Annotated in this window: 217 protein-coding genes, 4 tRNA genes and 2 pseudogenes (1 of these 223 only partly in view); 67 read left to right on the top strand and 156 right to left on the bottom strand. The window is 73.1% G+C overall.

Annotated features, from left to right (window positions below; genetic code table 11):
• The 4 genes from FFT21_RS03030 to FFT21_RS03015 all read right to left on the bottom strand — a co-directional run.
• Positions 1-320, bottom strand: partial view of a bifunctional MaoC family dehydratase N-terminal/OB-fold nucleic acid binding domain-containing protein gene (locus FFT21_RS03030; RefSeq protein ID WP_192909358.1) — the 5' portion only. Its footprint begins 733 nt before the window's first position; the window shows 320 of its 1,053 coding nt (coding positions 1-320); its start codon is at positions 318-320; the stop codon falls past the left edge of the window.
• A gap of 14 nt (positions 321-334) precedes the next feature.
• Positions 335-1,507 carry an acyl-CoA dehydrogenase family protein gene (locus FFT21_RS03025; RefSeq protein WP_137812165.1) on the bottom strand — a complete coding sequence of 391 codons (1,173 nt, stop codon included), beginning with the start codon at positions 1,505-1,507 and terminating at the stop codon, positions 335-337.
• Between the two features lie 3 nt (positions 1,508-1,510).
• Positions 1,511-2,635 carry an acyl-CoA dehydrogenase family protein gene (locus tag FFT21_RS03020; RefSeq protein WP_137812164.1) on the bottom strand — a complete coding sequence of 375 codons (1,125 nt, stop codon included), beginning with the start codon at positions 2,633-2,635 and terminating at the stop codon, positions 1,511-1,513.
• A gap of 82 nt (positions 2,636-2,717) precedes the next feature.
• Complete coding sequence (locus tag FFT21_RS03015; RefSeq protein WP_137812163.1) at positions 2,718-4,907, bottom strand: acyl-CoA dehydrogenase family protein; 2,190 nt, start codon at positions 4,905-4,907, stop codon at positions 2,718-2,720.
• Between the two features lie 95 nt (positions 4,908-5,002).
• Between FFT21_RS03015 and FFT21_RS03010 the strand changes: the two genes are divergently transcribed.
• Complete coding sequence (locus FFT21_RS03010; protein WP_225978057.1) at positions 5,003-5,677, top strand: class I SAM-dependent methyltransferase; 675 nt, start codon at positions 5,003-5,005, stop codon at positions 5,675-5,677.
• Here the strand turns inward: FFT21_RS03010 and FFT21_RS03005 are convergent.
• The 3 genes from FFT21_RS03005 to FFT21_RS02995 are packed head-to-tail and all read right to left on the bottom strand — an operon-like array spanning position 5,627 to position 8,795.
• Entirely contained in the window at positions 5,627-6,763 is a 1,137-nt protein-coding gene (locus FFT21_RS03005) for a prenyltransferase/squalene oxidase repeat-containing protein (protein WP_137812162.1), read from the bottom strand. The genes FFT21_RS03010 and FFT21_RS03005 overlap by 51 nt on opposite strands.
• Positions 6,763-7,551 (bottom strand): class I SAM-dependent methyltransferase, encoded by a 789-nt coding sequence (locus FFT21_RS03000; RefSeq protein WP_137812161.1) that lies wholly within the window; start codon positions 7,549-7,551, stop codon positions 6,763-6,765. The genes FFT21_RS03005 and FFT21_RS03000 overlap by 1 nt, the downstream gene beginning before the upstream one ends.
• Positions 7,545-8,795 carry a glycosyltransferase family 4 protein gene (locus tag FFT21_RS02995; protein ID WP_137812160.1) on the bottom strand — a complete coding sequence of 417 codons (1,251 nt, stop codon included), beginning with the start codon at positions 8,793-8,795 and terminating at the stop codon, positions 7,545-7,547. The genes FFT21_RS03000 and FFT21_RS02995 overlap by 7 nt, the downstream gene beginning before the upstream one ends.
• Positions 8,796-8,927: 132 nt before the next feature.
• On the opposite strand from FFT21_RS02995, the gene FFT21_RS02990 reads away from it, so the two are divergent.
• The 6 genes from FFT21_RS02990 to FFT21_RS28730 all read left to right on the top strand — a co-directional run bounded on the left by FFT21_RS02990 (position 8,928) and on the right by FFT21_RS28730 (position 14,384).
• Positions 8,928-9,383 (top strand): pyridoxamine 5'-phosphate oxidase family protein, encoded by a 456-nt coding sequence (locus FFT21_RS02990; protein ID WP_137812159.1) that lies wholly within the window; start codon positions 8,928-8,930, stop codon positions 9,381-9,383.
• A 112-nt stretch (positions 9,384-9,495) separates the two neighbouring features.
• The gene (locus tag FFT21_RS02985) at positions 9,496-10,530 is read left to right on the top strand and encodes a LacI family DNA-binding transcriptional regulator (protein ID WP_137812158.1); all 1,035 of its coding nucleotides are present in this window, start codon (positions 9,496-9,498) and stop codon (positions 10,528-10,530) included.
• 54 nt (positions 10,531-10,584) lie between these two features.
• Entirely contained in the window at positions 10,585-11,037 is a 453-nt protein-coding gene (locus FFT21_RS02980; protein ID WP_137812157.1) for a protein-tyrosine phosphatase family protein, read from the top strand.
• Positions 11,038-11,323: 286 nt separating this feature from the next.
• Complete coding sequence (locus tag FFT21_RS02975; protein ID WP_225978056.1) at positions 11,324-12,349, top strand: pentapeptide repeat-containing protein; 1,026 nt, start codon at positions 11,324-11,326, stop codon at positions 12,347-12,349.
• 842 nt (positions 12,350-13,191) lie between these two features.
• Positions 13,192-14,112: an NADP-dependent oxidoreductase gene (locus FFT21_RS02970; protein WP_137812156.1), complete on the top strand. Its 921-nt coding sequence runs from the start codon at positions 13,192-13,194 to the stop codon at positions 14,110-14,112.
• A gap of 95 nt (positions 14,113-14,207) precedes the next feature.
• The gene (locus tag FFT21_RS28730) at positions 14,208-14,384 is read left to right on the top strand and encodes a hypothetical protein (protein ID WP_153816529.1); all 177 of its coding nucleotides are present in this window, start codon (positions 14,208-14,210) and stop codon (positions 14,382-14,384) included.
• Between the two features lie 59 nt (positions 14,385-14,443).
• On the opposite strand, the gene FFT21_RS02965 is transcribed toward FFT21_RS28730, so the two are convergent.
• From FFT21_RS02965 to FFT21_RS02935, 7 genes are all read right to left on the bottom strand, one after another.
• Positions 14,444-17,044, bottom strand: a complete 2,601-nt coding sequence (locus FFT21_RS02965) for a glucosidase family protein (protein WP_225978055.1) — start codon at positions 17,042-17,044, stop codon at positions 14,444-14,446.
• Positions 17,045-17,070: 26 nt separating this feature from the next.
• Positions 17,071-18,702, bottom strand: a complete 1,632-nt coding sequence (locus FFT21_RS02960) for a glycoside hydrolase family 13 protein (protein ID WP_137812155.1) — start codon at positions 18,700-18,702, stop codon at positions 17,071-17,073.
• Positions 18,699-19,541 carry a carbohydrate ABC transporter permease gene (locus FFT21_RS02955; RefSeq protein ID WP_137812154.1) on the bottom strand — a complete coding sequence of 281 codons (843 nt, stop codon included), beginning with the start codon at positions 19,539-19,541 and terminating at the stop codon, positions 18,699-18,701. The genes FFT21_RS02960 and FFT21_RS02955 overlap by 4 nt, the downstream gene beginning before the upstream one ends.
• Positions 19,538-20,590 carry a carbohydrate ABC transporter permease gene (locus FFT21_RS02950; RefSeq protein WP_225978054.1) on the bottom strand — a complete coding sequence of 351 codons (1,053 nt, stop codon included), beginning with the start codon at positions 20,588-20,590 and terminating at the stop codon, positions 19,538-19,540. Before FFT21_RS02950 ends, FFT21_RS02955 begins: the two co-directional genes overlap by 4 nt.
• A 139-nt stretch (positions 20,591-20,729) precedes the next feature.
• On the bottom strand, positions 20,730-22,037 hold the full coding sequence (locus tag FFT21_RS02945; RefSeq protein ID WP_137812152.1) for an ABC transporter substrate-binding protein: 1,308 nt from the start codon (positions 22,035-22,037) through the stop codon (positions 20,730-20,732).
• 620 nt (positions 22,038-22,657) lie between these two features.
• Positions 22,658-23,230, bottom strand: a complete 573-nt coding sequence (locus FFT21_RS02940; RefSeq protein ID WP_137812151.1) for a winged helix-turn-helix domain-containing protein — start codon at positions 23,228-23,230, stop codon at positions 22,658-22,660.
• Positions 23,231-23,538: 308 nt separating this feature from the next.
• Entirely contained in the window at positions 23,539-24,963 is a 1,425-nt protein-coding gene (locus FFT21_RS02935) for a selenium-binding protein SBP56-related protein (RefSeq protein ID WP_137812150.1), read from the bottom strand.
• A gap of 129 nt (positions 24,964-25,092) precedes the next feature.
• Between FFT21_RS02935 and FFT21_RS02930 the strand changes: the two genes are divergently transcribed.
• A complete protein-coding gene (locus tag FFT21_RS02930; RefSeq protein ID WP_137812149.1) occupies positions 25,093-26,703 on the top strand; it encodes an alpha-amylase family glycosyl hydrolase in 1,611 nt (536 codons plus the stop codon).
• Positions 26,704-26,726: 23 nt separating this feature from the next.
• On the opposite strand, the gene FFT21_RS02925 is transcribed toward FFT21_RS02930, so the two are convergent.
• Positions 26,727-27,575, bottom strand: a complete 849-nt coding sequence (locus tag FFT21_RS02925) for an aldo/keto reductase (RefSeq protein ID WP_137812148.1) — start codon at positions 27,573-27,575, stop codon at positions 26,727-26,729.
• Positions 27,576-27,657: 82 nt separating this feature from the next.
• The gene (locus tag FFT21_RS02920; protein ID WP_137812147.1) at positions 27,658-28,617 is read right to left on the bottom strand and encodes a patatin-like phospholipase family protein; all 960 of its coding nucleotides are present in this window, start codon (positions 28,615-28,617) and stop codon (positions 27,658-27,660) included.
• A gap of 530 nt (positions 28,618-29,147) precedes the next feature.
• Between FFT21_RS02920 and FFT21_RS30485 the strand changes: the two are divergent.
• A pseudogene (locus FFT21_RS30485) lies at positions 29,148-29,744 on the top strand (helix-turn-helix domain-containing protein); the annotation flags it as partial.
• A 78-nt stretch (positions 29,745-29,822) separates the two neighbouring features.
• On the opposite strand, the gene FFT21_RS02910 reads toward FFT21_RS30485, so the two are convergent.
• The 5 genes from FFT21_RS02910 to FFT21_RS02890 all read right to left on the bottom strand — a co-directional run bounded on the left by FFT21_RS02910 (position 29,823) and on the right by FFT21_RS02890 (position 35,383).
• Positions 29,823-30,329, bottom strand: a complete 507-nt coding sequence (locus tag FFT21_RS02910) for a GtrA family protein (RefSeq protein WP_137812332.1) — start codon at positions 30,327-30,329, stop codon at positions 29,823-29,825.
• An 81-nt stretch (positions 30,330-30,410) separates the two neighbouring features.
• Positions 30,411-32,276, bottom strand: coding sequence for an ABC transporter ATP-binding protein (locus FFT21_RS02905; RefSeq protein ID WP_137812331.1), 1,866 nt, complete (start codon positions 32,274-32,276; stop codon positions 30,411-30,413).
• Between the two features lie 185 nt (positions 32,277-32,461).
• On the bottom strand, positions 32,462-33,286 hold the full coding sequence (locus tag FFT21_RS02900) for an enoyl-CoA hydratase/isomerase family protein (protein ID WP_137812146.1): 825 nt from the start codon (positions 33,284-33,286) through the stop codon (positions 32,462-32,464).
• A gap of 66 nt (positions 33,287-33,352) precedes the next feature.
• Complete coding sequence (locus FFT21_RS02895; RefSeq protein ID WP_137812145.1) at positions 33,353-33,562, bottom strand: helix-turn-helix domain-containing protein; 210 nt, start codon at positions 33,560-33,562, stop codon at positions 33,353-33,355.
• Between the two features lie 192 nt (positions 33,563-33,754).
• Positions 33,755-35,383, bottom strand: coding sequence for an ABC-F family ATP-binding cassette domain-containing protein (locus tag FFT21_RS02890; RefSeq protein WP_137812144.1), 1,629 nt, complete (start codon positions 35,381-35,383; stop codon positions 33,755-33,757).
• 188 nt (positions 35,384-35,571) lie between these two features.
• Between FFT21_RS02890 and FFT21_RS02885 the strand changes: the two genes are divergently transcribed.
• A complete protein-coding gene (locus tag FFT21_RS02885) occupies positions 35,572-36,357 on the top strand; it encodes an SDR family oxidoreductase (protein ID WP_137812143.1) in 786 nt (261 codons plus the stop codon).
• 15 nt (positions 36,358-36,372) lie between these two features.
• On the opposite strand, the gene FFT21_RS02880 is transcribed toward FFT21_RS02885, so the two are convergent.
• Positions 36,373-37,050, bottom strand: coding sequence for an acVLRF1 family peptidyl-tRNA hydrolase (locus FFT21_RS02880; RefSeq protein ID WP_137812142.1), 678 nt, complete (start codon positions 37,048-37,050; stop codon positions 36,373-36,375).
• Positions 37,051-37,054: 4 nt separating this feature from the next.
• The gene (locus FFT21_RS02875) at positions 37,055-37,657 is read right to left on the bottom strand and encodes a hypothetical protein (protein ID WP_225978052.1); all 603 of its coding nucleotides are present in this window, start codon (positions 37,655-37,657) and stop codon (positions 37,055-37,057) included.
• A 175-nt stretch (positions 37,658-37,832) separates the two neighbouring features.
• Here FFT21_RS02875 and FFT21_RS02870 point away from each other — a divergent pair, with 175 nt between their 5' ends.
• Positions 37,833-38,825 (top strand): hypothetical protein, encoded by a 993-nt coding sequence (locus FFT21_RS02870; protein WP_225978051.1) that lies wholly within the window; start codon positions 37,833-37,835, stop codon positions 38,823-38,825.
• A 7-nt stretch (positions 38,826-38,832) separates the two neighbouring features.
• On the opposite strand, the gene FFT21_RS02865 is transcribed toward FFT21_RS02870, so the two are convergent.
• Positions 38,833-40,425, bottom strand: a complete 1,593-nt coding sequence (locus FFT21_RS02865; RefSeq protein WP_137812141.1) for a deoxyguanosinetriphosphate triphosphohydrolase family protein — start codon at positions 40,423-40,425, stop codon at positions 38,833-38,835.
• A gap of 63 nt (positions 40,426-40,488) precedes the next feature.
• Between FFT21_RS02865 and FFT21_RS02860 the strand changes: the two genes are divergently transcribed.
• From FFT21_RS02860 to FFT21_RS02850, 3 genes are all read left to right on the top strand, one after another.
• Positions 40,489-41,664, top strand: coding sequence for a lycopene cyclase family protein (locus tag FFT21_RS02860; RefSeq protein WP_137812140.1), 1,176 nt, complete (start codon positions 40,489-40,491; stop codon positions 41,662-41,664).
• Positions 41,665-41,854: 190 nt separating this feature from the next.
• Entirely contained in the window at positions 41,855-43,585 is a 1,731-nt protein-coding gene (locus tag FFT21_RS02855; RefSeq protein ID WP_225978050.1) for a GGDEF domain-containing protein, read from the top strand.
• Positions 43,586-43,753: 168 nt separating this feature from the next.
• A complete protein-coding gene (locus tag FFT21_RS02850) occupies positions 43,754-44,920 on the top strand; it encodes a carboxylate-amine ligase (protein WP_137812139.1) in 1,167 nt (388 codons plus the stop codon).
• A gap of 41 nt (positions 44,921-44,961) precedes the next feature.
• On the opposite strand, the gene FFT21_RS02845 is transcribed toward FFT21_RS02850, so the two are convergent.
• Complete coding sequence (locus FFT21_RS02845) at positions 44,962-45,132, bottom strand: DUF397 domain-containing protein (RefSeq protein WP_137812138.1); 171 nt, start codon at positions 45,130-45,132, stop codon at positions 44,962-44,964.
• Positions 45,129-45,980 carry a helix-turn-helix domain-containing protein gene (locus tag FFT21_RS02840; protein WP_137812137.1) on the bottom strand — a complete coding sequence of 284 codons (852 nt, stop codon included), beginning with the start codon at positions 45,978-45,980 and terminating at the stop codon, positions 45,129-45,131. Before FFT21_RS02840 ends, FFT21_RS02845 begins: the two co-directional genes overlap by 4 nt.
• A 140-nt stretch (positions 45,981-46,120) precedes the next feature.
• On the opposite strand from FFT21_RS02840, the gene FFT21_RS02835 reads away from it, so the two are divergent.
• Positions 46,121-46,456: a hypothetical protein gene (locus FFT21_RS02835; protein ID WP_137812136.1), complete on the top strand. Its 336-nt coding sequence runs from the start codon at positions 46,121-46,123 to the stop codon at positions 46,454-46,456.
• 181 nt (positions 46,457-46,637) lie between these two features.
• Here FFT21_RS02835 and FFT21_RS02830 read toward each other — a convergent pair whose 3' ends face one another.
• From FFT21_RS02830 to FFT21_RS02785, 10 genes are all read right to left on the bottom strand, one after another.
• The gene (locus FFT21_RS02830) at positions 46,638-46,826 is read right to left on the bottom strand and encodes a hypothetical protein (protein WP_137812135.1); all 189 of its coding nucleotides are present in this window, start codon (positions 46,824-46,826) and stop codon (positions 46,638-46,640) included.
• Between the two features lie 253 nt (positions 46,827-47,079).
• Complete coding sequence (locus FFT21_RS02825; RefSeq protein WP_137812134.1) at positions 47,080-48,348, bottom strand: cytochrome P450; 1,269 nt, start codon at positions 48,346-48,348, stop codon at positions 47,080-47,082.
• Positions 48,349-48,369: 21 nt separating this feature from the next.
• Positions 48,370-49,956 carry an FAD-dependent oxidoreductase gene (locus FFT21_RS02820; RefSeq protein WP_137812133.1) on the bottom strand — a complete coding sequence of 529 codons (1,587 nt, stop codon included), beginning with the start codon at positions 49,954-49,956 and terminating at the stop codon, positions 48,370-48,372.
• A gap of 65 nt (positions 49,957-50,021) precedes the next feature.
• Positions 50,022-50,378, bottom strand: a complete 357-nt coding sequence (locus tag FFT21_RS02815; protein ID WP_371856708.1) for a metal-sulfur cluster assembly factor — start codon at positions 50,376-50,378, stop codon at positions 50,022-50,024.
• A gap of 50 nt (positions 50,379-50,428) precedes the next feature.
• Positions 50,429-50,938, bottom strand: a complete 510-nt coding sequence (gene sufU / locus FFT21_RS02810; RefSeq protein WP_137812131.1) for a Fe-S cluster assembly sulfur transfer protein SufU — start codon at positions 50,936-50,938, stop codon at positions 50,429-50,431.
• A gap of 14 nt (positions 50,939-50,952) precedes the next feature.
• Positions 50,953-52,233, bottom strand: a complete 1,281-nt coding sequence (locus FFT21_RS02805; protein WP_137812130.1) for a cysteine desulfurase — start codon at positions 52,231-52,233, stop codon at positions 50,953-50,955.
• Positions 52,234-52,280: 47 nt separating this feature from the next.
• Positions 52,281-53,054: a Fe-S cluster assembly ATPase SufC gene (gene sufC / locus FFT21_RS02800; RefSeq protein WP_137812129.1), complete on the bottom strand. Its 774-nt coding sequence runs from the start codon at positions 53,052-53,054 to the stop codon at positions 52,281-52,283.
• A gap of 67 nt (positions 53,055-53,121) precedes the next feature.
• On the bottom strand, positions 53,122-54,306 hold the full coding sequence (sufD, locus tag FFT21_RS02795; protein ID WP_137812128.1) for a Fe-S cluster assembly protein SufD: 1,185 nt from the start codon (positions 54,304-54,306) through the stop codon (positions 53,122-53,124).
• A gap of 1 nt (position 54,307) precedes the next feature.
• Positions 54,308-55,762 carry a Fe-S cluster assembly protein SufB gene (gene sufB, locus FFT21_RS02790; protein ID WP_137812127.1) on the bottom strand — a complete coding sequence of 485 codons (1,455 nt, stop codon included), beginning with the start codon at positions 55,760-55,762 and terminating at the stop codon, positions 54,308-54,310.
• Positions 55,759-56,733 carry a helix-turn-helix transcriptional regulator gene (locus FFT21_RS02785; RefSeq protein ID WP_371856701.1) on the bottom strand — a complete coding sequence of 325 codons (975 nt, stop codon included), beginning with the start codon at positions 56,731-56,733 and terminating at the stop codon, positions 55,759-55,761. Before FFT21_RS02785 ends, sufB begins: the two co-directional genes overlap by 4 nt.
• A gap of 133 nt (positions 56,734-56,866) precedes the next feature.
• Between FFT21_RS02785 and mptB the strand changes: the two genes are divergently transcribed.
• From mptB to FFT21_RS02770, 4 genes are all read left to right on the top strand, one after another.
• Positions 56,867-58,552 (top strand): polyprenol phosphomannose-dependent alpha 1,6 mannosyltransferase MptB, encoded by a 1,686-nt coding sequence (gene mptB, locus FFT21_RS28725; RefSeq protein ID WP_371856707.1) that lies wholly within the window; start codon positions 56,867-56,869, stop codon positions 58,550-58,552.
• 83 nt (positions 58,553-58,635) lie between these two features.
• Positions 58,636-59,562 (top strand): ABC transporter ATP-binding protein, encoded by a 927-nt coding sequence (locus FFT21_RS02780; protein ID WP_137812327.1) that lies wholly within the window; start codon positions 58,636-58,638, stop codon positions 59,560-59,562.
• A 77-nt stretch (positions 59,563-59,639) separates the two neighbouring features.
• Complete coding sequence (locus tag FFT21_RS02775) at positions 59,640-60,356, top strand: ABC transporter permease (RefSeq protein ID WP_137812326.1); 717 nt, start codon at positions 59,640-59,642, stop codon at positions 60,354-60,356.
• A 276-nt stretch (positions 60,357-60,632) separates the two neighbouring features.
• On the top strand, positions 60,633-61,622 hold the full coding sequence (locus tag FFT21_RS02770) for a COX15/CtaA family protein (protein WP_137812126.1): 990 nt from the start codon (positions 60,633-60,635) through the stop codon (positions 61,620-61,622).
• Between the two features lie 39 nt (positions 61,623-61,661).
• Here the strand turns inward: FFT21_RS02770 and FFT21_RS02765 are convergent, their stop codons facing one another.
• Positions 61,662-62,126 (bottom strand): GbsR/MarR family transcriptional regulator, encoded by a 465-nt coding sequence (locus FFT21_RS02765; protein ID WP_137812125.1) that lies wholly within the window; start codon positions 62,124-62,126, stop codon positions 61,662-61,664.
• 240 nt (positions 62,127-62,366) lie between these two features.
• Here FFT21_RS02765 and idi point away from each other — a divergent pair, with 240 nt between their 5' ends.
• A complete protein-coding gene (idi, locus tag FFT21_RS02760; protein ID WP_137812124.1) occupies positions 62,367-62,951 on the top strand; it encodes an isopentenyl-diphosphate Delta-isomerase in 585 nt (194 codons plus the stop codon).
• Here the strand turns inward: idi and FFT21_RS02755 are convergent.
• The gene (locus FFT21_RS02755; RefSeq protein ID WP_137812123.1) at positions 62,902-63,840 is read right to left on the bottom strand and encodes an ATP-grasp domain-containing protein; all 939 of its coding nucleotides are present in this window, start codon (positions 63,838-63,840) and stop codon (positions 62,902-62,904) included. The genes idi and FFT21_RS02755 overlap by 50 nt on opposite strands.
• On the bottom strand, positions 63,837-64,148 hold the full coding sequence (locus tag FFT21_RS02750; protein WP_225978049.1) for a hypothetical protein: 312 nt from the start codon (positions 64,146-64,148) through the stop codon (positions 63,837-63,839). Before FFT21_RS02750 ends, FFT21_RS02755 begins: the two co-directional genes overlap by 4 nt.
• A 38-nt stretch (positions 64,149-64,186) precedes the next feature.
• Between FFT21_RS02750 and FFT21_RS02745 the strand changes: the two genes are divergently transcribed.
• Together FFT21_RS02745 and FFT21_RS02740 are read left to right on the top strand one after the other, a co-directional pair.
• The gene (locus FFT21_RS02745) at positions 64,187-65,815 is read left to right on the top strand and encodes a DUF885 domain-containing protein (protein ID WP_225978048.1); all 1,629 of its coding nucleotides are present in this window, start codon (positions 64,187-64,189) and stop codon (positions 65,813-65,815) included.
• A 77-nt stretch (positions 65,816-65,892) separates the two neighbouring features.
• The gene (locus tag FFT21_RS02740; RefSeq protein WP_137812120.1) at positions 65,893-66,867 is read left to right on the top strand and encodes a quinone oxidoreductase family protein; all 975 of its coding nucleotides are present in this window, start codon (positions 65,893-65,895) and stop codon (positions 66,865-66,867) included.
• Positions 66,868-66,929: 62 nt separating this feature from the next.
• Here the strand turns inward: FFT21_RS02740 and FFT21_RS02735 are convergent, their stop codons facing one another.
• Both FFT21_RS02735 and FFT21_RS02730 read right to left on the bottom strand, forming a co-directional pair.
• Positions 66,930-67,487 (bottom strand): FKBP-type peptidyl-prolyl cis-trans isomerase, encoded by a 558-nt coding sequence (locus FFT21_RS02735; RefSeq protein ID WP_137812119.1) that lies wholly within the window; start codon positions 67,485-67,487, stop codon positions 66,930-66,932.
• Between the two features lie 54 nt (positions 67,488-67,541).
• Positions 67,542-68,474, bottom strand: a complete 933-nt coding sequence (locus tag FFT21_RS02730; protein ID WP_225978047.1) for a heme o synthase — start codon at positions 68,472-68,474, stop codon at positions 67,542-67,544.
• Between the two features lie 321 nt (positions 68,475-68,795).
• Here FFT21_RS02730 and tkt point away from each other — a divergent pair, with 321 nt between their 5' ends.
• The 6 genes and pseudogenes from tkt to pgl all read left to right on the top strand — a co-directional run bounded on the left by tkt (position 68,796) and on the right by pgl (position 76,833).
• On the top strand, positions 68,796-70,895 hold the full coding sequence (gene tkt, locus FFT21_RS02725; protein WP_192909357.1) for a transketolase: 2,100 nt from the start codon (positions 68,796-68,798) through the stop codon (positions 70,893-70,895).
• Positions 70,892-72,010, top strand: a complete 1,119-nt coding sequence (tal, locus tag FFT21_RS02720) for a transaldolase (RefSeq protein ID WP_137812117.1) — start codon at positions 70,892-70,894, stop codon at positions 72,008-72,010. Before tkt ends, tal begins: the two co-directional genes overlap by 4 nt.
• A 4-nt stretch (positions 72,011-72,014) precedes the next feature.
• A pseudogene (locus tag FFT21_RS02715) lies at positions 72,015-72,806 on the top strand (phosphoglucose isomerase-related protein); the annotation flags it as partial.
• A gap of 229 nt (positions 72,807-73,035) precedes the next feature.
• On the top strand, positions 73,036-74,568 hold the full coding sequence (gene zwf, locus FFT21_RS02710) for a glucose-6-phosphate dehydrogenase (protein ID WP_137812115.1): 1,533 nt from the start codon (positions 73,036-73,038) through the stop codon (positions 74,566-74,568).
• Between the two features lie 211 nt (positions 74,569-74,779).
• Positions 74,780-76,057, top strand: coding sequence for a glucose-6-phosphate dehydrogenase assembly protein OpcA (gene opcA, locus FFT21_RS02705; RefSeq protein ID WP_137812114.1), 1,278 nt, complete (start codon positions 74,780-74,782; stop codon positions 76,055-76,057).
• Positions 76,054-76,833 (top strand): 6-phosphogluconolactonase, encoded by a 780-nt coding sequence (gene pgl / locus FFT21_RS02700; RefSeq protein ID WP_137812113.1) that lies wholly within the window; start codon positions 76,054-76,056, stop codon positions 76,831-76,833. Before opcA ends, pgl begins: the two co-directional genes overlap by 4 nt.
• Before the next feature lie 47 nt (positions 76,834-76,880).
• Here pgl and FFT21_RS02695 read toward each other — a convergent pair whose 3' ends face one another.
• The 3 genes from FFT21_RS02695 to FFT21_RS02685 are packed head-to-tail and all read right to left on the bottom strand — an operon-like array spanning position 76,881 to position 78,772.
• Positions 76,881-78,035: a hypothetical protein gene (locus FFT21_RS02695; protein ID WP_137812112.1), complete on the bottom strand. Its 1,155-nt coding sequence runs from the start codon at positions 78,033-78,035 to the stop codon at positions 76,881-76,883.
• Positions 78,035-78,340, bottom strand: coding sequence for a WXG100 family type VII secretion target (locus FFT21_RS02690; protein WP_137812111.1), 306 nt, complete (start codon positions 78,338-78,340; stop codon positions 78,035-78,037). Before FFT21_RS02690 ends, FFT21_RS02695 begins: the two co-directional genes overlap by 1 nt.
• A gap of 6 nt (positions 78,341-78,346) precedes the next feature.
• Entirely contained in the window at positions 78,347-78,772 is a 426-nt protein-coding gene (locus tag FFT21_RS02685) for a YbaB/EbfC family nucleoid-associated protein (RefSeq protein WP_137812110.1), read from the bottom strand.
• A 198-nt stretch (positions 78,773-78,970) separates the two neighbouring features.
• On the opposite strand from FFT21_RS02685, the gene FFT21_RS02680 reads away from it, so the two are divergent.
• Both FFT21_RS02680 and FFT21_RS02675 read left to right on the top strand, forming a co-directional pair.
• Positions 78,971-79,621, top strand: a complete 651-nt coding sequence (locus FFT21_RS02680) for a hypothetical protein (protein ID WP_137812109.1) — start codon at positions 78,971-78,973, stop codon at positions 79,619-79,621.
• Between the two features lie 417 nt (positions 79,622-80,038).
• Positions 80,039-81,220, top strand: a complete 1,182-nt coding sequence (locus tag FFT21_RS02675; RefSeq protein ID WP_137812324.1) for a sensor histidine kinase — start codon at positions 80,039-80,041, stop codon at positions 81,218-81,220.
• 61 nt (positions 81,221-81,281) lie between these two features.
• On the opposite strand, the gene FFT21_RS02670 is transcribed toward FFT21_RS02675, so the two are convergent.
• The 12 genes from FFT21_RS02670 to FFT21_RS02610 all read right to left on the bottom strand — a co-directional run bounded on the left by FFT21_RS02670 (position 81,282) and on the right by FFT21_RS02610 (position 92,299).
• Positions 81,282-81,626, bottom strand: a complete 345-nt coding sequence (locus FFT21_RS02670; RefSeq protein ID WP_137812108.1) for an RNA polymerase-binding protein RbpA — start codon at positions 81,624-81,626, stop codon at positions 81,282-81,284.
• Positions 81,627-81,706: 80 nt separating this feature from the next.
• Positions 81,707-81,940, bottom strand: coding sequence for a preprotein translocase subunit SecG (gene secG, locus FFT21_RS02665; protein WP_137812107.1), 234 nt, complete (start codon positions 81,938-81,940; stop codon positions 81,707-81,709).
• Positions 81,941-82,008: 68 nt separating this feature from the next.
• Positions 82,009-82,794 carry a triose-phosphate isomerase gene (gene tpiA, locus FFT21_RS02660; protein ID WP_137812106.1) on the bottom strand — a complete coding sequence of 262 codons (786 nt, stop codon included), beginning with the start codon at positions 82,792-82,794 and terminating at the stop codon, positions 82,009-82,011.
• Between the two features lie 28 nt (positions 82,795-82,822).
• Positions 82,823-84,028, bottom strand: coding sequence for a phosphoglycerate kinase (locus tag FFT21_RS02655; protein ID WP_137812105.1), 1,206 nt, complete (start codon positions 84,026-84,028; stop codon positions 82,823-82,825).
• A 35-nt stretch (positions 84,029-84,063) separates the two neighbouring features.
• Positions 84,064-85,071, bottom strand: coding sequence for a type I glyceraldehyde-3-phosphate dehydrogenase (gene gap, locus FFT21_RS02650; protein ID WP_137812104.1), 1,008 nt, complete (start codon positions 85,069-85,071; stop codon positions 84,064-84,066).
• A gap of 354 nt (positions 85,072-85,425) precedes the next feature.
• Entirely contained in the window at positions 85,426-86,412 is a 987-nt protein-coding gene (gene whiA, locus FFT21_RS02640) for a DNA-binding protein WhiA (RefSeq protein ID WP_137812102.1), read from the bottom strand.
• Complete coding sequence (locus tag FFT21_RS02635; RefSeq protein ID WP_137812323.1) at positions 86,403-87,425, bottom strand: gluconeogenesis factor YvcK family protein; 1,023 nt, start codon at positions 87,423-87,425, stop codon at positions 86,403-86,405. The genes whiA and FFT21_RS02635 overlap by 10 nt, the downstream gene beginning before the upstream one ends.
• Positions 87,426-87,460: 35 nt before the next feature.
• The gene (rapZ, locus tag FFT21_RS02630) at positions 87,461-88,366 is read right to left on the bottom strand and encodes an RNase adapter RapZ (protein ID WP_137812101.1); all 906 of its coding nucleotides are present in this window, start codon (positions 88,364-88,366) and stop codon (positions 87,461-87,463) included.
• Between the two features lie 117 nt (positions 88,367-88,483).
• On the bottom strand, positions 88,484-90,541 hold the full coding sequence (gene uvrC, locus FFT21_RS02625) for an excinuclease ABC subunit UvrC (RefSeq protein WP_137812100.1): 2,058 nt from the start codon (positions 90,539-90,541) through the stop codon (positions 88,484-88,486).
• A 187-nt stretch (positions 90,542-90,728) separates the two neighbouring features.
• Positions 90,729-91,253, bottom strand: a complete 525-nt coding sequence (locus FFT21_RS02620; protein ID WP_137812099.1) for a Rieske (2Fe-2S) protein — start codon at positions 91,251-91,253, stop codon at positions 90,729-90,731.
• Positions 91,254-91,394: 141 nt separating this feature from the next.
• The gene (locus FFT21_RS02615; RefSeq protein WP_137812098.1) at positions 91,395-91,721 is read right to left on the bottom strand and encodes a DMT family transporter; all 327 of its coding nucleotides are present in this window, start codon (positions 91,719-91,721) and stop codon (positions 91,395-91,397) included.
• 98 nt (positions 91,722-91,819) lie between these two features.
• A complete protein-coding gene (locus FFT21_RS02610; protein WP_192909356.1) occupies positions 91,820-92,299 on the bottom strand; it encodes a hypothetical protein in 480 nt (159 codons plus the stop codon).
• Between the two features lie 299 nt (positions 92,300-92,598).
• Here FFT21_RS02610 and FFT21_RS02605 point away from each other — a divergent pair, with 299 nt between their 5' ends.
• A complete protein-coding gene (locus FFT21_RS02605; RefSeq protein WP_225978045.1) occupies positions 92,599-94,095 on the top strand; it encodes a helix-turn-helix domain-containing protein in 1,497 nt (498 codons plus the stop codon).
• A gap of 19 nt (positions 94,096-94,114) precedes the next feature.
• A complete protein-coding gene (locus FFT21_RS02600) occupies positions 94,115-94,621 on the top strand; it encodes a hypothetical protein (RefSeq protein ID WP_137812096.1) in 507 nt (168 codons plus the stop codon).
• A 34-nt stretch (positions 94,622-94,655) separates the two neighbouring features.
• Here the strand turns inward: FFT21_RS02600 and FFT21_RS02595 are convergent, their stop codons facing one another.
• The 26 genes from FFT21_RS02595 to pyrR form a co-directional block, all read right to left on the bottom strand.
• Entirely contained in the window at positions 94,656-95,114 is a 459-nt protein-coding gene (locus FFT21_RS02595) for a PH domain-containing protein (RefSeq protein WP_137812095.1), read from the bottom strand.
• Positions 95,111-95,608 (bottom strand): 6,7-dimethyl-8-ribityllumazine synthase, encoded by a 498-nt coding sequence (ribH, locus tag FFT21_RS02590; RefSeq protein ID WP_137812094.1) that lies wholly within the window; start codon positions 95,606-95,608, stop codon positions 95,111-95,113. The genes FFT21_RS02595 and ribH overlap by 4 nt, the downstream gene beginning before the upstream one ends.
• A gap of 125 nt (positions 95,609-95,733) precedes the next feature.
• Positions 95,734-97,005: a bifunctional 3,4-dihydroxy-2-butanone-4-phosphate synthase/GTP cyclohydrolase II gene (locus FFT21_RS02585; RefSeq protein WP_137812093.1), complete on the bottom strand. Its 1,272-nt coding sequence runs from the start codon at positions 97,003-97,005 to the stop codon at positions 95,734-95,736.
• Positions 97,002-97,643, bottom strand: a complete 642-nt coding sequence (locus FFT21_RS02580; protein ID WP_137812092.1) for a riboflavin synthase — start codon at positions 97,641-97,643, stop codon at positions 97,002-97,004. The genes FFT21_RS02585 and FFT21_RS02580 overlap by 4 nt, the downstream gene beginning before the upstream one ends.
• 10 nt (positions 97,644-97,653) lie before the next feature.
• Complete coding sequence (ribD, locus tag FFT21_RS02575) at positions 97,654-98,664, bottom strand: bifunctional diaminohydroxyphosphoribosylaminopyrimidine deaminase/5-amino-6-(5-phosphoribosylamino)uracil reductase RibD (protein ID WP_371856706.1); 1,011 nt, start codon at positions 98,662-98,664, stop codon at positions 97,654-97,656.
• A 231-nt stretch (positions 98,665-98,895) separates the two neighbouring features.
• Positions 98,896-99,576: a ribulose-phosphate 3-epimerase gene (gene rpe, locus FFT21_RS02570; RefSeq protein ID WP_137812322.1), complete on the bottom strand. Its 681-nt coding sequence runs from the start codon at positions 99,574-99,576 to the stop codon at positions 98,896-98,898.
• 176 nt (positions 99,577-99,752) lie between these two features.
• Complete coding sequence (locus FFT21_RS02565) at positions 99,753-100,112, bottom strand: transglycosylase family protein (RefSeq protein WP_137812090.1); 360 nt, start codon at positions 100,110-100,112, stop codon at positions 99,753-99,755.
• Between the two features lie 129 nt (positions 100,113-100,241).
• The gene (locus FFT21_RS02560; protein WP_137812089.1) at positions 100,242-101,669 is read right to left on the bottom strand and encodes an RsmB/NOP family class I SAM-dependent RNA methyltransferase; all 1,428 of its coding nucleotides are present in this window, start codon (positions 101,667-101,669) and stop codon (positions 100,242-100,244) included.
• The gene (gene fmt, locus FFT21_RS02555; protein WP_137812088.1) at positions 101,666-102,592 is read right to left on the bottom strand and encodes a methionyl-tRNA formyltransferase; all 927 of its coding nucleotides are present in this window, start codon (positions 102,590-102,592) and stop codon (positions 101,666-101,668) included. Before fmt ends, FFT21_RS02560 begins: the two co-directional genes overlap by 4 nt.
• Positions 102,592-103,140 (bottom strand): peptide deformylase, encoded by a 549-nt coding sequence (gene def, locus FFT21_RS02550; protein ID WP_137812087.1) that lies wholly within the window; start codon positions 103,138-103,140, stop codon positions 102,592-102,594. The genes fmt and def overlap by 1 nt, the downstream gene beginning before the upstream one ends.
• Positions 103,141-103,207: 67 nt before the next feature.
• Positions 103,208-105,208, bottom strand: a complete 2,001-nt coding sequence (locus FFT21_RS02545; RefSeq protein WP_137812086.1) for a primosomal protein N' — start codon at positions 105,206-105,208, stop codon at positions 103,208-103,210.
• 100 nt (positions 105,209-105,308) lie between these two features.
• Entirely contained in the window at positions 105,309-105,797 is a 489-nt protein-coding gene (locus FFT21_RS02540) for a hypothetical protein (RefSeq protein WP_137812085.1), read from the bottom strand.
• Positions 105,798-105,873: 76 nt separating this feature from the next.
• The gene (locus FFT21_RS02535; protein WP_137812084.1) at positions 105,874-106,095 is read right to left on the bottom strand and encodes a hypothetical protein; all 222 of its coding nucleotides are present in this window, start codon (positions 106,093-106,095) and stop codon (positions 105,874-105,876) included.
• A gap of 86 nt (positions 106,096-106,181) precedes the next feature.
• Positions 106,182-108,575 carry an ATP-binding protein gene (locus FFT21_RS02530; RefSeq protein WP_137812083.1) on the bottom strand — a complete coding sequence of 798 codons (2,394 nt, stop codon included), beginning with the start codon at positions 108,573-108,575 and terminating at the stop codon, positions 106,182-106,184.
• 114 nt (positions 108,576-108,689) lie between these two features.
• Entirely contained in the window at positions 108,690-109,892 is a 1,203-nt protein-coding gene (gene metK / locus FFT21_RS02525) for a methionine adenosyltransferase (RefSeq protein WP_192909355.1), read from the bottom strand.
• Between the two features lie 67 nt (positions 109,893-109,959).
• A complete protein-coding gene (gene coaBC, locus FFT21_RS02520; RefSeq protein ID WP_137812320.1) occupies positions 109,960-111,159 on the bottom strand; it encodes a bifunctional phosphopantothenoylcysteine decarboxylase/phosphopantothenate--cysteine ligase CoaBC in 1,200 nt (399 codons plus the stop codon).
• 191 nt (positions 111,160-111,350) lie between these two features.
• Complete coding sequence (rpoZ, locus tag FFT21_RS02515; RefSeq protein WP_192909354.1) at positions 111,351-111,641, bottom strand: DNA-directed RNA polymerase subunit omega; 291 nt, start codon at positions 111,639-111,641, stop codon at positions 111,351-111,353.
• A 71-nt stretch (positions 111,642-111,712) separates the two neighbouring features.
• The gene (gene gmk / locus FFT21_RS02510; protein ID WP_137812082.1) at positions 111,713-112,321 is read right to left on the bottom strand and encodes a guanylate kinase; all 609 of its coding nucleotides are present in this window, start codon (positions 112,319-112,321) and stop codon (positions 111,713-111,715) included.
• On the bottom strand, positions 112,318-112,635 hold the full coding sequence (gene mihF, locus FFT21_RS02505; protein ID WP_137812081.1) for an integration host factor, actinobacterial type: 318 nt from the start codon (positions 112,633-112,635) through the stop codon (positions 112,318-112,320). Before mihF ends, gmk begins: the two co-directional genes overlap by 4 nt.
• A gap of 401 nt (positions 112,636-113,036) precedes the next feature.
• A complete protein-coding gene (pyrF, locus tag FFT21_RS02500; RefSeq protein WP_137812080.1) occupies positions 113,037-113,936 on the bottom strand; it encodes an orotidine-5'-phosphate decarboxylase in 900 nt (299 codons plus the stop codon).
• Positions 113,933-117,253 carry a carbamoyl-phosphate synthase large subunit gene (gene carB, locus FFT21_RS02495; RefSeq protein ID WP_137812079.1) on the bottom strand — a complete coding sequence of 1,107 codons (3,321 nt, stop codon included), beginning with the start codon at positions 117,251-117,253 and terminating at the stop codon, positions 113,933-113,935. The genes pyrF and carB overlap by 4 nt, the downstream gene beginning before the upstream one ends.
• A complete protein-coding gene (carA, locus tag FFT21_RS02490; protein WP_137812078.1) occupies positions 117,253-118,404 on the bottom strand; it encodes a glutamine-hydrolyzing carbamoyl-phosphate synthase small subunit in 1,152 nt (383 codons plus the stop codon). The genes carB and carA overlap by 1 nt, the downstream gene beginning before the upstream one ends.
• Positions 118,401-118,952, bottom strand: a complete 552-nt coding sequence (locus tag FFT21_RS02485; RefSeq protein ID WP_137812077.1) for a PH-like domain-containing protein — start codon at positions 118,950-118,952, stop codon at positions 118,401-118,403. The genes carA and FFT21_RS02485 overlap by 4 nt, the downstream gene beginning before the upstream one ends.
• Positions 118,949-120,274, bottom strand: coding sequence for a dihydroorotase (locus FFT21_RS02480; protein WP_137812076.1), 1,326 nt, complete (start codon positions 120,272-120,274; stop codon positions 118,949-118,951). Before FFT21_RS02480 ends, FFT21_RS02485 begins: the two co-directional genes overlap by 4 nt.
• Complete coding sequence (locus tag FFT21_RS02475; RefSeq protein ID WP_137812075.1) at positions 120,271-121,206, bottom strand: aspartate carbamoyltransferase catalytic subunit; 936 nt, start codon at positions 121,204-121,206, stop codon at positions 120,271-120,273. Before FFT21_RS02475 ends, FFT21_RS02480 begins: the two co-directional genes overlap by 4 nt.
• On the bottom strand, positions 121,203-121,805 hold the full coding sequence (gene pyrR / locus FFT21_RS02470; RefSeq protein ID WP_137812074.1) for a bifunctional pyr operon transcriptional regulator/uracil phosphoribosyltransferase PyrR: 603 nt from the start codon (positions 121,803-121,805) through the stop codon (positions 121,203-121,205). The genes FFT21_RS02475 and pyrR overlap by 4 nt, the downstream gene beginning before the upstream one ends.
• Before the next feature lie 257 nt (positions 121,806-122,062).
• Between pyrR and bldD the strand changes: the two genes are divergently transcribed.
• Positions 122,063-122,551 carry a transcriptional regulator BldD gene (gene bldD / locus FFT21_RS02465; RefSeq protein ID WP_015103676.1) on the top strand — a complete coding sequence of 163 codons (489 nt, stop codon included), beginning with the start codon at positions 122,063-122,065 and terminating at the stop codon, positions 122,549-122,551.
• A gap of 106 nt (positions 122,552-122,657) precedes the next feature.
• Here bldD and nusB read toward each other — a convergent pair whose 3' ends face one another.
• The 3 genes from nusB to FFT21_RS02450 all read right to left on the bottom strand — a co-directional run bounded on the left by nusB (position 122,658) and on the right by FFT21_RS02450 (position 124,983).
• Positions 122,658-123,077, bottom strand: a complete 420-nt coding sequence (nusB, locus tag FFT21_RS02460; RefSeq protein ID WP_137812073.1) for a transcription antitermination factor NusB — start codon at positions 123,075-123,077, stop codon at positions 122,658-122,660.
• Positions 123,078-123,141: 64 nt separating this feature from the next.
• Entirely contained in the window at positions 123,142-123,702 is a 561-nt protein-coding gene (gene efp / locus FFT21_RS02455; protein ID WP_137812072.1) for an elongation factor P, read from the bottom strand.
• A gap of 171 nt (positions 123,703-123,873) precedes the next feature.
• The gene (locus tag FFT21_RS02450; protein WP_137812071.1) at positions 123,874-124,983 is read right to left on the bottom strand and encodes a M24 family metallopeptidase; all 1,110 of its coding nucleotides are present in this window, start codon (positions 124,981-124,983) and stop codon (positions 123,874-123,876) included.
• 172 nt (positions 124,984-125,155) lie between these two features.
• Here FFT21_RS02450 and FFT21_RS02445 point away from each other — a divergent pair, with 172 nt between their 5' ends.
• Positions 125,156-125,590 carry a B-4DMT family transporter gene (locus FFT21_RS02445; RefSeq protein ID WP_137812070.1) on the top strand — a complete coding sequence of 145 codons (435 nt, stop codon included), beginning with the start codon at positions 125,156-125,158 and terminating at the stop codon, positions 125,588-125,590.
• A gap of 6 nt (positions 125,591-125,596) precedes the next feature.
• On the opposite strand, the gene FFT21_RS02440 is transcribed toward FFT21_RS02445, so the two are convergent.
• From FFT21_RS02440 to FFT21_RS02405, 8 genes are all read right to left on the bottom strand, one after another.
• Complete coding sequence (locus tag FFT21_RS02440; protein WP_137812318.1) at positions 125,597-127,102, bottom strand: glycoside hydrolase family protein; 1,506 nt, start codon at positions 127,100-127,102, stop codon at positions 125,597-125,599.
• Positions 127,103-127,213: 111 nt separating this feature from the next.
• Positions 127,214-127,657 (bottom strand): type II 3-dehydroquinate dehydratase, encoded by a 444-nt coding sequence (gene aroQ, locus FFT21_RS02435; protein ID WP_137812069.1) that lies wholly within the window; start codon positions 127,655-127,657, stop codon positions 127,214-127,216.
• The gene (aroB, locus tag FFT21_RS02430; protein ID WP_137812068.1) at positions 127,654-128,760 is read right to left on the bottom strand and encodes a 3-dehydroquinate synthase; all 1,107 of its coding nucleotides are present in this window, start codon (positions 128,758-128,760) and stop codon (positions 127,654-127,656) included. The genes aroQ and aroB overlap by 4 nt, the downstream gene beginning before the upstream one ends.
• Positions 128,761-128,785: 25 nt before the next feature.
• Positions 128,786-129,319, bottom strand: coding sequence for a shikimate kinase (locus tag FFT21_RS02425; RefSeq protein WP_225978044.1), 534 nt, complete (start codon positions 129,317-129,319; stop codon positions 128,786-128,788).
• A gap of 85 nt (positions 129,320-129,404) precedes the next feature.
• Entirely contained in the window at positions 129,405-130,604 is a 1,200-nt protein-coding gene (gene aroC / locus FFT21_RS02420; protein WP_137812067.1) for a chorismate synthase, read from the bottom strand.
• Positions 130,605-130,665: 61 nt separating this feature from the next.
• Positions 130,666-131,322, bottom strand: a complete 657-nt coding sequence (locus FFT21_RS02415) for a prepilin peptidase (RefSeq protein ID WP_137812066.1) — start codon at positions 131,320-131,322, stop codon at positions 130,666-130,668.
• A gap of 199 nt (positions 131,323-131,521) precedes the next feature.
• Positions 131,522-131,977, bottom strand: coding sequence for a PTS sugar transporter subunit IIA (locus FFT21_RS02410; protein WP_137812065.1), 456 nt, complete (start codon positions 131,975-131,977; stop codon positions 131,522-131,524).
• 49 nt (positions 131,978-132,026) lie between these two features.
• Positions 132,027-132,263 (bottom strand): PTS sugar transporter subunit IIB, encoded by a 237-nt coding sequence (locus FFT21_RS02405; RefSeq protein ID WP_137812064.1) that lies wholly within the window; start codon positions 132,261-132,263, stop codon positions 132,027-132,029.
• Between the two features lie 207 nt (positions 132,264-132,470).
• Here FFT21_RS02405 and FFT21_RS02400 point away from each other — a divergent pair, with 207 nt between their 5' ends.
• The 3 genes from FFT21_RS02400 to FFT21_RS02390 all read left to right on the top strand — a co-directional run bounded on the left by FFT21_RS02400 (position 132,471) and on the right by FFT21_RS02390 (position 134,918).
• Positions 132,471-133,271, top strand: coding sequence for a GntR family transcriptional regulator (locus FFT21_RS02400; protein WP_307722894.1), 801 nt, complete (start codon positions 132,471-132,473; stop codon positions 133,269-133,271).
• Between the two features lie 87 nt (positions 133,272-133,358).
• Positions 133,359-134,621 carry a PTS transporter subunit EIIC gene (locus tag FFT21_RS02395; protein ID WP_137812063.1) on the top strand — a complete coding sequence of 421 codons (1,263 nt, stop codon included), beginning with the start codon at positions 133,359-133,361 and terminating at the stop codon, positions 134,619-134,621.
• Between the two features lie 30 nt (positions 134,622-134,651).
• Complete coding sequence (locus tag FFT21_RS02390; protein ID WP_137812062.1) at positions 134,652-134,918, top strand: HPr family phosphocarrier protein; 267 nt, start codon at positions 134,652-134,654, stop codon at positions 134,916-134,918.
• A 38-nt stretch (positions 134,919-134,956) separates the two neighbouring features.
• Here the strand turns inward: FFT21_RS02390 and FFT21_RS02385 are convergent, their stop codons facing one another.
• From FFT21_RS02385 to FFT21_RS02360, 6 genes are all read right to left on the bottom strand, one after another.
• Positions 134,957-135,829 (bottom strand): shikimate dehydrogenase, encoded by an 873-nt coding sequence (locus FFT21_RS02385; RefSeq protein WP_137812061.1) that lies wholly within the window; start codon positions 135,827-135,829, stop codon positions 134,957-134,959.
• A gap of 179 nt (positions 135,830-136,008) precedes the next feature.
• Positions 136,009-137,232 carry an endolytic transglycosylase MltG gene (gene mltG, locus FFT21_RS02380; protein WP_137812060.1) on the bottom strand — a complete coding sequence of 408 codons (1,224 nt, stop codon included), beginning with the start codon at positions 137,230-137,232 and terminating at the stop codon, positions 136,009-136,011.
• Positions 137,229-137,774, bottom strand: a complete 546-nt coding sequence (gene ruvX, locus FFT21_RS02375; RefSeq protein WP_137812059.1) for a Holliday junction resolvase RuvX — start codon at positions 137,772-137,774, stop codon at positions 137,229-137,231. The genes mltG and ruvX overlap by 4 nt, the downstream gene beginning before the upstream one ends.
• A 46-nt stretch (positions 137,775-137,820) precedes the next feature.
• Entirely contained in the window at positions 137,821-140,493 is a 2,673-nt protein-coding gene (alaS, locus tag FFT21_RS02370) for an alanine--tRNA ligase (protein ID WP_137812058.1), read from the bottom strand.
• A gap of 129 nt (positions 140,494-140,622) precedes the next feature.
• Positions 140,623-140,958 carry a hypothetical protein gene (locus tag FFT21_RS02365; RefSeq protein ID WP_137812057.1) on the bottom strand — a complete coding sequence of 112 codons (336 nt, stop codon included), beginning with the start codon at positions 140,956-140,958 and terminating at the stop codon, positions 140,623-140,625.
• Between the two features lie 65 nt (positions 140,959-141,023).
• Positions 141,024-141,413, bottom strand: coding sequence for a DUF948 domain-containing protein (locus FFT21_RS02360; RefSeq protein WP_137812056.1), 390 nt, complete (start codon positions 141,411-141,413; stop codon positions 141,024-141,026).
• A gap of 417 nt (positions 141,414-141,830) precedes the next feature.
• Here FFT21_RS02360 and FFT21_RS02355 point away from each other — a divergent pair, with 417 nt between their 5' ends.
• From FFT21_RS02355 to FFT21_RS02335, 5 genes are all read left to right on the top strand, one after another.
• Positions 141,831-143,444 (top strand): pyridoxal phosphate-dependent decarboxylase family protein, encoded by a 1,614-nt coding sequence (locus FFT21_RS02355; protein ID WP_225978043.1) that lies wholly within the window; start codon positions 141,831-141,833, stop codon positions 143,442-143,444.
• A gap of 169 nt (positions 143,445-143,613) precedes the next feature.
• Positions 143,614-145,377 (top strand): IucA/IucC family protein, encoded by a 1,764-nt coding sequence (locus tag FFT21_RS02350; protein WP_225978042.1) that lies wholly within the window; start codon positions 143,614-143,616, stop codon positions 145,375-145,377.
• 37 nt (positions 145,378-145,414) lie between these two features.
• Positions 145,415-145,981, top strand: coding sequence for a GNAT family N-acetyltransferase (locus FFT21_RS02345; RefSeq protein ID WP_137812055.1), 567 nt, complete (start codon positions 145,415-145,417; stop codon positions 145,979-145,981).
• Entirely contained in the window at positions 145,981-147,291 is a 1,311-nt protein-coding gene (locus FFT21_RS02340) for a lysine N(6)-hydroxylase/L-ornithine N(5)-oxygenase family protein (RefSeq protein ID WP_137812054.1), read from the top strand. The genes FFT21_RS02345 and FFT21_RS02340 overlap by 1 nt, the downstream gene beginning before the upstream one ends.
• Positions 147,288-149,057, top strand: a complete 1,770-nt coding sequence (locus FFT21_RS02335) for an IucA/IucC family protein (protein ID WP_137812053.1) — start codon at positions 147,288-147,290, stop codon at positions 149,055-149,057. Before FFT21_RS02340 ends, FFT21_RS02335 begins: the two co-directional genes overlap by 4 nt.
• On the opposite strand, the gene FFT21_RS02330 is transcribed toward FFT21_RS02335, so the two are convergent.
• On the bottom strand, positions 149,058-149,525 hold the full coding sequence (locus FFT21_RS02330; protein ID WP_371856698.1) for a MarR family winged helix-turn-helix transcriptional regulator: 468 nt from the start codon (positions 149,523-149,525) through the stop codon (positions 149,058-149,060).
• 168 nt (positions 149,526-149,693) lie between these two features.
• Here FFT21_RS02330 and FFT21_RS02325 point away from each other — a divergent pair, with 168 nt between their 5' ends.
• Both FFT21_RS02325 and FFT21_RS02320 read left to right on the top strand, forming a co-directional pair.
• The gene (locus tag FFT21_RS02325; protein ID WP_137812051.1) at positions 149,694-151,181 is read left to right on the top strand and encodes an MFS transporter; all 1,488 of its coding nucleotides are present in this window, start codon (positions 149,694-149,696) and stop codon (positions 151,179-151,181) included.
• Positions 151,182-151,212: 31 nt separating this feature from the next.
• Positions 151,213-151,908, top strand: coding sequence for a DUF4386 domain-containing protein (locus FFT21_RS02320; RefSeq protein ID WP_137812050.1), 696 nt, complete (start codon positions 151,213-151,215; stop codon positions 151,906-151,908).
• Positions 151,909-152,067: 159 nt separating this feature from the next.
• On the opposite strand, the gene FFT21_RS30480 is transcribed toward FFT21_RS02320, so the two are convergent.
• The 3 genes from FFT21_RS30480 to FFT21_RS30215 form a co-directional block, all read right to left on the bottom strand.
• Positions 152,068-152,271, bottom strand: a complete 204-nt coding sequence (locus tag FFT21_RS30480) for a UbiD family decarboxylase domain-containing protein (protein WP_307722893.1) — start codon at positions 152,269-152,271, stop codon at positions 152,068-152,070.
• A gap of 118 nt (positions 152,272-152,389) precedes the next feature.
• Positions 152,390-152,644, bottom strand: a complete 255-nt coding sequence (locus FFT21_RS30475; RefSeq protein WP_307722892.1) for a hypothetical protein — start codon at positions 152,642-152,644, stop codon at positions 152,390-152,392.
• Positions 152,645-152,671: 27 nt separating this feature from the next.
• Positions 152,672-152,797: a hypothetical protein gene (locus FFT21_RS30215; RefSeq protein WP_264081617.1), complete on the bottom strand. Its 126-nt coding sequence runs from the start codon at positions 152,795-152,797 to the stop codon at positions 152,672-152,674.
• A gap of 156 nt (positions 152,798-152,953) precedes the next feature.
• On the opposite strand from FFT21_RS30215, the gene FFT21_RS02305 reads away from it, so the two are divergent.
• On the top strand, positions 152,954-154,777 hold the full coding sequence (locus tag FFT21_RS02305) for a sulfatase-like hydrolase/transferase (protein WP_225978041.1): 1,824 nt from the start codon (positions 152,954-152,956) through the stop codon (positions 154,775-154,777).
• Between the two features lie 14 nt (positions 154,778-154,791).
• On the opposite strand, the gene FFT21_RS02300 is transcribed toward FFT21_RS02305, so the two are convergent.
• From FFT21_RS02300 to aspS, 4 genes are all read right to left on the bottom strand, one after another.
• On the bottom strand, positions 154,792-156,147 hold the full coding sequence (locus tag FFT21_RS02300; protein WP_503826163.1) for a replication-associated recombination protein A: 1,356 nt from the start codon (positions 156,145-156,147) through the stop codon (positions 154,792-154,794).
• Between the two features lie 78 nt (positions 156,148-156,225).
• The gene (locus FFT21_RS02295; protein WP_307722891.1) at positions 156,226-157,068 is read right to left on the bottom strand and encodes an SGNH/GDSL hydrolase family protein; all 843 of its coding nucleotides are present in this window, start codon (positions 157,066-157,068) and stop codon (positions 156,226-156,228) included.
• Between the two features lie 141 nt (positions 157,069-157,209).
• Complete coding sequence (locus tag FFT21_RS02290) at positions 157,210-158,397, bottom strand: hypothetical protein (protein ID WP_137812048.1); 1,188 nt, start codon at positions 158,395-158,397, stop codon at positions 157,210-157,212.
• A 298-nt stretch (positions 158,398-158,695) separates the two neighbouring features.
• Positions 158,696-160,492 (bottom strand): aspartate--tRNA ligase, encoded by a 1,797-nt coding sequence (aspS, locus tag FFT21_RS02285; RefSeq protein ID WP_137812047.1) that lies wholly within the window; start codon positions 160,490-160,492, stop codon positions 158,696-158,698.
• Positions 160,493-161,590: 1,098 nt separating this feature from the next.
• On the opposite strand from aspS, the gene FFT21_RS28720 reads away from it, so the two are divergent.
• The 3 genes from FFT21_RS28720 to FFT21_RS02275 all read left to right on the top strand — a co-directional run bounded on the left by FFT21_RS28720 (position 161,591) and on the right by FFT21_RS02275 (position 162,958).
• Positions 161,591-161,755, top strand: coding sequence for a hypothetical protein (locus FFT21_RS28720; protein WP_153816527.1), 165 nt, complete (start codon positions 161,591-161,593; stop codon positions 161,753-161,755).
• Positions 161,752-161,988 (top strand): hypothetical protein, encoded by a 237-nt coding sequence (locus tag FFT21_RS02280; protein ID WP_192909353.1) that lies wholly within the window; start codon positions 161,752-161,754, stop codon positions 161,986-161,988. The genes FFT21_RS28720 and FFT21_RS02280 overlap by 4 nt, the downstream gene beginning before the upstream one ends.
• A 235-nt stretch (positions 161,989-162,223) precedes the next feature.
• The gene (locus FFT21_RS02275) at positions 162,224-162,958 is read left to right on the top strand and encodes a YqjF family protein (protein WP_137812046.1); all 735 of its coding nucleotides are present in this window, start codon (positions 162,224-162,226) and stop codon (positions 162,956-162,958) included.
• A gap of 34 nt (positions 162,959-162,992) precedes the next feature.
• On the opposite strand, the gene FFT21_RS02270 is transcribed toward FFT21_RS02275, so the two are convergent.
• From FFT21_RS02270 to FFT21_RS02235, 8 genes are all read right to left on the bottom strand, one after another.
• Positions 162,993-164,558, bottom strand: a complete 1,566-nt coding sequence (locus tag FFT21_RS02270) for a 4-coumarate--CoA ligase family protein (RefSeq protein WP_225978039.1) — start codon at positions 164,556-164,558, stop codon at positions 162,993-162,995.
• 277 nt (positions 164,559-164,835) lie between these two features.
• Entirely contained in the window at positions 164,836-166,005 is a 1,170-nt protein-coding gene (locus FFT21_RS02265) for an acyl-CoA dehydrogenase family protein (protein WP_137812045.1), read from the bottom strand.
• A gap of 52 nt (positions 166,006-166,057) precedes the next feature.
• Complete coding sequence (locus FFT21_RS02260; protein WP_137812044.1) at positions 166,058-168,052, bottom strand: acetyl/propionyl/methylcrotonyl-CoA carboxylase subunit alpha; 1,995 nt, start codon at positions 168,050-168,052, stop codon at positions 166,058-166,060.
• Positions 168,053-168,065: 13 nt separating this feature from the next.
• Positions 168,066-169,667 carry an acyl-CoA carboxylase subunit beta gene (locus FFT21_RS02255; protein WP_137812043.1) on the bottom strand — a complete coding sequence of 534 codons (1,602 nt, stop codon included), beginning with the start codon at positions 169,665-169,667 and terminating at the stop codon, positions 168,066-168,068.
• A complete protein-coding gene (locus FFT21_RS02250) occupies positions 169,664-170,812 on the bottom strand; it encodes an acyl-CoA dehydrogenase family protein (protein WP_137812309.1) in 1,149 nt (382 codons plus the stop codon). The genes FFT21_RS02255 and FFT21_RS02250 overlap by 4 nt, the downstream gene beginning before the upstream one ends.
• Complete coding sequence (locus FFT21_RS02245) at positions 170,812-172,509, bottom strand: acyclic terpene utilization AtuA family protein (RefSeq protein WP_137812042.1); 1,698 nt, start codon at positions 172,507-172,509, stop codon at positions 170,812-170,814. Before FFT21_RS02245 ends, FFT21_RS02250 begins: the two co-directional genes overlap by 1 nt.
• Positions 172,506-173,294, bottom strand: a complete 789-nt coding sequence (locus tag FFT21_RS02240; protein ID WP_137812041.1) for a TIGR03084 family metal-binding protein — start codon at positions 173,292-173,294, stop codon at positions 172,506-172,508. Before FFT21_RS02240 ends, FFT21_RS02245 begins: the two co-directional genes overlap by 4 nt.
• Positions 173,291-173,920, bottom strand: a complete 630-nt coding sequence (locus FFT21_RS02235; RefSeq protein WP_137812040.1) for a TetR/AcrR family transcriptional regulator — start codon at positions 173,918-173,920, stop codon at positions 173,291-173,293. The genes FFT21_RS02240 and FFT21_RS02235 overlap by 4 nt, the downstream gene beginning before the upstream one ends.
• Positions 173,921-174,118: 198 nt before the next feature.
• Between FFT21_RS02235 and FFT21_RS02230 the strand changes: the two genes are divergently transcribed.
• On the top strand, positions 174,119-175,009 hold the full coding sequence (locus FFT21_RS02230) for an NAD(P)-dependent oxidoreductase (protein WP_137812039.1): 891 nt from the start codon (positions 174,119-174,121) through the stop codon (positions 175,007-175,009).
• Positions 175,010-175,054: 45 nt separating this feature from the next.
• Complete coding sequence (locus FFT21_RS02225) at positions 175,055-175,789, top strand: SDR family NAD(P)-dependent oxidoreductase (protein WP_137812038.1); 735 nt, start codon at positions 175,055-175,057, stop codon at positions 175,787-175,789.
• 14 nt (positions 175,790-175,803) lie between these two features.
• On the opposite strand, the gene FFT21_RS29510 is transcribed toward FFT21_RS02225, so the two are convergent.
• The gene (locus tag FFT21_RS29510; RefSeq protein ID WP_225978038.1) at positions 175,804-176,433 is read right to left on the bottom strand and encodes a radical SAM family protein; all 630 of its coding nucleotides are present in this window, start codon (positions 176,431-176,433) and stop codon (positions 175,804-175,806) included.
• Between the two features lie 227 nt (positions 176,434-176,660).
• Here FFT21_RS29510 and FFT21_RS29505 point away from each other — a divergent pair, with 227 nt between their 5' ends.
• Positions 176,661-176,828, top strand: a complete 168-nt coding sequence (locus FFT21_RS29505; RefSeq protein ID WP_225978037.1) for a hypothetical protein — start codon at positions 176,661-176,663, stop codon at positions 176,826-176,828.
• An 86-nt stretch (positions 176,829-176,914) separates the two neighbouring features.
• Positions 176,915-178,936: a YibE/F family protein gene (locus FFT21_RS30635; RefSeq protein WP_371856697.1), complete on the top strand. Its 2,022-nt coding sequence runs from the start codon at positions 176,915-176,917 to the stop codon at positions 178,934-178,936.
• Between the two features lie 73 nt (positions 178,937-179,009).
• Here FFT21_RS30635 and FFT21_RS02210 read toward each other — a convergent pair whose 3' ends face one another.
• Genes FFT21_RS02210 through FFT21_RS02200 form a run of 3 tightly spaced genes read right to left on the bottom strand, consistent with a single transcriptional unit; the run spans position 179,010 to position 181,638 of the window.
• The gene (locus FFT21_RS02210) at positions 179,010-179,663 is read right to left on the bottom strand and encodes a hypothetical protein (protein WP_137812037.1); all 654 of its coding nucleotides are present in this window, start codon (positions 179,661-179,663) and stop codon (positions 179,010-179,012) included.
• The gene (gene hisS / locus FFT21_RS02205) at positions 179,660-180,922 is read right to left on the bottom strand and encodes a histidine--tRNA ligase (protein WP_137812036.1); all 1,263 of its coding nucleotides are present in this window, start codon (positions 180,920-180,922) and stop codon (positions 179,660-179,662) included. The genes FFT21_RS02210 and hisS overlap by 4 nt, the downstream gene beginning before the upstream one ends.
• Before the next feature lie 11 nt (positions 180,923-180,933).
• Positions 180,934-181,638, bottom strand: coding sequence for an MBL fold metallo-hydrolase (locus tag FFT21_RS02200; RefSeq protein WP_137812035.1), 705 nt, complete (start codon positions 181,636-181,638; stop codon positions 180,934-180,936).
• Positions 181,639-181,780: 142 nt separating this feature from the next.
• Between FFT21_RS02200 and FFT21_RS02195 the strand changes: the two genes are divergently transcribed.
• Entirely contained in the window at positions 181,781-182,623 is an 843-nt protein-coding gene (locus FFT21_RS02195; RefSeq protein WP_137812034.1) for a peptidylprolyl isomerase, read from the top strand.
• A gap of 6 nt (positions 182,624-182,629) precedes the next feature.
• Here FFT21_RS02195 and FFT21_RS02190 read toward each other — a convergent pair whose 3' ends face one another.
• The 8 genes from FFT21_RS02190 to ruvC form a co-directional block, all read right to left on the bottom strand.
• The gene (locus tag FFT21_RS02190; protein WP_137812033.1) at positions 182,630-184,930 is read right to left on the bottom strand and encodes a RelA/SpoT family protein; all 2,301 of its coding nucleotides are present in this window, start codon (positions 184,928-184,930) and stop codon (positions 182,630-182,632) included.
• 221 nt (positions 184,931-185,151) lie between these two features.
• Complete coding sequence (locus FFT21_RS02185; protein ID WP_137812032.1) at positions 185,152-185,718, bottom strand: adenine phosphoribosyltransferase; 567 nt, start codon at positions 185,716-185,718, stop codon at positions 185,152-185,154.
• Positions 185,715-186,965 carry a protein translocase subunit SecF gene (gene secF / locus FFT21_RS02180; RefSeq protein ID WP_137812031.1) on the bottom strand — a complete coding sequence of 417 codons (1,251 nt, stop codon included), beginning with the start codon at positions 186,963-186,965 and terminating at the stop codon, positions 185,715-185,717. Before secF ends, FFT21_RS02185 begins: the two co-directional genes overlap by 4 nt.
• Before the next feature lies 1 nt (position 186,966).
• Entirely contained in the window at positions 186,967-188,718 is a 1,752-nt protein-coding gene (gene secD, locus FFT21_RS02175) for a protein translocase subunit SecD (RefSeq protein ID WP_137812030.1), read from the bottom strand.
• Between the two features lie 190 nt (positions 188,719-188,908).
• Positions 188,909-189,316, bottom strand: a complete 408-nt coding sequence (yajC, locus tag FFT21_RS02170) for a preprotein translocase subunit YajC (protein WP_137812029.1) — start codon at positions 189,314-189,316, stop codon at positions 188,909-188,911.
• 185 nt (positions 189,317-189,501) lie between these two features.
• Positions 189,502-190,530, bottom strand: a complete 1,029-nt coding sequence (gene ruvB, locus FFT21_RS02165) for a Holliday junction branch migration DNA helicase RuvB (protein WP_225978071.1) — start codon at positions 190,528-190,530, stop codon at positions 189,502-189,504.
• A gap of 147 nt (positions 190,531-190,677) precedes the next feature.
• Positions 190,678-191,268 (bottom strand): Holliday junction branch migration protein RuvA, encoded by a 591-nt coding sequence (gene ruvA, locus FFT21_RS02160; protein ID WP_137812027.1) that lies wholly within the window; start codon positions 191,266-191,268, stop codon positions 190,678-190,680.
• Positions 191,265-191,894, bottom strand: coding sequence for a crossover junction endodeoxyribonuclease RuvC (gene ruvC / locus FFT21_RS02155; protein WP_192909373.1), 630 nt, complete (start codon positions 191,892-191,894; stop codon positions 191,265-191,267). The genes ruvA and ruvC overlap by 4 nt, the downstream gene beginning before the upstream one ends.
• Positions 191,895-192,017: 123 nt before the next feature.
• Here ruvC and FFT21_RS02150 point away from each other — a divergent pair, with 123 nt between their 5' ends.
• On the top strand, positions 192,018-192,518 hold the full coding sequence (locus FFT21_RS02150; RefSeq protein WP_137812025.1) for a DUF3291 domain-containing protein: 501 nt from the start codon (positions 192,018-192,020) through the stop codon (positions 192,516-192,518).
• An 85-nt stretch (positions 192,519-192,603) separates the two neighbouring features.
• Here FFT21_RS02150 and FFT21_RS02145 read toward each other — a convergent pair whose 3' ends face one another.
• From FFT21_RS02145 to FFT21_RS02130, 4 genes are all read right to left on the bottom strand, one after another.
• Positions 192,604-193,119, bottom strand: coding sequence for a DUF4262 domain-containing protein (locus FFT21_RS02145; RefSeq protein WP_137812024.1), 516 nt, complete (start codon positions 193,117-193,119; stop codon positions 192,604-192,606).
• A 105-nt stretch (positions 193,120-193,224) separates the two neighbouring features.
• Positions 193,225-193,977 carry a YebC/PmpR family DNA-binding transcriptional regulator gene (locus tag FFT21_RS02140; protein ID WP_137812023.1) on the bottom strand — a complete coding sequence of 251 codons (753 nt, stop codon included), beginning with the start codon at positions 193,975-193,977 and terminating at the stop codon, positions 193,225-193,227.
• Positions 193,978-194,037: 60 nt separating this feature from the next.
• Complete coding sequence (gene pdxT / locus FFT21_RS02135; RefSeq protein ID WP_137812022.1) at positions 194,038-194,655, bottom strand: pyridoxal 5'-phosphate synthase glutaminase subunit PdxT; 618 nt, start codon at positions 194,653-194,655, stop codon at positions 194,038-194,040.
• 98 nt (positions 194,656-194,753) lie between these two features.
• Positions 194,754-196,190 carry an amino acid permease gene (locus FFT21_RS02130; protein ID WP_371856696.1) on the bottom strand — a complete coding sequence of 479 codons (1,437 nt, stop codon included), beginning with the start codon at positions 196,188-196,190 and terminating at the stop codon, positions 194,754-194,756.
• 164 nt (positions 196,191-196,354) lie between these two features.
• On the opposite strand from FFT21_RS02130, the gene FFT21_RS02125 reads away from it, so the two are divergent.
• Positions 196,355-196,663, top strand: a complete 309-nt coding sequence (locus tag FFT21_RS02125) for a type II toxin-antitoxin system VapC family toxin (RefSeq protein WP_137812020.1) — start codon at positions 196,355-196,357, stop codon at positions 196,661-196,663.
• A 47-nt stretch (positions 196,664-196,710) separates the two neighbouring features.
• Here the strand turns inward: FFT21_RS02125 and pdxS are convergent, their stop codons facing one another.
• Positions 196,711-197,643, bottom strand: a complete 933-nt coding sequence (gene pdxS / locus FFT21_RS02120; RefSeq protein ID WP_137812019.1) for a pyridoxal 5'-phosphate synthase lyase subunit PdxS — start codon at positions 197,641-197,643, stop codon at positions 196,711-196,713.
• A 322-nt stretch (positions 197,644-197,965) separates the two neighbouring features.
• On the opposite strand from pdxS, the gene FFT21_RS02115 reads away from it, so the two are divergent.
• Positions 197,966-200,092, top strand: a complete 2,127-nt coding sequence (locus FFT21_RS02115) for an elongation factor G-like protein EF-G2 (protein ID WP_137812018.1) — start codon at positions 197,966-197,968, stop codon at positions 200,090-200,092.
• 54 nt (positions 200,093-200,146) lie between these two features.
• On the opposite strand, the gene FFT21_RS02110 is transcribed toward FFT21_RS02115, so the two are convergent.
• The 7 genes from FFT21_RS02110 to thrS all read right to left on the bottom strand — a co-directional run bounded on the left by FFT21_RS02110 (position 200,147) and on the right by thrS (position 207,264).
• Positions 200,147-200,650: a LemA family protein gene (locus FFT21_RS02110; RefSeq protein ID WP_192909372.1), complete on the bottom strand. Its 504-nt coding sequence runs from the start codon at positions 200,648-200,650 to the stop codon at positions 200,147-200,149.
• 41 nt (positions 200,651-200,691) lie between these two features.
• Positions 200,692-201,849 (bottom strand): glycosyltransferase family 4 protein, encoded by a 1,158-nt coding sequence (locus FFT21_RS02105; RefSeq protein ID WP_137812017.1) that lies wholly within the window; start codon positions 201,847-201,849, stop codon positions 200,692-200,694.
• Between the two features lie 46 nt (positions 201,850-201,895).
• Positions 201,896-202,849 carry a phosphatidylinositol mannoside acyltransferase gene (locus FFT21_RS02100; RefSeq protein WP_137812016.1) on the bottom strand — a complete coding sequence of 318 codons (954 nt, stop codon included), beginning with the start codon at positions 202,847-202,849 and terminating at the stop codon, positions 201,896-201,898.
• Positions 202,846-203,457: a phosphatidylinositol phosphate synthase gene (pgsA, locus tag FFT21_RS02095; protein WP_137812015.1), complete on the bottom strand. Its 612-nt coding sequence runs from the start codon at positions 203,455-203,457 to the stop codon at positions 202,846-202,848. Before pgsA ends, FFT21_RS02100 begins: the two co-directional genes overlap by 4 nt.
• A gap of 225 nt (positions 203,458-203,682) precedes the next feature.
• A complete protein-coding gene (locus FFT21_RS02090; protein WP_137812014.1) occupies positions 203,683-204,522 on the bottom strand; it encodes a helix-turn-helix domain-containing protein in 840 nt (279 codons plus the stop codon).
• Positions 204,523-204,616: 94 nt separating this feature from the next.
• Positions 204,617-205,174, bottom strand: coding sequence for an HIT family protein (locus tag FFT21_RS02085; RefSeq protein ID WP_137812013.1), 558 nt, complete (start codon positions 205,172-205,174; stop codon positions 204,617-204,619).
• A gap of 32 nt (positions 205,175-205,206) precedes the next feature.
• Positions 205,207-207,264, bottom strand: coding sequence for a threonine--tRNA ligase (gene thrS, locus FFT21_RS02080; protein ID WP_137812012.1), 2,058 nt, complete (start codon positions 207,262-207,264; stop codon positions 205,207-205,209).
• Between the two features lie 364 nt (positions 207,265-207,628).
• On the opposite strand from thrS, the gene FFT21_RS02075 reads away from it, so the two are divergent.
• Positions 207,629-208,177 (top strand): hypothetical protein, encoded by a 549-nt coding sequence (locus FFT21_RS02075; RefSeq protein WP_137812011.1) that lies wholly within the window; start codon positions 207,629-207,631, stop codon positions 208,175-208,177.
• Positions 208,178-208,584: 407 nt separating this feature from the next.
• Here the strand turns inward: FFT21_RS02075 and FFT21_RS02070 are convergent, their stop codons facing one another.
• A complete protein-coding gene (locus FFT21_RS02070; protein WP_137812010.1) occupies positions 208,585-209,214 on the bottom strand; it encodes an IclR family transcriptional regulator in 630 nt (209 codons plus the stop codon).
• A gap of 77 nt (positions 209,215-209,291) precedes the next feature.
• Here FFT21_RS02070 and FFT21_RS02065 point away from each other — a divergent pair, with 77 nt between their 5' ends.
• The gene (locus FFT21_RS02065; protein WP_137812009.1) at positions 209,292-210,722 is read left to right on the top strand and encodes an MFS transporter; all 1,431 of its coding nucleotides are present in this window, start codon (positions 209,292-209,294) and stop codon (positions 210,720-210,722) included.
• Here the strand turns inward: FFT21_RS02065 and FFT21_RS02060 are convergent.
• Positions 210,705-212,840: a putative bifunctional diguanylate cyclase/phosphodiesterase gene (locus FFT21_RS02060; protein WP_137812008.1), complete on the bottom strand. Its 2,136-nt coding sequence runs from the start codon at positions 212,838-212,840 to the stop codon at positions 210,705-210,707. The genes FFT21_RS02065 and FFT21_RS02060 overlap by 18 nt on opposite strands.
• 451 nt (positions 212,841-213,291) lie before the next feature.
• Here FFT21_RS02060 and FFT21_RS02055 point away from each other — a divergent pair, with 451 nt between their 5' ends.
• The gene (locus FFT21_RS02055) at positions 213,292-214,503 is read left to right on the top strand and encodes a glycosyltransferase 87 family protein (RefSeq protein ID WP_192909352.1); all 1,212 of its coding nucleotides are present in this window, start codon (positions 213,292-213,294) and stop codon (positions 214,501-214,503) included.
• 120 nt (positions 214,504-214,623) lie between these two features.
• On the opposite strand, the gene FFT21_RS02050 is transcribed toward FFT21_RS02055, so the two are convergent.
• The gene (locus FFT21_RS02050) at positions 214,624-215,286 is read right to left on the bottom strand and encodes a hypothetical protein (RefSeq protein WP_225978036.1); all 663 of its coding nucleotides are present in this window, start codon (positions 215,284-215,286) and stop codon (positions 214,624-214,626) included.
• A gap of 529 nt (positions 215,287-215,815) precedes the next feature.
• Positions 215,816-215,887: transfer RNA gene (locus FFT21_RS02045), tRNA-Val, on the bottom strand.
• A gap of 746 nt (positions 215,888-216,633) precedes the next feature.
• Between FFT21_RS02045 and FFT21_RS02040 the strand changes: the two genes are divergently transcribed.
• The 4 genes from FFT21_RS02040 to FFT21_RS02025 all read left to right on the top strand — a co-directional run bounded on the left by FFT21_RS02040 (position 216,634) and on the right by FFT21_RS02025 (position 217,465).
• The gene (locus tag FFT21_RS02040) at positions 216,634-217,059 is read left to right on the top strand and encodes an SsgA family sporulation/cell division regulator (protein WP_137812006.1); all 426 of its coding nucleotides are present in this window, start codon (positions 216,634-216,636) and stop codon (positions 217,057-217,059) included.
• A gap of 126 nt (positions 217,060-217,185) precedes the next feature.
• Positions 217,186-217,258: transfer RNA gene (locus tag FFT21_RS02035), tRNA-Gly, on the top strand.
• Positions 217,259-217,317: 59 nt separating this feature from the next.
• Positions 217,318-217,389, top strand: a tRNA-Cys gene (locus FFT21_RS02030).
• Position 217,390: 1 nt separating this feature from the next.
• Positions 217,391-217,465: transfer RNA gene (locus FFT21_RS02025), tRNA-Val, on the top strand.
• A 72-nt stretch (positions 217,466-217,537) separates the two neighbouring features.
• Here the strand turns inward: FFT21_RS02025 and FFT21_RS02020 are convergent.
• The 13 genes from FFT21_RS02020 to FFT21_RS01960 all read right to left on the bottom strand — a co-directional run bounded on the left by FFT21_RS02020 (position 217,538) and on the right by FFT21_RS01960 (position 225,897).
• The gene (locus FFT21_RS02020; RefSeq protein ID WP_137812005.1) at positions 217,538-218,791 is read right to left on the bottom strand and encodes a tyrosine-type recombinase/integrase; all 1,254 of its coding nucleotides are present in this window, start codon (positions 218,789-218,791) and stop codon (positions 217,538-217,540) included.
• Positions 218,791-219,141, bottom strand: coding sequence for a helix-turn-helix domain-containing protein (locus FFT21_RS02015; RefSeq protein ID WP_137812004.1), 351 nt, complete (start codon positions 219,139-219,141; stop codon positions 218,791-218,793). The genes FFT21_RS02020 and FFT21_RS02015 overlap by 1 nt, the downstream gene beginning before the upstream one ends.
• On the bottom strand, positions 219,138-220,484 hold the full coding sequence (locus FFT21_RS02010) for a replication initiator (RefSeq protein WP_137812003.1): 1,347 nt from the start codon (positions 220,482-220,484) through the stop codon (positions 219,138-219,140). Before FFT21_RS02010 ends, FFT21_RS02015 begins: the two co-directional genes overlap by 4 nt.
• Before the next feature lie 119 nt (positions 220,485-220,603).
• Positions 220,604-220,888, bottom strand: coding sequence for a hypothetical protein (locus FFT21_RS02005; protein WP_137812002.1), 285 nt, complete (start codon positions 220,886-220,888; stop codon positions 220,604-220,606).
• The gene (locus FFT21_RS02000; RefSeq protein ID WP_225978035.1) at positions 220,885-221,643 is read right to left on the bottom strand and encodes a DUF2637 domain-containing protein; all 759 of its coding nucleotides are present in this window, start codon (positions 221,641-221,643) and stop codon (positions 220,885-220,887) included. The genes FFT21_RS02005 and FFT21_RS02000 overlap by 4 nt, the downstream gene beginning before the upstream one ends.
• Positions 221,644-221,695: 52 nt before the next feature.
• Positions 221,696-222,187 (bottom strand): hypothetical protein, encoded by a 492-nt coding sequence (locus tag FFT21_RS01995; RefSeq protein WP_137812001.1) that lies wholly within the window; start codon positions 222,185-222,187, stop codon positions 221,696-221,698.
• Between the two features lies 1 nt (position 222,188).
• The gene (locus FFT21_RS01990) at positions 222,189-222,398 is read right to left on the bottom strand and encodes a hypothetical protein (RefSeq protein WP_137812000.1); all 210 of its coding nucleotides are present in this window, start codon (positions 222,396-222,398) and stop codon (positions 222,189-222,191) included.
• Entirely contained in the window at positions 222,398-222,727 is a 330-nt protein-coding gene (locus tag FFT21_RS01985; RefSeq protein WP_137811999.1) for a WhiB family transcriptional regulator, read from the bottom strand. The genes FFT21_RS01990 and FFT21_RS01985 overlap by 1 nt, the downstream gene beginning before the upstream one ends.
• Before the next feature lie 83 nt (positions 222,728-222,810).
• Complete coding sequence (locus FFT21_RS01980) at positions 222,811-224,175, bottom strand: FtsK/SpoIIIE domain-containing protein (protein WP_137811998.1); 1,365 nt, start codon at positions 224,173-224,175, stop codon at positions 222,811-222,813.
• A 110-nt stretch (positions 224,176-224,285) separates the two neighbouring features.
• The gene (locus FFT21_RS01975) at positions 224,286-224,468 is read right to left on the bottom strand and encodes a hypothetical protein (RefSeq protein WP_137811997.1); all 183 of its coding nucleotides are present in this window, start codon (positions 224,466-224,468) and stop codon (positions 224,286-224,288) included.
• A 2-nt stretch (positions 224,469-224,470) separates the two neighbouring features.
• Positions 224,471-225,019, bottom strand: a complete 549-nt coding sequence (locus FFT21_RS29495; protein ID WP_225978034.1) for a GIY-YIG nuclease family protein — start codon at positions 225,017-225,019, stop codon at positions 224,471-224,473.
• Positions 225,020-225,025: 6 nt separating this feature from the next.
• Positions 225,026-225,253 carry a hypothetical protein gene (locus tag FFT21_RS01965; RefSeq protein ID WP_137811996.1) on the bottom strand — a complete coding sequence of 76 codons (228 nt, stop codon included), beginning with the start codon at positions 225,251-225,253 and terminating at the stop codon, positions 225,026-225,028.
• Between the two features lie 314 nt (positions 225,254-225,567).
• On the bottom strand, positions 225,568-225,897 hold the full coding sequence (locus FFT21_RS01960) for a hypothetical protein (protein WP_137811995.1): 330 nt from the start codon (positions 225,895-225,897) through the stop codon (positions 225,568-225,570).
• Positions 225,898-226,009: 112 nt separating this feature from the next.
• On the opposite strand from FFT21_RS01960, the gene FFT21_RS01955 reads away from it, so the two are divergent.
• From FFT21_RS01955 to FFT21_RS01940, 4 genes are all read left to right on the top strand, one after another.
• The gene (locus FFT21_RS01955) at positions 226,010-226,834 is read left to right on the top strand and encodes a hypothetical protein (RefSeq protein ID WP_137811994.1); all 825 of its coding nucleotides are present in this window, start codon (positions 226,010-226,012) and stop codon (positions 226,832-226,834) included.
• Positions 226,834-227,664, top strand: a complete 831-nt coding sequence (locus tag FFT21_RS01950; protein ID WP_192909351.1) for a PP2C family serine/threonine-protein phosphatase — start codon at positions 226,834-226,836, stop codon at positions 227,662-227,664. Before FFT21_RS01955 ends, FFT21_RS01950 begins: the two co-directional genes overlap by 1 nt.
• Before the next feature lie 986 nt (positions 227,665-228,650).
• Positions 228,651-228,911, top strand: a complete 261-nt coding sequence (locus FFT21_RS01945; protein ID WP_192909350.1) for a transposase — start codon at positions 228,651-228,653, stop codon at positions 228,909-228,911.
• A 64-nt stretch (positions 228,912-228,975) separates the two neighbouring features.
• Positions 228,976-229,215: helix-turn-helix domain-containing protein (locus FFT21_RS01940; RefSeq protein ID WP_137811991.1), on the top strand; the 240-nt coding region annotated here is incomplete at its 3' end.

Below are 229,215 nucleotides of genomic sequence, written 5' to 3'. Positions count from 1 at the left end.
ACGGAGGTGAACCCGGCGGCGTCCAGTTCGGCCATCATGCCGTGCAGCGGGTCGTCCGGCGCCCGCTGCGGGTGTAGCCCGCCCATGGTCCACACCTGGGCCATCGCCGGGGGCGCGACGATCCCGCCGTGCACGGAGGTCTCGGCGAACTCGGGGTCGGTGTAGACCGGGTTGCGGTCGCCGATGGCCTCCACCCAGTTGTTCACCATCGGCTGGTTCACCGGGTCGCGGGCCGGGCGCGGCGCGCTCTCCCCCGCCGCCGCGATCCGCCGGGCCGCCGCGTTGATGGCGTCCGTTGTGGACGGTGCTGTGCTGGTCACGCTCGCTCCCGTGGTCAACGCGGCACCCGGGGCAGGCCGAGGCCGGTCATCGCGATGAGTTCCCGCTGGATCTCGTTGACGCCGCCGCCGAAGGTGAGCACCAGGTTGCGCTTGGCCTGGACGTCCAGCCAGGTGGACAGCGCGGCGGTCGGCGGGTCGGCCGGGTCGCCGTGCCGGGCCACCACCTCCTCGAGCAGCCGGCCGATGGTCTGCGCCCGCTCGGAGCCGAACACCTTGGTGGCCGAGGCGTCCGCGACGGCCACCGGGGCGGCCGCCGAGGACACCGCGACCTGCCAGTTGAGCAGTTCGTTGACCCGCAGGCAGGCGTGCGTGCGGGCGAGCGCGCGGCGCACGTCGGGTTGCTCCAGCAGGGGCTGGCCGTCCGGCGTGGTGCGGGCCGCCGCCCATGCCCACACCCGGTCGTAGAGCGCGGCGATCCGGCCGGCCGGGCCGAGCATGACCCGCTCGTGGTTGAGCTGGGTGGTGATCAGTTTCCAGCCGGCGTTCTCCTCGCCGACCAGCATGCCGGCCGGCACCCGCACGTCGGTGTAGTAGGTGGCGTTGACGTGGTGCGCGCCGTCGCAGGTGATGATCGGCGTCCACGAGTAGCCGGGGTCGCGGGTGTCCACGATGAGGATGGAGATGCCCCGGTGTTTGGGCGCGTCCGGGTCGGTGCGGCAGGCCAGCCAGATGTAGTCGGCGTCGTGCGCCCCCGTTGTGAAGATCTTCTGCCCGTTGACCACGTACTCGTCGCCGTCGCGGACCGCGGTGGTGCGCAGGGAGGCGAGGTCGGTGCCGGCGTCGGGTTCTGTGTAGCCGATCGCCATGTGCAGTTCCCCGGCGAGGATGCGGGGCAGGAAGTACTCCTTCTGCTCGGGCGTGCCGTGCGCCTGCAGCGTCGGCCCGACGGTCTGCAGGGTCACCGAGGGCAGCGGCACGTCGGCGCGCGCCGCCTCGTTGACGAAAATCTGCTGCTCGATCTCGCCGAAGCCGCGGCCGCCGTACTCCTTCGGCCAGCCCACGCCGAGCCAGCCGTCCCGGCCCATCCGCCGGACCACCTCGCGGAACACCGGGCCGTGCCGCTCGGTGAGCATGGCCTCGCGCTCGCCGGGGCTGATCAGCCCGGCGAAGTAGTCCCGGAGTTCCGCCTGCAGCGCCCGCTGCTCGGGGGTGAGGTCGACGAACATGGCCTACCCCGTCACCGCGGTGGCGAGCCGGTCCAGCCGGTGCGACGCCCCGCCCACGAACCGGGCCAGGTCCTTGGCCCACGAGGAGTACCGGTGCATCGGGTAGGTCACGTCCACGCCGAGCCCGCCGTGCAGGTGGTGGCAGGTGTGCAGGGCCGGCGGCGCCTCCTCGGCCAGCCAGTACGCGGCCACGTCGAGTTCCTCCCTGGTGTGGTCCCGGCCGGCGGCCAGCGCCCAGCACGCCGACGACGTGGCCAGGTGCAGGGTGCGCTCGGTGACGTACACGTCGGCGACCTGGGCGGCCACCGCCTGGAAGGTGGCCAGCGGTTTGCCGAACTGGTGGCGGGTGCGCACGTGCTCGGCGGTCAGCGCGAGCGCGCCGGCCAGTACCCCGGAGCCGACCGCGCACGCGCCGGCCACGGCCAGCCGGTACAGGTCGGCCACGCCGCCGGTACCGCCGCCGAGCAGGTCCGCCTCCGGCACCCGCGCGTCGTCCAGGCGCAGCGTGTACTCGGGGGCGCCGCTGGCGGTCGGGGTCCTGGTCAGCGCCACCCCGGCGGCGCGAGGATCGACCAGCAGGACCGCGGTGTCGCCGCCCAGGCTGGCCGGGACGAGGACCCGGTGCGCCGCGGCGGCGTGCGGCACGCCGACCTTGGTGCCGGTGACCACGAGCGTGCCGCCGTCGGGGTGGGCGGTGGTGCGCGGGCTGGCCGGCAGCGGGTCGGACGGTTCGCGGAGCGCGGCGGTGAGCACCCGCTCGCCGGTGGCCACCGGGGGCAGTAACGCCTCTTGCTGCGTCGGGGTACCGAGTCGGGTCACCGGCAGCACGCCCAGCGCGAGCGTGGCCAGCGCGGGCACCGGGGCCGCGTGCCGGCCGACCTCGGTGAGCAGCACCGCGGTCTCCAGCACGCCGAGTCCCTCGCCGCCGAGGTCGGCGGGCAGCGCCAGACCGAGCAGGCCGGCCGCGCCCATGGCCTTCCACGCGGCCTCGTGGTAGCCGGGGTCCTCGGCCCAGGCCCGTGGCACCGCGCTGGTCGCGTCGGCGGGATCGGGCCGCACCTCCCGCCGCAGCACCTCGGCGGTGAGTCCCCGGATCTCCTCCTGGGTCTCGTCGAGGGTGAAATCCACGCCGGCTCCTCGCCTTGGACGTCGTATTGAAACTTGTTCTACTTTGTAGCGAACCGCGGGACCAGCCGCAAGGCACCCGGCTTCAGTCCCGGGGCAGCCCGAGGATTCGCTCGCCGGCCAGGGTCAGCAGGATCTGCGTGGTACCGCCCGCGATGCTCAGGCAGCGGCTGAGCAGGAAGTCGTGCACCAACGCTCCGGTGCCCTCGTCGGCCGCCGCACCGTCCGGTCCGGCGAGATCGAGAGCGGTCTCCGCGACGGCCTGCCGGTGCCGCACCCCGACCAGCTTGCGCACGCTGGACTCCGGCCCCGGGTCCTGGCCGCCCAGCCGGCGCAGCGTGGCGCGCAGGTCGAGCAGGCCGACCACGATCGCCTCGGCGACCAGCGCGCCCAGCCGCTCGGCCACGCCGGCGTCCCCGGCCACCCCACGACGGCGGGCGAGGTCCAGTACGCGTTCCAGGCCGTCGCCGAGCGAGGACCCGCCGCCCATGGCCACCCGCTCGTTGGCCAGTGTGGTGCGGGCCAGCCGCCAGCCCCCGTTCACCTCGCCGACCACGTTCCCGTCCGGCACGAACACGCCGTCCAGGAAGACCTCGTTGAACACCGCCTCGCCGGTGATCTCGCGCAGTGGCCGGACGTCGATGCCGGGGGCGCGCATGTCCACCAGGAAGTAGGTGATGCCCCGGTGCCTGGGCGCGTCCGGGTCGGTGCGGGCCAGGCAGATCGCCCAGTCCGCCTTGCCGGCCAGCGAGGTCCACACCTTCTGCCCGGTCAGCAGCCAGCCGCCGTCGGTGCGCACCGCGCGGGTGCGTAGCGCGGCCAGGTCGGAGCCCGCGCCCGGTTCGCTGAACAGTTGGCACCACACGATCTCGCCGCGCAGGGTGGGCCGGACGAACCGCTCCCGCTGCTCGTCCGTGCCGTGCCGCAGGATGGTCGGCACCGCCCAGCCGCCGATCACCAGGTCCGGCCGGGACACCCCGGCGCGGGCCAGTTCCTCGTCGATCAGCAACTGCCGCGCCGGGGACGCGTCCAGCCCGTAGGGGGCGGGCCAGTGCGGGGCGAGGTATCCGGTGTCCGCGAGCCGGCGGCGCCGCCCCTGCTCGGGCAGCGCGGCGATGTCGGCGACGGTGGCGCGCACGGCGTCCCGCTCCGCCTCGGCCGGATCGCCGGTCAGGTCGACGGCGAGGTGCCGGCGAGCCCCGCCGAGGGCCAGTTCGGCGACCCGCCGCCGCCAGCGCGCGCCGCCGCCGAGCAGTTGCCGCAGCGCCAGCGCCCGGCGCAGGTAGAGATGGGCGTCGTGCTCCCAGGTGAAACCGATGCCGCCGAGCACCTGGATGCAGTCCTTGGCCACCTCGACCGCGGCGTCCAGGGCGACCGCCGCGGCCACGGCGGCGGCCAGCGGGTGCTCGGCCGGCGCCTCGTCGGCGCTGCGCGCCGCGTCCCAGGCCACCGCGGCGGCCTGCTCCACCCGGCACAGCATCTCCGCGCACAGGTGCTTGACCGCCTGGAAGGAGCCGATCGGCCGGCCGAACTGCTCACGCACCCGGGCGTAGGAGACGGCGGTGCGCAGGCACCACGCGGCCACCCCGGTGGCCTCGGCGGCGGCGAGCGTCGCGGCCAGGTCGGTGACCTCGGCGGCGACCAGCCCGGGGATCACCGCCCCGGCGCTCACCCCGTCCAGCCGCACGTCGGCCAGTGGGCGGGAGAAGTCCACCGGGATGCGCTCGCTGGTGTGCACCCCGCGGTGGTCGGCGCGCAGCAGCACCCACGTGGTCCGCGCCCGGGCGTCGGCGACGTTGGTGTCGGCGATGCCGAGCAGCAGATGGCTGGTGGCCCCGGCGCCGAGCACCGGGCCGACCGCGCCGCGCAGCACGCCGCCCTCGTTGACCAGCGTCCCGGTGCCCAGCGCGACCGCGACCGAGGCCGTGCCCGCGGCCAGGTCGGCGAGCAACGGGTGGCCGGGCGCGTGCCGGGCGATGAGCAGCCCCGCCAGGGCGGTGGGCAGGGCCGGGCCGGGCACCAGCGAGTCGGCGGCCTGCTCCAGCGCGGCGGCCAGGTCCGTCACGGTGCCGCCGAGGCCGCCGGCCGCCTCGGGCAGGGCCATGCCGAACACGCCGATGCCGGCCAGCCCGGCGAGGAACTCCCGACCGCTCGCGGGCGGGCGGCCGGCGCCGGGTTCGCTGTCCCGCACCGCGCCGAGGGCGCCGGCCTGCTCCGCCCAGGACCGGATCGACTCCTGGACCGCCCGCTGCTCGTCGGTGATCGCGATCGGCACGGCACCTCCCCAAACCGGACACACAACGTAGAACGTGTTTCAGTTCTACCAGCCGGATACGGTGTGGGCGAGACCCATCGACCCCGGAGGTACCCGTGACCGCGAACGCCATCGACCCGGCGGGCCCGCCGGCCGACCTGCTCGCCGCGTTCCAGGCGGCCACCGGGTTCATGCCCACCGACGAGGGGCTGGCCGTGTACCGGGCCGCCGTGGAGCACCTCGGCACCGGGGTGGGCGTGGAGATCGGCACCTACTGCGGGAAGTCGACGATCCTGCTGGCCGCCGCGGCCCGGGAGACCGGCGGCCAGATCGTCACGGTGGACCACCACCGGGGCTCGGAGGAGCACCAGCCGGGCTGGGAGTACCACGACCCGAGCCTGGTGGACCCCGCGGTCGGCCGGCTGGACACCCTCGGCCGGTTCCGCCGCACCCTCGCCGCGGCCGGCGTCGAGGACCACGTGGTCGCCGTGGTCGGCCGGTCCGCCACGGTGGCGGCGTTCTGGCGCACCCCGCTGGCCCTGCTGTTCGTCGACGGCGGGCACACCGACGAGGCGGCGCGGGCCGACTACGACGGCTGGGCCCGCTGGGTCGCGCCGGGCGGCGCGCTGCTGATCCACGACGTGTTCCCGAACCCCGCCGACGGCGGCCAGGCGCCGTACCGGATCTACCGGCGGGCGCTTTCCGGCGGCGCGTTCCGCGAGGTCGGAGCGGCCGGATCGCTACGGGTGCTCGAGCGAGTCGGCGGCGAGCCCGGCGACCCCGTCGGTTGAGCCGTGGCCACCGGCCACCCCGTCGCCGCAGCCGCAGAACTCGCCGTCCACGGCCAGCCCGGTCGGGAGATCCTCGGCGCGGAAGATGCCGTTGCCCGCGCTGGTGCGGGACAGCGCGTCGGCCACCAGGATCACCGCCGCCGAGGTCCACGTGGTGCGCTCCTCCGGCCAGCGCTTGCCGTCGGCGAAGACGAAGCCGGTCCAGTAGGAGCCGTCCTCCTCGCGCAGATGCTGCATGTCCGCTAACAAACCGGCGGCGCGGTCGGTGTCGCCCAGCGTGTCCAGGCTCAGCGCCAGCTCGCAGGTTTCCGCGCCGGTGACCCACGGATGGTCGTCCACGCAGCGGATGCCCAGCCCGGGCACCACGAAATCGGCCCAGCGCCCGGCGATCCGCCGGTGCGCCGGCTCGCCCCGCACCGCGCCGCCGAGCACCGGGTAGTACCAGTCCATCGAGTACCGGTCCTTCGGCTCGAACGCCTCCGGATGGTGCCGCAGCACGTGCCCGAGCCGGCCGAGGTCGACCTCCCAGCCCGGCTGCGGCACGCCGAGGTGGTCGGCCAGCGCCAGCGCGCAGCGCAGGCTGTGGTGGATGCTCGCGCATCCGGTGAGCAGCGCCTCCCCGGCGGGTTCGCCGTCCGCGCCGCGCGCCCAGGCGATCTCGCCGCGCACCGTCTGCGCGTCCAGCACGAACTCGATCGCCCGCCGCACCGTGGGCCACATCCGCTCGGCGAAGCGGTCGTCGGAGGTGACCAGCCGGTGGTGCCACACGCCCACCGCGAGGTAGGCGCAGAAGTTGGTGTCCGCGGTGGCGTCCTCCACCCGGCCGGACCGGATCTTCATCGGCCAGGAGCCGTTCGGGCGCTGGGTGCGGGCCAGCCAGCGGTAGGCGCGCTCCGCCTCGGTGTGCAGGCCGGCCGCGGACAGCGCCATCGCGCTCTCCACGTGGTCCCACGGGTCGACGTGGCCGCCGGCGAACCATGGAATGGCGCCGGAGCGTTCCTGCGCGGCCGCGATGGTGCGGGCGGTGGCGAGGACGTCGTCCGCGGTGAGGATTCCTGGCACGGCCGGCACGTCGGGCCGCCGCACTAGGCCCCCCTCGCCACGCGCTCGCCGTCCCGGTCCCGGGTGGCCGCGCCGGCGCCGGCGGAGCCGTCCGCCGCGGTGACCGGCTTGCGCAGGTAGATGGCGAGACTCTTGCCGAGCACCGGGTTGAGCAGCCGCTCGGCGGTCCTGGTGAGCCACGGCCGGCGCATGATGTCCCAGACCAGCATCTTGTGGTACAGCCCGGGCAGCGGGTGGTCGTCCCGGTTGACGCCGACCGCGCACTTCAGCCACCAGTACGGGGAGTGCAGCGCGTGCGCGTGGTGCCGGTGGAACGGCCGCAGCCCGGCCCGGCGCAGCTTGGCCAGCAGCGCGTCGCCCCGGTAGATCCGCACGTGGCCGCCCTCGACCTCGTGGTACTCGGTGGACAGTGCCCAGCAGACCAGTTCCGGCCACCAGCGGGGCACGGTCACCGCGACGGTACCTCCCGGCCGCACCACCCGGGTGAGTTCGGCGATCGCCCGCTCGTCCCGCGGCACGTGCTCCAGGATCTCGGCGGCCACCACGTGGTCGAACGAGCCGTCCGGAAAGGGCAGGTCGAGCGCGTCCCCGGGCACCGTCTCGGCGGTGGCGTCGGCGGGCGCCTCGCCGGCGTCGCGCATCGCGGCGAACATCGCGGCCACGTTCTCCAGTTCCGCCGCGTCCATGTCGAGCGCGACCACGTGGGCGCCCCGCCGGTACAGCTCGAACGCGTGCCGGCCGGCGCCACACCCCAGGTCGAGCACCCGGTCGCCGGCCCGCACCCCGAGCCTGTCGAAGTCCACCGTCAGCACGCTGTCGCCCTCCTCGCCGTCCCGACCCGGTCGATGTTCTCCGCGTAGCAGTCGACGGTAGCCCGAGCCACCGACTCCCAGATGTACCGGTTGATCACCCGCGCCCTGCCGGCCTCGCCCATCCGCAGCCGGCGCCGCGGGTCCTCCAGCAGGGCGGCCAGCGCGTGCGCGAGCGCCTCGGTGTCGCCGGGCGGGACCAGGTCCGCGCACTCCCCGTCCGGCCCGACCACCTCGGGAATCGCCCCGGCCCTGCTGACGACCAGCGGGGTCGCGCAGGCCATCGCCTCCACCGCGGGCAGCGAGAAGCCCTCGTGCAGCGACGGCACGCAGGCCACCTCGGCGGAGGCGAGCAGGGTGGCCAACTCCTCGTCGGACAGCCCGTTCACGATCCGGACCGCGTCGCCGATGGCCAGCTCGTCGATCATCCGCTCGGTCGGGCCGCCGGGAGTGGGCCGGGCCACCAGCACCAGTTCCACGTCCCGCTCGGTGCGCAGCTTGGCCACCGCCTCCAGCAGTGTGCGCACACCCTTCAGCGGGGTGTCCGCGCTGGCCATCGCGATGATCCGGCCGGAAACCCTGGGCGTCTCGCGGGGCCGGAAGGTCTGCCCGTCCACGCCGAGCGGGATGACCCGGATCCGTTCCCGCGGCACGCCGAAGTCGCCGGCGATGTCCCGGGCCGACGACTCGGACACCGTGATCACCTCGGGCATCCGCCTGGCCACCCGCGCCTGCATGCGCAGGAAGCCGTACCAGCGGCGCAGGGTGAGCCGGCGCGTTCCGGTGGCCGCGGCCAGGTCCAGCCGCCGGTCCTGGGTGATCGGATGGTGCACGGTGGCCACCACCGGCAGGTCGCGCGGCAGGCCGAGCAGGCCGTAGCCGAGCGACTGGTTGTCGTGCACGATGTCGAAGTCGGCGGCGCGGCGGCGCAGCAGCCGCGCGGCCCGCAGGCTGAACGTCAGCGGTTCCGGGAAGCCGGCGGTCCACATGATGCCGACCTCCAGCGCGTCGATGGGGTCCCGCAGTTCGCGCCAGTGCGGCGTGCGGAACGGGTCCGGCTCGCGGTAGAGGTCGAGGCTGGGCACCCGGGTCAGCTCGACGCCGTCGTCGAGTTCCGGGTACGGCTGGCCGGAGAACACCTCGACGCGGTGGCCGAGTTCGGCCAGCCCGCGGCTGAGATGCCGGACGTAGACGCCCTGCCCGCCGCAGTGCGGCTTGCTTCGGTACGACAGGAGCGCGATGCGCACAGGCCACCTCCGACGGGACGGGGACGTCCGTTGGTCAGGTACGCTGCGGTAAACTAGAACACGTTTCTACCGCTCGGTAACACCTAGAGCCTAACCTGAGGGAATCCGTTGTCCTCGGCAGAGGGGTGTGGTGTGGGCGGCAACCAGCGCGCGCGGATCCGGATGACCGACGAGGAGGTCGCGACCTTCCTGCACGACCAGCGCACCGCCGTGCTGTGCACCATGCATCCCCGTGGCAGCATCCACGCCGTGGCCATGTGGTACGGATTCGTCGACGGCCACGTGGCGCTGGAGACGAAGACCAAATCGCAGAAGGCGCAGAACCTGCGGCGCGACCCGAGGATGACGCTGCTGGTGGAGGACGGGGATTCCTACGACGAACTGCGCGGCGTGGAACTGGTCGGCACCGGGGAACTCTTCGACGATCCGGACAAACTGTGGCAGCTCGGCGTTTCCATGTACCAGCGATACCTCGGTGAGTACACGGAGCAGGCGCGCCCGATGGTGGAGGCGATGCTGCACAACCGGGTCGGCATCCTGATGCGCACCGAACGGACGGTGTCCTGGGACCACCGGAAGCTGAGCTGACCACCGCCGGCCGGCCGCTCCGCCGCACGCCTGCTTCGGGCAGAATTGACGGCGCGGGGAACATGGCGATGGCCGGCGCCACGGTGCCGGAGAAGCGCCGGGAGGAACGCCAGTGGCGAGGCCGGACCGCGGCACCACCCTCATCGACGTCGCGCGCGCGGCCGGCGTCTCCCGGCAGACCGTGTCCAACGCGATCAACGCCCCGCACCTGCTGCGCGCGGAAACGCTGGCCCAGGTCCGCTCGGTCATCGACCGGCTCGGCTACCAGCCCAACCGCAGCGCGCGGTCGCTGCGCACCCGGCAGTCCCGGCTGATCGGCTACTGCGTGCCCCGGCCCAACCCGGACCGGCTGGGTTGGGTGCTCGACGAGTTCCTGCACGCGGTCGCGGATGCCGCCCGCGGCGCGGGCTACCACATCGTGGTGTTCACCCCGGACAGCGCGCAGCGGGAACTGGACAGCTACGCGACGATGCTGCAGACCGGCGGCGCCGACGGGTTCCTGCTCACCGACATCACCCACCGGGACCGGCGGCCCGGGTGGCTGCGCCGGCGCGGCGTGCCGTTCGTGTCCTACGGCCGCCTGCCCGCCAGTGCCGGCCCCGCCTGGGTCGACGTGGACGGCGCCGCCGGCGTGGCGGCGGCCGTGGAACACCTGGTCGGCCTGGGCCACCGGAGGATCGCCTTCCTCGGCTGGCCCGAGGGCCACCGGGTCGGCGACGACCGCGCGGACGGCTGGCGCTCCGCGATGGCCGCCCACCGACTCGCCGCCACCCTCCGCGGGTACACCGACGACACGATCACCGCGGCCGCCGAGGAGGCCGGCCGGATGCTGGACGCGGCTCGGCCTCCCACCGCGGTCATCGCGGTCAGCGACACCGTCGCGGTGGGCGCACTGCGGGCCGCCCGGGCCCGCGGCCTCGCCCCGGGCCGGGACCTCTCCGTGGTCGGGTTCGACGACACACCCAGCGCCGCGCTGCTCACCCCCCCGCTGACCAGCGTCTCCCAGCCGCTGCAGGAGGCCGCCCGACTGCTGGTGGAGATGCTCGTCGCCCGCCTCGCCGGCCGCCGCCCGGAGCGACGCTCGGTGCTGCTGGAACCCACCCTGGTCGTCCGGGGCAGCACCGGACCCCCGCCGCCCGGCCGGTAACCCACCACCGCCGATCGCCAGCCCTGTCCCGCCGATGCCGACGAAGGACCCTTCGTGACCGATCACCCGCTGCCCGGAGCGATCCGGCTGCCGGACGGCTGCCAGGTGCGCGGCCGTGGCCTGCGGCACGGCACCCCGGACGGCCCCGCCCCGGACTTCGGCCTCTACCTCGGCACCGCGCGGCTGCGCCGCCGGCATGCGGACAAGCTGCCGTGGCCGCAGCGGTGGGTCGACTGGCCGGACTTCCTGCTCCCCCGCGACTCCGCGCACGCCGTCGCGGAGATCCGGGCCCTGCACGAGCGCGCGCTCGCCGGCCAGCGCGTCGAGGTCGCCTGCGGTGGCGGGGTCGGCCGCACCGGCACCGTCATCGCCTGCCTCGCCGTGCTCGCCGGCCTACCGCCTGAGCAGGCCGTCGCCTGGACCCGGGCTCACCACCACCCGCGCGCCGTGGAAACCCCGTGGCAGCGCCGCTGGATCACCCGCTTCGCCACTCCTGTGACGGGCTGATGGCGCACCACCGCCGGTCGACCGGTGGACCCGGTGGACGCCGCGCAGGCAACTCGGCCCCGGCTCGCCACGCACCGCACGTGTGTCTCCCGCTGGCCAGGCGGGCGGGCACGTGCCGGGAGCACCGGGGCGAGTCGGCTGGTCGCGTCGCACCGCGAGTCTTGATCGTTCCCAGTGGCCTTGTTAACGTCGGCGTCACTGTCCGATTCCGAATATGTACGGTTGGGAATCACCGGACGAGATGGCGTGGTTACGGCGAAACGACAGGGCAACGGACGAGCATCGAGTGCTGTCCACCACCACGATCGCCGTGTGGGCGGTCGGCCTCATCATCGTCGCCGGGCTTTCGGTCGCGGTGTTGTGGACGCAGTTCTCCAACGGCGACCAGCGTGACTCTGTCCGGCTGGACACGATCCGCACCGCGGCCAGCATCGTCGTCGGCACCGGTGGCGCCGCCGCCCTGCTGCTGACCGCGCGGCGGCAGCGGTCCACCGAACTCGACCTCAAGCAGAACGAACACGACGCTACCGAGCGCCGGGTCACCGAACTGTACGGCAAGGCCGCCGACCAGTTGGGCAGCGACAAGGCGCCCCTCCGGCTGGCCGGCCTGTACGCCCTGGAACGGCTGGCCCAGGGCAACCCGGCGCACCGGCAGACCATCGTCAACCTGATCTGTGCCTACCTGCGCATGCCGTTCGTGCCCCCGCCCACGCCGTCACCGGCAGATCTGTCCTCGACCGACGGGCGAACCGGGCGCCGGCGTCTGTCTGCGGTCCGTCCACGCGTGCGCCCCGCCGACGGCCCCGCCGAACTCCAGGAATTAGAGGTCCGGCAGACCGCTCAGCGTCTCCTGGTGGAGCATCTGCGCCCTGGCAAGGACGACCGGCAGCCTGATCCGTCGTACTGGGAAGGAATGGACCTCAACCTGACCGGCGCCACGCTGGTGAAGCTGGTCATGACACATGCTCGGGTGCGGTCGGCGACGTTCCACGGAGCCACCTTCCACGGCCCGACCACGTTCCGGGGCACGGTCTTCATGCGCAACGCGGACTTCCGCGCGACGCGGTTCGTCGGCCTCGCCGACTTCCGCCGGGTCACCTTCGACGAGGAGAGCGCGACCTTCAAGGGTGCCGTGTTCGAGGGTGAAGTGGACTTCGGCACGCACACCGCGGCCCCGCTCGCCGGAGCGACCACCCGCACCACGGGCGAGACCCGTAGGAAGTGGCCGGCCGAATGGGCCGCCCGCGATATCAGCGGGCGGCCGGGATGGGCGCGGCTCGTCGCCCGCGACCAAGCCGCGGAATCCCGTTGACAGCAACCGCGCGGAACCTCCGGAGGACGGTTCACGTCCAACCGACGATCGCCTAAGATCGACCATCCGAGGGGAGGTGATCACCAGATGACATTACGTCTCGCGCAGCACAGGAGCCAACGGAACGGCATTGTGCCGGCCATGGTTGTTGGCCTGCCCCACTCCTTCTCCGCTGCCAAGAGGCTTCGGCGGGAGGCCATCGTGGCGGGTGGGACGACCGGCAAGCGGCTCCCGGCGGCGGCGAGGCGTGGCTTGGTGGTCATGCCCCACGCGGCCGACCCGCATGTCCGTCGCGCCTGCCCTTGATGACCGACCTTCCTTGACGGGTCCCGGGTGGATGCCGGAAGGCAGCGTGCTGAGCGTCCCGATCGTGGTGGCGCGGCGCACGGCTTGGCGGTTGCGCGCCACCGTCACCGCGGCGATATGGCGCAGCCGCAGAATCCGTCTTCCGCGCGGTTTCCGGCGTGGCGGCACGCAGCGAAAATGATTGGTTTCCGGGGCCGGCTCTGCTCATGATCGGGCCATGTCAACCGAGACACCGCCCGGCTCGCCGCTGATCATCACGGGACCTCCGCACCGGGCCGGTTCCTCAGCCCACGCGGTTTCACCTGCCCGATGACGTGTCGCGGTGAGCGGCCGAGGGTCTTCCGGTCCGGCTTGTCTGGCCGCAGGCCCATCCCGGCCGGTCGTGCGGCCGGGTCGAATGGTCGGTGGACGACGCGCCGACCGGATACCTGCCGAGGATCCGCGAGGTGGGCTGACAGCATCCGGAACGGGAATAACGACGGCCTGCCGGTGGTCGAAGCGGGAAACGGAACGTCACGAAACAGGGGAGAAACCCGATGACCGAGACGTACCGGGCCGTCGAGTACGCCGAGTACGGCGGTCCCGAGGTGCTGCGGGTGGTCGAGCGCGAGGTGCCCCAGCCCGGTCCTGGGCAGGTGCGGGTGCGGGTCCGCGCGGCCGGGGTGAACCCGATCGACTGGAAGATCCGCAGCGGCGCGATGGCCGGCGTCATGCCGGTGCGGTTCCCGGCCGTGCCGGGCGTGGACATGGCCGGCGTGGTCGAGGCGGTCGGCCCGGACGTCACCGAGTTCGCGGTCGGTGACGAGGTGCTGGGCCGGGGGTCCGGCACGTACGCCGAGCTGACGCTGGCCCCGGTAGACGGCATCACGGCGAAGCCGGCGGAGGTGCCGTGGGCGGTCGCGGCGGGGCTGCCGGTGGCCGCCACCACCACGTACCGCGTCCTCGCCCTGCTCGGCCTGAAGCCCGGCGAGACCATCCTGATCGACGGCGCGGCGGGCGGCGTGGGCACGGTCGCCGTGCAGGTGGCCCGGCACCGCGGGGCCACCGTGATCGGCACGGCCAGCCCGGCCAACCACGACTACCTGCGCTCGCTCGGGGCGACGCCAGTGACGTACGGCGAGGGACTCGCCGACCGGGTGCGGGCGGTGGCCCCGCAGGGCGTGGACGCGGCGCTGGACGCGTCCGGGCGCGGCTCGCTGCCAGCGCTGGTCGACCTGGTCGGCGGCCCGGACCGGGTGGTCACCATCGCGGACGCGGCGGCCGCCGAGCACGGGGTGCGGTTCACCTCCGGCGGGCCGGACGAGGTGCCCGGCAGCCTCGCCGACGCGGTGTCGCTGCTCGCGGCCGGGACGATCACGTTGCCGGTGGCGCGCAGCTACCCGCTGTCCGAGGCGGCGGACGCGCACCGGGACAGCGAGGCCGGGCACGTGCGCGGCAAGCTGGTCCTGCTGCCCTGAACGCCGCCCCCTGCACGGCCGCCCGGCCCGCGAAACGCGGGGACGGAAGTCCCTGGGTTCCGCCGCACGGCCGGGTTCCCCTAGGTGGGGAAGACGTGTCGGCAGAGGGGAGGACGACAATGCTGGGCGGGCTGATCAGGGCGCTGCTGCCGCAGCCGGTGCGGATCGTGCCGCAGGACTGTTTCTGGGGCGGCCGGTGGTACCGCGAGGGCGACTTCTTCGGTGGCCGCCGGTGTTTCGGCGGCCGCTGGTCCGGCGGCATGTCCCGCTGAGGTGGGGCGCCCGTGCGGAACCCGGGCCGAGGGGCCTCGGCCCGGGTTCCGCGGCCGCGTCAGGACAGCCGCACCACCAGGGTGCTGCGGCCGCCGCCCTGGCCGGCGTCCGCGACGATCTCGGTGCCGCGGGTCGTGGTGATCGTCCGGTAGGCGACCGGGTGACCGTCCAGGGTCACCGAGGCGACGGACGCGCCGGCCGGTAGCACCTGGCCGATGGTCAGTGCCATGGTGCCGTGCCGGGTGACCGTGGTGCGCAGGTCCTGGCCGGCGTGCTCGGCGAGCACGTCGACGGCCGCGTCGCCGAGCCGGATGTCGTTGCCGGCGACGCGCTGCTGCCCGTCCGGAATCCGCGGCACCACGTCGACATGGCCGCGGCCCATGTCCGGGGACACGCCGAGTTGCTGGTGCACGACCGGCCACAGGATTCCGTACGCGTCCCAGGCTTGCAGCACCATGGACCGCTCGGTGAGCTTGCGGTCGATGTTGGCGCCGAAGTCCGGGCTGGGCAGCACCTCCGGCATGGCACCGGGCATCTCCCACACCGAAGGGTCGAGCTGGGCGCGGGCGTTCGCGGTGGTGTACCGCTGCTGCTGTGCTCCGCCCATCCGACCGTAGTTGCCCTCGGCGACCGCCATGATCCCGGTGCCGATGCCGTAGACGGTGCGGTCACTGGCCACGGTGGACACCGCGCTGTCGCAGGACGGGCCGGGGTTGCCGGCCGGGTCGGAGGTGGGCCCGGTGCCGGTGTGGTAGAGGCCGAACTCGCCCGAGTAGCAGGGCTGCTGCCGGCGGTCCAGCGCGGTGTTGCCGTGGCCGGCCGGGGCGAGCGGCTGGGTGGGTTGGCCGGGCCGGGCGAGTTCGGCGTCCATCGGGGTCACCCCGATCCAGTGCCGCTGGAAGATCGGCGCGTCGTTCGGCTCGGCCAGCGAGTCGCCGTACTGGTTGGTGTCGCCGCCCGCCCACCACGTGGTGTCGAACCGCTTCTCCAGGTCGGCGGCCCTGGCGGTGGCCCAGGACTCGGTGGCGGTGTCGTTCCGGCTGCGCGCCAGGTCGGCGAGGTCGCGCAGGCCACGGATGGTGTAGACGGCGTTGTCCAGCTTCTCCGGGCCCATGCCGGGCCGCTCGACGTTGCCGCTGCCCTCCGGCCAGCCGTCGTGGTCGGCGTCCAGCATGCCGGTGACGTAGCGCATGTTCCGGACGGTGAAGTCGTACATCTCGTCGCGGAACGCGTTGTCCCCGGTCCACCGCCACACCAGGGCGACCGCGCTGGGGAACTTGGCGGTCTCGTCGGTGTTGCCGGCGCTGTCGTTGGTGCCGAAGTAGACGGAGCCGTCCGGGGTGACCTCGTGCACCACCTTGCCGCTGCGGTCGTTCACGGTGTCGCTGATCCGTTGCAGCGTGCGCAGGTGGGACTCGATCGCGTCGAACTGGCCGGCGGCGACGCTGGCGAACGCGGTGTACTCGCCGTCGGTGCCGAACAGCCACGGGTAGTCCGGCCAGCCAGCGCCGATCCACCGGGCCACCGGCAGGGTGCCCTTCGCGGCCGGGTAGTTCTTGCCCTCGCTGGTCGGCCGGAGCTGGAGGTTGTGCGACTCCTGCACGGCGTCGGCGAGGTTCTGCTTGGCCCACGCCACACTCCTGGCGAGCAGCGGGTCGCCCGGAAGGTCCACAGTGGACCGCGCGGCGGCGGCCTGCCGCTTCGCCAGCTTGGCGGCGAGCAGCCCTGCCGGGTCGGCGAGCGCCCGGTCGTAGTTGGCGCGGGCGTCGGCGAGTCCCTGGTCGGACCCGGCCACGGCGAACCACAGCGTGGTGGGCCGGCCGGGGTCGAGGTGCACCCGGTAGGTCAGTGACCCGCCGGTGCCCTTGCCGAACGCGGAGTCGTCGCAGCGGTCGGGCGTGGCGCCGGTGGCCGGGCAGACCACCGGCGGGCTCTGCGGGCCGCGGAAGTCCGGGCCGAGCTGGTGGGCCCGCGGCGGCAGCGAGCTACCCACCACGGCGGCGTAGTCGTGCGGGGCGGCGTTCGGCACCGGCGGCGTGCCCTGGTCGCGGAACACCAGCGCGTTGCTGGCGAAGTCCCCGGTGTCCGGCAGGTTGAACTGGGACTGGCTGGGCGTGGTCCAGCCCCACGGGTAGGCGCTGGTCAACTCGGAGTGCGCGGCCACGGTGACGCTGACGTCGGACGGCGTGGCCGCGGACAGCGTGAGCCCGGTCAGCCCGGCGCGCAGGCCGTCCGGGGCGAGGTCGGTGCGACTGGCCCGCACGCCGGAGGTGGCCGCGAAGTCGGTGCGGGTGTAGCCCCAGCCGCTGGTGAACCGGGTGGCCGGGGCCTGCCTGCCCAGCCAGGCGTCGCCGATGCCGAACCACATGCCGTCCAGCAGCTTGATCGGCGGCGACCAGAACCCGCCCATCTCGCCGAGGGTGTGCCAGCCCTGGGCCGGGTACAGGCCGTCCTCGGTGCCCACGGAGTAGAACCGGTCGCCGAGGACGACCGACCGCCGGTCGGCCAGCCGGGTGGTCTCGGACAGCTCGGCGGAGCGCGGTAAGCCGGCGGTCACGCCGCCGTCCGGGGTGGCCGCGCTGCCGGCCGGCACGCTCAGCGCGCCGGCGAGCAGCGGCCCGGCCACCGCCAGCAACACGATCCCGCTGCGGGACCTCATCGTCACCTCGCAGAAAGAGTTTCGGATCAGCGGAGCAGCCAGGCGGCCGTGTCCGGGGGCAGTCCGTCCCGCACCGGCGCGCTGGCGAGCAGCACCTCGCGGTGCTCGGGAAGCGGCACGGTGCGCGGCGAGAGGTTGACCACGCAGCGGAAGCCGGGCTCGCGGGTGAACGACAGCACCCCGTCCGCGGTGCCGACATCCCACCTCAGCTCGCCGTCGCCGAGCGCGGGCTGGGCGCGCCGCAGCCGCAGCGCCGCCCGGTAGAACTCCAGCATCGAGGCGGCGTCCCCGGTCTGGACCTCCACGGTGAGCGACTTCCACTGCTCGGGCTGCGGCAGCCACGGCGTGCCCTCGCCGAACCCGAACGGCGGCCGGTCGCCGGACCACGGCAGCGGCACCCGGCAGCCGTCCCGGCCGCGCACGGTGTGCCCGCTGCGCTCCCAGGTCGGGTCCTGCAGTAGTTCCTCGGGGATGTCCTCCACCTCGGGCAGGCCCAGCTCCTCGCCCTGGTAGAGGTAGGCGCCGCCGGGCAGGGCGAGCATGAGCAGCGCCGCGGCCCTGGCCCGCCGGGTGCCCAGTTCGAGGTCCACCGGCTGCCCGTACTGCCGGCGAGCCGCCTGGTTGTCGGTCTCGGCCCGGCCGTACCGGGTGACGTGCCGGATCACGTCGTGGTTGGACAGCACCCAGGTCGGCGGCGCGCCCACGGTGCCGTGCCAGGCGAGCGTGTCGTCGATCACCGAGCGCAGGTCCTCCGCGCGCCAGGCGCAGGTGAGGAAGTCGAAGTTGAACGCGGTGTGCAGGCCCTCCGGCCGCAGGTAGCGGACCAGTTGCTCGGGGCTGGCCACCCACGCCTCGGCGACGAACGCGCGGTGCCCGTCGTAGGCGTCGGTGACCGCGCGCCAGGACCGGTACACGTCGTGCACCTCGTCCCGGTCCCAGTGCGGGTGGTTGGACCGCCTCGGCGGCCCCAGCAGTTCCTCGTGGTGGCCGAGGTCGGGCAGGTCGGCGTCCTTGGCCAGACCGTGTGCCACGTCGATCCGGAACCCGTCGACGCCGCGGTCCAGCCAGAACCGCAGGATGTCCTCGAACTCGGCGCGCACCTCGGGGTTGTCCCAGTTGAGGTCCGGCTGCTGCGGGGCGAACAGGTGCAGGTACCACTCCCCCGGGCTGCCGTCCGGCTCGGTGATCCGGGTCCACGCCGGACCGCCGAACACCGACCGCCAGTCGTTCGGGGGCTGCTCGCCGTGCTCGCCGCGGCCGGGCCGGAACCAGTACCGCGCCCGCTCCGGCGAGCCGGGCGGCGCGGCGAGTGCGGCGCGGAACCACGGGTGCCGGTCCGAGGAGTGGTTGGGCACCAGGTCCACGATCACCCGGATGCCGTGCTGGTGGGCCTCGGCGAGCAGCTTCTCGGCGTCGGCGAGCGTGCCGAACAGCGGGTCGATGTCCCGGTAGTCGGCCACGTCGTAGCCGCCGTCGACCATCGGCGACGGGTACCACGGCGTGATCCAGACGGCGTCCACCCCGAGGTCGCGGAGGTAGGGCAGGCGGGAGCGGATACCGGCGATGTCGCCGACCCCGTCCCCGCTGCCGTCCGCGAAGCTGCGGATGTAGATCTGGTAGATCACGGCGTCCCGCCACCATGCTGGCGTAGCGGTCACTTCACCCCTCCCGCGGTCAGTCCGGCGATGATGCGCCGCTGGAACAGCAGCACAACGATGACCAGCGGCACGGTCACGATGACACCGGCCGCCATCTGCGTGCCGAACGGCTGGTCGAAACCGTAGGCGCCGGTGAACCGTGAGATGGCCACCGTGGCGGTCTGCATGCTCTTGTCGTTCACCATGGACAGCGCGATCGCGAACTCGTTCCAGGCCACGATGAACGTGATGATCGCGGTGGTGAACATGCCCGGCGCGGCGAGCGGAATGATGACCTTCCGGAACGCCTGGCCGCGGGTGCAGCCGTCCACCATGGCCGCCTGCTCCAACTCCTCGGGCATCTGCCGGAAGAACGTGGTCAGGTTCCACACCGCCAGCGGCAGCGCGAAGGACAGGCTGGGCAGGATCATCGCCTGGTAGGTGTTGATCCAGCCGATGTTGGTGAACAGCTTGAGCAGCGGCACCACCAGCGAGATCACCGGGAACATCGACATCGCGATGACGACGCCCGCCGCGGCGGTCTTGAACCGGAAGTTCAGCCGGGCCAGCGCGTACGCGGCGAACGTGCCGAGCAGCAGGGTGAGCAGGGTGGTCGTGCCGGCCACGATCACACTGTTCAGCAGCGACCGTCCGAACCCGACGTCCGGTTTGAACACGGCGAGGAAGTTCTCCACCGACCACGGCCGGGGCAGCGGGGTGATGGCGAACTGGTCACCGGGCCGGCGGAACGCCGAGACGACCATCCAGTAGAACGGCGCCAGGCAGTAGAGCACGATGGCGGCCACGCCGACGACGCGCGGCCAGCTTCGCCGGCGGGTGCTCGTGGCGGTTCCGGTCATGCCGGGACCACCTCCTCCCGGGGCGGCGCGGCCGGCGCGTCCTCCGCCCGCCGGCCCACCGCCCGCCGGCCCACCGCGCGCCGGCCACGCGCCTCGCCGATCACGTCCGCGCCGAGCAACTTGACGAATAGGAACGCGACCACCACGACGTAGAAGAACAGCAGCGTCGCGTACGCGGCGGCCGGGCCGTAGTGCAGGTTGCTCGCCTCGTCCCAGGCCAGCATGGACAGCGTCTCCGCGGACCGCTTCTGGTTGCCGATCAGCACGAACGGCAGGTCGAACATGCGCAGCGCGTCCAGGATCCGGAACAGCACCGCGACCAGCAGGGCGGGTTTGACCAGTGGCAGGGTGATCTGCCAGAACTGCCGCCACGACCCAGCCCCGTCCACCCGGGCCGCCTCGTACAGGTCGCCGGGGATGATCTGCAGCCCGGCGAGGGTGAGCAGGCCGACGAACGGCGCGGTCTTCCACACGTCGGCGACGATCACGGCGAGCTTGGCGTGCCAGCCCTCCGTGGTCCACAGCACCTGGTGGCCGATGATCGCGTTGATCACGCCGTCGGAGGCGAACATCCAGCGCCACAGCAGGGCGGACACCGCGGTGGGCACCGCCCAGGGCACCAGCACGCTCGCCCGCACCACGCCCCTTCCGCGCAGCGCGTGGTGCATCACCAGCGCCATCGCCATGCCGATGACGGTTTCCATGGCGACCGTGGTGAGCATGAAGAACGTGGTGTTGCCGAACGCGTTCCAGAACCGGGTGGCGGCCGCGCCCCGGACGATGTCGGCGAAGTTCCGCAGGCCGACGAACTGGTCGCCCTGCACGACGAAACCGTTCTCGTCGAGTTGCTCGCCGCTGGAGAACAGCGAGTCGCGCAGCGCGGACACCAGCGGGTAGACGATCACCAGGGCCAGCACGGCGAACGTGGGCGAGAGCAGCAGAGCGGCCAGCCGGCCGGCCTCGGCTCTCCCACGCCGGCGTCCGCGCGCGTGTCTCGGCACCGACCGCGTCTTCGCCCGCAGCGGTTCGGTGGTGCTCGTGCTCGTCACGACGGTCCTCCTTGCCCGCCATCCGTGCGCATCGGGAAGCCTTCCTTCTCGCGGCCTGAGAGACGCATCAGGCAGCCTGCTCGCCGGACCACCGGGAAGCCGGGCGGGCGCGGGGTCGCCGCGCCCGCCCGCCGGCCGCTCACTGCTGGGTGAGCTGCTGGAGCTTCTGCTGCAACTCGGACAGCGCCGCATCCGTGGGCTTCTGCCCGCTCAGCGCCGCGTACACGGACTCCTGGATGGCCTTGGTGACGTCGCCGTAGTGCACCACCACCGGCCGTGGCTTGGCGCCCATGATCGACGCCTTGAGGGTGGGCAGGTAGGGGTACTTCTGCACCAGTTCCGGGTCGTCGTAGAGCTTGGTCAGCACCGGCGCCTCGGAGGTGGCCAGCAGGTTGGACCGCTGGGTCTGCTCGCTGGTCATGTACTTGATGAAGTCCAGCGCGGTGGCCTTGTTCTTGGCGAACGAGGAGATGGCCATGTTGTAGCCGCCGATGGTGGACACGCCGGGTCCGCTGATCCCGGGCAGCGGTGCCACGTCGAACTTGCCGACGACCTGAGAGGAACCGTCCGTCTGGTTCGCCTTCGCCCACTGGTAGGGCCAGATGTTCTCGAAGACCAGCTTGCCGGCCTCGAACGCGCGGCGGGAGTCCTCCTCCTTGAAGGTGATGGCCTCCTTGGGAATCATCCCGGACTTGAAGCCCTGCACCAGGGTGTCCAGCGCGGTCTTCGCCTGCGGCGTGTTCACGCTCGGCTTGCCGTCGGCGTCGATGATGGTGCCGCCGGCGGAGTTGACGGCCTCCGCGAAGTTCGCGGTCAGGCCCTCGTACTTCTCGTACTGCCCGGAGTAGCAGCTCATGCCGGCGGCGTCGGGCAGCGCCAGCACCTTCTGGCAGTCCGCGGACATCTCCGCGAAGGTCTTCGGCGCCTGCTGGATGCCGGCCTTCTGCAACAGGTCCTTGCGGTAGAAGAGCAGGCCGCCGTTGGACTTGAACGGCATCGCGAACAGCTTGCCCCGGTACTTCGCCGACTCCACCGCGGGCTGCAGGAAGTTCTGCAGGTCGAACTGCTGCTGCGGCAACTCGACGACCCATCGGTTCGCGGCGAACTCACCTGTCCACACCACGTCGAGATTGAGCACGCTGAACGCGTCCGATTTCACCTGGGCGTTCTGCACCATCTGCTGCCGCTGGTCGTCGGCGGACTCCGGCAGTTCAACGATGCGCACCTGCTCGCCGGGGTGCGCACCGTTCCATGTGTCCACCAGCTTCTGCAGGTTGCCCGAGGTGTCCTTGCCGGTGGCGAAGGTGATCGGGCCGCGGCCGTCGAGCGGGGTCGTGCCGCCCGCACCGGTTCCGCCGCCGCCCCCGCCGCTGCCGCCGCAGGCGGAGAGGGCGAGGGCGGCGGTCACGGCGACCGCACCCCACGCGATGGTTGTCCGACGGATCATCCTTTCGCTCCCTCCCGTCCGTCTCCGTCCAGATCGTGCCGGCCTCGCCCGGACACGCCGCCGTCATGGGCCGGCGAGAGCCGCTGGCGCACGAGGGAGGGTGGTGTCGACGCGGCCACTCGCTGCTGCCTGACCATGCCCCTCCGCCTCGTTGCGATGGGTCGCCCGAGGGCCCCGCCGGACTGCGACGTGCACGATATGAACGTTCAAAGTCGATCACACCGGCGAGCCCGGCGTGATCGAGTTGGAACGCTCAACACGAGCGCGCATAGGGTCGGTCGGCTGACTGTGCTTGTCAACCCCTGAACGGACGGCCGGCCGGACACGTCAGCCGCGTCCGGCAGCCCTACCCGCCATCCGCCTGGTCAGCACCCAGGATCCGAAGCCGGTTCGGCACGTCCCGCGGCGGAACATGCTCGACGCCCATGGCCATCCCCCTCGCACCAACGGCACCCGGGCCGGCCCTCGCCCGGGGCCCACCGTTCGTCCCGGTACCGCCGATTCCAGCGCAGATCCGCACGGCTCGGTCAACCGAGAGATCGTCGTACGTGCCCCCGAACGTGACGCGCCCCGGGGGCGTGACCCGCGGCGGCAGGTCACGCCCCCGGTACGCCGGCCCGTCACGGGCCGTGGTCCACCCACACCTCGGCATCCCGCTCCAGCCGGTAACCCACGCCGCGCACCGTGCCGATCAGCGGCAGGTCCGGGCCGAGCTTGCGGCGCAGCCGGCGGATGTGCACGTCGAGGGTGCGGGACCGGCCGGGGCCGGCGTACCCCCAGACGTGGTGCAGCAGCGAGCGGCGCTCATGCACGCGCCGCGGGTGGTCGCACAGGAACAGCAGCAGGTCGTACTCCAGCCGGGTCAGGCTCAGCGGGGCGCCGTCGCGGAGCACCCGGCGGGACGGCGTGTGGATGTGGAGCCGGGCCCGGTCCCGGGACTCCCGGGTCTCGGGGACCGGCCGGGGCAGCGGGATCACCTCGCCGGCGCCGCCGTGCCCGGCGCCCGAGCCGACGGTGACGTCAACGGGCCCGCATTCGGCGGCGAGGGTGGACAGCGCTCGGGTCAGCCAGGCGGCGACCCGCGCGGCGTCGTCGCCGTGCGCGGCCAGGTGGACCACGATGTGCACGCCGCTCCGGGCTGGCGTGCCGGGCTGCGCGCTCGGCTGCGGGGTCGGTAGGGAAGCCACGGTCATCGCGTTTCCTCGTCCGTGTACTCACCGTCCGTCGTGGACGGACGGTTGGGTGGCTGGGTCTGGCGCCCTCGCGCCGGCATCGAGGCGGCGAGGGACGAGATCAGAAAACCCGGGGCGGCGGCATGGATTTCCGGCGCGCCGGCGGCCGGTGGGATCAGCCCCGACAACCCTGGGCGACGACACGGACATAGTCGACGTGCCGCCGCCGGGTGAGCGAGCGCTGCGCGGTCACGAGCCTCATCGTGGCGGGCACCGGCACGCGGCGTCAACGATTCCGCCGGCCTCCCAGCACGTGGACACGGCCGCGGTCAGCGGCGGTAGCAGTAGGAGTCCGAGGAGGAGTCGCCGCCCTGCAGCCGCACCTGGTGCGCGCGCAGCCCGCGGAACTCGTCGCCGTGCGGGAAGACGCGCTCGTCGATGCGCAGCCCGCCGCCGGCGTCCGGGTCGGTGTCGATCTTGGCGAACCACGCGCCCACGCCGTCCGGGTAGTACTGGTCGTCCCAGGACCCGTACAGCGAGTTCGTCAGGTAGATCCGCCGCCCGTCCCGGCTCACCTCCACCATCTGCGCGCCACCGGACAGCGGTTCGGTGGGGGCCGCCGGGTGGGCGGCTCGGCGGACCATGCCGCCCAGGTGAACCGATCCGACCTCGCGGGGCGCCGCCGGGTCGCTGACGTCGTACTGCTTCAGCTCACCGGTACCCCAGCAGGACACGTAGAGGAACCGGTCGTCCACGGAGAGGTTGATGTCGGTGACGAACGGCGGCACCGCCCCGAACGGTCGCAGTACCGGAGGCAGCCGCTCGGCGTCGACCGGTTCGGCGGGAATCGTGATCACCTTGTCCGCGGTCCACTCGCCACCGTCCCGGTGCCACCGCCACACCGAGGCGGACAGGTCCTCGGTGGACACCACCACGCCGGCGAAGCCCCAGGTCGCCTCCGGGTCGTGCGAGGGCCGCAGTTCCAGCACCATCTGGTGCTGCTCGCCGAGGTCGACCCGCTGCAGGTGCCGGCCCTCGGCGAGGTCCCAGAAGTGCAGCGCGTGCCCGTACTGGTGGCCCAGCAGCAGGTCCGGGATGGTGCCGTCCTCGATCATCGACGGGGTGCCCCACTCGCTGGTGATCAAGGTGTTCTGGTTCAGGTGCCACCACGCGTCGTAGGCGAGGTACTGCGGGCCGCGGTCGGTCTCCCAGGCGCGCAGCACGTCGAAGGTGTCGTGGTCGAGCAGGGCGATCCCGCCCGGGCCGTCCGCACCGTTCGCCCCGCCCAGGCAGGACAGGAAGATGCCGTCCGGGCCGCAGTGCAGCGTGTGCGGTCGCGAGTAGCCGGCCTTCTCGGCGAGTTCGGCGGCGGTGATGGTCTTGACCAGCCGCGGCTGCCTCGGGTCCGGCTGGGTGTCGAAGACGTGCACGTTGGACGAGCGCAGGCCGGGCAGCAGCAGGTACCGGCGCTGCAGCCCGGAGATGTCGTGGCCGGCATGGGCGAGCGCGCTGCTGCACGCGTTCCACCCGAAGTGGTGCAGTTCGTCGCCGCGGGTGGGCAGGTCCGACCAGCCGACGACGCGGCCGTAGTCCGCGGACTCGGCGTCCACATCGATGGTGACCAGCGCGTCGGGACGCTGCGCGGACCGGTCGAAGGCCACCACGTAGGCCAGCCGCTCGGGCGGGGCGGCGGCCGCCTCGACCGGGCTGCGGTAGAAGGTGGGGTCGCTGATGGAGTGCGCTGCGTCAGCCATGGAGTCTCCTCCCCCCGGAGCTACCCTCCCCACCGACTCTAGGCCGCCCGGTGGTCCCGCGCGCGGTGTCTCACCCCGTGAGCGCCGGCGCCGTGGCGGGTCGCCGGCGCGCCCGGCTACCGTCGGGTCGTGCGCTGGTGGCAGGCCGGGATCATCTACCACGTCTACCCACGGTCCTTTGTGGACTCCGGCGGCGACGGGATCGGCGACCTGGCCGGTATCACCAGCCGGCTGGACTACCTGGCCGCGCTGGGCGTGGACGCGGTGTGGATCTCCCCGTTCTACCGCTCCCCCATGGCCGACTTCGGGTACGACGTCGCCGACCACACCGACGTCGACCCGCTGTTCGGCACCCTCGCCGACTTCGACGCGCTGGTCGCCGAGGCGCACCGGCGGAAGATCCGGGTGCTGGTGGACTTCGTGCCCAACCACACCTCGGATGCGCACCCGTGGTTCCGCGCCGCCCGGTCCAGCCGGGACCACCCGAAGCGGGACTGGTACCTGTGGGCGGACCCGGCGCCCGGCGGCGGCCCGCCGAACAACTGGCGCTCGGTGTTCGGCGGCCCGGCCTGGACGCTGGACGAGCGCACCGGGCAGTACTACTACCACGCCTACCTGCCCGAACAGCCCGACCTCAACTGGCGCCACCCCGAGGTGCGCGCGGCCCAGTGCGACGTGCTGCGGTTCTGGCTGCGTCGCGGCGTGGACGGCTTCCGCGTGGACGCCTGCCGGCAACTGGTCAAGGACGAGCGGTTACGGGACAACCCGGTCAACCCTGACTACCACCCGGGGCTACCCCCGTACCAGGCGCTGCTGCCGGTGTTCACCGCCGAGCGGCCGGAACTGCTGGACGTGCTCGGCGAACTGCGGCGGACGCTCGACCAGCACCGCGGCGACGGTGTGCTGCTCGGCGAGATGTACCTGCCGGTGGAGCGGCTGCCCCGGTACTACGGCGCCAACGGCGAGGGCCTGCACCTGCCGTCCAACACGCAGCTCATCTCCTGCCCCTACCGCGCCGCGGACATCGCCGCGCTGATCCGCCGCTACGAGGCCGCGCTGCCCGACCACGCCTGGCCGAACTGGATGCTGGGCAACCACGATCGCAGCCGGATCGCCACCAGGGTGGGCGCGGCGCAGGCGCGGGTCGCCGCGATGCTGCTGCTCACCCTGCGCGGCACCCCGATCCTGTACTACGGCGACGAGATCGGCATGACCGACGTCGCCGTGCCCGAGCACCTGGTGCGGGACCCGTACGCGCGCCGGGTGCCGCACCTCGCCGTCGGCCGCGACCCGGAGCGCTCGCCGATGCAGTGGTCGCCCGGACCGCACGCCGGGTTCTGCCCGCCCGGGGCGACGCCGTGGCTGCCGGTCTCGCCGGACGCGGACCGGGTCAACGTGGCCCGCCAGGACCGCGACCCGGCGTCCCTGCTGGCGCTGTACCGGCGGCTGATCGCGCTGCGCCGAGCCGAGCGGGCGCTGTCGGTGGGCCGCTGCACCGACGTGGCCGCGCACGGCGACGTGCTGACCTACCGCCGCACGCACGCCGACCGCGACCTGCTGGTGGCGCTCAACCTCGCCGGCCGGCCGGTCACGGTGCCGCTGCCGCACCCCGGCCGCGTGCTGCTGGGCACCGACGCGGACCGGGCCGGCGACCACGTCGAGGGCACCCTGCCGCTGCGCGGCGACGAGGGCGTGATTCTCGCCCCGCCGCGGGGATGCGGGCCGACGGCGTCGCCGTAGCCGCCGAGCAGCCGCCGCGCGGATCACGCCACGTCGGCGAGCCGCTTGTACTGCTCGTCGGTGAGTTCCACGTCGGCAGCGCCCATGTTCTCCTCCAGGTGTGCCACCGACTTCGTGCCCGGGATGGGCAACATCACCGGCGAGCGGCGCAGCAGCCAGGCGAGGGCCAGTTGGGCGGGACGGGCGCCGGTCTCGCCGGCGATCTCGTCCAGCGGGCCGCCCGGGCGGGCCAGCTCGCCGGTGGCGATCGGGAACCACGGGATGAAGCCGATCCGCTCCTCCTCGGCGTAGTTCAGCACGTCCTCGGAGCGGCGGTTGGTGAGGTTGTACAGGTTCTGCACGGTGGCGATGTCCACGATCTGCCGCGACGCCTGGATCTCCGACACGCTCACCTCGGACAGGCCGATGTGACCGATCTTGCCCTCGTCGTGCAGCTCCTTGAGGGTGCCGATCTGGTCCTCCAGCGGAACCTCCGGGTCGATGCGGTGCAGCTGGAACAGCTCGATGCGCTCCACGCGCAGCCGGCGCAGGCTCAGCTCGACCTGCTGGCGGAGGTAGGCGGGCCGGCCGATGGGATGCCACTGGCCGGGGCCCGTCCGCGCCAGGCCGGCCTTGGTGGCGATAACCAGCCCCTCCGGGTAGGGGTACAGCGCCCGCGCGATCAGCTCCTCGCTGATCGCCGGCCCGTACGAGTCGGCGGTGTCGATCAGATCGACGCCGAGCTCGACGGCGCGGCGCAGCACGCGGATCGCCTCGTCCTCGTCCTCCGGCGGACCCCACACCCCCGGCCCGGTGAGCTGCATGGCCCCGTAGCCGAGCCGGTGGACCGGCCGCTGCCCGGAGAGGGCGAAGGTTCCGCTGTTGTTCGGCATGTCTGAACTCCCGGTGGGTTGGCTCGGTTGCCTCCTCCCCTGCCAACCTCCCGCCCGGGGTTGCTTTATTCCGCTGCCCGGTTCAGTCCGGGGGCAGCTGCGCGAGGAACCGTTCGGCCGCCTGCTCCCCGTTGCGGAACAGCCGGTCCCGGGTCTCCGCGTCGATGCCGAAGTCGATCGCGGACACGCCGTCGGTGTTGACGTGGATGGTCCTGCGGTTGACGCCCTCCTCCTCCAACCGGTACCGGTTCCAGTCGGACAGCAGCGTCTCCACGCAGCAGAACAGCATGGACAGCGCGTTGCTCACCGGCCGGTCGCGGGAGTCCCTCGGCTCGCCGGACAGCTTCACGCCCCAGGTGGGCCAGCGTTCCGGCTTGCCGTCGGTGCGGTCGAAAACGGTGATCGGGAAGTTGGAGAGCAGCCCGCCGTCCACCCAGGTCGCCGTGCCCTTGTCGGTGCGCACCTGGACCGGGCGGAAGTAGAACGGGATGGACATGGACGCGCGCACCGCGTCCACCACCAGTTGCTCGTCCGCCACCTGCCCGTACTGGTCGTAGTCCCAGGGCAGGCGGACCAGCACCCGCCGGGACAGGTCGCTGGCGTGCACCACGAGCGAGTAGCACTGGTACTCGGCCAGCGAGCTGCCCGGGTCGGTCAACCGGAGGTCCGCGAAGGTCTTCACGCCCGCGCCCTCCAGCAGCGGGCCGAGCCATTCGGTCAGGTAGCCGCCGGTGTGCGCGCCGTCGTGCAGCAGCATCTCGACGCCCTCGCCGATCCGGCCGGTGACCCGTTCCAGCAGCGAACCGTCGGCGAAGCGGCCGTAGTCGACGCCGCGCATCACCTCCTCCAGCTCGTGCAGATCCCGCCCCGCCTTCTGGTAGGCGGCCACCAGCGCGGCCACGATCGCGCCCGCGCTGGTCCCGGCGACCCGCTCGAACCGGTACCCGGCGTCGTAGAGGGTGAGCACCGCGCCGAGCAACCCGATCCCCTTCACGCCGCCGCCCTCGAGAACCAGGTCGACGGGCTTCCTGTCGTCCGGCATCAGTGCCACCGATCCCCCCTGATCCACGATGTCGCCCACACCCCACGGTCGGGCCGCCCGTAGCGTGCCGCCAACTCGCGGCGGCCGCAGTAGACCTTTCGGGTGATCACGGTCAGGCTTCCGCCGGTCACCGGGTAGTAGCTCGCACGGGGAGATCGCTGGTCCGATCGGGCAGGCGGGGGCACCTGGATCGGGCGGCGACTTCCCAACCGCCTCGTGTTGCACGCGGTCAGCGCGACCGACTGATCCGCGGCGATGGGTACGACGCTGGTGCTGGTGCTGTGGACGGAGTTCCGCACGGCGGGCGAACCACGTCGACGGCGCGGCACCAGCGGTAGCCTGACCGCGTGGCGGACGAGGGGCGCAGCGCGGAGGCGGTGACCGGGGTCCCGGCCCCGCGGCTGGCCGGGCTGGTGCGCCGCTACCGCGGCTACCACTACCGCGGCTTCCGTCCCGGCACCCATCTCGGCCTGCCCTCCCGTGACCTGACCGTGGTGCTCAGCCTTGGCCCGCCCACCCGGCTGGCCGCGATGCCCGATCCTGGGGAGGCGCCCGGGGATTTCGTCACCCTGGCCGGCGGGTTGCACACCCGCCCGGCGGTCATCGCGCACGACGGCAACCAGTTCGGGGTGCAACTCGAACTCACCCCGGCCGGCGCGCGGTCGCTGTTGGGCACGCCCGCCGGCGCGCTCGCCGGCACCGTGGTGCGGCTGGACGACGTGCTCGGCCCGGCCGCCGCCGAACTGGTCGAGCGGATGGCCGCCGCACCCGGCTGGGCGGACCGCTTCGCCGTGCTGGACCGGGTGCTGTCCCGGTGCGCCGGCCGGGTGGCCCCCGTCCCGCCGGAACTGGCCCACGCCTGGCGCCGGCTGGTCGGCCCCGACCGGGCGCGGGTGGCGGACGTCGCCACCGAGATCGGCTGGAGCCGCCGGCACCTCACCGGGCGGTTCACCCGCGAGTACGGCGTCACCCCGATACAGGCGGCCCGGCTGGCCCGGTTCGACCGGTCGCGGTGGCTGCTGCGGCGGCCGGACCGGCCGACCCTGGCCGCCGTCGCGGCCGCCAGCGGCTACTGCGACCAGGCGCACCTCGCCCACGAGTGGAACGACCTGGCCGGCTGCCCGCCGTCGGCGTGGCTGGCCGGCGAGGAACTGCCGCTCCTTCCACCCGACGGGGTAGGCCCGGCGAGCCGGGGCCACGGACGATCAGCGGCCGCCCGCCGCCGGAGCACGGAGTTCGTCCCGGAACACCCACCACCGGGACGCGCTGTAGGTGAACACCGCGACGCTCGCCGCGGCCAGCACCCTGGCCAGCCGGAAGTCCAGGCCGAGCGCGGCCAGACCGGTGGTCACGCCCACGGTCAGCCCGTAGTCGCCGCCCACGACCAGCGCGTAGCGCAGCGCCTGCCGGCCGACCGGCGCGTGCGACCGGAAGTTGACCGTGCGGTTGAGCACGAAGTTCAACCCGAACGCGGCCACGTAGGACAGGCTGACAGCGACCGGCAGCGGCAGCCGTGTCCAGGCCCGCAGCGACGCCAGCAGCGCCAGGTCGATGAGGAAGGTGAACCCGCCCAGGATGGCGAACCCCACCAGCTCCCGGGGCAGCCAGCGGCGCACCCGCGCCGGTAGCCGATCCACCCAGCCGGTGAGCAGTTCGCCCGCCCGCTCGGCCGTGCTCACCCGGTTCGCCTGCCGCTGGTCCGTCCCCGCCATCACATCCGTGCCCGTCGCGCCAGCAGCCAACGGCGAATGGCCGCTCCGCACGCGATCATACGGATGCCGGGGCGCGGCCGGTCACCCGGCGACCGCTGCCACTCCATCCGGGCTGTCGGCGAACTGGGTGCGGTGCAGCTCGGCGTACCGGCCGCCGGCGGCGAGTAGCTCGGCGTGGCTGCCGCGCTCGACGATCCGGCCGCCCTCGACGACGAGGATCGCGTCGGCCGCGCGGATGGTGGACAGCCGGTGCGCGATCACCAGGGCGGTCCGGCCGCGCAGCGCCTCGGTGAGTGCCGCCTGCACGGCCACCTCCGACTCGGAGTCCAGGTGCGCGGTGGCCTCGTCCAGGATCACCACCCGGGGCCGGGCCAGCAGCAGCCGGGCGATGGTCAGCCGCTGCCGCTCACCGCCGGAGAGCCGGTAACCGCGCTCACCGACCACGGTGTCCAACCCGTCCGGCAGCGAGGCGACCAGGTCGGCCAACCGTGCCCGGCGCAGCGCGTCCCACAGGTCGTCCTCGGTCGCGCCCGGGCGGGCGTAGGCCAGGTTGGCGCGCACCGTGTCGTGGAACAGGTGCCCGTCCTGGGTGACCACGCCGACCGCGCCGCGCAGCGCCTCGAACGTCAGCTCCCGGACGTCCACACCGGACAGCCGCACCGCGCCGGAGTCCACGTCGTAGAGCCTCGGCACCAGCGAGGCGATGGTGGACTTGCCCGCCCCCGAGGAGCCGACCAGCGCCACCAGTTGGCCGGCCTCGGCACGGAAGCTGACCCCATGCAGCACCTCAGTGCCGCCCCGCACGTCCAGCGTGCCGACATCCTCCAGCGAGGCCAGCGACACCGCCTCCGCGGCCGGGTAGCCGAACCGGACGTCGTCGAACTCCACCGACACGCCGCCGGGCGGCAACGCGCGGGCGTCCGGCCGCTCGGTGATCATCGGCTTGAGGTCCAGCACCTCGAAGACGCGTTCGAAGGACACCAGCGCGGTCATGATATCCACCCGCGCGTTGGCCAGTTGGGTCAGCGGCGAGTACAGCCGGGTGAGCAGCAGGGCCAGCGAGACAACGGTGCCGGGGGCGAGGTGGCCGCGCAGCGCCAGGTACCCGCCCAGCCCGTAGACCAGGGCCTGGGCCAGCGCGGAGACCAGGGTGAGTCCGGTCATCAGCCACCGGGTGGCCATCGCGGTGCGCACCCCGATGTCCCGCACCCGCAGCGCCCGCTCGCCGAACTCGCGGGCCTCGACGGCGGGCCGGCCGAACAGCTTCACCAGGGTGGCGCCCGGCGCGGAGAACCGCTCGGTCATCTGCGTGGTCATCGCCGCGTTCAGCCCGGCCGCCTCGCGCTGCAGGTCGGCCATCCGCCGGCCCATCCGGCGCGCCGGGATCAGGAACATCGGCAGCAGCACCAGCGCCACCACGGTGACCTGCCAGGACAGCGTGAGCATCACGCCCAGCGAGAGCACCAGTTGGATGACGTTGGTGACCACCCCGGACAGCGTGGAGGTGAACGCCCGCTGCGCGCCGATCACGTCGTTGTTCAGCCGGCTGACCAGCGCCCCGGTGCGAGTGCGGGTGAAGAACGCCACCGGCATGCGCTGGACGTGCTCGAACACCGCGCGCCGCAGGTCGTAGATCAGCCCCTCGCCGATCCGCGACGACTGCCACCGCTCCACCAGGCCCACCCCGGCGCCGACCACGGCCAGCAGCGCGATCAACCCGGCCAGGCCGACCACCACGGTGACGTCGTGGCCGCGGACGATGGCGTCCACCACCCGGCCGGCCAGCACCGGCGTGGACACGGTGAGCACCGCGTCGACAATGGTGAGCGCCAGGAACGCGCCGAGCATGAACCAGTGCGGCCGAGCGAAGGAGAACACCCGGCGCACCGTGCCCCTGCGTACGCCGTGCGGTGCGTCCGCCCTGTTCATCGCCCCGCGGACGAACATCCACGTGCCGTCCACCCGACTCGCCTCCTTCCGGTGGTCACCCGGTCAAACACCGGCGGAGGTGGAACGCTTCCCGATCGGGCGCGAAAGGCGGACGGCAGGCCGGTGCCCGGCTCGAGCGGATGGAAAAAGGGCATAACTCATCGCCGCCGGGCCGGCGTCGGAGTACCCGGCGGTGCCCGGCGCTACTGGCCGCTCCCGTTGCCGGCGGCGTTCGCCGCGGCCAGCGCGGCGATCCGGCGCACCTGGGCCGCGCGCTCGGCCTCCAGCTGCGCCTCGAGGGTCGGGCCGGACGCGGCCGAGGCGAGCAGCGCCAGCGTCTCCGTGGCCGCCCCGGCCGGTGCCTTGAGCAGCTGCTTCACCAGGGCGTCCGTGGCGGCGTCCAACTCCCCGGCCGGGACGACCGCATTGGCCAGACCGATCCGCAGCGCCTCGTCCGCGGGCACCCGGCGCCCGGTCAGGCAGATCTCCACCGCCCTCGGGTACCCCACGTGCCGGACCAGGGGCAGGGTGCCGCCCAGGTCCGGAACCAGCCCGAGGGTGGTCTCGGCCATCGTCAGTTGCGCGTCCTCGGCGAGGATTCGAAGGTCACAGGCCAGCGCGAGCTGGAACCCTGCCCCGATCGCGTGGCCGTGCACCGCGGCGACGGTGATCCGCGCCGGGTCGGTAAGCCAGGTGAAGGCCTCCTGGAACCCCGCGATGCGCGCCTTGGCGTCCCCGTCCGCCAAGGCGGCCAACGACACGAGCCCGGCGTCCCCTTCGACGTCCTCACCGGTGAACATCCTGCGATCGAGCCCCGCCGAGAAGGAGCGGCCGGCCCCGCGCACGACCACGACCCGCACGCTGGGGTCGAGACCGTCCCCGACCGCTCGCAGCGCACGCCAGGTGCTGGGAGTCTGCGCGTTGAGCACGTCGGGGCGGTTGAGCGTGATCGTCGCCCGCTCCCCCTCGACGGTGAGCTCGATGCCGCCGCGCGCTAACGCGCCGGCGTCGATTGCCGGTGCTGGCAACGCAGACCTCCCGGGTACTCGGCGCCGTGCTTGGCAGGGCGCAACTTTTTGTTACCGCGGGGTAGCTTACTTCTTCTTCGTCCGCGTGGCGCCGCCGCGTCCGCGAAGCTGGACGCCGGACTCGGACAGCACCCGGTGCACGAAGCCGTACGAGCGTCCGGTGGACTCGGCCAGCGCCCGAATGCTCGCGCCCTTCTCGTACTTCTTCTTCAGATCCGCGGCGAGCTTCTCCCGAGTGGCGCCGGTGATGCGCGCACCCTTCTTCAGATCAGCCACTGTGTCCCGCCTTCCATCGACGCAGATCGGGCCGCTTTCGGGCCCCTTTGCCGCAATGATCGAACACGAAAGCCCAGGACGCCAGGCGATCAAGCAAACTCTTCGCTCAGTGGTCGGCGTGTCACGCCCTGTTGATCAAAGAGCTGTGGCAAAGAAGTCCCCCCGGAGCGGTGACCGCGCCGTGAGCCACCGCTAAGCCAGCTGCACCAGTTCGAGGTATTCCTCGGACCAATGATCCTCTGTTCCGTCCGGCAAGAGGATCACCCGTTCGGGCTGTAGTGCCTGGACCGCACCCGGATCGTGGGTCACCAGCACGACGGCGCCCGCGTACCGGCGCAGCGCGTCCAGCACCTGTTCCCGGCTGGCCGGGTCGAGGTTGTTGGTCGGCTCGTCCAGCAGTAGCACGTTCGCCGCGCTGGACACCAGACCCGCCAGCGCGAGCCGGGTCTTCTCCCCGCCGGAGAGCGTGCCGGCCGGCTGGTCCAGTTGCTCACCGCTGAACAGGAAGGTGCCGAGCAGGTTGCGGAGCTGCTGCTCCGGGGCGTCCGGCGCCGCGTGCCGCACGTTGGCCCAGACGCTCGCCTCGAGGTCGAGGGTTTCGTGTTCCTGGGCGTAGTAACCGATCCGCAGCCCGTGGCCGGGCACCACCCGGCCGGCGTCCGGCTGCTCCATGCCGCCCAGCAGCCGCAGCAGGGTGGTCTTGCCTGCGCCGTTGAGGCCCAGCACGACCACCCGCGAGCCGCGGTCCACGGCCAGGTCGACCCCGGTGAACACCTCCAGCGACCCGTACGACTTGGCCAGCCCCTCGGCGGTCAGCGGGGTGCGGCCGCACGGCGCGGGCTCGGGGAACCGGATCCGGGCCACCTTGTCCGCCTGCCGGGTCTCCTCCAGCCCGGCGAGCAGCGTCTCGGCCCGCCGGGCCATGTTCTGCGCGGCGACCGCCTTGGTGGCCTTGGCGCGCATCTTGTCCGCCTGCGCCATGAGTGCGGCGGCCTTCTTCTCCGCGTTGGCCCGCTCCCGCCTGCGCCGCTTCTCGTCCGCGGCGCGCGCGTCCAGGTAGCGCTGCCAGCCCATGTTGTAGACGTCCACCTCACCCCGGGTGGCGTCGAGGAACCACACCTTGTTGACCACCGCGGCGAGCAGCTCCACGTCGTGGCTGATCACCACCAGCCCGCCGTCGTGGGCCTGCAGGAAGCCGCGCAGCCAGGTGATCGAGTCGGCGTCCAGGTGGTTGGTCGGCTCGTCGAGCAGCAGCGTCGTGCCGGACCGGCCGCCCGCGCCGGCCTCCGAGGCGGCGAACAGGATCCTGGCCAGCTCCACGCGGCGGCGCTGACCGCCGGAGAGGGTGGCCAGCGGCTGGCCGAGCACCCGCTCGGGCAGGCCGAGATTGGCGCAGATCCGGGCCGCCTCGCTCTCCGCCGCGTACCCGCCGAGCGCGGCGAAGCGTTCCTCCAGCCGGCCGTAGCGGCGCACCGCCGCGTCCCGCTCGCCGGCGTCCACCAGCTCCGCCATGGCCGACTGCGCCTTCTCGATCTCCCGCAGCAGCTCGTCCAGTCCGCGGGCGGAGAGCACCCGGTCCTTGGCGGTCACCGAGAGGTCGCCCTCGCGCGGGTCCTGCGGCAGGTAGCCCAGCTCACCGGTGCGCCGCAACTCGCCCGCGTAGGGCTGGCCCTCCCCGGCGAGCACGCGCAGCGTGGTGGTCTTGCCGGCGCCGTTGCGGCCAACCAAGCCGATCCGGTCGCCGGGCTGGACGCGCAGCGTGGCCTCGGACAGCAGGATGCGCGAGCCGGCGCGCAGCTCGAGGTCGGTCGCAGCGATCAAGCGAGGGCTCCAGGGTGGGTGGTCGTGGACATCGTCACCGCGGCCGGTGGGGCACCGGGGCCGCGGGCGCGGGGCTAATCCAGCAGAACGACCACCAAGGGAGTTTACGTGCCGCCGCCAACCGGATTGGGACCGCCACCGGCCACCTCGGGATCTACCCGCCGGTAACCGGGGCCTAGAGTGCGCGTATGACCGAACCTCGTACCGACTTCGCCGGCCGGGTGGCGCTGGTCACCGGCAGCAGCAGGGGCATCGGGCTGGCCATCGCGGCCGAACTGCTCGACCGCGGCGCGGCCGTGGCGATCACCTCGCGCAAGGCCGAACCGCTGAACGAGGCGGCCAAGGAACTCGTCGAGGCGCACGCCGGCGGCGCGGGTGACCGGGTGCTCGCGGTGGCCGGCAACGCGGGCGCGGACGAGGACCGGGCCGAGGTGGTCCGCCAGACCATGGACCGGTTCGGCCGGCTGGACGTGCTGGTCAACAACACCGGGATCAACCCGACCTTCGGTTTCCTGCCGGACGCCGACCTGAACGCGGCCCGCAAGATCTTCGACACCAACGTCGTCGGCGCACTCGGCTTCGTGCAGCTGGCCTGGAAGGCGTGGCAGGCCGAGCATGGCGGCAGCATCGTGAACATCGCGTCGGTGGCCGGGCTGCGCTCCTCCGGGGTGCTCGGCATCTACGGCGCCAGCAAGGCCGCGCTGATCCGGCTCACCGAGGAGCTGGCCTGGCAGCTCGGGCCGAAGGTGCGGGTGAACGCGGTCGCCCCGGCCGTGGTGAAGACCAAGTTCGCCGAGGCGCTGTACACCGGTCGGGAGGACGAGGCGAGCGCCGCCTACCCGGCGAAGCGGCTGGGCACCCCGGAGGACGTGGCGCGGCTGGTCGCGTTCCTCGCCTCGGACGCCGCGGACTGGATCACCGGAGAGACCGTGCGGGTGGACGGCGGCCTGCTGGCCACCGGCAGCCTCGGCTGAGGCGAACTCCCGGGGCTACTCCCCCGGCTCGCGGACCACGACCTCCACCGCGAGCGCCCGCGCCGCCGCCTGGTCCAGCACGTCGCGGCGGGGTTCGGGAACGTCGAGCACCCTCGGCTCGGCCCGCGCCATCAGCTCGGCGAGTCGGGGGTCGGCGCGCAGCGTGTCCAGCGCCTGCCGATCCCCGCCCAGCACCACAGCATCCAGTTCGGCCAGCCGGGGCAGCAGCACCCGGGCGGCGTCCGCGGCCGCCGCGTGCAGCGCCCGCCGGGCCTGGCCCTCCCGGCGGCGGGCGAACCGCTGCTGGGACCAGCCGCCCGCCCTGTGCCGGCCGTGCACCAGCCGCCGGTCGGTCGCCGACGCGACCACCCGGCCGGCCTCGGCGATGCCGACGCTGTGCCCGCCCAGCCGGACCAGCAGCAGCCCGATCCGCCGGGGCCGCTGGAGGTGCGCCACCAGCGGGTCGACGTGCAGGCCGGGGTGTTCCGCCGGCGGCCCGGCCAGCCCGCCGAACGGGACGTCCACCTCGGCCACCGCGCCGTCGGCGGCCGCCACCCGCACCCGCCGCGGCTCCAGCTGGGTGTGCCGCACGCCGCCGTGCCGCTCGGCGAAGCGCTCGAACCAGCCAGCCAGCCGCGCTGGCGGCACCTCGACCGCGCGGCCGCCGCCGGCCACCGGGCGCACCCGCATCAGCGCATCACCACGGGGCCACCGCCACCCACACCGGCAAGGGGTGGCCGCACTCGCGTGGGGACAACCGACGCACCCCGGTGAACCCCGCCTCGGCGAGTTCGGCGGAGATCCGCTCGGCGGTCAGCACCCGGTGCCGGGTGGACACCGCGGTGGCCACCTCCCAGGTGTTGTCCCGGCGCACCAGCTGGACCACCTCCAGGCCGTAGGACTCACCGTCCTCGGCCCAGTCCCACAGCTGCACGGTGACCTGCCGGCGCTCGCCGCGCCCGGACACCCGGGGCGGCGGGGCGATCGGCCGCAGCCGCCGCAACCGGTCCAGCTCGGGCACGGCCACCACGAGTAACCCGCCCGGCCGCAGCACCGCCCTGGCCGCAGCCAGCGCGGATCCGAGCATGTTCTCGTGCGCCAGCCGGGGCAGCAGATCGTCGCCGGCCCGTACCACGTCCGCCGGTGTGGCCGCGGCACCGTCCAGCACGTCCAGCAGGTGAACCACCCGGTGCTCGCCGCGGCCCAGCAGGGCGATGGCCACGTCGGCGAGCGCGTCGTCCGGCTCCAGCCCCCCACCGGTGGCCCGCGCCGGCACCTCGTCCTGCTGCTGCCCGGTCACGTTCTCACGGTAGGTCGTTTTCCACGGTCGTGGGGTGATCGCCGCGGGTCGGGACACGGGCGTGGCGCGAGGGTGCACCGTTCGCGCCTCAGGTTGGCTCCTTCCGGGCTAGCGGATCCCACGACCGGCGGCAGTAGGGTCACGAGAGCGTGCGAAGTGACAGCGGGGAGTCACCATGTCGATCGCGGCTCGTCAGGTATCGGACTTCGCCAGTGGCACCACCCCCTCGGCCCGGCACGACCTGTCCCAGCTCCTGGTCACCGGACCCTTCCCGGACGCCCTGCGCGCGGCGATCAGGGCCAGCCGGCTCAGCCTGGACCGGATCCAGCACCGCCTGGCCCTGCGCGGCGTGACCATCAGCGTGGCCACGCTCAGTTACTGGCAGTCCGGCCGGCGACGGCCGGAACGCCCCGAGTCGCTGGAGGCGCTGCGGCAACTCGAGGCAGTGCTGGCGCTGCCGCCCATGGCGCTGTCCGCGCTGCTCGGCCCGCCCCGGCCACGCGGCCGGCGCAGCCACGCCTCCCGGCTGCTGCCGATCGACGCCCTGTGGTCCCGGCGCGAGCACCTGGCCGGCCTGCTGGCCAAGGTGGACACCAGCTCGGACGGTCAGCTCGGGCGGATCAGCCAGCAGGACCGCTGCGAGATCGGCCCGGACCGTGGCCAGCGCTCGCTGCGCGTGCGGCAGGTGCTGCGCGCCGAGGACGACGGCCCGGACCGGTGGATCCTCGTCTACGACTCGGAGGCACCCGGGTGCCTGCCCGAGTTGACGGGGCTGCGCAACTGCCGGCTGGGCCGCACCACCACCGACGACGACCGGCGCATCCTCGTCGCGGAGCTGCTCTTCGACCAGCCGCTCGCCAGGGGCGACACGCTGATCATGGAGTACGAGCTGGTCAACCCCGGCCCGCCGTACCCGCGCGGCGGCGACGTCTACTGCCGCAAGTTCCGCCTGCCGGCCCGGGAGTACGTGGTCGAGGTGCGGTTCAGTCCGGAGGCGCTGCCCGCGCGCTGCCAGCAGTTCAGCACGCTGATCGGCGAGGACGAGCGGTCCCGCCGCCGCAACCTCGCCCTGGACGCCTCCGGCGGGGTGCACGCGGTGGCGCTGGGCTTCGGCCCCGGCGTGTTCGGCATCGGCTGGGAGTGGCGAGACCAGCGAACTTCCGCATAGGGCACGGTCACAGGACGAACGTGTCGGTCCAGAGTTGGCCGGTGCGGCCGGACAGCGCGTCCAGGAGCGCGACCGCCTGGCTGTCGGTGAGCGAGGCGACGAAGTCCACCACCGCCCGGCCGCGGACCAGCGCACGCACCTCGTCCCGGCCGGTGGGGTGTTCCCCGGTTGCCCCGGCGAGCAGCCGGGGCTCGCGGGCGGCCAGGGCCCGGTACTCTCCGTCGGCCAGCTCGACCAGGTCGTGCAGCCGGCGGGGCAGCCGGTCCGCCTCGTGCCGGTCGCCCAGCCAGGCGTCCAGCGCCTCGACCAGGGTGCCGAGCAGCCGCGCCTGGCCCCGCTGGTGCAGCGCGAGGTCGGGACGCAGCAGCACGAACCGGCGGTGCACGAACTTGAGCACCTGTACCTCATGCCACTGCTGGCTGGCCAGCACCACATGCCCGGAGCGGGTGGACGGCTCGGTGAGCACGCCGACCCCGTCGACGAGCCGCGCGGTCCATCCGGCGGAGAACTGGGCGACCGCCTGCTCCGCCTCCACCGAGCCGTCGAACGGCACCGCCAGCAGCCCGTCCACCAGCTCGCTGTGCACCCGGGCGACCGCGGCGGCGAACGCCTCGTCGTCCACCGCCCAGGCGTCCTTGGCGTGCAGCCGGCGGCGCAGCAGCTCCAGCGACCGGCCCGGCCGGCGGGACTGCGCGGTCAGCTCCGCGGTCGAGGCACCGGCCAGCTCGACCGCGTTGCGGCGCCAGCTGCCCAGCTCGGCGGCCACGGTGGCGTGCTGCAGCACGCCGAGCCGGTGGAAGTCCTCCAGGTCGTGGATGGCGTAGGCGATGTCGTCGGCGGTGTCCATCACCGACGCCTCCACGGTCTGCTGCCAGGGTTCCAGCCGGCCCACGAACGGGGCCCTGGCCTGCACCAGGTCCTCCAGCTCGGTCACGTACGCGGAGAACTTCGCCGACCCGGTGCCGGGCGCGTCCGCCGGCTCGGCGGCGCCCCGCGGTGGCGCGGCGAACGTGCGCGGGTGCGGCTCGGGATGGGCCAGCCGGCCCCACGGGTACTTCAGCAGCGCGGCACGGACCGCGGCGGTGAGGTCCAGACCGACGGCGGCGGGTCCGCGCACGTCGGTGGTGGTGACGATGCGGAACGACTGTGCGTTGCCCTCGAAGCCGTCCGGCAGCCCGAACCGGTGCCGGGCGATCCGGTCCAGCACCTGCTCGCCGAGGTGACCGAACGGCGGGTGACCCAGGTCGTGCGCGAGCGCGGCGGCCTCGGCCACGTCCGGGTGGCAGCCGCCCAGCTTGTCCAGCACGCCAGTCAGTTCGGGACGGTCGTTCAGCCGCTCGGCGATGGCTCGCGCCACCTGGGCGACCTTCAGGCTGTGCGTCAGGCGGTTGTGCACCAGCAGCCCGGACCCGGTCGGGCTGATCACCTGAGTCACCCCGGCCAGCCGGGCGAAGAACGGCGAGGTGGCCACCCGGTCGTGATCCACCCGGAAGGGGTTGGCCGCGAGGTCGGTCGCGCCAGCCGTGCGGGGCGTGCGGCCGGATCGGCGCCGCGCCCTCGGGTCGGTGTCGTGGTCGGGCAGGAAGTCCTGATCGGGCATGCCGCAGACGTTAGCCGTGCCCGGTGACCGCGGGCGGGACGCATGCTGTGCTGTCATCGCGGTGTGGTGGACGTGCTGGTGGCCGGCGGCGGGCCGGCGGGATGGGCGGTGGCCGCGAGCTGCGCCGCGCGCGGGCTGTCAACCACCCTGGTCGACGAGGATCCGTGGCGGGACTGGCCGGCCACCTACGCTGCCTGGGCCGACGAACTGCCCGCCGACCTGCCGGCTGCGGCGGTGGCCGCCCGGCCGGCGGTGGTGCGGGCGGTGGCCGCTGCCGACCACCGGATCACCCGCGAGTACCTGGTGCTGCGCAACGCCGGCCTGCGCGACCACCTGACCCACCCGGACGTGCGGGTCCGGGCCGGCCGGGTGGTCGGCGCCGAGCACGGCCGCTCCGGCTCCACGGTGCGGCTCGCCGACGGCCACCGGCTCGCGGCGGCCGTGGTGGTGGACGCCTCGGGCGTGCGCCGCGCGCTCACCGGCGGCCGACCCCGCCGTCCGCCGGCCGAGCAGACCGCGGCCGGGCTGGTGCTGCCGGCCACGGCGGTCTACCCGGTGCTCGGCCCGGGCGAGGCGCTGCTGATGGACTGGACGCATCCGGCCGGCCCGGCGGGCGACGCCGCGACGTTCCTGTACGCCGTGCCCCTTGCGGCGGGCCGGGTGCTGGTCGAGGAGACCTCGCTGGCCCGCCGCCCCGGCCTGCCCCGCGAGGTGCTGCGCGACCGACTGCGGATGCGGCTCGGCGCGCTCGGCGTCCCGGTCGCCGACGCGATGGCCGAGGAGCACGTGCGCATCCCGCTGGACCTGCCGCTTCCCCGGCCGGGCCGGGCGGTGCCGTTCGGCGTGGCGGCCGGGATGGTGCATCCGGCCACCGGCTACCACGTGGCCTCGGCGCTGCGCACCGCGCCCGCGGTGGCGGCGGCGGTCGCCACCGGGCTGCGGCACGGCCCGGCGGCCGCGGCACGCGTGGCCTGGCACGCGGTGTGGCCACCGGCGGCGCTGGCGGTGCACGCGCTGCGCCGGCGAGGGCTGGCCGCGCTGCTCGCCGTGCCGCCCCGGGAGGTGCCCGCGTTCTTCGAGCTGTTCTTCCGGCTGGCCGAGGACCATCAGCGGGCCTACCTGTCCGGGCGCACCGACCTGGCCGGCACCGCGGGCGCGATGGCCGCGCTGTTCGCCGCTGCCGGGTGGCCGCTGCGCGGCCGGCTGGCCTGGCCGGGCCCGCACCGCACCCACCGATGACCGGCGAACAACACCACGGCGACATCTCTCCCACATCGTGGAACGATCATCGGGAAAGCGCTTACTCCTTGCGGTTGAGCCATTTTGATGTTTGACGCCGCGCCTTGGGCGCGGTGATTCCGGCCGCATCAGCGTGAACACCTGGTGAAGCCCCTCGGCAAGGGCCAGTGTCTACGGGCAGTATCGGTGCGTGGCTGCACCGCTGGGCGACGTCCGCTTTGCATATCAGCCGCTGTTCAACCTGCACACCGGCGGCATTGTCGCGGTGGAGGCCCTCGCCCGGCCCACCGCGAGAACGGTGCACGACGTCTTCCGGGACGCGGGGCGGGCCGGGCGCCTGGTAGAGACCGACATCTCGCTGGCCGCCAGCGCCATCCGGGCCGCGGCCGAGCACGAGACGCTGCTTCCGCTGCACGTCAACCTGCTGGCGATCACCGCGGCCGGCCCGCCGGAGGTGATCGACCCGGTCATCGACGCGCTCCGGGACACCGGTCGCCGGGCCCGGGACATCGTGCTGGAGCTCGGTGGCCCGTTCGGCCGGGTGCCCCGGGGCGGGCTGATCGAGGGCCTGGCCATGCTCCGCCGCGCCGGTTTCCGGATCGCCCTGGATGGCCTCGGTGACGCTGACACTCCGCTGTCCCTGCTCGCCGAGACCAACCCGGAACTGCTGAAGGTGGACCGTGGCGTGATCTCCGGGCTGCCCGACGAACCCGGATGCACCGCGCTGCTGGAGTCCCTGATACGGCTGGCCGAGGGGATCGGCGCGCAACTGGCCGCGGTGGGCGTGGAGACCGACGCGCAGCTCGCCACGCTCCGCCGGCTGGGCGTCCACCTGGCCCAGGGCAACCTGCTCACCCAACCCAGCCGCCGGCCGCTCACCACGGTCTCCATCCCGCCGGCCGCAACCGAACTGGCCGACCCGGACGCCACCCTGCCGGGGCGCCGCAACGCAGGGCCGCGGGTGAGCGACTTCCTGCATCCGGCGACCATGCTGCGCGCGGACGCCACCTCCGAGGAGGTGCGCTCGGTGCTGGCCAACCAGCCGATGGTGAGCAGCGTCGTGCTGGTGGACGAGGAGAGCCGGCCGCGGTGGACGCTGGACCGCAACCGCTTCCTGCTCGCCGTGACCGGCCCGTACGGCCACGCGTTGCACGCCAAGCGCGACGCCGCCCGGCTGGCCGACCGGCCGCACCTGGTCCGCACCGACACCACCGCGCTGGAGCTGCTGGACACCCTCGCCGGGGTGGAGCGTAACCGGATCAACGACGACGTGGTCGTGGTGGACGAGGCGTTCCACTGCCTCGGCGTGGTGCGGGTGACCGACGTGGTTCGGGGCATCGCGGAGATGAAGGTCGAGGAGGCGGCCGCGCTGAACCCGCTCACCCGGCTGCCCGGCAGCGACCAGGTAGGCCAGGAGATCGAGCGGCGCATCGCCGCCGGGGAGATCTTCGCGGTCGGCTGGCTGGACATCGACGGGTTCAAGACGGTCAACGACAGCGCCGGGTTCGCCGCCGGCGACGACCTGATCCGCACCATCGGTCGAGGCCTCACCGACGCCGCCGCCACCCTGTCCAGCGTGCGCGTCGGCCACGTCGGCGGCGACGACTTCCTGTTCGTCACCGGCCTGGACGACCTGGTCCCGCTGGCCAACGCGCTGCTCGACACGCCGCGCTCGGCCGGAGGGCTGGCGGTGAGCCTGTCGCTGGCCACCCTGGTCTGCGCGTCCGGGTCGGTGACCGGCTACCGGGAGGTGTCCCGGTTACTCGCCCCGCTCAAGCAGCACGCCAAGGCGCTGCGCGGGTCGAGTTGGGTGCTGGGCCGCCCGGGCTCGGACCGGGTGGACGTGCTGCGCGGCACGCGCGGGCCGGACGTGCCGCCGCGCCAGCCCGCTCGCCGCAACGCCGCCGTCGAGCACCGCTGACCGGCCGTTCCGCCGCACCGAACCGCCCCGCGCGCCTTTTTCAGCCTGCCGCGCCAGCTTTTCCCCCGCTGGCAGCATGCGAATGATGTTCGACTACTCATAGTATCGGGCAAGCCACTGAGCGCGCCATGCTTGCCGCGCCGGTGCGACCCGGACCATGGGGGTCGCATGAACGAACCCGACGTCGCCGTCGACGAAGCCTTACCCGCTCCCCGGCCGATGCCGCACGGGCTCGATCCCGACGGCCTGACGGTCGGCGTCGAAGAGGAGTTTCTCCTGGTCAACGCGAGGACCAGGCGGGTGGCCAGCCAGGCGCCCTCGGTGCTCGCCGCGGCCGCCGACCGGTTGCCCGGGCTACGCCCGGAGCTCACCCGCTTCCAGCTCGAGGTGGCCACCGCGACCTGCCGCACCGCCGAGGAACTGCACCGGCAGCTTCGCACCGCGCGGGGCACGCTGACCGCGGTGGCCCGGGAGCACGGCCTGCGACTGGCGGCCACCGGCAGCCCGGTGCTCGGCCGGGTGACACCGCCGCCGCTCACCGACCACCCCAGGTATGAGGCGCTGATCGGCCAGTACGGGGCGCTCGCCGACGCGCTCAGCCTGTGCGGCTACCACGTGCACGTCGGCATGCCGGGGCGGGAGTACGCCGTGCAGGTGAGCAACCACCTGCGGCCCTGGCTGCCGGTGCTGCTGGCGATCAGCGCCAACTCACCGTTCTGGGACGAGCGGGATACCGGCCACGCGAGCTGGCGTTACCTGCTGTGGAGCCGGTGGCCCAGCGCGGGCCCGCCGCCGCGGTTCGCCTCGCCCGCGCACTACGACTCGGCCGTGCGCACCCTGCTGCACACCGGCGCGGCGCTGGACGCGGGCATGACGTACTGGGACATCCGGCTGTCCGCGGTGCACCCGACGATCGAGGTGCGGGTGTGCGACGCGCCGGCCACGGTCGACGAGGCGCTGCTGCTCGCCCTGCTCACCCGGGCGTTGGTGGCCACCGCGCTGGCCGCCACGGAACCGGCGCCGGCGATCCCGCAGCACGCCCTGCGCGCCGCGCTGTGGCGCTCGGCCCGGGACGGCCTGGAGGGCATGGGGGTGGACGCGGTTGAGCGCGAGGTGCTGCCGATGCGGGAGCTGACGCAGCGGCTGGTCGAGCATGCCCGCCCGGCGCTGGAGGCCACCGGTGACCTCGCGGTGTGCACCGAACTGCTGGACGCGGTGCTGCGCCGCAACTCCGGCGCGGCCCGCCAGCGCCGCGCGTTCTGCCGCCGGCAGCGGCTCACCGACGTGGTGGACCTGCTCACCGCCCAGACCGCCGGTGCCACCGCGCTGACCTAGCTAGCGCGCCGCAGCCCAGGTGACCACGAGCAGACCGCGATTCAGCGGTCCAGCGTGCCCTCCTTCGCCGCAGCCACCAGCGCACGCACGTCGACGCCGTACAGGACGGGGCCCGAGGGATTCTTCGAGTCCCGCACCGCGTCCAGCGTGCCACTCACCTGGACGCAGCCGTTCTGCCCGTCGGACCGGCTGGACTTGCGCCAGCGGTTCATGTCGCCGCCTCCTCGATCAGTGTGGCGATGAGGGCCGCCGACTCGTCCGGCCCCAAGGCCAACTCGCCGAGCCATGCCATGGCCTTCCGGTACGCCGCGACGTCGTGCTCGGTGGGAATGAACGCCCCGGACGAATGGTGTTCGAGATAGAGCACGGGCGGCGCGTCGGGAAAGTCGAAAAGCATAAACGGTCCCATCAATCCGGGGTGCCAGCCCACGTGCCTCGGCACCACCCGCAGCGTGACGTTGGGCCGGGTGGCCATGGCGAGCAGGTGGTTCAGTTGGTCCACCATGACCGCGGGCGGGCCGATCGGTTCGCGGAGCGCCCACTCCCCGATCAGCGCGGTGAAGCGCACCGGGGCGATACGCCGGGAGATCACCTCGCTGCGGCTCGCCTTGAGCATGACCCGCAGCTCGACGTCCGACGCGGACAATCGCCCGCCGTTCTGCTGGATCACCCGCACGTAGTCGACGGTCTGCAACAGTCCGGGAATCAACAGCGGCGACCATGCAGTGATCGCCGAGGCCGTCCGCTCGCACTCGACCACGCCAGCGAGTTGCTGCGGGATGCCGTTGACTCCCACGGTCAGCCAGTTCGGCTCGTTTACGTTGCGGGCCAGGCCGAGAATGCGTTCCCGTTCGTCGCGAGGCGTGCCGATCACGGCGAGGATCATCGCCACGGCTTCGAGCCTGGGCACTCGGTGACCCGATTCCCATTGGGAGATCTGCACGTGGCCCAGCGAAAGCCTCCGAGCGAGTTCCCGGACGCCGAACCCGCTGGCCTTGCGCGCCTCGCGCAGCGCGGCGGATAACGCCCTGGCCCGTGGCGTTCCTGGGGTAGCGGCCATGTCACTCATCCTCCCGGGCACGTAGCACCTGACTGGGGCACTGGTGGAGCGGAAGCGCTACCAGATCTGCTGGCAGCCGATGAGGAGTTCCGCGAACCACCGACACCCCGGAAGGACGCTGCATGGCGGGTGATCAGAGTATGGCAGAGCCGCCGGACGGATGGCCTCTTGATCCGTACGCGGCGGTGCGCGAGTACCCGGTGCTGGAACCGCTGCTGGCGATGTGCGAGCGGGTGGACACCGGATGGCGGTTCGTGCACAAACGGAATTGCCAGGGCGAGGTGGTGGCCGTCCAGGGGGTGCGCGTCTGGCCGGACCGCTACCTGGACGTCGTGCGCATCCTGTCGCACACCAGCGTGGTGGTCGCCCGTGCCTGGCTGACCGGTCCCCGCGCCGGTGACTTCGTCCTCAAGCACCAGGGCCCGCCCGGTGTCGTGATCCCGCTACTGCTGTCCCTGCCCGAACCGGAGGCGTGAACGCGTGACCCAGCACGACCAACGAGCGGCACCCGATCGGTCACCCGCCACCGGGGTGCGCGCGGCGTGCCGGTACTGCCGGGGCTCCGGATGGGCCGGCATCGGCCGCACGCCAGCCGGCGGCGAAAGGCAGCAGGTCTGCGGCTGCCGCTGGTGACTCCCGTCGGCGCCGGGGGAACGCTCAGTGTTTCCTACCGAGCGTGGGCAGCCCACCCGAGACCGTCCGCACCGAGACCCGGGAGGCGACACGCTCCGCCCGTTCCTGCTCGATCAACTGCCGCCACTGGCGGCGCTGCTTGCGTTGCCGCTTGGCCTCCTGCAGAAAGGCCTGACGCTGGAGCTGTGTCTTGGCGTTACCTCTTCGGGCCATCGGCGGACCTGCCCCCATGGTCGGTCCCACGGACGCCGTTCACCCGCGGGATGATCAACGACGACGACCGGCTGTGATCGTCGCCACGTTCTTGCCTGGGATTCGCCCGCGACGACGCATTCGTTACGGTTCCCCGCCGTCACCCCGCCACGCCTGCCATGCCTACCCGAGGCGTAGCGCGGCCACCCTCTCCGCCGACCACGCCCCGCGGCTACCTTCGACGCTGATCAAGCCCAGCGACATGAGCCCGGGGCTATCCGAGTTGCCGGGCGGCCTCGTCGGCGGCCTCGCGGCTGCGTGGAATGCCGATCTCCTCGGCCGGGCGGACACGGTCGAACCCGATGCGCAGATGCCGTGGGCCGCGGAGCACGGGGTTGGGCCGGTACGGCGGCGGGTCGGCGAGCAGGCGGGGGTTCTCCAGCCGGAGTGCCAGCTCGGTGAGCGCGAGCTGCGTCTCCAGCCGCGCGAGCGGTGCGCCGAAGCAGTGGTGGACACCGCCGCCGAAGCCGAGGTGCTGGCTTTCCCGCGCGTCGACGTCGATGCGTTCGAGATCGTGCCGGTCGGGATCGAACCGGTCCGGATCGGGCACGTGGTGGGGATCGCGGCTGCCGGAGGCGACGGCCAGGTGGATCGTGGCGTCGGCGGGGATCGTCGTGCCGGCGATGTCGACGTCGTCCAGGGCAACCCGAAGCAGGAAGTGGACCGGTGGTTCGTAGCGGAGAAGTTCCTCGACCGTGCGGATGACGAATTCGGGTTCCCGGCGGACCCGGTCGAGCATGTCCGGGTGCCGCAGCAGGGTGAGCATCCCGTTGGTGATGAGGTTGACGGTGGTCTCGTGCCCGGCGATCAGCAGCAGGGCGGCGTTGGCCGTCAACTCGGCGCGTGACATGCCTTCCCGGGTCGAGGCGTCGGCGACGATCGCCGAGAGCAGATCCTCGCCGACGACCGCGCGGTGGGCGTCGATCAGGATGGCGAAGTACTCGCCCATCTCGGCCAGTGCGTCCGTGGCCTTGCGCCGTGCCTGTTCCGGTGTGTGAGCTGGGGGGCCGAGGCCGTCGATCACGGCGTCGGCCCAGGCGTGGAACCGGGGCTCGTCCTCCAGCGGTACGCCGAGCAGCCGGCAGATCGCGGTCACCGGCAGCGGGTAGGAGAAGTCGTCCACGAGATCGATCTCGGTCCTGCCGGTGAAACCGTCGATCAATCCGGTGACGATCTCCAGCAGATCCGGTTCCATGCGGTCGATCCGGTCGGGCGTCTCCGGCGGGCCGTAGTGCCGATCGAGTATTCGCCGAATGCGGTCGTGCTCCGGCGGGTCCTGGTGGATGAAGCCGCCCAGGCCCACGTTCCGCGAACTGAGCCGCGGGTCGTGCAGCAGGGCGACGATGTCCCGGTACCGGCTGACCACGTAGCTGCCGTCGGCCTCCCGCCATACCGGCTTCTCACGCAACTCCCGGTAAAGCGGATAAGGATCGGCCCGGTTGGCGTAGTCCAGGACGCGCTCGAAAACGCTGGCCGCTGCCATTGACGGCTCCCTTCCCGTTGGTCAGCCGCCATGCAGCAGCACGGCGCGGCGCTCGCTGGGCTCGTGGCCGGTGAGCGCGACCGTGGCGTGGATGGGCGGCGCCTCCCGTATCTCGGCGGGTACCGGCTGCCGGGTCGGCGGTTCGTCGACGGTGCGCAGCCGCGGCGGGAACGGCGCGGCCCGCTCGATCAGCCGGCCGTAGAACTCCAGCCACATGCCGTGGTCGAAGGTGACCGCGGCGGTGATCCGCCCGTGGCGGCCGTACGCGGCCACGAACCGGCGGTCCGCCGTCGAGCCCTGCGTGACCACGATCTCGTCGGCGAACGTGGGCACCCCGATCGACTTGATCTCGGTGCCGAACTGGGTGGACCAGAACACCGGCAGGGTGAGGTGCGGCCAGCGGTCCGGCGCGAGGCTGATCATGTTGTGCGCCGCGATCCCGGCCTGGTCCACCGCGTTGCCCCAGTGCTCCAGGGCCATCAGTTGGTAGTCGTAGACCGGGTGCGGGAACCGCGCCACGTCACCTGCGACGAAGATGTCGTCGGTGACCAGGCCGTTGACGTCGAACGCGCGGCAGCCGGAGTCGCAGGCCACGCCCCACCGCCCGGCGGCCAGGCCGGACCCCTCCAGCCACTCGACGTTGCGCCTGGACCCCAGGGCGGCGACGGCCACGTCGACGTCGAGCGTGCTGCCGTCCGACAGCCGCGCCCGGCGGAGGTGACCGTGCGCGTCGCCTTCCAGCGCGTGCACCGACGTCTCGCAGCGGAGGTCAACGCCGGCGTCCCGGTGCATCTCGGCCGCGATCCGGCCGATGGCGGCGCCCAGCGCGCCGGCCAGGGGCGCTGGCCCCCGGTCCACCACCGTGACGGGGAGGCCCAGCTCACGGCAGACGGAGGCGACCTCGGAGCCGATGAACCCGGCCCCGATCACCAGCACGTGTCCCGGGGTGGCGGCCAGCCGCTCCCGCAGGCCGACGGCGTCGTCCCGGTCGCGCACGGTGTACACCCCGTCCAGTGCCGCCTCGTCCCGGTTCGGCCAGGGCTGGGCGCGCACGCCGGTGGCGATCAGCAGCCGGTCGAAGGGGACCCGCTCGCCGTCGGCGAGCAGCACCCGCTTGTCGCGCCGGTCGAGCCCGACCGCCGGCTGGCCCAGCCGCCAGTCCGCGTCGAGCGCGCGGCCACGCGGCAGCGCCGTCCGCTGCGCCGGTACCCATCCCTCCAGCGCCTGCTTGGACAGCGGTACCCGGTCGTACGGTTCGTAGGGCTCGTCGCCGATCATCGTCAGCGACCCGGCGAAGCCCTCCCGGCGGAGGGCGTACGCGGCGCGCAGGCCGGCCAGTGACGCGCCGACGATGACGATCCGCTCAACCCCGTCGGGCGCTGCGGCGGCCGGCGGCGTGGCCACGACGGGCCCGCGCGCCCGATGTTCCAGTACGATCGCCCGCACCGGGCAGGCCGCCGCCGCCCGGAGCACCTTTCGTCGCTGGTCGTCGCCGGGGTTGGGGTCGTAGGTCAACCCCTCGTTGCCGCGCATCCGGAAGACGCCCGGCGCGGCGAAGGCGCACTGCCCGTACCCCTGGCACCGGTTGAGGTCGACGACCAGCCGCATGCCCCGACGCTAGGGCGGCGGGTCATGCGGTTACCTCACCCGGCGGGGGTGAAGTCGTCGCCGGATCAGACCGTGAAGCCGAGGGCACGGAGTTGTTCGCGGCCCTCCTCGGTGATCCGTTCCGGACCCCACGGCGGCATCCACACCCAGTTGATCCGGAAGTCCTTGACCAGCGCCCCGCTCGGGCCGCTGGTCAGCACGGACCGGGTCTGGTCCTCGATCACGTCGGTGAGCGGGCAGGCCGCGGAGGTCAGCGTCATGTCCAGGGTGGCCACGTTGTCCTCGCCCACCCGGATGTCGTAGACCAGCCCGAGGTCGACCACGTTGATGCCCAGTTCGGGGTCGACCACGTCACGCATCGCCTCCTCGATGTCCTCGATGGAGGCCACGTCGGCGTTCGGCGTGGGCGGCGGCTCGGGCATGCCCTCGGCGCCGCGCCGCACCTGCTCGGTCTCGGCCGCGGAGAACTCCGTCATCGCGTTCCCACCTCGTCGCTGTGCGCTGCGGCGGCCCCGTCGCCCTCGGCGCCGCCGGCCGTGTCGGTCACGCGCGCCACCGCGTCCTTGAACGCCATCCAGCCCAGCAGCGCGCACTTCACCCGCATCGGGTACTTTGCCACGCCCGCGAAGGCGATGCCGTCCTCCAGCACGTCCTCGTCCGGCTCGACCTGGCCACGGCCATGCAGAAGTTCCACGAAGGCGTCCATGGTCGCAAACGCCTCGCCCACCGTGCGGCCGACGACGAGGTCGGTGAGCACCGACGTGGCGGCCTGGCTGATCGAGCAGCCCTGGCCCTCGTAGGAGACGTCGGACACCTTGGCGTCCCGGCCGCCGCCGTCCAGGTGCACCCGCAGCGTGACCTCGTCCCCGCAGGTCGGGTTGACCTGGTAGGACTCGGCGTCGTACGGGTCACGCAGGCCGCGCCGACGCGGGTTCTTGTAGTGGTCCAGGATGATCTCCTGGTACATCTGCTCCAGCTGCACGGCCACCTCCCCCTCTAGGCAACGCCGAAGAACCGCTGGGATTCCCGGATTCCGTCCAGCAGCGCGGTGATGTCGTCCAGGTCGTTGTAGAGGTAGGGGGTGGAGCGCACCGTGGCGGGGATGCCGAACCGCCGGTGTAGCGGCCACGCGCAGTGGTGCCCGACCCGCACCTCGACGCCCAGGCTGTCCAGGACCTGGCCGACGTCGTGCGCGTGCACCCCGTCCACCACGAAGGACACGGCGCCGCTGCGGTCCACCGCCTCGGTCGGCCCGATCACCCGGACCCCGGGGATCTCGGCCAGGCCGTTGAGGGTGGCCTCGGCGAGCTGGTGGCCGTGCGCGGCGACCTTGTCCATGCCGACCGCGGTGAGGTAGTCGACGGCCGCGCCGAGCCCGACCGCCTGCGAGGTCATCGGCACGCCGGCCTCGAAGCGCTGCGGCGGCGGGGCGAAGGTGGAGCCCTCCATCCGGACCACCTCGATCATGGATCCGCCGGTGATGAACGGGGGCAGCGCCTCCAGCAGTTCGCGGCGGCCGTAGAGCACGCCGATGCCCGACGGGCCGAGCATCTTGTGCCCGCTGAACGCGGCGAAGTCCACGCCGAGTTCGCGGAAGTCGACGGGGAAGTGCGGCACGGACTGGCAGGCGTCCAGCACGGTCAGCGCGCCCACCTGGTGCGCCCGGCGCACGATCGGCTCCACCGGGTTCACCGTGCCCAGCACGTTGGACTGGTGCACGAAGGCGACCACCTTGGTGCGGTCGGTGACCACCTCGTCCAGGTTGGACAGGTCCAGCCGGCCGTCCTCGGTCACCCCGAGCCAGCGCAGCGTGGCGCCGGTGCGCTGGCAGAGCTGCTGCCAGGGCACCAGATTGGCGTGGTGTTCCATCTCGGTCACCACGACCTCGTCGCCGGGGCCGACGCGGAACCGCTCCGCGGGCGCGTCCGGCGAGCCGGTCGCGTTGCTCATCCCGTAGGCGACGAGGTTGATGCCCTCGGTGGCGTTCTTGGTGAACACCACCTCGCCCGCGTCGACCCCGAGGAACCCGGCGATCCTGGCGCGGGCGCCCTCGTAGGCGTCGGTGGCCTCCTCGGCGAGCTGGTGGGCGCCCCGGTGCACCGCGGCGTTGGCGGTCTCCAGGAACGCGCGTTCGGCGTCCAGCACCTGCCGCGGCCGCTGCGAGGTGGCCCCGGAGTCCAGGTAGACCAGGCGCCGGCCGTCGCGCACGGTCCGGCCAAGGATCGGGAAGTCCTTGCGGATCGCCGCGACGTCCAGCGGTGCGGCAACTGCTGTCACGTGACGCCGCCTCCCTTCGGTGGCAAAGCTCTCTGTCCGGGTCAACGTCAGCCGACGCTCGCGGCTTCCTGCTGGCCCGTGAAACGCACGTAGCCCTCCTCCTCCAGCCGCTCGGCCAGCTCCGCGCCGCCGGACTCGACGATCCGGCCGTCGGCGAACACGTGCACCAAGTCCGCAGCGATGTGGCGGAGGATCCGGGTGTAGTGGGTGATCAGCATGATCCCCACGTCGGAGGACGCCTTGTACCGGTTGACGCCGTCGGAGACCACCCGCAGCGCGTCCACGTCCAGCCCGGAGTCGGTCTCGTCCAGGATGGCGATCTTCGGCTTGAGCAGCGCCATCTGCAGGATCTCGTGGCGCTTCTTCTCGCCGCCGGAGAAGCCCTCGTTGACGTTGCGCTCGGCGAACGCCGGGTCGATGCCCAGGTCGGTCATGGCCTGCTTGACTTCCTTGACCCAGTGCCGAAGCTGCGGCGGCTCACCGCGCACCGCAGTGGCCGCGCTGCGCAGGAAGTTCGACATCGACACGCCCGGCACCTCGACCGGGTACTGCATGGCCAGGAACAGGCCGGCGCGGGCGCGCTCGTCAACGCTCATCGCCAGCACGTCCTCGCCGTCCAGGGTCACCGAGCCGGAGGTCACCTGGTACTTCGGGTGCCCGGCGATGGCGTAGGACAGGGTCGACTTGCCCGATCCGTTCGGACCCATGATCGCGTGGATCTCGCCTGAGCGGATGGTCAGGTCGACGCCCTTGAGGATCTCCTTGGTGGTGTCCTCGGCGGCGACCGAGACGTGCAGGTCCTTGATCTCCAGGGTGGCCATCGGTCCTTCGTTTCTCCAGCGGGTGGCTAGTTCTTCGTCAGGGTGGGAACGGGGTCGATGAGGCCGGTCATGCTCCCACCGCCTCGAGTTCGGCCTCGATCGCCGCCTCCAGCCGCTCCCGGATGTCCGGGACGGTGATCTTCTGCAGCACCTCGTGGAAGAAGCCGCGGACCACCAGCCGCCGCGCCTGGTCCTCGGGAATGCCCCGGGACTGCAGGTAGAACAGCTGCTCGTCGTCGAACCGGCCGGTCGCGCTGGCGTGCCCGGCGCCGGCGATCTCCCCGGTCTCGATCTCCAGGTTGGGCACCGAGTCGGCGCGCGCCCCGTCGGAGAGCACCAGGTTGCGGTTCAGCTCGAAGGTGTCCGTGCCCTCGGCCGCGGCCCGGATCAGCACGTCGCCGATCCACACGGTGTGCGCGCCGTCGCCCTGCAGCGCGCCCTTGTAGGCCACGTTGCTGCGGCAGTTCGGCACCGCGTGGTCCACGAACAGCCGGTGCTCCAGATGCTGGCCGGCGTCGGCGAAGTACACGCCGAGCAGCTCGGCGTCCCCGCCGCGGTCGGTGAAGGTGACCGTGGGGCTGACCCGGACGAGCTCGCCGCCGAGGGTGATCACGGTGTGCCGCAGCACGGCGTCCTTGGCCAGCTTCGCGTGGTGCGCGGAGACGTGCACCGCGTCGTCCGCCCAGTCGTGGATGGTCACCACGGTGAGCTGGGCGCCCTCCGCCACGACGAACTCGACGTTGTCCGCGAGGGTGCCGGAACCTCGGCAGTCGAGCACCGCGACCGCCTCGGCGAACCGCTCCGCGCGCAACTGCACGTGCCCGTAGGCGATCTTGCCCGCGCCGGGCCCGGTCACGGTCACCGTGACCGGCTCGGCGGGCTTGGTCTCCTTCGGCACGGTGACCAGCGTCGCCTTGGGGAAGGACTGCCAGGCCCGCGCGGCCACCCGGTCGCCCGGTGTGCCGGCCACGCCGAGCCGTTCGTCATCCCGGGTGACCTGCTCCACCAGCACGTCGGCCGCGCCGGACACCTCGACGTCGACCTCGCCGGTCGCCTCCGCCGACTCGTGCAGGCCGCGCAGCCGGCGCAGCGGGGTGAACCGCCAGTTCTCCTCGCGGCCGCGCGGCACCTCGAAGGCGTCGGCCTCGAAGGACGCGAACCGCTCGCCCCGGGAGGACTCGGGGATCACCCGACCGCCTGCGTGCGAGTGCTCCCCGAGCCCGTGCTGAGCCGGCTTCTCCGTGGTCGTCATCTCAGCCGACGGCCCCTTCCATCTGCAGCTCGATCAGCCGGTTCAGCTCCAGCGCGTACTCCATGGGCAGCTCGCGGGCGATTGGCTCGACGAACCCGCGCACCACCATGGCCATCGCCTCGTCCTCGGTCAGGCCGCGGGACATCAGGTAGAAGAGCTGGTCCTCGCTGACCTTGGAGACCGTGGCCTCGTGGCCCATGGCCACGTCGTCCTCGCGGATGTCCACGTACGGGTAGGTGTCGCTGCGGCTGACCGTGTCCACCAGCAGCGCGTCGCACTTCACCGTGGACTTCGAGTGGTGGGAGCCCTTGTTCACCCGCACCAGGCCGCGGTAGGAGGTGCGGCCGCCGCCGCGGGCCACCGACTTGGACACGATGGTGGACGACGTGTGCGGCGCCAGGTGCACCATCTTCGCCCCGGCGTCCTGGTGCTGGCCCTCGCCGGCGAACGCCACGGACAGCACCTCGCCCTTGGCGTGCTCGCCCATCAGGAACACCGACGGGTACTTCATGGTCACCTTGGAGCCGAGGTTGCCGTCGATCCACTCCATGGTCGCGCCCTCTTCCGCCTTGGCGCGCTTGGTGACCAGGTTGTAGACGTTGTTCGACCAGTTCTGGATGGTCGTATACCGGCAGCGGGCGTTCTTCTTGACGACGATCTCGACCACCGCCGAGTGCAGCGAGTCCGACTTGTAGATCGGCGCCGTGCAGCCCTCGACGTAGTGCACGTAGGCACCCTCGTCGACGATGATCAGCGTCCGCTCGAACTGGCCCATGTTCTCGGTGTTGATCCGGAAGTAGGCCTGCAGCGGGATGTCCACGTGCACGCCCTTCGGCACGTAGATGAACGAGCCGCCGGACCACACCGCGGTGTTCAGCGCGGAGAACTTGTTGTCGCCGGCCGGGATGACGGAGCCGAAGTACTCCTCGAACAGTTCCGGGTGCTCGCGCAGGCCGGTGTCGGTGTCCAGGAAGATCACGCCCTGGGACTCCAGGTCCTCGCGGATCTTGTGGTACACGACCTCGGACTCGTACTGCGCGGCCACGCCGGCGATCAGCCGCTGCTTCTCCGCCTCGGGGATGCCCAGCTTGTCGTAGGTGTTCCTGATGTCAGCGGGCAGGTCGTCCCAGGTCGCCGCCTGCTTCTCGGTGGAGCGCACGAAGTACTTGATCTGGTCGAAGTCGATCCCCGACAGGTCGGCACCCCAGGTGGGCATGGGCTTGCGCTGGAACAGCCGGAGCGCCTTGAGCCGCGCCTCCAGCATCCACTCGGGCTCGCCCTTCTTCGCCGAGATGTCGCGGACGACGTCCTCGTCCAGGCCGCGGCGGGCCGAGGCGCCCGCGGTGTCCGGGTCGGCCCAGCCGTACTCGTAGCGACCGAGTGTGGCCAGGGCCTCCTCCTGGGACAGCGGCTCCTGCCCCGTCGTGGGTGTGCGCTGCTCCGCAGCGGCAGTCATGCGGATTCCCCTCCCTGCTGATGGCTTGGTCCCGCGAGCGGGTCGCGGTGCTGACGGCTCGATCCGGCAAGCGGATCTCGCGGTCGCTGGCTCGATCCCGCGAGCGGGCCTCGCGCTGGGATCCGTGCGGTGTTGGTGGTTTCTCCCGGGCCCTCCGGCCGGCTTGCCGGGGCGTCCGGGGTTGCTTGCTGGTTCTGCTCCCCGCCGGGCGCCGGCGGGGTGGCGCCGGTGGAGGCACCGGCACCGGTGGGGTCGTCCGACCGCGGCGCGAGCGGCACGTGCGTGGTGCACGCCGCGTCACCGCGGGCGATCGTTGCCAGGCGCTGCACGTGGGTGCCGAGCAGTTCCGCGAACGCCGCCGTCTCGGTCTCGCAGAGCTGCGGGAACTCCGCGGCGACGTGCGCGACCGGGCAGTGGTGCTGGCACAGCTGCTCACCCGCCCCCACCCGGCGGGTCGACGCAGCGTAACCCTCGCGGGTCAGCGCGGCGGCGAGGGCCTGGGCGCGGTCCGCCGGACCCCGCCGGGCCATCACCGCGGCCCGGTGCCGGTCCACCAGCAGGCCGACCCGGCGCTCAGCGAACGCCCGCACCGCCTCGTCCCCGCCCTGCTCGGCGAGGAACCGCAGCGCCGCCACGGCGAGGTCGTCGTAGGCGTGGCCGAACCGGGCCCGGCCCGCCTCGGTGAGCATGAACAGCTTGGCCGGGCGGCCCCGGCCCCGCCGTCCCCGGCGCGGCGCGTCCCGGGTGCACACCTCGCCGTCCACCACGAGCGCGTCGAGGTGGCGGCGTACCGCCGTCGGGCTGAGGCCGAGCGCCTCGGCCACCACGGTGGCGGTCACCGGCCCCCGCTCCAGCAGCAGCCGGGCCACGCCGTGCCGGGTCCGGCCGTCGGCGTGCTGCGTCGACGCCTCGTGCCCGCCGGTGCGGGCGGAGGCGTCCACGAGCTGCGGACCGGTCCCGGCGTTTTTCACAACACAAGTGTTGCCTATTTCCCCGGATGCGGCAAAGGTGGGGCCGCCTGTGGTGATCGGGCTCACGTTCGGTCGCCCGTTCGGCGGGCGGTGCCCACCGCGAGTCACCGCTCGGTACCCTGCGCCGGTGGCGGTGGGCCCAGTCGAGCGACGGAAGGACGACGGCACCCGTGTCGACCTCGCCGGGGACGTGACCGGTGGCGGCGCGCCGGCCGCGGCGCGCGACGAGCCGCCGAGCACCGGCTCGGCGACCGCCGAGCCGGCCCCGCTGAACGCCGCCGAGGACCGGCTGCTCGACCTGCTGCGCCGGATCGGCACGGTCGGCGCGCTACTGATGGCCGCAGGCTCGCTGGGCGCGGGAGCCGCGCCGGTGTACAACCCGCTACCCAGCGTGCCCGTGCTGGGCCTGTTCGCCCGCATCCCCACGGCGGCCATGGCCTGCGCGTTCACCGGCATGTTCCTGGTCATCCTGGCCTGGCTGTACCTGGGCCGGCTGGTCCGCCCCGGGCGGCCGAGGCTGGTCTCGCGCAGCCAGATGGACCGCACCCTGGTGATGTGGACGGTGCCGCTGTTCGCCGTGCCGCCGATGTTCTCCCGGGACGTCTACAGCTACCTGGCGCAGTCCGACATCGCCGCGAAGGGGCTGGACCCCTACCTGCTGGGGCCGGCGCAGGCGCTGGGCGTGGACCACCCGCTGACCCGCGGCGTGCCGAACATCTGGCGGGACACCCCGGCGCCGTACGGGCCGCTGTTCCTCAGCATCGGCCGGGCGCTCACCCAGGTCACCGGCGACCACGTGGTGAGCGGCGTGCTGCTGCAGCGGGTGGTGGAGCTGGTGGGGCTGGCCATGGTGGTGTGGGCGCTGCCCCGGCTGGCCCGGCGGTTCGGCGTGCAGCCGGTGAGCGCGCTGTGGCTGGGCGCGGCCAACCCGCTGGTGCTGTTCCACGTGGTGGTCGGCGCGCACAACGACACGCTGGCCATCGGGCTGATGCTCACCGGCCTGGAACTCGCGCTGCGCCGGCTGCCGGCGGTGCTGCCCGGCGAACCGGTGCCGCCACGGCAACCCGGGGAGATCACCGGCGTGGTGCTCGGCGCGGTCGGCATCAGCGCCGGCGCGATGGTGAAGATCCCCGCGGTGCTCGCGCTCGGCTTCCTCGTCGTGATCGTCGCCCGCCGCTGGGGCGGCCGGGCGGCCGACCTGGGGCGCGCCATCCTGCTGGTGGGAGCGGTGTCCCTCGCCATGATCGTGCTGATCTGTGTGGGCAGCCGCCTCGGCTTCGGCTGGCTCACGACGCTGGGTACACCGGGCAAGATCCGCAGCTGGCTGTCGCCGGCCACCGGGGTCGGCTTCCTCGGGGCCACCCTGGCCCTGCTGTTCGACCTGGGCAACCACACCGACCGGCTGATCACTCTGAGCCGGGTGGTGGGCACCGCCGCCGGCGGGCTGATCTCGCTGCGGCTGCTGTGGCAGACCTTCCGCGGCCGGATGGTGCCGATGATCGGCCTCGGCGCGGGCCTGGGCGCGATGCTCGTGCTCGGCCCGGTGGTGCAGCCCTGGTACCTGCTGTGGGCGGTGATCGTGCTGGCCACCGCCGCCGGCACGTCCCGGTTCCGCACCTGGGCGGCCGGGGTGAGCGCCGTGGTCGCCGTGCTGGTGCCGCCGACCGGCACCGCCTTCGACGGCCGCGCCTACGTGCTGCCCCAGGCCTACCTGGCCGCCGCGCTAGTCGTGCTGACCGTGCTGTTCGCGCTGCGCGGCCGGCTGCCCTCGGTCGGCACCGTGCTGCGCGAGCTGCGGGTGTCCGCGCCGCGAACCTGATCTCCGCGGTGATCGGCGCCGGCCAGGGCCGGAGCGCGTGTGGTGGCCGACACGGCATAGGCTCTTCGGTCGTGAGCCCGAACCTGGATAGCCCCGCCGTCGAGGTGTCGGGGCTGGTCAAGCGGTACGGCGACACCGTGGCGGTGGACGGGCTCGGAATGCGCGTGGCGCGCGGCTCGGTGCTGGCGCTGCTCGGCCCGAACGGGGCCGGCAAGACCACCACGGTCGAGGTGTGCGAGGGGTTCCTGCGCCCGGACGCCGGCCGGGTCCGGGTGCTCGGCCTCGACCCGGCCACCGATGGTGCCCGGCTGCGGCCGCGGGTGGGTGTCATGCCGCAGGGCGGCGGCGCCTACCCCGGCGTGCGGGCCGCCGAGATGCTGCGGCTGGTCGCGGCGTGCGCGGCGAACCCGCTGGACCCGGACTGGCTGCTGGACGTGCTCGGCCTGGCGGCCGCGCGGCGCACCCCGTACAAGCGGCTCTCCGGCGGCCAGCAGCAGCGGCTGTCCCTGGCGTGCGCCCTGGTCGGCCGGCCGGAACTGCTGTTCCTGGACGAGCCGACCGCCGGAATGGATCCGCAGGCGCGCCGGCTGGTGTGGGAGCTGGTCGGCGCGCTTCGCCGGGACGGCGTGGCAGTGCTGCTCACCACGCACCTGATGGACGAGGCGGAGGCGCTCGCCGACCACGTGGTGATCATCGACCACGGCCGGGTCGTCGCCGAGGGCACGCCGCACGAGCTGACCTCGGCGGACGCCGACGAGCAGCAGTTGCGCTTCCGGGCCACGCCAGGGCTGGACATGACGCTGCTGCGGGCCGCGCTGCCCGAGCACTGCCAGGTGCACGAGGCCGCGCCCGGCGCCTACCTGGTGCAGGGGCGGATCGACCCGCAGGTGGTGTCCACGGTCACCGCCTGGTGCGCGCAGCAGGGTGTGCTCGCCCAGGAACTGCAGGTAGCCCGGCGCAGCCTGGAGGACGTGTTCCTTGACCTGACCGGACGGGAGTTGCGCTCGTGACCGCGCCGGACGCCACGCAGGACAGGTTCGCGCCGGGGACGTTCCGGCCCGCGCCGGGGCGGGGGCGGCTCGGCCGCATGCTCGCCGCCCAGGCCCGCACGGAGACCGCGCTGGCGCTGCGCAACGGCGAGCAGGTGCTGCTCACCCTGCTCATCCCGCTGGCCCTACTGGTCGGCCTCACCACGCTGCGTATCGTGCCGATGCCCGGGCCGCGGGTGGACTTCGTCACGCCCCGGGTGCTCGCACTGGCGGTGATGTCCTCGGCGTTCACCGGGCAGGCCATCGCGCTGGGCTTCGACCGGCGCTACGGGGTGATCAAGCGGCTGGCCGCGACCGCGCTGCCCCGCTGGCTGCTGGCGGCCGGCCGGGTGGTCGCCGCGCTCGCCGTGGTGGTGGTCCAGCTCGTGGTGCTCGGCGTGGTGGCCGCGCTGCTGGGCTGGCACCCGGCGGCGGCCGGGCTCGGCTGGGCGCTGCTGCTGGTGCTGCTCGGCACGTTCGCGTTCGGCGCGCTGGGCGTGCTGCTCGGCGGGGCGCTGCGCGCCGAACTGGTGCTCGCGGTGGCCAACGTCGTGTGGTTCGTGCTGCTGCTGGCCGGCGGGATCGCCCTGCCGCCGGGATCGCTGCCGGCCGGGCTGGCCGAGGTGGTCACCTTCCTGCCGTCCGGTGCGCTGGCCGAGTCGCTGCGCGCGGCCCTGGTGGACGGCGCCGCGCCCGGCGTCCAACCGGTCGCCGTGCTGCTCGGCTGGGGCGTGGTCGGCGGCCTGCTCGCCGCGCGGACCACCCGGCTGACCTGACCGCCCACGCGCGGCGCGGCGCGCGTTGCGGCACCAGCCTGACAGCCTGTTCCGGAACCGGACCGACCCTGCGATGACGAGTATGGGAACGCGCCAGGGCGAAGCCCCGCGATCGCGGGTGCGGGGCGCCCTATCAGGCACGACCGGAGTGCCGGGTCACGATCGCGCCCCGGCGACGCGATCGCGGCGCGCGTTCAGGAACAAGCACTGAGATCGGCGCCACTGCGCGCGGTGGGCGCGCGCGGTCGTCCTCCGGCGGCGACCTACCATCGGTGCGTGCCAGCTCTTTCCTGGATCTCCCGGCTGCCCGCGCCCAGCCTCGCGATGCAGCGCGGGTGTGCCGTGGCCGCCGTGGTCGCCCAGGCCGGGATCGCGGTTACCGGCTCGGTCGTTCGCGTCACCGGCTCCGGCCTGGGCTGCCCGACCTGGCCGCAGTGCGCGCCGGGCAGCCTGGTCCCGGTCGCCCACCCGGAGCTCGGGCAGGCGCACCAGTGGGTGGAGTTCGGCAACCGCATGCTCACCGGGCTGGTCGCCGCGGTGGCCGCGCTGTGCGTGGTCAACGCCCTGCTGGTGCGGCCGCGGCGTCGCCGGCTGCTGGCGCTTGCCCTGAGCATGCCGCTGGGTGTGGTGGCCCAGGCGGTGATCGGCGGCATCACCGTCCTCACCGGCCTGGCCTGGTGGACGGTGTCGGTGCACTTCCTGGCCTCGATGGTGCTGGTCTGGCTGGCCGTGCTGCTGGTGCACGCGGTCGGCGAGGGTGACCAGCCGGCCCGGCCCCACGTGCCTCGGCCACTGCTGCGGCTGCAGGTCGTCCTGGCGGTGGTGCTCGGCGCGCTACTGGCGGCCGGCACGCTGGTGACGGCGGCCGGCCCGCACGCGGGCGACCTGCGGACGCCGCGGCTGGACCTCCCGGTGGCCTCGCTGGTCCAGGGCCACGCCGACCTGCTGTTCCTGTTCCTGGGCATGCTCGTGGCACTCGGTTTCGCGCTGCGCGCGGCGAGCGCACCGGCGCTGCTGTGGCGGCGCTACGGGCTGCTGCTCGTCGCGGTGACCGCGCAGGGCGCGCTGGGCATGGTGCAGTACTGGCTGGGCGTGCCCGAGGCGCTGGTGGCCATGCACGTGCTGGGCGCGGCGCTGGTCACCGTGGCCACTGCGGCGCTGTGGTGCGCCTCCCGCGACCACGGCCCGATGCCGGCCGAGCCGCCGTCGGAGCCGGCCGCCGGCGCGACCGCGTCCCGTAAGGCGGACGTCCCGGTCTCCGCGTGACCGCCGGCGGATTCGCGGTGCCGGTTCCGGAACAGGCTGTCAGCGGGGCGGCTGCGGCCGGCGTTCCCACACCTGGGGCAGTTCGTCGGCCAGCCACGCGTACAGCTCGTGCACGGTGCGCAGCCGGTGCGCCCGGTGCGGGTCGCCGCTGAGCAGCCGCATGCCCTCCCTGGTCAGGTCCCGGATGCCGACCAGCGCGTCCATCCGCCGCTGCACCATGTCGGCCCAGTGCTTCTCGTCGATCCGGTACAGCGCGGCCTGCCGGCCCCGGCGGGTCTTCTTGGTTACCAGACCCATGTTCATCAGCAGCCGGACGTTCGTGCTGATCGATCCGCTGCTCGCCTCCAGGGCCCGGGACAGGTCCGCCGCGGTGCACTCCGGCGGGTCGCAGACCAGCAGGTAGCCCATGATGCGGCCGGCGATCAGCGGCAGGCCGTCGTCGGCGAACCGCGCCGCGAGCCGTTCGATCCACACCGCCAGCCGCGGCTCCCGCTCGACCGTCACGCTCCACCCCCGACTCGGATCAACTTCGGTGAGAACTGAAGGTATAGTGCCAACCTCGGAAGTGTCCAGCGGAGGATCTCCATCACCTGCCCGGACCGGCCCGAACGCCGCGGAGCCGCGCCGGGGAGGAGAGGAAGATCGCCACAACGCGCCGGCCGACCGACGGGCATCGTGCACCCGAATGGGCCATGCTGTGCGGGCCAGGTCGACCGCTACTCCACCGGGAGCCGTGAACCCACCGTGAGCCACACCGACGAACGCCTCGCACATGCCCCGTCCCCGGCCGTCAACGCGACGGCGGCGCGGGCCCCGGAGCTGGTCGTGCTGCTGGACGATGACTACCGGCCCGTCGGGACGGCGGACAAGCTGGGGGTTCACCACGAGGACACGCCGCTGCACCTGGCGTTCTCCTGCTACGTCTTCGACGACGCCGGCCGGCTGCTGGTAACCAGGCGGTCGCTGGCGAAGCGCACCTGGCCGGGCGTGTGGACCAACTCCTGCTGCGGTCATCCGGCACCGGACGAGGACCCGACCGACGCGGTGCACCGGCGGGTCCGCCAGGAACTGGGCATCGAGCTGACCGACCTCGGTGTGGTGCTGCCCGACTTCGCCTACCGCGCGGTCGCCGCGGACGGCACCGTGGAGAACGAGTTCTGCCCGGTGCACGTGGCCCGCACCGACCAGCAGCCGCAGCCGGACCCGGACGAGGTGATGGAGTGGCACTGGGTGGAGTGGGACCGGTTCGTCACCCTGGCCACCGTGGCGCCGTGGGCGGTCAGCCCGTGGGCCGCGATGCAGGTACCGCTGCTGGCCGAGAAGCTGTGAGCCGCTCGCGCGAGCGCAGCACCGCGCGGGTGGCGGAGGCGAACCGCAGCGGGGCGCCCGGATCGGCCTGCCGGAAACCCAGCGACGGCTCGGCGAGTTCCAACTCCAGCACGGCCGGCTGGCCGCGCTCGGCGCGGATCACGTCCACCCGGGCATAGAGCAGCGCGGCGCGGTCCAGGCCGAGCAGGTCGCTCGCCGCGTCCAGGGCGTCCTCGGCGAGCCGGCGCCGCGCGGGATCCGGCTCGGCCGGCCACAGCCGTTCCGTCACGAACAGCCCGCAGGTGTCCGTGGCCGCGCCGGTCAGCATCGGGCCCTTGACACGGGCGTGCGAGAAGACGCCGGCGAAGAACACCAGTTCCGTCTCCCCCTCCGCGTCCACCGCCGGCTGGTAGGGCTGGAGCAGCGCGGTGTGTCCGGCCGCGTGCAGCCGGGCCAGGTGCGCCTCGGCGGCGGCCACCTCGCTGGCGGCGAACCGGGCGGCGCCGCGCGAGCCGGCGCCGACGGTGGGTTTGACCACGAACTCGGCGTCCGGCCAGCGGGGTGCGCCGCCGGGCGGGACCAGTTCGGTGGGCACCACGGCGACCCCGGCCTCGGCCAGGTCCAGCAGGTAGGCCTTGTCGGTGTTCCACCGCACCACGCCGGCCGGGTTGGCCAGCCGCGGCACGGATTCGCACCACGCGAGGAAGTCGTCCCGGCGGTCGGTGTAGTCCCAGGTGGCGCGGAGCACCACCAGGTCGGCGTCGGCGGGGTCAAGGCTCGGGTCGTCCCACACCACCCAGCGGGCGTCCACCCCCACCGCGTCGAGAGCGGCCGGCAGGGCGCTGTCGTCCCCGTCACCGCGGGGCAGGTCCGCGCACGCCGCCAGCCACACGCGCGGCCGGGCGGTCACCGCCTGGCCCGCGGACCCGCCATCCGGCGCCGGTGCGCCGCGCCGATGGTGACGGCGGCCGTGGTGTCCCGGTCCCACTCGGCCGCCTCGAGGTCGGCCACGGCGTCGCACACCGCGGTGCCGGCGGCCATGTCGGGCACGATCACGTCGCCGAGCGCGCCGTCCGCGCCGACCAGCACGACCCGGGCGCCTGCCCGGCCGAGCGGCTCCACGACGGCCCGGGACGGCTTGCCGTGCGCGGCGACGAAGGCGTGGGCGGCCCGCACAGCGCGGCGGGGGGCGGCCACGGGGGAACTCTGGTCAACCACGAGGGGCAGCCTACGTGGAGGTACTAGGTTCGGTGGACGTGAAGAACACCACCTCCGTGCCCGCGCTCGTGGACCGGGTGCTCGCCTGGTACCTGGACCGCAACCCGATCCACGCCGCCCTGCTCGGCTCGCTCAACCACGACCACGCCCTCGGCGACTTCTCCGCCACCTCGCTGACCGCGCAGGAGCGGGAGGCCGGCGAGTGGCTGGCCCGGCTGCTGGAGGCCGATGTCACCGGGCTGGACGTGCCGGCGCGGGTGGATCGCGACCTGCTGGTCGCGGTGTTGCGCGGCATGCAGGCCCGGGCGAGCTGGCCGGTCTGGCGGCGTGATCCCGCGCACTATGTCGCCCCCGTGCTGAGCGGCCTGTTCGCCGCTTTCCTGCACCGGCTGCGCCCCGAGCCGGAGCTGGTCCGGTCGGTGGAGGCGCGGCTGGCCGAGGTGCCCTCCGTGCTCGACGCGTGCCGGGCCAACCTGGACCCGGAGCTGTCCTCACCGCTGCTGGTGCGCCGCGCGCTGGGCCAGGTGCGGACCGCGCGCACCTTCCTCACCACCGCGCTGCCCGCCGAGGTCGGCGACGACGGGCTGCGCGCCAGGCTCGCCGCGGCCGCGGAGCCGGCCGCCGCGGCGTTCGACAACCTCGCCGGATTCCTGGCCGAGTTCGCCGAGCGGGCCCAGGGCGAATGGCGGATGGGCGAGAAGCTGTACTCCACGCTGCTGACCGAGCAGGAGCTGCTCGGCTACGACGCCGCCGAGCTGCACGAGCGCGGCCGGGCCGCGTACGACGAGCTGGACGCGCAGATGCGGGAACTGGCGCAGCGGGTGCGCGACGGTTCCCCGGACTGGCGGGCGGTGATGGCGCGGCTGCAGAACGACCACCCGCCCACGCTGGAGGCGATGCGCGAGGAGTACGCCGCGGAGACCGCCCGCGCCAGGGCGTTCCTCGCCGAGCACCAGCTGGTCAGCTTCGCCGACGGCGAGGACTGCCGGGTGGTGCCCTCCCCGACGTTCCAGCGGCCGGTGCTGTCCGTCGCGTTCTACATCGCCCCTCCCCCGCTCACCGCGTCTCGGGTCGGCCACTTCTTCACGCCGTACACCCCCGACGACTTCACCGCGGAGCAGGTGGAGCAGCGGCTGCGCACCAATGCCAGGGCACAGATGCCGACCATCGCGGTGCACGAGGCCTACCCCGGACACCACTGGCACCTGTCCTGGCTGGCCGGCAACCCGCGCCGGGTGCGCAAGGTGTTCCGTACCCCGTACTTCGCCGAGGGGTGGGCGCTGTACGCGGAGCGGCTGCTGCGCGAGCACGGGTACTTCGCCGAGCCCGCGCACGAGTTGGCGCACCTGGAGGCGCGTATCTTCCGGGCCGCCCGGATCGTGGTGGACACCGCGCTGCACTGCGGAGACATGACCATCGAGCAGGCCGAGGAGTTCATGACCACGCACACCTCGCTGACCGCGGGCACCGCCGCCGGCGAGGTGAACCGCTACTGCGCCTGGCCCACGCAGGCACCGTCGTATTTCACCGGCGCGCTGGAGATCGAACGTATCCGGGCCGACTACCTTGCCGCGGGCCGCGGCGATCTGCGCACCTTCCACGACACGCTGGCCGGGTCCGGCGCGCTGCCCCTGGGCCTGGCCCGGCGCGTGGTCATGGAGGACTGAGGTTCCGGTCACTGGGGAACACGGTCGCGGCGGCCGGATGTTGGCCGGGGTGTTGAGCCGCTTGGGAGGAGGAAGGCATGCGCGCGATCCGGGTGCGGAGCAACGGCGGGCCGGAGGTGCTGGAGGCGAGCGAGGTCGATGATCCCCGGCCGGGCCCCGGGGAACTGCTCGTGGACGTGGCCGCCGCCGGCGTGAACTACATCGACACCTACCAGCGCAGCGGCGTCTACCCGATCCCGCTGCCGTTCGTCCTGGGTTCGGAGGGCGCCGGCACGGTCCGCGAGGTCGGCGAGGGGGTGCGGGAGTTCTCCGTTGGCGACCGGGTGGCGTGGGCGTCCGTCCTGGGTTCCTACGCGGAACGTGCCGTGGTGCCGGCCGAGCGGGCGGTGGCGGTCCCGGTCGGGGTGGACGACGAGGTGGCCGGCGGCGCGCTGCTGCAGGGCATGACCGCGCACTACCTGGTCAACTCCACGCACGCGGTGCGGGAGGGCGAGGCGGTGCTGGTGCACGCCGCGGCCGGCGGGATGGGCCTGCTGCTCACCCAGATGGCCAGCGCGAAGGGTGCCCGGGTGATCGGCACGGTGTCCACCGAGGAGAAGGAGAAGCTGGCCAGGCAGGCTGGTGCGGACGAGATCATCCGCTACACCGAGGTGGCGGACCTGGCGGCCGAGGTGCGCCGGCTCACCGGCGGCGAGGGCGTCGCGGTGGTCTACGACGGCGTCGGGGCCAGCACCTTCGACGCGAGCCTGGCCAGCCTGCGACCGCGCGGCCTGCTCGCGCTGTTCGGCGCGTCCAGCGGCCCGGTGCCGCCCTTCGACCTGCAGCGGCTGAACACGGCCGGGTCGCTGTTCGTCACGCGACCCTCGCTGGGCCACTACACCGCGACCCGGGAGGAGCTGACCTGGCGGGCGGGTGAGGTGTTCGACGCGATCACCCGGAACCAGCTGACCATCCGGATCGGCGGCCGCTACCCGCTCGTCGAAGCCGCCCGCGCGCACGAGGACCTGCAGGCCCGCCGCACCACCGGGAAACTCGTGCTGCTGCCCCGCTGACCGCGTGTCGGCCCCGGGATGCGCCACCCGCCGTCACCTGGCGCGTCCCGGGGCCGGCGACGTCACCTGCCGGTCTTCACCACGTCGATCACGAAGACCAGCGTCTCCCCCGGCTTGATCGGGCCGCTGCCGTTCGGGTAGCCCTTGCCCGGCGGCACCACCAGCAGCCGCCGGCCGCCCTGCTTGGCGCCGATCAGGCCCTCGTTCCAGCCCGCGATCAGCTTGGCCTGGCCGATGTTGTCGACGGACAGCGGTTTCGCCGTACCACCCTGCCACGAGGAGTCCTGCTCGGTCCGGTCCGACCAGCTGACCAGGTCGTAGTTGACCTCGACGTGGTCACCCGGCTTCACCGCCGGGCCGGTGCCGCCGGCCAGGTCCTTCTCCACCAGCTGGCTCGGTGGCGAGCAGTCGGCGGGGATGTTGATGGTCGGCTTCTGACCCACCGGCCCGGACACCGTGATGTCGTCCACGGTGCACTGCCGGCCGCCGGCGGGGACGACCGGGGCCGACTGGGTCGATGCCGAGGCGGGGGCGTCCCGCTCACTGTTGCTGCAGGCCGCGGTGGACACGGCCAGCGCGACGGCCGCGGTCAGGAACGCGACTCTTACCGGTATGCGCATGGTCGCTGAGCCTACGGATGAGCCGGGATCGGCCTGCGTCACACCCGGTGCGACCTAGAACGGCAAGCCGATCACCGGCCAGCCGATCACCGAGTCCACGGCCAGCGCGACGAACACCGCGGTCAGGTAGGAGTTGGACAGGTGGAACAGGCGCATCGGGTTGCCGTGCTCGCCGCGGCGCACCGCCGCGTGCAGCCGGTGCGCCATGGCCAGGAACCACGCCCCCGCCAGCACCGCGAGCCCCGCGTACAGCCAGCTCGTCGCCGGAGCGAGCAGCAGCGTCCAGGCCACCATCACCCACGAGTACACGACGATCTGCCGGGACACCTGCTGCGGCGTGGCGATCACCGGCAACATGGGCACCCCGGCCCGCTCGTAGTCGTCGCGGAAGCGCATGGCCAGCGCCCAGAAGTGCGGCGGGGTCCAGAAGAAGATCACCCCGAACATCACCAGCGCCGGCCAGCCGATCGTGCCCTTCACCGCGGCCCAGCCGATCACCACCGGCATGCAGCCCGCGGCGCCGCCCCACACGATGTTCTGGGCGGTGCGCCGCTTGAGCAGCATCGTGTAGACGAGGACGTAGAAGAGGATCGCGCCCACGGACAGCAGCGCGGCCAGCAGGTTCGTGGTCAGCCACAGCCAGCCGAACGACGCGGCGCCCAGTGCCAGGCCGAACACCAGCGCGTTGCGGGTCGGCACCTCGTGCCGGGCCAGCGGCCGCCGCTTGGTGCGCTTCATCACCGCGTCGATGTCGGCGTCGGCCACGCAGTTCAGCGCGTTGGCGCTGCCCGCGGCCATCGTTCCGCCGACCATCGTGGCCAGCACCAGCCACGGCGACGGAATGCCGCGCTGGGCCAGCAGCATGGCCGGCACCGTGGTCACCAGCAGCAGCTCGATGATCCGCGGCTTGGTCAGCGCGACATAGGCCCGTAGCACGTCACGACGGCGACGCGTCGAGGGTGTGGCACGGTCGACGGTGGTGCTCACGGCTCGCACCGCGCAGCGGTCACCGGCGACATTTCGCTCCTCAACTCCGGAGTCGGATTCGTTCCCGCCCGGGTCTGGGAACCCTGGACACCGGGCCTTCTCGATGCTAGACGCGTGACGCCGCCCACCCGTCGCAGGGGGTCGATCAGCCGAGGCCACACCTTCTCCGGCGCGCCGACTAGGCTGGCGCGCGCACGAGGGAGACCACGCGGGACGGGCCGGTGGGGCACACTGTTTCCGGATCGATTGAGAACGTCGTGCCCGACGCTGACCGTCCGGCCACACAACGCACAACCGACGACCAGAGTGGAGCTCGAGTCCGTGTCCGTCACCGACGACCTCACCCGACTGACGCAACCCAACGTGCCCGACGACTGGACCGAGCTGGACAAGCGCGCGGTCGACACGATCCGGGTGCTCGCCGCGGACGCCGTGCAGAAGGTGGGCAGCGGCCACCCCGGCACGGCGATGAGCCTGGCGCCCGTCGCCTACGCGCTCTACCAGCGGGTCATGCGGCACGACCCGGCCGACCCGGACTGGATCGGCCGGGACCGGTTCGTGCTGTCCGCGGGCCACTCCAGCCTGACCCTCTACCTCCAGCTCTACCTGTCCGGCTACGGGTTGGAGCTGGAGGACATCAAGGCGCTGCGCACCTGGGGCTCCAAGACGCCGGGCCACCCCGAGTACGGCCACACCCCCGGCGTGGAGACCACCACCGGTCCGCTCGGCCAGGGTCTGGCCAACGCGGTGGGCATGGCGATGGCGGCCCGCTACGAGCGCGGCCTGTTCGACCCGGACGCCGCGCCGGGCGAGAGCCCGTTCGACCACTTCATCTACGTGATCGCCTCGGACGGCGACATCGAGGAGGGGGTCACCTCGGAGGCGTCGTCGCTGGCCGGCCACCAGCGGCTGGGCAACCTGGTGGTGATCTACGACGACAACAAGATCTCCATCGAGGACGACACCGGTATCGCGCTGTCCGAGGACACCGCCAAGCGGTACGAGGCCTACGGCTGGCACGTGCAGTACGTCGAGGGCGGGGAGAACGTCAGGGACTTCCTCGCCGCGATCGAGGCGGCCAAGGCCGAGACGACGCGGCCCTCGCTGATCGTGCTGCGCACGGTGATCGGCTACCCGGCGCCGAACAAGATGAACACCGGCAAGGCGCACGGCGCCGCGCTCGGCGAGGACGAGGTCGCCGAGGTGAAGCGGATCCTCGGCTTCGATCCGGACCAGCGCTTCCAGGTGGAGCCCGAGGTGCTGGCGCACACCCGCAAGGTCGCCGAGCGAGGGAGGGCGGCGCACGAGGAGTGGCAGCGGGCCTTCGACGCGTGGGCGCAGGCCAACCCGGAGCACAAGGCGCTGCTGGACCGGACGTCCCGCTACGAGTTGCCGGACGGCTGGGCGGAGAAGCTGCCGACCTGGGAGCCCGGGTCCAAGGACGTGGCCACCCGCAAGGCGTCCGGTGAGGTGCTCGCCGCGGTCGGCGAGGTGCTGCCGGAGCTGTGGGGCGGCTCGGCCGACCTGGCGGAGAGCAACAACACCACCATCAAGGGCGCGGCCTCGTTCGGCCCGACCGACATCTCCACCACGATGTGGGCGGCCAACCCGTACGGCCGCACCCTGCACTTCGGTGTGCGCGAGCACGCCATGGGCTCGATCCTCAACGGCATCGTGCTGCACGGCCCGACCCGCCCCTACGGCGGCACGTTCCTCGTCTTCAGCGACTACATGCGGCCGGCGGTGCGGCTCGCCGCGCTGATGCGGGTACCCGTGGTCTATGTGTGGACGCACGACTCGATCGGCCTGGGCGAGGACGGCCCGACCCACCAGCCGATCGAGCACCTCGCCACGCTGCGCGCCATCCCCGGGCTGGCCATGGTCCGCCCGGCCGACGCGAACGAGACCGCCGCGGCGTGGAAGGCGATCCTGCAGTCCCCGGACGGTCCGGCCGGTCTCGCGCTTACCCGGCAGGGCGTGCCGGTGCTGGAGGGCACCGACGCGGACGGCGTCGCCCGCGGCGGCTACGTGCTGCAGGACGCCACCAACGGGCAGCCGGAGGTGGTGATCGTCGCCACCGGGTCCGAGGTGCAGTACGCGGTCGAGGCCAGGAAGGTTCTCGAGGCCGAGGGCGTTGCCACGCGTGTGGTCTCGATGCCGTGCATGGAGTGGTTCGACGCGCAGGACGAGGCCTACCGGCAGCGGGTGATCCCGCCGTCGGTGCGGGCGCGGGTGGCCGTCGAGGCGGGCATCGCGCAGCCCTGGCACCGGTTCGTGGGCGACGCCGGCGAGATCGTCTCGATTGAACACTTCGGCGCCTCCGCGGACTACAAGACTCTGTTCCGCGAGTTCGGCTTCACCGCCGAGGCCGTTGCGGACGCGGCCCGGCGCAGCCTGTCCCGTCTGGAGGGATCCAAGTGACGACGCAGCACAACCCGCTCGCCGCGCTGTCCGATGCCGGCGTGTCGATCTGGCTGGACGACATCTCCCGGCAGCGGCTGAACTCCGGCAACCTCGCCGAACTGGTCCGGGACAAGCACGTCGTCGGCGTGACCAGCAACCCGACGATCTTCGCCGCGGCGCTGGCGCACGGGGAGTCCTACACCGACCAGTTGCGTGAGCTGGCCGCGCGGGGCGCGTCGGTGGACGCCGCGGTGCGCGAGGTCACCACGACCGACATCCGCAACGGCTGCGACCTGTTCCGGGACATCTACGAGCGCACCAACCACCTGGACGGCCGGGTGTCCATCGAGGTCGATCCCCGGCTGGCGCACGAGACCGAGCGCACCGTGGCCGAGGCGCTGGACCTGTGGAAGACGGTGGACCGGCCGAACCTGCTGATCAAGATTCCGGCCACGGTGGCGGGCCTGCCGGCGATCACCCGCGCCATCGCCGAGGGTGTCAGCGTGAACGTCACGCTGATCTTCTCGGTGGAGCGGTACCGCGCGGTGATGGACGCCTACCTGGCCGGCCTGGAGCAGGCCAGCGAAAACGGCCACAACCTCGCCGAGATCCACTCGGTGGCCTCGTTCTTCGTGTCCCGGGTGGACACCGAGGTGGACAAGCGGCTGACGGCGATCGGCACCGATGAGGCGCTCGCGCTGCGCGGCGAGGCGGCGATCGCCAACGCCCGCCTGGCCTACGCCGCCTACCAGGAGGTGTTCGGCTCCGAGCGGTGGCGGAAGCTGGCCGAGGCCGGGGCGAACCCGCAGCGGCCGCTGTGGGCGTCCACCGGGGTGAAGAACCCGGAGTACTCCGACACCCGCTACGTCGACCAGCTGGTCGCCCGGGACGTGGTGAACACCATGCCGGAGAAGACCATCCTGGCCGTGGAGGACCACGCCCGGATCGAGGGCGACACGGTCATCGGCCGCGCCGGCGAGGCCCAGCAGGTCTTCGACGGGCTGACCCGGGTCGGCGTGGACGTGCCGGACGTGTTCCGCGTGCTGGAGGACGAGGGCGTTGACAAGTTCGTCAAGTCCTGGGACGAGCTGCTCGACACCGTCCGCACCGCACTGGACCAGGCGAAGGGCTGACTGGATGGCCCTGAAGGCGACCGTCGACATCGCCAGTTCTCGGCTGGACGCCGAGGCAGCGCCGCTGGTCGACGCCCTGGTCGCCGACCGGGTGGCCACCCGGCTGGCGGCGGCGGACCCCACGCTGTGGGGTCCGCCCGCCCGGGACGAGGCCGGCATCCGGTTGTCCTGGACCACCCTGCACAAGACGTCCCGGCCGCTGTTCGCGGAGATCGAGGCGCTGCGCGCGGAACTGGCCGCGGACGGCGTCGACCGGGTCGTGCTGGCCGGCATGGGTGGTTCCGCCCTGGCCCCCGAGGTGATCTGCGCCACCGCGGGTGCGCCGCTGGTGGTGCTGGACACCACCGATCCCGGTCAGGTGGCCGACGCGCTGGCCGGTGACCTGACCCGCACCGTACTGGTGGTGTCGTCCAAGTCCGGGTCGACCGTGGAGACCGACAGCCACCGGCGGATCTTCGAGCGGGCCTTCGCCGCGGCCGGCGTCGACCCGGCCAGCCGGATCGTGGTGGTCACCGACCCCGGCTCGCCGCTGGAGGCGACCGCCCGCGAGGCCGGGTACCGCCGGGTGTTCCTGGCCGACCCGCACGCCGGGGGCCGGTACTCGGCGCTCGCCGCGTTCGGGCTGGTGCCCGCCGGGCTGGCCGGCGCGGACGCGGCCGCCCTGCTGGACGAGGCGGCCGCGGTGGCCGGCGACCTGGCCGAGGACAGCCCGAGCAACCCGGCGCTGCGGCTGGCCGCCGCGCTCGCCGCGGCACACGCGGAGGGCGCGGACAAGGTGGTGTTCGCCGACACCGGTGGTTGCGGCGCCGGCCGCGGCCGACCGGTGCTGCGGGTGCACCTCACCGACCGGCTGGCCGGGCTCGCTCACCTCGTGAAGGCGGTGCAGGAGCTTTCCTGAGCATCGAAAGCCACAAGCGACGAGGAGTTTCCATGACCGTGCCCAGTCGTGGCACCCCCGACGACACCGCGGCACTTCCCGACCCGATGGCGGTCGCGCTCGAACTCGCGGAGAAGGGGGAAACCCCGTGACCACGCAGGTATGGCGCAACCCGCTGCGGGACGAGCGGGACAAGCGGCTGCCGCGCATCGCGGGACCGTGCAGCCTGGTGATCTTCGGTGTCACCGGTGACCTGTCCCGCAAGAAGCTGATGCCCGCCATCTACGACCTGGCCAACCGGGGCCTGCTGCCGCCGGGTTTCGCGCTCACCGGCTTCGCCCGGCGCGACTGGGCGGACGAGGACTTCGGCAAGATCGTGTACGAGGCGGTGCGGGAGCACGCCCGCACCCCGTTCCGCGAGTCGGTGTGGCAGAGCCTGTCCGAGGGCATCCGGTTCGTGCAGGGCAGCTTCGACGACAACACTGCCTTCGAGAACCTGGTGAGCACCATCGAGGACCTGGACCGGGTCCGCGGCACCGGTGGTAACCACGCCTTCTACCTGTCCATCCCGCCGGGCGCGTTCCCGGTGGTGTGCCAGCAGTTGGCCCGCTCCGGGCTGTCCGCGCAGAACCCGGACCAGTGGCGGCGGGTGGTCATCGAGAAGCCGTTCGGGCACGACCTGGCCAGCGCGAAGAGCCTGAACCAGATCGTCAACGAGGTCTTCCCCGAGGAGTCGGTGTTCCGCATCGACCACTACCTCGGCAAGGAGACCGTGCAGAACATCCTGGCGCTGCGCTTCGCCAACCAGTTGTTCGAGCCGATCTGGAACTCGAACTTCGTGGACCACGTGCAGATCACCATGGCCGAAGACATCGGCATCGGCGGTCGCGCGGGCTACTACGACGGCATCGGCGCGGCCCGGGACGTGATCCAGAACCACCTGCTCCAGCTCCTCGCGCTGACCGCGATGGAGGAGCCGGTGTCGTTCCACCCGAGGGCGCTGCGCACCGAGAAGACCAAGGTGCTGTCCGCGACCACCCCGGTCGGGCCGTTCGACGAGACCACCGCCCGCGGCCAGTACCTGGGCGGCTGGCAGGGCGGCCAGAAGGTGCGCGGCTACCTCGACGAGGAGGGCATCGCCGCGGACTCGATCACCGAGACATTCGCCGCGATCACCCTCGAGGTGAACACCCGCCGCTGGGCCGGGGTGCCGTTCTACCTGCGCACCGGCAAGCGGCTGGGCCGCAGGGTGACCGAGATCGCGGTGGTGTTCAAGCGGGCGCCGCACCTGCCGTTCGACTCCACCGCCACCGCCGAGCTGGGGCAGAACGCCCTGGTGATCCGGGTGCAGCCGGACGAGGGCGTGACCATGCGGTTCGGCTCCAAGGTCCCGGGCACCGCGATGGAGGTCCGGGACGTCACCATGGACTTCGGCTACGGGCACGCGTTCACCGAGTCCTCGCCGGAGGCCTACGAGCGGCTGCTGCTCGACGTGCTGCTCGGCGAGCCCTCGCTGTTCCCGGTGAACGAGGAGGTCGAGCAGTCCTGGGAGATCCTCGACCCGGTGATCAAGCACTGGGAGAACAACGGCAAGCCCGAGCCGTACCACTCCGGCACGTGGGGTCCGGAGTCGGCTGACGCGATGATGGCCCGCACCGGCCGGCACTGGAGGCGGCCGTGAGCGCCCGCCGCGCCGCAGACGCCGATCCAGCGACGTCGGGCCGCCAGGCCCGGCCGAGCGATCGGCCCGTCCCTCCCTGGCCGGCGCGAACGATTCGAGTCAACACCGTGAGCGATCGGTCCGCACTTCCCCACCCCGCTCGATCAAGGGAATCAATCGTGAGTGATCGGCCGCTCCTGTCCGTCCCGGCGCGCGCAAGGGAGTCGACACAGTGATCCTCGATCTGCCGTCCACGACGACCTCTCAGGTCAACCGCAAGCTCGTGGAACTGCGCGAATCCGGCGGCGCCGTAGCGCTCGGCCGGGTGCTCACCCTGGTCATCGTCACCGACGACGGGTTCCGCACCGAGGAGGCCATCGACGCGGCCAACGACGCCAGCCGCGAGCACCCGTGCCGGGTGATCGTGGTCGCCCGCGGCACCAAGAAGGCGGCGCCCCGGCTGGACGCGCAAATCCGGGTCGGCGGTGACGCCGGGGCCAGCGAGGTGATCGTGCTGCGCCTCTACGGGCCGCTGGCCGACGAAGGCGCGAGCTGCGTGGTGCCGCTGCTGCTGCCGGACGCCCCGGTGGTGGCCTGGTGGCCGTTCGACGGGCCGTCGGTGCCCTCCCAGGACCCGATCGGTCAGCTCGCCACCCGGCGGATCACCGACTCGGCCGCCGAGCGGAATCCGATCAAGGCGCTGGAGCAGCGCCGGAAGTCCTACGCCGAGGGCGACACCGACCTGGCCTGGACCCGGCTGACCACCTGGCGCGCGGTGCTCGCGGCCGCGCTGGACCTGCCGCCGCACGACCGGGTCACCGGCGCGTCGGTCACCGGCGAGGCCGACTCGCCGTCCACCGACCTGCTCGCCGCGTGGCTGGCGACGTGCCTGGGGATCCGGGTGAGCCGGGCCAAGGCGACCTTCGGCGAGGGCATCGTGACGGTACGCCTGGAACGGAAGTCCGGGCCGATCGAGCTGGTTCGCCCGGACGGTCGCATCGGGACGCTGACCCAGCCGGGGCAGCCGGACCGTCGGGTCGCGTTGCAGCGCCGCCAGGTACGCGACTGCCTGGCCGAGGAGCTGCGCCGGCTGGAGCCAGACGTGATCTACGAGACCACGCTGCAGGGACTCGGCCGCGTCGTCCGGGCCCGGGCCTCCGCGTCCCGGTCGACCGCCAAGGCCGCCGAGAAGTCCACCGGGAGCGGCGGATCCGACCCGAAGACCGCCGCGAGGAACCCGGCCGAGTCCACCGGGCAGTCCACCGGGAGGACCACCGCCGGGGCGGCGGCGAAGTCCGGCGCCGAGCCCGGCAAGGGCGGTAAGAAAAACGGCGGCAAGACCAAACCCAAGGCGAAGGCCAAGGTCGCCGGCAAGTCGGCGAACCGCTCGGAGGCGTCGAGTTCGGCCGGTGCGGATGCGGCGCAGGCCAACGGCAGGCACCCTGCACCCAAGCCCGCGCGACGGGCGAGCAGGCGGCTGGCGGAATCGGAGGCGGGTGCCACGTCGTGAGCAAGCCACAGGTGATCGTGCACGCCACCGGCGAGTTGCTCGCCGCCGCGGTGGCCGCGCGGTTGGTTACCCGGCTGGTCGACGCGCAGGCCGCGCGCGGTTCGGCCTCCCTGGTGCTCACCGGCGGCCGCACCGGCATCGCCGTGCTGGAGCAGTTGCGGACGGCTCCGGCGATGGGCGCGGTCGACTGGTCCCGGGTGGACCTGTACTGGGGCGATGAGCGGTTCCTGCCGACCGGCCACCCCGACCGCAACGAGACCCAGGCCCGCGAGGCACTGCTGGACCACGTCGCCGTCGACCCCGGGCGGGTGCGGGTGATGGCCGCCTCCGACGGGGAGTTCGGCGACGACCCGGAGGCGGCCGCGGCCGACTACGCCCGGGTCCTCGCCGACGCGGCCCGGCCGGAGGACCACGGCTCGGTGCCGTCGTTCGACGTCTGTCTGCTCGGCGTCGGCGAGGAGGGGCACACCGCGTCGGTGTTCCCCGCGTCCCCGGCGGTGTACGAGACCGAGCGGTCGGTGGTGGCGGTGCGCAACTGCCCCAAGCCGCCGCCGACCCGGGTCAGCCTCACCCTGCCGGCGATCCGCCGCTCGGCCGAGGTGTGGCTGATGACCACCGGCGAGTCCAAGGCGGCCGCGGTCGCCATGGCCCTCGGTGGCGCCGGTGAGGTGCAGATCCCCGCCGCCGGGGCCCGTGGCCAGCGCCGCACGCTGTGGTTGCTGGACCGGGCGGCCGCCGCCAAGGTCCCCAAGACGCTGGTGCCGCCGCTCGCCTGACCACCCGCTGGTGGGGCGGGCCGATTGCCGGCGCGCCCCACCCGGACTCACTCCGCGTGCGCGCCGCTCTTCGGGCCCTCGACCCGCTTCTCGGCCTGCTCGTGGCCCTCCTTGTTCTTCTCCACGGCCTCGTGGCCCTGCCGCCCCAACTCCACCCCACCGGCCGGTGGTAGGTGGTCACCGGTGCCGTGCATGTTGAACTGCTCGTTCAACCCATCCTTGGCAGCCCACTTCATGTATTCGCCCCACGGGTCCTCGGCGTGCTCCCGCACTTCCTTTGGGACCGCGTTCTTGATCTTGCTGCCCAGTGAGTGGCTGAGGTCGTCCCCGGCATGGATCCACCCCTCTCTGCCGCCCTTGACCCTGCCCGCGAACCTGCCGGCCCGGCCTGCGAACTGGTCCACCTTGACGCCTGTGACCTTGGCGAACCGGGACAGCTTGGCGGCAAGCTCCCCGACGCCGTGCCCGAGCTTGGAGAGCTTGCCGAGCAGGGTGCCCAACTTCTCCAGCACCTTGGCGATCCGGCTGGCGCACCTGCCGGCGAGGATGCTGCCTTCCGCGACGGCGTCCGCGATGAACGCTGCCACCGAGCCGCCGAGGGTCTCGATGGCGCCCGCGGCGGCGATCAGCGCCCGCTCGATCATCTTCCCGATGAACGTCGAAATGAGATCGCGAATAATGCCGCGCTCGGTGCCCACGAGGACGCCGGCGATGGTGATCCCGCCGGCGACTCCGCTGGCGGCCTCGGCGAAGCCGCCGATTTCCTTGATCAGTTCCTCGCCCTGCTTGCGGTAGCTCTCCGCGGCCTGGCCCTCCCACCGCGGGATGTCACTCTTGAGCGAGTTCTCGTAGTCCTCCGCGCACTTCTTCAGCTCCGCGCCGATGTTGGTCCACGTGTTCGCCTGAGCCTGGACCGCCCCGGGGTCACCGGCCAGGATGTCGAGCGGCTTACGGAGAAAGGAGAGGTGTTCGATCAGCCATCCGACGCCGGCCGCCAGCAACCCGCCGAGCGGGTCCTCGGCGAGCGACAACGCGTCGAAGGCGACCGCCACACCGTTCATCCCGACTCCGAGGCCGTCACCGTCCTCGATGGACTTCGTGGTGTTCGCGATGTCGGAGACGATGCCGGAGCCGTCGAAGTTGGACGTCCAACTCGACGGCGGTGCTTCGCCCTTCAGGTCGGGCAGGGTCTCGGCGCCCATCAGTCGTCACCCCCGGCGAACAGGTTGGTGTTGTCGGTCTCGGTCCCGTGGTAGGTATCGCCCGTCTCCTGCAGCCCCTTGCTCACGTCCCGGACCGACTCGGCGGCTTTGCCGAGGGTTTGCGCCATGTTCTGCGACTCCTGACGGCAGCCGAGCGCGAACGCCTGCCCGACTATTCCGAAGGTATGCAGGCCGAAGTCGACCTCGCTCCCGAACCGCTGGCAGTTCTGCACCCGATCCGCGAGCCGGCCGACGTTACCGGCGTGGTTGTGCAGTTCCTCCACCACCACTTTGATGTCAGTCATCAGCGATCACCTCAGAATCGAACCGGGTTCGTCCTCTTCGCCCGCCGATGGCCGTCGGGGAGGCGGTCCCGAATGCCCGGCAGCGGAACCCTGATCGGCCGCCGGAATCTGGCTTTCCAGGAAGGCCATCGCCTCGCTGTCCCCGATCAGCGGCTTCACCGCCTGCGCCATCTGCTGGGCGACCTGCCGGTGTGCCTCCTGCGCTGTGCGGAGGATCACCTGGGCAAGCTGGGCATGCGTGAGTTGCCCGGCTCGGGGCGTGATCTCCAGGTTCTTCAACGCACCCGTCGGTCCCACCGTGACCCGCACGGCGCCGTCCGGACTCTGCGCGGCCGCGGTCGCCTCCCGGATCCGTTGCTGGGCCTCCTGGGCGCGGCCGAGCCGCTCCTGCGCTTCCTGTTGGTATTCCCGCAGCCACGTGTTGGCGTCCATGCGGCTCCTCCCTGCCGAGCGTGCGGCCTACCTTATCCGGCACCGCTGCGACGCTCGGTGGGTTCGTTTGGTTCCCACGCCTTTCGACGTCCTGTCGACCAAAAAGGACATAGCGGAATTTCTTGGGGCAACGAGACATCTGGGGTCGACTGCTGGGACCGTGGCCGCGTCGGAAGCATCGTTCAGTACGGTTACGCCGTGCCTCGCCCCTACGTGTTCGACGGTGTTGCCCAGGGTCCCGCGCCGGACGCGGTGGTCTACGACTTTGGCCGGCTCGGCTGGCGCTCGGTGTTCGTCGCCGGCGGAACCGGCTTCTTCTTCGGCGGCTCCGCGCTCGCCTACGTCATCGCGCCCGAGACCGTGGCAGTCGGCGGTCACGCCAGCACGATCGAGCGGGTGCTAGCCGGCTTCTTCGCGGTGGTGTTCCTCCTGGTCGGCCTCATCGGCGTGCTCGTTATTCCCTCCATCACGAGGAAGTACTTCGGGTTGGCGGTTGACGAGCGCGGCTTCTGGTGGCGCGACAAGAGTGAGAATGTGCTGTACCAGATCCCGTGGCAGGAGATCCGCTCAGTCGGCGGCAGCGCGGCTCGGGCGACCCGGTCAGGGCAGCCGGGCGGAACCACCTCGGTGGCCAACTACATCAGCATCTACTTCGCCGACCCGCACATCGTGGCCCGATACCCGGACCTGAAACGTGCCCGGGGGTACGTGAGCCTGATCCCCGAGGGTGGCCCGCTCACCAACCCGTCACGCCTGCGGCTCCGCGTCCAGCTGATGCCGTTCGCCGGCCTCTCCAGAAAGATCAGGACCGCCGTCGAGCGTTTCGCGCCGCAGCTCTGGACGGGGTGACGGATGACCGGTCGACACGCGTTCCCGCACGTCGGTGGCCCACCGTGATCGAAGGATTTCTGTGTGCTTCGGCTTCCGGCGCGGCGGATCGGCTTTGCCGAGTTCAGCGCGGATAGGCCGAGTGGCTGACCAAACAAGCGCCGGGTCGGCGGTCGCGCGCGCGTGTGTGCTCCTGCACATTTCCTGAAAAAGGACAGCTCCTATTCGGCTTCCCGCGCGTCAACCCTGAAAGAGTTGTCCGGACTCGAGGGAGGTCACGCCGTGCCGCACCAGGCCCCTCCGCCGGCAGGAGATCACCGGAGGTACCGCGGGTTACCGCGGTCGCTCGTCCACCCCGCCGAAGCGATGACGAGTTCTTCCCTCACGCCGTCCGCTGTCCCCCGGGTCGCTCCGAAGGTGGCCGGTTCGGCACTGGCCATGCGGGGCCTGACGGTCAATGGCCGGCCGGTCGCCGCCGCGGCGGAGCGGTCGGCGGGTCGACGCCCCCCGAGAGACCTGTCCCGCCTCCGTGGACCGGCCCTGGACCTGGGTTTCGTTCTCGGCGCGATGCTGGATGTGTTCCTCAACCCGCCGCGCGAGGCCGAGCCGTACATGCATGTGCTCTCCGGGCTGGCCTGTGTCGCCCTGGTGCTGCGCCGGCGGTTTCCGTTCGCGGTCACCCTGGCCACCGTGCCCGGCTTCCTCACCGGCTGGTCGGAGCTGGCCGCGATGATCGCGCTCGGCACGCTGGCCCGACGCCGACTGTGGGGCTGGCAGACCGCGGTGGGCGCGGTGCTCGTCGCGTTCTGCCGATTCATGCGCTGGCCACCGGCGGAGTTCGTCCAGCTCGAGTGGCGCCAGCACCTGCTCAACCTCATCTACGGGTGCATCGTCGCCGGCATGCCGGTGGCCCTCGGGCTGCTGCTGGCCGCACGGCAGGAGCTGTCCAGCCGCATCCGCGAGCTGGCCGCCAGCCGGGAACGGGAGCAGCAACTGCACGCCCAGGCTGTCCGGGCCGAGGAACGGGCCCGGCTGGCCCGGGAGATGCACGACCTGGTCTCCCACCAGGTCACGCTGATCGCGATGCAGGCGGGCGGGCTGCAGGTGGCCGCCCGGGACGAGGACACCCGGCACGCGGCGCGCACGATCCGGGACCTCTCCACCCGAACGCTGGACGAGCTGCGCCAGCTTGTCGGCGTGCTCCGCACATCGCCCGCCGAGGACGGCGAGTCGCCGGGCCTGGACCGGCTCGGCGACCTGGTGCGTGGCTGCGACACCGAGGTGTCGGTGCGCGTGGAGGTCGCCGTCGAGCAGCTACCGCCGGCGGTGTCCGCCGCCGGTTACCGCACGGTGCAGGAGGCGCTCACCAACGTGCGCAAGCACGCGCCGTGCGCCTCGGCCACCGTGCTGGTGCGTGCCGAGGACGGGTGGCTGCTGGTCGAGGTGCGCAACACCGCCCCGCACCGGGCACCGGCCGCGCCCCTGCCCTCGGGCGGGCACGGTCTGATGGGCCTGCGGGAACGCGCCGCCCTACTGGGTGGGACGTGCCAGGCCCGCCCCACCGAGGACGGCGGCTTCCTGGTCCGCGTGCGGCTGCCGCTCCCGGGCGGGAAGGGCTGACCGGCGCCGATCGCCGGAACCACGGGCGCGGGTCGAAGCGGCCGGTGGGCCGGCGCGGCGCTCAGCCCTCGCCGCGCTGCGAGCGCAGCCGGTTCAGCGCCTCGGCCAGGATGGCCTCGCCGTCGGCGTCGCTGCGCCGCTCCTTCACGTACGCCAGGTGGGTCTTGTACGGCTCGTTCCGGGGCGGAGCCGGCGGGTGCTTCTCGTCCCGGCCCGCGGGCAGCCCGCACCGGGGGCAGTCCCACACCTCCGGCTCCTCGGCGTCCAGCACGAACGCCGGGCGCGACTCGTGCCCGTTCGCGCACCAGTACGAGACACGCCGGCGCGGCGCCGACTCGCCGCGCTCGGCCTCACCCATCGGGCCAGCGCCCACCCGGGTACCGCGGATCGCGTTACCACCAGCCATCGACCCTCACACCCCCACCACAACAGAGGTTGACCACGAACCACGGAGTTCGATCGATCGGACGCCCCCTCGTGGGGGTACTAGCCGATCTTGACGAGCAGGCCGATCCCGACCAGCGAGATCAGCCACACCAGGCCGACGAACAAGGTCAGCCGATCGAGGTTCTTCTCCACCACGCTGGAGCCGGCGAGGCTTGACTGCATGCCGCCACCGAAGAGCGAGGAGAGCCCCCCGCCACGGCCGCGGTGCAGCAGCACGAGCAGCACGAGCAGCACGCTGGAGAGGATCAGCAGGATCTGCAGAGCGAGCTTCATCTCTTCCTCACTGTCGGCCGGTTGGCAACACAGGTTACCCGGTCGGCCACCGTGGGTGGGCAGTCAGGTCAGGGCAGGGGCCCGCCGGCGGCCAGGGCGCACAGCTTGGCGAACTCGTCACCGTCCAGGCTGGCGCCGCCGACCAGGGCGCCGTCCACGTCGTCCTGGGCCACCAGCTCGCTGATGTTGCCCGACTTCACCGACCCACCGTAGAGAATCCGCACCGCGCCGGCCACGTCGGCGCCGTACTTCTCGGTGAGCGTGGCGCGCAGCGCGGCGCACACCTCCTGGGCGTCCGCGGGCGTGGCCACGCGGCCGGTGCCGATCGCCCACACCGGCTCGTAGGCCACCACCACGTCCCGCACCTGCTCGGCCTTCAGCCCCTTCAGGCCGGCGATCAGCGAAGCGGTGCAGTGCTCGACGTGGCCGCCCTGCTCGCGGACCTCGACCTTCTCGCCGACGCACAGGATCGGGACCAGGCCGTGCTTGAGCGCGGCCTTCACCTTGCGGTTGACCAGCGCGTCGTCCTCGGCGTGGTACTCCCGGCGCTCGGAGTGGCCGACCACCACGAACGTGCAGCCGAGCTTGGCCAGCATCGCCCCGGAGACGTCCCCGGTGTAGGCGCCGGAGTCGTGCGGGGACAGGTCCTGCGCACCGTAGCTGAGCAGCAGCTTGTCCCCGTCGACCAGCGTCTGCACGCTGCGGATGTCGGTGAACGGCGGCAGCACGGAGACGTCCACCTTGTCGAAGTACTTCTCCGGCAGCGCGAAGGCGATCTTCTGCACCAGCGCGATCGCCTCGAGGTGGTTGAGGTTCATCTTCCAGTTGCCGGCGATCAGCGGGCGGCGGGCCATCGGGGCTCCTTCCGTGGTACGCGGGCGGTCAGGACTCCAGCACCGTGACGCCGGGCAGGTCCTTGCCCTCCAGGAACTCCAGGGACGCGCCACCGCCGGTGGAGATGTGCGAGAAGCGGTCCTCGGGCAGGCCCAGCGCGCGCACCGCGGCGGCCGAGTCGCCTCCGCCGACCACGCTGAACGCCGGGGAGGCCAGGATGGCCTCGGCGACCGCCCTGGTGCCGCCGGCGAACGCGGCGAACTCGAACACGCCCATCGGGCCGTTCCAGAACACCGTGGCCGCGTCGGCCAGCTTGTCCGCGAACAGCTTGCGGGTGTCCGGGCCGATGTCCAGGCCCTGCCGGTCGGCCGGGATGGCGTCCACCGCGACCACCTCGTGCGGGGCGTCCGCGGCGAACTCGGTGGCCGCCAGCACGTCGACCGGCAGCACCAGCTCGACGCCGCGCTTCTCCGCCTCGGCGAGGAACCCGGCAACCTGGTCGAGCTGGTCGGATTGCAGCAGCGACTTCCCGACCTCGTAGCCCTTGGCCTTGAGGAAGGTGTAGGCCATGCCGCCGCCGATGAGCAACCGGTCCACCTTGGTCAGCAGGTTGGCGATCACGCCGAGCTTGTCGGACACCTTGGCGCCGCCGAGCACCACCACGTAGGGCCGCTTCGGGTCGCCGGTGAGCGTCCGGAGCACCTCGACCTCGGCGAGCACCAGCCGGCCGGCGTACCGGGGCAGCCGGTGGGCAACGTCGTAGACGGATGCCTGCTTGCGGTGCACCACGCCGAAGCCGTCGGAGACGAACGCGCCGTCCCGGCCGACCAGCGCGGCAAGCTCGTCCGCCAGCTCGCCTCGCTCGGCGCCGTCCTTGCTGGTCTCCCGAGGGTCGAAGCGGACGTTCTCCAGCAGCACCACCGAGCCCTCGTCCTGGGCGCCGACGGTGGTTCGGGCCGAGCTGCCGACCACGTCGCTGGCCAGCGTGACCGGGGCGCCGAGCAGCTCACCCAGCCGGGCGGCCACTGGCCCCAGGGAGTAGCGCGCGTCGTGCTCCCCCTTGGGCCGGCCGAGGTGCGCGGCCACCACCACCCGGGCGCCCGCCTCGGTGAGCGCCTTCAGGGTGGGCAGCGAGGCGCGCACCCGGCCGTCATCGGTGATCGTCGTGCCGTCCAGCGGGACGTTGAGGTCGGCGCGTACCAGCACGCGCCGACCCCGAACGCCGTCCGACAGCAGGTCGTCGAGCGTCTTCACGGTGTCCTACTCCCCACCAACGTCGCCGAGGCCGCTCAGGACAGCTTGGACCCGACCAGGGCGGCCAGGTCGGCCAGCCGGTTCGAGTAGCCCCACTCGTTGTCGTACCAGCCGACGACCTTGACCTGGTTGCCGATCACCTTGGTCAGCGGCGCGTCGTAGATGCAGGACGCCGGGTCGGTGACGATGTCACTGGAGACGATCGGCTCGTCGCTGTACCGGAGGATGCCCTTGAGCGCACCCTGGGCAGCCTTGGCGTAGGCGGCGTTGACCTCCTCCACGGTGACCTCGCGGGCCAGCGTGACGGTGAGGTCGGTGGTGGAGCCGGTAGGTACCGGCACGCGCAGCGCGTAGCCGTCCAGCCTGCCGTTCAGGTCGGGCAGCACCAGGCCGATCGCCTTGGCCGCGCCGGTGCTGGTCGGCACGATGTTGATCGCCGCGGCGCGCGCCCTGCGCAGGTCCTTGTGCGGGCCGTCCTGCAGGTTCTGGTCCTGGGTGTAGGCGTGGATCGTGGTCATCAGGCCACGCTCGATGGTGAACTCGTCGTGCAGCACCTTGGCCAGCGGCGCCAGGCAGTTGGTGGTGCACGAGGCGTTGGAGATGACGGTCTGCGAGCCGTCGTAGGCGTCGTCGTTCACGCCCAGGACCACGGTGAGATCCTCGCCCTTGGCCGGGGCGGAAATGATCACCTTCTTGGCGCCGCCCTCGTCCACGTGCCGGCGGGCGTCCTCGGCCTTGGTGAAGAACCCGGTGGACTCGACCACCACGTCCACGCCGAGGTCCTTCCAGGGCAGCTTGCCCGGGTCCCGCTCGGCCAGCGCGCGGATGGTCTTGCCATTGACCTCGATGCCCTCGCCGGTGACCCGGACGTCCTCGGCGAGGCGGCCCAGTACGCTGTCGTACTTGAGCAGGTGAGCCATGGTGGCCACGTCGCCCAGGTCGTTGAAGGCCACGATCTCGATGTCGTGGTCGCTAGCCTGGACGGCGCGCCAGAAGTTGCGTCCGATGCGGCCGAAGCCGTTGACACCCACGCGAACCGTCACGGTGCGTCTCCTCGTGGCTCTTACCCGGCCGGTGGCCGGCCCGGTGCGGCTGACTGATGTCCTCGCCGGCCCACCCTATAGGGCGCTCCCGGCCCAGGTCGGAAGGGGCCGACGGTTTCCTGAATCGAACCAGGTCAGCGCCCGGTCCGGTGCCGCCGAACGGACCTTCCCCGGCCGCGTCCTGCCACGTTCGGTGGCCAGCCGGCCCGCCGGGCGCTCGCGGTCCGCGGCCGCCGCGTGGGCCGCCTCTCGGGCCGCCGTCGCCGCCCGGTAGCCGGGCGGTCGGCACGCGTCGCCGGTGGTGGGGCGGCAGGCTCCCGCCTGGTCGCACGCGACGGCGACACGGGCTGCTGCTCAGGCCTCCGCTTCGAGCATCTCGGCGGTGACGGCGGACTCGGTGTCCGGCACGCCCAACTCCCGGGCCCGCTTGTCCGCCATGGCGAGCAGCCGGCGGATCCGGCCGGCCACCGCATCCTTGGTCATCTGCGGCTCGGCGAGCTGGCCGAGTTCCTCCAGGGACGCCTGGCGGTGAGTGAGCCGGAGCCGGCCGGCGGCGGAGAGATGCTCGGGGGCGTCCGCGCCGAGGATCTCCAGGGCGCGCTCCACCCGGGCCGCGGCGGCCACCGCGGCGCGCGCGGAGCGGCGCAGGTTGGCGTCGTCGAAGTTGGCCAACCGGTTGGCGGTGGCCCGCACCTCGCGGCGCATCCGGCGCTCCTCCCAGGCCAGCACGCTGGAGTGGGCGCCGAGGCGGGTGAGCATCGCGCCGATCGCGTCACCGTCCCGGACCACCACCCGGTCGGCGCCGCGCACCTCGCGGGACTTGGCCTGGATGCCCATCCGGCGGGCCGCGCCGACCAGCGCCAGCGCCGCCTCGGGACCGGGGCAGGTGACCTCCAGGGACGACGACCGGCCGGGCTCGGTGAGCGAGCCGTGCGCGAGGAACGCGCCGCGCCACGCGGCCTCGGCGTCGCACACCCCGCCGGAGACGACCGGGGCGGGTAGTCCGCGCACCGGCCGGCCTCTCGGGTCCAGCAGACCGGTCTGCCGGGCCAGGCCCTCGCCGTCGCGGACCACCCGGACCACGTAGCGGGTGCCTTTGCGCAGCCCGCCCGAGGTGATCAGGTGCACGTCCGAGTGGTGGCCGAACAGCTCGTGGATCTCCTTGCGCAGCCGGCGCGCGGCCGAGCCGGTGTCCACCTCGGCCTCGACCACGACCTTGCCCGCCACGATGTGCAGGCCGCCGGCGAACCGGAGCAGCGAGGCGACCTCAGCCCGGCGGCAGCAGGTCTTCGACACGGTCAGGCGACTGAGCTCGTCCTTGACCGCCGCGGTCATCGCCACGGTTGCTCGCCTCCCCCTTCCCATTCAGTGCTGGTGGGCGTTCCGGTGCCCACCTCGCCGTCCCGGCCGCGCGGCGCACCGAGCGCGCGGCGCAGGCAGTCCGCGAGCGCGTCCGGATCGTGCCGCTCCGGGGCCCCTCGCGCCGCGATCCTGGCCAGGTGCGCCCGGGCGCCGAGCGCCTCGGCGGCCCTCCGGAGCCGGTCCGGGGTGGGCACCGAGTCGACGTCGGCGACGACCGCCTCCACCCGCAGGTGCGGTGCGTGCTCGCAGAGTACGTCCAGGTGCCGCTCGGGGGAGAAGCCGGCCGTCTCCCCGGGTTGCGGTACGAGGTTGAGCACCACGACCCGGCGGGCCGAGGTCTTCACGATCGCCTCGTGCAGCTCGGGAACCAGCAGGTGCGGGAGCACGCTGGTGAACCACGAGCCGGGTCCCAGCAATACCACGTCGGCGTCCAGCACCGCCCGGACCGCCTCCGGACACGCGGTCGGCGGTTCGCCGGGCCACCCGGTGGTGTGCACTCTGATCCTTTTCACCCGCCCGGGGGTGGTCGCCACCGCGACCTGGCCGCGGATCCGGCGCACCGCCGAGGGATCCTCGTCCAGGCCGACCACGTCCGCCTCGATGTCCAGCGGTTCCAGGCACATTGGCAGTACCCGCCCGCGCACGCCGAGCAGGCGGGCGGCCTCGGCCAGCACGGCCACCGGGTCGCCGAGCACCTCCAGCAGCCCGGCCAGCACCAGGTTGCCGATCGCGTGCCCGGCCAGCGCGCCGGTGCCGCCGAAGCGGTGCTCGAACAGCCTGGTCCACAGCCCGTCACCGGCGCCGTCGGCCAGCGCGGCGAGCGCCTTGCGCAGGTCGCCGGGCGGCAGCAGACCCAGTTCCCGGCGCAGCCGGCCGGAGGAGCCGCCGTCGTCGGCCACGGTGACCACCGCGGTGACGTCCGAAGTGATCCGGCGCAGCGCGCCGAGCGTCGCCTGCAGTCCGTGCCCGCCGCCGAGGGCGACCGCGCGCAGCGGGCGTTCCCCGGCGGGCCGTTCCTTCGTCTCCGTCACTCGCGCCCCAGGTCCCGGTGGACGACCTTCACCGCCATGCCGTCCTCGTTGGCCAACCGCCCGGCCAGTTCCTCGGAGATCGCCACGCTGCGATGCTTGCCGCCGGTGCAGCCCACCGCGAGCGTGAGGTACCGCTTGCCCTCCCGGCGGTACCCGGTGCCGATCAGGCGCAGCAGATCGTGGTAGCGGTCCAGGAACTCCTCGGCGCCCTCCTGCCCAAGCACGTAGTTGCGCACGTCGCTGTCCAGCCCGGTCTGCTCGCGCAGCTCCGGGATCCAGAACGGGTTGGGCAGGAACCGCACGTCCATCACCAGGTCGGCGTCCATCGGCAGGCCGTACTTGTAGCCGAAGGACAGCACGGTGACGCGGGTCCGCGCGGAGGTCTCGGTGCCGAACGCGTCCTCGATCTTGGCGCGCAGCTGGTGCACGGACAGCCCGGTGGTGTCCAGCACCAGGTCGGCGTGCTCGCGCAGCGGCCCGAGCAGGTGCCGCTCCGCCTTGATGCCGTCCACCAGCCGGCCGTCGCCCTGCAGCGGGTGGCTGCGCCGCACCTGCTCGAACCGGCGGACCAGCACCTCGTCGGTGGCCTCCAGGAACAGCACCCTGGGCTTGTAGCCCCGGGCGTCCAGATCCTTGATCACCGAGGCCAGGTCGTCGGTGAACGCCCGGCTGCGCACATCCATCACCACCGCCACCCGCGTGATCACGCCGCGGGCCTGGGCGCCGAGTTCCACCATGGTGGCGATCAGCTCGGGCGGCAGGTTGTCCACCACGAACCAGCCCAGGTCCTCCAGGCACTTGGCCGCGGTGCTGCGGCCGGCGCCGGACAGGCCGGTGACCACGGCGACCTCGATGCCGGACTTGCCGGTACCGGATCTCTGCGCCTCGGCGCTGTTGCTCACGTCGCTCTCCCTCTCCCCGCGTGCGCGCACCGCGACCGTGTCAGCCGGAGCGCCACACGCGCTCGGTCACGTCAGCGGGAGCCGCCCCCGCCGCCCCCGGCCGCGAGCCTGACGGCGTCAGCGTGCGCCGTGGTCACCGCGGTGCCGCGACTGGACAGGCTCATTGAACTCTCCTCCGTCGTCCCCCGTCCGCCCGGCGGCCCCACCCGCCAGGCTGGCGTGCACGACCTCGGCGGTGCGCCGGCCCACCCCCGGCACCTCGCTGATCTCCTCGACGCTAGCCTCGCGCAACCGGCGCAGCGACCCGAAGTGCTTGAGCAGTGCGGCCTTGCGGGTCTGCCCGAGCCCGGGCACGTCGTCCAGCGCGGAGCTGGTCAGCCGCCGCGACCGCTTCTGCCGGTGGTAGCTGATGGCGAAGCGGTGCGCCTCGTCCCGCACCCGCTGCAGCAGGTAGAGCGCCTCGCTGGTGCGCGGCAGGATCATCGGCTCGGGTTCCGCGGGCAGCCACACCTCCTCCAGCCGCTTGGCCAGCCCCGCCACGGCCACGTCGGTGACGCCCAGTTCGGCGAGCACCTCGTCGGCGGCTGCCACCTGTGCCGCGCCTCCGTCGATCACCAGCAGGTTCGGCGGGTAGGCGAACTTGCGCGGGCGGCCGGTCTCCGGATCGATCCCGGCCCGCTGCTCGGCGGCGCCGTGGCCCTGCGGTGGGGTCGAGCCGTTGCCGTTCCCGTGGCCGGCGCGGCCGGTCTCCCGCAGGTAGGCGGTGAACCGGCGGCGTACTACCTCGGCGACCGAGCCGACGTCGCCGCGCTGCGCGCCCTCCCGGATGGCGAACCGGCGGTACTCCGACTTGCGCGGCAGCCCGTCCTCGAAGACCACCAGGGAGGCGACCACGTCGCTGCCCTGCACGTGGCTGACGTCGACGCACTCGATCCGCAGCGGGGCGGTGGCCAGGCCGAGGGAGTCCTGCAGCTCCTGCAACGCGGCGGAGCGGGCGGTGAGGTCCCCGGCACGGCGCAGCTTGTGCTGGGCGAACGCCTCCTTGGCGTTGCGCTCCACGGTCTCCATCAGCGCCCGCTTGTCGCCACGCTGCGGCACCCGCAGCCGCACCCGGGACCCGCGCAGCTCGGACAGCCAGTCGCTGAGCGTGTCGGTGTCCTCGGGCAGTTCCGGGACGAGCACCTCGCGCGGCACCGGGGAACCGCCGCCCGCGTGCTCGGACTGCGCGGCCAGGTCGGCCTGCTCGCCGTAGAACTGGGTGAGGAACTGCGCGACCAGCCCGGCCACGTCGACGTCCTCCACCTTGTCGATCACCCAGCCACGCTGGCCGCGCACCCGGCCGCCGCGCACGTGGAACACCTGGACCGCGGCCTCCAGCTCGTCCTGGGCGAAGGCGACCACGTCCGCGTCGGTGCCGTCGCCGAGCACCACGGCCTGCTTCTCCATCGCCCGGCGCAGCGCGCCCAGATCGTCCCGCAGCCGCGCGGCCCGCTCGAACTCCAACCGCTCGGAGGCCTCGGTCATCTCCCGCTCCAGCCGGCGCACCATGGCGTCGGTGCGGCCGGAAAGGAAGTCGCAGAAGTCCTCGACGATGCGCCGGTGCTCCTCGGCGCTGACCCGGCCGACACACGGCGCGGAACACTTGTCGATGTAGCCGAGCAGGCAGGGCCGGCCGATCTGCTGGTGCCGCCGGTAGACGCCGGTGGAGCAGGTGCGCGCGGGGAACACCCGGAGCAGCAGATCGAGGGTCTCCCGGATGGCCCAGGCGTGCGCGTACGGGCCGAAGTAGCGCACGCCCCTGCGACGCGGGCCCCGGTAGACATGCAGCCGCGGGATCTCCTCATGCAGCGTGACCGCGAGCACCGGGTAGGACTTGTCGTCCCGGTACCGCACGTTGAACCGGGGGTTGAACTCCTTGATCCAGGAGTACTCCAGCTGCAGCGCCTCGACCTCGGTGGTCACCACGGTCCACTCGACGCCGGCCGCCGTGGTCACCATCTGCCGGGTGCGCGGGTGCAGGGTGGCGAGGTCGGCGAAGTACGACGACAGGCGGCTGCGCAGGCTCTTCGCCTTGCCGACGTAGATCACCCGGCCGCCCGCGTCGCGGAATCGGTACACGCCAGGGGCGTCCGGGATGGTGCCGGGTGCGGGGCGGTAGGTGGACGGATCGGCCACGTTCGCAAGCGTACGGCGCGGCACCGTCATCTCGATCGGTGGCGGGTGCTCCCCCGCGGAGCCGGCGGACGGTCCCGCCGTCCGGTGCCGGGCGGCGTTCAGCGCGCCCGGCGCCTGGGGCCTGTCGCGGGCCGGGCGTCGGGCGCGCTGAGCGCCGTACGTCGGGGCGTCGGCGGCCGTCAGGCTGTCAGGCCGTCACGATCTCCTGGCCCTCGATCTTCACCGGGATCGCGGTCAGCCCCCGCGTCGCGGGGCCCTTCTTCAGCGATCCGGTGGCGGTGTCGAACTGGCTGCCGTGCCCGGGACAGGTGATCGTCTTGCCCTGCGGCGGGTTGACGGTGATGCCGACGTGCGGGCATGCCGCGTTGAACGCCTTGACCTCGTTCGCGGCCGGCCGCACGATCAGCACCTTGCTGCCGTCGGCCTGGTTGACCACCTTGCCGCCGCCGACCGGCACGTCGGCGAGCTTGGCGAGGGCCCCGCCCGCCGCCGCGCCGCCGGGCGCGCCGGACTGGCCGGACTGACCGGTGGAACCGCCGGACGCGGACGAGCCGCCGCCGCTCTGGCCGGATGTCTGGCCGGATGCTCCGCCTTCGCGGGAACTGCAGGCGACGAGCGCGCCGGGCGCGAGCAGGCCGATGGCGACACCGCACAACACCTGGCGCCGGGACGCGGCGGGGCTGGTGGACTCCGTGGACTCCGGGGTGCTCAACGTGCCTCCCTGGGACGAACGGATGACGTCACCTGTATCTCGTTTGGGAGGCGCGAGCGGTTCAATCACCCGAATGCGCGGCACAGTGCGCTAGATCACACTCGTTCGGAAGGGCAGCCTTCCGTGCGGTACCGGGCGCGGTCAATGCGTCGTTCCGCCGCCCAGGTAGATCAGCGCCACGCCGCCGACCACGAGCACGGCACCGATCACGGTGAGCGGGCGCACCGGCTCGCCGTACAGGATGGCGCCGCCGATGAACGCCCCCGTGGTGCCCAGCCCGGACCAGATCGCGTAGACGGGTCCGACGTTGAGCGTGCGCAACGTCCTGGCGAGCAGCACGAAGGCGACCGCGTAGCCGACCACGGTCACCACGCTCGGCCACAGCCGGCTGAACCCGGAGGAGGCGCGCAGCGACAGCGTGCCGACCACCTCCGCGACGATCGCGCCCAGCAACAGGACAACGGCCATGCGGGGAGTGTCGCAGCGCCCGCGCCGTGCGGTCGGCCGGGCACGCGCCTCGGCGCCGCCACCGGCACGGGCTCCGGCAACGAGGTTGGTGCCCGCGGCTAATCGCCCGACGCCATCGCCCTGGCCAGCGCGATCACCGCGGTGAACGGGGGCAGCCAGTGCCGCGCCGCGGACGGCGGATTGGCCCAGCGCACCGGCCCGTGCTGGGTCAGCGTCGGTGGCAGCACCACCCGGTGCGGCGGCCGGACAAGCTGCACGTCCGCGGGCGCCTGCAACTGGGTGGGCAGCAGCGCGACCAGCTCGGCCAGGAACACCCACCGCTCCTGCGGACCCGGAATGACCAGGGTGGGCCCGGCCAGCATGCGGGACTTCAGGTCGGCGAGCACCCGGGAGCCGGCCCTGCCCGGCATGGCCACCGCGATCGCGGTAGGTCCGAGTTCCAGGAAGATGCCGTGCTCGGCGACGACCACGGACCAGCCGAGCAGCCGGTAACCGGCGGCGGCGCTGCCCAGCGCCCGGTCGAAACCGCGATCGGCGGCGGCCACGGCGCTGTCCGTTGAACTCTGCGTGCTTCCCATCGCGGAGCCCTCCCCCGTCGGTGGTCGGGTGTGCGGTACGGATCGCCGGTGAGGTCTTCGCGGCGACCGTGCGTGCAGCTTCCGCTACGCACCGCCTTGGCTACCACGCGCGGGACGGGTGCGGGCGATCCGGTCGGCGCATTGCGAATAACCCGATCGGGCCGGCCTTTATGCACGGGATGCATGGACTTTCCGTCACCGGCGATTACAATAAAGTTACGCTCAGTGACGGGGGCGATGCCATGGGATCGATCGGATTAACGAGGTCCAAGGCAAGGCGTGCCTGCCCGTGCGGAGCGTTGATCGCCGCCGACAATCCCGACCGGCTGTGCCACCGCTGCCGCCGGAGCGCCAGGTCGGAGGTCTTCGGCCCGCCCGAGGTACCGGAATCCTTCTGGGATCACCCGGTGTTCGCCTCGGCGTTCGCCGACCGCGACATGGGGGCGTTGCTCGCCGCCTACCGACACCATCCGCAACACGTCAACCGGATCACCCAGGACCGCATGGCCACCTGGCTGGGCATCAGCCAGGCACAGCTCAGCCGGTACGAGAACGGGGAGAACCCGATCGACCGGATGGACCGGCTGCGGCACTTCGCCGCCGTGCTCGGCATCCCGCCGGAGCGGTTGTGGTTCGACCGTCGTGGGCCGGCACAGCCGCCGCAGACCGGTGCCGGGTCCGCCCAGGATGTGCTCGGAGCGCCGTGGGACGCGCCGAGTATTGCCCGTTCGGCCGAGGAAACGACGAGGACTGACTTGGCGATCAGCAGACGAGCGGCGCTCGGCGGAGTGGCCGCGGTGGCAGTAGGGCCGGCCCTGGTGGAACCGCTGCAGCACTGGCTCAGCCCGCTGCAGCCGCTGGCCAGGTGGTCGGGTGGCACGGCGATCAGCGAGGACGAACTGACCGCGCTGCGGCAGGTGACGGACGGCCTGCGGGACTGGGGCAGCCGTCCCGGTGCGGGGTTGGCCCGCAAGGCGGTGCTCGGCCAGCTCAACGAGTTGGCCGAGCGGCTGCACCGGGCACCGCCCGGGCCGACCACGGAACGCGCCTTCTTCGCCGGGGCGGAGCTGTCCAAGGTGGCGGCGACCATGTCCTGGGACGCGGGGCTGCACGACACCGCCCAGCGGTACTACGTGCTGGCGGTGCGGATGGCCAAGGCGGGGCGCAACGACCCGTTCGCCGCGGCCTGCCTGGCCGGCATGGCACGGCAGATGTTCGACCTGGGCCGCCCCGAGGACGGGTTGGAACTGGTGCAGCTCGCCCAGTACGGCACGCGGCGCACCGCGACGCCGACGCTGCGCGCGGTGCTCTACACCCGGGAGGCGTGGGCGTACGCGCAGATGGGACGGTCACAGGAGTTCCAGAGGGCGGTCGGGATGGCCCGGGAGTGCTTCGCCGCGCGCGACACGGTCGGCGAGCCGCACTGGCTGGCCACCTTCGACGAGGCCGAACTGGAAGGGGTACTCGGCGCCCGGCTGCGTGACCTGGCCCGGCACGACCCCAGGCAGGCCCGCTACGCCGAGCAGCACATCCAGCGGGCGTTGACCCTGCGGCACCCGTCCAAGCTGCGCAACCGCGTGTTCGACGTGATCGGGCTGGCCCGCACCAGGGTGGTCACCGGGGAGCCGGAGGCCGCCTGCGAGCTGATCCGCGGCGTGCTGCCCACGGCCGTGAAGCTCGGCTCCGGCCGGGTGCTGCGCAGGCTCCAGGACTTCGCCCGGGAGTCCGCGGGATACCGGCAGCTCCCGGCGGTCCGGGAGACCCTGGACGCGATCCGCACCCTGCGCTCCGCCTGACCCACTCGAGGGGTGAGTCATGACCCGGATCGGCGTGACGGGGCATTCCAACCTGACCCGGCCGAGTGTGCCGCTGGTCACCGACGCGTTGCGGGAGGCCGTCGAGGAGATGCGTGCCGAGTTGGCCGGCCGCGCGGGCGGGGTCGACCTCACCGGGGTGACCTGCCTCGCCCCCGGGGCGGACCAGCTGTTCGCCCGCGTCGTGCTGGAGCTGGGCGGCCGGGTCGAGGTGGTGCTGCCCGCGAAGGACTACCGAGCCAGCCTCGACCCGGCGCGGCGCGCGGAGTTCGACGAGTTGGTGGCCGCCGCGGCCGAGGTGCGTGTGCTGCCGTTCGCGCGCTCCGGCCGCCCGGCGTACCAGGCGGCCGGTGACGAGGTGGTCTCCTCGGTGCAGGGCGTGGTCGCGGTGTGGGACGGCCAGCCGGGTGGCCGGCCGGGCAGCACCGCGGGCGTGGTGGCGCGTGCCCGCGAGCGCGGCGTACCGGTCCGGGTGGTATGGCCGTCCGGCGCCCGGCGGGACGGGTGAGCGACGATCCCGGGGGAGCCCCCGGGGGCGCGGGTCAGTCGTCGCCGCCGGTGGCCGCGCGGTACAGCCGGCGCAGCTCCCGCATGGCCCGCACCGCGTGTTCCCCGTCGGCGGCCTGGATGGCCATCACCGCCACGTACTCGTCGTCGGGAAGTTCCAGCCGCGCCCAGGGCGCGCCCTCCGGGAACGTCACGCCGAGCACCAGGTCCCAGGGCACCCGCTTGGTCTCCAGGATGTTGCGCACCTCGACCCCCTGGGCGCCGGCCCGCAACCGGGGCCGCGCCAGGCTGAGCACGCCCACCGCGATCAGCAGCCCGACGCCGACCATCGCCACCTGGTCGGACACGCGGAAGTACACCCCGGTCGGGGTGTTCCGCAGCAGCGCGGCGACCACGCCGAACACCGCCACGATGGCGACCGCGGCGATCGCCGCCACCCGCCGCACCCGGCGGGGGCGGACGACGAGCTGCGGGGTGTCCGTGGCCTTGCTCACTCGAACCCCCGCTCGGTCCACGGCTGCCGCACGCCGCGCAGCACCAGCGCGGTGTCCAGCGCGGCCACGCACGCCTCGAAACCCTTGTCCTCCACCGAGCCGGGCAGCCCGCAGCGGTCCAGCGCCTGCTGCTCGGTCTCGCAGGTGAGCACCCCGTTGCCGACCGGGGTGCTCTCGTCCAGCGCGATCCTGGTCAGCCCGGCGGTGACGGAGTCGCACACGTAGTCGAAATGCGGTGTGCCGCCGCGGATCACCACGCCGAGGGCCACCACGGCGTCGTGGTGCTTGGCCAGCGCCTGGCACACCACCGGAAGCTCCAGCGCCCCGGCCACCCGGACCACGGTGGGCTCCCGGACGCCGCCCTTGCCGGCCGCGGCCAGCGCACGCTCGAGCAGCGCGTCGGTGATCCGCGGGTGCCAGCGGGTCGCTGCCACGGCCACGCGCAGCCCATCGCAGCGCGGCACCTCGATCTCCGGTCGCCCGCTTCCGCTCACCGTTCTCCTCGCTCGATCGGCCGGGGATGTCTCCCCCGCCATTCTCGCCGCCGCCCGCGGGCGGCCGCGCCCGGGTCGGTGTTCGCCTCGTGAGGCGGAGCGGGCATCACCGTGGCCGGGCCCGGTCAGGCCGTGACGCCGGCGCCTCCGGTCGCGCCGGGCAGGTCCTTCCCCGCGTCCTCGTCCAGGTAGTGCAGCTCGTGGCCCATCCGGTCGCGCTTGGTGCGCAGGTAGCGGAGGTTCTCCGGGTTGGGTCGGATCGGCAGCGACACCCGGTCCACCACCTGCAGCCCGTAGCCCTCCAGCCCGACCCGCTTGGCCGGGTTGTTGGTGAGCAGGCGCATCGACTTCACGCCGAGGTCGACCAGGATCTGTGCCCCGGTGCCGTAGTCGCGGGCGTCGGCGGGCATGCCCAGGGCCAGGTTGGCGTCCACGGTGTCGTGCCCGTTGTCCTGCAGCTGGTAGGCCTGCAGCTTGTGCATCAGGCCGATGCCGCGGCCCTCGTGGCCGCGCATGTAGAGCACGATGCCTCGGCCCTCGGCGGCCACCCTGGCCAGCGCGGCGTCCAGCTGCGGCCCGCAGTCGCAGCGCAGCGAGCCGAACACATCGCCGGTCAGGCACTCCGAGTGCACCCGGACCAGCAGGTTTTCCCCGTCGCCGATCTCACCGAACACCATGGCGATGTGCTCGATGCCGTCCACCAGGCTGTCGTATCCGATCGCCCGGAAGCTGCCGTGCACGGTGGGGATGCGGGCCTCGGCGACCCGCTCCACCTGCTTCTCGAACCGCCGGCGGTAGGCGATCAGGTCGGCGATGGTGATGAGCTGCAGCTCGTGGTCGGCGGCGAACACCTCGAGCTCGTCCCGGCGGGCCATGTCACCGGTGTCCTTCTGGCTGACGATCTCGCAGAGCACGCCGGCCGGGCGGAGCCCGGCCATCCTGGCCAGGTCCACCGCCGCCTCGGTGTGCCCGGGCCGGCGGAGCACCCCGCCGTCCTTGGCGCGCAGCGGGACCACGTGCCCGGGGCGGGAGAAGTCGGCGGCGGTGGCGTCGGGATCGGCCAGCAGCCGGATGGTGCGCGCCCGGTCCGCCGCGGAGATTCCGGTGGTGACGCCCTCCCGGGCGTCCACGGTCACCGCGTACGCGGTGCCCCGGCGGTCCTGGTTGGTGTGGTACATGGGCGGCAGGTCGAGCCGGTCGCAGTCCGCCGCGGTCATCGGCACGCAGATGTAGCCGGAGGTGTAGCGCACCATGAAGGCCAGCAACTCCGGCGTGGCCTTCTCCGCAGCGAAGATCAGATCCCCTTCGTTCTCCCGATCCTCGTCGTCCACCACGATGACGGGTCGCCCCGCCGCGATGTCCGCCAGGGCACGCTCGATGCTGTCGAAGTCGGTCACCGGCCCTCCTCGCTTCGGACCCCATTGTCCTCCGAACGGGCGGCCCGCGACCCTGCGAGGTACGGCACAGTGAGCCGCTCGACATACTTGGCCAGCACATCGACCTCCAGGTTGACGATGTCACCCGGTTCGCGGATCCCCAGGGTCGTGTCGGCCAGCGTGGTGGGGATGAGTGCCACGCTGAACTCCTCCTCGCCGGCCTCCACCACGGTCAGCGACACGCCGTCGACCGCGATCGAGCCCTTCTGCACGACGTAGCGGGCCAACGCGCGCGGGACGGCGAACCGGGTCAGCCCTGACTCGGCCCGGGAGAGCAGCACGCCGGTGCCGTCCACGTGGCCCTGCACCACGTGGCCACCGAGCCGCTGACCCACCGCGGCGGCGCGTTCCAGGTTCACCCGATCCCCCACCTGCACCTTGGCCAGGCTGCTGCGGCGCAGCGTCTCGTGCACCACGTCGACGGTGAACGTGTCACCTGACACGGATACGACGGTGAGGCACACTCCGTTCACCGCGATCGAGTCCCCGTGCCGCGCGTCGGCCACGACCACCGGGCCGCGCACGTCGATCCGCGCCAGATCCGGGCGGTGATCGACGGCGACGACCTCCCCCACTTCCTCGACGATCCCGGTGAACACTCCGCTCCTCCTAAGCTGTCCTCCCGCCGCGCGGCACCGGCACCGCGGAGATCCGCACATCGGGTCCGCTCATGGTGACCTCTTCCAGGTCCAGGCACAGCGCTTCGGTGACGGTCGCCACGCCCGCGTCGGCCAGCGCGGCCGGGCCGGCGCCGAGCAGCTTCGGCGCGAGATAGCCGAGCACCCGGTGCACGCAACCGGCGGCGAGGAAGGCGCCGGCCAGCCGGGGGCCGCCTTCCAGCAGCACGTCCACCATGTCCCGCTCGGCCAGCACGGCCAGCACCTCGCGGGGGTCGCGGGTGCGCAGGTGCAGGGTGGGCGCGGCGCCGTCGCGGACTCGCGCGCCCGCCGGCAGGTCGCCGGTGCCCACCACCACCCGCAGCGGCTGCCGGTCCAGCGGGGCGCCGCCCTCGCCGCGCACGGTGAGCCACGGATCGTCGGCGAGCACGGTGCCCCGGCCGACCACGATCGCGTCCACGGTGCGGCGCAGCCGGTGCACCTCGGCCCGCGACGCCGGCGAGCTGATCCACTGGCTGGTGCCGTCCGCTGCCGCCGACCTGCCGTCGAGGGTGGCGGCGAACTTCCACGTCACGTGCGGTAGGCCGGTGCGTGCGGTGTGCAGCCAGGCGCGCAGCGGGCCGCGGGCCACCTCGGTGGCGGCGACGCCGCCGAGGACCTCGACACCGGCCGCGCGGAGCACCTCGGCGCCGCCCGCGGCCGGCGGGCTGGGGTCGGCCACCCCGTACACCACGCGGCGCACGCCCGCGGCGATCAGCGCGTCCGTGCACGGCGGGGTGCGGCCGTGGTGCGAGCACGGTTCCAGGGTGACCACCGCGGTGCCGCCGCCCGCCCTGGCTCCCGCCTCGCGCAGCGCGACCACCTCGGCGTGTGGTCCACCCGGCGGCCGGGTGGCTCCGACGCCGGCCACCTCGCCGGCCGCGTCCAGCACCACGCAGGCCACCGGCGGGTTGGGGCTGGTGGTGCCGTGCACCTCGGCGCTGGCGGCGAGGGCGCGCAGCATCGCGGCCCGCAACGCCGGGTCCTCGACCGTGCGCACCGCCGCCTCCCCCATCCGAACGTGTCCGAACCGCTTTCGCCTTCCGGCCCAGTCTTTCAGGCCGGTCGGCGCCGGGTCCGCCGGATCCCACGCCTTTCCGAACCGCGGATCCCCCCGGCCGGAGGCCCAGGGTCGGTGGCTCGCGCAACGGATGCCCGGGTGGCGCTGTTCCCGCCGCCCGGGCCCGGCGGCGGCTCAGCCGGTGCGGTGCGCCGACACCTTGGCCGCCTGCTCCCGCAGCGCGCGCACCGCCCTGCCCGGGTCGTCGGCCGCGTACACGGCGGAGCCGGCGACGAAGCAGTCCACGCCCGCCTCGGCGGCCGCCTCGATGGTGTCGGCGTTGATCCCGCCGTCGATCTCCACCAGCAGCCGCAGGTGCCCGGTGTCCACCAGGCTGCGCGCGGTGCGCACCTTGTCCAGCACCTCGGGGATGAACTTCTGCCCGCCGAAGCCCGGCTCCACCGACATCACCAGCAGGGTGTCGTAGTGCTTGAGCACCTCGACGTGCGGCTCCAGCGGGGTGCCCGGCTTGATCGACAGTCCGGCCTTCGCTCCCGCCGCGCGCAGGTTCTTGGCCAGGGCCACCGGGTCCTTCGCCGCCTCCACGTGCACGGTCACGTTGTACGCCCCGGTCTCCGCGTAGCCGATCGCCCAGCGGTCCGGGTCCTCGATCATCAGGTGGCAGTCCAGCGGGATGTCGGTGGCCTTGCGCAGCGACTGCACCACCGGCAGGCCGATGGTGAGGTTGGGCACGAAGTGCGCGTCCATCACGTCGACATGCAGCCAGTCGGCGCCCTCACCGGGCGGTCCGGCGACGACCGCCGCCTCCTCGGCCAACCGGGCGAAGTCCGCGGACAGGATGCTGGGGGCAATCATCGGCTGCGCTGGCACGGCAGCCCAGTCTAGGGCTCGCCCCGGCCGGCCCTGCCGCCGGCCGGTGGCCCGGCCCGCCCGCGGGTGGACCGGGCCACCGCGGCATCCGCGCGCTGGGCCATGCTGGTCGGCGCGCGCCTCGGCCCCCGGCAACGTCATGCGCCACCGTGAGACGTTCCCTAGTCGTCGTCGATCAGGCCGAGCCGGCGGGCGCAGCCGGCCCACGGCCGCCAGCCACGCTTCCGGTAGAGATCGAGCGCGCGGCGGTCCTGCTCGGCCGGGACCGCGCGGTGCGGGTAGCCGCGACCGCCGACCGCGCGCCAGGTGCGGAGGCTGAACTGGTAGGCGCCGTAGTAGCCGTTACCGGTGTTGAGGGAGTACCGGTTTCCGGATTCGCAGCGGCGCAGGCGGGCCCACGCGGAGGCCCCCGGAGCGGCGGAGGCGGGCACGGAAACGGCAAGCTGCGCGCCGCCGGCGATCAGCAGGGTCAACGCCGAAACGCCCAGCGCACGCAGCACGCGTGTTCGGGATTCGTTCATGGCGCGGACGCTAGGCAGGCGTGTTGTGCGCCACAACCGCACCATCAGCCCCGTGGGTCACCGCGGCCACGCGGTCGGGTGCAGCGTTACCCGCGCCGGGGCGATGATGCTCAAGCCGCGCGCGGGCGGCTATCCGGGGCGGCGCAGCAGCGCGCAGAACATGGCGTCGGTGCCGTGCACGTGCGGCCACAGCTGCACGTGCGGACCGGCGCCCAGGTCCGGTACGCCGGGGAAGCACCGCCTGGTGTCGAGCTGCTCCACCCCGGTGCGGCGGACCACGTCGGCCAGCACGCCGACGGTCTCCGGGAGGTGCGGCGAGCACACCACGTACCCGACCACGCCTCCCGGGCGCACCAGGCGCAGCGCGGAGGTGAGCAGCTCACGCTGCAACCGGGTCAGGCCGGGCACGTTGGCGGGCTGCCGCCGCCACCGAGCCTCGGGTCGCCGGCGCAGCGCGCCCAGGCCGGTGCACGGCGCGTCCACCAGCACCCGGTCGTAGCGGGACTCCGGCAGGCCGGGGTCCCGGCCGTCCGCGACGTGGACGGTCACCGGGAGACCCTCGGTGGCCTCGCCGACCAGCTTCGCGCGGTGCGGCGCCTTCTCCACCGCGTCCAGCGTTCCGCCGGAGAGACCGGCCAGCGCGCCGAGCAGCGCGGCCTTGCCGCCGGGGCCGGCGCACAGATCTAGCCAGCGCTTGTCACCGCCAGCCAGCGGCGCGCGGGTCAGCGCCAGCGCGCACAGTTGGCTGCCCTCGTCCTGGACCACCGCCAGGTGCTCGCGCACCGGGTCGAGGTCGCCGGGGTCGCCGGCACCGGGCTCCAGCCGCACCCCGTACGGCGAGTACGGGGCGACGTCCCCGCCGGTCATCGCGGCAAGCTCGGCGGCGCTCACCTCGCCGGGCCGGGCGGCCAGGTGCACGGCGGGGCGGTCGTCGTCGGCGCGCAGCAGCGCGGCGAGTGGTGCACCGGTGCTGCCGAGCGCGTCGGCGAAGGCCTGCGCGATCCAGCGCGGGTGGGCATGGGTGAAGGCGAGATGGCCGATCGGGTCCTCGGCGGCGGCCGGGGCGAGCCGTTCCAGCCAGGCCGCCTCGTCCTGCGCGGCGACCCGGCGCAGCACCGCGTTGACGAACCCCGCCGGGCCGGATCCCGCCTCCGCCCTGACGAGGTCCACTGTGGACGCGACGGCGGCGTGCGGCGGCACCCGGGTGCGCAGCAACTGGTAGCAGCCCAGCCGCAGCGCGTCCAGCACCGTTCCGTCCACTTCGGACAGCGGGCGGTCGGTGCAGGCGGCGAGCACCGCGTCCAGCAGCCCCTGCGCCCGGGCGGCGCCGTAGGCGAGTTCGGTGGCCAGCGCGGCGTCCCGCCCGGTGATCCGGCGTTCCCGCAGCAGCGCGGGCAGCACCAGGTTGGCGTAGGCGTCGCGTTCCCGCACCGCGCGAAGCGTGTCCAGGGCGGCCTGGCGGGGCGGGTCCTGCGCGGGCGGCCGGCGGGGGCCCAGGCGGCGCTTCGGCGGGCGCTGCCCGCGCGGCCGGGCCGGGCGGCGCTCCCGCCCGGTCACCGGACCCGCTCCCCTGGCTCGACCCGGGCGCCGCGGGCCCAGTCGGCGGCCGCCATCCGCTTCTTGCCCTGCGCCTGCACCTCGCCCAGCCGCACGGCCCTGGTCGCGGTGCCGACCAGCACCGCGTTCCGATCGACCCGCAGCTCTCCCGGGGCGAGCGTGTCCTCGTCGGTGGGCCGTACCGGCCCGAGCTTCAGGCGCTCGCCGCGGAAGGTGGTCCACGCGCCGGGGTCCGGGGTGACCGACCGGATCAGGCGGTCCACCGCGAGTGCCGGCTCGGTGAACGTGACCCGGGCGTCGTCCACGGTGACCTTGGGCGCGTAGCTGACTCCCTCGGCGGGCTGCTCCACCGCGCGCACCGTGCCGTCCTCGATACCGTCCAGAGTGGACAGCAGCAGTCGCGCCCCGGCCACGGCCAGCCGGTCCAGCAACTCGCCCGCGGTGTCGGTGTCCCGGATCGGCTCGGTGAGTGTGCCGAACACCGGTCCGGCGTCGAGTTCGGGGACGATCCGGAAGGTGCTCGCCCCGGTGATCTCGTCGCCGTGCCGGATGGCGGCCTGCACCGGCGCCGCGCCCCGCCACGCGGGCAGCACCGAGAAGTGCAGGTTGACCCAGCCGTGCTTGGGGATCTCCAGCGTCGGCTCGGGCAGCAGCGCGCCGTAGGCGACCACCGGGCAGCAGTCCGGGGCCAGCTCGCGCAGCCGGGCGAGGAAGTCCGGGGCGCCGGCCCGGCGCGGGGTGAGCACCTCGACGCCGTGCTCGTCGGCGACCGCGCCCACCGGGGAGCGGACCAGGTGGCGGCCCCGGCCGGCCGGGGCGTCGGGGCGGGTGACCACGGCGACCACCTCGTGCCGTGCCGAGTCGATCAGGGCGCGCAGCGAGGGCACCGCGGCGTCCGGCGTGCCCGCGAACACCAGCCGCATTACCGGGCCTGCCCGAACAGCGGGTGCGGGCTCTGCTTGATGGTGGGCACTCTCCCGTCGAACCAGTCCGCCTCGCGGATCGCCCTGAGCGCCGCCTTGCGGGTCTCCGGGTCCAGCCGGTCGACGAACAGCACCCCGTCGAGGTGGTCGGTCTCGTGCTGGATGCACCGGGCGAGCAGCTGGGTGCCCTCCACCCGGATCGGCTCGCCGTGCAGGTTCTGTCCCTTGGCCACGACGTGCAGGTGCCGCCGGCAGTCCCAGGACATCCCGGGAATGGACAGGCAGCCTTCCGGCCCTTCCTGGTACTCCTCGCCCACCACGTCGAAGGACGGGTTCACCAGGTGCCCGGCGAAACCGTCGCAGTGGTAGGTGAAGACGCGGAGCCCGACGCCGAGTTGCGGCGCGGCCAGACCGGCACCTCCGGCGTCCTGCATGGTGTCCCACAGGTCCTTGACCAGGATCCGGAGTTCCTTGTCGAAGTCGACCACCTCGGTGGCGCGGCTGCGCAACACCGGATCGCCGAACAGCCGGATCGGTTGGACGGTCACGGGCTCACCTCGGGACGCGGACGGGACTACCGATCCAGTCTAGGAGAACCCGGCGGCCCGCCCGGGATCAGAGGAGTTCCACCGGGTCCAGCCGGACCCGGGCCAGGTCGGGATCCTTGCGGGCGGTGCGCACCGCGACCGCGGCACGCAGCGCGGCAGCCAGCGCCCTGCCCTCGGCGCGGCGCACCCGCACCAGGGCACGCTCGGCGCCGTCCGCCCGCTCCAGCGGTACCGGGCCGAGCACCTCGGCCGAGCCGGGCAGGTTCACCCCGTCGAGCAGGTCGGCGACCGCGGCGGGCGAGCCGTCCACGGCGGCCATCCGCACCGCGGGCGGGAAGCCCAGCTCGGCGCGGGCGGCCAGTTCCTGGCCGGCGTGCCAGGCCGGGTCCCAGCGGATGAGCGCCTGCACCGCGGCGAGCGAGGAGTCCGCCGCCACCACCACCCGGCCGCCCTCGCCGGCGGGGCGGACCAGCGCGGCGGCGGTCATCCAGCGGCGCAGCGTCTCCTCGGCCGCGCGCAGGTCGGCCCGGCCGAGCAGGGCCCAGCCGTCGAGCAGCAGCGCGGCCCCGTAACCGCCCTCGGCGAGCGGCTCGGCGCCGGGCGTGGCGACCACCAGTTGCGGCCGGGCGGGCACGGCGGCCAACACCTCGCCGCCACCGGAGGTGCGGACCGCGACGCCGGGGAAGGCCCGGCCCAACTCCTCGGCGGTGCGCCGGGAGCCGACCACCACGGCGCGCAGCCGCCGGGAGCCGCAGGCCGCGCACCGGAAGGCCGCCTCGGTGGCGCCGCACCAACGGCAGGCGGGCGGGCGGGGCGCCTCGCCGTCCGCCCCGGCGGCGAGCCCGAGCGGGCCGGCGCAGCGCCGGCACCGGGCGGGCGCCCGGCAGTTGGCGCAGGCCAGCAGCGGCACGTAACCGCGGCGCGGCACCTGCACCAGCACCGGTGCCCCGGCAGAGAGCGCGGAGCGGGCCGCGTCGAAGGCCACCGAGGGCAGCCGGGCCGCCCGCGCCGCCGGGTCGCGGGCGAGTTGGGATTCGTGCTCGCCGATCGCGGTGACCCGGGGCGCGGCGGCGCGCACCGTGTCCCGGTCGGCCACCACGCCGTGCGCCCACCCGCTGTCCAGCAGCAGTTGTGCCTCGGCGGTGCGGGCGAACCCGGCGAGCAGCAGCGCCGCCCCGGAGGAGTGGGCGCGGAGCATCAGCACGTCCCGCATGTGCGGGTACGGCGCGTGCGGGTCGGCGTGCAGGTCGTCGCCGTCGTCCCAGACCACCAGCAGACCGGGGTCGGCGACCGGGGCGAACGCCGCGGCGCGGGTGCCGACCACCACCCGGACCACGCCGCGGCGCACCGCCAGCCAGCGGCGGTACCGCTCGGCCGGGCCGAGGTCGGCGGACAGCGCCACCACGCCGTGCCCGCCGAGCAGCGCCGCGCACGCCGCGTGCAGCCGGGCGACGTCCCGGTGATCGGGCACCACCAGCACGGCGCCGCGTCCCGTGGCGGCGACCACCGCGGCGGCCTCGGCCAGCCGGGCCGGCCAGTCCTCGCCGGGCAGTGCCTGCCACACCGCGTGCGCGGGCCGGCGCTCGTGCAACGCGTCCAGGAAGGCGGGGCCACGCGGGTAGCGGCGCCAGCCGTCGGCGGCGGGTCGCCGCGGCGGTTCGGCCGCCTCGCCGGATGGCTCGGCCTCCACCCGGGCATGCCGGGGCGGCACGGCCAGCCGGAGCACGTCGGTCAGGGTGCCGGCGTAGCGGTCGGCGACCGCCCTGGCCAGCGCGGCGATCTCGGCGGCGAGCACCGGTTCGGCGGAGATCACCCGATCCAGGAAGGCGAGCCGGCCCGGGTGCTCGGAGGTGGCCACCCGCTCGAGCAGGAACCCGTCGACCAGTTGGCCGCCGAACCGCACCCGGACCCGGCAACCGGGCACCGCCTCGGCGTCCAGGTGCTCGGGCACGTGGTAGTCGAACGCGCGGTCCAGGTGGGCCAGCGGCACGTCGACGCAGACCCGGGCCACGGGCAGGGTCGCGGCCGGTGTCCGCTCCCCCCGCCGCGCGGTCCTTCTGCTGGCCATGCCGCTTCTCTACCAGAGCGCGGTGCGGTGACCGGCGACGGACCCGCGAGCGCGCCCGGTGCGGGCCGTTCCGATCCGGCCGGCGGCGGGCCCGCTCCGGTCACCACGGGGGATGTTCGGCGAACATCGAGCGCACCGCGGCGACCACGGTGTGCCACGGCGCCAGCGGGTTGTCGGACACCGGCTCGGCCACCCACTCCGCCTCGCCGAAGGGCGTGGTGGAGGGTGGCAGCAGGAGCAGGGCACCCTTCCGTGGCAGCGCCACGTCGAGCCGGGCCAGGTCATCCAGGGCGCGCTCGGTGGTGGGGGTGGCGGGTTGGGTGAGGAACGCCCAGCGCTCGGGGTGGCCGGGGTAGGAGATGATCGGGCCGCCGAGCATGCGGATCGACAGGAAGAACTTGACCGCACGGCCGAGTTCGGCGGACATCACCACGGCGTCCACGGGGTGGCCCAGGATGATCGCGGTAGTGCCGGCGCTCGGATTGCCGGTGATCGGCCAGCCGTAGCGCTCGTGGTAGTCCTCGTGGCAGGTCGCCTCGGTGTCGGCGACGACCGCGGGGATCGGACGGACAAGATCCACGGTCGTCATCGCGATTGAGCCTCCTTGTGTGCGATGACGGAGCGCGGTGGGGCAAGCCGGTGGGGAGGGCGGCGCCCCACCGCGCTCATGAGCCGGGCGGCGCGCCGTCCGGGGCGTGGAGCAGCGCCACCCGGTCAGTCGGGGCGTGGGCCGGCGGGCCGGCCCGGCCGGGCATCGGAACGTCACACCAGGGGCGCCACGTCCCGACGTGCAGCCACTGCCCACCCCAGGGGTAACGGATCAGCACCGTCGAGTGCTGGCAGCGCCGGCAGGGGCGGAGAGTGGACTCGATCGCCATCGTCGTCACTCACCTCACCTTCCTGACGCTCCGCGGGCAGTGGCCCCGGTCACCTCACAGCCTGGCCCACCGGCGGCGGGAGTGGATCGGCGAACCTACCGATGCCGGTGCGTATGTTTCCGTACCGGCATCCGTACCCGCCCGGGATCGCACACCGTGCGTAACGGGCTTGGCGACGCCCCGGAGTGGTTGGCCGCCACCCACGCCGCGACCTGTGCCCGGCTGGTGAAGCCGAGCTTGGTGAGGATGTTCTCCACGTGGGTCTCGGCGGTGCGCGGCGCGATCAGCAACCGTTGCGCGATCGCGCGGTTGGAGAGCCCCTCGCTGACCAGTTGGGCGATCTCCCGCTCCCGGGCGGTCAGCGGTCCCCCGGCCGGTGCCGGCTCGGTCGGCGCCGGGGTGGCCGCCGGCCGTCCGCGCTCGAGGGCGTCGTCGATGGCCTGGTCGAGGTCGAACGACTCGCCCTCGGCGACGATGGTCCGGTAGCTCCGCGGCCCCAGCGCCCGGCGCAGCCGCGCCTGGTACTCGTCGACCTGGGCGTGATGGGACTGTGTCGCCTCGGACAGCCGGGCCCCGCTCGCCCGGTACACGGTGCGGGCGGCGCCCACCAGCCGCGCGGCCTGCTCCGCCCGACCCTCCGCCGCCGCGCACCAGGCCAGCGTCTCCAGGCACTGCGCGATGCCCATGGTGTCGTCCAGTTCCCGCAACAGCGGGATGGCCCGTCGCAGCGGTTCCTTCGCACCACCCGGGTCGCCCGCCTCGAACCTGGCCAGGCCGAGCACCCACCGCGCGTACGCCCCGGACCAGCCGGCGCCGCGCCGGTCGCAGATGGCCACGCACTCCTCGGCCGGCCGCACCGCGCCGCGGTCGCGGAGGAACGCGCCGATCAGCGCCCGCTGGAACAGGCTGTTGGACAGGCCGGCGAGGTCGCCGGCGGCGCGCTGCCCGGCCAGCACGTCGTCGGTGGCGGCCAGCGCGGTCGGGTGGTCGCCGCGCTGGAAGGCGACCAGGGCCAGGCCGCGCCGGATCTCGGCGAGCAGGCCCCGTTCGCCGAACCGTTCGGCGAGCGGGGCGGCCTCCTCGAACCTGGCCCGGGCGGTGCCCGGTTCGCCCGCCATGGCCGCCAGGTAGCCGGCGGCGAACAGCGCTGCCGCCCGGGCCGGCGTGGGCTCGGGAGCGGCGGCGAGGGCCCGGCCCAGCCACACCCGCCCCTCGCGCAGCAGGCCGCAGCCGATCCAGTAGCCGCGCAGCGCGCCGGTGATCTCCAGGGCGGCGGTGGGGTCTCCCGGGCCGCTCAGGCAGGTCTCCAGCGCGGCCCGGAGGTTGGCGTGCTCGCCCCGCAGCCGAAGCAACCAGTCGACCTGCCCCGGGCCGAACCACGCGGCGTCGCACTCGCGGACCAGCCGACGGCACCAGGCCACGTGTCGTGCCAGGGCGGTGTCCAGCCAGCCGGACTCGGCCAGCACCGAGCGACCGTAGCGGCGGATCACGTCCAGCATCCGGTACCGGACGTGCCGCCCGCCCGCCGTCTCGTGCCGGGTCAGGATCGACTCGTCCAGCAACGCCGCGACCAGGTCGAGCACCGAGTCGCGGTCCACGCCCTCCCCCGCGCACACCTGCTCCGCCGCGACCAGGTCGAAGCCGCCGCTGAAGACCGAGACCCGCGCCCAGAGCAGCCGCTCCGCCGGGGAGCAGAGCCAGTAACTCCAGTCGATCACGGCGCCCAGCGTGGCCTGGCGCGGCGCCACCCCGCCCAGGTCGCCGGCGGGAAGCTGGAGCGCGTCCTCCAGGTGGGTCAGCAGTTCCGGCAGGGCCATGCTCCGCAACCGCACCGCGGCCAACTCGATGGCCAGCGGTATGCCGTCCAGCCGGCGGCAGATCTCGGTGACCGCCCGCCGGTTTCCGCCGTCCACCCGGAAGCCGGGTACCACGGCGGCCGCGCGCTCGGCGAACAGGGTCACCGCTTCGGCCCCACCGCTGTCCCCCTCCGCCGAGGGAACCGGAAGCGGCGGCACGGCCAGGGACTGCTCACCCGGCGTGTGCAGCAGGCGCCGGGAGGTGGCCAGGATCCGCAGCCCGGGGGCGTGCGCGAGCAGGTGGCCCACCAGATCGGCGCAGGCCTGGGCCAGGTGCTCGCAGTTGTCCAGCACCAGCAGAGCCTGCTTGTCCGCCAGGAATTCGGTCAGCCGGGTGGTCGGGTCCACCGCCTGGTCGTGTAGGCCCAGCGCGCTGGCCACCGTCTCGGGGACCAGCGTCGGATCGCCGACCGAGTCGAGCGCGACGAACCACCGGCCGTCCGGGAAGGCCCGCCCGACCTTGGCCGCCACCTGGATGGCCAACCGCGTCTTGCCGACCCCGCCGAAGCCCACCACGGTCAGCAGGCGGGCGGCCGGCAGCAGCCGGGTGGCCTCGGCGACTTCTCGGCGGCGCCCCACGAAGCTGGTGAGCTCGATCGGCAGCGTCCCGGCCGACCGCGGCTCGGTCCGCATCCTTCCAGGGTAGAGCGGCGCTGGTCAGGGCCGCCGGTCGCAGAGCCGCCGCTGCCCTGGCGGCACAGGTGCCCGGCCGGTCGGCGCCGGCCGGGCACGTCCGCCGGGCACCGGCTACAGGCCGGCGGCGTCGCGCAGCGCGTCCACCCGGTCGGTGCGCTCCCACGGCAGGTCCACGTCGGTCCGCCCGAAGTGCCCGTACGCCGCGGTCTGCGCGTAGATCGGCCGCAACAGGTCCAGATCCCGGATGATCGCCGCCGGCCGCAGGTCGAACACCTCGTTGATGGCCGCCTGGATCTTCACCGGATCCACCGTCTCGGTGCCGAAGGTCTCCACGAACAACCCCACCGGCGCGGCCTTGCCGATCGCGTAGGCCACCTGCACCTCGATCCGCGAGGCCAACCCGGCGGCCACCGCGTTCTTGGCCACCCAGCGCATCGCGTACGCCGCGGACCGGTCCACCTTGGACGGGTCCTTGCCGGAGAACGCGCCGCCGCCGTGGCGGGCCATCCCACCGTAGGTGTCCACGATGATCTTCCGACCGGTCAGACCGGCATCCCCCATCGGGCCGCCCACCACGAACCGCCCGGTCGGGTTCACCAGCAGGCGCACGTTGTCGGTGTGCAGGGCGAGCCCGTCGATCTCCGGGCCGACCACCTGCTCGCGGATGTCCACCGCGAGCATCTTGTCCAGGTCGATGCCCTCGGCGTGCTGGGTGGACACCACCACGGTGTCCAGCCGCACCGCCTGCTCGCCGGCGTACTCGATGGTCACCTGCGTCTTGCCGTCCGGCCGCAGGTACGGCAGTGACCCGTCCTTGCGCACCCGGGTCAGCCGGCGGGCCAGCCGGTGCGCCAGCGCGATCGGCAGCGGCATCAGCTCCGGGGTGTCGGTGCACGCGTAGCCGAACATTAGGCCCTGGTCACCGGCGCCCTGCCGGGCGATCTCGTCCTCGGCCGCCTCCACCCGGGACTCGTACGCCGCGTCCACACCCTGGGCGATGTCCGGGGACTGCGACCCGATGGCCACGTTCACCCCGCAGGAGTGACCGTCGAAGCCCTTGGCCGAAGAGTCGTAACCGATGTTCAGGATGGTGTCCCGGACGATCGCCGGGATATCCGCGTACGCCTCGGTGGTCACCTCACCGGCCACGTGCACCTGACCGGTGGTCACCAGCGTCTCCACCGCCACCCGCGACCGCGGGTCCTTCGCCAACAGGGCGTCCAGGATCGAGTCGCTGATGGCATCGCAGATCTTGTCCGGATGCCCCTCGGTCACCGACTCACTGGTAAACAGCCTCCGACTGGCCTCGGTCACGGGCACCCCACTCTCGTCCAAAGTTGACAAGCACGTTCAGCCTACGCAACTGCGGCCGGGATGTGGCTCAATCGGTGAGCAACGCGGTCACCGCGTCCCACACAGCGGCCGCCAGTTGCGACTTCGAGCCGTGTGGGATAGGAGTCTCGGTTCCGTCCGCGGACAGCAGCCAGCCCGCGTTGTCCTCGACCTCGAACGCGCGACCCTCGCCCACGGCGTTGACCACCAGCAGGTCACAGCGCTTGCGGGCGAACTTGGCCCGCCCGTGCGCCAGCACGTCGGTGCCGGCGTCACCGGTCTCGGCGGCGAACCCGACGATGACCTGCCCGGGCCGGCGGTCGCGGACCAACTCGGCGAGCACGTCGGCGGTGCGGGCGAGCGCGACCGGTTCCGGGTCCCGGTCGGTCTTCTTGATCTTGTAGCCGGCCGGCCGTGCCGGGCGGAAGTCAGCCACGGCGGCGGCCATGACCAGCACGTCGGCGTCCTCGGCGGCGGCGTGCATGGCCTGCCGCAGCGCCTCGGCGGTGTCGACCCGCACCACCTCGGCCCCGGCCGGGTCGGGCAGCCCCGCGGTGTTCGCCGCGACCAGGGTGACCCGGGCGCCGCGCTGCGCGGCCACCCTGGCCAGCGCGTAGCCCTGCCGGCCGGAGGACCGGTTGCCCAGGAAGCGCACCGGATCCAGCGGCTCCCGCGTGCCGCCCGCGGACACCACGACCCGGCGACCCACCAGGTCCCGGGGCAACGCGTCCGGCCGGGCCAGCAGCAGCCGGGCCAGGTCGACGATCTCCGCCGGGTCGGGCAGCCGGCCCCTGCCGGTGTCCGGGCCGGTCAGCCGGCCGCTCGCCGGCTCGGCCACCACCACCCCGCGGGAGCGCAGCAGCGCCACGTTGTCCCGGGTGGCCGGGTGCTCCCACATCTCGGTGTGCATGGCCGGCACCATCAGCACCGGGCAGCGGGCGGTCAGCAGGGTCGCGGCGAGCAGGTCGTCGGCCCGCCCGTGCGCGGCCCTGGCCAGCAGGTCCGCGGTGGCCGGGGCGACCACCACCAGGTCGGCGGTCTGCCCGATGCGCACGTGCGCCACGTCCGGCACGTCCTCGAAGACGCCGGTACGCACCGGCTGGCCGGACAGCGCCTCGAAGGTGGCGGCGCCGACGAATCGCAGCGCCGACTCGGTGGGCACCACCCGCACGGCATGGCCGGTCTCGGTGAGCCGGCGGAGCACCTCGCACGCCTTGTAGGCAGCGATGCCACCGCCGACGCCCAGCACCACCCTCGGCCGGTCGGCGGCGCCCGCCTCCCCGGGCGGGCGCTCGTCGGCGGCGTCCACGGCCACCTCCGCCGCGACCTCCGCGCCGCCCTCCCCCGGGGCAAGCGCGTCCGCCGACTCGATCAGGTTCGCCTCCGCGGAAGGAGGGACGTCGGCCGGCTCCGCCCCCGGGCGTGCGTCGGGGGTATCGCTCACTCGCCCTCGGTGTGCTCGAGCAGCCCGGCGTGGATCTCGCGCAGCGCGATGGACAGCGGCTTCTCCCGCGGTCCCGGCTCGACGAGCGGGCCGACGTACTCCAGCAGCCCCTCGCCGAGCTGCGCGTAGTAGTCGTTGATCTGGCGGGCGCGCTTCGCGGCGAAGATCACCAGCGCGTACTTCGAGCTGACCTTTTCCAGCAGGTCGTCGATGGGCGGGTTGGTGATGCCCTCCGGGACGGTGCTCGTCGGCTCGCCCAGGGCGCCCAGCTCGGTGGGAATGGTCACTCGCGATGCTCCTGCGGTTGGCTCATGGTGGCGGGTCTGCCGTCCCGGGCTCGCCGCGGTGCGTGCTCGCGTCACGGGCGAGCGGCGCCACCGGGCCCAGGGCCGACTACCAAGGTTAGCAACTCGGCGGCCGCCGCCCGCACGTCGGTGTTCACCACGACCGCGTCGAACTCCTCGGCCGCGGCCAGTTCCTCCCTGGCCACGTCCAGCCGCCGCCGCACCACCTCGGAGTCCTCGGTGCCTCGGCCGGCGAGCCGGTCGACCAGCGCCTCCCAGGAGGGTGGGGCGAGCATCACCAGCTGCGCCTCGGGCATGGCCCTGCGCACCTGGCGGGCGCCCTGCAGCTCGATCTCCAGCACGGCCGGGGTCCCGGCGGCCAGGGTCTCCTCCACCGGGCGGCGGGGCGTGCCGTACAGGTTGCCGGCGTACTCGGCGTGCTCCAGCAGCTCACCCGCCGCCAGCATGCGGTGGAAGGTGTCCCGGTCGACGAAGTGGTAATGGACGCCGTCGACCTCGCCGGGGCGCGGGGCCCGAGTGGTCACCGAGACGCTGAAGAACACGTCCGGCCGTAGTCGGCGCAGTTCGGCGAGCACGCTGGACTTCCCGACGCCCGACGGGCCGGAGACGACGGTGAGCCGGGGCCGGACGAGCCCGCCCGGCCCCGGCCCTTCGACGCTCACTCGCCGCTGAACTCGGCAAGCAGAGCCTTGCGCTGCCGCTCGCCCAGACCGCGCAGCCTGCGGCTTGGAGCGATCTCCAGCCGCTCCATGATCTGCGCCGCACGGACCTTACCGACCCCGGGCAGCGCCTCCAGCAAGGCGGAAACCTTCATCTTGCCCAGGACCTCGTCGTTGTCCGCAGCGGCAAGCACCTCCTTGAGGGTGGTGCCACCGCGCTTGAGGCGCTCCTTGAGCTCAGCCCGAGCGCGACGAGCAGCAGCCGCCTTCTCCAGCGCTGCGGCCCGCTGCTCCTCGGTCAGCTGGGGAAGGGCCACTATCTCCTCCGTGGTGTGGGTGTTTCTCTGATCGGTGCCGCGACCGTACCGACCGCTTCTCGCTGCGCACAACGCGGGTCCGCGATGTCAACGCGACATTCGCGCCAACAACGAACCCACCCGGTCGGGTTAAAGGCTGCGCCGGAGGGCCACGGCGAGTGGAATAACTACCAAGGGCCCCCGACAGCCTGATCACCGCCACCGGTGACGCGACGGCAACCGACCGTGTGGTATGCGCATGGGCTCGGCCCATACCAGCCACCCGGCCAAGATCACGCCGCCGTGCCGGATCATACCAACGTTTCCGCAGCTCAGGGGGTTTGAGCCGAAAATTGACCGAGGATTACGCGCTGCTTACCCTCAGCGCCGCAGGGTAGCGAACCAGCTCCGGCGGGCGTCGGCTACCGGTCCGCGACCAGCTCGTCGCGGACGCGCGCGGCGGCGGCGCGCAGCGCGGTGGCATCCGGACCGTGGCGCAGCACGTCCCGCGACGAGGTGGGCAGCACCCACGGCGTCGCCGCGCCGAACACCCGCCGCAGGTCGGCGGCCGTGGCACCCTGCGCACCCAGGCCGGGCGCCAGGATGGGGCCGTTCAGCCGGGTCAGGTCCAGTCCGGAATCGCCGACCGTGGCGCCGACGACCACGCCGACCCCGCCCATCGGGCTCGCGCCCGCGTTGCGCTCCGCGGCGGCGTCCACCACCGCCTGCGCCACGCTGCTGCCGGACTCCGTCACCGCGCGCTGCACCTCGGCGCCCTCCGGGTTTGAGGTGCGGGCCAGCACGAACACGCCGCGACCGGCGACCGCGGCCGCGTCCAGCGCGGGCGTCAGCGAGCCGAAACCCAGGTACGGCGAGAGGGTCACCGCGTCCGCCGCCAGCGGCGCGCCGTCGGCGAGGTAGGCGGCCGCATAGGCGGCCATGGTGGACCCGATGTCGCCGCGCTTGGCGTCCAGCACCACGAGCGCTCCGCCGGACCGGGTCTCGGCGATCACCCGCTCCAGCACGGCGATCCCGCGCGCGCCGTACGCCTCGAAGAACGCCGACTGCGGTTTCACCGCGGCGACCTCACCGGCCAGCGCCTCGACGCAGGTCAGCGCGAACCGCTCCAGCCCGACGGGGTCCGCGGGCAGCCCCCACGCCTGCAGCAGACCCGGGTGCGGGTCGATACCCACGCACAGCGGTCCGCGGGCGGACATGGCTTCGGCGAGCCGCCCGCCGAAGCCGTCCGCCACGCCGCCCCGCCCGCGGGCCCGCGCGCCGTGGTCACCGTGCTCGGCGCGGGTCGGCCCCGGGCCGCTCATGCCCGCCCGCCGTGGTCCGTGCCCGCGTGCAGCGCGGCGTGGAACGCCTGCAGCGGCCGCACGCCGATGTCATCCCGGATCAGCGCCTCGATGCCGTACACGGCCGCGGTGGCGCCCTGGATGGTGGTGATGCACGGGATGTCCCTGGCCACCGCGGCGGTGCGGATCTCGTAGCCGTCCACCCGCGGCCCGTGGTTGCCGTACGGGGTGTTGATGACGATGTCCACGCCGCCGGCGAGGATGCGCTCGACGATGTTGTCCTCGCCCTCGAAGTGCTTGCGCACCACGGTGCACGGGATGCCGTTGCGGCGCAGCACCTGGGCGGTGCCGGTGGTGGCCAGCACCTCGAAGCCGAGGTCGGCCAGCCGCTTCACCGGGAACACGATGGACCGCTTGTCCCGGTTGGCCACCGACACGAACACCGTGCCCGAGGTGGGCAGCGAGCCGTAGGAGGCGGTCTGCGACTTGGCGAACGCCTTGCCGAAGACGCTGTCGATGCCCATCACCTCGCCGGTGGACTTCATCTCCGGCCCGAGCAGCGAGTCCACTCCAAGCCCCTCCGGGGTGCGGAACCGGTGGAACGGCAGCACCGCCTCCTTCACCGCGACCGGCGCGTCCGCCGGCAGTTCGGCACCGTCGCCGGAGGCGGGCAGCAGCCCCTCGGCGCGCAGCGTGGCGATGCTGGCGCCCAGCATGATCCGGGCGGCGGCCTTGGCCAGCGGCACGGCGGTCGCCTTGGACACGAACGGCACGGTGCGGCTGGCCCTCGGGTTGGCCTCCAGCACGTACAGCACGTCGTCCTTGAGCGCGTACTGCACGTTGAGCAGGCCGCGCACGCCGACGCCCTTGGCGATCGCCTCGGTGGACCGGCGGACCACCGCGAGCACCTCGCTGCCCAGGGTGATCGGCGGCAGCGCGCAGGCCGAGTCGCCGGAGTGGATGCCGGCCTCCTCGATGTGCTCCATCACGCCACCGAGGTAGACCTCGCCGCCGTCGCACAGCGCGTCCACGTCGATCTCGATGGCGTCGTCCAGGAACCGGTCCACCAGCACCGGATGCTCCGGACTGGCCTCGGTGGCCCGGCTGATGTAGTTCTCCAGCGACGACTCGTCGTAGACGATCTCCATGCCGCGCCCGCCGAGCACGTAGGACGGCCGGACCAGCACCGGGTAGCCGATCTCGTCGGCGATCCGCCGGGCCTCCTCGAACGACGTGGCAGTGCCGTAGCGGGGCGCGGGCAGCCCGGCGTCGGTGAGCACCTCGCCGAACGAGCCGCGGTCCTCGGCGAGGTGGATGGCCTCCGGCGGGGTGCCGACCACGGGGACCCCGGCGTCCGCGAGCCGTTGCGCCAGGCCCAGCGGGGTCTGCCCGCCGAGTTGCACGATCAACCCTGCCACCTCGCCGGACGCCTGCTCGGCGTGCACCACCTCGAGCACGTCCTCGAAGGTGAGCGGCTCGAAGTAGAGCCGGTCGGAGGTGTCGTAGTCGGTGGACACGGTCTCCGGGTTGCAGTTGACCATGACGGTCTCGTAGCCGGCGTCGCGCAGCGCCATGGCGGCGTGCACGCACGAGTAGTCGAACTCGATGCCCTGGCCGATCCGGTTCGGGCCGGACCCGAGGATGATCACCTTGGGCCGCCCGCGCTGCTCGGTGACCTCGGACTCGGCCGCCGGGTCGGTCTCGTAGGCCGAGTAGTGGTACGGGGTGCGCGCGGCGAACTCGGCGGCGCAGGTGTCCACCGTCTTGTACACCGGCCGCACGCCCAGGCGGTGCCGCAGGTCCCGCACGCCGTCCTCGCCGGCCAGTTCCGGGCGCAGTACGGCGAGCTGCCGGTCGGACAGCCCGGCGCGCTTGGCCCGGCGCAGCAGTGGCTCGTCGAACACCGCCGCGGCGCTGATCTCCTCGCGCAGCTCGACCAGGGAGAGGATCTGGTCGATGAACCACGGGTCGATGCCGGACGCCTCAGCGACCTCGGAGACGGTGGCGCCCAGCCGCAGCGCGCGCTCCACGGTGTAGAGCCGGCCGTCGTGCGGGGTGCGTAGCTGCGCCAGCGTCGACTCCCTGGTGGCGCCGGCCGGGTCGGGCCGGGTCCAGAACCCGATCGCCTTGGTCTCCATCGAGCGCAGCGCCTTGCCCAGCGCCTCCACGAAGCTGCGGCCCAGCGCCATGGCCTCGCCGACGCTCTTCATCGTGGTGGTCAGCGCCGGGTCCGCGCCGGGGAACTTCTCGAACGCGAACCGCGGGATCTTCACCACCACGTAGTCCAGGGTGGGTTCGAAGCTGGCCGGGGTCTCCCCGGTGATGTCGTTGCGGATCTCGTCCAGGGTGTAACCGATGGCCAGCTTCGCGGCGATCTTGGCGATCGGGAAGCCGGTCGCCTTGGACGCCAGCGCGGAGGACCGGGACACCCGGGGGTTCATCTCGATGACCACCATCCGCCCGGTCTCCGGGTGGATGGCGAACTGGATGTTGCAGCCGCCGGTGTCCACGCCGACCGCGCGCAGCACCGCGATGCCCACGTCCCGCATGTGCTGGTACTCGCGGTCGGTGAGGGTCATCGCCGGGGCCACGGTCACCGAGTCGCCGGTGTGCACGCCCATCGGGTCGACGTTCTCGATCGAGCAGACCACCACCACGTTGTCGTGGTGGTCGCGCATCAGCTCGAGCTCGTACTCCTTCCAGCCGAGCACGCTCTCCTCGATGAGCACCTCGTGCACCGGGGACTCGGCCAGCCCGGCCGCGGCCATCCGCTCCAGCTCCGCCTCGGTGTGCGCCATGCCGGAGCCCTGGCCGCCCATGGTGTAGGAGGGCCGGATCACCACGGGCAGGCCCAGCTCGGCCACGGTGGCCCGGACCTCGTCCATGGTCTTGCACACCGCGCTGCGCGGCACCTCGCCGCCGACCGAGCGGACGATGTCCTTGAACCGCTGCCGGTCCTCGCCGCGCTGGATGGCGTCGATGTCGGCGCCGATCAGCTCGACGCCGTAGCGATCCAGCACGCCCCGCTCGTGCAGCGCGACCGCGGTGTTCAGCGCGGTCTGCCCACCCAGGGTGGCCAGCAGCGCGTCCGGCCGCTCCGCCTCGATCACCTTCTCCACGAACTCGGGGGTGATCGGCTCGATGTAGGTGGCGTCGGCGAACTCCGGGTCCGTCATGATCGTGGCCGGGTTGGAGTTCACCAGGCTGACCCGCAGGCCCTCCTGGCGCAGCACGCGGCACGCCTGGGTGCCCGAGTAGTCGAACTCGCACGCCTGGCCGATCACGATCGGCCCGGAGCCGATCACCAGGACGTGGGAGATGTCGGTGCGCTTCGGCATCAGGCGGCCCCGCCCTTCACGCTCGTGCCTCCGGTCATGAGGCTTGCGAACTCGTCGAACAGCGGCGCGGCGTCGTGTGGGCCGGCGGCCGCCTCGGGGTGGTACTGCACGCTGAACGCCGGGGTGTCCAGGCAGCGCAGGCCCTCCACGGTGCCATCGTTCGGGCAGTAGTGGCTCACCTGGGCCGCGCCGAACGCGGAGTCGAACCGCTGCCCCGGCTCGCCCTCCAGGGCGAACCCGTGGTTGTGCGCGGTGATCGCCACCCGGCCGGTGGCGACGTCGATGACCGGCACGTTGATCCCGCGGTGGCCGTAGCGCATCTTGTACGTGCCCAGGCCGAGCGCCCGGCCGAGGATCTGGTTGCCGAAGCAGATGCCGAACAGCGGCAGCCGGCGGGACAGGATCTCCCGGGTCAGCTCGATCGCGTGGGTCGCGGTGGCCGGGTCACCGGGGCCGTTGGCCAGGAACACCCCGTCCGGCTCGACGGCGAGCACGTCGTCCAGGGTCGAGGTCAGCGGCAGCACGTGCACCTCGATGCCCCGCTCGGACATCATCCGCGGCGTGTTCGACTTGATGCCCAGGTCCATCGCGGCCACCCGGAACCGCCGCTCACCGGCGGCCGGTACCACGTACGGCTTCGCCGTGGTGACCTCGCCGGCCAGGTCCGCGCCGACCATCGACGGGCTCTCCCGCACCTCGGCCACCATCTCGGCGTCGTCGCGCAGCGCGTCGCCGGAGAACACCCCGGCTCGCATCGCGCCGGCCTCGCGGATGTGCCTGGTCAACGTCCTGGTGTCCACGCCGGCGATGCCGACCACGCCCTGCCGGGCCAACTCGTCGGACAGTGACCGGCGGGACCGCCAGTTCGACGGAACGCGCGCCGGGTCGCGGACCACGTACCCGGCCACCCAGATCCGGCTGGACTCGTCGTCCTCGTCGTTCCAGCCGGTGTTGCCGATCTGCGGCGCGGTCTGCACCACGATCTGCCGGTGGTAGGACGGGTCGGTCAGGGTCTCCTGGTAACCGGTCATCCCGGTGGCGAACACCACCTCGCCGAGGCTGCGGCCCACGGCCCCGTATGCCTCGCCGCGGAAGATCCGGCCGTCCTCCAGCACCAGCGCGGCCGGTCCACTACTCGTCGGGGTCGTCACTGCTCGGCGCCTCCCTGCGTGCGCTCGGCGGGGGCGTGCCGCTCGGCGAGGCGGTTCAGCTCCGCCACCCACCGCGGGTACAAGTCCTTGTCGTCGCCGCGGAATCCGGTGTCCAGCAGGTGGTCGCCGAGCCGCCAGCGCACCACCAGCAGGCCGTCCGCGGTCATCACCTTGCCGGCGAGCGCACGGTCGGTGCGTGCCTCGCGCAGCGCCTCCACCGGGATCCACAGCGGGCTCGCGCCGGACCGGGACACCACCAGCCCGGCGTCGAACAGCGCGAGCTCGGCCGCCGCACGGAAGCCGACGTCGGAAACGGCGATCCGGTCCTGCCAGTCTCCCGCCGTGGTGGTGCCCACGTACACGCCGGTGGCCACCGGCAGCAGCGGGGTCCGATCCGGCTTCCCGTCCCGCCACCACGCGGGCGCCTCGGGGAACGGCGGCAGCACCGCGGCCTGCCGGCGGGCCCGGTTCCGCCAGCCCCACCACATCGCGGCCGCGCACAGCACGAAGAACGCGACCACCACCAGCACCAGCAAGAACCTGATCATGCCCGGATCCCTCCCTGGTACGCGGTGACCCGGCCGCGCAGCACCGTGGCCGCCACCGCCGCGGGCAGTTCCATGCCCTCGTAGGGAGTGTTCCCCGCGATGCTGGCCAGTTCGCTCGCCCGGACCGTCCACCGCGTGTCCGGGTCCACCAGCGCCAGGTTGGCCGGCTCGCCGGCGGCCAGCGGCCGGCCCTGGTCGGCCAGGCCGGCGATCTCGGCCGGCCGCTCGCTCATCACCCTGGCCACGCCGCGCCAGTCCAGCAGCCCCGGCCGGACCAGCGCCTCGACCACCACGGACAGCGCGGTCTGCAGGCCCAACATGCCGGGCCGGGCGGCAGCCCACTCGCAGTCCTTGTCCTGCGGGGCGTGCGGCGCGTGGTCGGTGGCCACGCAGTCCAGCACGCCCTCGGCCAGCGCCCGCCGCAGCGCGGTCACGTCGCGCTCGGTGCGCAGCGGCGGGTTGACCTTGTTCACCGGGTCGTAGCTGGTCAGCCGCTCGTCGGTGAGCAGCAGGTGGTGTGGGGTGACCTCGGCGGACACCCGCACCCCGCGCCGCTTGGCCCAGCGCAGCACGTCCGCGGTGCCGGCGGTGGACACGTGGCAGACGTGCAGCCGGGCGCCCACCTGCTCGGCCAGCAGGCAGTCCCGGGCCACGACGGCCTCCTCCGCGGCGGCCGGCCAGCCGGTGAGGCCGAGCCGGGCCGCGGTCTCCCCCTCGTGCGCCTGGGCGCCCACGGTCAGCCGGGGTTCCTCGGCGTGCTGGGCGACCACCGCGTCCAGTGCCTTGGTGTACTCCAGCGCCCGCCGCATGATCAGCGGGTCGGCCACGCATTGCCCGTCGTCGGAGAAGACGCGCACCCGGGCCGAGGATCGGGCCATCGCGCCGAGTTCGGCCAGCTTCTCGCCGGCCAGGCCGACGGTCACCGCGCCGACCGGGTGCACGTCGACCAGGCCGACCTCCCGGCCGCGCCGCCACACGTGCTCCACCACGACGGCGTTGTCGGCCACCGGGTCGGTGTTGGCCATGGCGAACACCGCGGTGTAGCCGCCGAGCGCGGCCGCGGCCGAGCCCGTGTCGATGGTCTCCGCGTCTTCCCGGCCGGGTTCCCGCAGGTGGGTGTGCAGGTCGACGAAGCCGGGCAGGGCCACCAGCCCGCCGGCGTCGAGCACCTCCGCGTCCTCGGCGGCCAGGCCCGGACCGATCTCGGCGATTCGCCCCTCGGCGATCCGCAGGTCGACCGGCTCACCCTCGCCATACGGCCGCACGCCCCGGATCAGCAGCGGCGTGGTGGTTTCGGTTGCCGTGTGGGCGACCGCGGTCATTCGGCATGCTCCTCTCCGGCCAGCAGGTGGTAGAGCACGGCCATCCGCACGTGCACGCCGTTGCGGACCTGCTCGGTGATGGCCGAGCGGGGCGAGTCGGCGACCGACGAGCTGATCTCCATGCCGCGCAGCATCGGGCCGGGGTGCAGCACCACGGCGTGCTCCGGCAGCCGGCGCAGCCGGGTCTCGTTCATGCCGTACGCGATCGAGTACTCCCGCGCCGACGGGAAGAACCCGCCGTGCATCCGCTCCGCCTGCACGCGCAGCAGCATCACCGCGTCCAGGCCCGGCAGTTCCGCGTCGAGGTCGTGGGAGATGCCCGCGACCGGCCAGCGTTCGACGCCGGCGGGCAGCAGGGTGGGCGGGGCGACCAGCGTCACCTCGGCGCCCAGCGTGGCCAGCAGCCGCACGTTGGACCGGGCGACCCGGCTGTGCAGCACGTCACCGACGATCGCGACCCGCCGGCCGGCCAGCGAGCCCAGCCGCTCCCGCAGCGTGGCCGCGTCGAGCAGCGCCTGGGTGGGGTGCTCGTGGGTGCCGTCCCCGGCGTTGACCACCGCCGTCGGCGTGCCGTCCAGCCAGGTGGCCAGCCGGTGCGCCGCGCCGGAGGCGGGGTGGCGCAGGATCACGCAGTCGGCGCCGGCCGCGGACAGGGTGAGCGCCGTGTCCCGCAGCGACTCCCCCTTGCCGACCGAGGAACCGGTGGCGGAGACGTTCACCACGTCCGCGCTCATCCACTTGCCGGCGACCTCGAAGGACACCCGGGTGCGGGTGGAGTTCTCGTAGAAGACGGTGAGCACGGTCCGCCCGCGCAGCGTGGGCAGCTTGCGCACCTCCCGGCCGAGCAGGGTGCGCTTGAGGTGGTCGGCGGTGTCCAGCAGCGCCGTCGCGGTGTCCCGATCAAGGTTCTCCGCGGAGAGCAGGTGCTTCACGGCGAGGCCACCTCCTCGCCGGACCGCCGACGCAGCAGCACGCCGTCCCGGCCGTCCACCTCGTCCAGCAGCACGGCGATCTGCTCGCTGCGCGCGGTGGGCACGTTCTTGCCCACATAGTCGGCCCGGATGGGCAACTCTCGGTGACCCCGATCGACCAGCACGGCGAGTTGGATGGCCCGCGGCCGGCCGTGGTCACGCAGCGCGTCCAGCGCGGCACGCACGGTGCGGCCGGAGAAGAGCACGTCGTCGACGAGGACCACGAGCGCCTCGTCGATACCGCCGTCGGGCAGCCGGGTGGACTCCAGCGGCCGGGTGGGCCGCCGGCGCAGGTCGTCCCGGTACAGCGTGATGTCCAGAACGCCCACCGGGACCCGGTGGCCGCTGAACTCCGCGATCCGCGCGGCGAGGCGCCGGGCGAGCGGAGCACCCCGGCGCGGGATACCCAGCAGGACGATCGCGGGTGCACCGGGTGACCCCAGAGCGGTTTTCTCGATGACCTGGTGGGCCATTCGAGCGATCGTGCGCGCGACGTCACCGGCCGACAGCAGCTCGCGCTCGTCGACCGGTCCCGCCGCGCCACGAGGACGTGGCGCCACGGAGGACCTCCTTCCCCGCCTCACTGGACGGGTCCTTAAAGGACGTCGAACAACCGGGCACAACCCGGTTGACCTGCACCGTATCAGGCGGCCGCGGTCAGACTTCCGGGTGGTGTCGCCCGACGCACCCGCCCGAAGCAGTGAGATCAGCTTGACCTGGTGACAACTGCGAGCAACCATTACTCTGCGTATTGATCTGAGCCTCCCCGCGGCATTCCCCTACCGGCTGACGGGGCGAACGAACGGAGAACCGCCACATGGGCGACTACGCCAAGGCGCTAGGGGCCAAGCTCCGCGCGATCCGCCAGCAGCAGGGCCTGTCCCTGCACGGCGTTGAGCAGAAGTCGGGCGGCCGCTGGAAGGCCGTGGTCGTGGGTTCCTACGAGCGGGGGGACCGCGCCGTCACAGTGCAGAAGCTGGCGGAACTCGCCGACTTCTACGGCGTGCCCGTCGCCGAGCTGCTGCCCGAGGGACGGGTGCCGTCCGGCGCGGAACCCGCCACCAAGATCGTCATCAACCTGGAGCGGTTGCAGCAGCTGCCGGCCGAGAAGGTCGGGCCGCTGGCGCGGTACGCGGCGACCATCCAGAGCCAGCGCGGCGACTACAACGGCAAGGTGCTCTCCATCCGCACCGAGGACCTGCGATCCCTGGCCATCATCTACGACATGACCCCGGGTGAGCTGACCGAGCAGCTCATCGACTGGGGCGTGCTGCCTCCCGAGGCCCGCCCGGCCAAGGAAGACTGAGCGGTCGCCGACGCACGCCGCGCCCCGGGCGCACCCGACGAGGGCGCCCGGAGTCCGGTGTGCCGTCGGCGTGCCGCCGCTCGCCCGTGAACACCCCGCGGGTGGGTCAGCGGACCGCGCGCAGCCGGTCGGCGATGAGCGCGATGCGGCCGAGCACCCCGTTGACGAACCGGGGCGAGTCGTCCGTGGACAGCGCCTTGGCCAGCTCGACCGCCTCGTTGATGGCCACCGCGTCCGGCACGTCGTCGGCCCACAGCAGCTCGTAGAGGCCCAGCCGGAGCACGGCCCGGTCGACCGCGGGCATCCTCGGCAGGGTCCAGCCCTCGGCGTGCTCGGCGATGAGCTGGTCGATGCGGGCCCGGTGGGCCGCGACGCCCTCGATGAGCGTGACGGTGTAGTCGCTGACCGGCGGGGCGTCCGGTGACCCCACCCGCTCGGCGAGCAGGGTCACCGGGTCCATCTCCCGCGCCTCCGCCTCGTAGAGGAGGTCAACCGCGCGCTTGCGTGCCTTGCTGCGCGCCCCCATCTCGGTCCTCCTCAAGGCGTGGCGGCGTTGTCGTCGTGGTCGGTCGGCGGGTTCGTGGCTCGGGTCAGCTCGCCCGGCCCAGGTAGCGGCCGTCACGCGTGTCGACCTTGACCTTGTCCCCGGTGCTGACGAACAGCGGCACCTGGATCTCCGCCCCGGTTTCCAGGGTGGCCGGCTTGGTGCCGCCGGTGGACCGGTCGCCCTGCAGGCCCGGGTCGGTCTGCTGGACGACCAGTTCGACGGACGCCGGCAGCTCCACGTACAGCGGGGAGCCCTCGTGCTGGGCGACGGTGACCGCCTGGTTCTCCAGCATGTACTTGGCCGCGTCGCCGACGGTGTCGGCGGAGACCGAGATCTGGTCGAAGGTGTCCGGGTCCATGAACACGTAGTCGGCGCCGTCCTGGTACAGGTAGGTCATCTCGCGCCGGTCGACCGTGGCGGTGTCGACCTTCACGCCCGCGTTGAACGTCTTGTCGACCACCTTGCCGGACAGCACGTTCTTCAGCCTGGTCCGCACGAACGCGCCGCCCTTGCCCGGCTTGACGTGCTGGAACGACACGACGGTCCACAACTGGCCTTCCAGGTTCAGCACGAGGCCGTTCTTCAGGTCGTTGGTGGTGGCCACGGTGGCGTTCTCTCCTGTGTCCTTGGTTCGCGCGCCCGCGAGCGCCGCACGCTTGTCGATGTCGGTGCCCGCAGCCAGCCACGACGGCGACCGTGGCGCTGCGGGGGTTTCACGGACCGCAGGGCCGCCGCCCCCGGTCGATCGCCCGGCCGGGGCCGTCCTCCCTCGCGGTCAGATGGCCACGAGCTGCTTCGTGGTCAGGGTGAGGAGCTCCGGCGCGCTCTCGCGCACCACGAGTGTGTCCTCGATGCGGACACCGCCCCGCCCGGACAGGTACACGCCGGGCTCGACGGTGACCGCCATACCGGCGGCAAGTCTACCTTCACCGGTCTTGGCCAACGCCGGAGCCTCGTGTATCTCCAGGCCGACGCCGTGCCCCAGGCCGTGCAGGAACTGCTCACCGTATCCCGCGTCCTCGATCACCGCGCGGGCCGCCGCGTCCACCTCGGTGACCGGCCGGTCCACCGTCAACGCGGCCCGCCCCGCCGCCTGCGCGGCGGCCACCAGTTCGTACAGTTCGCGCTGCCATTCGGCGGGCTGGCCGAGCACCAGGGTCCGGGTCATGTCCGAGTGGTACCCGTCCACCAGCGCGCCAAAGTCGATCTTCACCAGGTCGCCGGTGCGCAGCACGGTGTCGGTGGGCCGGTGGTGCGGCACCGCGGAGTTGGCCCCGGCGGCGACGATGGTCTCGAACGCCGGTCCGGCCGCGCCGTAGTCCAGCATCCGGTTCTCCAGTTCCCTGGCCACCTCCCGCTCGGTGCGGCCGGGGCGCAGGCCGCCGTGCTTGACCAGGTCGGCCAGCGCGCGGTCGGCCGCGGCGCAGGCCATCCGCAGCGCCTCCACCTCGCCGTCGTCCTTGACCTGCCGCAGCCGTTCGACCAGGCCGGGGGCGCGGACCAGGTGGACGCCCTCGGCGGCCTCGGCGAGCGCGTCCCGGCCGTCGACGGTCACCCGGTGACTCTCGAAGCCGGTGCGCCGGTAGCTGCCGGCGTGCTTGCTGGCACGCGCGGCCAGCGCGGTGTCGCTGGGCCGGTCGATCACCCGCTCCAGGTCCGGAACCTGCTCGGCGGACTGGGTCAGGTACCGGCCGTCGGTGCAGAACACGGTCCGCCGCTCGGCACCCGGTTCGTCTCCGGCGTGCACCAGCAGCGCGGCGTTGGATCCGGTGAAGCCGGTCAGGTACCGGATGTTGAGCAGGTCGGTGACCAGCAGCGCGTCCAGTTCCTCGGCGCGGAGCAGGGTGCGCAACGCGGCGCGGCGGGCGACGTGCGACTCGGGCATGGTGGCAGCTTATGACCTCCACGGACGGTACGGGTGCGGACAAACGCGTGGACCTTCCGCGCCGTTCGTCGATGGATCTGCGGCGTTCCGCCGCCGCGGCCGGGCGCGTGATCGTCAGGCGAGCTGGAGGGTGGGCGAGACCGGCCGGGACCGGAAACGTACCCTGTCGGCCGTGCGAGGCTGGCTGGTACGCGGAACGACAATGGCGGTGCTGCATGCCGTGGTCCAGGTGGGCGTGGCAGCGGCACGGATCCACACGCCCGGGGCGATCGCCGTGGTCGAACCGGCCGCGCTCGGCGTGCTGGCCGGCGCGGCTGTGCTCTGGGGTGGGCTGGACGGATGGCTGCGGCGGAGCCGGCGCGGGCGCGGTGTCGCCTGGTTCGTCGCGGGTCTGCTGGCCGGTCCGCTGGCCGGCGTGCTCGGCCTGGTCGGCCAGTCGGCGCTGCTGGACCAGGCCGGAGTCGAGGTGCTGGGTTCCGTGCTGACCAGCGGGGCGGCGTTCACCGCGCTGCTGGTGATGGTGCCGGCCGAACTGGGCCTGGTGCTGGGCGGGCTGGTGCAGCCGCGCCGGCGCCGCCCGGTGATCGGCGGCCAGGGCCAGGCCTGACAGGCGTCACCGCGGCGCCGCGAGATCGGTCCCCCGGGGATAGCCGTCCCACCTCTCCGGCGAGACCTGCTGGACCGCCGAGGAGTTCAGCGTGGCAACGTCCGCGCTGGGCACCGGCCACAGCCGGCCGTCGTCGAGCAGCAGGCCCACCGGCCGGCCGTCGGCCCGCACCGCCGGGACGGCGGCGGCGAGGTGGGCGGCGATCCGCAGGCCGTCCACCCCGGGTGGCCGCGCGTCGAGTACCCGGACGGCGAGCGCGGCGGCCACCGATCGGCGGTCGACGCGCACCAGCACCCCGCCGATCACCAGGTCGACGGTGCGCTGCGGGGACGGCACGGCGTAGCCGTCCAGCACCGCGGCCGCCCGCCCCGGGTCGGCGCAGCCGGCGATGCCGCGCAGGTCGATCCCGAAGTGCGCCAGGTCGGTGGGGGCGGCCCCGTCCCGGGTGGCGCGGACCACGTCGACCGGCACCCGGCCGCACGGGTCGTCGGTGGACACCGGGGCGTGGCCGTCGGGGCGGCGGACCAGGCCGGGGCCCTCCCGCCAGGCGCCGCCGACGAGCACGGGCTGGTAGGGGTTGCGGGTGAAGTCGCGGTCCCAGAAGGTGATCGTGGTGCCCTGGGCGGTCTCGTGCGCGACGGCGAACGCGTTCAGCGCGTCCACCCACATCCAGTCCGCGCTGAAGGCGTCCACAATGGACCGTGTGCGCGGCCCCTTCGCCCCGGAGGCGGGCGTGAAGCCGGAGCCGGTGAGCACCTGCCGGTCGGTGGCGAACACCGGGTCGCGGGCGCGCAGCACGAACTGGCCAGCCCCGTTCCATCCGGCCGCCCTGCCGGTGGTGTCGGTGAACATCAGGTAGTACCAGCCGTCCAGGTACAGCGCGGAGGGTTGGCCGGCCCCGTAGGTGTTCTCCCTGGCCACTTCCTCCGAGGGCAGCACGATGGGCTGGCCGCCGGCGGCCCTCGCCCAGGTGATCCCGTCCCGGCTGACCGCGACGCCGATCGCGTTGCCGCGTGCCCGGTCGCCGGCCGCGCCGGTGTAGTAGAGGTAGTACATGCCGCCGACACCGATCACCGAGGGGTCGCAGGTGTGCACGGCGTCGAACCCGCCGCCCTCGCCGTGGAACACCGGGTCCGCGGGGCGCCCGTCCGGCGCGGCGAACGGCCCGTCCGGGCCGCCCGCCTCGGCGTAGACCACGTCGTCGCCGGGCTGGCCGACGCCGGGTAACTGGCTGCACCACCACATCCGGTACCGGCCGTGGTCGAGCAGCACGGTGGGCGCGTAGTTGTACGGGGCGTCGGGCCCGCCGGACGCGACCACGCCGGGGCCCGTGCGACCGCCGTCGGTGGCCAGCGGCGCCGGCGGCGGGGGTGGGCTGGTGGTCCGGCCACCGCCGAGCGCGCCACCGAGGCCGTCGGCCTCCGCCATGCCGGCCGGGCGGCAGCCGGCGACGAGGGCGACGGCCAGCAGCGGGGCAAGGGCGGCGAGCAGCCGGCGTGCCGCTCGAGACATGCTGGCCATGCCGGAGGTGACCTCCCCTGCGCGCTCACCCAGGAGTCGTGTCCACCTCCCGGTCCGGCTCCAGTGTAGGAAAGCCGATCACCTGGATGGCGGCATCGCGCCTCATGCCGGCTCGGGCGCGGTCCTGCCGGCCAGCCAGCGGATGGCCAGCGGGTAGCCGGCCACGCCCAGCCCGGCGATCACGCCGGTGGCCACCGCGGAGACGACGCTGTGCCGGCGGAACTCCTCGCGGGTGTGCACGTTGGAGATGTGCACCTCGATCAGCGGGGCGGTGAGCTGGGCACACGCGTCCCGGACGGCGATCGAGTAGTGCGTCCACGCGGCCGGGTTGAGCACCACGGGCAGGTTGGCGTCGGCGGCCTCGTGCAGCCAGCCGATCATCTCGCCCTCGTGGTCGGTCTGCCGGACCTCGACCTCGACACCCAGTTCGGCGCCGGTGCGCTCGCACAGCGCGACCAGGTCGGCGTAGCTGGTGGTGCCGTAGACGGACGGTTCACGGGTGCCGAGCCGGCCCAGGTTCGGCCCGTTGAGCACGAGGATCTTCACAGCAGCTTGCCGCCTTCGGGGGAGGGCGCGCCGGCGACCGCGGAGTAGGCCGCGGCCAGCAGGCTCGGGTCGGGGCCCTCCAGCCGGCCCGGCTTGGCCAGGCCGTCGAGCACCACGAACCGCAGCACGCCGGAGCGGGTCTTCTTGTCCCGGCGCATCGCGTCCAGCAGGTCGGGCAGCGCGTCCGGGTCGTAGCTGGTGGGCAGGCCCAGCGCGGTGAGCACCGAGCGGTGCCGGTCGGCGGTGCCGTCGTCCAGCCGGCCGGCCAGCCGGGCCAGCTCCGCCGCGAACACCAGGCCGACGCTGACCGCGGCGCCGTGCCGCCAGCGGTACCGCTCCCGCCGCTCGATGGCGTGGCCCAGGGTGTGCCCGTAGTTGAGCACCTCGCGCAGGAAGGACTCGCGCAGGTCAGCGGCGACCACGTCGGCCTTGACCTGGATGGCCCGGCGGACCAGGTCGCCGAGCACGTCGCCGGTGGGCTCCACCGCGGCCTGCGGGTCGGCCTCGATGCGCTCCAGGATGGCCGGGTCGGCGATGAACCCGGCCTTGACTACCTCGGCCATCCCGGCGACCAACTCGTTGCGTGGCAGGGTTTCCAGGGTGGCCAGGTCGACCAGCACCGCGGCCGGCTCGTGGAAGACGCCGACCAGGTTCTTGCCCGCCTCGGTGTTGATCCCGGTCTTGCCGCCGACCGCGGCGTCCACCATGGCCAGCAGCGTGGTGGGCACGTGCACCACCCGCACGCCGCGCATCCAGGTGGCGGCGACGAATCCGGCGAGATCGGTCACCGCTCCCCCGCCCAGGGAGACCACGGCGCCCTGCCGGTCCAGCCCGATGCGGCCGAGCACCTCCCAGCAGAATCCGGCCACAGCGAGGGCCTTGCCGTCCTCGGCGTCCGGGATCTCCACCCGGTGCGCGTCGACGCCGGCCCCGGCGAGTTCCTCGCGCACCGTCTCGGCGGTGGTGGCCAGCGTGGGCTGGTGCACGATCGCCGCGGTCGGCGTGCCGCGCAGCGTGTCCACCAGCTCGCCGAGCAGCCCGCGGCCGATCACCACCGGGTAGGGCCGCTCGGTGGCCACCTCGATCCGTACCGGATCGACCATCTCGCTCCTTCCACCTGCGCGCCGGTCAGCCGGCCTGGTGCTCGTTACTGGTCGTCAGGGTGGCCAGGACGTCCTCGGCGACCTCCTCGGGCGCCCGGCCGCTGGTCGGCACCACGGCGTCGGCCACCGCCGTGTACACCGGGCGCCGCTCCGCCAGCAGCTTCCGCAGGTGGGCACGCGGATTGGGGAGCAGCCACGGGTGCAGCGGGACCAGGCCCTCGCGGCGCAGCAGGTGCTCCAGTTCCACGTCCAGGAACACCACGTGGAAGGGCTCCAGCAGCTCCGGTACGCCCGGCGCGGTGGGGGTGCCGCCGCCGAGGGCGAGCACCCCGGTGTGCTCGGGCAGCACCCGCACCAGGGTCTCCCGCTCCACCTCCTGGAAACGCTCGCGGCCGAGCTGCACCACCAGCTCGCCCGTTTCCATACCCTGCTCGCGCTGCAGGTCGGCGTCAAAGTCGCGGAACGGAACGCCGAGCCGTTCGGCGACCAGCCGGCCGACCGTGCTCTTTCCGGAACCAGGGGGGCCGACAAGGATCAACACGGGACCGCGCACGCTCACCGGGAAACCGTACCGTGACCGGGCCGGCGGGTTGGCGAACACCGGGTCGACAGCGTCGCCCCGCCCGGGTGAGACGGTCGGCGCGCTACCGCTGGAACTGCCACCGGCGCTGCAGTTCCTTGGCGTACGCCTCGGCGTTGCGCCGGGTCTCGGCCAGCGAGTCGCCGCCGAACTTCTCCAGCACCGCGTCGGCGAGCACCAGCGCCACCATCGCCTCGGCCACCACGCCGGCGGCCGGCACCGCGGCCACGTCGGACCGCTGGTTGATCGCCACGGCCGGCTCGCCGGTGGCCATGTCCACCGTGTCCAGCGCCTTGGGCACCGTGGAGATCGGCTTCATGGCGATGCGCAGCCGCACCGGCTCGCCGTTGGTCATGCCGCCCTCCAGGCCGCCGGCCCGGTTCGAGCGGCGGCTCACCGGGGCCCCGGGCTCGCCGGGCACGATCTCGTCGTGCGCCTGGCTGCCGCGGCGGCGGGCGGTGGTGAACCCGTCGCCCACCTCGACGCCCTTGATCGCCTGGATGCCCATCAGCGCGCCGGCGAACCGGGCGTCCAGCCGCCGGTCGCCCTGCACGTAGGAGCCCAGCCCCGGGGGCATGCCGTAGGCGATGACCTCGACCACTCCGCCCAGCGTGTCGCCGTCCCGGCGGGCCGCGTCCACCTCGGCGACCATCGCCTCGGTCGCCTGCGCGCCGAAGGCCCGCACCGGGCTCTCGTCGATCACGTCCAGGTCCTGCGGGCCGGGCAGCTCGTCGCCGGTGGCCTCGGCGGAGCCCATGGACACCACGTGGCTGAGCACCTCGGCGCCGAGGACCTGGCGGAGGAACTGCCTGGCCACCGTGCCCAGTGCCACCCGGGCGGCGGTCTCCCGCGCGCTGGCCCGTTCCAGCACCGGCCGCACGTCGTCGAAGCCGTACTTGAGCATGCCGGCCATGTCGGCATGTCCCGGGCGGGGCCGGGTCAGCGGGGCGTTGCGGGCCAGGCCCTCCAGCTCGGCCGGGTCCACCGGGTCGGCGGCCATCACCGTCTGCCACTTCGGCCACTCGGTGTTGCCGACCCGGATCGCCACCGGCCCGCCCTGGGTGCGGCCGTGCCGCAGCCCGCCGAGGAACTCGACCTCGTCGGCCTCGAACTTCATCCGGGCGCCCCGGCCGTAGCCCAGCCGGCGGCGGGCGAGCTGGGTCGCGACGTCGCTGGTGGTGACCTCGACACCCGCGACCATCCCCTCGAGGACGGCGACCAGCGCGGGCCCGTGCGACTCCCCAGCGGTAATCCAGCGCAGCACGCCCCGATCCTCCCACGGGAGCGGCCCGCCGTCGGCACGGACCCGGGCATGTCGGCGCCGGTCAGGGCGGGACCAGCGCCGCGGTGCCGGCGGCGACGCTGACCGTCCAGCAGGCGACCACGAGGCCGGGCCCGTGCGGCAACCCGCACCGGCGGCCCGTCCGCCCGACCAGCGCCGCCACGGCCGCGAGCGCCCCGGTGACCAGCGCGGCGAGCACCGCGGCCAGCGCCAGCGCGGGCAGCGACACCGCGCCGAGAACGGCGCCGAAGCTGCCGGACAGCTTGACGTCGCCCGCGCCCAGCGCCGCCGGCCGGAGCAGGTGGGCGACCGCGTGCGCGCCGCCGAACAGCAGCAGGCCCGCCCCGGCTCGCAGCAGCAGGGCGGCGCCGCCACCGGCGGCCGACGCCGCCGCGAGCAGCACGCCCAGCACCGGGTACGCGGCGAGGGTCAGCGCGTCCGGCAGCCGGCGATGCCGCAGGTCGGTGGCCACCAGCAGGGTGCCGAACCAGGCGACGCCCAGCGGCACCGGCAGCCACCACCACGGCTGGCCGCCGGCGCAGCACCGCGCCACGGCGATGCCCCACGCCGCTCCCCCGGCCAGCTCGCACCACGGCGGGCCGACCCGCGTGCCGCGGCGCAACCGGGCCAGCAGCCGCCGCCCGAGGTGGCCGGCCAGCGCACCGGCCAGGAACCCGAGTGCCGCTCCCACAGTCCACATGCGACCAGCGTCGCGGCGCGCGGTGCACCGCCCCAAGGACGTGTTGGGCGAATGGTCCATTCACCCCGGCATCCAGACCGAATGGACCATTCGCTCTCCCCGCCGGAGATGGCCGAAGGGAGCCCGGCCGGCCTCGGCGGTGCCGCCCGGAGAGACGCTCTCGGCGGGTCGAGTGGTGTCCGGCGCAGCGGCGGCCGAGTCAGCGGTGCCAGGTGAACAGCGGCGCACCGGCCTCCACCGCACCGGACGCCCGCTGCTCGCCGAGTTCGTCGGGCTGGGCGTCCAGCGCGATCACTGGGCACACCGGGGAGTACCCGGCGGCCTCGATCTTCCCCGGGTCCCAGCCGACCACCGGTTGGCCGGCTCGCACCGACTCGCCCTTCACCACGTGCAGGGTGAAGCCCTCGCCCTTCAGCTTCACCGTGTCGATGCCGAGGTGCACCAGCACCGCGGGGCCGGTGTCGGTGGCCACCACGAAGGCGTGCGGATGCAGGGTCACCACGGTGCCGTCCACCGGGGACACGGCGTCCGCCGGGGCGCGCTCCGGGTCGACGGCGATCCCCGGTCCGACCATGGCCTGCGCGAAGACCGGGTCGGGCACCTCGGCGAGCGGGACCACCCGGCCTCCGACGGGGCTGGCGACGCGCACGGTCACTGGTGCTCCTCCGCGAGTTCGCGCGCCACCGCGGTCGCGCTCCTGGCAGTCACAGCAGATCCTCGATGTCGCTGGCGATGGTGTCGGCCTCGGGACCGACGATGATCTGCACGACGGTACCGGCCCGGAGCACGCCGTGCGCCCCGGCGGCCTTGAGCGCGCCCTCGTCCACCACCGAGCCGTCCTCCAGTTCGCAGCGCAGCCGCGTGATGCACGGTTCGATCTCGATGATGTTGGCCGCACCGCCGATCGCGGCGAGGATCTTCGCCGCCCTGTCGTCAGCCACCTTGTCCTCCTCTGCCAAGCCCGCGTCGCCCGCACCAGCGGCACGTCGGGGCGCTCCACACCACCTTGGCACGAACACGTAACGGCGGTTGACACCCGCTCGAGTGCCGGAGCATCCTCCCCGCACCAACTGGTTTAGACCGGACCGTACCAATCCGGGCGGCCGGTTTCGAGAGCCGGCCGCGAGCAATCGACAGGGAGGTCCCCGGTGGCCCAGCCGATCCGCCCGCCGCGGCGCCCTGCCGTCGCGCCCGGCGGCGTGGACCGCATCGTGGAGGGACCCAAGCCCAAGCACGCCCAGCTTCGGGAGATCCTCCGCCGGATGGCCGACGAGGAGCTACCGCCAGGAGCGGCAATTCCGTCCGAGCGGGAACTGGCCGAGCGGTTCGGCGTCTCCCGGCTCACCGTGCGCGAGGCGGTCGGCCAACTCGTCGCGGACGGCGTGCTTACCCGGGTGCGCGGGCGCGGCACCTTCATCGCCCGCCAGCGGCTGGACCAGCAGCCCTACCTCATGTCGTTCACCGAGGACATGCGCAGGCGCGGGCTCACCCCGACCACCGAACTGCTCCGCAGCGGCGAGGAGGTGCCGCCGCCCGCGACGGCCGCCGCGCTGGGGCTCGCCCCGGGCGAGCCGGCGTACCGGGTGGAGCGGCTGCGGCGCGCCGACGGCGCTCCGCTGGCCGTGGAGCGCGGCTGGTTCCACCCGCGGATGCTGCCCGGGTTGCTGGACGCGGACCTGACCGGCTCGCTCTACGCGCTGCTCGCCGAGCGGTACCGGGTGCATCTCGACGACGGCCGGCAGACCGTGTGGGCCGAGGCCGCCAAGAGCGACACGGCCCGGCTGCTCGGTGTGCCGTGCGGCAGCCCCCTGCTGGTCTTCCACCGGGCGACCAGCGCGAAGGGCCAGCCGGTGGAGCAGATGACGTCGTGGTTCCGCGGCGATCGATACCAGCTGACCATGCAGCTGGACCGGAACGTCCCGGGCTCCGGCCCGGAGGTTCCCCCATGACCGGGTCAAGCGGGCACCCGCAGTAACCACGGGACGTGCGAAAGGCCGCCAGGTCGCGCGCGAAACCGCGGAAGAAGGAGGTAACGGATGAGCGCCAGCGCCCCCCAAGTCGCCGGCGGAAGTTCCAACAGGGGTCTCGCCGCACTGCAGCGGATCGGCCGCAGCCTGATGCTGCCGATCGCCACGCTGCCGGCCGCCGGCCTGCTGTTGCGCTTCGGCCAGGACGACATGCTCGGCCGGTTCGACGCGTTGAAGAAGGTCGCCGCCGTGCTCGCCGCGGCCGGCGGCGGGCTGTTCGGCTACCTGCCCCTGCTGTTCGCGGTCGGCGTGGCGATCGGTTTCGCCCGCCGCGCGGACGGCTCCACCGCGCTGGCAGCGGTGGTGGGGTTCGTGGTGTTCGCCAAGGTCGTGCAGGTGTTCGCCCCGGTGAAGCTGGATCCGGCCAAGGTCGCCAAGTCACCGAACCTCTTCGACGTCGCGCCCGATCCGAAGAGCTGGCCCTACGGGGTGCTGGCCGGGATCATGGTCGGCATCGTGACGGCCGTGCTGTGGCAGCGGTTCTACCGCATCAAGCTGCCCCCGTACCTGGCGTTCTTCGGCGGGCGGCGCTTCGTCCCGATCCTCACCGCGGTGGTCATGGTCGTCCTCGGGGTGATCTTCGGGCTGATCTACCCGCTGTTCGACAAGCTGCTCACCGCGTTCGGCAACGCGGTCACGGCGAACGCGGTGATCGGCGGCGGGCTGTACGGCATGGTGAACCGGCTGCTCATCCCGTTCGGACTGCACAACGTGATCAACTCGGTGGTGTGGTTCGTCTTCGGCAGCTACCACGGCGCTTCGGGTGACCTGGACCGGTTCTTCGCGCACGACCCGTCGGCGGGCTCGTTCATGACCGGCTTCTTCCCGATCTTCATGTTCGCCCTGCCCGCCGCGGCGCTGGCGATCTGGCAGACGGCGAAGCCGGCGCAGCGCAAGGTGGTCGGCGGGATCATGCTGTCCGCCGCGCTGACCGCGTTCCTCACCGGCGTCACCGAGCCGATCGAGTTCTCCTTCATGTTCGTCGCCTGGCCGCTGTACCTCATCCACGCGGTGCTCACCGGCACCTCGCTGGCGATCTGCAACGCGCTGGGCATCCACGACGGGTTCACCTTCTCCGCCGGTGCGATCGACTACCTGCTCAACTTCGGCATCGCGCAGAAACCGTTGCTGTTGCTGCTCATCGGGCTGATCTACGGGGCGATCTACTACGTGGTCTTCCGGTGGGTCATCGTGCGGTGGAATCTGCGCACGCCGGGCCGTGAGGAGGACGAGGCACAGCCCGAGGCCGACCCGAGCGCGGCCCGGGTCTGACCGGTGGCCGAGCGGGACGAAGGGAGAACCATGCCGGAGCGACGGGTCGTCGTGGCCAGCAAAGTGGGCCTGCACGCCAGGCCGGCCGCGCTGCTCGCGAAGGCGGCGGCCGAGCAGATGGTGACGGTGACCATTCGCAAGGGCGACGGCGAGCCGGTCGACGCAGCCAGCATTCTCGGGCTGATGACACTGGGCGCGATGCACGGCGATGAGGTGGTGCTGTCCGCGGAGGGCGAGGGCGCGGACGCGGCACTGGACGCGGTCGCCGCCGTGATCGGCACCGATCTGGACGGCTGACCCGTCGGTCGCCGGTGGGGCCCCGCGGCCCGGCCGAATCACAACGGAAGGGGCAGCACGCCGTGGGTGGCGGTGCGCAGCGCATCGCGCATCGCCTCCCGCGGCGCCGGCAGCCCGGTGAACTGCTCCACCTGCCCGAACGCCTGGTGCAGCAGCATGTCCAGGCCGGTGGCGAGCCGGCCGCCGCGGCGGGCGACCGCCTCGGCGATCGGCGTGGGCCACGGGTGGTAGATGACGTCCAGCAGGTAGGGCGCGGCGGCCAGGACGTCGGCGTGGTCGGCGGTGGCCTCCGCGGGCACGGTGCTGACCACCGCGGCGGCCTCGCGGGCCAGCCCGCGGAGGTCCGCCTCCGCCCAGCGCACCGTGGTCGCCCCGATCCCGACCCGGTCCGCGCAGGCCAGCGCCTCGGCCGCGCGGGCGGGCTCGCGCACCACCAGCACCGTCTCGCCGATGCCGAGTTCGGCGAAGGCGGCCAGGGCGGCGGCCGCGGTGCCGCCGGCGCCGAGCACCACCCCGGGCGCGCCCGGTCGCGGCCGGTAGCCCGCGGCGGCGCGCAGCGCGCCGACCACCCCGTCCACGTCGGTGCAGTCTGCCTGCCATCCACCCCCGCCGGGCACCGGGACCAGCGTGTTCGCCGCGCCGACCGCCGTGGCGCGGGGCGTGGCGGCCTCGGCCAGCTCCAGCGCGGCGCGCTTGCCGGGCATGGTGACCGACAGCCCGGCCCACTCCGGCCCGAGCCCGGCCACCAGCGCCGGCAGGCGTTCGGCGTCGCACTCGATCCGCTCGTACGACCAGCCGGTGAGGTCGAGGGCGACGAACGCGGCCCGGTGCAGCACCGGGGACAGCGAGTGGCCGACCGGCGATCCGACGACCGCGGCCCGGCGGGGGCCGCTCCCGTTCTCGTTACTCATCCTGGTCAGTGCCTGTTCCTGAACGCGCGCCGCGATCGTGTCGCCGGGGCTCGCAGGTGACATGGCACGCCCCGGTTCGTCCTCCTGGTTGCTCGCCCCGCCCCCACGATCGCAGGGGCTTCGCCCCGGCGCGTTCCCGAAATCAGCATCGCAGGTCAGTCCACTTCCGGAACAGGCGGTCAGAAGATTCCGCGGGCCTGGGCGTCGCGCACGTTCTGGTCATGCTGTTCGGGCGTGTCGGCGAAGCAGGACGTGCCGTCCTTCTGGCACTTGACGAAGAACAGCCAGGAACCCTTGGGCGGGTGCGCGGTGGCGGTGAGCGCCTCGGGGCTGGGCGTGCCGATCGGGGTGGGCGGCAGGCCGCTGTTCAGGTAGGTGTTGTACGGGCCGGGCGCGTTGCGGTCCGCGGTCTTCGTGGTGATCATCGGCCGGTCGAGCACGTAGTTGATCGTCGAGTCGTAGCCCAGCGGCATGCCGATGGCCAGCCGGTTGTAGGTGACCCTGGCGACCTTGCCGAAGTCCGGGACGATCGCCTCGCGCTGCACCAGCGAGGCCATGATCAGCACCTCGTACGGCCGGAACCCGGTGTCGCCGGCGACCTGCGGCATGCCGATCGCCCGCCAGCGCTGCGCCGAGGTGGTGACGACGCTCTTGAGCACGTCGAAGGCGCTGGCGCCGGGCTTGACGTCGTAGATGCCCGGCGCGATCAGTCCCTCGAGCCGGTGCCGTGGGTCGGCGCGCTGCACGTCCGGGATGGCCCAGTCCGGCACGCCCAGCGCCGCCGGATCGGCGGTCTCCGCGACCTTGTGCAACTCGTCCGAGGACACGCAGGACTTCTTGCCGCCGAGATCGGTGCAGCTGGCGTCGGCGATCCGGGAGAGGATGCCCTTGTCGGTGGAGCCGTCCGGCGCGGTGACGTCGTCGAGCTGGTAGCCGGCCCGGATCTCCACGCCGCTGACCCGGGTGTGCGGGTCGACCATGCGCGCCACCGCGGCCTTGCCGGACATGTGGGTCCTCATCAGGTAGTAGCCGGGCTGCAGGCTGCGCACCCGGGAGTCGCTGGCGGCGGCCTTGGTGAACGCCCTGGCGCTGGCCACCACCCCCGCCTGCTGCAGCCGGTTTCCGATGGCCGACGTGGAGTCGCCCGGCTGGACCTGCACGATCAGGTCGGCGTCGCCGTCGCCGCTGTAGTCGGCGTAGCCGGTGAGCCCGAGCAGCTGCGCCGCCCCGTACGCCGCGCCACCGAGGACGAGGACGAGCACCGTGATGACCGCGACCCAGGTGCTCCGCCGCCGCGGGCGGGCCTTCCCGCCGGGCTTGCCCGGGGGCCGGCCCCGCCGCCGCGGCCGGTCGTCCTCCGCCGCCTCGGTGGCGGGGTCGAACAACCCGAGGTCGTCGTTCACGAGCTGCCCTCCGGAGTCGGCCCCTGGTCTGGCGGCGGTGCCAGGATACGTGCGCGCGCCTCCAGCCAGCCCTGGAGGATCTCCACGGCGGCCGCCTGATCCACCACGGCACGCTGCTTCCGGCCCCGCACGCCGCGCTCACTGAGCATCCGCGCGGCGGTGACCGTGGTGAGCCGCTCGTCGGCCAGCCGCACCGGCACCGGGGCGATCCGCTCGGCCAGTGCGGCCGCGTACGCCTCGGCGGCCTGCGCGGCGGGCCCGTGCCGCCCGGTCAGGGTCCTCGGCAGGCCGACGATCACCTCCACCACGTCATGCTCTACGACAAGATCGGCGAGCTGGTTCAGATCCCGCCCGCCGCGCTCGTCCCGCGCCAGGGTGACCAGCGGCGCGGCCAGCAGCGGGCCGGGATCGCTGAGCGCCACCCCCACCCGCACGGCGCCGACGTCGACACCCAGCCGACGGCCGGGCCCGGGATCGTCCTGCCCCGGCCGATCGGGTTCCCGCCCGGCCGGCCAGGACTCCCGCCGACCGCGACGGCTCACGCGGTGTCCTCCGTCGCTCGGCGGGTGACCGCGTCGGCGAGCCGACTCACGTGCCAGCCACCCGGGCGACCTCGCGGCGCAGGGCGTCGATCGCGGCGCTGACCCCGGACGGGTCGGTGCCGCCGCCCTGGGCGAGGTCGGGCTTGCCGCCGCCGCGGCCGCCGACCGCGGGACCGAACGTCGGCACCAGCTTGCCCGCGGCGAACCCACGGTCCCTGGCCGCCGCCGTGGTGGCCACCACGAAGCTGACCTTGGCGCCGTCCACCGAGAACAGCGCGACCACGCCGGGCCGGGAGCCGAGCCGGTTGCGCACCTCGCCGGCCAGCTTGCGCAGGTCGTTGCCGCTGACCGCGTCGGCGACGACGGCGGCGACCAGGGCCACGCCGTGCACGTCCTCGGCGCCCTCGGCGAGCGACCCGGCCGACGACATGAGCTGGGCGCCGCGCAGCTGCTCCAGCTCCTTCTCCGCGGTGCGCAACTTCTCCAGGGTCTGCCCGATCCGCTCGGGCAGCTCCTCCGGCCGGGCCTTGAACTGCTCGGCGAGCTGGGCCACCAGGACGTGCTCCCGGGCCAGGAAGCGGAACGCGTCCATGCCGACCAGCGCCTCCACCCGGCGCACCCCCGAGCCGATCGACGCCTCGGACAACAGCTTGACCACGCCGATCTCCCCGGAGCGGTGCACGTGCGTGCCGCCGCACAGCTCGCGGGAGTACTCGCCGATGGACACCACGCGCACCGCGTCGCCGTACTTCTCGCCGAACAGGGCGATGGCCCCGGAGCGGCGCGCCTCGTCCATGGTCATCACCTCGGCGCGCACGTCGTGGTCGTGCAGCAGCACGTCGTTGACCTCGTCCTCGACGTCGGCGAGCACGCTGGGTGGCACCGCACCGCCCGGTGAGGTGAAGTCGAAGCGCAGCCGGCCGGGCGCGTTCAGCGAACCGGCCTGGGCGGCGGAGGTGCCGAGCGCCCTGCGGACCCCGGCGTGCACCAGGTGGGTGGCCGAGTGCGACCGGGACACCGCCCGCCGCCGGGTGGCGTCCACCTCGGCGTGCACCGCGGCGTCGAGGATGATCTCGCCGGAGAGCACCTTGGCCCGGTGCACGTTCAGCCCCTCGACCGGGGACTGCACGTCGTAGACCTCGAGCACCGCGCCGTCGGCGACGATCCGCCCGGTGTCCGGCTGCTGGCCGCCGCCCTCGGCGTAGAACGGGGTGCGGTCCAGCACCAGCTCGACCTCGGTGCCCTCCCCGGCGGCGGGCGCCGGCTGGCCACCGACCAGCAGGCCGACCACCCTGGCCTCGGCGGTGAGGTCGGTGTAGCCGAGGAAGTCGGTGCGGCCGTGCTGGTCCAGCACGGAGCGGTAGGCGGAGGCGTCGGCGTGGCCGGTCTTGCGGGCGGCGGCGTCCGCCTTGGCCCGCTCCCGCTGCTCGGCCATCAGCCGGCGGAAGCCCTCCTGATCGACCTTGAGGCCCTGTTCCTCGGCCATCTCCAGGGTGAGGTCGATGGGGAAGCCGTAGGTGTCGTGCAGCTGGAACGCCCGGTCCCCGCCGAGCACCGTGCCGCCGGCCGCCCTGGTCTCGGCCACGGCCATGTCGAAGATCCGCGAGCCGGTGGTGAGGGTGGCCAGGAAGGCGTCCTCCTCGGCGCGCACCACCGCGTCGATCCGGCCGAACTCGGTGGCCAGCTCCGGGTAGGACGGGCTCATGGTGTCCCGCGCGGTGGCCACGAACTCGCCGAGCGCGGGCTCGGTGATGCCAAGCAGCCGGGCGGAGCGCACCACCCGGCGCAGCAGCCGGCGCAGCACGTAGCCCCTGGCCTCGTTGCTGGGCGTGACGCCGTCACCGACCAGCATCAGGCCGGTGCGGGTGTGGTCGGCGATCACCCGGAAGCGGACGTCGTCGCTCGCGTCGGCGCCGTAGCGGCGGCCGGAGAGCCGCTCGGCGGTGGCGATGATCGGCCGCAGCAGGTCGGTCTCGTACACGTTGGACACGCCCTGCAGCAGCAGCGCCACCCGCTCCATGCCCATGCCGGTGTCGATGTTCTTGCTGGGCAGCTCGCCGACCGGCGGGTGCCCGTCCTTCGGGCTGAGATCACCGCGCTGGTCCTGCATGAAGACCAGGTTCCAGATCTCCAGGTAGCGGTCCTCGTCGACGACCGGGCCGCCCTCCCGGCCGTACTCGGGGCCCCGGTCGACGTAGATCTCCGAGCAGGGCCCACCCGGGCCGGGGACGCCCATGTCCCAGTAGTTGTCCTTGCCGGAGCGGCGCTGGATGCGCTCCTCGGGCAGGCCGGCGACCTTCTGCCACAGGTTCGCCGCCTCGTCGTCGTCGGTGTAGACCGTCACCCAGATGCGGTCCGGGTCGAAACCGAACCCGCCGGCGTCCTGCGCGGAGGTGACCAGCTCCCAGGCGTAGCCGATGGCGCCTTCCTTGAAGTAGTCGCCGAAGGAGAAGTTGCCGGCCATCTGGAAGAACGTGTTGTGCCGGGTGGTGTGGCCGACGTTGTCGATGTCCAGCGTGCGCACGCACTTCTGGATGCTGGTGGCCCGCCGGTACGGCGGCGGCACCTCGCCGAGGAAGTACGGCTTGAACGGCACCATGCCGGCGTTGACGAACAGCAGGGTGGGGTCGTCCAGGATGAGCGAGGCGCTGGGCACCACGGTGTGCCCGTTGCGCTCGAAGTGGTCCAGGAATCGCTGGCGGATCTCGTGGGTCTGCACGGTTGTTCGTCCCTTGAGGGCGTGTGGCTCGGCCGGCCGGAATGACCGGGCCGAGGGGGCGGTCGGAGGCTTTCGACGGCGGGCGGTCGGCGGGCGGCGGCGGCCTTCGAGGCTCGCGCGCGGCGACGCTCAGCCACCCGCCCGGCGCGCTCGCGCACCCGTGCCGCGCCGCACCGGCGGGCGCGCCGCGACCACCTCGCCAGGCACCCAGTCCCGCCGGCCGGCGCCTCCGGGAGCGATCCCCGTCCGCCGCTCGACCTCGTCGTACAGCTCCTGCTCACGCTCGACCATACCGGCGCGCACGTCGGCTCCGAAGGAACCGACCGCGCTGGCCAGCTCGTGGATCGCGGCGCCGAGGTTGCCGGCGACACCCGCCGGGGTGGCCTGCCGGGCCACGTCGTTCGCCTTGCGGGCGATCGCCACGCCGGCGGCGACGCCGAGGCCCAGCCAGAACAGCCTCCTCATCGGCGACTCTCCTTTCCGCGATCCCGGGCGCCGCGGTCGACATGCCTGCCGCCTGACACGGTCGCTCACCGCCCCCTGCGACGGCGGGTGCTTCCGGCCTCCCTGCGCTTGCGCCGGGCCCGCACCGCCTTGCTGATGCCGTAGGACACCGCGGCGGCCTTGACCAGCGGGCCGCCCATGGTCGCGGTGAACAGCGAGGTGAGAGCCGAGACGTTACCGGTTACCGCGCGGGCGTTCGCGGTAATTCCGTCGACCCGCTCCAGCTGGGTGTTGACGTGCGTGAGGGTGGTGTTCGCCCCGGTGAGCAGCGGGTCGCTTCGCTCCTGCGCCGCCCGGATCGCCTTGGTCGCCTCGTCCAGCGTGCGACCCAGCTTGATCAGCGGGATCGCCAGCAACAGCACCAGCAGCACGAACGCGCCTGCTGCCACGAGCGCGGCGATCTGCCCTGGCGACACGAGCCCTCCTTCGTCGGTTACCGGCCCACCGGTCCCGCGCCGGAACATCCCACCGGATCGGCCTGGTAGGCCGGGCCGCGCGAGTTCGGTGACGTGATCGCGGAAAGGCTACCGCGCCGCTCCGACGATCCTCCGTTCGGACCACCTCTTCCTCCCGCCCGCACCGGTCCGTGACCACCGACCTGTGAGCGTCATTGGCGAACCGGCCCAGCGACCACGGGCCGCCAGGCCCGTGCGAGCGGCCGGTGTGGTGAGGGTCGGGTAGACCCCACGGTGCCGCTGAATGACGGGAACCTCTGAACAAGGCACTGTGATCTCCACGCGCGACACGCCGCGTCGCCTTGACAGCACGCGAAAAATCTTGATGTGGTTAGGCTCGCCTTACTTTGATATGCCTTACCTAATCGCGGAGGTGTCGTGATCACGGCTGCTGACAGCCCGCTCCAGAACCGGTCCGGCCCGGCCGTGACCGAGCCCGGACCGCGTGATCATGACGCGCGCCCCGGCACACGCGGCGAGCCGCCCCCGGCGTCCCGGGTGGCCGTCCCGCTCGCTGGCACCGGGCACGGGCTTGCCGAGGTGGCCGCCGCGGTGACCAGGGCCGCCTGCGGCGCGCTGGTCACCCGGCACCCGCGCGGTCCACTGCCGGCCGGCGACCCGGACGCGGTGCTCAGCGACGTCACCGACACCCTCGGGCCGCGGGCGCTGCCGGAACACGGGCTGGGCACCGACGCCGCGCTGCACCGAGTGGCCCGGGTGCTGGTCGAGCACGGCATCGAGCTGGGCCACCCGTGGGCCGCCGCGCACCTGCAGCCGGCGCCGCTGGCCGTGGCCGTGGCCGCGGACACGCTGGCCAGCGCGGGAAACGCGTCGCTGGACACCTACGACTCGGCGGCCTCGGCGATCGCCGTGGAACGCTGGGTGATCGGCGTGCTGGCCGGCCTGGCCGGGCTGGGGGACGCCGCCGAGGGCGTGTTCACCCCGGGCGGGTCGCTGTCCAACCTGATGGCGCTGCTGCTGGCCAGGGAGCACGCGGCGGTGCGGCGCGGGGTGGACGTGCGCCGGAACGGGGTGGCCGGGCTGCCGAACCCGGTGGTGCTGTGCTCGTCGGTGGCGCACTTCTCGGTGCACCGGGCGTGCGCGACGCTCGGCCTGGGCGAGGCCGCGGTGCGTCCGGTGCCGGTGGACCAGCGGTGGCGGATGCGGCCGGAGGCGCTGGCCGCCGCGCTGGCCGGCCTGGACGGCGGGCACACCCCCGTGGCGGTGGTGGCCACCGCCGGCACCACCGACTTCGGTTCGGTGGACCCGCTGCCCGAGATCGCCGAGGTGGCCCGGGAGCACGGAACCTGGCTGCACGTGGACGCCGCCTACGGCTTCGGCGCGCTGCTCTCGCCCCGGCTGGCCGGCCGGCTGGCCGGGCTGGCGCTGGCCGACTCGGTCACCGTGGACCTGCACAAGCTGGGCTGGCAGCCCGCGTCGGCGAGCGCGCTGCTGGTCCGCGACGCGGCCGCGTTCGCCGCCCTGGACCGCTCGGTGGCCTACCTGAACCCGGCCGACGACGCCGCCGCCGGCTACGACGGGCTGCTCGGCCGGTCGCTGCAGACCACCCGCCGGCCGGACGCGGTGAAGGTGGCGGCCACGCTGCTCGCCTACGGCCGCCGCGGGCTGGGCCAGATGGTGGAGCACTGCCACGACCTGGCCCGGCACGCGGAGCGGTGGATCGCCGCCGCGCCGCGGCTGGAGCTGGTCGCCCCGGCCGAGTTGACCACGGTGGTGTTCCGCTACCGCACCGCCGACCCGGCGCTGGCCGACGAGGTCAACGCCGCCTTGCGGCGCCGGCTGCTGCGCTCCGGGCAGGCGCTGGTCGGCCGCACCGCGGTGCGGCCGGCCGGGCCCGGCTCCGCCGAGCGCACCTGCCTGAAGCTCACCCTGCTCAACCCGAACACCACTCCCCGCGACCTCGACGACCTGCTCGCCGCGGTGGTCGACGCCGGAGTGGCCACCGAGGCCGCCACAAAGGGGGCTGCCTGATGCGTGGGTCAAACCGCGGCAACCAGACGGACAGCAGCGCGCGCCGAGGCCACCAGGCCCCGCGACCGGGACGACAGGCCGCCGTGCCGGAGCACCCGGCCCGGACTCGTACCCGGCGCCCTGGCGACACGATCGCGGTCGCGCGCGAACTCGCGGAGGAGGCTCGCTGATGACCGCGACGATGGCCGGGCGGACCGCCGGCACGGGTGCCCCCGACCCGGCTGACCCGCTGCACCATCCCGATTCCCGGCGGGCGGCCGAGCACGCCCACCTGGAGGCGCTGCTGCGCTGCTGGGTGCGGGAGACCGGCACGCCGGTGGCGCCGGGGCCGCTGGAGGTGGCGCTGCCCGCCAGCGGCATGCGGCTGGCCACCGAGGTGCGGCACCACTCGCCCACCGGCTGGCACCGGTTCGGCCCGGTGCGGCTGCGCCGCGCGGACGGTGCGGACGCCGGCTCCGCCGACCCGGTGCTGGCGATGGCGCTGCTCGCGCACGAGATCGGTTCGACCGAGGCCGCCGACCTGGTGGAGCGCACCGCCGAGTCGGTGCGGCGGGTCGCCGGTTTCCTGGCGGGCCGCGGGACGCGGCCGAACCCCCCTTCCGGTGTGGACGGTTTCCTGGACGCCGAGCAGGCGCTGCTGCTCGGCCACCTGCACCACCCAGCACCGAAGAGCCGGGACGGGATCTCCCCGGCGGACGCCGCGGAATGGTCGCCGGAGCTGCGCGGGTCGTTCCGGCTGCACTGGTTCGCCGCGGACGAGTCGGTGGTCTCGCACGACGCGGTGGCGGGCTCGCCGAGCCTCGCCGGCCGGGACACCGTGGCGCTGCTCGCCGACCTGGCCGGGCGGCGGCTCTCGGACGGCCGGGTGCTGCTGCCCGCGCACCCGTGGCAGGCGCGGGACGCGCTGCGCCGGCCTCGGATCGCCGCGCTGGTGGCGGCCGGCTTGCTGGAGCCGCTGGGTGAGCTGGGCCCGCGGTGGTGGCCCACGTCCAGCCTGCGCACCGTGTACCGGCCGGACGCGCCGGTGATGCTCAAACTGTCGCTGGGCCTGCGCATCACGAACTCGCGCCGCGAGTCCACCCGCACCGAGCTGCGCCGCGGCCTGGAGGTGCACCGGCTGCTGGACGCCGGCTACGCCGCCGCGACCGAGCGCGCCCACCCGGAGTTCGCCATCGTCCGCGATCCGGCGTGGCTGGCGGTGGACGAGCCGGGCCGCGCCGAGGGGCCCGCGGTGACAGGGCTGGACGTGGCGGTGCGCGAGGTACCGGCCGGCGTGGCGGACCTGCGCTGCCTGGCCGGGCTGGTCGCGCCCCGCCCCGGGCTGGGCCGCAGCCGGCTCGGTGAACTGGTCGCCGGCTGGGGAGCCGCGACCGACTGGATGGCCGACTACACGGACCGGGTGCTGGCGCCGATGCTGCACCTCTACGCCGCCACCGGGATCGGCCTGGAGGCGCACCAGCAGAACACCCTGGTGCGGCTGTCCGCGGACGGCGGCGTGGCCGGCGGCGCGTTCCGCGACAACCAGGGCTACTACCTGGCCGCCTCGCGACTGCCCGGCGTGCTCGCCGCGACCGGGGCGGAGGAGTCCACGCTCGCGGTGGTTGACGACACGGTGGTGGACGAGCGGCTGTGCTACTACCTGCTGCGCAACCAGGCGCTGGCGGTGGTGGGCTGCCTGGCCGTGGACGGGCTGGCCGACGAGCGGGACCTGCTCCGCGTGCTCGCCGACCGGTTGCGGGCCGCGCTGCCCGCGCTGGCCGCCGCGGGCCCGGACGGCGACCGGCTGGCCCGCCGGTGGCTGGCCGCGGACACGTTGCCGTGCAAGGGGAATCTGCTCACCCGGCTGCGCGGGATCGACGAGGTGCTGGCCCCGCTGGACGCCCAGTCGGTGTACCTGGACGCGCCGAACCCGCTCCGTGAGGTGACCGGGTGATGCCGGGGCATCAACCCGCGGAGAGCGCGGTGCCCCGATGACGGTCGCTCCGGAGACGGTGCCCGCTCCCCCGCTGCCGCGGCTGCCGGAGCCGTGGTCGGTGCGCCGCGCCGGCACGGCGGACGCGGAGCTGCTGTCCTGCTGGATGAACCGGCCGCACGTGGCGGAGTTCTGGCGGCAGGCCTGGCCGGCCGGGGAGTGGGCGGCGGAGCTGGCCCGGCAGGTCGCCGGGGACCACTCGCTGCCGCTGCTGGTCGCCTCGGACGCCGTCCCCGCCGCGTACCTGGAGGTGTACCGGGTGGCGCGGGACCCGCTGGCCGGGCACTACCCGCACCACCCGCACGACCTCGGCGTGCACGTGGCCATCGGGGAGCCGAGCCGGACCGGTCGCGGGCTGGGCCGGGCGCTGCTGCGCGCGGTGGCCGAGGGACTGCTCGCCGCGGACCCGCACTGCCAGCGGGTGGTCGCCGAGCCGGACGTGCGCAACGTGCCGTCGATCCGCGCGTTCACGGCGGCCGGGTTCCGCCCCGCCGGCGAGATCACCCTGCCGGACAAGACCGCCACGCTGCTGGTGTTCGACCGCAACCCCCTGGAGGCTCCCTGATGCGTACCGAGGAGCACGACCTGGTGGCGATCGGCTGCGGCCCGTTCAACCTCGGCCTCGCCGCGCTGGCGTCCACAGTGGACGACGTCGACGTCGTGGTGCTGGAGGCGGCGCCCGAGCTGCGCTGGCACCGCGGGCTGATGTTCGACGACGCCATGCTGCAGGTCAGCTTCCTGGCGGACCTGGTGAGCCTGGTGGACCCGACCCACCCGCTGTCCTTCCTCGCCTACCTGCGCGACTGCGACCGGCTGTACCCGTTCTACGTGCGCGAGCGGTTCCACTCGACGCGCCGGGAGTACGAGGACTACCTGCGCTGGGCGGCGTCCCGGCTGCCGGCGGTGCGGTTCTCGCACCGGGTGGAGGCGGTGCGCTGGGACGCCGAGGCCGGCCGGTTCGCGGTGCACGCGGTGCGCGGTGACGGCACCCGGCTGCGGCTCTCCGCCGCCGACCTCGTGCTCGGGGTGGGCACCGAGCCGGCGGTGCCGGCGGCGCTTGCCGGGCTGCCCGGGGAGCGGCTGCTGCACAGCGCCGACTACCTGCACCGGATGTCCGATGTGGACGCCGCGGGTCGGGTCACCGTGGTCGGCTCCGGCCAGTCCGGCGCCGAGGTGGCCCTGGACCTGTTGCGCCGCAACCTGTCCGGCGGTCCCGCGGTGAGCTGGCTGACCCGCACCGCGTCGTTCGCCCCGCTGGACTACACCAAGCTGGTGCTGGAGATGACCACCCCGGCGTACGTGCGGTACTTCCACGCGCTGCCGCAGGACACCCGGGACGGCCTGGTGGCCGAGCAGTGGCGGCACTACAAGGGCATCTCCAGCGGCACTCTGGAGGAGCTGCACGAACTGCTGTACCGCCGCGAGCTGGAACACGGGCTGGCCGACGTGGAGCTGCGCTGCGGCGTCGCGGTGACCGGCTCGCGGGTGGGCGACGCCGGCCGGGTGGTGCTCACCTGCCGGCACACCGACACCGGCCAGGTGTTCGAGCACGCCACCGACCTGGTGGTCGCCGCGACCGGCTACACCCAGCGCCGGCCGGGCTTCCTCGCCCCGGTGGAGCACCTGATCCGGCGGGACGAGCGGGGCCGCTACCGGGTCCGGCTGGACCACTCCGTGGAGCTGGCCCCGGCGGTGACCGGCCGGGTGTTCGTGGCCAACGCCGACCTGCACAGCCACGGCGTCGCCGCCCCCGACCTGGGCATCGGCGCGGTGCGCAACGCCACCATCCTCAACGCGGTGACCGGTCGGGAGGTCTACCGGCTGCCCAAGCGGACCGCGTTCACCACCTTCGCCGCCCCCGGAGCCGCCTCGTGACCACCTGGACCTCCTGCGCCCGCGCGCTGCTCGCCAAGGCGATCGGCGAGCTGTGCTTCGAGGGCCTGCTGCGCCCCGAGCCCACCGAGCATGGCTACCTGCTGCGGCTCGCCGGCGCGGCGTACACGTTCACCGCCCGGCGCACCGCGTTCGGCGGCTGGGCGGTGGACCCTGCCTCGGTACGCCGCAGCACCGCCGGCATCCTCGGCGACGACGTCACCGAACCCACCCACGACGTGCAGCAGTTCCTTGCCGACGCCTGCCGCACGCTCGACCTGGACCCGGCGACCATGGCGAACATGCTGGCCGAGGCGACCGCGACGCTGGCCGCGGACGTGATCATGGCGGAATCCGCGCGGCCGGTGGCCGCGCTGGCCAACCTCGGCCACGCCGAGCTGGAGGGTCACCTCACCGGGCACCCGTGGCTGGTCGCCAACAAGGGTCGGCTCGGGTTCTCCGCGGCGGACCTCGCGGCGTACGCGCCGGAGGCCCGCACCCCGGTGCGGCTGCCGTGGCTGGCGGTGCACCGCGGGCTGGCCGAGTTCCGCGGCACGCCCGAGCTGTCCGAACGGGTCGTGGTCACGCACGAGCTGGACGCCCCGACGGTCGCGGGGTTCGCCGAGGCGCTGCGCGAGCGTGGCCACGCCCCGGACGCCTACGTCTGGCTGCCGGTGCATCCCTGGCAGCTCGACCACGTGGTGCGCACCCTGTGGGCGCCCGAGCTGGCCACCGGCCGGATCGTCGAGCTGGGCGAGGCGCCGGACCGCTACCTGCCCACCCAGGCCATCCGCACGATGTCCAATGTGGACCATCCGGAGCGGTACCAGGTGAAGCTGCCGCTGCGGATCCTGAACACCTCCGTGTACCGGGGCATCCCACCGCACTGCACGCTGGCCGCGCCGATGACGACCCAGTGGCTGCGCGGCATCTGGTCGGCGGACAAGCGGCTCGCCGAGTGGGGCACCGAGCTGCTCGGCGAGGTGGCCTCGGTGACCGTGCGGCACCCGCAGCTGTCCCGGGTGGACGGTGTGCCGTACCAGTGGCTGGAGACGCTGGGCTGCATCTGGCGGGAACCGCTGTCGTTGGGTGCCGGCGAGCGGGCCTGGGCGCTGGCCGCGGTGCTGCACGTCGACCGGGACGGGCGGCCGCTGGTCTCCGAGTACATCCGCCGGGCCGGTGGGGACGCCGAGGCGTGGCTGGCCGCACTGCTCCGGGTGCTGCTCCGGCCGCTGGTGCACGTGCTGTACACCTACGGCATCACGGTCAACCCGCACGGCGAGAACGTGCTGATCGTGACCGGCGCGGACGGCCTGCCGGCCCGGGCCGTGGTCAAGGACCTGGTGGACGACGTCAACGTGTCGGTGGAGCCGGTGCCGGAGCGCGGCCCGGAACCCGACTCGCACGACCGGGTGCTGCCCCGTAAGCCGTGGCACGTGCTCCGGCAGTACCTGGTGGACGCGCTGCTGGTGGGCGTGTTCCGGCCGCTGGCCGACCTGCTCGCCGAGCACCACGGCATCGACCGGGAAGCCTTCTGGGGCCGGGTGCGCGGCGAGATCGAGGCGTACCGCGCCCACTTCCCGGAGGTCGCCGACCGGATGACCGCTGGCGACCTGCTCGGCCCGACACTGGGCCGCTACCCGCTGAACAGCTACCGGCTGCTCACCGGCTACGGCGATCTGGCCCAGCGGCCGCCCGTCCCGGGCCGCGGCGACCTGCCCAACCCGCTGCACGACGTCGCCGCCGTGCCCCCACCGGACGGCTGGTGATCATTCCGGCCCGCCGGGGCGGGGGCCGGCGGGCCGGTCCACACCGCTGACGTTGCGGTGCATCCGGCCGAGCACGGACGCGAAGGTGGCCAGTTCCTCGTCGCTGACGCCGGTACGCAGCCGCCGGTCGAAGGCGACGGCCGCGGCGCGGAGCCGGTGGAACAGGGCCTCCCCCTGCTCGGTGAGCTCCACCAGGTGAATCCGCCGGTTGTCCGGAGCGCGGCGGCGCGTGACCAACCCGTCCCGCTCCATCGCGTTGAGGTGGTGCGTCAGCGTCGCCCCCCGGATACCGACGGCGCGGGCGAGTTCCCGCTGGTTGCCGAGCCGCCGCGTCTTCAGCGAGATCAGCACGACCCATACCGGCAGCGAGCCGCCGGCCTCGGCCAGCGCGTCGTTGAACGCCGCGCTGATCTCCTTGGCGCCGCGGGTGAGCTGGAGGCCGATGGGTGTCTGGGCAGGCATGGGCACTCCCCGATCATAACCACATGGATTCGCCGTCTAAGCGTTTGACATCTAAGCGTTAGATACCTATCTTTGTAGCCGATCGCCGCCGAGGATCGGGCCACGCAGCGGAACCGTCCTCTGTGGAGAGTCGTCGGCCGCGTCGCGGCCGGTGGACGGCGGGAGGGATGTGCCATGAGCGGTACACGGACACGCACCGGCCCGGATCCGGCGGTCCGAGGCCGCCTGAGCCGGAGCGGCGCGCCGGCCCCCTCACGGCGCTGGGCGGCGCTGGTGTTCGTCGCGCTGGCCCAGATGATGATCGCGCTGGACGCCACGATCGTGACCATCGCGCTGCCGTCGGCGCAGGTCGCGCTGCGGTTCACCGACGCGGATCGGCAGTGGGTGGTCACCGCCTACACCCTGGCGTTCGGCGGCCTGCTACTGCTCGGCGGGCGGGTCGCCGACCACGCCGGGCGCCGGCGCGCCTTTCTGATCAGCCTGGCCGGCTTCGCCGGCGCGTCCGCCCTGGGTGGCGTCGCGGGAACGCTCGGCATGCTCGTCGCGGCGCGGGCCCTGCAGGGTGCCAGCGCCGCGCTCATGGCGCCGGCCGTGCTGGCCCTGCTGACCACGATGTTCGTCGAGCCGCGCGAGCGGGCTCGGGCGTTCGCCGTGTTCGGTGGCATCGCCGGCGCCGGCGGTGCGGTGGGGCTGCTCCTCGGTGGCGTGCTCACCGCGTACCTGGGCTGGCGCTGGTGCCTGTACGTCAACGTGCCGGTCGCGGTGGCCACCGCGCTCGGCGGGCGGCTCACCATCCCGGACACCCGCACCGATCACCGGCCGCGGCTGGACCTGGCCGGGGCGGTGCTGGCCACCGGCGCTCTCGTCGCCCTGGTCGCCGGCTGCGCGCAGACGGCGAACCACGGGTGGGATTCCGCACCGGTGCTCGCGCCACTGCTGTCCGCCGCCGCGCTGCTCGCCCTCTTCGTGCTGCGCGAGTCGCGGGCGAGCAGTCCCCTGCTCCCGCCGCGGATCCTGGCCGACCGCAACCGGGCCGGCGCCTACCTGTCCGTCGCCTTCGCGGTCGCCGGGATGCTCGGCCTGTTCCTGTTCCTCACCTACTACCTGCAGGTCGTGCTGGGCTACTCGGCGCTGCGGGCGGGGCTGGCTTTCCTGCCGCTGTCCGCGGCCGTGCTGGCGAGCTCGCAGGCTGTCTCCCGGGCGCTGCCCCGCGTGCCACCACGGGCGCTGATCGTCCCGGGCCTGCTGGTGGCCGCCGCCGCGATGGTCATGGTCTCCCGGCTGACCATGGCGAGCGGGTACCTCACCGGGGTGCTGCCCGCCGAGATCGTCCTCGGCCTGGGGATCGGCTGCGTGTTCGTGCCCGCGATGAGCACCGCGACCCAGCGGGTCCCGCCACGGGACGCGGGCGTGGCCGCCGCCGTGGTCAACACGGCGCAGCAGGTCGGCGGCTCGATCGGGGTGGCGGTGCTGAACACGGTCGCCGCGACCGCCACGGCCGGCTACCTCGCCGCGCATCCCTCCGCCGGCGCCGCGCACCTCGGCGGCCTGCTGCACGGCTACACCGTCGCGGCGGGCTACGCCGCCGGGCTGCTGACCGTGGCGGCGATGCTGGCCGCCGCCCTGATCAACGCACCCGCCCCGCAGCCGCGAGCCGGCTGAGGGCAGGCCGTTCAGTCGATGGGAGAGACCCATGATCACGACAGCAACCACGACCAGCGCGCCCATCGGGGCGCGGGCGCAGGGCGGACCACCGCTGTGGGTGCTCGCGCTCGCCTATGTCGCGCTGATGGTCGCCGGCGTCGCCGTGTCCGCCGGCGTGCCGCTGCCGTCCGCGCCGGCCGAGGCCGTGCTCACCTACCAGCGGGGCCACGCCGGCGCGCTGCGACTGGCCGCGTTCCTCCAGTTCGGCTCGGCCATGCCGCTGGCCATCTGGGCGGCCACCAGCTACCGGCGGCTACGGGTGCTCGGCGTGACCGCGCCCGGCACCGCGATCGGCTTCGCCGGCGGGCTGCTCGCCGCGGGATCGCTCGCCCTGGGCGGCCTGGTCGGCTGGACCCGGGCGGAGACCGCGGACGTCGCGGATCCCGCGCTGGCCAAGCTGCTGGCGCAACTGTCCTTCGCCGCCGGCGGGGTCGGGTACGCCGTGCCGTTCGCGCTGCTCGTGGCCGGCGTCTCGGTGCCGGCACTGATCCTGCCCCTGCTACCCCGCGCGCTGGGCTGGGCCGGAATGGCGCTCGCCGTGGTCGGCGTGCTGGCCACCGGCGCGCTGCTCACACCGGCGCTCGACCCGGCTCTGCCGGTGACCCGGTTCGGCGGTGCGCTCTGGCTGCTCGCCGTCGGCTTCCTGCTCCCCCGCACCCGCCCACGACGCCAGCCGCGACTCTGACGGACGCTGAGGAGGCACTTACCATGATCGTGATCACCGGCGCCACCGGGCAGTTCGACGGCGTGCAACCGGCGGCCGAGGGCGTCGGCGAGGATCGCCAGCTCCTGGCGCGGCGTCAGAGCCTCCGGCCCGGAGAGCTGGTAGGCAGCGCCGTCGTGGTCATCGGTGGTGAGCGCCCTGGCGGACGTCGTGCATGGGCACCGGTTGCAGGCCCAGCGTGTTGCGGCCCTTGGCCTGCATGCGGTAGATGCCGACGTTCTGCTTGCCGAAGTTGTCCGGGTCGTCCGGGTCGCGGCTGATCACCGCGACCTTGTCCACGTAGGGGCCGCCGTCCCCGTCGTTCAGCCGGAACAGTGGCAGCACCCGGAACAGGTCGACGTCCTCGCCCGCCAGGTGTTCCCCGCGAAGGGCGGATCGTCCCGGCGTTCCGGCGCCACCGGGAACCGCTCCCAGCGCCGGGCGAACTCGGCGACCTGCTCCTTCACCGGGGTGGTCGGCGGCAGGTCCAGGGCCAGCGCGTGGTTGGTCCACGAGCCGTGCACGTTCGGCGCGATCCTGGCGTGGTGAACCCGGCCACGTTGTCGAAGTACAGCGCGGGTGCGGTGTCGCCGAGCCGGGCCGCCGCGTTCGCCGCGGCGCCCAGGTCGGGCTCGGGCATCACCCGCTCGCCGACGTGCCGCAGTTGCCTGTGCGTGTCCAGCGTGTCCAGGAAGGAACGCAGGTCGTCATACGCCATGAATCCAGTGTCCTCCTCGGGCGTACGTCATGCGGTCCGGCGCGTGTCGGCGGCGCGGGCGTCGGCGAGGCCGGTCCAGCGCCGGGCGGCCGGCGCGGGCAGGTCGAACTGGTCCAGCACCCGGGCGACGATGTGGTCCACCACGTCGTCCACGGTCTCCGGGTGGTTTGTGCCCGAGGCCTGACCCGTGCCCAGCCCGGCTGAACCACCGGCGGCGGACGGCCGTACAGAGGGTGGGCACCGCCGGTCCTCCCGCCCTGGCAGCAGGGAACCGGCGACACCGGGCTTCGCACGGGAAGGATCTTCGGCTTGTCGTTATTCACGAACTCTCGCCGGCCGACGACCGAGGCATCGACGGCCACGCCGGACGGATCACCGGCGGAGAATCCGGCGGCCGAGGGCGCGGCCGCGCACGACCTCGCGGCGGACGGCGCGCCCGCGGACCCGGCGGCTCCGGACGGGCAGGTGGTGGATGACGCCCCCGCATCCCCGGCCGATGGCGGCGGGCGGCGGGCCGTCCTGGCCCGGGTGATCAACGCCCTGGCTTTGCTGTTCGTCCTGTTCGCCCTCATCCTCCCGAACGACCTCAACCTGATCACGCCGGGCGCGTTCCTGCGCGTGCCGGTGGAGGGTCTGCTCGGCGCCGCCTTCCTGCTGCTGCTGCGTGGCAGGCTGAGGTTGATCGCGGCGGTCCTCATGGGCGTGGGCCTCGGTGCGCTGTCCATCGTGAGGGTCATCGACATGGGTTTCTTCGCGGTGCTCGCCCGGCCGTTCGATCCGGTGCTCGACGGGAACCTGCTCGGCGAGGCGGTGGGGTACCTGAACACCTCGATCGGTCGGCTCGGTGCGATCGGCGCCGTGATCGCCGCCGCGGTGCTCACCATCGCCGTGCTCACCCTCACGACGCTGGCCGTGCTGCGGCTGACCCGCCTCCTGGTCCGGCACGAGGCCACGGCCTTCCGTGGCATCGCGGCGCTCGCGGTGGTCTGGGTCACCTGCGCCGCGCTCGGCGCGCAGAGCGCCCCGGGGATCCCCACCGCCTCCCGGGCCGCCGCCGGCCTCGCCTACCACCACGCGGCCCAGGTGCGCGCGAGCGTGCGTGACGAGCAGGAGTTCGACCGGCAGGCCGCGGTGGACCCGTTCGCCAGCACCCCGGCCGACCAGTTGCTCACCGCGCTGCGCGGCAAGGACGTCGTCGTCACCTTCGTGGAGAGCTACGGGCGGTCCGCCATCGAGGACCCGGAGTTCGCGCCGCAGGTCAACGCGGTGCTCGACGACGGCAACCGCCGGCTCGCCGCGGCGGGGTACGCGGCGAAGAGCGGGTTCCTCACCTCGCCGGTGTACGGCAGCGGGAGCTGGCTGGCGCACGCCACCTTCCTGTCCGGGCTGTGGGTGGACAACCAGCAGCGCTACCGCACCCTCACCTCGAGCAACCGGCTGACGCTCAGCCGCGCCTTCCACCGCGCCAACTGGGACACGGTCGCGGTCCAACCGGGCACCAACCGCGCCTGGCCGGAAGGGGCCTACTACGGCTTCCAGCGGACCTACAACGACGGCAACCTCGGCTACCGCGGGCCGGGCTTCGGCTGGTCCCCCATGCCCGACCAGTACACCCTGCTGCACTTCCAGAACGCCGAGTACGGCAAGCCGAACCGGCCCCCGTTCATGGCGGAGATCGACCTCACCTCCAGCCACATTCCGTGGGCGCCGCTGCCCCAGTTCATCGACTGGAAGGACGTCGGTGACGGCTCGGTGTACGGGCCCATCGCCGCCCACGGCGACCAGCAGGACGCCGTGTGGCGGGACCCGGAACGGGTCCGCGCCGCCTACCGGCAGTCCATCGAGTACTCGCTGACCAGCCTCTTCTCCTACCTGGAGAAGTACGGCAACGACAACCTGGTCATGATCTTCCTGGGCGACCACCAGCCCATCCCGCTCGTCACCGGCGGGAACCCCAGCCGAGACGTGCCGATCACGATCGTGGCCAAGGACCGGCAGGTGCTGGACCGGATCTCCGGGTGGGGCTGGCAGGACGGCCTGAAGCCCGGCTCGCAGGCCCCGGTCTGGCCGATGAGCGCCTTCCGCGACCGGTTCCTGACCGCCTTCGGATCGCAGGCCTCACGCACCCACTGACGGCACCGCGGGCGCTAACCGGCCCGCTCGCCGCCGGTGCCCTGATCCTCGCCGCGGACCGCGCGCCGCAACCGCGGCACCCGGTCGGCGAGGGCGCGTTCGGCGCCGCGCTGGGTGGGCCGGTAGTAGTCCCGCCCGACCAGTTCGTCCGGTGGGTACTGCTGCGCCAGCACCCCCTCGGGCACGTCGTGCGGGTAGCGGTAGCCCTGCGCGTGCCCGAGCCGGGCGGCGCCGGCGTAGTGGCCATCCCGCAGGTGCGCGGGCACCGAGCCGGCGGTGCCGCCGCGCACGTCCCGCAGCGCGCCGTCGATCGCGCTGATCACCGCGTTCGACTTGGGCGCGGTGGCCAGGTGGATGGTGGCCTGGGCGAGCGCGAGGCGGCCCTCGGGCATGCCGATGAACTGCACCGCGTGCGCGGCCGCCACCGCGGTCTGCAGCGCCGTCGGGTCGGCCATGCCGACGTCCTCGCTGGCGTGCACCACCAGCCGGCGGGCGATGAACCGCGGGTCCTCCCCCGCCGCGATCATCCTGGCCAGGTAGTGCAGTGCGGCGTCCACATCGGACCCTCGGATGGACTTGATGAACGCGCTGATCACGTCGTAGTGCTGGTCGCCGTCGCGGTCGTAGCGCACCGCCGCCCGGTCCACCGTGGACTCCAGGGTGGCCAGGCCGATGCGGTCGGCCCCGGTGGCGGTGGCCGCGTCGGCAGCCGCCTCCAGCGCGGTCAGCGCTCGCCGGGCGTCACCGCCGGCCAACCGGACCAGGTGATGCTCGGCGTCGGAGTCCAGCGCCAGCCGGCCGGCCAGACCCCGCTCGTCGGCCAGCGCCCGGTGCACCAGTTCGCGTACGTGATCGTCGGTGAGCGGCCGCAGTTCCAGCACCAGGGAGCGGGACAGCAGCGGCGAGACCACCGAGAAGAACGGGTTCTCCGTGGTGGCGCCGACCAGTAGGACGATCCGGTCCTCCACGGCGCCGAGCAGCGCGTCCTGCTGGGTCTTGGAGAACCGGTGCACCTCGTCGATGAACAGCACGGTCGCCTCGCCGGAGCGGGCCAGCCGACGCCGGGCCTCCTCGATGACCCCGCGCACGTCCTTCACCCCGGCGGACAGCGCGGACAGCGCGGCGAACCGCCGGCCGGTAGCCTGCGAGACCAGCATGGCCAGGGTGGTCTTACCGGTCCCGGGCGGGCCGTAGAGGAGCAGCGACGCCGGGGCCGCGCCCTCCACCAGGCGGCGCAGCGGCGCACCCGGGCCGAGCAGGTGCTCCTGCCCGACCACCTCGTCCAGCGACCGCGGCCGCATGCGCACCGCGAGCGGCGCGTTCGCCGCGATCGCCCGCTCGGCGCGCTCCTCGGCCTCGACGCCGAACAGGCCGCCGTCGAACAGCGCGTCCTCCACGGCTCCGACGCTACCCCGGCCGGCCGACAGCTCCGGCGGGCCACCCCGGCGCTATCCCGGTTGGGCGGCGCCCTCCGGGTCGTCCAGCCACACCGGGGACTGGGCCACATCCAGCGCCCGCTGCGGACCCAGCGGTTCCTCGCCGAGCAGTTCCCGCATGATGATCGCGGCCGCGTAGGGCATCAGATCCCGCCCGCGCCGCCACAGCCACGGCACGCCCTTGAAGGCCAGCCAGGCGAGATGGTGCCAGCCGGTGATCTGCGCACCGCCGGAGCAGGCCAGGCTGACCGGATGCGGCACCGCCCATCCGGTGTCGGCGAGCATCCGCGCGAAGCCGCGAGCCAGCATCCGGTGGCCCAGCTCGGACGGGTGCAGGCGGTCCACGCTCCACGCCGCCCGCTCGTAGGCGCCGGGCACCCGGTCCAGGTCCAGGCATCCGATCGCGTGCCGCGCCACGACCGCGTCGGTGACCTCGTTGAGCTGGCCGATCCGCTGCACCAGCGCCCGGCGCAGCGGTCCGGGCAGCCGGAACACCTTGCTGTGGTCGTGGTAGCGGGCGGTGAGCACGGCGGCGCCGGCGGCGCGCAGCGACCCGACGATGCGGTCGAGGTCCGCGTACAGTCGCGCCGGCTCGAAGTCGGAGCGCAGCGTGTCATTCATACCGGCGACCAGCACGGCGACGTCCGGCTCCCGTCGCAGCGCCGCGGGCAACTGCTGCCGGCGGACGTTGCTGATCCTCGCTCCGGACACGGAGAGATTCAGGTAGCGGACGGGCTCGGCGACGCGAACGGCGTCGGCGAGCAGCGGACCGAACCCGCGCCAGGTGCGGTCCGGCAGCGGGTCACCGATGCCCACCGCGGTCGAGTCCCCCAGCACCACCAGGCTACGGACCACCCGCGGCAGGTCCCCACCTGCTGCTACACATGTTGGCACGGCCACGGCCACACCATGACGGGTCCGGGCTCACCCGCGGTGAGAGCGGAGTGTCCTGACAGGGACGCCTCGGGGAACGATCGGTGCGCGGTGCTGGAGTGTTCAGCGAAACGCGGGGTAGAGCGGGAGTTCGACGGCGTCCTGGCCCGGCTGGGCCTGCAGCGCGTGTGCCACCGCGTCGGCGTGCTCGGCGAGTTCGGGCACGCCCAGCGCGGCGGCGTCGGACCGCAATCGCTCCCATCGGGCGGTCAGCGCGGTGGCCCTCCGCGGGCCGGGCACCTGCACGGTGGCCTGCGCCGGCCAGGGCAGCGACTGCCAGGTGGACAGCCACACCCACAGTAACTGCGCGTCGAGCAGGCGGGGCAGCAGCACCGCGTCGTCCTCGAGGTCCGCCCACACCGAACCGACCTCGGCGCGCCAGGCCGCGATCATCGCCTCGGACATGCCCACCGGCAGCGCATAGGCGCACCAGCACGACGGGAACGGCACACGCAGGAAGGCGGCGTCCAGCGCGACGTCCCGCACGCAGCCGGCGGCGAAGTCGAGGAAGCGCACGCCCCGGCTGGTGACCATGGTGTTGTCCGGGCAGGCGTTGGCCGGGCTGAACGCGCGGTAGCGGGTCGCGCCGAGCAACCGCGCGGTGCGCAGCGCGCGCTGCTGCACCGCCGGTGCGGTGTCCACACCGAGGGTGTCCCGCAGCAGCACGGGGAGTTCCGCCAGTGCGGTGCGCGCCTGCTCGGCCAGCGGGTCCTGCCAGCGCCGCACGCCCAGCCGTCGCATCAGCGCGTCGAAGTCGGCCTCCCGGCCGGCGGTGATGGCGTGCAGCCGGCCGAGGGTGCGTGCCCAGGACAGCAGGGCGCGTTCCGCGCTGCGCGCGTCCGCGCCGAGCAGTTTGTCGGCGAGCGTGGGCGAGCGGCCGAGGTCCTCGATCACCACCACGCGTTCCTCGCTGGCCTGGGCGACCAGTTCGGGGGCGAGCCGTTCCTCCGGCGCGAGCGCGGTGAACAGCTGGTAGCTGACCGCCTCGTGGGCGAACGGGTCGGGGCCGCGGTCCGTTCGGTGCGGCGGGTACCGCTTGATCACTAACGTCTTCGGCAGGGAGAACGGGGTGGCGGCGACCCGCACCCGCAGCACCGCGGCCTTGTCGCCGTCGCTCAACTCTTCCGGGTCGGCCAGCCGCACCGGCGCGCCGAAACGCTTGCTCAGCACCGCCTCGGCGGCGGCGACCGGGTCGGGACCGCTGTCACCGGTCTCCGCGTCGACCGGGCCGGCGCTGATCACCAGGCTCATTCCCTCCGACCCTGTTCCCGGCGGTTGCCCGCTCCTGGTTTCGTTCCATGCCACGAATGATCGGTCCCTGGCGCCCGCAGGAGGTCCAGCGGAACCTGGCCGTATCGGTCGCTTGGACATCACCACACGTCAATAACGCCCGCGGGTGTCGATGGGGTGCCCAGGTCCACTCGTTCGGCCCAGCGATCGCCCGGCACCCGAAACGTAGTCGGACATGCCCCTGAACACCAGCACGAAGCCGTGGCCGGATGGGCACGGCGCGCTTACGCCGTGCCGGCATCGCGGCGTGCGAACGGTTTCAGGGCCGGTGCGTGGGCTGCGCGTGCCTCGGCAGTTCCAGATCTCCCTTGCCCTGCCTGGCCGGCGGCTTGGCATCCACCCCGGCCTCCTTGCGCTGCTCGGCGCTGATCGGCGCGGGTGCGCCGGTGAGCGGATCGAATCCGTTGCCGGTCTTCGGGAAGGCGATCACGTCGCGCAACGAGTCGGCGCCGGCGAGCAGCATGCAGATGCGGTCCCAGCCGAAGGCGATGCCGCCGTGCGGCGGCGGGCCGTACTTGAACGCCTCGAGCAGGAAGCCGAACTTCTCGTTGGCTTCCTGGTCGGAGATGCCGAGCACGTCGAACACCCGCTGCTGCACGTCGGCGCGGTGGATACGGATGGAACCGCCGCCGATCTCGTTGCCGTTGCAGACGATGTCGTAGGCCCAGGCGAGCGCCTCGCCGGGGCTGTCCTCGAAGCGGTCCAGCCAGTCCGCGTTCGGGGAGGTGAACGGGTGGTGCACGGCCGTCCAGCCGCCCTCGTCGTCCCGCTCGAACATCGGCGCGTCCACCACCCAGACGAACGACCAGGCGGACTCGTCGATCATCTCGCAGCGGCGGCCGATCTCCAGCCGGGCCGCGCCAAGCAGAGCGCGCGCCGAGGACGGCTCCCCGGCGGCGAAGAAGACGCAGTCGCCCGGCTCGGCTCCGGCGGCCTTGGCCAGGCCCTCACGTTCGTGCTCGGCCAGGTTCTTGGCGACCGGGCCGCCGAGCGTTCCGTCCTCGCCGACCAGCACGTAGGCGAGCCCCTTGTGGCCGCGCTGCTTGGCCCACTCCTGCCAGGCGTCCAGCTGGCGGCGGGGCTGGTCCGCGCCGCCGGGCATGACCACGCAGCCGACGTACGGGGCCTGGAACACCCGGAAGGGAGTCTCGGCGAAATAGCCGGTGAGGTCGGTGAGCTGCAGGTCGAACCGCAGGTCCGGCTTGTCCGTGCCGTAGCGGGCCATGGCCTCGGCGTAGCTGATCCGGGGGATCGGCCGGGGGATCTCGTACCCGGCGACACCGCGCCATAGCCCGGCCACGATGGCCTCGCCCAGCTCGATCACGTCGTCCTGGTCGACGAAGCTCATCTCGATGTCGAGCTGGGTGAACTCCGGCTGCCGGTCGGCGCGGAAGTCCTCGTCGCGGTAGCACCGGGCGATCTGGAAGTACCGCTCCAGCCCGGAGACCATCAGCAACTGCTTGAACAACTGGGGCGACTGCGGCAGCGCGTACCACGAGCCGGGCTGCAGCCGCGCCGGCACGAGGAAGTCCCGCGCGCCCTCCGGGGTGGACCGGGTCAGCGTCGGGGTCTCCACCTCGACGAAGCCGCGGCCGTGCAGCGTTTCCCGGGCGATCCGGTTGACCTCGCTGCGCATCCGGATGGCCTGAGCCGGCGCTGGGCGGCGCAGGTCGAGGTACCGGTACTTCAGCCGGGCCTCCTCGCCCACCTCCACGTGCTCGTCCACCGGGAACGGCAGCGGGGCCGACTCGCTGAGCACTTCCAGGACATCCGCGGTGACCTCGATCTCACCAGTCGGGATCTCCGGGTTCTCGTTGCCCTCGGGCCGCGCGTCGACCGTGCCGACCACCCGCACGCAGAACTCCGCGCGCAGCCGGTGCGCCCGCTCAGCCATCTCGCCCTCGCGGAAGACCACCTGCACCACGCCCGAGGCGTCCCGCAGGTCGATGAAGATCACCCCACCGTGATCGCGCCGGCGCGCCACCCAACCGGTGAGGGTGACGGACTGCCCGGCGTGCTCGGCGCGGAGCGTCCCGGCCTCGTGCGTGCGCATCACGGGTGCTGCTCTCCTCATCAGACCGTGTACAGGTGCAGGACCCGAAAAGGCTAGCCAACCGTCTCGGGCCGGCGCCCAGCAGGTTTCCCGCCGGCCACCCAGCACTCTCACTGTACGTGCTGGTCGCGCCACGGCGCGCCAGCGTCGGACGTCCGCGCCGGGGTGGTGCGGGCCCTTCGGGCGCGCGCGGCCCATGTCCGCGCCACCGCGGACACGGCGCCTCGCTGGCAGCCTGTTCCGGAACTGGACTGACCCGCGATGCCGATTTCGGGAATGCGCCAGGGCGAAGCCCCTGCGATCGTGGGGGCGGGGCAAGCCACCGGGCGGGGCGAGCCACCAGGACGAACAGGGACGTGCCCGGTCACTGCGAGCCCCGGCGGCACGATCGCGGCGCGCGTTCTCAGAACAGGCACCGAGCACCCGGCGCAGGCCCGCGGCCGAGGCGCCGGTCCGAGCGGGAGGTGTGGGGGCCGGCCCACCCGACGGAGACCCACCACCTGCGGGCGAGCGGCCGGGCGCGACCGCACGGCGGCCGTGGCCGGTGTCACCGCTCGGCCGTCCGGTCACCGGCGCCGAGACCCCGGCGAAGCCGATCGGCAGCCCGGCCAGCCCGGCGCGGTCCCGGCCGGGCTCGCCCGCGTCCTCGGCCGCGTCCCCGGCCGGCCCCGCCCCGCCGCGGCGGGGCGGGTGGAAGCCGAGTTCGGCATCGCTGGCGGCACCGAGCACGTGCCGCAGCGCGGCACGGTAGGCCGCCGTCGGCCATCGATGCACCCCACGTTCCAGCTTGGCCAGGTGGTGCGCGTCGAAGTGGTAGACCTTGCCGGTGGCGCGGTACAGGTAGGCGTTGACTGCCCTCGCCACCTCGCGCCGCGACATGCACTCCCCCGGTACCTCGCGTGACCGGGTGCGTCCCCGCGCCGCCCGAAGCCGATCGTTGGGTCCCACCACCGTCACCCCCCTTGGTCGTCGTGATCACGCGCATCGTGGCACCGCGGGCCGACACATCGGGCCCGCCGACCGGGGTGCCGGCCAACTCTCCCCAGGTCTCCCCGGCCTACCCGGTTCCGCTCGGCGCGCCGCCGCAGCACTCTTGATCGCATGATCGATGTTCATCCGGCGTGGCACCTGGTCGCGACACTTCTCGGCATCTTCGCGCTGCCGGCCTACTGGGCCGGCGAGGCGGTCGTGCGGCGGGTGGCCCGCTCGGCCACCTGCGCGGTGTGGCGGTCCCGATTGGTGCGCCGCCGAAGGGCGGTCCCGTGATCCTGCTGGTGCGGCTGCGCGAGGGTCTGCGCGGCGAGCGGGAACGGGTGGTGCACGTCGTCCCCGTGCCCGAACCGGACGCGGTCCCCGACGCGCTGACCGCCTTCTGCGGCGAGCGCATCGCGCCGGGCAGTGCGGAACTGCTTCCCGGTCCCGCGGGTATGCCCTGCGTTCCCTGCCTGGTCCGTATGCCGCCGCCGTCCAGTGTGGAATTGCCACCCGGCGGCGGATAGCGGCGTCACCCGGCTGCCTTTTTCGCGGGTTCGCGCGCGACGGCGATCGTCACCAGGGCGGACCAGATGCGCCCGGGTCACGTCCCGCGGCACGGCGCTCTGCCACCGTGGTCGAGTCGGCTGACGCGGCTTGACGCACCGGGAAGGCTCCCTCACCGAGGCAGTGGGCCGGTGGTGTCGAAACAGCCTCCGGGTCGGACCGTCGGGACCGATCGGCCGTCGTCACCATGGAGCCATGGACGCAGCAGCGGAGCCGATCACCCCGCACCCGCCGCGACCGGTGCGGCGGCCGCTGCTGGTGCAGCAGTGGCGGGACGTCACCTTCCTGCACTGGCCGGTTGACCCGGACGCCGTGTGGCCGCTGCTGCCGCCCGGCGCGCGGCCCGACACCCTGGACGGCGCCACCTACGTCGGTCTGGTCGCGTTCCGGATGCGGCATACCGGTCTCTGCCGCGGGCCGGGCCTGCCCTACCTGGGCACCTTTCCGGAGACGAACGTGCGGGTGTACTCGGTGGACCGGCAGGGTCGGCGGGGCGTCGTGTTCCTCTCCCTCGACGCCGGCCGGCTGCTGCCGGTTCTCGCCGGCCGGTGGGGCCTGGGGCTCGGCTACCGGTGGGCGGCGATGCGGCTGTGGCGAAGCGGACCGCGCCTCGGCTACACCTGCCGTCGCCGCGGTTCGACGGTCACCAGCCGGATCGAGATCGTTCCGGGTCCGGCGCTCGCCGAACCGTCGCCGCTGGAGCACTTTCTCACCGCCCGCTGGGGGCTGCACACCGCGTGGCGCGGCCGCAGCCTGTACCTGCCCAACGAGCACCCGCCGTGGCCGCTGCACGCCGCCACGCTGGACGACCTGGACGACGGCTTGGTCGCGGCCACCGGACTGCCCCGCCCCACCGACGAACCAGTGAGCGTGCTCTACTCCCCCGGCGTCCCGGCCCGGTTCGGGGCTCCGCTGCGGGTCCCTGGCTGAGCCTCCGCCACCGGCAGGCCGGCCGAGCCGACGCTTACCCGGCCGGGCGCTCGCGGAGTTCGCGGCGGAGGATCTTGCCGGACGCCGCCCGGGGGATGACGTCCACGAACTCGACGCGGCGGACCTTCTTGTACGGGGCGACCTTCCCGGCGACGTAGGCCATCACCGCGTCGGCGTCCAACGTCCGGCCCGGCGAGGGAACCACGAACGCCTTGGGCACCTCGTCACCGTTGTCGTCGTAGCAGCCGACCACGGCGGCGTCGGCGATCTCCGGGTGAGCGAGCAGCACGGCCTCCAACTCGGCGGGCGGCACCTGGTAGCCCCGGTACTTGATCAGTTCCTTGACCCGGTCGACGATGAAGAAGTAGCCGTCCGCATCGACCCGGGCCAGGTCGCCGGTGTGCAACCAGCCGTCGGCGTCGATCATGGCGGCGGTGTCCTCCGGCCGGCCGAAGTAGCCCTTCATCACCTGCGGGCCGCGGATCCACAGCTCACCCACGTCGCCGGTGGCCACGTCCGCGCCGGTGACCGGGTCGACGAGGCGGGCCTGCGTGCCGGCGACCAGGGTGCCCACCGAGCCGGGCACCGGGCCGGCCACGTCGTCCGCGACCAGGTGACTGCACGGGGACAGCTCGGTCATGCCGTACCCCTGCACCACCCGGGTGCCGATGCGGCGGGCGCACGCCTCGCCGAGTCGCGGGTCGAGCGGCGCCGCCGCGGACAGCACCTCGCGCAGGCTGCTCAGGTCGTAGGAGTCCACCGCGGGATGTTTGGCCAGCGCGAGCACGATCGGCGGCACCGCGTACAGCCGGGTGATCCGATACTCGGCAAGGGCGGAGAGGAAGGAGTCAACCTCGAACCGCGGCAGCACCACCAGCGTGCCGCCGACGCGCAGGTAGTTCAGCAGGATGCACATGCCAAAGATATGGAAGAACGGCAGCACACCCAGCACCCGGTCGTCGCCGGTGACCCGGGACCAGGACCGCAGCACCTGGTTGGAGTTCGTACCCACGCTGCGGTGGGTGAGCATCACGCCCTTCGGCCGTCCCGTGGTGCCGCTGGAGTAGGGCAGCACGAACAGGTCCTCGTCCAGGTCGACGTCCACCTCGGGCGGCTCGGCGGTGCTGGCGAGCAGTTCCCGCACCGAGCGGTGCCCGTCCTCGGTGTCACAGACCCACACCTGCTCGACGCCGGCCCGCGCGGCGGCCTCCTCAGCGGTGGGCAGTAACGCGGACACGGTGACCAGCCACCGGGCGCGCGCGTCGGTGAGCTGCTCGGCGATCTCCTGCGCGGTGCTCAGCGCGTTGAGCGTGGTGACCACGACCCCGGCGCGTGACGCGCCGAGCAGCACCACCGGGAAGAGGATCGTGTTCGGGCTGTGCAGGGCGATCACGTCGCCCCTGGCCAGCCCGGCCTCGGCGAGGCCGGCGGCGAACCGGTCGACCATGCCGGCCAGTTCGGCGTAGCCGATGGTCTGGCCGGTCGTGCCGTCCACCAGGGCGGGATGGCTACCGCGCGCCGCGGCACCGCCGAGCACCAGTTCGTGCACCGGCACCTCGGCCGGTTCGACGGTGGGCTCGGCACTGGTGATCACAGTCACGTCAGCCTACCTTCGTTGCCGATCGCGCACCACGATCGGGAATCAGTGCCTGTCCGGGCACGCGCGCCATGATCGCCTTGCCGGGCTGCCGAGCTGGTTGGCAACGGTCTCTCAGTGTTGGCTCCGGAACGCGCGCCGCGATTGCGTCGCCGGGCGCGATCGGGACCCGGCACTCCGGTCGTGCCTGACCAGGCGCCCCGCCCCGCGATCGCGGGGCTTCGCCCTGGCACGTTCCCATCCACGTCACCGCAGGTCAGTCCAGTTCCGGAACAGGCTGTCAGTACGACTTCGGCAGCCGGAGCGTGTGTGCGGCGACGAAGTTCAGGATCATCTCCCGGCTGACCGGCGCTATCCTGGCCACCCGGGAGGCCGCCAGCATCGCCCCCAGCCCGTACTCGCTGGTCATGCCGTTACCGCCGTGCACCTGGATGGCCTGGTCGACGGTGGCGGCGCACGCCTCGCCCGCGGCGTACTTGGCCATGTTGGCCGCCTCGCCGGCGGCCTTGTCCTGCCCCGCGTCGTAGAGCGCCGCGGCCTTCTGTGTCATCAGCCGGGCCAGTTCCACCTGCACCGCGCAGTGCGCCAGCGGGTGCGCCAGCCCCTGGTGCGCGCCGATCGGCGCGTCCCACACGGCGCGGGTGCGCGCGTAGTCGGTCGCCTTGGCCAGCGCGTGCCGGGCGACGCCGGTGGAGAACGAGGCCGCCATGATCCGTTCCGGGTTGAGCCCGGCGAAGAGCTGGGCGAGTCCGGCGTCCTCGCTGCCGACCAGTGCGTCCGCGGGCAGCCGCACGTCGTCGAAGAACAGGGTGAACTGCTTCTCCGGGGAGAGGATGTCCATCTCGATGGAGTGGTAGCTGAAGCCGGGCGCGCCGGTGGGCACGATCATCAGCGACGGCTGGAGTCGCTGCCCGCTGGCGTCCACGTGCCGGGCCACCACGAGCACCGCCTCGACCTCGTCCACCGCGGAGATGAACACCTTCTGCCCGGAGAGCACCCAGTCCACCCCGTCCCGGCGGATCGTGGTGGCCAGCCGGTGCGCGTTGGACCCGGCGTCCGGCTCGGTGATGGCGAACGCCATCTTCGTGGTGCCCGCCGCGAACCCAGGCAGCCAACGCTGCCGCTGCGCCGCCGTGCCGTAGCGGTTGATCACCGTGGCGCAGATGGCCGGGGACACCACCATGAGCAGCAGCGGGCAACCGGCGGCGGCCAGTTCCTCGCACACCGCGGCCAGGTCGCCGATGCCGCCGCCCCCGCCGCCGAACTCCTCCGGTACGGCGACGCCGAGGTAGCCGTGCTTGGCGACCTCGGCCCACAGTTCGGTGGTCTTCTCCCCGGCCCGCGCCCTCGCGGTGAAGTAGCCGGACCCGTACCGGCCGGCCAGGTCGGCCACGGCGGCGCGCAACGCCAGCCGCTCCTCGCTCTCGGTGAACCCGTTCGGCTGACTCATCGACGCCTCCTCTTCCGCGAGTTCGCGCGCGACCGCGACCGCTCGTTCCCGCTCATGGCCGTTCGACGTCCCGCTCGGGGTGCGGGTCCGACACGACGGCGAGCACCGTGCCGGCGTCGACCTGCTGGCCGGGCCGGACCGGCAGTTCGGTGACCACACCGGAGGCGGCCGCGGTGACCCGGTGCTCCATCTTCATCGCCTCCAGCACCAGCAGTTCCGCGCCGGCGTCCACCCGGTCGCCCTCGCGCACCGCGACCCGCAGCACGGTGCCGGGCATCGGCGCCACGGTGGCGCCCTCGGCCAGCACGGCGTCCGGGTCGGGGAAGCGCGGCACGGTGGCCAGCGACACCGGCCCGAGGGGCGAGTCCACCGCGACCAGCCGGCCGTCGCCGGTGTCATAGCCGGCGACGGCGAACCGGTGCCGCACGCCGGCCACGTCCAGCACCACCTGGTCCTCGGTGGCGGACAGCAGCGTGGGTTCGCCGGGCACATTGCTCGCCAGGCCGTCCCGGGTCAGCCGGTACTCGACGTCCACGATGGACTCCGCGTGCCGGAACGCGACCCGCTGCGGCGCCGACGGCAGGTTGCGCCAGCCGGCTGGCACGGTGCGCTGCACCCGGGCGGTGGCACGGCGGCGCTGGGCCTCGGCGAGCGCGGCGGCCAGCGCGGAAAGCCGCACCGCGTCCGGGCCGGCCAGCGGCTCGGCGAGCGCGGCGACGCCGTGCCGGTCGAGGAAGGCGGTGTCCGTGCGGCCGGCGAGGAACTCGGGGTGGCGCAGCACGTTCACCAGCAGCTCGCGGTTGGTGGTGAGCCCGTGAACGCGGGCGCCGGCCAGGGCGGCGGCCAGCCGGCGAGCGGCGGCGGTCCGGTTCGGCGCCCAGGCGATCACCTTGGCCAGCATCGGGTCGTAGTGCACGCCGACCTCGCTGCCGCTGGCCACACCGGCGTCCAGCCGCAGCCCGTACGACGGCGGCACCGCGAACTCGGCGTCCACATCGGACACTTCGAAGCGGAGCAGCCGCCCGCTGGCCGGCCGCCAGTCGTGCGCCGGGTCCTCGGCGTAGAGGCGGACCTCGATGGCGTGGCCGCGCGGCGCGGGCGGCTCGGCGGGCAGCCGTTCCCCCTCGGCGACGGCAAGCTGCCAGGCCACCAGGTCCATCCCGTAGACGCATTCGGTGACCGGGTGCTCCACCTGCAGCCGGGTGTTGACCTCCAGGAAGTGGAACCGGCCCTGGTCGTCCAGCAGGAACTCGACGGTGCCGGCGCCGACGTAGCCGATGGCGCGGGCGGCGGTGACCGCTGCCTCGCACAGCCGCGCGCGGATGCCGGCGTCCACCGCGGGGCTGGGCGTCTCCTCCACGATCTTCTGGTGCCGCCGCTGGATGGAGCACTCCCGCTCGCCCAGCGCCCACACCGTGCCGTGCGCGTCAGCGAGCACCTGCACCTCGACGTGTCGCGCCCCGGTGAGCAGCGGCTCGCAGAACACCGCGCCGTCGCCGAACGCGGACGCCGCCTCGGCCCGCGCCGCGGCCAGCTCACCGGGCAGGTCGGCGAGCGAGCGGACCGTTCGCATGCCGCGGCCTCCGCCCCCGGCGGACGCCTTGACCAGCACCGGCAGGTCGTCCTCGGTCACCGACTCCGGGTCCAGTTCGGGCAGCACCGGAACTCCGGCGGCGGCCATCCGTTTCTTCGCGGCGATCTTGGAGCCCATCGCCTCGATGCAGTCAGGGTCGGGGCCCACCCAGGTCAGCCCGGCGTCCAGCACGGCACGGGCGAACGCGGCGTTCTCCGACAGGAACCCGTAACCGGGATGCACGGCGTCCGCGCCGGCCGCCCGCGCCGCGGCCACCAGCGCGGCGGCCCGCAGGTAGGTCTCGGTCGGGCTGGCGCCGGGCAGCCGGACGGCGGCATCCGCCTCGGCGACGAACGGCGCGTCGGCATCCGGGTCGGAGCACACCACCACCGGGGAGATGCCCAGGGCGCGGCAGGTGCGGATCACCCGGCGGGCGATCTCCCCCCGGTTGGCAACCATCAGGCGACTGATCACCGTGGCGGTCCTTTCACATCCGGAAGACGCCGTAGCCGTCCGCGCCCCGCACCGGCGCGCTGTGGATGGCGGACAGGCAGATGCCGAGCACCGTCCTGGTGTCCCGGGGGTCGATCACGCCGTCGTCGTAGAGCCGGCCGGACAGGAACGGGGCCAGCGACTCGGTTTCCACCTGCTCCTCCACCATCCGGCGCATGGCCTCGTCCTTGTCCTCGTCGTAGTCCTGGCCGCGAGCGGCGGCGGCCTGCCTGGCCACGATGGACAGCACGCCGGCGAGCTGCGCGGGCCCCATCACCGCCGACTTGGCGTTCGGCCAGCTGAACAGGAAGCGGGGGTCGTAGGCCCGGCCGCACATGCCGTAGTTGCCGGCGCCGTAGGAGGCGCCCATCACGATCGTCAGGTGCGGCACCCGGCTGTTCGCCACCGCGTTGATCATCATGGCGCCGTGCTTGATGATCCCGGCCTGCTCGTAGTCGGCGCCGACCATGTACCCGGTGGTGTTCTGCAGGAACAGCAGCGGGGTGTCACTTGCGTTCGCGAGCTGGATGAACTGGGTGGCCTTCTGCGACTCCTCGCTGAACAGCACGCCCCGCGCGTTGGCCAGGATGCCGATCGGGTAGCCGTGCACCGCGGCCCACCCGGTGGTCAGGCTGGTGCCGTAGCGGGGCTTGAACTCGTCGAACTCCGAGCCGTCCACGATCCGGGCGATCACCTCGCGCGGGTCGAACGGCACCCGCAGGTCGGCGGAGACGATGCCGAGCAGTTCCTCGGGGTCGTGCCGCGGCTCAGCGGGGTGGGCCGCGGGCGCCGGACCCTGCTTGCGCCAGTTCAGCCGGGCCACCACCCGCCGAGTCTGCCGCAGCGCGTCTACCTCGTCCTCGGCCAGGTAGTCGGCCAGGCCGGAGGTGCCGGCGTGCATCTCCGCGCCGCCGAGCGCCTCGTCGTCGGCCTCCTCGCCGGTGGCCATCTTCACTAGGGGTGGCCCGCCGAGGAACACCTTGGCGCGCTGCTTCACCATGATCGTGTAGTCGGACATGCCAGGCACGTAGGCGCCGCCCGCGGTGGCGTTGCCGAACACCGCGGTCACCGTGGGGATCCCGGCGGCGGACAGCCGGGTCAGGTCGCGGAACAGCCGGCCGCCGGGAATGAAGATCTCGCTCTGGGTGGCCAGGTCCGCGCCGCCGGACTCCACCAAGCTGATGACCGGCAGCCGGTTGGCCACCGCGATGTCGTTGGCGCGGAACGTCTTGCGCAGCGTCCACGGGTTGCTGGTGCCGCCGCGCACGGTGGGGTCGTTGGCGACGATCACGCATTCCACACCCTCGACCACGCCGATCCCGGTGACCACGCTGGCGCCGACCGGGAAGTCGGTGCCCCACGCGGCCAGCGGGGAGAGCTCCAGGAACGCCGAGTCCGGGTCGACCAGCAGCTCGATGCGTTCCCGGGCGAGCAGCTTGCCGCGATCGTGGTGGCGCCGCACGTACTTCTCGCCGCCGCCGGCAAGCGCCTTCGCCTGCTCCGCTGCCAACTCGGCCAGCCGGGCCCGCATCGCCGCCTCGTTCTCCCGGTACGCCGGCGAGTCGATGTCCACAGTGGACCTCAGTACCTGGCTCATCCGGTGAATCCCATCCGTCGCGCCGCCAACTCGGTGAGCACCTCGCTCGCCCCGCCGCCGATGCCGAGGATCCGCGCGTCCCGGTAGTGCCGCTCCACCTCGGTGTCCCGCAGGTAGCCGGCGCCGCCGTGCAGCTGGACGGCGGCGTCCACGACGAACGCGCAGGCGTCCACCGCGGCGTTCTTGGCCAGGCACACCTCGGCCACGCAGTCCTCGCCGGCCGCCACGCGGGTGGCCACGTCCCGGGTGTAGGTGCGGGCCAGATCGATCCGCTGCGCCATCTCCACCAGCCGGTGCCGCACCACCTGCCGGGACACCAGCGGCCGGCCGAAGGTCCGCCGCGCCCGCACCCAGCCGAGCGTGAGGTCGAGGCAGCGGGCCGCGGTGGCGTACGCCTGCACGGCCAGCGAGATCCGCTCCACCTGGAACTGCCGCATCAGCGCAGGGAAGCCCTCGTGCTCCGGACCGACCAGGTTGGCCGCCGGCACTCGGGCGTCTACATAGGACAGCTCGGCGGTGTCCGAGCAGTGCCAGCCCATCTTGGCGAGCCGGCGGGTGACGGTGAACCCTGGTGCGCCGCGCTCCACCACCAGCAGGCTGATCCCGGCGTGGCCGGGCGGCCCGGTGCGCACCGCGGTGGTGACCCAGTCGGCGCGGCAGCCGGACGTGATGAACGTCTTGGTACCGTTGATCACGTAGTGGTCACCGTCGCGGACCGCGGTGGTGCGGATCGCGGCCACGTCCGAGCCGCCGTCCGGTTCGGTGACCGCGAGCGCGCCGATCCGTTCGCCGGCCAGGGTGGGCCGGGCGAACCGGTCGATCAGGTCGGCGTTCCCGGAGTCGACGATGTGCGGCAGCGCGATGCCGTGCGTGAGCAGCCCGGCGACCAGCCCGGACGAGCCGCCGGCCTGGATCAGTTCCTCGGTGAGCACCACGGTGTCCAGCAGGTCGCCGCCGCAGCCGCCGACCGCCTCGGGGAAGCCGACGCCGAGCAGACCCACCTCGGCGGTGCGCCGGTGCAGCTCGCGGGGCAGTTCCCCGGCGCGTTCCCACTCCTCCAGGTGCGGGCGCACCTCACGCTCGACGAAGCGGCGCACGGTGGCCCGCAGCTGCCGGCGTTCCGGGGTGTCGAACACCGCGCCGATCACGGTTGACCGTCCAGAAGAGACACCGGAACGTCCACGTGCCGGGAACGCAGCCACTCGCCGAGCGCCTTGGCCTGCGGGTCGAACCGGGTGCTGGCCGCCACGCCGTCGCCGAGCAGCCCGTGGACGACGAAGTTGACCGCCCGGAGGTTGGGCAGCAGGTGCCGGTCGACGGCCAGCGGCGCGGTCTCCGGCAGCAGCACGCGCAGCCGGTCCACGGTCAGGTGGTGCACGAGCCAGCGGTAGGCGGGCTCGGACCGCACCCACACGCCCAGGTTGGCGTCGCCGCCCTTGTCCCCGGAGCGTGCCCCGGCCACCGCGCCGAGCGGTACCCACCTGGTCGGCCCGGCCGGCGGCGGCTCCGGCGGCGCCGTCTCCCGGCGCTGGACGTCCGCTGTGGACGGTGGCGGCGGAACGTCCACCAGGGAACCGTCCGGCAGCACGGCGACGTGCCGGACCTCCTGCTGCGGTACCCATCCGGCGGAGTACACGCCGAACGGCGAGCCGTCCGAGGGTGGTGCGGTGACGTGGAACCCCGGGTAGGAGGCCAGGGCCAGTTCGATCGCCGCCCGGGAGAACGCCTTGGCGCGCTGGGCGTCCGGGGTTCGGATGGTGGCGTGCAGCAGCGCGCTCGCGGTCTCCTCGGTGTCCGCGTCCTCGCGGTCCGTGCGGGCCAGCGTCCAGGTCAGCCCGCCCGGTCCGACGGCACCCTCGAGCTGACGGCGCACCAGCGCGGCCTTGGCGTCGAGGTCGAGTCCACAGAGGACGAACGTGGTGGCGTTGCGGTACCCGCCGAGGGTGTTCAGGCAGACCTTCAGCTCACCGGGCGGCGGTGCGCCGCGCACCCCGTCGACGCGGACCCGGTCCGGACCGTCGGGGCTGAGCCGGATCGTGTCGAACCGGGTGACCACGTCCGGGCCTGCGTAGTCGGGGCCGGCGATCTCGTAGAGCAGTTGGGCGGTGACCGTGTCCACGGTGACCGCCCCGCCAGTGCCGGCATGCTTGGTGATCACCGCGGAGCCGTCGGCGTGCACCTCGGCGACGGGGAACCCCGGGTGGCTGGCGTCGGCCAGTTCGCCGAAGAACGCGAAGTTGCCGCCGGTGGCGTGCGCCCCGCACTCCAGCACGTGCCCGGCCACGGTGGCGCCGGCCAGCGCGTCCCAGTCGTCCCGTCGCCAGCCGAAGTGCGCCGCGGCCGGGCCGACCGCCAGCGAGGCGTCGGTGACCCGCCCGGTGACCACCACGTCGGCGCCGCCGCGCAGGCACTCCGCGATGCCCCACGCGCCCAGGTACGCGTTGGCGGTCAGCGGTTCGCCGAGGCCCAGCTCTCCGGCACGCTCGCGGAGGTCGTCCCCGGTGACGTACCCGATCCGGGCGGGCACGCCGAGCCGGTCGGCCAGTTCGGTGAGCCTCGCGGCCAGGCCGGCGGGGTTGAGGCCGCCGGCGTTGGTCACCACCCGGACACCCCGGTCCCGCGCGAGCCCGAGGCATTCCTCCATCTGCCGCAGGAAGGTGCGGGCGTAGCCGGCGTCCGGGTCGCGCATCCGGTCCCGGCCGAGGATGAGCATGGTCAGCTCGGCGAGGTAGTCGCCGGTGAGCACGTCCAGCGGGCCGCCCTCGAGCATTTCGCGCACGGCGGCGAACCGGTCGCCGTAGAACCCGGAGGCGTTGCCGATCCGAAGTGGGGCAGGGGTCATCCGAACTGCCCCGCCTTCCGGCCGGCGCCGGCCGGGCCGGCGAACGCCTGCGCGATCGGCAGCCAGCGCCGGGCCAGCTCACCGACCGCGATTACGGCCAGGTCGTCGGGGTGCCGGCGCTGGGTGACCAGCAGGCAGAAGTCCAGCGCGGGTCCGGTCACCCGGTCCTCGGCGTCCTCCGGGCCCCAGGTCCACGGCTCGCCGCCGGGGCCGGTGAGCTCGACCCGCACCGGGCGGTCCGGCTCGGGCAGGCCGTGCAGCGCGAACGCGAACGCCATGGTGCGCACGCCCAGGTGGGCGACGTGCCGCAGCCGCGCGGTCGGCCGGCGGTGCGCGCCCAGCGCGTCGGCCACGTCCTGACCGTGCGCCCAGGTCTCCATCAGCCGAGCGGTGACCATGGACGGCGCGCTCATCGGCGGGCCGAACCAGGGCAGCCTGGTGCCGGGCGGCAGCGCGCGCAGCGCGTCCGCCAGCGCGGCGCGGCCGGTGCGCCAGCGGTCGAGCAGCTCGGCCGGCGGGTCCCCGGCGCCCTCCTCGGCGGTGCGCGACACCAGGTCGGGGTGGGTCATCGCGGCCTTGCGCACCTCGGCGAAGGCGGCGCCGTCCGTGGCGGCGAGCACCGCGACCCGGTCGGTCCAGGCCAGGTGCGCGATCTGGTGCGCGACGGTCCACCCCTCGGCCGGGGTCGGCGTGGCCCACGCCGGCGACTCCAGCCCGGCGACCAGGGCGTCCAGTTCGGCGCTCTCCTCGGCCAGGTCGTGCTGCAGGGCGGCGAGGTCCGTCATGGCTGGTCCCCCGTCCCGGGTTCACCCGCGCGCAGCGCCGCGTCCAGCATCGTCGCCCACTGGCGCACGATGCGCCCGCGCCGCCGGCTGTCATCGGTGAGCTGATTGGCGAGCGCGAGGCCACGGGCCAGGTCGAGCGTGGCCTGCACCGCCTCCCGCACCCCGGGCCGGCTCTCGTCCGCGCCGAGCAGTTCCACCGCGATCCGGTGGCACTCCCGGCCCACCCGCGCCTCGAGCGGCACGACGAGCCGCTTCAGTTCCGGGTCGGTGCGCGCGGCCACCCACAGCTCCAGCGCGGCGGTGAACAGGTCGCTGGCGAAGAAGTTGGCGATCAGCTCCACCACGGCGTTGGTCCGGTCGGCCGAGGAGTCGAACGCCGCGGCCCGTTCCCGCAGCTCGTGCGCGCTCTGCACGCCGACGTGCTCGACGGCCGCGGCGACCAGCTCGCCGCGGGTGCGGAAGTGGTGCAGCTGCGCGCCGCGGGAGACGCCGGCCCGCTCCGCGACCAACGTCGTCGTTGTGCCCGCCCAGCCCCGCTCGACCAGGCACTCCACCGTGGCCGTCATGAGCTTGCGTCTGGTCTCCCGGCTGCGGTCCACCTGCCGCTGCCTGGTCTCGGCCGCCATGCGGCCGAGTGTTCCGGACCACTAACAAACAGTCAAGACTGTTTGTTAGTGGGCTGGCGCGGTGGTCGCCACCCGGCCGGCCTCACCCCATCCGGGGAGCCAGGTGTGGCCCGGCCCGGCGCGGGGCACCCCACGTCCCGGAGGCGGCGGGCCCGGTGCGGTGTCCGTGCCGGCAGGCGACTCACGGGGGGACGGCGGATGACCGCGGTATGGGACCGGCCGGTGGCCATGCTCGGGCTGGGCGTGATGGGGGCCGGGCTCGCCGAGCGGCTGCTCGACTCGGGCACGTCCGTGCGGGTGTGGAATCGGTCGCCGGAGCGTGCCGCACCGCTTGGCGCGCGCGGCGCGGCGGTCGCCGCCACCCCGGTGGAGGCGGCCGCCGGCACCGGCGCGACGATCGTCGCGGTGGCCGACGGCGAGGCGCTGGACGGGGTGCTGCTCGGCCGGCACGGGGTGCTCGCCGACGGCGGCTATCCGGGCATCCTGCTGTGCGCGAGCACGGTCTCCCCGGATGACGTCCCGGAACTGGCCCGGCGCGCGTCCGGCGTGCTGGACGTCGGCATGATGGGCAACCGCGAGCACGCCCGCGCCGGGCAACTCCGGCTCTACGTGGGCGGTGACGCATCGGTGCTCGCCGCCGCCCGGCCGCTGCTGGACCTGCTCGGCAAGCAGGTCGTGCACGTCGGTCCGCTGGGCACCGGGATGCGGCTGAAGCTGCTGCTCAACCTGCTGATGGGGGTGGAACTGCAGGCCATGGCCGAGGCCACCGAACTCGGCGTGGCCGGGGGGCTGGATCGCCAGGTGGTGCTCGACGCGATCGCGCACAGCGGGTTCGCCGCGCCGGTGATGGCGTTCAAGGCGAGCCGGCTGGCCAGCGCGCGGTTCGGTGACCCCGACTTCCGGCTCCGGCTGATGGCCAAGGACCTGGCGCTGGCCGTGGCGCAGGCGGCCGGCGCGGGGCTGCGCCTGCCGGTGACCGAGGCGGCCAGCCGGACCCACCAGGCCGCGGTGGACCGTGGCTACGGCGACGACGACTGCGCCGCGGTGATCCGGATGGTCGGCGCGGCCGAGGCGGTCGGCGAGCGGTGAGGCGTGGGGCGGCACGGGGAGCATCCGGCACGTGAGGGGGTCCGCGTGGATCTGAATCTCGACCGCCGCCGCGCCCTGGTGACCGGCGGCACCCGGGGCATCGGCCGGGCGATCGTCCTGGCGCTCGCCGGCCAGGGCGTCGACATCGTGACCTGCCACCGCCGCGACGGCGACGCGGCGGCGAGCCTGGAGCGGGAGCTGAAGGAGACCGGGGTCGCGCACCTGGTGACGCAGGCGGACCTCCGCCGCGAGGAGGAGGTGGCGCGGCTCGCCGAGCAGTGCCGGTCCGCGCTCGGCGGCCTGGACATCATCGTCAACAACGCGGGCGCGACCGGCCGCGCGCCGATCGAGCGGCTGCCGACCGACGAGTGGCGCCGGCTGCTGGACACCAACCTCACCGCGCCCTTCCTCGTGCTGCACCACTGCGCGCCGCTGCTCGCCGACGGCGCGTCGGTGGTGAACATCGGGTCGGGGCTGGCCGAGACCGGCGCGCCGGCGCAGGCGCACTACGCCGCCGCCAAGGCCGGCCTGATCGGGCTGACCCGGTCCGCGGCGCGCGAACTCGGCCGGCGCCGCGTCCGGGTCAACGCGATCAGCTGCGGCCTGGTGGACACCGACATGGCCGGGCTGACCGAGGAACGCCGGGGCATGTATGCCGCGCGCGCCGCGCTCGGCCGGGTGGGTGAGCCCGAGGAGATCGCCGGCGTGGTGCTGTTCCTGGTCAGCGACCTGGCCAGCTTCGTCTCCGGCGCCGTGGTGCCCGCCAACGGCGGCGCCTGAGGACGGGGCCCGGCTCACAGCAGGGTGAGCTGCTCCTGGTCGACGCGCACCGGTCCGGGTGTGCCCGAGGGCAGGCTGCCGTCCGGCCAGGTGTCCCCGGTATCCCGGTCGGCGCGGTCCAGCCCGTGCCGGCGCAGCAACCGGCTCACCCGACCGGACAGCCAGCGCCGGTAGCCCTTGTCGACGTAGCTGCCCCGGGCGTACAGCTCGCGGTAGCGCGGCACCAGTGCGGGATGCTCCCGGCGCAGCCAGGCGGCGAACCACTCCCGGGTGCCCGGCCGCAGGTGCAGCGGCAGCACCGTCACGCCGGTGGCCCCAGCATCGGCCACCGCGGCGAGCAGGGCGTCGAGATCCTCCTCGCCGTCGGTCAACCCGGGCAGCACGGGCGCGATGAACACGCCGCAGTCCAGGCCGGCCGCACGGATCCGGCGCACCAGCTCCAGCCGGGCCTGCGGGCTGGGCGTGCCCGGCTCCACGCTGCGTTGCAGGTCCCGGTCCAGCAGCGCGATGGACACCCCCATGCCCACCGAAACGTCCCTGCTGACCTCGGCGAGCAGCGGCACGTCCCGCATTGCCACGGTGCCCTTGGTGAGGATCGAGAACGGGGTGCCGGAGGTGGCCAGCGCCCGGATGATCCCCGGCATCAGCCGGTACCGCCCCTCGGCCCGCTGGTACGGGTCCGGTGTTGGTGCCCATGGCGACGTGCTCCCGGGCCCAGCGCGGGGAGCGGAGCTGCGCGGTGAGCACCTCCACCGCATTGACCTTCACCACCACCTGGCTGTCGAAGTCCCTACCCGCGTCGAAATCCAGGTACGTGTGGCTGTTGCGGGCGAAGCAGTAAACGCACCCATGACCGCATCCGCGGAAAGTGTTGACCGTCCAGCGGAAGGGCATCGGGGACGAGCCGGGGACGCGGTTGAGCACGGAACGGGCCCGCACCTCGTGGAAGGTGACCCCGTCGAACTCCGGTGTGCGCACCGTGCGCACCAGCCCGGGCAGCCCGAGCAGGGCGGGCTCGTCGTCCCGGTCCGTCCGCTGACCGTCCCATCGCACGCCCTCATTCGAACACCAGTTCGAGGTCTGGTCAAGTGTGACTCCGCGGCGGTGAGCCGTCAGGATGTGCGGGTGCACAGCGACCCCGCCAGCCGCCCGCGGAACGCTCCGCAGCACGGGCACGGCCACCGGCACTCGCCGGCCCCACCGGCATCCCGCCGGGTGCGCCGGCTGCTCGTCGTGCTGCTGCTGCCGTGCGCGCTGGCCGCCGTGGCCGGCGCGCTGCTGCTCTACCCGTGGGGCAAGCGCCCGACCGCCAATTCCGACCTGGCCCACCAGGTGCCGGTGAAGGGCGACGTCATCGCGGTCGTCACCGGCGGCTGCACACCGGGGGCCAGTTCGCACGTCGGCGCGCCGACCGGCCCGCCGGCCGACACGGCCAACGCCGACCCGCAGGGCAAGCAGTGCCTGCTGGTGACCGTGCAGATGACCGATGGCGTGGCCGCCGGGCAGAGCGTCACCGAACCGGTGCCGATCGAGCCGAGCACCCCGCGCTTCTCCGTCGGCGACCACGTGGTGCTCGCCTACAACGGCAGCAACCCCGGCAGCCCGGACTCCTACGAGATCGTCGACTTCCAGCGCGGCGTTCCGCTGGTGGCGCTGGCGCTGCTGTTCGCGCTCGCCGTGCTGGTGCTCGGCCGCTGGCAGGGCCTGGCCGCGCTGGGGGCCCTGGTGCTGAGTTTCCTGGTGCTGGTGTTCTTCGTGCTGCCGGCCATCCTGGCCGGCCACGACCCGGTGCTGGTCGCCGTGGTCGGTGCCGGACTGATCATGTTCGCGGTGCTCTACCTGACCCACGGGTTGTCCGCCCGAACCTCCACCGCGGTGCTCGGCACGCTGGTCAGCCTCGCGCTGATCGGCGCGCTGGGCGTGGCGTTCTCGGCGGTGGCCAAGCTGACCGGGCTGGACGAGGACACCGCGAACCTCATCGCGGTGCTCGGCCACGGGGTGGACAGCCGCGGCCTGCTGCTCGCCGGCGTGGTGATCGGCGCGCTCGGTGTGCTGGACGACGTCACGGTCACCCAGACCAGCGCGGTGTGGGAGTTGCGCCGGGCCAACCCCGCCCTGGGCTGGCGGCAGCTCTACGCGGCGGGCCTGCGCATCGGCAGGGACCACGTCGCCTCGGCGGTGAACACGCTGGTCATGGCCTACGCCGGCGCGGCGCTGCCGGTGCTGCTGGCCTACTCGGTCTCCGGCCGCGGCTTCGGCGACGTGGTGAGCGTGCAGGCGGTGGCCCAGGAGGTGATGCGCACCCTGGTCGGCAGCATCGGCCTGGTCGCCTCGGTGCCCATCACCACGGTGCTGGCCGCGCTGGTGGCCAGCCACGAGCGCATCGAACCCGCCGACGAGGAACCCGACGAGGAACCCGACGAGGACACCGCCGATCAGGGCGACCCCGTCCCGGCGGAGCCGGACGGCGCCGCCGAGCCGGCCGCCTCGGTCGCCCGCACCGCCCCGGCGAACCCGCCGACCGCGCGCGGCCAGCGGCCGGAGCGCGCGCCGGCGGGCACCGAACGGAGGATCGGAGCGGCCGCGACCTCCTGGACCCGCCGGGACACCGGCTCCTGGGAGTGGCCGGACGCCCGCGAACGGTCCCGAGCACGGCCGGATGTCGGCGGACCTGCCCGAGCGCGGCCGGAGGCCGGGCCACCCACCGGTGCCCCACCCCGACCTGACGCCGACCCGGCCGTGTCGCGCACCCGGCGGGTCGGGGGCGACACCAGCGCGTGGCACGCCGGCGAGGGCACCCGCCCGGGACCGCAGGACCACCGGGTGTGGCCGCCGGAGCCACCGTCACCCGGGGACGAGGCTCCCCGGCACGCGGAGACGCCGCCCCGCCAAACCGGACCGGCCACTCCGCCGTCCTGGGACCGGCGCACCGCCCCCGGTCCCGGTGAACCGGGTGACGGTCGGCCGACCCCCGGCGGGCGACCCGGCGGGACCCTACGAGGGCGCCTGGCGCCCGACGAGTTCGACGCCCCGCGCTGGCCCCGGGAACCCTCGGAGGAGATCGCGGCGCACCACTGGCCCCCGGAGCCGCCGGAGGACCGGCCGGAGCCCGGCCCGCCGCGGCGGCACCGCTACCGCGAGCCGTAGGACGGCGCGGCCCCACGGAACGCGGAGCGCCGGGACGGACCTCGGCCGAGCCACCGGCGCCGCGGGCCGCCGATCAGTCGAGGGTGGCGACGAACCGGGACACGGCGTCCGGGTGCAGCCGCTGAGCGAGGCGACCGGCCGGCGCCAGGGAGGCCAGCCGGTACAGCGGGCGGTCGCCCAGCGACTCGCCGCGCGCCTCCGCCCGCAGCTCGGCCACCAGCAGCTCGGAGAGCACCAGGCCGCGGGCGTCGCCGGTGCCGGCCAACGCGTCGGCCAGCCGGCGCAGCGGCAGGATGCCCAGCGCCCGCCCGCCTGATCCGGCGTACATGGCCAGCGCCACGTTCACCGTCTTTCCCCTGGGTGGCCCCCCGGCAAGCAGGCCGACCGTGCGGCTGCCGCGCATGTCGGTAACCAGCAGGTCGAGCCGGTCGGCCTGGTGCAGGTCCACCACCCGGCTGCCGAACGCGCGCACCGTGACCACACTGCCGGCCAGCCAGCTCCGCCGCCGTGCCTCGCCCCAGGCGAGCAGCAGCAGCGGTACCGCGACCACCGCGGCGGCCAGCACGCCCGCGACCCGGCCGCCGAGCAACCCGACCAGCCCGCCAAACGCGGCGGCCACGATCAGCCCGCCCGCGCCGACCAACCGGGCCCGCCGGTGCAGCGTGGCCGCGTCGAGCAGGTCCAGTGGTACCCGGTCGTCGGGCTCGCCGGGCGCCGCGCCGCTCACCGGCCGAGCGCTTCCCGCACCGCGGTGACCACGCCCTCCAGGGCGACGGTCCGCTGCTCCCCGCTGGCCAGCTCCTTGAGCTGCACCGCCCCGGCGTCCAGGTCCCGGTCGCCGAGCACCAGCGCGTACCGGGCGCCGGACCGGTCGGCCGCCTTCATCGCGCCCTTGAGCCCCTTGCCGCCGTAGGCGAGGTCCACCCGTACCCCGGCGGCGCGCAGCTCACCGGCCACCGCGACCAGCCGCGCCTTGGCCACCTCACCGAGCGGCACGCAGAACACCTGGCACCGGGCCTCATCGCCGACCATCAGGCCCTCGGCCTCACAGGCGAGCAGGATGCGGTCCAGGCCGAGCCCGAACCCGACCCCGGACAGCGGCTGGCCACCCAGCTCGGCCATCAGCCCGTCGTAGCGGCCGCCACCGCCGATGCCGGACTGCGCGCCCAGGCCGTCGTGCACGAACTCGAACGTGGTCTTGGTGTAGTAGTCCAGCCCGCGCACCAGCCGCGGGTTCTCGGTGAACTTCACCCCGAGGTCGTTGAGGAACCCCTTGACCTGCTCGTAGTTCTCCCGGCACTCGGCCGAGAGGTGGTCCACCATCAGCGGCGCGTCGGTGAGCATCTCCCGCACCGCGGGCCGCTTGTCGTCCAGCACCCGCAGCGGGTTCAGCTCGGCGCGCGCCCGGGTCTCGGTGTCCAGCGGCAGGTCGCGCAGGAACTCCTGCAGCCGCTCCCGGTAGCCGGGCCGGCAGGTGGCGTCGCCCAGCGAGGTGATCTCCAGCCGGTAGCCGGTCAGCCCGAGGGCCCGGAAGCCGGCGTCCGCGATGGCGATCACCTCGGCGTCCAGCGCCGGGTCGTCCACCCCGATGGCCTCCACGCCGAGCTGCTGCAACTGGCGGTAGCGGCCGGCCTGCGGGCGCTCGTAGCGGAAGAACGGGCCGGCGTAGCACAGCTTCACCGGGAGCTGGCCGCGGTCCAGGCCGTGCTCGATCACCGAGCGGACCACGCCGGCGGTGCCCTCCGGGCGCAGCGTGACCGACCGGCCGCCGCGGTCGGCGAAGGTGTACATCTCCTTGGACACCACGTCGGTGGACTCGCCCACGCCGCGGGCGAACAGCGTGGTGTCCTCGAAGATCGGCAGCTCGATGTAGCCGTAGCCGGCCCGGCGGACCGCCTCGGCCAGCGTCTCGCGGACCGCCAGGAACGCCGCCGAGCGCGGCGGGTAGTACTCCGGGATGCCCTTGGGGGCGTTGAACGTGCTCATCGCCGGTTACGTCACAGTCCTCGGTGTGGGGCGGCCGGCGCGCCCGTTCCGCGCTGCAGCTCCAGCAGGAACGGGTTGCTCGCGCGCTCCCGGCCGATGGTCGTGGTCGGTCCGTGGCCGGGCAGTACGACGGTGTCATCGTCCAACGGCAACACCTTCTCGCGCAGCGTCACCAGCATGCGTGCGTGGTCGCCGCCCGGCAGGTCGGTGCGCCCGATCGACCCGGCGAAGAGGGTGTCCCCGGACAGCATGATCCGTCCGCCCTCCTCGGTGCCGGCGCTGAAGCACACCGACCCGCCGGTATGGCCCGGCGTGTGGTCGACGGTCAGGGTGAGCCCGGCCAGGTCCAGGTCGGCGCGGTCGGTGAGCTCGCGCACCTCGGCCGGCTCCCGCATGGCCAGCCTGCCGCCGAAGAACGCCGCGGTCTCCGGGCTGATCCCCTTCAGCGGGTCGGCCAGCAGGTCGCGGTCGTCCGGGTGAATCCAGGCGGGCACGTCGTGGCCGTCACACACCGGCGCCACGGAGAACACGTGGTCGAAATGACCGTGCGTGAGCAGCACGGCGACCGGAGACAGCCGGTGCTTGCGCAGCGCCTCGGTGATCGGCTCGACGGCGTCCTGGCCTGGGTCGACGATGACGCACGCCTCCCCCTCACCCGTGGCCAGCAGGTAGCAGTTGGCCTGCAGGGCCCCGACGGGGAACCCGACGACAAGCACGCGCGAACCTCCGCTCCCGCAGGAATGGTTGGTGGGCAGAAGGACCTTGCTCCAGCGTAGCGGGGTGCACCCTCACCGCGGTCACACCCCACGCCTCTAAACTTCGCCCAGCTACGAGTGTGCGATCTCGGGGAGTCATCACGTGCCGAGCAACGAGCAGCGCCGCGAGGCGGCCAAGCGGAAGCTGGAACGCCAGCTCGCCCGGCGGGCGGAACGGGCCCGACGGCGCCGGCTGATCGGCGTGGTCGGCACGGTCGTGGTGGTGGTCGTGGCGGTCGGCGGCATCTACTTCCTGACCACGCAGGGTCACGGCGACAGCAGCGCGGCGGCCACGCCGACGCCCTCCCCGAGCACCGCCCCGTCGGCGCAGACCACCGGCGGCCCGTGCAAGTACACCGCGACGCCTGATGAGCCCGCCGCCAAGCCGGTGGGCTTGCCGGACGACCCGAACCCGACACCGAACCAGGGCACCGTGGCGGTCACCCTGAAGACCAACCAGGGCGACATCCCGATCACGCTGGACCGGGCCGAGGCCCCGTGCACGGTGCAGAACTTCGCGCACCTGGTGCAGGCGAAGTTCTACGACGGCAGCCCCTGCCACCGCCTGACCACGGCGGACGCGCTGAAGGTGCTGCAGTGCGGCGACCCGACCGGCAAGGGCACCGGCGGCCCCGGGTACACGATCAAGGACGAGAAGCCGACCACCCTCAAGGCCTCACCGAAGGGCCAGGGCTCGACCTACCCGCGCGGCGTGCTCGCCATGGCCAACACCGGCCAGCCGAACAGCGGCGGCAGCCAGTTCTTCATGGTGTACGCGGACTCCACGCTGCCGCCCGACTACACCGTCTTCGGCACCATCTCGCCGCAGGGCCTGCAGGTGCTCGACAGGATCGCCGCGGCGGGTGACGACGGATCCAACGGCCAGGGTGACGGCAAGCCCAAGCTGCCGGTGACCGTCCAGCAGGCCGCCATGGCGGCCCCCTGACGCGGGTCAGGACGCCGAGGTCACCCGGTAGACGTCGTACACGCCTTCGACGTTGCGCACCGCCTTGAGCACGTGACCCAGGTGCTTCGGGTCACCCATCTCGAAGGTGAACCGGCTGACCGCCACCCGGTCGCGGGACGTGGTCACCGACGCGGACAGGATGTTCACCCGCTCGTCGGCGAGCACCTTGGTGACATCGGAGAGCAGCCGGTGCCGGTCCAGCGCCTCCACCTGGATGGCGACCAGGAACACCGAGGACGACGACGGCGCCCACTCCACGTCCACCAGCCGCTCGGGGGAGGCCCGCAGGTCATCGGCGTTGGTGCAGTCGGTGCGGTGCACGCTGACCCCGCCGCCGCGGGTGACGAAGCCGAGGATGTCGTCGCCGGGCACCGGGGTGCAGCAGCGGGCCAGCTTGACCCACACGTCGCCGGCGTCCCTGACGACCACGCCCACGTCACCGGAGCCGCGCCGCCGGGTGATGGTGGACGGGGTGGCGCGCTCGGCCAGCTCGTCCTCGGCGTGCTCCACCCCGCCGAGCAGCGCGACCAGCCGCTGGACCACGTGCCGCGCGCCCACATGCGCCTCGCCGACGGCGGCGTAGAGCGCGCTGACGTCCGGGTAGCGCAGCTCGCGGGACAGCGCGGCCATCGAGTCCGCGGAGACCAGCCGCTGCAGCGGCAGGCCGACCCGGCGGACCTCCTTGGCGATGGCCTCCTTGCCGGCCTCGATCGCCTCCTCCCGCCGCTCCTTGGCGAACCACTGCTTGATCTTCGTCTTGGCCCGCGGCGAGGCGACGAAGGACAGCCAGTCCCGACTCGGGCCGGCGCCCTCCGCCTTGGACGTGAAGATCTCGACGACCTCGCCGTTCTCCAGCTTCCGTTCCAGCGCGACCAGCCGGCCGTTGACCCGCGCACCGATGCAGCGGTGCCCCACCTCGGTGTGCACCGCGTAGGCGAAGTCGACCGGGGTGGACCCGGCCGGGAGGGTGATCACGTCGCCCTTGGGGGTGAAGACGAAGATCTCCCGGGTGGCCAGGTCGTAGCGCAGCGACTCGAGGAACTCGCCCGGGTCGGCGGCCTCCCGCTGCCAGTCCAGCAGCTGCCGCATCCAGGCCATCTCGTCGACCTCGACGGCCTTGCCGTTGTGCGTGCCCCGGGTCTCCTTGTAACGCCAGTGCGCGGCGATGCCGTACTCGGCGGTGCGGTGCATCTCGTGCGTGCGGATCTGCACCTCGAGCGGCTTGCCGTCCGGGCCGATCACCGTGGTGTGCAACGACTGGTAGACGCCGAACCGGGGCTGGGCGATGTAGTCCTTGAACCGGCCGGGCATCGGCTGCCACAGCGCGTGCACCACCCCCATGGCGGCGTAGCAGTCGCGCACCTCGTCCACCAGGATGCGCACCCCGACCAGGTCGTGGATGTCGTCGAAGTCCCGGCCGCGGACGATCATCTTCTGGTGGATCGAGTAGTAGTGCTTGGGCCGGCCCTCGACCCGGGCGACGATCCGGGCCTCCTCGAGCTGCGCGGACAGCTCGGCGACGACCTTGCGCAGGTAGATGTCCCGGGACGGGGCGCGGTTGGCGACCAGCCGGACGATCTCGTCGTACTTCTTCGGCTGCAGGATGGCGAACGCCAGGTCCTCCAGCTCCCACTTGACCGTGGCCATGCCCAGCCGGTGCGCCAGCGGGGCGAGCACCTCCAGCGTCTCCCGCGCCTTGCGGGCCTGCTTCTCCGGCGGCAGGAAACGCATGGTGCGCATGTTGTGCAGCCGGTCGGCGAGCTTGATCACCAGCACCCGGGGGTCGCGGGCCATGGCGATGACCATCTTGCGGATGGTCTCCGCCTCCGCGGCGGCGCCCAGCTTGACCTTGTCCAGCTTGGTGACGCCGTCCACGAGGTGCGCCACCTCGTCGCCGAAGTCCTCGCGCAGCCGCTCCAGCGAGTAGTCGGTGTCCTCCACCGTGTCGTGCAGCAGGGCGGCCATCAGCGTGGTGGTGTCCATGCCCAGCTCGGCGAGGATGGTGGCGACCGCTAGCGGGTGGGTGATGTACGGGTCGCCGGACTTGCGCCGCTGGTCGCGGTGCTTCTCCTCGGCCACGTCGTAGGCGTGCTGCAGCAGCGCCAGGTCGGCCTTGGGGTGCAGCTCGCGGTGCACCGCGGCGAGCGGTTCGAGCACCTGCTTCACCGGCGCCGCGCGCTGCGCGGTGATCCGGCGCGCCAGGCGTGCCCGTACCCGCCGTGTCGCCGATGGCGGTCGCGGGCTCAGCGGCGGTGTGGCCGCCGCGGGTTCGACATCCTGGCTCACCCACGCTCCCGGACTGTTGCGTTACGCGTTCGGTCCGGGCCGTGTCATCCGACCCGGATACCGAGAATAACGCCGTACGGGTGTCCCGCCTTCCGGTGGGGACGAACGTACCGGTTCCCGCGGTGAACAGCGTCACCCCGTTCGGTACACCCGATCACGGGGTCCGGCGACTGGGAACGGTTCAGCGCCTGGTCCCGCGCTCGTGGTCACGGAACGTGCCGTCAGACGGTGAGCAGGGTGCGCACGTCCCGGTCGGCCAGCCGGTCGCGGCCGCCCAGCCCGGCGAGTTCCAGGACCACGGACACCGCGGCCACCTCGCCGCCGACGTGCTCGACCAGTTCGCAGGCGGCCCGCACGGTGCCGCCGGTGGCCAGCACGTCGTCCACCACGACCACCCGCTGGCCGGGCGCCACGATCTGGTCAGACAACTCGAAGGTGGCCGAGCCGTACTCCAGCGCGTAGTCGACCCGGTGCGCGACCATCGGCAGCTTGCCCGGCTTGCGCACCGCGACCACGCCGAGGTTGCGGGCGTAGCCGACCGCGGCGCCGAGCAGGAAGCCCCGCGCCTCCAGGGCGACCACCAGGTCGACCCGGTCGGGCACGGTGCCGGCGAGCGCGTCGACCACGGTACGGAACGCGGCAGCGTCGGCCAGCAGCGGGCCGATGTCCCGGAACAGCACGCCCGGTTCGGGAAAGTCCGGGATCTCCCGGATCAGCGCGAACGCGGCGGCCAGGTCGGCGGACGCGGGCCGCGACGTGCCGGTCGCCGCCTCCTGCCGCCCGGTCATCGCCGCCTCTTGCCGCTGGGTCGGGCGCTCTTGCCGGTCGGCCGGCCGCGGCGGGCCGGCCCCGACTTGCCGGTGCGCGCGGGCACGCTGGCCGCCGCGGCGAGTGCCCTCTCCCGGCGCAGTTCGGCGGCGAGCGCCTCGTCGTCGGTGGACTCGACGTCCTCGTCGCCCTCGGCCTGCGCGGCGCTGCGCCGGGCGGCGTTCGCCCGGCGGGCCAGCACCCGCTCGGCCTGCTGCTGGTACGCCGGCTCCCGCATCTTCAGGTCCACCAGCAGTGGGGTGGCCAGGAAGATCGACGACAGGGTGCCCGCGAGCAGACCGGTGAGCTGCACCAGGGCCAGGTCCTGCAGGGTGCCGACGCCGAGCAGGCCGACACCGACCACGAGCAGGCCGAGCACCGGCAGCAGCGCGATGAGTGAGGTGTTGATCGACCGCATCAGCGTCTGGTTGAGCGCCAGGTTCGCCGCCTCCGCGTAGGTGCGCCTGGTCAGGCCGAGCAGGCCGCGGGTGTTCTCCCGGACCTTGTCGAACACCACGACCGTGTCATAGAGGGAGAACCCGAGGATGGTCAGCAGACCAATCACGGTGGCCGGGGTGACCTCGAACCCGGCGATCGAGTAGACACCCGCGGTCACCAGCACGTCGTGCACCAGCGCGACCAGCGCGGCCACCGCCATCCACTTCTCGAAGTAGAGCGCGATGAACGCGGTGACCAGCACCAGGAACACCGCCAGCGCGATGATCGCCTTCTGGGTGATCTCCCCGCCCCAGGACGCGCTCACCGCGCTGTCGCTGATCACCTGCGGGTTGGGCTTTCCGCTGGCGTCCTTCGGCTGCAGGTCCCTGTACAGCGCGTCCTTGACGGTGGCGGTCTGCTGGATGGTCAGCGTCTTGGACCGGATCTGGATGCTCGCCGTGCCGCCGGTTCCCACGCTCTGCACCGACGACGGCGGGCTGCCCAGCGCCCTGGTGAAGGTGGACTCCACCTGTTGGGTGCTGATGGCGCCATTGGCGCCCTGGGTCGGCATCTGGATGGTGGTGCCGCCGGAGAAGTCGATGCCGAAGGTGAACCCGCGGAACGCGATCGACAGCACGCAGACCGCCACCAGCAGCCCGAAGAACACGTAGAGCCGCCGGCGCTTGCCGACGATGTCGAACGCGCCGGTGCCGGTGTAGAGGCGGGTGAGCAGGCCCGCCGGGCGCTGGCCGCGGGCCGAGGGCGCGGTGGGGGTGTCGGGGGTCGACACGTCAGACCTCCTTCACGGCGGCGGCGCCGGTCGCCCTGCCCGCCGCGCGTTTCGCGGCGGCGAGGCGTTGTACGGCGCCGAGCCCGGAGAACCTCGGGCTGGACAGCTTCTTGTTCCGCGACGCGAACACCACCAGCGGGTGCGTCACCAGGAACACCACCAGCAGGTCCAGCACGGTGGACATGCCGAGGGTGAACGCGAAGCCCCGCACCTGGCCGACGGCGAGCACGTACAGCACCGCCGAAGCCAGGAAGCTCACCGCGTCGGCGGAGAGGATCGTGCGCCGCGCCCGCACCCAGGCCCTCGGCACCGCGGAGCGGAACGTGCGGCCCTCGCGCACCTCGTCCTTGAGCCGCTCGAAGAACACCACGAACGAGTCCGCGGTGATACCGATGGCCACGATGAAGCCGGCGATGCCGGCCAGATCCAGGGTGAACCCGATCCACCGGCCGAGCAGCACCAGCACCGCGTAGACGGTGATGCCGGACAGCGCCAGCGAGAGCACGGTCAGCACGCCCAGCGCCCGGTAGTAGAACAGGCAGTACACGACCACCAGGGCGAGGCCGATCGCGCCGGCGAGCAGGCCGGCCTTGAGCGAGGCCAAGCCCAGCGTGGCCGACACGGTCTGGGCGTCGGACTGGTCGAACGACAGCGGCAGCGACCCGTAGTTCAGCACGTTCGCCAACTGCTGCGCCTGGGTCTGGTTGAACTGGCCGCTGATCATCGTGTTGCCGCCGAGGATCGGCTCGTTGATCGACGGCGCCGAGACGACCTGCGTGTCCAGCACGAACGCGGCCCGCTGGCCGACGTTGGCCGAGGTGAAGTCGGCCCAGGTCTTGGTGCCGGCCGGCTTGAAGTTGAGGTTCACCACGTAACCCGCGCCCTGCGGGTTCGGCCCGGCCGAGGCGTTGCCGATCTCCTCACCCTTGAGGAACACCTTGTCCAGGACGTACTTCTCCTTGCCGTCCTGGGAGCAGGTGACCAGCGGCAGGTTCGGGTCGTCGTTGCCGGCCAGCGGATCCCGGTGGCCCGGCCCGCAGTTCAGCAGGGCCAGCGCCTGCGCCTGCACCTGCTGGTCGGTGCTCTGCCGCAGCGCCTTGGCCTGCTGGATCTCCTGGGCGACCCGCGGGTCCACCGACTGGTCGCCGCCCGGGGTGGGGGTGGGCGTCGGTGTCGGCGGCGCGGGCGACGGCGCGGCCTGCCCGGCCGCCTGCGGCACGGTGAGGTCGCCGTTCCCGCTGGGTGCCGGCATGCCCTGGGGCGGCCGGGACGGCGCCACCGAGGGCTGCTGCCCGCCGGCCGGGGGCGCGCTGGGCGGGGGCGAGTTCGGCGCGGACGGTTTGGCCGGCGGTGGGGTGGCCGGCGCCTGCTGCACCGGTTCGGCGTCGATCACCTTGCGGAAGCCCAGCTTCGCGGTCTGCCCGAGGCTCCTCGCCTCGTCGCCTCGGGCGCCGGGCACGGTGATGACCACGTTGTTGCCGTTGAGCACCACCTCGGCCCCGCTCACGCCGAGGCCGTTGACGCGCGCCTCGATGATCTGCCGGGCCTGGTCCAGCGACTGCTGCGGCGGCGGCTTGCCGTCCGGAGACCGCGCGGTCAGGGTGACTTGGGTGCCGCCCTGCAGGTCGATGCCCAGCTTGGGGGTCGGCTTCCCGCCTCCGGTGAAGAACACCAGGGCGTACAGCACGACCACGATCAGGGCAAAAACCGCGAGGTAGCGTCCTGGGCGGATCTGCCCGGCCGGTGGTGCCACGGTCGGTCGGTCTCCTCAAACCTTCGTTCTCTTCGGCGCCGCCACCGGCGGGTCGCGATGGCAGCGGAACGCCCCCACCCGAGCACATCGAGTGGGCGGGGGCGCAGCGTACTCCGCACCGTGTGAGGCGCGTGTCGCTTCCCTGAGCAAGTCGCCGGTCAATCAGGCGACCGGGTTACCGCACTGGTCTTCAGCCGCGGTGCTTCTCGTGCTCCAGGGGGGCGGCGACCTTCGGCTCGTCGGCGCGGTCGGCGGTGGTGTGCTGCTCGGCCACGTCGGCGGCGGGCTCCTGCTCGTCGTCCTCGGCGACGGCGGTGTCCTGGTCCGCGCCGGTGTCCCGGACCCGCTCCCGCACGGCCGCGCGCAGCCAGGTGGTCGTCACGCCCGGAGCGATCTCGAGGTCGAGGGTGTCATCGTCCGACGTGTCCACCACGGTGGCGTACAGGCCGGACGTGGTCATCACCCGGTCCCCGGGCTCCAGCGACTTCTGCAGTTGCTGCATCTCGTGCATGGATCGCTTCTGCTTGCGGGCGCTGAGGAACAGCGGCAGCGCAAGCGCGATGATCAGCAGCGGGAAGAGCAGGGACGAAAAGTTCATCGTTCTCCGATCGGCGGGACGCCGCCTTTGTTACTTCGCTCTCGATCGTCCAATGGGTGGGAACCCTCATCCCTGAGTGTGCCAGGTATGTGTGGTTCCCGACGCGGCAGCCTACGACGTGGCGCGGAAAGCACCGAGGTCAGCGCACGCTGCGCAGCCGAGCCGTCACGTCCGGGTCACCGGCGTCATGCGTCGAACAGGGTTGGCGCCGGATCGCCGAGCGTCTGCGCCGGCGGCTCCAGGCCCAGATGGTGCCATGCCGCGGCGGTGGCCACCCGGCCGCGCGGGGTGCGGGCCAGCATGCCGGCCCGCACCAGGTACGGCTCGCACACCTCCTCCACCGTGCTCGGTTCCTCGCCCACCGCGACGGCGAGGGTGGAGATGCCGACCGGGCCGCCGCCGAAGGTCCGCACCAGTGCGCCGAGCACCGCCCGGTCCAGCCGGTCCAGGCCCAACTCGTCCACGTCGTAGACCTCCAGCGCGGCCCGTGCCACCGGCAGGGTGACCGCGCCGTCCGCGCGCACCTCGGCGTAGTCCCGCACCCGGCGGAGCAGGCGGTTGGCGATCCTCGGGGTGCCCCGGGACCGGCCCGCGATCTCCGCGGCGCCGTCCGGCCGCAGTTCGACTCCGAGGATGGCGGCGGAGCGGCGGAGCACCTGCTCCAGTTCCTCCGCTGAGTAGAACTCCATGTGCGCGGTGAACCCGAACCGGTCGCGCAACGGCCCGGTCAGCGACCCGGACCGGGTGGTGGCGCCGACCAGGGTGAACGGGGCGATCTCCAGCGGGATGCTGGTGGCGCCTGGGCCCTTGCCGACCACCACGTCCACCCGGAAGTCCTCCATCGCCAGGTAGAGCATCTCCTCCGCGGGCCGGGCGATGCGGTGGATCTCGTCGATAAACAGCACGTCGCCCTCGACCAGGTTGGACAGCATGGCCGCGAGGTCGCCGGCCCGCTCCAGGGCGGGGCCGGAGGTGACCCGCAGCGCGCTGCCCAGCTCCGCGGCGATGATCATGGCGAGGCTGGTCTTGCCCAGCCCGGGCGGCCCGGACAGCAGCACGTGGTCCGGTGGCACGCCGCGGCGTCGGGCGCCCTCCAGCACCAGCTCCAGTTGCTCGCGCACCCTTGCCTGGCCGACGAAGTCGGCCAGCCGCTTCGGCCGCAGCGTGGCCTCCACGTCCCGCTCGGTGGGCACCGGGTGCGGGGACAGCACCACACCATCGCCGTCGTCGGTCCAGGCGTCCGCCTCGTGCACCGAGTGAACCCTCCTTACTGCCGCGAGACCCCGCCCGCCATGGCGGCCCGGCGCGCGCCGTGGTCACCTGGGTCGTCGCGGCCGGACACACGCATCGGGGAGCCTCCTCTACCGCTTGCGGCCGAGCGCGGCCAGCGCCCGCCGCAGCACGCTCGACGTGTCCCCGCCGCCGTCCTCGGCGAGCACCCGGTCCACCGCGGGCTCGGCCTGCTTGGCCGGGAAGCCGAGGCCGACCAGCGCCTCGACCACCGACTCGCGCACCGCGCCGCCGGGCCCGCCGGCCGCGTCCGCGGCGGCCACCGCGCCCACCTTGTCCCGCAACTCGATGACCAGCCGCTCGGCGCCCTTCTTGCCGATGCCCGGCACCTGGGTGAGCACCGACGTGTTGCCCTCGGCGAGCGCGGTGCGCAGCTTGTCCGGCTCGAGCACCGCGAGCATCGCGATGGCCAGCCTCGGCCCCACCCCGGACACGGTCTGCAGCAGCCCGAACAACTCGCGGGCGTCGACGTCGGCGAAACCGTAGAGGGTGAGCGAGTCCTCCCGGACCACCAGGGCGGTGTGCAGCCGGGCCTCCTCGCCGCGGCGCAACGTGGCCAGCGTGGCCGGGGTGGTGCACACGGCGAGGCCGACCCCGCCGACCTCGATCACCGCGTGGTCCAGCCCCACCGACAGCACCGGGCCACGCACCGACGAGATCACCCGGACGCACCTCCCTCCACGCTCCGCCGCGCTCCCCGCACCGGTGCCCTGGTGCCGCCGGCCGTGCGGGCGCGCCGCGCCGACGCCAGCCGGGCTCGGTGGTTGCGGGCCAGCGCGGCGGCGGTGGCCTCCGCCTCGGCCAGCCGGTCGCGCATCGGCGCCCGCCAGAGGTGGCAAATGGCCAGGGCGAGCGCGTCGGCCGCGTCCGCCGGCCGGGGTGTCTCCGCCAGCCGCAGTAACCGGGTGACCATGACGGCGACCTGGGTCTTGTCCGCCCGGCCGGACCCGGTGACCGCGGCCTTGACCTCGCTCGGCGTGTGGAACGCGACGGGCAGCCCGCGCCGCGCCGCGCCCAGCGCCACCACCCCGCCGGCCTGCGCGGTGCCCATCACGGTGCGCACGTTGTGCTGGGTGAACACCCGCTCCACGGCGACCACGTCCGGCCGGTGCCGGTCGCAGAACTCCTCCAGCGCGTCGGCCAGCCGGAGCAGGCGGCTGGCCACGTCGAGATCGGCCGGGGTGCGGACCACGTCGACCGCGACGCAGTGGACCGCTCGCCCCGAGCCGCCGTCCACCACGCCGAGCCCGCAGCGGGTCAGCCCCGGGTCCACGCCGAGCACCCGCACGCCACATGCCTCCCGCACGCCGAACATCCGTTCGAGCGCGAGGCTACCGGCTGCCGCCGACGCTTCCGGCACCGACGCGCGGAACCGACCCTCCCGTGGAGCCGATCTCGATAAATTCCGGGCATGACCACCTACCACCTCGCCCAGGTGAACATCGCGCTCCCGCTCGAACCTCTCGAGTCGGCCCGCCTTGCGGACTTCGTCGCCGCGCTTGACCCGGTCAACGCCCGGGCGGACGCCGCCCCCGGCTTCGTGTGGCGGCTGCGCACCGAGGACGGCAACGCCACCGCCGTGCGCGGCTTCGGCGACGACCGGATCATCGTCAACATGTCGGTGTGGCGGTCGCTGGAGGCGCTGGCCGACTTCGTCTACCGCGACCAGGGCCACCTCGCCGTGCTGCGCCGCCGCCGGGAGTGGTTCCCGCCGCTGCGGGAGGCGGTCACCGCGCTGTGGTGGGTGCCGGCCGGCCACCGCCCCACCGTCACTGAGGCCGAGGAACGGCTGGGGCATCTGCGGAGGCACGGCCCGACGCCGCACGCCTTCACATTCCGCGACGCGTTTCCCGCTCCTGGCGCCGCGCTCCCCGTCGAAGCCGCCGACGACTGGCGCTGCCCCGCCGGCTGAGCGAGTCCGCGGAACCGCATGCCGGGGTGACCGTCGGTTGTGGACCGGGGCACCCCGGCGCCGCCGGCCGGCTCGCCCGGACGGATCAGGGACCGCCGATGCCCGGCGCCCAACTCTCCGGCAGGCCGCTCTGGGTGAGCACCGGCTGCCACTCGGCGAACCCCTCGGGGGCGTCCGGGTGCCACGGCCAGTGGCCGTCCGGGGTGGGCACGATGAGCTGCAGCGCGGGAAAGTCACCCTTGCGGTAGATCAGGAATGCGCCGCCGAAGAACTCCAGGTAGTGCCCCTTGGCCACGCGCTCCACAGTGATCGGCACGTCCTGGAAGATGCCGTGGTAGAGCTTGCCCGGCAGGAAACGCTCACCGCCTCGGGCCCGGCTGACGTAGGCGGCGAGCAGTACCCCAGCCATCTCCGCCGGTAGGCCGACCACCACCGCCTCGGCCACGCCGAACCGCCGCCACGCGCCGACGGTGAACGAGTACGGGGCACCCTGGTCGTCCTCGGCGACGTGCACGACGGCGTGGCCGTGCTCCTCGATGTCCCGCAACAGCTCTCGCCGAAGCCGCTCGTGCTCCGCGCTCAGTCCCTGCGTCGTCGCCACGGCGTCCCAAACTCTTCCCTCGAAGTCGGTCGATCACCCGTCCCCGCGGCCGGCCTGCGACGGCAGGACGTCCGTCGGTCCGCCGGAGCGGGGACGTCGCGCCGGCTAGGCGTTCGCCTCCTCCAGGACCGAGTCGGGAACGTCGAAGTTAGCGTAGACGTTCTGCACGTCGTCACAGTCCTCGAGGGCGTCGATGAGCTTGAAGACCCGGCGCGCGGCGTCGGCGTCCAGCGGCACGTTCACCGAGGGCAGGAAGTTGAGTTCGGCGGACTCGTAGTCGATGCCGGCGGTCTGCAGCGCCGTGCGCACCTCGACGAGGTCGCCGGGCTCGCACACCACCTCGAAGGTGTCCCCGAGGTCGTTGACCTCCTCGACGCCCGCCTCCAGCACCGCGGCCAGCACGTCGTCCTCGGACAGCCCGTTCTTGGGCAGCAGCACCACGCCCTTGCGGTTGAACAGGTAGGCCACCGAGCCGGCGTCGGCCATCGAGCCGCCGTTGCGGGTCATCGCGGTGCGCACCTCGCCGGCCGCGCGGTTGCGGTTGTCGGTGAGGCACTCGATGAGCACGGCCACGCCGCCTGGCCCGTAGCCCTCGTACATGATGGTTTGCCAGTCGGCCGCGCCGGCCTCCTCGCCGCTGCCGCGCTTGCGGGCACGCTCGATGTTGTCCATCGGCACCGAGTTCTTCCGGGCCTTCTGGATCGCGTCGTAGAGCGTGGGGTTGGCGTCCGGGTCGCCCCCGCCGGTCCGCGCGGCCACCTCGATGTTCTTGATCAACTTAGCGAACAGCTTGCCACGCTTCGCGTCGACGGCGGCCTTCTTGTGCTTCGTCGTGGCCCACTTGGAGTGGCCGCTCATCTCTCCTCCGTCAACTGTCGAGCCGGCGCCCGTTCCGCCCCCTCATGGTGGGCATCGCGGTCAGGACGCGCGAACCGTCTGCACGAAAAGGCGGTGCACCCGGCCGTCACCGGTCAGCTCCGGATGGAACGCGGTGGCGAGCACGGGACCCTGCCGAACTGCGACGATCCTACCGACGGCCGCGCCGGCCGACGGCGAGTCGGGCACCCTGGCGAGCACCTCGACCTCGTCGGCGGCGCTCTCCACCCAGGGCGCGCGGATGAAGACGGCGTGCACCGGGCGGTCGTCCAGGTGCGCGAAATCGAGGTCGGTCTCGAACGAGTCGACCTGCCGGCCGAAGGCGTTCCGCCGGACCACCATGTCCAGCGCGCCGAGTTGCCGCTGGTCGGGACGGCCGTCCAGGACCTCCCTGGCCAGCAGGATCATCCCGGCGCACGAGCCGAACGCCGGCATGCCCTCGGCGAGTCGCTTGCGCAGCGGCTCGAGCAGTTCGAAGGACTCCAGCAGCCGGCTCATCGTGGTGGACTCGCCGCCGGGCAGCACCAGGCCGTCCACCCTCGCCAGCTCCTCCGGTCGCCGCACCGGCACGGCGGTCACGTCGCAGCCGGCGAGCGCGGCGAGATGCTCGCGAACGTCGCCCTGCAGGGCGAGCACGCCGATCACGGGCTGTGCGGGCACGGTGGGCTACCTCCGAAAAAGCTGGTACCGATCAGCGTAGGCAACCGCGCGCACCGGGTGGGACGCCGGGGCTGGCCACCCGGTGCGCGCACCCCGGCCTACTCGGTCGCGGGGTCCGCGGCGGCCGGCACGGCCCGGGCGGCACGCCGCGCGGACACGGCCCGCCAGCCCAGGGCGATCACCGCGACGATCGCCGGCAGCGAGTAGAACGCGATCCGGTCCGCGCCGCCCGCGAACGCCATGAGCACCACGACCAGGACGAGGAAGCCCAGCGTCGCCCACGCGGTGTAGGGCGCGCCCGGCATCCGGTAGGAGGGCCGGACCACCTCCCCCCGCAGCGCGGCACCACGCAGCCGCATCTGGCAGACCACCAGGGTGGCCCAGGTGGCCACCACGCCGAGCGAGGCGATCGAGGTGGCGATGTCGAAGGCGTCGTGGGGCACCACGCCGTTGAGCACCACGCCGAGCACGTACACGCCCGAGGTGAACAGGATGCCGCCGTAGGGCACGTGCCGGCCGCTCATCCGCCCGGCGAACGCCGGCGCCTCGCCGCGGTCGGCGAGCGCCCGCAGCACCCGCCCGGTCGAGTACAGCCCCGAGTTGCAGGAGGACAGCGCGGCGGTGAGCACGATCGCGTTCATCACGTCGCCCACCGCGGGGATGCCCAGCCGGGAGAACACCGTGACGAAGGGACTCTCCGTGTCGCTGTACGCGGTCCACGGCAGCAGCATGGCCAGCAGCAGCACCGAGCCGACGTAGAAGATCGCGATGCGCCACACCACCCCGTTGATCGCCCTGGGCAGCACCTTGCGGGCGTCCCGGGTCTCCCCCGCCGCGATGCCGACCAGTTCGATCGCCGAGTAGGCGAACACCACGGCCTGCAGCGCCATCAGGGTCACGCCCACGCCGTGCGGGAAGAATCCCGCGTGCCCGGTCAGGTTGGCCACGCCGGCCGCGCTGCCGCCGACGTGCGCGCCGGCGAGCACCATGGCCACGCCGACGAACAGGAACACCACGATGGCCAGCACCTTGACCACCGAGAACCAGAACTCCAGCTCCCCGAACAGCCGCACGGACAGCAGGTTCACCGCCAGCAGCACGCCGAGCGCGGCCAGGGCGGTCAGCCACTGCGGCACGGTGGGCAGCCAGCGGTGCACGTAGATGCCGACCGCGGTGATCTCCGCGACGCCGGTCATCGCCCAGTTCACCCAGTACATCCAGCCCGAGGCGAAGCCGGCCCACGGCCCGATGAACTCCCGGGCGTAGGACACGAAGCTGCCCGCGGTCGGCCGGTGCAGCACCAGTTCGCCGAGCGCCCGCATGACGAAGAACGCGGCCAGCCCGCACAGCGCGTAGGAGAGCACCAGCGACGGCCCTGCGGTGGCCAGCTTGCCACCGGCGCCGAGGAACAGGCCGACGCCGATCGCGCCGCCGATGGCGATCATCTGCACCTGCCGGTTGCCGAGCGCCTTGGTGTAGCCCTCGGCGTCGACCGCTGGCGGTGTGGTCCGCTCGGTCGAGAGCGATGCGTCCACGAAATCAGGTCCTTCCGTCCTCATCGGACGCGCCGGGCCTCCCGCGATCCCCGCGCGTTAGCCGGGGTGATCAACCTCTCCCCGTGCCGGGGGACCCTAGTCATCGGGCGTCATCGGGGAATCAGAACTTAGGCAAGGCTTGATGTAACGAGAGTCACAGGGGCGTGACGCCTCGGATCACCGCGGACCAAAACCCGATGTATGCAGACTTCATGCATGGCGAAGACGATCCAGATCCGGAACGTCGACGACCCGGACGTACACGGTGCTGTGCACCCGCGCCGCCCGTCACGCGCGCGCCGCACCGTCCGCTGCTGCGCCGTGTCTGGGAGCTGCGGCACAGCATCCGCCCGTACGATGCGGCCTTCGTCGCGCTGGCCGAGCGGCTGGACGTGCCGCTGGTGACCTGTGACGCCAGGCTGGCGAAGAGCAACGGGCACACGGCCGAGGTCGAGCTGTACCCGATCTCGTGACGGCGTCCCGGTGCCCGCAGCCGGACACCGGGACGGGAACCCGTGAACTACCAGCCGCGGACGGCCAGGCGCTCGGACTCGGGCAGGTCGGCGACGTTGATGCCGACCATGGCCTCGCCGAGGCCGCGGGACACCTTGGCCACCACGTCGGGGTCGTCGTAGAAGGTGGTGGCCTTCACGATCGCCTCGGCGCGCTTGGCCGGGTCACCGGACTTGAAGATGCCCGAGCCGACGAAGACGCCCTCGGCGCCGAGCTGCATCATCATCGCCGCGTCGGCCGGGGTGGCGATGCCGCCCGCGGTGAACAGCACCACCGGCAGCCTGCCGGTCTCGGCGATCTCGCGGACCAGCTCGTACGGGGCGCGCAGTTCCTTGGCCGCCGCGTAAAGCTCGTCCGGGCCGAGCACGGTCAGCCGGCGGATCTCGGCGCGGATCTGGCGCATGTGCCGGGTGGCCTCGACCACGTTGCCGGTGCCGGCCTCGCCCTTGGAGCGGATCATCGCGGCGCCCTCGGAGATCCGCCGGAGCGCCTCGCCGAGGTTGGTGGCGCCACACACGAACGGCACGGTGAAGGCGAACTTGTCGATGTGGTGCGCCTCGTCGGCCGGGGTGAGCACCTCGGACTCGTCCACGTAGTCGACGCCGATCGCCTGCAGCACCTGGGCCTCGACGAAGTGGCCGATGCGCGCCTTGGCCATCACCGGGATGGACACCGCGTTCATGATCCCCTCGATCATGTCCGGGTCGCTCATCCTGGCCACGCCGCCCTGGGCGCGGATGTCGGCCGGCACGCGTTCCAGCGCCATCACCGCGACCGCACCGGCGTCCTCGGCGATCTTGGCCTGCTCGGGCGTGACCACATCCATGATCACGCCGCCCTTGAGCATCTCCGCCATGCCGCGCTTCACCCGCGCGGTGCCGGTCGCCGGTGGCGCGAGGGTGCCGTCAGCAGCGGTGGGAGTGGTCTCGGACGAGGTCACGGTTGGCCCTTCGACTGATCGGGGAATCGGAGTGGACGGCCGCCTGCGAGCCGTACGCCTGTCATGGTACGTGCCACGTGGACCGCCGATGCAGGCCAATTCCGGCCGTTTTCAGCAGTCCACTCGGTGTTCCGCGCCACGTCACGGACGGTGAGCACATGGTGCCGGGCACCGACCACCGTGCGACCGGACGTTAGCCCGGCCGGCTGGGCTCGCCCGCCGTGGGGTTGTCCGACCTGCCCAAATGGGTGTGAGATCGAGCACAGAGGTCTACCTAACCGGGTCTACCGGACATCGCCGTCCGGGTTGGAGGTGGAGACCAATGGGCACCAAGCACGCGGACAACGGCAGCGCGGCAGGCGCGGTCGCTGTAGAAAGCCCGGCGCAGGTGCGGAACGTGGTCCTGGTGGGACCGTCCGGCGCCGGGAAAACCACCCTCACCGAGGCCCTGCTCGCCGCGTCCGGCGTGGTGAGCAGGGCCGGTTCCGTTACGGAGGGAACCACGGTCTGCGACCACGATCCCGCCGCGGTCCGCCAGCAGCGATCCGTGGGGCTGGCCGTGGCGCCGCTGATGCACGACGGCATCAAGGTCAATCTCATCGACACGCCCGGGTACGCCGACTTCGTCGGTGAGCTGCGCGCCGGGCTGCGCGCGGCGGACGCGGCGCTGTTCGTGGTCAGCGCGGCCGAAGGGGTCGACGCCACCACGGTCGCGCTGTGGGAGGAGTGCGCCGCGGTCGGCATGCCGCGGGCCGTGGTGGTGTCCCGGCTGGACCACCACCGCGCCGACCCGGACGCCGAGATCACCGCCTGCCAGAAGGCGTTCGGCGCCGGCGTGCTGCCGCTGTACCTGCCCGGGACCGGCGCCCGGCCCGGCGTGGTCGGGCTGATCACCCAGCGCTTCTTCGACTACTCGAACGGCTACCCGCCCACGGTCACCGAACCCGACCCGGCCGACGCCGAGCGGATCACCGCGGCCCGCAACGAGCTCATCGAGGGGATCATCTCCGAGAGCGAGGACGAGACCCTCATGGACCGCTACCTGGGCGGCGAGGAGATCGACCAGCAGACGCTGATCAACGATCTGGAAACCGCGGTGGCGCGCGGCTCGTTCCACCCGGTGTTCCCGGTGTGCGCGGCCACCGGCGTCGGCGTCGCCGAGCTGCTGGAGGCGCTGACCCGCGCGTTCCCCTCCCCGCTTGAGCACGCCGCGCCGGAGGTGACCACGCTCGATGGGATACCCCGGCCCCGGCTGTCCGCCGACCCGGACGGTCCGCTGGTCGCCGAGGTGGTGCGCACCGCGGTAGACCCGTACGTGGGCCGCGTCTCGCTGGTCCGGGTGTTCTCCGGCACGCTGCGCCCGGAAGGCCCGGTGCACATCTCCGGGCACGGCCTGGCCGACCGGGGGCACGCCGACCACGACGCCGACGAGCGGGTCGCGCACATCTACTCGCCGCTCGGCGCCACCCTGCGCGAGGTGCCCTACTGCACCGCCGGCGACCTGTGCGCGCTGACCAAGCTGGGCTCCGCCGAAACCGGCGACACCGTGTCCGCGCCGGACGACCCGCTGCTGATGCCGCCGTGGGAGATGCCGGAGCCGCTGCTGCCGGTCGCGGTGGTGCCGCGCAGCCGCAGCGACGAGGACACCCTGGCCCGCAACCTGGGCCGGCTGGTGGCCGGCGACCCGACCCTGCGGCTGGAGCGCAACGCGGAGACCCGCCAACTGGTGCTGTGGTGCATGGGCGAGGCGCACGCGGACGTGGTGCTGTCGCGGCTGCGCGCGGGCGGCGCCGAGGTGGACGTCGAACCGGTCAAGGTGGCGCTGCGGGAGACCTTCGCCGCCCCGGCCAAGGGGCACGGCCGGCACGTCAAGCAGTCCGGCGGGCACGGCCAGTACGCGGTGTGCGACATCGACGTGGAGCCGCTGCCGCGCGGCTCCGGGTTCGAGTTCGTGGATCGCATCGTCGGCGGGGCGATCCCCAACCAGTTCATTCCCAGCGTGGAGAAGGGCGTGCGGGCGCAGATGGAGCGCGGCCTGACGGCCGGCCACCCGGTGGTGGACCTCCGGGTGACGCTGGTGGACGGCAAGGCGCACAGCGTCGACTCGTCGGACGCGGCGTTCCAGACCGCCGGTGCCCTCGCGCTCAAGGACGCCGCGGCGAAGACCCAGGTGAAGCTGCTGGAGCCGGTGGACGAGGTGGCGATCCGGCTCTCCGACGAGCACCTGGGCACGGTGCTCGGCGACCTGTCCAGCCGGCGCGGCCGGGTGCTGGGCACGGAGCCGGACGAAACGGGGCGCACCGTGGTGCGCGCCGAGGTGCCGGCCACCGAACTCCTCCGCTACGCGGTGGACCTGCGCGCGATGACCTCGGGAACGGCCACGTTCACCCGCCGGTTCGCCCGCTACGACCCGCTGCCCGACCACCTGGCCGCCAAGATGGACCACTGACAGCCAGCCGGTCTCGGCCGTTCCACAGTCCACAACGGACCGCGCCCGGTGGGCTCAGCCGGCGTCCCGGGTGCGGTCCGGCCACGGGCTGGCCACCTCGGCGGGCGCCTCCGGCTCGGCGATCTCGAAGTACTCGGGCCGCGGGGCGGTGCCGGCCAGCCGCAGCCAGCGCACCGTGCGGCGGCGGCGCAGCGCCAGCGTGTCCCGGACCGCGTCGTTGTGCACCCGGCGGGCCAGCACCACGCGCTGCTCCGCGTCGGCCAGTTCGGCGGCCAGCGGGCCGGGCAGCCGGTCCCGGTCGAGATCGGCGAGCAGCCGGCTGAGCTGGTTCTCGGCCGCCTCCCGCTCCGCCCGCGGCGCCCGCTCGGCGGTGTCCGCGGCCACCCGCAGCGCGGCCGCGGCGCGCGGGTCGAGAGCGGAGGTCGCCGCGACCGCCCTGGCCACCACGGCCCGCCGGGCCAGCGCGGCGTCCACCGCGGCCCACGCCGCGTCGGTGCGGATGTGCAGCCGGTCCAGCCGGTTCGCGATGCCCAGCAGCCAGGGGATCACCACGAACATCAACGCCACCAGCGCGATCAGCGCGCCCAGTCCGGTGCCACTCACCACTCAACCCCCGGCATGGGCACCTCGCCCGCCTCGCGGACCCGCCGCGGGTCCGCCGCGATCGCCGTCTCGTACACCCGGATCACCTGGGTGGCGACCACCGACCAGTCCAGCGCGGCCACCCGCGCCCGGCCGGCCGCGACCAGTTCGGCGCGCCACCCCGGGTCGGTGATCATCCCGCGAAGCCGCTCGGCCAGCGCGCCCGGGTCGCCCCGCGGGAACAACACCCCGGCCCGACCGCCGTCCAGCACCCGGCGGAACGCGTCGAGGTCGCTGGCCACGACCGCGGCGCCGGCGGCCATCGCCTCGGCGAGGATCACACCGAAGCTCTCCCCCGCCACGTTCGGCGCGCAGTACACGTCCACGCTGCGCAGCATCCGGGCCTTGGTCGCGTCGTCCACCTGGCCGAGCATGACCAGCCGCCCGGCCAGCTCCGTCCCGGCGGCCCGGCGCAGCTCGCCCGCGTCGCCGCGGCCGACCACCAGCAGGCGCAGCTCCGGCAGGTCGGGCAGCAGCAGGCGCAGCGCCTCCAGCAGCGTGCGCATGCCCTTGCGCGGCTCGGTGAACCGGCCGACGAACCCGACGGTGCCCCCGGTGCGCGGGTAGCCGGGCAGCGGTTCGGCGTCGGCGAACAGCGACACGTCGACACCGTTGGGAATCTCCACCGCGTCCCCGCCGAGGTGTTCCACCTGAACCCGGCGGGCCAGTGCGGACACCGCGATCCGCGCGGTGATCTTCTCCAGGAACGGTTGCAGCACCGCCTGGAACGCCAGCAGCGCACGGGACCGGGCCGTCGAGGTGTGGAAGGTCGCCACGATCGGGCCGTCGGCGATCATCAACGCCAGCATGGACAGGCTGGGCGCGACCGGCTCGTGCAGGTGCAGCACGTCGAACTCGTGCTCCCGGATCCACCGGCGGACCCGGGCGTAGGAGACCGGTCCGAACGCCAGCCGGGCCACCGACCCGTTGTACGGGATGCCCATCGCCCGGCCGGCCGAGGTGACGAACTCGGGTACCGGCGTGTCGTCCTCGGCGGGGGCAAGCACGTGCACCTCGTGCCCGAGCCGGCGCAGCGCCCTGGCCAGGTCGACGACGTGCGCCTGCACTCCGCCGGGAACGTCGAAGGAGTACGGGCACACGACACCGATCTTCACCCGGCATCACCGCCCGCGCGTAGCCCCTGCCGGCCGGATCCCGCCCTCACGGTTCGCCCCGTCCGGTGGGCCGCTGCGCGGCCGAGGCGCGGGCCAGCGCGGCCCGCCGGCGCGGCGGCAGGTCCGCCACCCACAGCTTCTGCAGCATGTGCCAGTCCGCGGGGCGGGAGGCGATGTCCGCGGCGAACACGTCGGCGAGCGCCTGGGTCGCCGCGCTCACCCCGTCCGGCCCGGCCACCCGGATCGGCGGGTGCACCCGGAACCCCCAGCCGGTCGCGGTGAACCAGGAACCCACCGGCAGCAGCGCGGCCCCGGTGCGCGCGGCCAGGTATGCCGGCCCGGCCGGCATGCGGGTCTCCTCGCCGAAGAACGTCACCGGCACGCCGGCGGCGGTCAGTTCGCGGTCGCCGAGCAGGCACACCACCCGGTTCTGCCGCAGCCGCTCGGCGAGCACCACGGACGGCGGCCGCCGTCCCCCATTGATGGGCAGCACCTCGAACCCGAGCGCCTCGCGGAACGCCACGAAGCGGCGGAACAGCGACTCCGGCTGCAGGCGGGCGGCCACCGTGGTGAACGTGCCGGCGTGGTGGACCAGCCACACCCCGGCCACGTCCCAGTTGCCGGAATGCGGCAGGGCCAGCACGGCCCCGTTGCCCTCGGCGAGCGCGGCGTCCAGGTTCTCCACCCCGGTGATCGTCTCGTCCACTGCGCGGTGCACCGCCGCCAGGTCCATCACGGGCAGCCGGAACATCTCGCACCAGTACCGGGCGTACGAACGCATGCCGTCCCGGACCAGGTCGTCCAACTCCGCCTCGTCGGCCTGCGGCACCACCCGGGCCAGGTTCCTGCGGAGCTGGGTGACCCCCTCGCCACCCTGCTCGGTGGCCAGGTCCGCGCCCCAGCGGAACACGGCGTCCGCCAGCCGCTGCGGCGCGGCGCCGGTCAGCCGCCAGCCGGCCGCGTAGCCCAGGTCGGCCACCCTGCCCCGGAATCGGATCATTCCCCAGTCTCCCTCGCGGCGTGGTAGACGGCGACCAACCGCTGCACCACGGTGATCACCGTGAGCACGGCCAACGCCCACAGGGCGACCTCCACCGCGTGCGGCACGCCCAGCCCCTGCAGGCCGGTGCCGACCAGGGCGAGGAGGGTCCGCTCGGCCCGCTCCATCAGCCCCCCGTTCGCCCCCAGCCCACCGGCCTCTGCGCGCGCCTTGACGTAGGAGATCACCTGCGCGGCGACCAGGCTGACCAGCGCCGCCACGCCCAGCCACCGGTTACCCGCCGGCACGAAGCACCACCAGGTGATCGCGCCGAACAGCGCGCCGTCGGCGATCCGGTCACAGGTCGAGTCGAGCACGGCGCCGAACGGGGTGCCGCGTCCCCGCGCCCGCGCCATCGCCCCGTCCAGCAGGTCGAACAGCACGAACAGGGTGACCACCAGGGTCCCCACGAACAACTGCCCGCGCGGGAAGAACCACAGCGCCCCCACCACGGTGCCGGTGGTCCCCACCACGGTCACCGCGTTCGGCGAGAGGCCACGGCGGACCAGCCACGCCCCGATCGGATCGGTGACGCGGGAAACCGACGCGCGGGCGAAGATGTTGAGCATCGTGCTGTGGGGACACCTACCGGCAGGAGCGATCTGGCCCAGGCAGCCTAACCGTCCAGTTCAGGCGGCCGCGCAGGGACACCTCGGGATCGCCGGCCGGGTACTGCCCGGCGCGGCCGCGCCACCGGCGGCCCGCTCCCCGCGGGAGGTTGGCCGGCCGACGTCGCGCCTCGGCCGGCGCCGCGGTTGTCACCGCAGGTCAGCGGGCCGGCCGGGGCCTGGAGATCAGCCAAGCCCGCGGTACTCGGCGGCCACCCGGTCCAGCAGCCGCCGCAGTTCGTCGCCGTGCACCGCGATCCGCTCCAGCTTCTCGAACAGAGCCAGGTACTCGCCGACATCCACCGGATCGGTGATCACCGCGTTCGCGGTGAGCGCGGTGAGCGTGACCAGCCGGTCGTCGTAGGCGTGGAAGCCGTGCAGCGCCGCCACCCCGGTCTCCGCCGTCCACGGGATCACCCCGAGCCGGACGTTGCCGTGCCCGGCCACCACGCCCAGGTGGTCGACCTGCTCGGCCATCAGCTCCGCACCGCCGACCCGCCACCGCAGCGCACCCTCGGCCAGGACGAACCGGAACCGCTTCGCCGGATCGTCCAGCACGCGCTGGGCGGCCAGCCGGTCCCGCGCCGCCGCGTCGCGGTCCTGCTGCGGCAGCGACGCCAGCACCGCACGCATGTAGCGCTCGGTCTGCAGCAGCGCCGGCACGTCGCCGACCAGGAACTGGCGGTGCACCGTGGCCCGCGCCTGGAGCTGGGCGATCTCCCACTGCCTGCGGTGCGCGTTGCGCTGCAGCACCACCCGCCGGCTCTCCGCCCGGGTGTGCAGCGTCCTGGCCAGGCCCACCAGCTCCTCCGCCACCGCCTGCTCCGCGCCGAGCACGGCCACCAGCCGCTCGACGTCGGCCACGGAAGGCAGCAGCATGCCGTTCTCGATCTTGGAGATCTTCGACTGGCTCATCCCCGCGGCGCGCGCCGCCGCGGTGCCGGTCAGCCCGGCGGCCACGCGTAACCGGCGCAGCTCGCGGGACAGGCGCTCCCGCGCGAGGCGGGAACGCTCGGGTGCGGTCATGTCCGGCACAGTAGCCGGGAACGGGCACACGGAGATCACCTGTCCGCCGACCGTCGTAGCCGCGCGGCCGCGGGCGGCCCGGGATCCGCCCGACTCAGTGCGAGCGCGACCAGGCGCCGGCGAGCAGTTCCCGGGTCTCGGTGAGCAGTTCCGGCAACACCTTCGTCTGGCCGATCACCGGCATGAAGTTCGAGTCCCCGCCCCACCGGGGCACCACGTGCTGGTGCAGGTGGGCGGCGATGCCGGCGCCGGCGACCGCACCCTGGTTCATCCCGATGTTGAACCCGTGCGGCGCCGACACCGATCGCACCGTCCGCATCGCGCGCTGGGTGAACTCGGCCAACTCCACCGTCTCGTCCGGGGTGAGGTCGGTGTAGTCGGCCACGTGCCGGTACGGCAGCACCATCAGGTGCCCCGGGTTGTACGGGTACAGGTTGAGCACCGCGTACACCAGCTCACCGCGGGCGATGACCAGACCGTCGGCGTCCGGCAGGTCGACCACCCGGCAGAACGGGCAGCCGGTCACCGCGTTCTCGTCGTCCGGGCGGTTCTCGCCGCGGATGTAGGCCATCCGGTGCGGGGTCCACAGCCGCTGCAGCGCGTCGTGCTCCCCCACACCGTCCTGGGCCACGAACTCCGGCCGGCCGGTCACTCTGCCGCCTCCGCGGTCGACGGGCCAGGGTGTCACAGCACCGCCCGGAAGCTCTCCGCGGTGGGCGAGGTGTTGTCCCGGCGGGCGATCCACTCCGTGATCGCCGCGACCGCCCGGTCCACCGGAACGCCGTTGACCTGGGTGCCGTCCCGGAACCGGAACGACACCGCCCCCGCCTCGACGTCCTTGCCACCGGCCAGCAGCAGGAACGGCACCTTCTGCGTGGTGTGGGTACGGATCTTCTTCTGCATGCGGTCGTCCGAGGTGTCCACCTCGACCCGCACGCCCCGGGCGCGCAGTTCCTTCGCCACCTGGAGCAGGTGCTCCACGTGCTCGTCGGCGATCGGGATGCCGACCGCCTGCACCGGCGCCAGCCAGGCCGGGAACGCGCCGGCGTAGTGCTCGGTGAGCACGCCGAAGAACCGCTCGATGGAGCCGAACAGCGCCCGGTGGATCTTGACCGGCCGCTGCCGGGACCCGTCCGCGGCGGTGTACTCCAACCCGAACCGATCCGGCATGTTGTAGTCCACCTGGATAGTGGACATCTGCCAGGTGCGGCCGAGCGCGTCCTTGGCCTGCACCGAGATCTTCGGCCCGTAGAAGGCGGCGCCGCCCGGGTCGTCCACCAGTTCCAGGCCGCTGGCCCGGGCCGCGTCGCGCAGCGCCTCGGTGGCGATGTCCCAGTTCTCCAGGGAGCCCACGGACTTGTTCTCGTCCCGGGTGGACAGCTCCAGGTAGAAGTCGTCCAGGCCGTAGTCGCGGAGCAGGTCGAGCACGAAGGTCAGCAGCGACTTCAGCTCGTCCTGCAACTGTTCGGGGGTGCAGTAGATGTGCGCGTCGTCCTGGGTGAAGCCGCGAGCGCGGGTCAGGCCGTGCACCACGCCGGACTTCTCGTACCGGTACACGCTGCCGAACTCGAACAGCCGCAGCGGCAGTTCCCGGTAGGACCGGCCCCGGGAGCGGTAGATCAGGTTGTGGAACGGGCAGTTCATCGGCTTGAGGTAGTAGTCCTGCCCGGGCTTGCGGACCTTGCCCTCGCCGTCGTACTCGGCGTCGAGGTGCATCGCCGGGAACATGCCCTCCTCGTACCACTGCAGGTGCCCGGAGGTCTGGAACAGCGCGCTCTTGGTGATGTGCGGGGTGTAGACGAACTCGTAGCCGGCCTCCTCGTGCCGGCGCCGCGAGTAGTCCTCCATCTCCTTGCGCACCACGCCGCCCCTGGGGTGGAACACCGCCAGCCCCGAGCCGATCTCGTCGGGGAAGGAGAACAGGTCCAGCTCCGCGCCCAGCCTGCGGTGGTCCCGCCGCTCCGCCTCGGCGAGCATCTCCAGGTGGTGGTCCAGCGCCTCCTGCGACTCCCACGCGGTGCCGTAGATCCGCTGCAGCTGCGGGTTGTGCTCGTTGCCCCGCCAGTACGCGGCGGCCACCCGCATCAGCTTGAACGCCGGAATGTGCTTGGTGGTGGGCACGTGCGGGCCGCGGCACAGGTCGGACCAGACCCGCTCACCGCTGCGCGGGTCCAGGTTGTCGTAGATGGTCAGGTCGCCGCCGCCGACCTCCATCACCTCGGAGGTGTCCACATCGGACTTCAGGTCGACCAGTTCCAGCTTGTACGGCTCGGCGGCCAGTTCCTGCCTGGCCGCGTCGACGGACTCGACCACCCGCCGGGAGAACCGCTGCGCCCCCTTGACGATCTGCTTCATGCGCTTCTCCAGCGCCCGCAGGTCCTCCGGGGTGAACGGGCGGTCGACGTCGAAGTCGTAGTAGAAGCCGTCCCGCACCGGCGGGCCGATGCCCAGCTTGGCCTCGGGGAAGAGTTGCTGCACGGCCTGGGCCAGCACGTGCGCGCAGGAGTGCCGGATCACGCTGCGGCCCTCCTCGGTGCCCGCGGCCACCGGCTCGACCTCCACGTCGATCTCCGGCGCCCAGGACAGGTCCCGCAGCCGCCCCTCCGGGTCGCGGACCACCACGACGGCGTCGGCCCCCTTGCCGGGCAGCCCGGCCTCGCGCACCGCGGTGCCCGCGGTCGTGCCGGCCGGCACCGCCACGCGGACAGCGGGTACCACGGCGGCCGGGTGCTGCTCGGACACGATGACTCCTCCTGACGGACCCCCGCGGTCCCGCCGCGAGGCCACGGAAACCTGATGACCAGACATCGATGTTATCGGCCGGCCGCCGGGCACCACCTGCGGGTTTCGCCACCGGATCGGCCGCGGCCGGGTGACCGTCGGCCGCCTCGGCGCCGTCCTGCGCCAGGCGCTCCTGGGCGCGGGCCACTCCCGCCCAACCTACCCCGCTGCCCCCGGTACCCGGGGCGGCGCGCTCGCTCAACCGATCGGGACCGAGGGTTCCGGGAGTCGACAGGTCGCTCTCAGCGTTTCTTCAACAATTCGGGTGCATGCTGATGCTGTCGCGGCGGTCACTCCGCCGCCAGCGCACGACCAGGAGCAGGCGATGTCCGAACCCCGTGACGACCGGTCCGGCGAGCGGCCGGCGTCCGAGCACCCGGCCCCCGAGCAGCCCACCTCCCCGCCGACCGCCGATCAGCCAACCGCCGGCCACGAAACCGCCGGCCAGGCGGCGTCCGACCAGACCGCGTCCGGGCAGAGCGCGTCCGCACACGCCGCGGAGGCTCCGGACCGCGATGCCACCCGGCCGGTGGGGGCCACCCCGGCTGTCCCTCCGCCGCCCACGGCGGGCGGCCGATCGTCCCGTGCCCGGCAGACCGCGGGCCGGATCGTCCGGCACCGGGCCACCCAACTGGTGGCCGCCGGGGTGCTGGGCCTGCTGATCGGCGGCGGGATCGTCGCGTTCAGCACGCACGGCGACGGCGGTCACGGCCGCGGCGGGCCGGCCGCCCACGGCCGCTACCACCACGGCCGGCAGCTGCCGCCGCAGTGGGACGGGCGCGGCTTCGCCCACCGCGGCCGGCACGGATCGCGACCGGGCGCACCGTCGCCGTCCTCCACGCCGACCCCCTCCGCGCCGGCCACCCCGTCCTGAGGTCCGGATCCCCGGCTGCCGCCGGTGCTCCCGTCCCACGTCTCAGGACGCCGGCAGCGGCCGGTCGCCGAGCAGCCGGGGCACCGGCTCGTCGGGCCGGACCGCACCCGCCGCGTGCGCTGGACCACTCCGGACACCCGCCAGCGCCGTGCCGTGGACCGGCGACATCCTGATCAGACCGCGAGCGGCGGGCGGATACTCCGGCGTGGCCCGGCAGGACTTGGTCGGGCCGCGGGTTCAGTGCTTGTTCCTGAACGCGCGCCGCGATCGCGTCGCCGGGGCGCGATCGGGACCCGGCACTCCGGTCGCGCCTGACCAGGCGCCCCGCCCCCGCGATCGCGGGGCTTCGCCCTGGCACGTTCCCATACTCGTTATCGCAGGGTCCGTCCGGTTCCCGGAACAGGCTGTCAGACGTGCACGGCCGCCTCGACCTGGCGGGCGGCGGTCACCACGACGCTTCCGTAGCGCTCGCCGGGGCGGCGGCCGAGCCGGTGCAGCGGGCCGGACAGGCAGACCGCGGCGACCACCTCGCCGTGCAGCCGCACCGGGGCGCTGACCGAGCCCACGCCGGGGGCACGTTCCGCGATGCTCTCGATCCAGCCGCGCCGGCCGAGGTCGGTCTCGCCGAGCAGCACGGTGGCGGCCGAGCCCAGCGGGAGCGGCAGCAGGGTGCCCACGGGTACGGCGGCGCGTAGCTCCGCGGTGGAGTCGACGGCGGCCACGCACAGCCGGTGCTCGCCGCGGCGCACCCAGAGCTGGGCCGACTCGCCGGTGCGGTCCCGAAGCTCGGCCAGCACCGGCAGGGCCACCTCGGTGAGCACCGAGGTGGCGAACCGCGGGCCGAGCCGGAACCGGCCGTCCGGGTCGCGGCGCAGCAGCCCGTGCGCCACCAGCGCGTTGGCCAGCCGGTGGGCGGTGGACACCGAAAGCCCGGTCTCCCGGGCCAGTTCGCTGGCTCCGGCGGGCGCCCGCTCGACCACGTCGAGGATCGCGACCCCCTTGTCGAGCACACCGACGCCGGTTACCGTCCCGCCCACATAACAAACGCTACTTGCCACTATGTGGGAAGGCAAGGTCGGCGCACCTCGAGCATGCGGGCGAGGAGGAGTGGTCGATGGGGACGCGGTCCGCGCCGCGGAGCGAGCCGAGCACGCCGGGGCCGACCGTCGCCGCCCGGATGAACCGGCTGCCGATCACCCGGACGCACCGGATGGCCACCGTGGCCGTCGGCCTGGGACTGTTCTTCGACTTCTACGAGATCTTCCTCACCAGCGTGCTCAGCGCGGTGCTGGTCGGCGAGTTCCACCTGAACAAGGCACAGCTACCGGCGGTGCTGGCCAGCACGTTCGTCGGCATGTTCCTCGGCGCGGTGCTGCTCGGCCGGCTGGCCGATCGGTTCGGCCGGCGCGGCGCGTTCCTCGCCGGGCTGGGCACCTACTCGCTGTTCTCGCTGCTCGGCGCGTTCAGCGGCGGGCCGTGGATGCTGCTGGGCAGCCGGTTCCTGGCCGGGGTCGGGCTGGGCGCGGAGCCGGCGCTGGCGGACGCCTACCTCAGCGACCTGCTGCCGGCGCGCCGGCGCGGCCGGTACATCGCCTGGGCGTACACGCTGTCCTTCCTCGGCGTGCCCACGGTCGGGTTCCTCGGGCACGCCCTGGTATCGCTGGCCCCGCTCGGGTTCGCCGGCTGGCGCTGGATGTTCGTGCTCGGCTCGCTGGGCGCGCTGGTGGTGGCCCTGCTGCGCGGCGGCCTGCCCGAGTCACCACGGTGGCTGGAGTCGGTGGGCCGGAACGCGGATGCCGACGCGATCGCCAGCCGGTTCGAGGCGGAGGCGACCGCCGCCGGGCACACCCTGGCCGAGCCGGCCGCGGACCCGGTTCCGCCGTCCCGGGTCGGCCGGCTGCGTGACCTGCTCCGGCCGCCGCACCGCCGACGGGCCGGCATGATGACCGGATTCCACCTGCTGCAGACCTTCGGCTACTACGGGTTCGGCACGCTGGTCCCACTGGTGCTGGCGGCGAAGGGCTACCCGGTGGTGCAGTCGCTGCTGTTCACCGCGGTCACCTTCCTCGGCTACCCGATCGGGTCCGCGCTGTCGCTGCCGCTGGTGGAGCGGTTCGAGCGGAAGTACCTGGTGATCGGGTCGTGCCTGGCGATGGCCGCGCTCGGCGTCGGCTTCGGCTATGCGGGGTCGACGGCGACGGTCCTGGTGCTCGGCTTCGCCTACACCGCGGTGTCGAACGTGTTCTCCAACGCGTTCCACATCTATCAGGCGGAGATCTTCCCCACCTCGTTGCGCTCCACCGCCGCCGGCTCCACCTACGCGCTGTCCCGGCTGTCCACCGCGGCGATGCCGTTCGTGCTCGTGCCGCTGCTCGACCACGCCGGGGCGTCAGCGCTGTTCGCCGTGGTGGCCGCGGCCATGGTGGCGATCGCGGTGGACATCGGCGCGTTCGGCCCGCACACCACCGGCCGCGCGCTGGAAGAGGTCAACGCGGAGACCGGGGACACCCCGGCCGTGGCGGCGGGTTCACCGGTCGGCGAGTAGTTCCTCGATGTCGGCGGCGTGGCCCGGCTCGCCGTAGTGGGGGCCCTGCGCGACGTCGACGCCGAGGTCGCGGAGCCGAGTGGCATGTTCCTCGGTGGCCACGCCGTCCGCGACGACCACCCGGTCCGCCTTGTGCGCCAGGGCGACCAGTTCGGCCAGCCCGCGTTCCTCGGCCGTCTCGGCGGGGACGCGGCTCACCTTCCACCCGTGCACGGGAAGCAGCTCCAGGGCCGGCCGGTCGACGTGGCCCGGCCGGAGCCCGGTGAGCACCACCCGCACCCCGATCGCGCCCAGCACCTCCAGGGTCTCCGGGAGGTCACCGTCCTCGGCGAGCACCGCGGCCGCCGGCACCTCCAGCCGGAGCCGCTCGGCGTCCAGGCCACTGTCCGCGAGCACCGACCGGATCCCGCCGATGAGTTCCGGGTCCCGCCAGTGGCGCAGGCCCAGCCGGACGTTCACGGCGAGCGCCGGGCCGGGCAGGGTGCGGCGCCACTCAGTGGCCTGGGCACACGCCTCGCCGAGCAGCCGCCAGCCCAGCGGCACCGCCGAGCCGGTCTGCTCGGCCAGGTCCAGAAACCGCTCGGCGCCCAGCTCGCCGAGCACGGGGTGGTCCCACCGGGCCAGGGCGTCGACGCCGACCACCACCCCGTCGGCGAGCCGCACCTGCGGCTGGTAGGCCACGAAGAACTCGCCGTTGCGCAGCGCGGTGGGAATGGTGGCGGCCAGTTCCAGGCGGTCCCGGTCCCGGCGGCTGCGCTCGGCATCGAACAGCGTCCACTGGGCCCGGCCGTCCGTCTTGGCCCAGTGCAGCGTCAGCGCCGCGTCGCGGAGCAACTCGGCCGGGTCCGCGCCGGCCGCCCGGCGCTCCACCACCCCGGCGCTGGCGGACACCGACACCTCGTGCCCGCCGGTCCTGATCGGCTCCGCGACCGCGCGCAGCGCCCGTTCCACCAGGTCGACCACCTCGGCGGTGTCCGAGGTCCGCTCCAGCAGGATGCCGAACTCGTCGCCGCCGGTGCGGGCGACCAGCCCGCGGCTCTCCGGCACGAGCGAACGCAGCCGCAGCGCGGTCTCCCGCAGCACGCCGTCGCCGACGTCGTGGCCGAGCCCGTTGTTGAGCACCTTGAAGCCGTCGATGCCCAGGTGGCACAGGGCGATCCTGGTGGTCGGCCCGGCGCGGCCGGCGGCGCTCTCCACCCGGGAGACGAACTGGGCGCGGTTGGGCAGCCCGGTGAGCCGGTCGTGCACGGCCTGGTGGCGCAGCCACTCCTGCAGCAGGTGCAGCTCGGAGACGTCCTCGACCATCACCACGTGGTAGTCGGGCTCGCCCCGCTCGTCCCGGACCAGCGAGACCACCATGTGCGCCCACACCTGGTCGCCGTTGCTGCGCAGCAGGCGTTTCTCGGTGGTGAAGTGCCTCCGCTGGCCGCGCACCAGCTCGCCGTAGAGGTCGGCCAGCCCGCTGATGTCGTCCGGGTGCACCAGTTCCCCGGCGAAGGTGCGGGACAGCTCGTCGCGCTCGTAACCGAGGATGTCCAGCAACGACTCGTTCGCGTCGAGGATGTACCAGTCGGTGCTGACGATGCCGATACCGACCGCCGAGGTGGTGAACACGGTGCGGAAGCGTTCCTCGCTGGCGCGCAGCCGCTGCTCCATCGCGTCCCGTGCCTTGAGCACCGCCCGCTTGATCGTCTCCTGCTCGTCCAGGGTCCGCTGGCGCAGTGCGTGCGCGTAGGCGTCGGCGAGCACCCCGCACACGGCGCCGGCGCGGGCGACGAGGTCCGGCCCGCCAGGCAGGCAGAGCAGCTCCGGCAGTTCCCCGGTGACCAGGGCGAGTGTCGACCGCAGCACGCCCTCGCCGGTGAAGTGCATGGCGACCAGGTCGTCCCCCACCTCCACGACCGGCTCGGCGTCGAAGGGGTCGCTCTCCAGTGCCGCCGCGATCAGCTCGGTCAGCGGTAGCAGGAACTCCTCGACCTGCCCGAGCGACATCGGCACGTGGCTGGTCTCGACCAGTTCGGCGGCCCACCGCCTGGCGAAGGCGACGGCACCCGCAGCCCGGGAGCGGGCCGATCCGGTTCTGTGGCTGGTGTCCTGCGCGGCTGTGTCGTCGGGCATGCTCTCGTGGTGTCGTGCGGCCGGCCGCCGCGCCGTCCCCGTGCCGGCGGGAGGAGGACCCGCCACGCGGCGGCACCTGGATACCGCCGAGCGGGCCGTGGATCTCCGCGGCGCCGAACACGACGCCGCCACGGGCTTCGTCGCGCTGAGTGTACTGATCTTGACACATCGCACCCCATGAACCGGCAGCCGGACCACCCGACTGGACCAACCTGAGGCCGGCAATCTGCGCCAACCGGCCGCGCGAGTAGCAATGCGGCATTCCGGTACGCCACGGTGACGGAAGGGTGTGCCGCCACGATCATCCGGTGGAGTGGTCACCATGGGGCCGGCCGGGCCATCCCGGTGCCGCGGTGCTTACTACTGTGTGTCCACCTGGCCCGGGACGCTGTGGAGTGGTGGGACATTGTCTTTGCTTGCCGAGGTACGCGGGAGCCGCCCGTCGCCGGCGGTGGTCCGAGCCGTCGGGAGCGGGCTGCGGCGCTACCGGCTGCCGCTGCTCGCCGTCGCCGCGCTGGGCGAACTCGCGGCGGTCTACCGGTTGCTGACCTCCGGCCGGCACGGCTTCATCGACCTGGACGTGTACCGCCTCGGCGTGCAGGCGTGGCTGCACGGCGCCGACCCGTACGGGCAACTGCCGCCGACCCAGCTGGGCACCCGGCTGCCGTTCATCTACCCCCCGTTCGCCGCGGTCCTACTCAGCCCGCTCGCCCTGGTGCCGTGGACGGTGTCCGCGATCGCCACCTTCACGCTGACCACCGTAGGCTTGGCGGTCACGCTCTACCTGGCCTGCCGACGCATCTGGCCGGGCGGTGGGCAGTGGGGCGCGGTGGTGCTGGCCGCGCTGGCGCTCCCCGTGGCGACCTGGCTGGAGCCGGTACGCGAAACGTACTGGTTCGGCCAGGTGAACATCCTGCTGATGGTCCTGGTCGCGCTGGACTGCCTGGTCGAGCGACCGCGCTGGCCGCGGGGCGTGCTGGTCGGCGTCGCCGCGGCGATCAAGCTCACCCCGGCCGCCTTCCTCCTGTTCTTCCTGGTGCGCCGGGACGTCAGAGCCGCCGTGTGGACGGTCATCGGCGGCGCGGCGGCCAGCCTGGTCGGCTTCCTGGCCGCGCCGTCCGCGTCGGTGCGGTACTGGTTCGGCGGGTTGGCCGGCGCGTCCGGGGTGAGCGGGTCGCCGTTCGCCACCAACCAGACGCTGCGCGGCGCGCTGGCCAGGCTCGACCTGCCCAGGGCGGAGCAGAGCGCGCTGTGGCTGGTACTGGCCGCCCTGGTGGTGCTGGCCGCGTGGATGGCGATGCGGCACGCGGTGCAGGACGGCGAGGTCGTGCTCGCGCTCGGCCTGAACGCGACGGCCGCCCTGCTGGTGTCGCCGACGTCGTGGTCACACCACTGGGTGTGGGTGGCTCCCGCGCTGCTCGCGGTGCTGGCCCACGCGGTGCGGTGGCGAAGCGTGGGCTGGGGTGCCGCGGCGCTGGCCATCGCCGTGGTGTTCTCCGTCGGCGCGCACAACTTTCTGCCCGAGGGCGACGGCAGGGAACTGCACTGGACGCCGGGCCAGCAACTGTTCGGCGACTCCTACGTGCTGCTCTCGGTGGCGCTGCTGGTCTCCGCGGCCGCCGCAGCGGTGCGGGCGGGCCGGGCGGCGGCCGACCCGGCCTGACCGCCGCCCGGCCGCCTGCTTGTTCCGCGCTTGTCCCGTGTTGCTGCCGCGAGCGCTCGCCGAGCTTCGCCCGGGCGTGTTCCGGGCTCGCAGACCGTCCAGGCGGCCCGGAACGCACTGTCAGTCGGAGTCGCCGTGCCGGCCGCTGGCGCAGCGGCCGGGGTCCTGGCGCAGGCAGACCTTGCCGCCCGCTACCCGCAGCCCGGCGGCGTCGAACGCGGTCACCCAGTTCGCCGCGATCGCCCGCTGCGCGGTGGCCAGCGGGATGAGGTTCGAGCACACCGCCTCGTTGAGCTTGTTCTCCACGGCGTCCTTGGGGTTGGGGATCGAACCGGGCTCCACCCACAGGTTGCGCGGATCGTCGGGCGCGCCACCCAGCTCCAGCGACACCAGATGGTCGTACTCGCCGTGCTCGCTCTGCGACAGCCCGTAGGAGCGGGCGGACTGGGCCTTCATCCGGCTGGTCACCGAGGTGGCCGGGCGGACGGTGGAGGTCCAGCCGGACCTGCAGATCGTGTCGTCGATGTTGGCCTGGCTCACCGCCGGGTTCACCGCGCCCGGGGTGCACCTCGGATCGGGTAGCGGTTGGCCGTCCCGGTTGCCCAGCCGACAGCTGTCCGGCGCGGGCATCGGCGTGTGGCTGTTGCCCACCGGGAGGCCGGATGCACCGGTGTTCTGGTCGGGTGGCTGGCTGCCGCCCAGCGTGCCGGTCCGGCATCCCGCGACGGCGCACAGCACCATCAGCAGGCAGGCGGCTCCGCTGGTCGCGGTGCGGGTCCTCATCGGCTTCCTCCCACGGGTTCGGCGACTGCTTGTCCCGCCGCCACGTGCCGGCGACGGCCCCACGACATCCTCACCCGTTCGGGTGACATCTGAGGCATGCGGGGCCGGTGCGACCGATGAGTCCACGGTCTGGTGCGGCCCATTCCTCAGCGGCACGGATCAATGACGCACCAGAACAGCGGAGTACGTTCCGCCGGGCGCCGCACGAAGAATCGTCCGGTGTGCGCGTCGAGGAACTCCCGAATTGACCGAAGCCGATGTGCGGAATGACCGAGTTGAGCAGCGAAAACGGATCGCGGCCGGCGAAGAATGGCCGATCTTTCGGCTGCCGCGACGTACCCGGCGCGGCAGAGTCGGATACCGGGACGGCTCACCAGCCTCAGATGTCACAACGGTGACTCCGCCGGCCGCCGCCACGTCGATCGATGACCGCTCAAACGCGGATGTGACGAAAGTCACACCAGACGCTGCGGGTGAAGGTTCATACAACGATGGCCCCGGAAGCGTTCCTCCGGGGCCATGCGGTGAGTGGGCGATACTGGGATCGAACCAGTGACCTCTTCGGTGTGAACGAAGCGCTCTCCCGCTGAGCTAATCGCCCGCACTCGGCTCTCGCGGGGCCGTCCCCCGCGGTGCTGTGCATACCTTACAGGATCACCTCCACAACCCCGACAACAGGGGCCACCCTGCCGGACGCTGAACCGCTCGCACCGCGTCCACCAGCGGAAACGCCTCGCACCTCGGCGCACCACCCGGTGCACCGCCGGCTCGTGCCCGCCGGCCACGCCACGCCGTCCGGCCGCGAGGTGGTACCCAGCCGCGCTCGCCCACCTGGCATCCACATCTCTGTGAAACGATCTTGATGGTGAGCCGGGCGTGATCGACGAGGTCGGCGCCGGCGCGGTCCCGGACCCGGCCACGTGAACAACTACGCGTATATCGCCGGTCACGGTTCGCACACGAGCCCGGGAACCGTTCCGGCAAAACCACCCGTTCCAGCCCCACCCCGAGTTTGAGCTACGTACGAATGGGCCTCACCATGGCATCATCACCGCTGACAAGAAGAGCGTCAGCCGGTCAGCCCCGACCATCAGACGCCGGTCAGCCAACAAAGAAGTGGCGCGGCCAACGCGCCGCACCGACAACGACAAATCGGCGACACCGGCCAGAGAACCCCGCAACCCCAAAGGGCGGACACGGAGAGCAGTCCGCCAGTCGCCCAGCGAAGTACTTCTGGCCCAGACGGGTGATCTCCGCCTGGAACGCGAGCGTTCTCGGCCACATCCGCGTCACAAGTGAGGAGCTCGGTCGTTTCCTGGCCGGGAAGGGAGCAGAAGGGTAGCGACGATGCGCAATGATCACGTGACACTCCGCTCAACCGCGGTGTTCGATCTGCTGGCACCGCGGACCCCAGCCGTCCCGGTTCAGGTCGAGCTTCGCTACGACACCCGCGACCCCTACGCGGTCGTGGCGGCGTTCCGCACCGGGCGTGCCGGTTGGGTCGAGTGGGTGTTCGCCCGCGACCTGCTCGCCGACGGACTGATCTCCGACGCCGGAGAGGGCGATGTCCGCATCCGTCCGGCCACCGACGACCCCGAGGTGGTCATCATCGAGCTCAGCTCGCCGTCGGGTCACGCCATGTTCGAGGCGTCCGCGCAGGAGCTCGCCGACTTCCTGGACCGCACCTACGACGTCGCCGTGCCCGGCAACGAGCACCTGTGGGTCAACGTGGACGAGGCGCTCACCCAGCTCATCTCCAACGACCTCACCTGACCCCGCACTCGCCTCTGGCCAGGCACGATGCCGTGAGGCGACCCCGGTTTGATCCCCACTTCGGCCGTCCGTTAGAGTCTTGCTCGCACCGGGTGAACGGATGACCAAGCCGGAAGCCACGGTCACGCGGACGTAGCGCAGTTGGTAGCGCATCACCTTGCCAAGGTGAGGGTCGCGGGTTCGAGTCCCGTCGTCCGCTCTGGGCGGCCCTTCTGCCCGGGCCGGAATCCTGGGGTAACTTCTCACCCCTGGGGCAACGGCGGAGTGGCCGAGTGGTTTAGGCAAGGGCCTGCAAAGCCCTGTACGCGGGTTCGATTCCCGCCTCCGCCTCGGGCGATTAGCTCAGTGGGAGAGCGCTACCTTGACACGGTAGAGGTCACTGGTTCAATCCCAGTATCGCCCACCACGAAAGGGCCAGGTCACAGGCTTGATCAGGAGCCGGCGACCTGGCCTTCGTGGTGTCTGGGGCCGTGGAGAATCAGCGAGAAGTCAGCGCTCCGCCCGCTGACTCATCGGGATCATCGTCCGGGCCGTCCTCGTCAGCGTCCCCGAGTGCCCGCAGGATGCGGCCCCCGTCATCGGTGCGCCGGGTGTAGAGGTCGAGCGTGGTGGACGAGCGTTCGTGCCCGAGCACCCGCTGGACCATGTTCACCGGCACACCGTCGTCAACCAGCCAGGTGGCGTAGGAGTGGCGGAGATCATGGAAGCGCAGCCCGCCGGCCGCCTCGCGGGCAACGACCTTGATGGCCTCCGTCTCGCTGGTGAAGTCCTTGGCCGCCGCGGTGCCGTCCTCGGCGGTCCACTCCCCTCGCCAGGTGTCGGCCTCGGTCGCCGTCACCCGGCCGAGCAGACCAGCTCGCACGAGCGCCGGCCGCCAGACCCGGGAGCGGAAGAGGGTCCGCCGCAATGCTCCCCCGGCCAGGTTCGTGAACAGCAGCGCGCCGTCCGTGACCGGGAACCGCGTCAGGTGCTCGTAGATGACCTCAACCACCCAGGACGGCAGCGGGACCGTGCGCCGGCCCGCGCTGGACTTCGGGTAGGGCTTAATCGACGTGTTGCCCGCGACCTCAACCACGGTCCGGACCACGCGCAGGTAGCCCGCGTCGAGGTCCACCGCGTCGGTGCACAGGCCGACGACCTCGCCCCAACGCAGGCCCGCGCCGGCCGCCGCAGCTACCACAGCGCGGTACCGCTCGGGCACAGCGGGGAGTAACCGCGCCCGCAGGTCCGCCCGACTGATGATCCGCTCGTCGGTGTCCCGCTTCCGCAGCTTCGGCAGTGTGACGCCCTCGCAGGGGTTGGTGCCGATCAGCTTGTTGCGGACCGCCGAGCGCATCACCGCCGAGGTGAGCTGGAGGCACTTCGCAACGACCGGTTGCGACCGCCGACCGGCCAGCTCGGTGATCCATGTCTGCACCGACAGTTCATCGATCTTGGCCAGTGGCCAGTCACCCCACTGCGGCAACACGTGGGTTCGCATCACCGAGGCATCCCGCGCGGCCGTGGTGATCTCGGTGCGCCGCGCCTTCATCCACCGGTCAGCGTGATCCCGGAACAGCGTCCGCCCACCGTGGGGGCTGACGTACTCACCCCGGGTCTTCGCTGTCTCGACCTGGGCGAGAAAGGCTCTCGCTTCCCGCTTGGTCTTGAACGTCTTCGACCGTTGGCGGCCGGAAGGTTCGCGCCAGTTCGCCCGCCAGCTTCCGGCCGGGGTCTGGACGATGTGGCCCATCAGAAACCACCTCCCTCCGCCGAGAGCCCATCGAGCCAGGCGTGGAACCGGCGGCGCGGTATCACCCAGCGCCGGCCGATGCGTTCGGCAGGAATCACGCCCTCCCGCACGTACTGGTAGGCCATCCCCCGCGACAGACCCAGCATCCGGGCCACCTCGTCCACCTTGTAGACCAGGCGCTCCGTTGAGATGTTCGACCTCGGCCCGACGCCACGACCCTGTTGAGTCCGGCCATTCCTCCCGGGCGAGCCGGCGAGAGCGCGGAACGGAAGCACCTCCCCCACGCTGTCTCCGCCCTGCGGCACGTACGGCTGCACGTACGCATTCGAGCTGCCGTGGTGGCTCGTCATGCTGCTTCCTCCTGTTCGTACTTCCGTTGGCGTTGTTGGCGTTTGCGTTCGCCGATGGCTTCAGCTAGTTCGCGTTCGGCCTGGTCGGCGTAGCCGATGCCGGTGAATTGCCAGTGGTTGACGACCACCACGGTGTCGAGGTCCACGCCCTGGGTTTCGAGTTCGTCCAGGGTTTGCCGCAGCCGGTAGGTGCGGCGTTCTTCGCGGATGGCCTTGAAGGTGGTCGAGTAGTGCTTGGACTTGGTCAGGAAGTGGCCCCGGAAGCCGAGCATGTGGGCCCACTTGCGCAGGTTCAGCCGCTGGTATTGCGGCAGCGCGCCGAGGTCCCAGCAGGTTTGGATCATTCGCCGGTGGTGGTCGGCGACGGCCAGGTGGTCGATGTCGCGTTGCGAGCGGATCGGCCGGTCGGCGGCTTCGGTCTTGCCGGTGCCCTTGGTGGCGTACTTGGCGACGTAGCCGGCCAGCCGTTGGTCGCTGATCTCCCCGCGCTTGTCCTCGACCTGGTGCGCCTGGTCGGGGCGGATGCGGCGGATGTCGACCTGTTCGCCCCAGACCAGCTCGACCGGGGCGCCGTCCGGGCGGGCGGCGGTGAGGGTGACCGTGCGGGCGGCGGCGCGGATGGCGTGCTCGAGGAGGTCGGCGGTGACCCACGCGGGGGCCGGGGTGTCGGGTCCGGTGGGGCCGTCGATGCGGATGGCCGCGTGGAAGTGGATCAGCCCGCGGCGTTGGTATTCGGCGACCTTGGCGTAAGACAGCCGGGCGGACTCGCGGAAGGCCCGTTCGGACAGCCCGGCGGCGTGGGCGAGCTGGCGGCGCAGGGCGATGGTGAACCGGTGCCACAGTTCGCCGGCGTGGGCCTGCCACAGCACCGCCGCGGTGTAGTCGTAGCCGGCCGGGTCCAGCGGGGTGCCGATGCGCGGGTCCGCGTCGTGGTGGTAGCCGCCACAGGCACACGGCTGGACCCGACCTCGCCGGGAGACGCGCCGGTTGTGCACCGGGCCGAACGAGGGGGCGGTGAGGGTGACGAAGAACCGCGGCCGCTCCGCCACCGAGCCGGGCACGCCCTTGGTGCCGCCGGCCAGGCCGGCGCGGACGAGGTGGAAGGCGTCGGCGGCGTAGCGGTCCGAGCAGGCCGGGCACACGCTGGCGCGGCGGTTGCCGCACGGGGCGAAGATGTGCCCGGACCGGCCAGTGAGTGCCGCGCCGGTGAGGTCTTGCAGCTCGTAGCGGCCGGTGAGGTGCACCGGGTGTAGGCAGCCGCCGGTGGCCTCCACCTTGGCCCGCCAGCCGGTGTAGTCGCTGGCGCGGAGCCGGCGGGTGATGCGGTCTTCCAGAGTCAGCACGACCACTGACCTCCTTCCTAAATGGACGAGGGGACGGGGTCAGGGCCGGCACGGGCCGGAAGCGAGAACGGGACACGGCCAATGCCGGCCATGCCCCGTGGAATGCGTCGGTGGTGCGGTTACGCGGCGGAGAAAGGTTGATCAGGTGGCAGATCCTCGGCGACAGCCCACCGCAGCCCCTCCAGCGGAGCGCCGTTGCGTCGGACCGGCCGGTCACAGGTGGGGTGGCACAGTTGCCAGGGCAGCAGGTCCCCGAGAGGTTCGTAGTAGGCGACGCGGGTCTCGTGCTTGGTGTAGTCCTCGTCGCTGATCCGGGGCAGCCACACGCTGCCGTCCGGGCGGGCGTGGTACTCGCCGTACCCGTACGCGTCGTACATCTGTCCGTCGTACATCCCAGCGATCACGGGGTTTGTCCTTCCGAGAGTTGTCGAGTGTGGGTTGTTGAGCCGGTGAGGGTGTGCCCGTTGCGGGCGTGGTTGATCTCTCGCACGATCTGTTCCGCCAGGTCGGCCGGGACGCGGACGGCTTGGCGGACGTCGTCGACGGTCAGTTCCCGGCCGTCGCGGGCGGCTTGGTCGGCCGTGGCGTGGATCGCCTCGCGCATCTCCGTCGGCAGCCGCAGCCGCGTCCGAGGTACCGGCCGAGCCGACGCGCCCGCCGCCGTAGCGGCCGAAGGTGCCGGCCGGGCCGGGGCTTCCCGGTTGGTGGCTTTGTCGGTGTGGTCGGTGTCCGGGGTGGACGGTGCCGGCGTGTCGGCGGGGATCCGGCGGATGAGCAGCTTGACCACGGTGAGGAACCCGAGCGCGGGCATCGCGGCCAAGAGCCAGCCGGGCAGGCTGGGTTCGGCTTCGGCGACCTGGGCGGCCATCTGGACGACGAAGCCGACCACCAGGACCACGACCGGGAACGAGCGCCACGACGGGTGCCGGCCGGCGCGGTGGTCGCGGTGGATCTCGAAGCCGGCCACGGTGGCGATGCCCTCGATGACCACCGCGTCCGCCCACGCCAGCCAGCCGTGCTGGCCGTGGTGCTCGGCCCAATCATGGGTGTGGGTGAAGCCGGCCGCCGCGCCGATCCCACCCAGCACCGTGGCCACCAGCACCGGGATCGCGCCGGCCAGCCACCCGCCGAACCCGGCGGCCTTGTTGCGTGCGGACACGGCGGTATTCCTCCCTTCTGTTGGTTTGGTGTGGACGGTCCGCTGGCTGTGGTTACTCGACCCGTGCGCCGGCCAGGCAGTCCGCGCACAGCGGATCGCCCAGCCACATGCCGGCCACGGGTTGCTTGCCGCACCACAGGCACCGCGTGGTCGAGCCGAGCGGTTTGAGCGCGGACCAGCGCGAGAGCAATTGCCGGCCCCGGTGGGTCAGCCGCAGCGGGGTCACCGGTCGGAGGATCGCGCCGTGATGGCACACCACGGTGTCCTTGCCGTTCTGCGTGACGTAGCCGCCGGCCATCAGCGAGGCGATCACGTCTTCCTCGACGGCGTGGCGCACCCGGTCCCAGTCTTCGAAGACCACGATCCGGTCGGTGGCATCCACCACCCCGTAGCGGCCCTGGTTGACCTCGGCCAACACCTCGGCGGCCACCTGGGGTGATCCGCCCCGCTGGCCACGCGGCGACCGCGCCGGTTGATCGGCTGGCTTGGCCGGCTTGGCCGGGATGGCGGCGCTGCCGAACAGGGCCGGCTGGAAGCCGTCCACGTCAGTCCCCTCCCCCGCGCAGTAACCAGCGCGCCACCCGCACGGCGAACGCGAGCAGCAGGCCGGCGACCAGGCCGGCGGTGACGGCGGCGACCAGGCCGTAGACGACGTAGACCACGAACACCGCCAGCGCGGCGAGCAACAGGGCCTTGACGAACAGCCGCACCGCGCGGCCGGCGGTGCGGGTGTCCACGAGCAGGACGGGGCGCATCAGGCCACCTCCTTCTTCTTGGGCGGGTAGTGGATGCGGTGGCGTTCGGTGCCGGTCAGGCCGCCAACGACGCCGGAGGGGTGGAAGCGGCGGACCCCGGACTGCCGCTCCCAGGCGAGTTGATCCGTGCGGCATTCCTCGACCACGGGGCAGCCGGCGCACACGGCCAGGGCGTCGTCGGTGCGGTCCGGGTCATCGAAAACCGCCGGGTCCTCATCCCGGCAGGCCGCGCGGGCACGCCACGCGGGTGGCCGACCAGAGCGGCCGAACAGGGCCAGCATCAGCGCCCGGTATCCCGGGTAGCTGCTGCCGAGTTCACTTCGGGGCATGACAAAGACCTCCCGGAAATACCGGTGCGGAAATGGGAAAGGGAAAGGGGCATCGCCCGAGGGGTGGCCGGGCCGCGCGCCGGCTAGGCGACGACGCGCAGGTCCCGGCCGCGCTGGACGGCCTCGACCATCTCGGTGATCTCCCGGTCGTCCACATAGGCCGCGCGCACGCGCATCGGGACGCGGGAACGCTGGCGGACCACGTAGCCAATACCGGCGGTGGCCGGGTCGTCGGGGATCTCATCGGCCAGGGCGCCGCGCAACCTGGCCCCATCCCCCAGCGCCATGTCCACATGCGACGCCGCCGTGACCCGCAGACACACCCGGGTGGTGAACAGGTCCCGGATCGGCACCACGTCCTTGGTGGGTTCCTGAACGAAACCCATCATCGAGTGCAGCGTGGCCCGCCCCTGGGAACCGATCTCAGCCAGCCAGGAGCGGTAGTCCCGCGCGAGCCGGGAATCGCCATAGGCCATCAGCATCCCCAGCTCGTCCATCATCAGCACGTTGAGCGGGAACTCCCGGGAGGGTGTGGTGACCTTGCGCAGCCCCGCCGCCGACAACCGGCGCTGCGTCTCGCGCAGGTCTTCCACGTACTCCTCAACCACCGCGTGCATCTCGTCCGGCTCGGCCGCATACCGATGGGCCATGCCCGCCCCGGCCTGCAGCTCCACCCGCTTCGGGTCCAGCATCCACAACCGGCAGGAGCCCTCGCCGATCAGCGGAACCAGACTGCGCGCCGCCGACCAGCCGATGCTGTTCTTCCCGCCACCGGTGGCCGAGACGACGAACCAGTGCCGACCGGCCAGCCGTTCGCACCAGTCGTGGCCGTACTCGTCCTCCCCGAGATACAACCGACCCACATCCACCGCGTCCACATCGGCGGGGATCTCGGGTGCGTCGATGACCTCGGTGAACGGCTCGGCACGTTGCACCACCAGGCCGAGAATCTGCGGCCGGACCCGCTCAATCGCCACCCGCTCCACCCGCAGGGCATCGGCCATGGCCTCGGCGCGGTCCTGCCAGTCGCGCACCGACTGGCCCGGCACCATCCGCACCAGCACCGAGTCGATCGTCGGCGAGTACGAGCGCACCCGCAGCACCCGAGGAAACCGGTGCTCCCCCGTGCGGCGGTGCACCGGGGCCAGGTCGCAGGACAGCGCCACGTCCCGCCACAGGTGGCCGGTGTAGCGGGAGCACCACCGCCTGCGAAACGCCCGCAGCCGGGGCGCGACCAGGGTGTCGAAGGAGTCCGGGTGCGCCCGGTACCAGGCCAACATGCCGGCCGTCAGCCCGCCGACGATGCTGCCGGTGGCCACCGGGCCGAGTTCGGCCACACTCGCCGCGACCGCCGCCGGACCCGCCACAAAGTGCGGATGCCGGGCCAGCCACAACCCGGCCCGCACCTCGATCCCAGTGCGGCGCTTGGACTTCGCCTGCTCACGCATCGAATCTCACACCTCCCGACAGGAAACGGGGCCGACCCCGACAACCACCCGCGCGACAAAGCGCAGGAGTGCCCCGGGCCGGCCCCGCTCCCCTCCGTTGGGTTGGTTGGTCACCGCTTGAATGACGACCGCGCGTCGGTGATCAGCACGGTCAGGTTCGCCATCGACCGGGCGGCGTTGTCGTGTTCCTTCTTGAACCCCGCCCAGCGAATCGGAATACCCTTCATCGCCTCCCGCAGTTGCTTCATCGCCTTGTCGATGTTCTCGGTCACCCGGTCCGCCTGGTAGCTCACGACTAGACCCTCCACGTCCGCGACACGAGTTCCTTCTCGTACTTCTTCGCGCTGGACCGCAGCGCCTGCAAATCGTCCACCGCCTTCTTGTGCGCGGCCTCCAACTCGTCCCGATCCGGGATCGACCACGCCGCGTCCCCCGGCTTGCCGTTGTGCTTCTTCACCAGCTTCCCGGCCTCAGTCAGCACCTCGCGCACGAAGTCCAGCGCGCCGATGAACTCCGCGTACTTGCGTTGTGCCTGCCGGTTGACCGCCTGTACTTGCACCGATAACCCTCCGTTTCGTGGTTTCACGCCGCACATCGGGCAATGCCGCGATGCGCCGCCCTGCCGTTTCAGTTGCCGCTCCCGCGCCCGCGTGCCCGGCCACGTGCGCGCCAGCTCCCACCCGATCCCGGCCGCGCTGACCACCTCTAACAGCCGGGCACCCCGCCCGGTCGCGTGCTCGGCCAGCCGGGAGTCCAGATCGGTCGTCCACCCGGTGTAATGCCGCGCGTGCTCATACGGCCGATCAAAATGCAGCAGATACACCGTCCCCTGCGGTGAGCCCATCTCGGATCACCACAACCCCCGCCGGTCCTCCGCGTAGAGGAACCGGAACAGCATCTGCCGCAGGTCCACGAAATCCATGGCGCAGCTCGGATCAGCCGGCGAGGGATACCCGTGCTTGGCCAGCACCTCGGCCACCTCCAAGACCAGCCCGAACGTGAACCGGGGATCGTCGCCATCCTCCATCGGCTTGACCGGATACCGACGCTTGACCGGCTCGCCACTTGCCCCTGCCATGCCGACCTCCTATCCGACCCGCCACGTATGGCCGCAGTCGCAACACGTCGCCAAACCACCGATCACGTAAAAGAACCAGTGCGCGCACGCCATCACCGCCCACCACCTCTGTCGCCGAAACTCCGTTCCTCGGTCAGCCACAAAGACCCCCGGAAACCACCGGCCCCCGGGGGCCAATGTGCGCAACCAAAGAACACATTGCGCCGTTTTCAGGCATGGTTCGGCCCACTATGGAATTCTCAAAGAGCAGGCAGCCGCCAAAACGGCTTACGTCGTGCGCTCGATTAGAACGGAACGCGGAATCAAACGGGTGGTCAGCCCAGCGGCTTCAGACCGGCCGCCTTGAACGCCATCCCCGACACCGTCTCGCCCCTGCCGTTGGTGAACGAGTACGGCGACACCGTCGCGTCGATCAGCTCGACCAAGTCCCCCTCCTCGAACCCCTCCCCCGGGTCCGCCGGCAGCGTCACCCGGATCTCCTCACCCTTCTGCCCGGGACGCTTGGCGAACAGCGACACGGTGAACTGCCTCACACCGTCCACGGTGACCGGCTCCTTCTGCCCGTCCCGCTCCCGCATCTTCATCGACGGCTCCTCCGTGATCCGCAGCTTGAAGCCGCCCAGGTTGACCGGGATGTCCCGCATCTCGCCTCCTTCGTTTATCCCCCTAAACCATCTTGCCGTACTGCTGGTTGAGGGGCCTAAACCAGGGTAGCCCGCGTGTCTGCGAGCGTCAAGGGGTCTAAACTCGCCGCCCGTGGACGAGGACTTCGAGGCAGTACGACGCGACCCCGACCCCATCAGCCGGGGGCGACGCGCCACGGAGCTGCTCGCCGTCTACCAGCAACGCTCCACCGAACTGGCTCGCATCCGCCGAGCAGCGATCGAAGAGGCACGCGACGTCCTCGGAGGCAGCTATGCCGAAGTCGCCAAGGCCTTCGGCCTCACCAAGGGCCGCATCACTCAGATCCGGTCCAGCGCGCCCCCTGCATACCGGGCCTTCTTCGGTGTCGGACCGCTCACAGTGGCACTACCCGGACGCATCATCCTTGGCCGTCAAGACCCCGTCATCGCCGGCGAGGACGACGCCACCGGCACCCACCTCATCGACGAGCTGGGCAAGCTGGTGTTCCTGACCAACCGGTTCATCATCGACCCCCGCGAAGAGTGGGAGCCCGCCGGCGACGCCGTCGTCGTCTGCGGTCCGGCCTCCGCCCACATCGGTCACAAGCTCATGTCCCAAGACCCGCTGCTGGGCATGACCCTCGGTGACAACGTGCACTGGTACATCGAGGACCGGGCGACCGGCGAGCGGTTCCTGTCCCCCATGGACGAACGCGAGCCTGCACGAGCCGACCATGCGTACATAGCTCGGCACCAATACGGAAACCAAGTGGTCGTGCACATCGCAGGACTACACGCCCTCGGCTCTGTTGGAGCAGCACACTACCTTATGACTTCACTGCCAGACCTGTTCGCCAACTACGGCGATGCCGAGTTCAGCATGGCCGTCACAACCAAGTTCGACGGTCTGACTCCCATTGAGACGAACGTCCTCGTACCGCCCCGAGGCTGGACATGATGACCATCCACACAGCATCCCTACCGGCCCATGAAGGACGAGGACAAGACCGCTGGGCCGCCGTCACCAACGGATTGATCGTGCTGGACGGTGCGTCAAGTTTCACCCCTGCGGTAATCAACGCTGAGCGTTTCGTTGACGAGCTGATAGCCGACCTCTCCCAAAGGCTTCCCGCCGACCAGGAGTCACTGTGCGTAATCCTCGGCCGATCAATCAACGCGGTAGCTTCTAAACTACAACTCAAACCCGGCCATTCTCCGTCATCTACCGTGCTGATCCTCCGCAAGTCTTCGGAGAACATCGACCTTCTGTTGCTAGGCGATAGCACTGCGCTCGTCAAAACCACGTACCACGACGAACCACACCGCATCACGGATACCCGACTAGCCGCAGTAGCGCCCGAATACCACGACAAGTACCGGAGCCGACTACGCACGGGAAGCGGCTACGACAACACCCACCGCGCATTGCTCCGTAGCCTCCAAGAAGAACAACTAGCGGCGCGGAACACACCCGGTGGATACTGGATTGCCGAGGCCGATCCCTCCGCAGCCGAACACGCCATCGTCCAGAGCTTCCCGATTGACACCGTAGAGTGGTGCATCCTCGCTACCGATGGTGCTCAACGACCAGTCGACCACCTGGGAATCCCCTGGGAACGGATCGCCGAGATGACCGACGACCAACTCGCCGAGCAACTACAAGAACTCCAAGAGTGGGAAAGCCGCAACGACCCCTCCGGCGCGCTGCTGCCCAGAGCCAAGGTGCACGACGACAAGCTGATCGCGGTGTGGAAGCCGTGCCGCGTCACTCACCGACAGCGCCCGTAGTGCCCACGTTCAGAATTTCTTTTCTTCATCAAGGCGGCCCCGCTAGCGCGGGGCCGCTCGGCCGACGGCTCTCGATCCGTCCGGGCAAGCCGCTCGGCCCCGACCCTCTGCCGGGCCGGCAAGCGGGCGTGCGGCCTGGCGGCCGGTCCCGCGCCGGCCCGGCACGAGGTAGGGCCGGCGGCGCCCGGACGGTCAGGCCGGCCGGCGACCCACCGCCGGGGCCGCAAGCGAGAAACGGTCACCCGGCGCAGGTGGACGCGGGGCGCTCGCCGCCCCCGCACCCCCGGCAGGTCTCCGGGATAGCCCGAACGGCGCAACGCTGCGGACGCGGGCAGCTCGGAGCGCCATCCCGCCGACCTCCCGGAAGGGCTATCACGCCGGAACCAGGGGCGCGAGCTTGGCACCGTCCGTGCAGTCCGCCGGCAGGTCGCGCCCCTGAACCCGGCGTGATAGGGCTGCGCCAGGTCGACGGGATGGCACAAGGCTCCCCGCTTGGTGTTGATCACCAAAGGTCATCCACCGAGTCAGCAGAAAGTCAGCACACCAGCTGTCAGCAGCATGAACGCGCCGACACGCGCCAACACGAACGCCCACATCAGCGCCCCGCGCCGACACTTCGTGAGACCTGGTAACCGCGTTGACACGGTAGAGGTCACTGGTTCAATCCCAGTATCGCCCACCAGGCATATGTGCTGGTCAGACGGCCCGTCGATCCTCACCGGCGGGCCGTCCGCCGTCGGTGGGAGCAAACCGGGAGCAGTTGATCTTGACCACATACTAGTCGGCATCTGTGGCCCGGGAGCGGCTCTGACGTGAAAATCTCCTAACGATCTTTGGTCGCGGGCTTCTTCACATCTGTGTCAAGTTTGAGGCTGTCGTTGCCAGGCGTGCCCGATCGATGGAGTCCTTGACGTGCCGTGAGCTTGGCCCCCTGATCCGGACACCTGACCTGAGGTGACCGTTGGTCACGAGGAAGGATGTCTGGCATGCCCGCACCACACCCGGCCGAGTTCCGGCAGCGTGCCGTGGAGCTGGCCCGGCAGGGCGACAAACCGGTCGCCCAGATCGCCAAGGAACTCGGCATCAGCGAGAGCTGCCTGCGCAACTGGATGGCCCAGGCGGATGCCGACGAGAAGGGAAGCGCGGCGAGGCTTTCCACCACGGAGAAAAAAGAACTCGCCGAGCTACGTAAGCGTAACCGGCAACTTGAGAGCGTTATTCAGGCCGGCTTGATCACCTCAAAGTAGGGCAACGGCCCCGATCAGGTAAGATCGTTTTCCTCCCACAGAACACGACTTACAGGCGGGGCCGTTGCGTTACCAGTCTACTACAGGACTTGCTGCCGACCAGATCGAGGAGCTTGTTGCTCGCATTTGGCAGATCGTCTCCTGTAATAAAAAGCAAGTCTGGCCTCCGGTGGTGGGACTGTATCGCGCTGTCGTACTCACCTTGGTATACGTCCGGCAGAATCTGAACCAGGCGGCTGTGGGCGACCTGTTCGGAGTCAGCCAGTCGACCGTATCGAGAGTTTATCGATCCATACTTCCGCTG

The organism is Gandjariella thermophila (assembly GCF_005405885.1).
GTDB classification, from domain to species: Bacteria; Actinomycetota; Actinomycetes; order Mycobacteriales; family Pseudonocardiaceae; genus Gandjariella; species Gandjariella thermophila.
Note: the sequence above shows the minus strand (reverse complement) of the source record. Positions and strands in the feature narration are given on the sequence as shown.

Excerpts from the sequence above, each read along its gene's own strand:
- FFT21_RS02530 (WP_137812083.1), bottom strand. The coding sequence starts at position 108,575 with ATGCGGACCGAGCCGCGGTCGGCCGGGACGCTGCCGATCGAGCTCACC.
- FFT21_RS02775 (WP_137812326.1), top strand. The coding sequence starts at position 59,640 with ATGCTCGCCGCCCAGGCCCGCACGGAGACCGCGCTGGCGCTGCGCAAC.
- FFT21_RS02865 (WP_137812141.1), bottom strand. The coding sequence starts at position 40,425 with ATGCCCGATCAGGACTTCCTGCCCGACCACGACACCGACCCGAGGGCG.
- FFT21_RS02480 (WP_137812076.1), bottom strand. The coding sequence starts at position 120,274 with ATGACCGCGGTCGCCCACACGGCAACCGAAACCACCACGCCGCTGCTG.
- FFT21_RS02415 (WP_137812066.1), bottom strand. The coding sequence starts at position 131,322 with ATGTGGACTGTGGGAGCGGCACTCGGGTTCCTGGCCGGTGCGCTGGCC.
- FFT21_RS02565 (WP_137812090.1), bottom strand. The coding sequence starts at position 100,112 with ATGAACGAATCCCGAACACGCGTGCTGCGTGCGCTGGGCGTTTCGGCG.
- FFT21_RS29495 (WP_225978034.1), bottom strand. The coding sequence starts at position 225,019 with ATGGGCTCACCGCAGGGGACGGTGTATCTGCTGCATTTTGATCGGCCG.
- FFT21_RS02670 (WP_137812108.1), bottom strand. The coding sequence starts at position 81,626 with ATGGCTGGTGGTAACGCGATCCGCGGTACCCGGGTGGGCGCTGGCCCG.
- FFT21_RS01960 (WP_137811995.1), bottom strand. The coding sequence starts at position 225,897 with ATGCGGGACATCCCGGTCAACCTGGGCGGCTTCAAGCTGCGGATCACG.
- FFT21_RS02110 (WP_192909372.1), bottom strand. The coding sequence starts at position 200,650 with ATGTTCGTGGTGATCCCCTGGCTGCTGGGCATCGCGAACCGGCTGGAC.
- FFT21_RS02185 (WP_137812032.1), bottom strand. The coding sequence starts at position 185,718 with ATGACCGGGCGGCAGGAGGCGGCGACCGGCACGTCGCGGCCCGCGTCC.
- FFT21_RS02065 (WP_137812009.1), top strand. The coding sequence starts at position 209,292 with ATGGGGACGCGGTCCGCGCCGCGGAGCGAGCCGAGCACGCCGGGGCCG.
- FFT21_RS02340 (WP_137812054.1), top strand. The coding sequence starts at position 145,981 with ATGCGTACCGAGGAGCACGACCTGGTGGCGATCGGCTGCGGCCCGTTC.
- FFT21_RS02040 (WP_137812006.1), top strand. The coding sequence starts at position 216,634 with ATGCGCAATGATCACGTGACACTCCGCTCAACCGCGGTGTTCGATCTG.
- FFT21_RS01990 (WP_137812000.1), bottom strand. The coding sequence starts at position 222,398 with ATGCGCCCCGTCCTGCTCGTGGACACCCGCACCGCCGGCCGCGCGGTG.
- FFT21_RS02545 (WP_137812086.1), bottom strand. The coding sequence starts at position 105,208 with ATGGCCAGCAGAAGGACCGCGCGGCGGGGGGAGCGGACACCGGCCGCG.
- FFT21_RS02100 (WP_137812016.1), bottom strand. The coding sequence starts at position 202,849 with ATGATCCGATTCCGGGGCAGGGTGGCCGACCTGGGCTACGCGGCCGGC.
- FFT21_RS02245 (WP_137812042.1), bottom strand. The coding sequence starts at position 172,509 with ATGACCCCTGCCCCACTTCGGATCGGCAACGCCTCCGGGTTCTACGGC.
- FFT21_RS02920 (WP_137812147.1), bottom strand. The coding sequence starts at position 28,617 with ATGCCGGACGACAGGAAGCCCGTCGACCTGGTTCTCGAGGGCGGCGGC.
- FFT21_RS02440 (WP_137812318.1), bottom strand. The coding sequence starts at position 127,102 with ATGTCTCGAGCGGCACGCCGGCTGCTCGCCGCCCTTGCCCCGCTGCTG.
- FFT21_RS02955 (WP_137812154.1), bottom strand. The coding sequence starts at position 19,541 with ATGACCGGAACCGCCACGAGCACCCGCCGGCGAAGCTGGCCGCGCGTC.
- FFT21_RS02050 (WP_225978036.1), bottom strand. The coding sequence starts at position 215,286 with ATGAGGACCCGCACCGCGACCAGCGGAGCCGCCTGCCTGCTGATGGTG.
- pyrF (WP_137812080.1), bottom strand. The coding sequence starts at position 113,936 with ATGAGCGGCCCGGGGCCGACCCGCGCCGAGCACGGTGACCACGGCGCG.
- FFT21_RS02945 (WP_137812152.1), bottom strand. The coding sequence starts at position 22,037 with ATGATCCGTCGGACAACCATCGCGTGGGGTGCGGTCGCCGTGACCGCC.
- FFT21_RS02075 (WP_137812011.1), top strand. The coding sequence starts at position 207,629 with ATGTCCGAACCCCGTGACGACCGGTCCGGCGAGCGGCCGGCGTCCGAG.
- FFT21_RS02015 (WP_137812004.1), bottom strand. The coding sequence starts at position 219,141 with ATGACGAGCCACCACGGCAGCTCGAATGCGTACGTGCAGCCGTACGTG.
- FFT21_RS02450 (WP_137812071.1), bottom strand. The coding sequence starts at position 124,983 with ATGCCCGAGTCGCACGTCGCCCGCCGCGCCGCGTTGCGCACCCTGCTC.
- FFT21_RS02685 (WP_137812110.1), bottom strand. The coding sequence starts at position 78,772 with ATGGACGCCAACACGTGGCTGCGGGAATACCAACAGGAAGCGCAGGAG.
- FFT21_RS29510 (WP_225978038.1), bottom strand. The coding sequence starts at position 176,433 with ATGCCGGGGATCATCCGGGCGCTGGCCACCTCCGGCACCCCGTTCTCG.
- FFT21_RS02090 (WP_137812014.1), bottom strand. The coding sequence starts at position 204,522 with ATGACCGCACCCGAGCGTTCCCGCCTCGCGCGGGAGCGCCTGTCCCGC.
- FFT21_RS02385 (WP_137812061.1), bottom strand. The coding sequence starts at position 135,829 with ATGAGTAACGAGAACGGGAGCGGCCCCCGCCGGGCCGCGGTCGTCGGA.
- fmt (WP_137812088.1), bottom strand. The coding sequence starts at position 102,592 with ATGCGGCTGGTGTTCGCGGGCACGCCGGACGCCGCGGTGCCCTCGCTG.
- sufB (WP_137812127.1), bottom strand. The coding sequence starts at position 55,762 with ATGACTGCCGCTGCGGAGCAGCGCACACCCACGACGGGGCAGGAGCCG.
- FFT21_RS02325 (WP_137812051.1), top strand. The coding sequence starts at position 149,694 with ATGAGCGGTACACGGACACGCACCGGCCCGGATCCGGCGGTCCGAGGC.
- FFT21_RS02925 (WP_137812148.1), bottom strand. The coding sequence starts at position 27,575 with ATGCCGAACAACAGCGGAACCTTCGCCCTCTCCGGGCAGCGGCCGGTC.
- FFT21_RS02870 (WP_225978051.1), top strand. The coding sequence starts at position 37,833 with ATGTCGATCGCGGCTCGTCAGGTATCGGACTTCGCCAGTGGCACCACC.
- FFT21_RS02825 (WP_137812134.1), bottom strand. The coding sequence starts at position 48,348 with ATGGCAGCGGCCAGCGTTTTCGAGCGCGTCCTGGACTACGCCAACCGG.
- FFT21_RS02965 (WP_225978055.1), bottom strand. The coding sequence starts at position 17,044 with ATGAGGTCCCGCAGCGGGATCGTGTTGCTGGCGGTGGCCGGGCCGCTG.
- tpiA (WP_137812106.1), bottom strand. The coding sequence starts at position 82,794 with ATGGCCCGCCGCCCGCTGATCGCCGGCAACTGGAAGATGAACCTCAAC.
- FFT21_RS02835 (WP_137812136.1), top strand. The coding sequence starts at position 46,121 with ATGGCAGAGCCGCCGGACGGATGGCCTCTTGATCCGTACGCGGCGGTG.
- FFT21_RS02540 (WP_137812085.1), bottom strand. The coding sequence starts at position 105,797 with ATGACGACCGTGGATCTTGTCCGTCCGATCCCCGCGGTCGTCGCCGAC.
- FFT21_RS02740 (WP_137812120.1), top strand. The coding sequence starts at position 65,893 with ATGCGCGCGATCCGGGTGCGGAGCAACGGCGGGCCGGAGGTGCTGGAG.
- FFT21_RS02230 (WP_137812039.1), top strand. The coding sequence starts at position 174,119 with ATGACCGCGGTATGGGACCGGCCGGTGGCCATGCTCGGGCTGGGCGTG.
- FFT21_RS02735 (WP_137812119.1), bottom strand. The coding sequence starts at position 67,487 with ATGCGCATACCGGTAAGAGTCGCGTTCCTGACCGCGGCCGTCGCGCTG.
- FFT21_RS01985 (WP_137811999.1), bottom strand. The coding sequence starts at position 222,727 with ATGCCCCGAAGTGAACTCGGCAGCAGCTACCCGGGATACCGGGCGCTG.
- FFT21_RS02840 (WP_137812137.1), bottom strand. The coding sequence starts at position 45,980 with ATGGCCGCTACCCCAGGAACGCCACGGGCCAGGGCGTTATCCGCCGCG.
- FFT21_RS02290 (WP_137812048.1), bottom strand. The coding sequence starts at position 158,397 with ATGAGCCTGGTGATCAGCGCCGGCCCGGTCGACGCGGAGACCGGTGAC.
- FFT21_RS02240 (WP_137812041.1), bottom strand. The coding sequence starts at position 173,294 with ATGACGGACCTCGCCGCCCTGCAGCACGACCTGGCCGAGGAGAGCGCC.
- FFT21_RS02275 (WP_137812046.1), top strand. The coding sequence starts at position 162,224 with ATGGACGCAGCAGCGGAGCCGATCACCCCGCACCCGCCGCGACCGGTG.
- FFT21_RS02690 (WP_137812111.1), bottom strand. The coding sequence starts at position 78,340 with ATGACTGACATCAAAGTGGTGGTGGAGGAACTGCACAACCACGCCGGT.
- FFT21_RS01950 (WP_192909351.1), top strand. The coding sequence starts at position 226,834 with ATGACCATCCACACAGCATCCCTACCGGCCCATGAAGGACGAGGACAA.
- FFT21_RS02115 (WP_137812018.1), top strand. The coding sequence starts at position 197,966 with ATGGGCACCAAGCACGCGGACAACGGCAGCGCGGCAGGCGCGGTCGCT.
- hisS (WP_137812036.1), bottom strand. The coding sequence starts at position 180,922 with ATGAGCACGTTCAACGCCCCCAAGGGCATCCCGGAGTACTACCCGCCG.
- FFT21_RS02255 (WP_137812043.1), bottom strand. The coding sequence starts at position 169,667 with ATGAGCCAGGTACTGAGGTCCACTGTGGACATCGACTCGCCGGCGTAC.
- FFT21_RS02265 (WP_137812045.1), bottom strand. The coding sequence starts at position 166,005 with ATGAGTCAGCCGAACGGGTTCACCGAGAGCGAGGAGCGGCTGGCGTTG.
- sufD (WP_137812128.1), bottom strand. The coding sequence starts at position 54,306 with ATGACGACCACGGAGAAGCCGGCTCAGCACGGGCTCGGGGAGCACTCG.
- FFT21_RS02695 (WP_137812112.1), bottom strand. The coding sequence starts at position 78,035 with ATGGGCGCCGAGACCCTGCCCGACCTGAAGGGCGAAGCACCGCCGTCG.
- FFT21_RS28720 (WP_153816527.1), top strand. The coding sequence starts at position 161,591 with ATGATCGATGTTCATCCGGCGTGGCACCTGGTCGCGACACTTCTCGGC.
- FFT21_RS02320 (WP_137812050.1), top strand. The coding sequence starts at position 151,213 with ATGATCACGACAGCAACCACGACCAGCGCGCCCATCGGGGCGCGGGCG.
- FFT21_RS02815 (WP_371856708.1), bottom strand. The coding sequence starts at position 50,378 with ATGCCCGAGCCGCCGCCCACGCCGAACGCCGACGTGGCCTCCATCGAG.
- bldD (WP_015103676.1), top strand. The coding sequence starts at position 122,063 with ATGGGCGACTACGCCAAGGCGCTAGGGGCCAAGCTCCGCGCGATCCGC.
- FFT21_RS01965 (WP_137811996.1), bottom strand. The coding sequence starts at position 225,253 with ATGGCAGGGGCAAGTGGCGAGCCGGTCAAGCGTCGGTATCCGGTCAAG.
- FFT21_RS02395 (WP_137812063.1), top strand. The coding sequence starts at position 133,359 with ATGAGCGCCAGCGCCCCCCAAGTCGCCGGCGGAAGTTCCAACAGGGGT.
- FFT21_RS02935 (WP_137812150.1), bottom strand. The coding sequence starts at position 24,963 with ATGGCTGACGCAGCGCACTCCATCAGCGACCCCACCTTCTACCGCAGC.
- pgsA (WP_137812015.1), bottom strand. The coding sequence starts at position 203,457 with ATGCTCAACATCTTCGCCCGCGCGTCGGTTTCCCGCGTCACCGATCCG.
- FFT21_RS02600 (WP_137812096.1), top strand. The coding sequence starts at position 94,115 with ATGACCCGGATCGGCGTGACGGGGCATTCCAACCTGACCCGGCCGAGT.
- FFT21_RS30475 (WP_307722892.1), bottom strand. The coding sequence starts at position 152,644 with ATGGCGTATGACGACCTGCGTTCCTTCCTGGACACGCTGGACACGCAC.
- FFT21_RS02910 (WP_137812332.1), bottom strand. The coding sequence starts at position 30,329 with ATGGCGGGGACGGACCAGCGGCAGGCGAACCGGGTGAGCACGGCCGAG.
- FFT21_RS02845 (WP_137812138.1), bottom strand. The coding sequence starts at position 45,132 with ATGAACCGCTGGCGCAAGTCCAGCCGGTCCGACGGGCAGAACGGCTGC.
- FFT21_RS02345 (WP_137812055.1), top strand. The coding sequence starts at position 145,415 with ATGACGGTCGCTCCGGAGACGGTGCCCGCTCCCCCGCTGCCGCGGCTG.
- FFT21_RS01980 (WP_137811998.1), bottom strand. The coding sequence starts at position 224,175 with ATGCGTGAGCAGGCGAAGTCCAAGCGCCGCACTGGGATCGAGGTGCGG.
- ribD (WP_371856706.1), bottom strand. The coding sequence starts at position 98,664 with ATGCTGCGCGCCCTCGCCGCCAGCGCCGAGGTGCACGGCACCACCAGC.
- FFT21_RS02830 (WP_137812135.1), bottom strand. The coding sequence starts at position 46,826 with ATGGCCCGAAGAGGTAACGCCAAGACACAGCTCCAGCGTCAGGCCTTT.
- FFT21_RS03025 (WP_137812165.1), bottom strand. The coding sequence starts at position 1,507 with ATGTTCGTCGACCTCACCCCCGAGCAGCGGGCGCTGCAGGCGGAACTC.
- secG (WP_137812107.1), bottom strand. The coding sequence starts at position 81,940 with ATGAAGCTCGCTCTGCAGATCCTGCTGATCCTCTCCAGCGTGCTGCTC.
- FFT21_RS02060 (WP_137812008.1), bottom strand. The coding sequence starts at position 212,840 with ATGCCCGACGACACAGCCGCGCAGGACACCAGCCACAGAACCGGATCG.
- carB (WP_137812079.1), bottom strand. The coding sequence starts at position 117,253 with ATGCCGAAGCGCACCGACATCTCCCACGTCCTGGTGATCGGCTCCGGG.
- FFT21_RS02970 (WP_137812156.1), top strand. The coding sequence starts at position 13,192 with ATGACCGAGACGTACCGGGCCGTCGAGTACGCCGAGTACGGCGGTCCC.
- FFT21_RS01945 (WP_192909350.1), top strand. The coding sequence starts at position 228,651 with ATGCCCGCACCACACCCGGCCGAGTTCCGGCAGCGTGCCGTGGAGCTG.
- FFT21_RS02020 (WP_137812005.1), bottom strand. The coding sequence starts at position 218,791 with ATGGGCCACATCGTCCAGACCCCGGCCGGAAGCTGGCGGGCGAACTGG.
- aroB (WP_137812068.1), bottom strand. The coding sequence starts at position 128,760 with ATGGTCGATCCGGTACGGATCGAGGTGGCCACCGAGCGGCCCTACCCG.
- FFT21_RS02485 (WP_137812077.1), bottom strand. The coding sequence starts at position 118,952 with ATGATCAGGTTCTTGCTGGTGCTGGTGGTGGTCGCGTTCTTCGTGCTG.
- FFT21_RS02150 (WP_137812025.1), top strand. The coding sequence starts at position 192,018 with ATGACCACCTACCACCTCGCCCAGGTGAACATCGCGCTCCCGCTCGAA.
- FFT21_RS02850 (WP_137812139.1), top strand. The coding sequence starts at position 43,754 with ATGAACGAACCCGACGTCGCCGTCGACGAAGCCTTACCCGCTCCCCGG.
- FFT21_RS02820 (WP_137812133.1), bottom strand. The coding sequence starts at position 49,956 with ATGCGGCTGGTCGTCGACCTCAACCGGTGCCAGGGGTACGGGCAGTGC.
- FFT21_RS02675 (WP_137812324.1), top strand. The coding sequence starts at position 80,039 with ATGCGGGGCCTGACGGTCAATGGCCGGCCGGTCGCCGCCGCGGCGGAG.
- sufC (WP_137812129.1), bottom strand. The coding sequence starts at position 53,054 with ATGGCCACCCTGGAGATCAAGGACCTGCACGTCTCGGTCGCCGCCGAG.
- FFT21_RS02940 (WP_137812151.1), bottom strand. The coding sequence starts at position 23,230 with ATGACCGTGGCTTCCCTACCGACCCCGCAGCCGAGCGCGCAGCCCGGC.
- rpe (WP_137812322.1), bottom strand. The coding sequence starts at position 99,576 with ATGATTGCCCCCAGCATCCTGTCCGCGGACTTCGCCCGGTTGGCCGAG.
- FFT21_RS02885 (WP_137812143.1), top strand. The coding sequence starts at position 35,572 with ATGACCGAACCTCGTACCGACTTCGCCGGCCGGGTGGCGCTGGTCACC.
- FFT21_RS02365 (WP_137812057.1), bottom strand. The coding sequence starts at position 140,958 with ATGAGGAGGCTGTTCTGGCTGGGCCTCGGCGTCGCCGCCGGCGTGGCG.
- FFT21_RS02390 (WP_137812062.1), top strand. The coding sequence starts at position 134,652 with ATGCCGGAGCGACGGGTCGTCGTGGCCAGCAAAGTGGGCCTGCACGCC.
- FFT21_RS02140 (WP_137812023.1), bottom strand. The coding sequence starts at position 193,977 with ATGAGCGGCCACTCCAAGTGGGCCACGACGAAGCACAAGAAGGCCGCC.
- FFT21_RS02350 (WP_225978042.1), top strand. The coding sequence starts at position 143,614 with ATGACCGCGACGATGGCCGGGCGGACCGCCGGCACGGGTGCCCCCGAC.
- yajC (WP_137812029.1), bottom strand. The coding sequence starts at position 189,316 with ATGAACTTTTCGTCCCTGCTCTTCCCGCTGCTGATCATCGCGCTTGCG.
- FFT21_RS02905 (WP_137812331.1), bottom strand. The coding sequence starts at position 32,276 with ATGTTCGTCCGCGGGGCGATGAACAGGGCGGACGCACCGCACGGCGTA.
- FFT21_RS02235 (WP_137812040.1), bottom strand. The coding sequence starts at position 173,920 with ATGGCGGCCGAGACCAGGCAGCGGCAGGTGGACCGCAGCCGGGAGACC.
- FFT21_RS02610 (WP_192909356.1), bottom strand. The coding sequence starts at position 92,299 with ATGGGAAGCACGCAGAGTTCAACGGACAGCGCCGTGGCCGCCGCCGAT.
- nusB (WP_137812073.1), bottom strand. The coding sequence starts at position 123,077 with ATGGGGGCGCGCAGCAAGGCACGCAAGCGCGCGGTTGACCTCCTCTAC.
- FFT21_RS02615 (WP_137812098.1), bottom strand. The coding sequence starts at position 91,721 with ATGGCCGTTGTCCTGTTGCTGGGCGCGATCGTCGCGGAGGTGGTCGGC.